The organism is Pseudomonas sp. SWRI92, assembly GCF_014268685.1.
GTDB lineage: Bacteria > Pseudomonadota > Gammaproteobacteria > Pseudomonadales > Pseudomonadaceae > Aquipseudomonas > Aquipseudomonas marvdashtae.
In genome coordinates this window covers 1-227,913 of record NZ_JABWQY010000005.1, presented here as the reverse complement: position 1 = coordinate 227,913, position 227,913 = coordinate 1, and the positions used below count along the sequence as shown (strand labels likewise).

Annotated in this window: 204 protein-coding genes, 3 tRNA genes, 1 other RNA gene and 1 pseudogene (1 of these 209 only partly in view); 102 read left to right on the top strand and 107 right to left on the bottom strand. The window is 60.8% G+C overall.

The features are described 5' to 3' along the window. On the top strand, positions 1-2,796 hold the final stretch of the coding sequence (locus HU762_RS11575; RefSeq protein ID WP_186636742.1) for a non-ribosomal peptide synthetase. Its footprint begins 10,191 nt before the window's first position; the window shows 2,796 of its 12,987 coding nt (coding positions 10,192-12,987); the start codon falls outside the window, past its left edge; the stop codon is at positions 2,794-2,796. 129 nt (positions 2,797-2,925) lie between these two features. Beyond that, positions 2,926-3,738, top strand: a complete 813-nt coding sequence (locus tag HU762_RS11570) for an alpha/beta fold hydrolase (RefSeq protein WP_186636739.1) — start codon at positions 2,926-2,928, stop codon at positions 3,736-3,738. 178 nt (positions 3,739-3,916) lie between these two features. Here the strand turns inward: HU762_RS11570 and dsbG are convergent, their stop codons facing one another. The 3 genes from dsbG to dsbD are packed head-to-tail and all read right to left on the bottom strand — an operon-like array spanning position 3,917 to position 7,256. Next, positions 3,917-4,684: a thiol:disulfide interchange protein DsbG gene (gene dsbG, locus HU762_RS11565; protein WP_186636736.1), complete on the bottom strand. Its 768-nt coding sequence runs from the start codon at positions 4,682-4,684 to the stop codon at positions 3,917-3,919. Further along, positions 4,660-5,529, bottom strand: coding sequence for a TlpA disulfide reductase family protein (locus tag HU762_RS11560; RefSeq protein ID WP_186636733.1), 870 nt, complete (start codon positions 5,527-5,529; stop codon positions 4,660-4,662). Before HU762_RS11560 ends, dsbG begins: the two co-directional genes overlap by 25 nt. Next, positions 5,529-7,256, bottom strand: coding sequence for a protein-disulfide reductase DsbD (gene dsbD, locus HU762_RS11555; protein ID WP_186636730.1), 1,728 nt, complete (start codon positions 7,254-7,256; stop codon positions 5,529-5,531). Before dsbD ends, HU762_RS11560 begins: the two co-directional genes overlap by 1 nt. Positions 7,257-7,432: 176 nt before the next feature. Between dsbD and HU762_RS11550 the strand changes: the two genes are divergently transcribed. The 4 genes from HU762_RS11550 to HU762_RS11535 all read left to right on the top strand — a co-directional run bounded on the left by HU762_RS11550 (position 7,433) and on the right by HU762_RS11535 (position 11,287). Next, the gene (locus HU762_RS11550) at positions 7,433-8,113 is read left to right on the top strand and encodes a response regulator (protein ID WP_186636721.1); all 681 of its coding nucleotides are present in this window, start codon (positions 7,433-7,435) and stop codon (positions 8,111-8,113) included. After that, entirely contained in the window at positions 8,110-9,444 is a 1,335-nt protein-coding gene (locus HU762_RS11545) for an ATP-binding protein (protein WP_186636719.1), read from the top strand. Before HU762_RS11550 ends, HU762_RS11545 begins: the two co-directional genes overlap by 4 nt. A gap of 118 nt (positions 9,445-9,562) precedes the next feature. Then, on the top strand, positions 9,563-10,975 hold the full coding sequence (locus tag HU762_RS11540) for an aspartate aminotransferase family protein (RefSeq protein WP_186636717.1): 1,413 nt from the start codon (positions 9,563-9,565) through the stop codon (positions 10,973-10,975). A gap of 84 nt (positions 10,976-11,059) precedes the next feature. Continuing rightward, positions 11,060-11,287, top strand: a complete 228-nt coding sequence (locus HU762_RS11535; RefSeq protein ID WP_186609895.1) for an MbtH family protein — start codon at positions 11,060-11,062, stop codon at positions 11,285-11,287. Positions 11,288-11,345: 58 nt separating this feature from the next. Here the strand turns inward: HU762_RS11535 and HU762_RS11530 are convergent, their stop codons facing one another. After that, entirely contained in the window at positions 11,346-12,164 is an 819-nt protein-coding gene (locus HU762_RS11530; protein ID WP_186609894.1) for a pyruvate, water dikinase regulatory protein, read from the bottom strand. 184 nt (positions 12,165-12,348) lie between these two features. Between HU762_RS11530 and ppsA the strand changes: the two genes are divergently transcribed. From ppsA to HU762_RS11490, 8 genes are all read left to right on the top strand, one after another. Next, a complete protein-coding gene (ppsA, locus tag HU762_RS11525; protein WP_186636715.1) occupies positions 12,349-14,724 on the top strand; it encodes a phosphoenolpyruvate synthase in 2,376 nt (791 codons plus the stop codon). Positions 14,725-14,808: 84 nt separating this feature from the next. Next, entirely contained in the window at positions 14,809-15,798 is a 990-nt protein-coding gene (locus HU762_RS11520) for an alpha/beta fold hydrolase (protein ID WP_186636712.1), read from the top strand. Positions 15,799-15,925: 127 nt separating this feature from the next. Next, positions 15,926-16,417, top strand: coding sequence for a ribonuclease E activity regulator RraA (gene rraA, locus HU762_RS11515; RefSeq protein ID WP_041021633.1), 492 nt, complete (start codon positions 15,926-15,928; stop codon positions 16,415-16,417). 25 nt (positions 16,418-16,442) lie between these two features. Beyond that, positions 16,443-17,438, top strand: coding sequence for a zinc transporter ZntB (locus tag HU762_RS11510; protein ID WP_186636710.1), 996 nt, complete (start codon positions 16,443-16,445; stop codon positions 17,436-17,438). Between the two features lie 63 nt (positions 17,439-17,501). Continuing rightward, on the top strand, positions 17,502-17,747 hold the full coding sequence (locus tag HU762_RS11505) for a hypothetical protein (protein ID WP_014337331.1): 246 nt from the start codon (positions 17,502-17,504) through the stop codon (positions 17,745-17,747). A gap of 2 nt (positions 17,748-17,749) precedes the next feature. Beyond that, on the top strand, positions 17,750-18,574 hold the full coding sequence (locus tag HU762_RS11500) for a mechanosensitive ion channel domain-containing protein (protein ID WP_045155488.1): 825 nt from the start codon (positions 17,750-17,752) through the stop codon (positions 18,572-18,574). Positions 18,575-18,665: 91 nt separating this feature from the next. Beyond that, positions 18,666-19,256, top strand: a complete 591-nt coding sequence (gene sigX / locus HU762_RS11495) for an RNA polymerase sigma factor SigX (protein WP_025212681.1) — start codon at positions 18,666-18,668, stop codon at positions 19,254-19,256. Between the two features lie 107 nt (positions 19,257-19,363). Then, positions 19,364-20,398, top strand: coding sequence for an OmpA family protein (locus HU762_RS11490; protein ID WP_058542369.1), 1,035 nt, complete (start codon positions 19,364-19,366; stop codon positions 20,396-20,398). A gap of 128 nt (positions 20,399-20,526) precedes the next feature. Here the strand turns inward: HU762_RS11490 and cobA are convergent, their stop codons facing one another. The 8 genes from cobA to HU762_RS11450 all read right to left on the bottom strand — a co-directional run bounded on the left by cobA (position 20,527) and on the right by HU762_RS11450 (position 32,054). Beyond that, on the bottom strand, positions 20,527-21,282 hold the full coding sequence (gene cobA, locus HU762_RS11485) for a uroporphyrinogen-III C-methyltransferase (protein WP_186636707.1): 756 nt from the start codon (positions 21,280-21,282) through the stop codon (positions 20,527-20,529). 10 nt (positions 21,283-21,292) lie between these two features. Further along, entirely contained in the window at positions 21,293-24,010 is a 2,718-nt protein-coding gene (locus HU762_RS11480; protein ID WP_186636704.1) for a nitrate reductase, read from the bottom strand. Then, the gene (nirD, locus tag HU762_RS11475; protein ID WP_025212685.1) at positions 24,010-24,327 is read right to left on the bottom strand and encodes a nitrite reductase small subunit NirD; all 318 of its coding nucleotides are present in this window, start codon (positions 24,325-24,327) and stop codon (positions 24,010-24,012) included. Before nirD ends, HU762_RS11480 begins: the two co-directional genes overlap by 1 nt. Next, complete coding sequence (nirB, locus tag HU762_RS11470; RefSeq protein WP_186636701.1) at positions 24,324-26,777, bottom strand: nitrite reductase large subunit NirB; 2,454 nt, start codon at positions 26,775-26,777, stop codon at positions 24,324-24,326. Before nirB ends, nirD begins: the two co-directional genes overlap by 4 nt. A 317-nt stretch (positions 26,778-27,094) precedes the next feature. Continuing rightward, positions 27,095-28,765, bottom strand: a complete 1,671-nt coding sequence (locus tag HU762_RS11465; protein ID WP_186636698.1) for a bifunctional protein-serine/threonine kinase/phosphatase — start codon at positions 28,763-28,765, stop codon at positions 27,095-27,097. A gap of 9 nt (positions 28,766-28,774) precedes the next feature. After that, positions 28,775-29,986 carry a nitrate/nitrite transporter gene (locus HU762_RS11460; protein WP_186609882.1) on the bottom strand — a complete coding sequence of 404 codons (1,212 nt, stop codon included), beginning with the start codon at positions 29,984-29,986 and terminating at the stop codon, positions 28,775-28,777. A gap of 266 nt (positions 29,987-30,252) precedes the next feature. Then, positions 30,253-30,828: an ANTAR domain-containing protein gene (locus HU762_RS11455; RefSeq protein WP_047737436.1), complete on the bottom strand. Its 576-nt coding sequence runs from the start codon at positions 30,826-30,828 to the stop codon at positions 30,253-30,255. Between the two features lie 14 nt (positions 30,829-30,842). Continuing rightward, on the bottom strand, positions 30,843-32,054 hold the full coding sequence (locus HU762_RS11450) for a CmpA/NrtA family ABC transporter substrate-binding protein (protein WP_186636695.1): 1,212 nt from the start codon (positions 32,052-32,054) through the stop codon (positions 30,843-30,845). A 234-nt stretch (positions 32,055-32,288) separates the two neighbouring features. Between HU762_RS11450 and HU762_RS11445 the strand changes: the two genes are divergently transcribed. Then, complete coding sequence (locus HU762_RS11445; RefSeq protein ID WP_186636692.1) at positions 32,289-33,308, top strand: quinone-dependent dihydroorotate dehydrogenase; 1,020 nt, start codon at positions 32,289-32,291, stop codon at positions 33,306-33,308. Between the two features lie 329 nt (positions 33,309-33,637). Here HU762_RS11445 and HU762_RS11440 read toward each other — a convergent pair whose 3' ends face one another. Then, the gene (locus tag HU762_RS11440; protein WP_003223300.1) at positions 33,638-33,853 is read right to left on the bottom strand and encodes a ribosome modulation factor; all 216 of its coding nucleotides are present in this window, start codon (positions 33,851-33,853) and stop codon (positions 33,638-33,640) included. Between the two features lie 532 nt (positions 33,854-34,385). Between HU762_RS11440 and rlmKL the strand changes: the two genes are divergently transcribed. Continuing rightward, complete coding sequence (gene rlmKL, locus HU762_RS11435; protein ID WP_186636689.1) at positions 34,386-36,656, top strand: bifunctional 23S rRNA (guanine(2069)-N(7))-methyltransferase RlmK/23S rRNA (guanine(2445)-N(2))-methyltransferase RlmL; 2,271 nt, start codon at positions 34,386-34,388, stop codon at positions 36,654-36,656. A 142-nt stretch (positions 36,657-36,798) separates the two neighbouring features. Next, positions 36,799-39,183: a GGDEF domain-containing protein gene (locus tag HU762_RS11430; RefSeq protein WP_186636681.1), complete on the top strand. Its 2,385-nt coding sequence runs from the start codon at positions 36,799-36,801 to the stop codon at positions 39,181-39,183. Positions 39,184-39,251: 68 nt separating this feature from the next. Here HU762_RS11430 and dacB read toward each other — a convergent pair whose 3' ends face one another. Continuing rightward, positions 39,252-40,718 carry a D-alanyl-D-alanine carboxypeptidase/D-alanyl-D-alanine-endopeptidase gene (gene dacB, locus HU762_RS11425; protein ID WP_186636673.1) on the bottom strand — a complete coding sequence of 489 codons (1,467 nt, stop codon included), beginning with the start codon at positions 40,716-40,718 and terminating at the stop codon, positions 39,252-39,254. A 232-nt stretch (positions 40,719-40,950) separates the two neighbouring features. Between dacB and HU762_RS11420 the strand changes: the two genes are divergently transcribed. Next, the gene (locus tag HU762_RS11420) at positions 40,951-41,295 is read left to right on the top strand and encodes a YggL family protein (RefSeq protein ID WP_186636667.1); all 345 of its coding nucleotides are present in this window, start codon (positions 40,951-40,953) and stop codon (positions 41,293-41,295) included. Positions 41,296-41,450: 155 nt separating this feature from the next. On the opposite strand, the gene HU762_RS11415 is transcribed toward HU762_RS11420, so the two are convergent. Next, positions 41,451-42,641 carry a benzoate/H(+) symporter BenE family transporter gene (locus tag HU762_RS11415; protein ID WP_186636665.1) on the bottom strand — a complete coding sequence of 397 codons (1,191 nt, stop codon included), beginning with the start codon at positions 42,639-42,641 and terminating at the stop codon, positions 41,451-41,453. A gap of 241 nt (positions 42,642-42,882) precedes the next feature. On the opposite strand from HU762_RS11415, the gene HU762_RS11410 reads away from it, so the two are divergent. After that, complete coding sequence (locus HU762_RS11410) at positions 42,883-43,647, top strand: GntR family transcriptional regulator (RefSeq protein ID WP_186636663.1); 765 nt, start codon at positions 42,883-42,885, stop codon at positions 43,645-43,647. 125 nt (positions 43,648-43,772) lie between these two features. Here HU762_RS11410 and guaD read toward each other — a convergent pair whose 3' ends face one another. The 4 genes from guaD to xdhA form a co-directional block, all read right to left on the bottom strand. Beyond that, positions 43,773-45,077 (bottom strand): guanine deaminase, encoded by a 1,305-nt coding sequence (gene guaD, locus HU762_RS11405; protein WP_186636662.1) that lies wholly within the window; start codon positions 45,075-45,077, stop codon positions 43,773-43,775. A 20-nt stretch (positions 45,078-45,097) separates the two neighbouring features. Then, the gene (xdhC, locus tag HU762_RS11400) at positions 45,098-45,934 is read right to left on the bottom strand and encodes a xanthine dehydrogenase accessory protein XdhC (protein ID WP_186636660.1); all 837 of its coding nucleotides are present in this window, start codon (positions 45,932-45,934) and stop codon (positions 45,098-45,100) included. Between the two features lie 68 nt (positions 45,935-46,002). Then, positions 46,003-48,402 carry a xanthine dehydrogenase molybdopterin binding subunit gene (gene xdhB / locus HU762_RS11395; RefSeq protein WP_186636658.1) on the bottom strand — a complete coding sequence of 800 codons (2,400 nt, stop codon included), beginning with the start codon at positions 48,400-48,402 and terminating at the stop codon, positions 46,003-46,005. Next, positions 48,395-49,849, bottom strand: coding sequence for a xanthine dehydrogenase small subunit (gene xdhA, locus HU762_RS11390; RefSeq protein WP_186636657.1), 1,455 nt, complete (start codon positions 49,847-49,849; stop codon positions 48,395-48,397). Before xdhA ends, xdhB begins: the two co-directional genes overlap by 8 nt. Before the next feature lie 264 nt (positions 49,850-50,113). Between xdhA and HU762_RS11385 the strand changes: the two genes are divergently transcribed. The 8 genes from HU762_RS11385 to HU762_RS11350 all read left to right on the top strand — a co-directional run bounded on the left by HU762_RS11385 (position 50,114) and on the right by HU762_RS11350 (position 60,060). Continuing rightward, positions 50,114-50,773 (top strand): GntR family transcriptional regulator, encoded by a 660-nt coding sequence (locus tag HU762_RS11385; protein ID WP_186636656.1) that lies wholly within the window; start codon positions 50,114-50,116, stop codon positions 50,771-50,773. A 1-nt stretch (position 50,774) separates the two neighbouring features. Beyond that, positions 50,775-54,263 carry a chromosome segregation protein SMC gene (smc, locus tag HU762_RS11380; protein ID WP_186636655.1) on the top strand — a complete coding sequence of 1,163 codons (3,489 nt, stop codon included), beginning with the start codon at positions 50,775-50,777 and terminating at the stop codon, positions 54,261-54,263. A 252-nt stretch (positions 54,264-54,515) separates the two neighbouring features. Next, a complete protein-coding gene (gene zipA / locus HU762_RS11375; RefSeq protein ID WP_186609866.1) occupies positions 54,516-55,361 on the top strand; it encodes a cell division protein ZipA in 846 nt (281 codons plus the stop codon). Positions 55,362-55,509: 148 nt separating this feature from the next. Continuing rightward, positions 55,510-57,867, top strand: coding sequence for an NAD-dependent DNA ligase LigA (gene ligA, locus HU762_RS11370; protein ID WP_186636646.1), 2,358 nt, complete (start codon positions 55,510-55,512; stop codon positions 57,865-57,867). Between the two features lie 227 nt (positions 57,868-58,094). Further along, positions 58,095-59,255, top strand: a complete 1,161-nt coding sequence (locus HU762_RS11365) for a putative zinc-binding metallopeptidase (protein WP_186636644.1) — start codon at positions 58,095-58,097, stop codon at positions 59,253-59,255. A 123-nt stretch (positions 59,256-59,378) separates the two neighbouring features. Then, an RNA gene (ffs, locus tag HU762_RS11360) (signal recognition particle sRNA small type) lies at positions 59,379-59,475 on the top strand. A gap of 188 nt (positions 59,476-59,663) precedes the next feature. Further along, positions 59,664-59,906 carry a type II toxin-antitoxin system ParD family antitoxin gene (locus tag HU762_RS11355; protein WP_186636641.1) on the top strand — a complete coding sequence of 81 codons (243 nt, stop codon included), beginning with the start codon at positions 59,664-59,666 and terminating at the stop codon, positions 59,904-59,906. After that, complete coding sequence (locus HU762_RS11350) at positions 59,899-60,060, top strand: type II toxin-antitoxin system RelE/ParE family toxin (RefSeq protein ID WP_186636638.1); 162 nt, start codon at positions 59,899-59,901, stop codon at positions 60,058-60,060. The genes HU762_RS11355 and HU762_RS11350 overlap by 8 nt, the downstream gene beginning before the upstream one ends. Positions 60,061-60,085: 25 nt before the next feature. Here the strand turns inward: HU762_RS11350 and HU762_RS11345 are convergent, their stop codons facing one another. Continuing rightward, a complete protein-coding gene (locus HU762_RS11345; RefSeq protein WP_186609861.1) occupies positions 60,086-60,400 on the bottom strand; it encodes a helix-turn-helix transcriptional regulator in 315 nt (104 codons plus the stop codon). Between the two features lie 337 nt (positions 60,401-60,737). On the opposite strand from HU762_RS11345, the gene HU762_RS11340 reads away from it, so the two are divergent. Beyond that, positions 60,738-62,456 (top strand): GGDEF and EAL domain-containing protein, encoded by a 1,719-nt coding sequence (locus HU762_RS11340; protein WP_186636635.1) that lies wholly within the window; start codon positions 60,738-60,740, stop codon positions 62,454-62,456. On the opposite strand, the gene HU762_RS11335 is transcribed toward HU762_RS11340, so the two are convergent. Continuing rightward, the gene (locus tag HU762_RS11335) at positions 62,432-63,199 is read right to left on the bottom strand and encodes a transporter substrate-binding domain-containing protein (protein WP_186636632.1); all 768 of its coding nucleotides are present in this window, start codon (positions 63,197-63,199) and stop codon (positions 62,432-62,434) included. The genes HU762_RS11340 and HU762_RS11335 overlap by 25 nt on opposite strands. Positions 63,200-63,343: 144 nt before the next feature. On the opposite strand from HU762_RS11335, the gene dnaX reads away from it, so the two are divergent. From dnaX to recR, 4 genes are all read left to right on the top strand, one after another. Next, positions 63,344-65,425 (top strand): DNA polymerase III subunit gamma/tau, encoded by a 2,082-nt coding sequence (dnaX, locus tag HU762_RS11330; protein WP_186636630.1) that lies wholly within the window; start codon positions 63,344-63,346, stop codon positions 65,423-65,425. 62 nt (positions 65,426-65,487) lie between these two features. Then, positions 65,488-65,826 (top strand): YbaB/EbfC family nucleoid-associated protein, encoded by a 339-nt coding sequence (locus tag HU762_RS11325; RefSeq protein WP_003183512.1) that lies wholly within the window; start codon positions 65,488-65,490, stop codon positions 65,824-65,826. Positions 65,827-66,000: 174 nt separating this feature from the next. Continuing rightward, positions 66,001-67,026 (top strand): NADP-dependent oxidoreductase, encoded by a 1,026-nt coding sequence (locus HU762_RS11320; protein ID WP_186636628.1) that lies wholly within the window; start codon positions 66,001-66,003, stop codon positions 67,024-67,026. A gap of 66 nt (positions 67,027-67,092) precedes the next feature. Continuing rightward, complete coding sequence (gene recR, locus HU762_RS11315) at positions 67,093-67,695, top strand: recombination mediator RecR (RefSeq protein WP_186636627.1); 603 nt, start codon at positions 67,093-67,095, stop codon at positions 67,693-67,695. 50 nt (positions 67,696-67,745) lie between these two features. Here recR and HU762_RS11310 read toward each other — a convergent pair whose 3' ends face one another. The 18 genes from HU762_RS11310 to ccoN (HU762_RS11225) form a co-directional block, all read right to left on the bottom strand. Further along, positions 67,746-68,294 (bottom strand): adenine phosphoribosyltransferase, encoded by a 549-nt coding sequence (locus HU762_RS11310; protein WP_186636626.1) that lies wholly within the window; start codon positions 68,292-68,294, stop codon positions 67,746-67,748. Positions 68,295-68,369: 75 nt separating this feature from the next. Continuing rightward, a complete protein-coding gene (gene fnr, locus HU762_RS11305; protein ID WP_186636625.1) occupies positions 68,370-69,104 on the bottom strand; it encodes a fumarate/nitrate reduction transcriptional regulator Fnr in 735 nt (244 codons plus the stop codon). Between the two features lie 94 nt (positions 69,105-69,198). Continuing rightward, positions 69,199-70,581, bottom strand: a complete 1,383-nt coding sequence (hemN, locus tag HU762_RS11300; RefSeq protein ID WP_186636624.1) for an oxygen-independent coproporphyrinogen III oxidase — start codon at positions 70,579-70,581, stop codon at positions 69,199-69,201. A 116-nt stretch (positions 70,582-70,697) separates the two neighbouring features. Then, positions 70,698-71,381, bottom strand: a complete 684-nt coding sequence (locus tag HU762_RS11295; RefSeq protein ID WP_186636622.1) for a sulfite exporter TauE/SafE family protein — start codon at positions 71,379-71,381, stop codon at positions 70,698-70,700. Continuing rightward, the gene (ccoS, locus tag HU762_RS11290; RefSeq protein ID WP_186609851.1) at positions 71,374-71,592 is read right to left on the bottom strand and encodes a cbb3-type cytochrome oxidase assembly protein CcoS; all 219 of its coding nucleotides are present in this window, start codon (positions 71,590-71,592) and stop codon (positions 71,374-71,376) included. The genes HU762_RS11295 and ccoS overlap by 8 nt, the downstream gene beginning before the upstream one ends. Positions 71,593-71,616: 24 nt before the next feature. Next, positions 71,617-74,067, bottom strand: coding sequence for a heavy metal translocating P-type ATPase (locus HU762_RS11285; protein WP_186636620.1), 2,451 nt, complete (start codon positions 74,065-74,067; stop codon positions 71,617-71,619). A 161-nt stretch (positions 74,068-74,228) separates the two neighbouring features. Then, positions 74,229-74,768 (bottom strand): FixH family protein, encoded by a 540-nt coding sequence (locus HU762_RS11280; RefSeq protein ID WP_186636618.1) that lies wholly within the window; start codon positions 74,766-74,768, stop codon positions 74,229-74,231. Between the two features lie 11 nt (positions 74,769-74,779). After that, positions 74,780-76,195 (bottom strand): cytochrome c oxidase accessory protein CcoG, encoded by a 1,416-nt coding sequence (ccoG, locus tag HU762_RS11275; protein WP_186636615.1) that lies wholly within the window; start codon positions 76,193-76,195, stop codon positions 74,780-74,782. A gap of 247 nt (positions 76,196-76,442) precedes the next feature. Next, positions 76,443-76,853, bottom strand: coding sequence for a type II toxin-antitoxin system VapC family toxin (locus HU762_RS11270; protein WP_186636612.1), 411 nt, complete (start codon positions 76,851-76,853; stop codon positions 76,443-76,445). Next, a complete protein-coding gene (locus HU762_RS11265) occupies positions 76,854-77,108 on the bottom strand; it encodes a type II toxin-antitoxin system Phd/YefM family antitoxin (protein WP_186636611.1) in 255 nt (84 codons plus the stop codon). It abuts the gene before it with no gap. A 151-nt stretch (positions 77,109-77,259) separates the two neighbouring features. Next, positions 77,260-78,243, bottom strand: a complete 984-nt coding sequence (gene ccoP, locus HU762_RS11260) for a cytochrome-c oxidase, cbb3-type subunit III (protein ID WP_186609845.1) — start codon at positions 78,241-78,243, stop codon at positions 77,260-77,262. After that, on the bottom strand, positions 78,240-78,425 hold the full coding sequence (locus HU762_RS11255; RefSeq protein ID WP_003175465.1) for a CcoQ/FixQ family Cbb3-type cytochrome c oxidase assembly chaperone: 186 nt from the start codon (positions 78,423-78,425) through the stop codon (positions 78,240-78,242). The genes ccoP (HU762_RS11260) and HU762_RS11255 overlap by 4 nt, the downstream gene beginning before the upstream one ends. 5 nt (positions 78,426-78,430) lie before the next feature. Continuing rightward, positions 78,431-79,039, bottom strand: coding sequence for a cytochrome-c oxidase, cbb3-type subunit II (ccoO, locus tag HU762_RS11250; protein WP_095943289.1), 609 nt, complete (start codon positions 79,037-79,039; stop codon positions 78,431-78,433). Then, the gene (gene ccoN / locus HU762_RS11245; RefSeq protein ID WP_186636610.1) at positions 79,039-80,481 is read right to left on the bottom strand and encodes a cytochrome-c oxidase, cbb3-type subunit I; all 1,443 of its coding nucleotides are present in this window, start codon (positions 80,479-80,481) and stop codon (positions 79,039-79,041) included. Before ccoN (HU762_RS11245) ends, ccoO (HU762_RS11250) begins: the two co-directional genes overlap by 1 nt. Positions 80,482-80,963: 482 nt before the next feature. After that, on the bottom strand, positions 80,964-81,917 hold the full coding sequence (gene ccoP, locus HU762_RS11240) for a cytochrome-c oxidase, cbb3-type subunit III (protein WP_186636608.1): 954 nt from the start codon (positions 81,915-81,917) through the stop codon (positions 80,964-80,966). Next, positions 81,914-82,117, bottom strand: a complete 204-nt coding sequence (locus HU762_RS11235) for a cbb3-type cytochrome c oxidase subunit 3 (protein WP_186636598.1) — start codon at positions 82,115-82,117, stop codon at positions 81,914-81,916. Before HU762_RS11235 ends, ccoP (HU762_RS11240) begins: the two co-directional genes overlap by 4 nt. A 3-nt stretch (positions 82,118-82,120) precedes the next feature. Then, positions 82,121-82,729 carry a cytochrome-c oxidase, cbb3-type subunit II gene (gene ccoO, locus HU762_RS11230; protein ID WP_186636595.1) on the bottom strand — a complete coding sequence of 203 codons (609 nt, stop codon included), beginning with the start codon at positions 82,727-82,729 and terminating at the stop codon, positions 82,121-82,123. A 10-nt stretch (positions 82,730-82,739) separates the two neighbouring features. Continuing rightward, positions 82,740-84,164: a cytochrome-c oxidase, cbb3-type subunit I gene (ccoN, locus tag HU762_RS11225; protein ID WP_186636586.1), complete on the bottom strand. Its 1,425-nt coding sequence runs from the start codon at positions 84,162-84,164 to the stop codon at positions 82,740-82,742. A 96-nt stretch (positions 84,165-84,260) separates the two neighbouring features. Here ccoN (HU762_RS11225) and HU762_RS11220 point away from each other — a divergent pair, with 96 nt between their 5' ends. Continuing rightward, the gene (locus HU762_RS11220) at positions 84,261-84,953 is read left to right on the top strand and encodes an alpha/beta family hydrolase (protein ID WP_186636584.1); all 693 of its coding nucleotides are present in this window, start codon (positions 84,261-84,263) and stop codon (positions 84,951-84,953) included. Positions 84,954-85,023: 70 nt separating this feature from the next. Here HU762_RS11220 and HU762_RS11215 read toward each other — a convergent pair whose 3' ends face one another. From HU762_RS11215 to acnA, 3 genes are all read right to left on the bottom strand, one after another. Continuing rightward, positions 85,024-86,589 carry a PAS domain-containing methyl-accepting chemotaxis protein gene (locus HU762_RS11215; RefSeq protein ID WP_186636583.1) on the bottom strand — a complete coding sequence of 522 codons (1,566 nt, stop codon included), beginning with the start codon at positions 86,587-86,589 and terminating at the stop codon, positions 85,024-85,026. 76 nt (positions 86,590-86,665) lie between these two features. After that, positions 86,666-87,454: a CPBP family intramembrane glutamic endopeptidase gene (locus HU762_RS11210; protein WP_186636582.1), complete on the bottom strand. Its 789-nt coding sequence runs from the start codon at positions 87,452-87,454 to the stop codon at positions 86,666-86,668. A gap of 114 nt (positions 87,455-87,568) precedes the next feature. Beyond that, complete coding sequence (acnA, locus tag HU762_RS11205) at positions 87,569-90,310, bottom strand: aconitate hydratase AcnA (RefSeq protein WP_186636581.1); 2,742 nt, start codon at positions 90,308-90,310, stop codon at positions 87,569-87,571. Positions 90,311-90,482: 172 nt separating this feature from the next. On the opposite strand from acnA, the gene rlmM reads away from it, so the two are divergent. Both rlmM and tusA read left to right on the top strand, forming a co-directional pair. After that, the gene (gene rlmM, locus HU762_RS11200) at positions 90,483-91,556 is read left to right on the top strand and encodes a 23S rRNA (cytidine(2498)-2'-O)-methyltransferase RlmM (RefSeq protein ID WP_186609837.1); all 1,074 of its coding nucleotides are present in this window, start codon (positions 90,483-90,485) and stop codon (positions 91,554-91,556) included. 93 nt (positions 91,557-91,649) lie between these two features. Next, on the top strand, positions 91,650-91,901 hold the full coding sequence (gene tusA / locus HU762_RS11195; protein ID WP_186636579.1) for a sulfurtransferase TusA: 252 nt from the start codon (positions 91,650-91,652) through the stop codon (positions 91,899-91,901). Here the strand turns inward: tusA and HU762_RS11190 are convergent. Continuing rightward, complete coding sequence (locus tag HU762_RS11190) at positions 91,898-93,301, bottom strand: MATE family efflux transporter (protein WP_186636577.1); 1,404 nt, start codon at positions 93,299-93,301, stop codon at positions 91,898-91,900. The two genes, tusA and HU762_RS11190, sit on opposite strands and share 4 nt — an antisense overlap. Positions 93,302-93,478: 177 nt before the next feature. On the opposite strand from HU762_RS11190, the gene pdxB reads away from it, so the two are divergent. Then, entirely contained in the window at positions 93,479-94,621 is a 1,143-nt protein-coding gene (gene pdxB / locus HU762_RS11185) for a 4-phosphoerythronate dehydrogenase PdxB (RefSeq protein ID WP_186636575.1), read from the top strand. An 82-nt stretch (positions 94,622-94,703) separates the two neighbouring features. Here pdxB and HU762_RS11180 read toward each other — a convergent pair whose 3' ends face one another. Beyond that, complete coding sequence (locus HU762_RS11180) at positions 94,704-94,883, bottom strand: PA1571 family protein (protein WP_186609833.1); 180 nt, start codon at positions 94,881-94,883, stop codon at positions 94,704-94,706. Between the two features lie 248 nt (positions 94,884-95,131). Here HU762_RS11180 and HU762_RS11175 point away from each other — a divergent pair, with 248 nt between their 5' ends. Both HU762_RS11175 and HU762_RS11170 read left to right on the top strand, forming a co-directional pair. Further along, complete coding sequence (locus tag HU762_RS11175; RefSeq protein ID WP_186636572.1) at positions 95,132-96,910, top strand: ABC transporter transmembrane domain-containing protein; 1,779 nt, start codon at positions 95,132-95,134, stop codon at positions 96,908-96,910. Between the two features lie 61 nt (positions 96,911-96,971). Then, a complete protein-coding gene (locus HU762_RS11170) occupies positions 96,972-98,000 on the top strand; it encodes a Fic family protein (RefSeq protein ID WP_186636565.1) in 1,029 nt (342 codons plus the stop codon). Positions 98,001-98,072: 72 nt separating this feature from the next. Here HU762_RS11170 and HU762_RS11165 read toward each other — a convergent pair whose 3' ends face one another. Continuing rightward, positions 98,073-100,001 carry a transglycosylase SLT domain-containing protein gene (locus tag HU762_RS11165; RefSeq protein ID WP_186636563.1) on the bottom strand — a complete coding sequence of 643 codons (1,929 nt, stop codon included), beginning with the start codon at positions 99,999-100,001 and terminating at the stop codon, positions 98,073-98,075. Between the two features lie 215 nt (positions 100,002-100,216). Between HU762_RS11165 and HU762_RS11160 the strand changes: the two genes are divergently transcribed. Continuing rightward, complete coding sequence (locus HU762_RS11160) at positions 100,217-102,136, top strand: ATP-binding cassette domain-containing protein (protein WP_186636561.1); 1,920 nt, start codon at positions 100,217-100,219, stop codon at positions 102,134-102,136. Between the two features lie 69 nt (positions 102,137-102,205). On the opposite strand, the gene HU762_RS11155 is transcribed toward HU762_RS11160, so the two are convergent. After that, positions 102,206-102,646 carry a universal stress protein gene (locus HU762_RS11155; protein WP_186636547.1) on the bottom strand — a complete coding sequence of 147 codons (441 nt, stop codon included), beginning with the start codon at positions 102,644-102,646 and terminating at the stop codon, positions 102,206-102,208. Between the two features lie 102 nt (positions 102,647-102,748). Here HU762_RS11155 and HU762_RS11150 point away from each other — a divergent pair, with 102 nt between their 5' ends. From HU762_RS11150 to HU762_RS11120, 7 genes are all read left to right on the top strand, one after another. After that, positions 102,749-103,186, top strand: a complete 438-nt coding sequence (locus HU762_RS11150) for a hypothetical protein (protein ID WP_186636545.1) — start codon at positions 102,749-102,751, stop codon at positions 103,184-103,186. A gap of 482 nt (positions 103,187-103,668) precedes the next feature. Beyond that, positions 103,669-105,816: a fatty acid oxidation complex subunit alpha FadB gene (fadB, locus tag HU762_RS11145; RefSeq protein ID WP_186636543.1), complete on the top strand. Its 2,148-nt coding sequence runs from the start codon at positions 103,669-103,671 to the stop codon at positions 105,814-105,816. A 30-nt stretch (positions 105,817-105,846) separates the two neighbouring features. Continuing rightward, positions 105,847-107,022 (top strand): acetyl-CoA C-acyltransferase FadA, encoded by a 1,176-nt coding sequence (gene fadA / locus HU762_RS11140; RefSeq protein ID WP_186636541.1) that lies wholly within the window; start codon positions 105,847-105,849, stop codon positions 107,020-107,022. A 109-nt stretch (positions 107,023-107,131) separates the two neighbouring features. Continuing rightward, positions 107,132-107,368, top strand: coding sequence for a DUF1653 domain-containing protein (locus tag HU762_RS11135; protein WP_025212748.1), 237 nt, complete (start codon positions 107,132-107,134; stop codon positions 107,366-107,368). Positions 107,369-107,483: 115 nt separating this feature from the next. Further along, a complete protein-coding gene (gene topA, locus HU762_RS11130) occupies positions 107,484-110,096 on the top strand; it encodes a type I DNA topoisomerase (RefSeq protein ID WP_186636539.1) in 2,613 nt (870 codons plus the stop codon). Positions 110,097-110,319: 223 nt separating this feature from the next. After that, positions 110,320-110,844 carry a DUF6586 family protein gene (locus tag HU762_RS11125; RefSeq protein ID WP_186636537.1) on the top strand — a complete coding sequence of 175 codons (525 nt, stop codon included), beginning with the start codon at positions 110,320-110,322 and terminating at the stop codon, positions 110,842-110,844. 105 nt (positions 110,845-110,949) lie between these two features. Next, entirely contained in the window at positions 110,950-111,183 is a 234-nt protein-coding gene (locus HU762_RS11120; protein ID WP_003183419.1) for a hypothetical protein, read from the top strand. A 69-nt stretch (positions 111,184-111,252) separates the two neighbouring features. On the opposite strand, the gene sulA is transcribed toward HU762_RS11120, so the two are convergent. Both sulA and lexA read right to left on the bottom strand, forming a co-directional pair. Beyond that, positions 111,253-111,726 carry an SOS-induced cell division inhibitor SulA gene (sulA, locus tag HU762_RS11115; RefSeq protein WP_186609824.1) on the bottom strand — a complete coding sequence of 158 codons (474 nt, stop codon included), beginning with the start codon at positions 111,724-111,726 and terminating at the stop codon, positions 111,253-111,255. A gap of 10 nt (positions 111,727-111,736) precedes the next feature. Then, positions 111,737-112,345, bottom strand: coding sequence for a transcriptional repressor LexA (lexA, locus tag HU762_RS11110; RefSeq protein ID WP_186609823.1), 609 nt, complete (start codon positions 112,343-112,345; stop codon positions 111,737-111,739). A gap of 240 nt (positions 112,346-112,585) precedes the next feature. On the opposite strand from lexA, the gene HU762_RS11105 reads away from it, so the two are divergent. The 3 genes from HU762_RS11105 to HU762_RS11095 all read left to right on the top strand — a co-directional run bounded on the left by HU762_RS11105 (position 112,586) and on the right by HU762_RS11095 (position 115,228). Then, positions 112,586-113,293 carry a TetR/AcrR family transcriptional regulator gene (locus tag HU762_RS11105; RefSeq protein ID WP_013692622.1) on the top strand — a complete coding sequence of 236 codons (708 nt, stop codon included), beginning with the start codon at positions 112,586-112,588 and terminating at the stop codon, positions 113,291-113,293. A gap of 171 nt (positions 113,294-113,464) precedes the next feature. Continuing rightward, positions 113,465-114,475 carry a beta-N-acetylhexosaminidase gene (nagZ, locus tag HU762_RS11100; protein ID WP_186636536.1) on the top strand — a complete coding sequence of 337 codons (1,011 nt, stop codon included), beginning with the start codon at positions 113,465-113,467 and terminating at the stop codon, positions 114,473-114,475. A 12-nt stretch (positions 114,476-114,487) separates the two neighbouring features. Continuing rightward, a complete protein-coding gene (locus tag HU762_RS11095) occupies positions 114,488-115,228 on the top strand; it encodes an S-methyl-5'-thioinosine phosphorylase (RefSeq protein ID WP_186609821.1) in 741 nt (246 codons plus the stop codon). A gap of 87 nt (positions 115,229-115,315) precedes the next feature. Here HU762_RS11095 and HU762_RS11090 read toward each other — a convergent pair whose 3' ends face one another. Genes HU762_RS11090 through mfd form a run of 3 tightly spaced genes read right to left on the bottom strand, consistent with a single transcriptional unit; the run spans position 115,316 to position 122,047 of the window. Next, positions 115,316-118,009, bottom strand: a complete 2,694-nt coding sequence (locus tag HU762_RS11090) for a DEAD/DEAH box helicase (protein ID WP_186636535.1) — start codon at positions 118,007-118,009, stop codon at positions 115,316-115,318. An 11-nt stretch (positions 118,010-118,020) separates the two neighbouring features. Then, positions 118,021-118,587: a CsiV family protein gene (locus HU762_RS11085; RefSeq protein WP_186636533.1), complete on the bottom strand. Its 567-nt coding sequence runs from the start codon at positions 118,585-118,587 to the stop codon at positions 118,021-118,023. A 10-nt stretch (positions 118,588-118,597) separates the two neighbouring features. Next, on the bottom strand, positions 118,598-122,047 hold the full coding sequence (gene mfd / locus HU762_RS11080; protein ID WP_186636531.1) for a transcription-repair coupling factor: 3,450 nt from the start codon (positions 122,045-122,047) through the stop codon (positions 118,598-118,600). 169 nt (positions 122,048-122,216) lie between these two features. On the opposite strand from mfd, the gene HU762_RS11075 reads away from it, so the two are divergent. After that, positions 122,217-123,680 carry a glyceraldehyde-3-phosphate dehydrogenase gene (locus HU762_RS11075; protein ID WP_186609817.1) on the top strand — a complete coding sequence of 488 codons (1,464 nt, stop codon included), beginning with the start codon at positions 122,217-122,219 and terminating at the stop codon, positions 123,678-123,680. A 62-nt stretch (positions 123,681-123,742) separates the two neighbouring features. Here the strand turns inward: HU762_RS11075 and HU762_RS11070 are convergent, their stop codons facing one another. After that, on the bottom strand, positions 123,743-125,041 hold the full coding sequence (locus HU762_RS11070) for an MFS transporter (protein ID WP_186636529.1): 1,299 nt from the start codon (positions 125,039-125,041) through the stop codon (positions 123,743-123,745). A gap of 131 nt (positions 125,042-125,172) precedes the next feature. On the opposite strand from HU762_RS11070, the gene HU762_RS11065 reads away from it, so the two are divergent. Beyond that, complete coding sequence (locus HU762_RS11065; RefSeq protein ID WP_238340378.1) at positions 125,173-126,159, top strand: FAD:protein FMN transferase; 987 nt, start codon at positions 125,173-125,175, stop codon at positions 126,157-126,159. Positions 126,160-126,382: 223 nt separating this feature from the next. Continuing rightward, positions 126,383-127,777 (top strand): Si-specific NAD(P)(+) transhydrogenase, encoded by a 1,395-nt coding sequence (gene sthA / locus HU762_RS11060; RefSeq protein WP_186609814.1) that lies wholly within the window; start codon positions 126,383-126,385, stop codon positions 127,775-127,777. A 42-nt stretch (positions 127,778-127,819) separates the two neighbouring features. On the opposite strand, the gene HU762_RS11055 is transcribed toward sthA, so the two are convergent. Beyond that, the gene (locus tag HU762_RS11055) at positions 127,820-128,542 is read right to left on the bottom strand and encodes a glycerophosphodiester phosphodiesterase family protein (RefSeq protein WP_186609813.1); all 723 of its coding nucleotides are present in this window, start codon (positions 128,540-128,542) and stop codon (positions 127,820-127,822) included. Next, on the bottom strand, positions 128,539-129,135 hold the full coding sequence (locus tag HU762_RS11050) for a PilZ domain-containing protein (protein WP_181286899.1): 597 nt from the start codon (positions 129,133-129,135) through the stop codon (positions 128,539-128,541). The genes HU762_RS11055 and HU762_RS11050 overlap by 4 nt, the downstream gene beginning before the upstream one ends. A gap of 94 nt (positions 129,136-129,229) precedes the next feature. Here HU762_RS11050 and HU762_RS11045 point away from each other — a divergent pair, with 94 nt between their 5' ends. The 3 genes from HU762_RS11045 to HU762_RS11035 all read left to right on the top strand — a co-directional run bounded on the left by HU762_RS11045 (position 129,230) and on the right by HU762_RS11035 (position 132,480). After that, the gene (locus HU762_RS11045; protein WP_186636525.1) at positions 129,230-130,480 is read left to right on the top strand and encodes a lipoprotein-releasing ABC transporter permease subunit; all 1,251 of its coding nucleotides are present in this window, start codon (positions 129,230-129,232) and stop codon (positions 130,478-130,480) included. A 7-nt stretch (positions 130,481-130,487) separates the two neighbouring features. After that, positions 130,488-131,171: a lipoprotein-releasing ABC transporter ATP-binding protein LolD gene (gene lolD / locus HU762_RS11040; RefSeq protein WP_162843734.1), complete on the top strand. Its 684-nt coding sequence runs from the start codon at positions 130,488-130,490 to the stop codon at positions 131,169-131,171. A gap of 64 nt (positions 131,172-131,235) precedes the next feature. After that, positions 131,236-132,480 carry a lipoprotein-releasing ABC transporter permease subunit gene (locus HU762_RS11035; protein WP_186636523.1) on the top strand — a complete coding sequence of 415 codons (1,245 nt, stop codon included), beginning with the start codon at positions 131,236-131,238 and terminating at the stop codon, positions 132,478-132,480. A 171-nt stretch (positions 132,481-132,651) separates the two neighbouring features. On the opposite strand, the gene HU762_RS11030 is transcribed toward HU762_RS11035, so the two are convergent. Then, positions 132,652-134,004 (bottom strand): heavy metal sensor histidine kinase, encoded by a 1,353-nt coding sequence (locus HU762_RS11030; RefSeq protein ID WP_186636520.1) that lies wholly within the window; start codon positions 134,002-134,004, stop codon positions 132,652-132,654. Further along, on the bottom strand, positions 134,001-134,681 hold the full coding sequence (locus tag HU762_RS11025; RefSeq protein WP_186636517.1) for a heavy metal response regulator transcription factor: 681 nt from the start codon (positions 134,679-134,681) through the stop codon (positions 134,001-134,003). Before HU762_RS11025 ends, HU762_RS11030 begins: the two co-directional genes overlap by 4 nt. A 167-nt stretch (positions 134,682-134,848) precedes the next feature. On the opposite strand from HU762_RS11025, the gene queF reads away from it, so the two are divergent. Continuing rightward, a complete protein-coding gene (gene queF / locus HU762_RS11020) occupies positions 134,849-135,679 on the top strand; it encodes an NADPH-dependent 7-cyano-7-deazaguanine reductase QueF (protein ID WP_186636515.1) in 831 nt (276 codons plus the stop codon). A gap of 74 nt (positions 135,680-135,753) precedes the next feature. On the opposite strand, the gene HU762_RS11015 is transcribed toward queF, so the two are convergent. Both HU762_RS11015 and HU762_RS11010 read right to left on the bottom strand, forming a co-directional pair. Next, entirely contained in the window at positions 135,754-136,020 is a 267-nt protein-coding gene (locus HU762_RS11015) for a DUF4404 family protein (RefSeq protein WP_186636513.1), read from the bottom strand. Between the two features lie 109 nt (positions 136,021-136,129). Next, the gene (locus tag HU762_RS11010) at positions 136,130-136,750 is read right to left on the bottom strand and encodes an HAD family phosphatase (RefSeq protein ID WP_186636511.1); all 621 of its coding nucleotides are present in this window, start codon (positions 136,748-136,750) and stop codon (positions 136,130-136,132) included. A gap of 203 nt (positions 136,751-136,953) precedes the next feature. On the opposite strand from HU762_RS11010, the gene HU762_RS11005 reads away from it, so the two are divergent. From HU762_RS11005 to rssC, 3 genes are all read left to right on the top strand, one after another. Then, a complete protein-coding gene (locus tag HU762_RS11005; protein WP_186636509.1) occupies positions 136,954-137,643 on the top strand; it encodes a VacJ family lipoprotein in 690 nt (229 codons plus the stop codon). A 343-nt stretch (positions 137,644-137,986) separates the two neighbouring features. Further along, positions 137,987-139,168: a two-component system response regulator RssB gene (gene rssB, locus HU762_RS11000; RefSeq protein ID WP_186609804.1), complete on the top strand. Its 1,182-nt coding sequence runs from the start codon at positions 137,987-137,989 to the stop codon at positions 139,166-139,168. Next, positions 139,168-139,650, top strand: a complete 483-nt coding sequence (gene rssC, locus HU762_RS10995; RefSeq protein ID WP_186609803.1) for an anti-sigma factor antagonist RssC — start codon at positions 139,168-139,170, stop codon at positions 139,648-139,650. Before rssB ends, rssC begins: the two co-directional genes overlap by 1 nt. A 107-nt stretch (positions 139,651-139,757) precedes the next feature. On the opposite strand, the gene tal is transcribed toward rssC, so the two are convergent. Beyond that, a complete protein-coding gene (gene tal, locus HU762_RS10990; protein ID WP_186636508.1) occupies positions 139,758-140,684 on the bottom strand; it encodes a transaldolase in 927 nt (308 codons plus the stop codon). Between the two features lie 178 nt (positions 140,685-140,862). Further along, a complete protein-coding gene (dusA, locus tag HU762_RS10985; RefSeq protein ID WP_186636507.1) occupies positions 140,863-141,849 on the bottom strand; it encodes a tRNA dihydrouridine(20/20a) synthase DusA in 987 nt (328 codons plus the stop codon). 176 nt (positions 141,850-142,025) lie between these two features. On the opposite strand from dusA, the gene HU762_RS10980 reads away from it, so the two are divergent. Both HU762_RS10980 and HU762_RS10975 read left to right on the top strand, forming a co-directional pair. Next, a complete protein-coding gene (locus HU762_RS10980) occupies positions 142,026-142,301 on the top strand; it encodes a BrnT family toxin (RefSeq protein ID WP_186636506.1) in 276 nt (91 codons plus the stop codon). Beyond that, a complete protein-coding gene (locus HU762_RS10975) occupies positions 142,279-142,587 on the top strand; it encodes a BrnA antitoxin family protein (RefSeq protein ID WP_186636505.1) in 309 nt (102 codons plus the stop codon). The genes HU762_RS10980 and HU762_RS10975 overlap by 23 nt, the downstream gene beginning before the upstream one ends. A 118-nt stretch (positions 142,588-142,705) precedes the next feature. On the opposite strand, the gene HU762_RS10970 is transcribed toward HU762_RS10975, so the two are convergent. The 3 genes from HU762_RS10970 to HU762_RS10960 form a co-directional block, all read right to left on the bottom strand. Next, entirely contained in the window at positions 142,706-143,428 is a 723-nt protein-coding gene (locus HU762_RS10970) for a metallophosphoesterase (protein ID WP_186636503.1), read from the bottom strand. A gap of 73 nt (positions 143,429-143,501) precedes the next feature. Continuing rightward, complete coding sequence (locus HU762_RS10965; RefSeq protein WP_186636501.1) at positions 143,502-144,101, bottom strand: putative adenosine monophosphate-protein transferase Fic; 600 nt, start codon at positions 144,099-144,101, stop codon at positions 143,502-143,504. Beyond that, the gene (locus HU762_RS10960) at positions 144,101-144,271 is read right to left on the bottom strand and encodes a YhfG family protein (RefSeq protein WP_186609798.1); all 171 of its coding nucleotides are present in this window, start codon (positions 144,269-144,271) and stop codon (positions 144,101-144,103) included. Before HU762_RS10960 ends, HU762_RS10965 begins: the two co-directional genes overlap by 1 nt. A gap of 170 nt (positions 144,272-144,441) precedes the next feature. Between HU762_RS10960 and HU762_RS10955 the strand changes: the two genes are divergently transcribed. Next, positions 144,442-145,662, top strand: coding sequence for a putative DNA modification/repair radical SAM protein (locus HU762_RS10955; RefSeq protein WP_186636499.1), 1,221 nt, complete (start codon positions 144,442-144,444; stop codon positions 145,660-145,662). Next, entirely contained in the window at positions 145,653-146,510 is an 858-nt protein-coding gene (locus HU762_RS10950) for a TIGR03915 family putative DNA repair protein (RefSeq protein WP_186636496.1), read from the top strand. The genes HU762_RS10955 and HU762_RS10950 overlap by 10 nt, the downstream gene beginning before the upstream one ends. Positions 146,511-146,542: 32 nt before the next feature. On the opposite strand, the gene HU762_RS10945 is transcribed toward HU762_RS10950, so the two are convergent. After that, the gene (locus HU762_RS10945) at positions 146,543-146,905 is read right to left on the bottom strand and encodes a BrnA antitoxin family protein (protein WP_186636495.1); all 363 of its coding nucleotides are present in this window, start codon (positions 146,903-146,905) and stop codon (positions 146,543-146,545) included. A 3-nt stretch (positions 146,906-146,908) separates the two neighbouring features. Continuing rightward, entirely contained in the window at positions 146,909-147,118 is a 210-nt protein-coding gene (locus HU762_RS10940; RefSeq protein ID WP_186636854.1) for a BrnT family toxin, read from the bottom strand. A gap of 23 nt (positions 147,119-147,141) precedes the next feature. Here HU762_RS10940 and HU762_RS26905 point away from each other — a divergent pair, with 23 nt between their 5' ends. The 3 genes from HU762_RS26905 (at position 147,142) to HU762_RS10930 (ending at position 149,002) form a co-directional block, all read left to right on the top strand. Then, positions 147,142-147,276: a hypothetical protein gene (locus HU762_RS26905; RefSeq protein WP_272975942.1), complete on the top strand. Its 135-nt coding sequence runs from the start codon at positions 147,142-147,144 to the stop codon at positions 147,274-147,276. A gap of 145 nt (positions 147,277-147,421) precedes the next feature. After that, entirely contained in the window at positions 147,422-148,108 is a 687-nt protein-coding gene (locus HU762_RS10935; protein ID WP_186636494.1) for an isochorismatase family protein, read from the top strand. Positions 148,109-148,114: 6 nt separating this feature from the next. Continuing rightward, entirely contained in the window at positions 148,115-149,002 is an 888-nt protein-coding gene (locus HU762_RS10930; protein ID WP_186636493.1) for a LysR family transcriptional regulator, read from the top strand. A gap of 53 nt (positions 149,003-149,055) precedes the next feature. On the opposite strand, the gene HU762_RS10925 is transcribed toward HU762_RS10930, so the two are convergent. Continuing rightward, complete coding sequence (locus HU762_RS10925) at positions 149,056-149,964, bottom strand: AraC family transcriptional regulator (RefSeq protein WP_186636492.1); 909 nt, start codon at positions 149,962-149,964, stop codon at positions 149,056-149,058. Between the two features lie 244 nt (positions 149,965-150,208). Between HU762_RS10925 and HU762_RS10920 the strand changes: the two genes are divergently transcribed. Continuing rightward, positions 150,209-151,432, top strand: a complete 1,224-nt coding sequence (locus tag HU762_RS10920; RefSeq protein ID WP_186636491.1) for an MFS transporter — start codon at positions 150,209-150,211, stop codon at positions 151,430-151,432. Between the two features lie 149 nt (positions 151,433-151,581). Then, positions 151,582-151,836 carry a hypothetical protein gene (locus tag HU762_RS10915; RefSeq protein ID WP_186636489.1) on the top strand — a complete coding sequence of 85 codons (255 nt, stop codon included), beginning with the start codon at positions 151,582-151,584 and terminating at the stop codon, positions 151,834-151,836. A 48-nt stretch (positions 151,837-151,884) separates the two neighbouring features. Here HU762_RS10915 and HU762_RS10910 read toward each other — a convergent pair whose 3' ends face one another. Both HU762_RS10910 and HU762_RS10905 read right to left on the bottom strand, forming a co-directional pair. Then, positions 151,885-152,364 (bottom strand): hypothetical protein, encoded by a 480-nt coding sequence (locus HU762_RS10910; protein ID WP_186636487.1) that lies wholly within the window; start codon positions 152,362-152,364, stop codon positions 151,885-151,887. Positions 152,365-152,496: 132 nt separating this feature from the next. Further along, positions 152,497-153,639 (bottom strand): mechanosensitive ion channel family protein, encoded by a 1,143-nt coding sequence (locus HU762_RS10905; RefSeq protein ID WP_186636485.1) that lies wholly within the window; start codon positions 153,637-153,639, stop codon positions 152,497-152,499. Between the two features lie 195 nt (positions 153,640-153,834). Between HU762_RS10905 and arsN2 the strand changes: the two genes are divergently transcribed. Next, entirely contained in the window at positions 153,835-154,260 is a 426-nt protein-coding gene (gene arsN2 / locus HU762_RS10900) for an arsenic resistance N-acetyltransferase ArsN2 (RefSeq protein WP_189684656.1), read from the top strand. On the opposite strand, the gene chrA is transcribed toward arsN2, so the two are convergent. After that, entirely contained in the window at positions 154,257-155,612 is a 1,356-nt protein-coding gene (gene chrA / locus HU762_RS10895; RefSeq protein ID WP_186636479.1) for a chromate efflux transporter, read from the bottom strand. The genes arsN2 and chrA overlap by 4 nt on opposite strands. Before the next feature lie 178 nt (positions 155,613-155,790). On the opposite strand from chrA, the gene HU762_RS10890 reads away from it, so the two are divergent. The 6 genes from HU762_RS10890 to HU762_RS10865 all read left to right on the top strand — a co-directional run bounded on the left by HU762_RS10890 (position 155,791) and on the right by HU762_RS10865 (position 164,445). After that, the gene (locus HU762_RS10890; protein ID WP_186636476.1) at positions 155,791-156,450 is read left to right on the top strand and encodes a ribonuclease T2; all 660 of its coding nucleotides are present in this window, start codon (positions 155,791-155,793) and stop codon (positions 156,448-156,450) included. 187 nt (positions 156,451-156,637) lie between these two features. Continuing rightward, complete coding sequence (locus HU762_RS10885; RefSeq protein WP_186636473.1) at positions 156,638-158,209, top strand: GGDEF domain-containing protein; 1,572 nt, start codon at positions 156,638-156,640, stop codon at positions 158,207-158,209. A gap of 204 nt (positions 158,210-158,413) precedes the next feature. Next, positions 158,414-160,990, top strand: coding sequence for an EAL domain-containing protein (locus HU762_RS10880; protein ID WP_186636463.1), 2,577 nt, complete (start codon positions 158,414-158,416; stop codon positions 160,988-160,990). 70 nt (positions 160,991-161,060) lie between these two features. Continuing rightward, positions 161,061-161,855, top strand: coding sequence for an exodeoxyribonuclease III (gene xth / locus HU762_RS10875; protein ID WP_186636461.1), 795 nt, complete (start codon positions 161,061-161,063; stop codon positions 161,853-161,855). A gap of 110 nt (positions 161,856-161,965) precedes the next feature. Beyond that, positions 161,966-162,787, top strand: coding sequence for an arylamine N-acetyltransferase (locus tag HU762_RS10870; RefSeq protein ID WP_186636460.1), 822 nt, complete (start codon positions 161,966-161,968; stop codon positions 162,785-162,787). A 137-nt stretch (positions 162,788-162,924) separates the two neighbouring features. After that, positions 162,925-164,445 (top strand): nucleobase:cation symporter-2 family protein, encoded by a 1,521-nt coding sequence (locus tag HU762_RS10865; protein WP_186636458.1) that lies wholly within the window; start codon positions 162,925-162,927, stop codon positions 164,443-164,445. Positions 164,446-164,526: 81 nt separating this feature from the next. Here the strand turns inward: HU762_RS10865 and HU762_RS10860 are convergent, their stop codons facing one another. Further along, positions 164,527-164,877, bottom strand: coding sequence for a hypothetical protein (locus HU762_RS10860; RefSeq protein WP_186609776.1), 351 nt, complete (start codon positions 164,875-164,877; stop codon positions 164,527-164,529). Positions 164,878-165,123: 246 nt separating this feature from the next. Between HU762_RS10860 and HU762_RS10855 the strand changes: the two genes are divergently transcribed. Then, positions 165,124-165,945, top strand: coding sequence for a shikimate 5-dehydrogenase (locus tag HU762_RS10855; protein ID WP_186636456.1), 822 nt, complete (start codon positions 165,124-165,126; stop codon positions 165,943-165,945). A gap of 6 nt (positions 165,946-165,951) precedes the next feature. Here HU762_RS10855 and HU762_RS10850 read toward each other — a convergent pair whose 3' ends face one another. After that, entirely contained in the window at positions 165,952-166,599 is a 648-nt protein-coding gene (locus tag HU762_RS10850) for a DUF480 domain-containing protein (protein WP_186636447.1), read from the bottom strand. A gap of 130 nt (positions 166,600-166,729) precedes the next feature. Between HU762_RS10850 and HU762_RS10845 the strand changes: the two genes are divergently transcribed. Then, positions 166,730-167,239: a DUF1993 domain-containing protein gene (locus HU762_RS10845; protein WP_186636446.1), complete on the top strand. Its 510-nt coding sequence runs from the start codon at positions 166,730-166,732 to the stop codon at positions 167,237-167,239. A gap of 63 nt (positions 167,240-167,302) precedes the next feature. Here the strand turns inward: HU762_RS10845 and sstT are convergent, their stop codons facing one another. Next, on the bottom strand, positions 167,303-168,535 hold the full coding sequence (gene sstT / locus HU762_RS10840) for a serine/threonine transporter SstT (RefSeq protein ID WP_186636445.1): 1,233 nt from the start codon (positions 168,533-168,535) through the stop codon (positions 167,303-167,305). Between sstT and HU762_RS10835 the strand changes: the two genes are divergently transcribed. Beyond that, a complete protein-coding gene (locus tag HU762_RS10835; RefSeq protein ID WP_186636444.1) occupies positions 168,534-168,671 on the top strand; it encodes a hypothetical protein in 138 nt (45 codons plus the stop codon). The genes sstT and HU762_RS10835 overlap by 2 nt on opposite strands. A gap of 144 nt (positions 168,672-168,815) precedes the next feature. After that, positions 168,816-169,976 carry an MFS transporter gene (locus tag HU762_RS10830; RefSeq protein WP_186636443.1) on the top strand — a complete coding sequence of 387 codons (1,161 nt, stop codon included), beginning with the start codon at positions 168,816-168,818 and terminating at the stop codon, positions 169,974-169,976. Here HU762_RS10830 and nhaR read toward each other — a convergent pair. Then, complete coding sequence (gene nhaR / locus HU762_RS10825; protein ID WP_186636442.1) at positions 169,973-170,869, bottom strand: transcriptional activator NhaR; 897 nt, start codon at positions 170,867-170,869, stop codon at positions 169,973-169,975. The two genes, HU762_RS10830 and nhaR, sit on opposite strands and share 4 nt — an antisense overlap. A 135-nt stretch (positions 170,870-171,004) precedes the next feature. Between nhaR and HU762_RS10820 the strand changes: the two genes are divergently transcribed. Then, complete coding sequence (locus HU762_RS10820; RefSeq protein WP_186636441.1) at positions 171,005-171,268, top strand: hypothetical protein; 264 nt, start codon at positions 171,005-171,007, stop codon at positions 171,266-171,268. Positions 171,269-171,295: 27 nt separating this feature from the next. Then, positions 171,296-172,045 carry a TerC family protein gene (locus HU762_RS10815; RefSeq protein ID WP_186636440.1) on the top strand — a complete coding sequence of 250 codons (750 nt, stop codon included), beginning with the start codon at positions 171,296-171,298 and terminating at the stop codon, positions 172,043-172,045. A gap of 65 nt (positions 172,046-172,110) precedes the next feature. Here the strand turns inward: HU762_RS10815 and HU762_RS10810 are convergent, their stop codons facing one another. Next, positions 172,111-172,275 carry a hypothetical protein gene (locus tag HU762_RS10810; RefSeq protein WP_186636437.1) on the bottom strand — a complete coding sequence of 55 codons (165 nt, stop codon included), beginning with the start codon at positions 172,273-172,275 and terminating at the stop codon, positions 172,111-172,113. 225 nt (positions 172,276-172,500) lie between these two features. Here HU762_RS10810 and HU762_RS10805 point away from each other — a divergent pair, with 225 nt between their 5' ends. Continuing rightward, the gene (locus tag HU762_RS10805; protein WP_186636434.1) at positions 172,501-173,178 is read left to right on the top strand and encodes a peptidase C39 family protein; all 678 of its coding nucleotides are present in this window, start codon (positions 172,501-172,503) and stop codon (positions 173,176-173,178) included. A 99-nt stretch (positions 173,179-173,277) separates the two neighbouring features. Next, entirely contained in the window at positions 173,278-173,487 is a 210-nt protein-coding gene (locus tag HU762_RS10800; RefSeq protein WP_186636432.1) for a DUF6021 family protein, read from the top strand. Between the two features lie 75 nt (positions 173,488-173,562). Here HU762_RS10800 and pbpG read toward each other — a convergent pair whose 3' ends face one another. Both pbpG and folD read right to left on the bottom strand, forming a co-directional pair. Then, positions 173,563-174,501 carry a D-alanyl-D-alanine endopeptidase gene (pbpG, locus tag HU762_RS10795; protein WP_186636429.1) on the bottom strand — a complete coding sequence of 313 codons (939 nt, stop codon included), beginning with the start codon at positions 174,499-174,501 and terminating at the stop codon, positions 173,563-173,565. Between the two features lie 278 nt (positions 174,502-174,779). Beyond that, positions 174,780-175,634: a bifunctional methylenetetrahydrofolate dehydrogenase/methenyltetrahydrofolate cyclohydrolase FolD gene (gene folD / locus HU762_RS10790; protein ID WP_186609762.1), complete on the bottom strand. Its 855-nt coding sequence runs from the start codon at positions 175,632-175,634 to the stop codon at positions 174,780-174,782. A gap of 281 nt (positions 175,635-175,915) precedes the next feature. Here folD and HU762_RS10785 point away from each other — a divergent pair. The 10 genes from HU762_RS10785 (at position 175,916) to HU762_RS10740 (ending at position 186,292) form a co-directional block, all read left to right on the top strand. Further along, positions 175,916-175,992: transfer RNA gene (locus HU762_RS10785), tRNA-Arg, on the top strand. A 41-nt stretch (positions 175,993-176,033) separates the two neighbouring features. Further along, a tRNA-His gene (locus tag HU762_RS10780) sits at positions 176,034-176,109 on the top strand. 58 nt (positions 176,110-176,167) lie between these two features. After that, positions 176,168-176,252: transfer RNA gene (locus HU762_RS10775), tRNA-Leu, on the top strand. Between the two features lie 423 nt (positions 176,253-176,675). After that, a complete protein-coding gene (gene tig, locus HU762_RS10770; RefSeq protein WP_186636426.1) occupies positions 176,676-177,986 on the top strand; it encodes a trigger factor in 1,311 nt (436 codons plus the stop codon). 92 nt (positions 177,987-178,078) lie between these two features. Then, the gene (clpP, locus tag HU762_RS10765; RefSeq protein ID WP_186609760.1) at positions 178,079-178,714 is read left to right on the top strand and encodes an ATP-dependent Clp endopeptidase proteolytic subunit ClpP; all 636 of its coding nucleotides are present in this window, start codon (positions 178,079-178,081) and stop codon (positions 178,712-178,714) included. Between the two features lie 112 nt (positions 178,715-178,826). Continuing rightward, positions 178,827-180,110 carry an ATP-dependent Clp protease ATP-binding subunit ClpX gene (gene clpX, locus HU762_RS10760; RefSeq protein ID WP_003183176.1) on the top strand — a complete coding sequence of 428 codons (1,284 nt, stop codon included), beginning with the start codon at positions 178,827-178,829 and terminating at the stop codon, positions 180,108-180,110. A 161-nt stretch (positions 180,111-180,271) separates the two neighbouring features. Further along, complete coding sequence (gene lon, locus HU762_RS10755) at positions 180,272-182,668, top strand: endopeptidase La (protein ID WP_186636424.1); 2,397 nt, start codon at positions 180,272-180,274, stop codon at positions 182,666-182,668. Between the two features lie 149 nt (positions 182,669-182,817). Further along, a complete protein-coding gene (locus tag HU762_RS10750) occupies positions 182,818-183,090 on the top strand; it encodes an HU family DNA-binding protein (protein ID WP_008077714.1) in 273 nt (90 codons plus the stop codon). A 224-nt stretch (positions 183,091-183,314) separates the two neighbouring features. Further along, positions 183,315-185,186: a SurA N-terminal domain-containing protein gene (locus HU762_RS10745; RefSeq protein ID WP_186636394.1), complete on the top strand. Its 1,872-nt coding sequence runs from the start codon at positions 183,315-183,317 to the stop codon at positions 185,184-185,186. 221 nt (positions 185,187-185,407) lie between these two features. Beyond that, positions 185,408-186,292: a DUF2242 domain-containing protein gene (locus HU762_RS10740; RefSeq protein ID WP_186636391.1), complete on the top strand. Its 885-nt coding sequence runs from the start codon at positions 185,408-185,410 to the stop codon at positions 186,290-186,292. 298 nt (positions 186,293-186,590) lie between these two features. Here HU762_RS10740 and HU762_RS10735 read toward each other — a convergent pair whose 3' ends face one another. The 3 genes from HU762_RS10735 to HU762_RS10725 all read right to left on the bottom strand — a co-directional run bounded on the left by HU762_RS10735 (position 186,591) and on the right by HU762_RS10725 (position 190,149). Then, positions 186,591-187,628 carry an AraC family transcriptional regulator gene (locus tag HU762_RS10735; RefSeq protein ID WP_186636388.1) on the bottom strand — a complete coding sequence of 346 codons (1,038 nt, stop codon included), beginning with the start codon at positions 187,626-187,628 and terminating at the stop codon, positions 186,591-186,593. 2 nt (positions 187,629-187,630) lie between these two features. Beyond that, a complete protein-coding gene (locus HU762_RS10730) occupies positions 187,631-188,761 on the bottom strand; it encodes a nitrilase-related carbon-nitrogen hydrolase (RefSeq protein ID WP_186636385.1) in 1,131 nt (376 codons plus the stop codon). A gap of 170 nt (positions 188,762-188,931) precedes the next feature. Next, on the bottom strand, positions 188,932-190,149 hold the full coding sequence (locus HU762_RS10725) for a DUF3422 domain-containing protein (RefSeq protein WP_186636382.1): 1,218 nt from the start codon (positions 190,147-190,149) through the stop codon (positions 188,932-188,934). Between the two features lie 241 nt (positions 190,150-190,390). Between HU762_RS10725 and HU762_RS10720 the strand changes: the two genes are divergently transcribed. Together HU762_RS10720 and HU762_RS10715 are read left to right on the top strand one after the other, a co-directional pair. Beyond that, positions 190,391-192,430: an NADPH-dependent 2,4-dienoyl-CoA reductase gene (locus tag HU762_RS10720; RefSeq protein ID WP_186636379.1), complete on the top strand. Its 2,040-nt coding sequence runs from the start codon at positions 190,391-190,393 to the stop codon at positions 192,428-192,430. Positions 192,431-192,532: 102 nt separating this feature from the next. Continuing rightward, entirely contained in the window at positions 192,533-193,441 is a 909-nt protein-coding gene (locus HU762_RS10715) for a 1-aminocyclopropane-1-carboxylate deaminase (protein WP_186636374.1), read from the top strand. A gap of 7 nt (positions 193,442-193,448) precedes the next feature. Here HU762_RS10715 and HU762_RS10710 read toward each other — a convergent pair whose 3' ends face one another. Further along, positions 193,449-193,997, bottom strand: coding sequence for a cytochrome b (locus HU762_RS10710; RefSeq protein ID WP_186636370.1), 549 nt, complete (start codon positions 193,995-193,997; stop codon positions 193,449-193,451). Between the two features lie 186 nt (positions 193,998-194,183). Further along, positions 194,184-195,590, bottom strand: a complete 1,407-nt coding sequence (gene tssI, locus HU762_RS10705; protein ID WP_186636367.1) for a type VI secretion system tip protein TssI/VgrG — start codon at positions 195,588-195,590, stop codon at positions 194,184-194,186. Positions 195,591-195,821: 231 nt separating this feature from the next. On the opposite strand from tssI, the gene HU762_RS10700 reads away from it, so the two are divergent. Next, positions 195,822-196,526, top strand: a complete 705-nt coding sequence (locus HU762_RS10700) for a YebC/PmpR family DNA-binding transcriptional regulator (RefSeq protein ID WP_030140051.1) — start codon at positions 195,822-195,824, stop codon at positions 196,524-196,526. A 3-nt stretch (positions 196,527-196,529) separates the two neighbouring features. On the opposite strand, the gene HU762_RS10695 is transcribed toward HU762_RS10700, so the two are convergent. From HU762_RS10695 to HU762_RS10660, 8 genes are all read right to left on the bottom strand, one after another. Beyond that, positions 196,530-197,882 (bottom strand): leucine-rich repeat-containing protein kinase family protein, encoded by a 1,353-nt coding sequence (locus tag HU762_RS10695; protein WP_186636364.1) that lies wholly within the window; start codon positions 197,880-197,882, stop codon positions 196,530-196,532. A gap of 133 nt (positions 197,883-198,015) precedes the next feature. Continuing rightward, the gene (locus HU762_RS10690; RefSeq protein WP_186636361.1) at positions 198,016-199,077 is read right to left on the bottom strand and encodes an ABC transporter substrate-binding protein; all 1,062 of its coding nucleotides are present in this window, start codon (positions 199,075-199,077) and stop codon (positions 198,016-198,018) included. An 18-nt stretch (positions 199,078-199,095) separates the two neighbouring features. Then, on the bottom strand, positions 199,096-200,211 hold the full coding sequence (locus HU762_RS10685; protein ID WP_186636358.1) for an FAD-dependent oxidoreductase: 1,116 nt from the start codon (positions 200,209-200,211) through the stop codon (positions 199,096-199,098). Further along, the gene (locus HU762_RS10680; protein ID WP_186636355.1) at positions 200,208-201,563 is read right to left on the bottom strand and encodes an FAD/NAD(P)-binding oxidoreductase; all 1,356 of its coding nucleotides are present in this window, start codon (positions 201,561-201,563) and stop codon (positions 200,208-200,210) included. The genes HU762_RS10685 and HU762_RS10680 overlap by 4 nt, the downstream gene beginning before the upstream one ends. Next, the gene (locus HU762_RS10675) at positions 201,560-201,850 is read right to left on the bottom strand and encodes a (2Fe-2S)-binding protein (protein ID WP_186636352.1); all 291 of its coding nucleotides are present in this window, start codon (positions 201,848-201,850) and stop codon (positions 201,560-201,562) included. The genes HU762_RS10680 and HU762_RS10675 overlap by 4 nt, the downstream gene beginning before the upstream one ends. 7 nt (positions 201,851-201,857) lie before the next feature. After that, positions 201,858-202,652: an ABC transporter permease gene (locus tag HU762_RS10670; RefSeq protein ID WP_186636349.1), complete on the bottom strand. Its 795-nt coding sequence runs from the start codon at positions 202,650-202,652 to the stop codon at positions 201,858-201,860. 6 nt (positions 202,653-202,658) lie between these two features. Then, positions 202,659-203,528: an ABC transporter permease gene (locus HU762_RS10665; RefSeq protein ID WP_186636346.1), complete on the bottom strand. Its 870-nt coding sequence runs from the start codon at positions 203,526-203,528 to the stop codon at positions 202,659-202,661. Beyond that, the gene (locus HU762_RS10660; RefSeq protein WP_186636343.1) at positions 203,525-204,550 is read right to left on the bottom strand and encodes an ABC transporter ATP-binding protein; all 1,026 of its coding nucleotides are present in this window, start codon (positions 204,548-204,550) and stop codon (positions 203,525-203,527) included. The genes HU762_RS10665 and HU762_RS10660 overlap by 4 nt, the downstream gene beginning before the upstream one ends. Before the next feature lie 243 nt (positions 204,551-204,793). On the opposite strand from HU762_RS10660, the gene HU762_RS10655 reads away from it, so the two are divergent. Beyond that, positions 204,794-205,630, top strand: a complete 837-nt coding sequence (locus HU762_RS10655; RefSeq protein ID WP_186636340.1) for an IclR family transcriptional regulator — start codon at positions 204,794-204,796, stop codon at positions 205,628-205,630. A gap of 15 nt (positions 205,631-205,645) precedes the next feature. Here the strand turns inward: HU762_RS10655 and HU762_RS10650 are convergent, their stop codons facing one another. Beyond that, on the bottom strand, positions 205,646-206,398 hold the full coding sequence (locus HU762_RS10650; RefSeq protein ID WP_186636337.1) for an anti-sigma factor: 753 nt from the start codon (positions 206,396-206,398) through the stop codon (positions 205,646-205,648). Beyond that, on the bottom strand, positions 206,395-206,901 hold the full coding sequence (locus HU762_RS10645) for a sigma-70 family RNA polymerase sigma factor (RefSeq protein WP_186636334.1): 507 nt from the start codon (positions 206,899-206,901) through the stop codon (positions 206,395-206,397). The genes HU762_RS10650 and HU762_RS10645 overlap by 4 nt, the downstream gene beginning before the upstream one ends. A 167-nt stretch (positions 206,902-207,068) precedes the next feature. Here HU762_RS10645 and HU762_RS10640 point away from each other — a divergent pair, with 167 nt between their 5' ends. Both HU762_RS10640 and HU762_RS10635 read left to right on the top strand, forming a co-directional pair. Continuing rightward, on the top strand, positions 207,069-208,151 hold the full coding sequence (locus HU762_RS10640; RefSeq protein WP_186636331.1) for a catalase family peroxidase: 1,083 nt from the start codon (positions 207,069-207,071) through the stop codon (positions 208,149-208,151). Then, positions 208,148-208,684, top strand: coding sequence for a cytochrome b (locus tag HU762_RS10635; RefSeq protein WP_186636328.1), 537 nt, complete (start codon positions 208,148-208,150; stop codon positions 208,682-208,684). The genes HU762_RS10640 and HU762_RS10635 overlap by 4 nt, the downstream gene beginning before the upstream one ends. Before the next feature lie 48 nt (positions 208,685-208,732). Here HU762_RS10635 and HU762_RS10630 read toward each other — a convergent pair whose 3' ends face one another. Next, positions 208,733-209,884 (bottom strand): carboxypeptidase family protein, encoded by a 1,152-nt coding sequence (locus HU762_RS10630; RefSeq protein ID WP_186636327.1) that lies wholly within the window; start codon positions 209,882-209,884, stop codon positions 208,733-208,735. A gap of 489 nt (positions 209,885-210,373) precedes the next feature. Further along, positions 210,374-210,715: a DUF3077 domain-containing protein gene (locus HU762_RS10625; protein ID WP_186636852.1), complete on the bottom strand. Its 342-nt coding sequence runs from the start codon at positions 210,713-210,715 to the stop codon at positions 210,374-210,376. 129 nt (positions 210,716-210,844) lie between these two features. On the opposite strand from HU762_RS10625, the gene HU762_RS10620 reads away from it, so the two are divergent. Then, the gene (locus tag HU762_RS10620) at positions 210,845-211,492 is read left to right on the top strand and encodes a S24 family peptidase (protein WP_186636324.1); all 648 of its coding nucleotides are present in this window, start codon (positions 210,845-210,847) and stop codon (positions 211,490-211,492) included. 28 nt (positions 211,493-211,520) lie between these two features. On the opposite strand, the gene HU762_RS10615 is transcribed toward HU762_RS10620, so the two are convergent. From HU762_RS10615 to HU762_RS10600, 4 genes are read right to left on the bottom strand one after another with little or no spacing between them, the layout of a single operon-like run. After that, the gene (locus tag HU762_RS10615) at positions 211,521-213,470 is read right to left on the bottom strand and encodes an acetyl/propionyl/methylcrotonyl-CoA carboxylase subunit alpha (protein ID WP_186636321.1); all 1,950 of its coding nucleotides are present in this window, start codon (positions 213,468-213,470) and stop codon (positions 211,521-211,523) included. After that, complete coding sequence (locus HU762_RS10610; RefSeq protein ID WP_186636319.1) at positions 213,470-214,285, bottom strand: gamma-carboxygeranoyl-CoA hydratase; 816 nt, start codon at positions 214,283-214,285, stop codon at positions 213,470-213,472. Before HU762_RS10610 ends, HU762_RS10615 begins: the two co-directional genes overlap by 1 nt. Positions 214,286-214,299: 14 nt before the next feature. Continuing rightward, on the bottom strand, positions 214,300-215,907 hold the full coding sequence (locus HU762_RS10605; protein ID WP_186636317.1) for a carboxyl transferase domain-containing protein: 1,608 nt from the start codon (positions 215,905-215,907) through the stop codon (positions 214,300-214,302). Positions 215,908-215,918: 11 nt separating this feature from the next. Beyond that, on the bottom strand, positions 215,919-217,082 hold the full coding sequence (locus tag HU762_RS10600) for an isovaleryl-CoA dehydrogenase (protein WP_186636315.1): 1,164 nt from the start codon (positions 217,080-217,082) through the stop codon (positions 215,919-215,921). Positions 217,083-217,284: 202 nt separating this feature from the next. Between HU762_RS10600 and HU762_RS26985 the strand changes: the two are divergent. After that, positions 217,285-217,536, top strand: a pseudogene (locus tag HU762_RS26985) (hypothetical protein); the annotation flags it as partial. A gap of 301 nt (positions 217,537-217,837) precedes the next feature. Here the strand turns inward: HU762_RS26985 and HU762_RS10595 are convergent. The 3 genes from HU762_RS10595 to HU762_RS10585 form a co-directional block, all read right to left on the bottom strand. Beyond that, positions 217,838-218,737: a hydroxymethylglutaryl-CoA lyase gene (locus HU762_RS10595; protein WP_186636313.1), complete on the bottom strand. Its 900-nt coding sequence runs from the start codon at positions 218,735-218,737 to the stop codon at positions 217,838-217,840. Positions 218,738-218,794: 57 nt separating this feature from the next. After that, complete coding sequence (locus HU762_RS10590) at positions 218,795-219,196, bottom strand: MerR family DNA-binding transcriptional regulator (protein ID WP_186609729.1); 402 nt, start codon at positions 219,194-219,196, stop codon at positions 218,795-218,797. 102 nt (positions 219,197-219,298) lie between these two features. After that, positions 219,299-220,231 carry a LysR family transcriptional regulator gene (locus tag HU762_RS10585; protein ID WP_186636312.1) on the bottom strand — a complete coding sequence of 311 codons (933 nt, stop codon included), beginning with the start codon at positions 220,229-220,231 and terminating at the stop codon, positions 219,299-219,301. Between the two features lie 178 nt (positions 220,232-220,409). Here HU762_RS10585 and HU762_RS10580 point away from each other — a divergent pair, with 178 nt between their 5' ends. Further along, positions 220,410-221,639 (top strand): acyl-CoA dehydrogenase, encoded by a 1,230-nt coding sequence (locus tag HU762_RS10580; protein ID WP_186609727.1) that lies wholly within the window; start codon positions 220,410-220,412, stop codon positions 221,637-221,639. 80 nt (positions 221,640-221,719) lie between these two features. Here the strand turns inward: HU762_RS10580 and HU762_RS10575 are convergent, their stop codons facing one another. The 7 genes from HU762_RS10575 to HU762_RS10545 form a co-directional block, all read right to left on the bottom strand. Then, the gene (locus HU762_RS10575) at positions 221,720-222,589 is read right to left on the bottom strand and encodes an oxaloacetate decarboxylase (RefSeq protein WP_186636310.1); all 870 of its coding nucleotides are present in this window, start codon (positions 222,587-222,589) and stop codon (positions 221,720-221,722) included. Between the two features lie 188 nt (positions 222,590-222,777). Continuing rightward, entirely contained in the window at positions 222,778-222,966 is a 189-nt protein-coding gene (locus tag HU762_RS10570) for a hypothetical protein (protein ID WP_186636303.1), read from the bottom strand. After that, a complete protein-coding gene (locus HU762_RS10565) occupies positions 222,953-223,642 on the bottom strand; it encodes a transposase (RefSeq protein WP_186636300.1) in 690 nt (229 codons plus the stop codon). The genes HU762_RS10570 and HU762_RS10565 overlap by 14 nt, the downstream gene beginning before the upstream one ends. Beyond that, complete coding sequence (locus tag HU762_RS10560; protein WP_225923584.1) at positions 223,639-224,343, bottom strand: hypothetical protein; 705 nt, start codon at positions 224,341-224,343, stop codon at positions 223,639-223,641. The genes HU762_RS10565 and HU762_RS10560 overlap by 4 nt, the downstream gene beginning before the upstream one ends. Before the next feature lie 229 nt (positions 224,344-224,572). Then, a complete protein-coding gene (astA, locus tag HU762_RS10555; RefSeq protein ID WP_186636294.1) occupies positions 224,573-225,607 on the bottom strand; it encodes an arginine N-succinyltransferase in 1,035 nt (344 codons plus the stop codon). A gap of 61 nt (positions 225,608-225,668) precedes the next feature. Next, entirely contained in the window at positions 225,669-226,685 is a 1,017-nt protein-coding gene (locus HU762_RS10550) for an arginine N-succinyltransferase (protein WP_186636291.1), read from the bottom strand. A gap of 105 nt (positions 226,686-226,790) precedes the next feature. Next, positions 226,791-227,543, bottom strand: coding sequence for an N-formylglutamate amidohydrolase (locus tag HU762_RS10545; protein ID WP_186636289.1), 753 nt, complete (start codon positions 227,541-227,543; stop codon positions 226,791-226,793). Between the last annotated feature and the right edge of the window lie 370 nt (positions 227,544-227,913).

Below are 227,913 nucleotides of genomic sequence, written 5' to 3'. Positions count from 1 at the left end.
ATGGACGATTTCTTCGAGATCTACACCGCCCTCGGTGAGCATCGTGAGCCCCTGCTGGCCGTGCCGCCGCGCTATCGCGACTACATCGGCTGGTTGCAACGCCAGAGCCTGGCCGAAGCCCGGCAGTGGTGGCAGCGCAACCTGCAAGGCTTTGAACGGACCACGCCGATCCCCGGCGACCGGCCGTTCCTGCGCGAGCACGCCGGTGATAGCGGCGGCATGGTGGTCGGCGACTGCTACACGCGGCTCGACGCCCGGGATGGCGCGCGATTGCGCGAGCTGGCCCAGGCCCATCAGTTGACTGTGAACACCTTCGCCCAGGCGGCGTGGGCCCTGGTGCTGCGCCGGGTCAGTGGTGATCGCGACGTATTGTTCGGCGTGACCGTGGCCGGGCGCCCGGTGGAGATGCCGCAGATGCAGCGCACGGTGGGGCTGTTCATCAACAGCGTGGCCTTGCGGGTGCAGATCCCGGGCGACGACCAGCGCTGCAGCGTGCGCCAGTGGCTCAACGGGTTGCTGGACAGCAACATGCAATTGCGCGAGTACGAATACCTGCCGCTGGTGAGCATCCAGGAAGCCAGTGAACTGCCCAAGGGCCAGCCGCTGTTCGACAGCCTCTTCGTGTTCGAAAACGCGCCGGTGGAAGTCTCGGTGCTGGACCGCGCCCAAAGTCTCAATGCTACGTCGGACTCGGGCCGCACCCACACCAATTTCCCCCTGACGGCGGTCTGCTATCCGGGCGATGACCTGGGGCTGCACCTGTCCTACGACCAACGTTATTTCGACGAGTCCACCGTCCTTGGTCTGCTCGGCGAGTTCAAGCGATTGCTGCTGGCGTTGATCGACGGTTTCCACGGTGACATGGCCGAGCTGCCGCTGATCGGCGCCCAGGAGCGGGACTTTCTGGTCGAAGGCTGCAACCAGAGCGAGCGCGACTATCCGTTGGAGCGCAGTTACGTCGAGCTGTTCGAGGCCCAGGTGGCGGCTCATCCGCAACGCGTCGCCGCCAGTTGCCTGGAGGACCGCTGCACCTACGCCGAGTTGAATGAACGCAGCAACCGCCTCGGCCATGCGCTGATCGCCGCCGGCGTCGGTCTCGATCAGCCCGTGGCGCTGCTGGCCGAACGGAACCTGGATCTGTTGGGCATGATCATCGGCAGTTTCAAGGCCGGCGGCGGTTACCTGCCCCTGGACCCGGGCCTGCCGAGCCAGCGCTTGAGCCGCATCATCGAACTGAGCCGAACGCCGCTGCTGGTTTGCACCCGCGCCTGTGAGGAGCAGGCGCTGGCATTGCTGGATGAGTTCGCCTGTGCCGGCCGGCCAAAGCTGCTGGTCTGGGAGAACGTCCAGGCCAGCGATGTGTCGCTGGACAATCCCGGCGTCCACAGCGGACCGGACAACCTGGCTTACGTGATCTACACCTCGGGTTCCACGGGGTTGCCCAAAGGCGTCATGGTGCAACAGCGCGGCATGCTCAATAACCAGCTCAGCAAAGTGCCGTACCTGGCGCTGGACGAGACGGACGTGATTGCCCAGACGGCGTCCCAGAGTTTCGACATTTCGGTGTGGCAGTTCCTCGCCGCGCCGTTGTTCGGCGCTCGGGTGGACATCGTGCCCAACGCCGTCGCCCATGACCCACAAGGGCTGCTGGACCATGTGCAACGCCAGGACATCACGGTGCTGGAAAGCGTGCCGTCACTGATCCAAGGCATGCTCACCCACGACCGCATCGGCCTCGATGGTCTGCGCTGGATGCTGCCGACCGGCGAGGCGATGCCTCCGGAGCTTGCTCACCAATGGCTGTTGCGTTACCCGGATATCGGCCTGGTGAATGCCTACGGTCCGGCTGAATGTTCCGATGACGTCGCGTTCTTCCGCGTCGACATGGCCTCGACCCGTGGCACTTACCTGCCCATCGGCACACCCACCGACAACAACCGTTTGTACCTGCTCGACGGCGCGCTGGAACTGGTGCCACTGGGCGCGGTGGGCGAGTTGTGTGTTGCCGGGACCGGGGTCGGGCGTGGCTATGTCAGCGATCCGTTGCGCACCGCGCCGGTGTTCGTGCCCAACCCGTTCGGCGCACCCGGGGAGCGCCTGTACCGCACCGGCGACCTGGCGCGACGTCGCAGCGACGGCGTGCTGGAATACGTGGGACGCATCGATCACCAGGTGAAGATTCGTGGCTACCGCATCGAACTTGGGGAAATCGAAGCGCGGCTGCACGAGCAACCGGAAATCCGCGACGGCGCGGTGGGCGTGCAGGAGGGCACCCACGGCAAGCATCTGGTGGGCTACCTGGTTGCCGCCGACTCGACGCCGAACCCGACTGAACGCCTGGAACGCATCAAACAACGGCTGCGCGCTGAGCTGCCGGAATACATGGTCCCGCTGCACTGGTTATGGCTCGACCGGCTGCCCCTCAACGCTAACGGCAAACTGGATCGCAAGGCCTTGCCGGCCCTGGAGATTGGCCAGTTGCAAAGCCAGGATTATCAAGCCCCTCGCAGCGATCTGGAGCAGACCCTGGCGGACATCTGGGCCGAGGTGCTGAAGGTCGAGCGGGTGGGGATACGCGATAACTTCTTCGAGCTGGGCGGGCATTCGTTGCTGGCGACGCAAATTGCCTCGCGTGTGCAAAAAGCCCTGCAACGCAACGTGCCGCTCCGTGCCATGTTCGAGTGCAGCACGGTGCAGGAACTGGCCGAATACATCGAAGGGCTGGCGGCCAGCGAAATCACCGAGGAGAAAGCGGATCGGTTGAATGATTTGATGGCAGAGTTGGAAGGATTGTAGTTTTGCGGCGTCTATAAGGACCCCATCGCGAGCTGGCTGCACAAGCAGGGCAACCCCGTGGTTGACGCCTCGCTTGTCGCAGCTCAGTCTCCCGAAGGTTTTCCCTGACTCAACAAAAGGAGGTCACCGATGCCCTTTGCAACGATTGACGGACAACCGCTCCATTACCTCGACCAAGGCCGGGGGCCGGTGGTGCTGCTGGGCAGTAGCTATTTGTGGGACAGCAGCATGTGGGCGCCGCAGATTGACGCCCTGTCGAAGCACTGTCGGGTGATCGTTCCTGAGCTGTGGGGGCACGGCCAGTCCGGGCGCTTGCCGGAGGGCACGACTTCCCTGGACGACCTGGCGCGCCAGGCGCTGGCGTTGATGGATCATCTGGACGTCGGTTGTTTCAGCCTGGTGGGGCTGTCGGTGGGCGGGATGTGGGGCGCGCGATTGGCGTTGGCGGCGCCTGAACGCGTGCAATCGCTGGTGTTGATGGACACCTACGTCGGCGTTGAGCCGGAACCGACGCGCCTGTATTACTTCTCGCTATTCGACAAGATCGAGGCCAGCGGCGGCATTCCTGAACCGTTGCTGGATATCATCGTGCCGATCTTCTTCCGGCCAGGCATCGATCCGCAGTCGGCGCTTTATCAACAGTTCCGCGCCTCGCTCGCTGCGCTACCCGCCGATCGCCTGCGCAACAGTGTCGTACCGCTGGGGCGGATCATTTTCGGGCGGGACGATATCCTGCCGCGCCTGCCCGGACTGGACGCCGAGCGCACGCTGGTGATGTGCGGCGACCAGGACAAGCCACGGCCACCGGCCGAGGCGTTGGAAATGGCCGAGCTGATTGGCTGTCGGCATATGCTGGTCCCGGAGGCGGGGCATATCTCGAATCTGGAGAACCCGGAGTTTGTGACCGAGGCGTTGCTGGCGTTGCTGACGCGCAAGCACTGATTGTTGCCCAACCGTGGCGAGGGAGCTTGCTCCCGCTGGGCTGCGCAGCAGCCCCAAAAAAGCGCATGCGTTTAACCTGACGAACCGCAGCAAGACAGCCAGGGGCTGCTTCGCACCCCAGCGGGAGCAAGCTCCCTCGCCACGAAAGCAGTCGGCGGCGCGTCAGGTTTTTTGGGCTTTACTTCGGCCCGAGAATTTTCACCAGCTTGTCCGGCGATGGCGCGCCTTGCTGTTGTTGCAGTTCGCCTTTCTCATCGAGGTAGAAAATCGCCGGGGTGGCCGACAGCTCCAGTTCTTCCATCAGTTGCAGGTTGGCGTCGAGCTTGGCCTGGATGGCCGGCGGTATGTCCTTGAGCGGTTTGAGCGAGCTGCCCTTGCCGGCCGTTTCATGCTCGGCCAGGGCTTTCTCCGGTTCCTTGGCGGCCAGCAACGCGGCGGATTTACCTGGGCTGTCTTCGCGGATGATGCCCACCATGATGTGGCGCAACTGCACCTTGCCGGCCTTGACCCACGGTCGGGCCTGTTCCCAGAACATATTGCAGTATGGGCAATTGGGGTCGCTGAACAGGTACACAGTGCGCGGTGCGTCCTTGTTGCCGTCGGCGATCCAATTGCTCGCTTCCATTTTTGCCCAGATTTCCTTGGCCATCGGTGCATAGACCAGTTTTTGCAGCGGTTCGGCGCTCAGGTCCTTGCCCTCGGCGTCGTACAGGTTGCCCAGCAGAACGTGTTTGCCATCCGGCGTCAGGTACAGGGCCATGCCACGGTTCTGGTATTGCGCCGCGTAACCTCGCAGCCCATCCGGTGCGTCGAAGGTGCCGACGATTTTCGCGCCCTTGGCTTCGATCTTCTTGATCGCCGCCGGCAACTCTTCGGCGTTAAGCACCGGGGTTTGCAAGAGTGCGCCGGCAAAGGCCAGGGTCAGCAGGTGGTGGAGGCGGGGCATGGCAGTGTCCTTGTCGCGGGGTGGGCCGCCGTGGTCGAGCCAGGCGTTTCGAAATTTTCCAGTGCGCGGGCCAGGCTCGCTTCCGACAACTCGCCCAGATGACTGGCCAGCAGGCGGCCGTCGGCGCTGTAGAACAAGGTTGTCGGTAAGGCCATCGAGCCGACGGCCTGACCAAGACGACCGCTGCCATCGAACAGCACGTTTGTCAGGCTAAGGCCCTGGGTGGCGAGGTAGGTGCTGACGCTTTGCATGCTTTCGGCTTGATTGACGAACAGGAAGGTCAGGTCCGGGCGCTGCTTTTGTGCTTCTTCCAGTACCGGCATTTCACGCCGGCAGGGTGGGCACCACGTGGCCCAGAGATTGATCACCAAGGGGCCGCCCTGGTAGTCGGCGAGGTTCACGGTTTCGCCTTGGGCGTTGCGCAGGTCTATCCCTGGCAAGCGGGTCCCTTGCTCATAAATCGTCAACGACATTGTTGCCACCAGCCAGAACAGCAGCCCGCTGCCGACGCTGAAACCCAGCGGGCGGCGCAGGCCCGGTCGGCGACGTGCCCATAGCAACGCAGCGATCAGCAGAGCGACGATGCCTGGCCAGGCCAGGAAACCGCCGTCGCGTAAATCGACAATCTGCCACGGATCGTCCTGGTAATGGTTCCAGTAGGCGGCGACAAAGCCGATTCTTGCGGCAAGCAGCCCCAGCAGGAACAGCCCGAACAGCACTGACTCGGGGTTCTCGCCACCGCGCTTGGCCACGCGCCAACCGACGAAGGTCGCCAGGGCCAGTGCGCTGATCAGCAGCAAATGGTTAAGGGCGATGGCGAAGGTGCCCAAGGTTAACGTCAGCATCAGGGCGCGTTCCGGGTCATGTTCCAGCGTTCCAGGAAACCCCTGGCGTCGATTTCGCCAGTGATCCGTTGGCTGCGGCGTTCCGTGCCGTCCGCGCCGATCCACAGCAGGCTCGGTGGCCCAGGCACCTGGTAGCGGCTTAGCAGTTCACGACTGGCGGCGCTGTCGGCGGTGACATCCAGGCGCAGCAGCCGCACGTCCTTGAGGGCGTCGAGCACTTCGGCGCGGCCGAACACCTGTTTTTCCATGATCTTGCAGGACACGCACCAGTCGGCGTAGTAATCCAGCAACACCCACTGGCCCTGCGCCTTGGCAGCGTCCAGTTCCCTTTGCAGGGCGGCAGGCTCGCTGACTGTAACAAAGGCATCGTCGGCGCTGAGGGTCGCGTTGCCTTGTCCCCCGCCGTAGATCTGCAGGGGCCTGAACAGGTCGTCGCTGCCGCCCGCTGCACCGATCACCAGCAGGCTGCCCCACAGGCCGAACAACAGCGACACGCTGCCCCACAGATAAGCGGCGCGACCGAATCCTTGAGTTTGGCGCCAGGCGCAATAGGCGGCGATCACCAGCAGCGCGCCCCACAGCCCGATCCACAGCGAGCCATCGATGATCGGGCGAATCATCAGCAACGCGGTGCCGAGGAACAAAAAGCCGAATACACCCTTGAGCAGGTTCATCCAGGCGCCGGGCTTAGGCAGGAAGCGATTGCCCACGGTTACCAGCAGCAACAGCGGCAGGCCCATGCCGACGCCCATGGTGAACAGGATCAGGCCTCCGTGCAGCGCGTTGCCGCTCTGGGCGATGTACAGCAGCGCACCGGCCAGCGGCGCGGTCATGCACGGGCCCACCAACAGGCCGGACAGTGCGCCGAGCACGCCGGCACCCACCAGGCTACCCCCGCGCCGCTGGCGGCCGGCGTTCTCCAGGCGATCACGCAGGGCGGCCGGCAGTTGAAGTTCGAAGAAACCGAACATGGGCAGCGCCAGCAACACGAAGATGGCCGCGAAACTGCCCAGCAGCCACGGTTGCTGCAGCAGCGCCTGGAGGTTGGCCCCCAACAGCGCGGCGAGCACGCCCATGGCGGCATACACCAAGGCCATGCTGATCACGTAGCTGCCGGCCAAGGCCAGACCGCGCCGGGGCCCGGCGCCACTGCCCACCACCAGCCCGGCCAGAATCGGCAGCATCGGCAGCGAGCAGGGGGTGAACGCCAGCAGCAGGCCCAGGCCGAAGAACACCAGCAGACTCCAGCCCAACGCGCGCTGTTGCAGACCGCTGGCCAAGGCCTGGTCCTGCGCCTCGCCGTTGGCCGCTACTGCTGCGCCGCCACCCAGGTCGACCACTTGGGTTTGGGGCGGATAGCACAGGCCCGCGTCGGCACAGCCTTGGAAGCCGACCTTGATCTTGCCGGTGGCCCCGGCGGGAATCTTCAGCTCCAGTGCCTGGCGATACACTTGCTGATCGCCGAAAAACTCGTCGCTGTGAGCTTCGCCTTCCGGCAACTTCGGCTTCTGCGCTTCGGTCAAACCGTCGAATTTGAGCCGCTGCTGATACAGGTAGTATCCGTCCGCGATCTGCCAGAACAACTGGGTCTCACCGGAATCCAGGCGTTGCGAGGAAAAGACGAAGGCCTTTTCCACCGGCAGGAAGTCGGGTTTGGTCTCGAAGGGATTGGCAGCCTGGGCCAGGCCTGAGAGCAGGAACAGCCATAGCAAAAGCAATCGACGCATGGGTAAAGCCTTAGAACGAAGCAGGTGGAAGGCACAATGGCGGCCGGCGATTAACCGTCGATTAACCTGGTCGACAACCGGTTTGCAGCAATGATCGCCCATATCGGGCGTACTCGTCGCATAATGTCGGCTTAATCGGCCGGCGGCCTAATGTACCTTTTTCAACGGGGCTCCCCATGCGCGTACTGGTCTGCGAAGACGATGAGTTGATCGCCAGCGGCATAGTCGCTGGGCTTGCGGCCCAAGGGCTGACGGTCGAACACGTCGCCACGGCAGCGGCGGCGCGGGCGATGATCGGCGTGGCTGAGTTCGATGTCATGGTGCTCGACCTTGGCCTGCCCGATGAGGACGGCCTCAAGCTGCTCCGGCAGTTGCGCCAGCAAGGCCTGGAGATTCCGGTGCTGATCCTCACCGCTCGTGATTCGGTGACCGACCGGGTCGAAGGCCTGCAGGCTGGAGCCGATGATTACTTGCTCAAGCCGTTCGACTTGCGCGAGCTGGCGGCGCGCCTGCACACCTTGTTGCGGCGCGTGGCCGGGCGCAGTGTCAACCTGATCGAGCACGGCCGCCTGACGTATGACCCCAGCAGCCGCGAAACCACTTTGGACGGTCATTCGGTGGACCTGTCCCGCCGCGAGCAGTCGTTGTTGCAGGCCCTGCTCCACAGCCGCGGGCGGGTGTTGTCCACCGAGCAGCTCAAGGACAGCGTCTACGGGTTCAACGACGAACTGGAAAGCAATGCCCTCAACGTGCATATCCATCATCTGCGGCGCAAGCTGGGCAACGGGATTGTCGAGACGGTGCGCGGCCTGGGTTATCGGCTGGGGCCGGCCGATGGTGGGGAATCCTCCAAGTGATGAGCTTGCGACTGCGGCTGAGCCTGACCCTTGGCGCGGCCTTCGCGCTGATCTGGGCCCTGGCCGCCGCCTGGATGCTCAGCGACCTGCGCAACCAGATGATGTTCTCCCTCGACCAGCGCCTGGTGGCTTCGGCGCGGATGGTCGCCGGGTTGCTGGAGCAACTGCCGCCCTTGCCGACCAAGGGTGACGGCACGCATTTCAGCGCCGAACAGCTGAGTATTCCGGGCGGCATGGCTTGCCAGGTCAGCTCCTTGCGCGGGGAGATCCTGGCGCGCAGCCACGGCACCCCGGAGCAACCTCTTGAAGCCGAGAAAATGGGTTTTCATGACCAGATGATCGACGGCGCGCCTTGGCGAAGTTTTACCTTGGCCCGAGGCGATTTGCGCATTACCACCGCCGACCGCCAGATCGAGCGCGAAGCGTTGAACATGTCGGTGTTGCTGGCGGCGTCGGTGCCGGTCGGCGTGGCGCTGCTCGGTTGCCTGTGCCTGTTGTGGCTCGGCATTGGCCAGGGTCTGGCGCCGCTCAACCGCATGCGCGATGCGTTGATGCGGCGCAACGCCGATTCCCTGGAGCCGCTGCAGATTCATCCGCTGCCCAGCGAGCTGCGTCCCTTGCTCGAAACCCAGAACCAGTTGCTCCAGCGCATCGGCAAGACCATCGAACGCGAGCGCCGCCTGACCGGCGACGCCGCTCATGAACTGCGCAGCCCGCTGACGGCCATCAAGACCCACCTGCAAGTGGCGCGCATGACCGAGGGCGCCGCGCGCGACCAGTCCCTGGCGCGAGCGGAGGAGGGCGCCGACCGGTTGCATCGCACGCTCGAACAACTGTTGCTGCTGGCCCGGGTCGAGGGCAGCCTGTCGTTCGATGACGGCGTGCAATGCAATGCCGAGCAGGTCGCACGGCTGGCCATCCAGGATGCGACCGGTGGCGCGCCCCAGCGGATCAGGCTGCATCGATCGCCGCAACTGTCCGACGCGCCAGTGCAGATGCCAGCGGTACTGGCCATCGCCGCGTTGCGCAATCTGCTGGAAAACGCCCTGCGCCATACGCCGGGCGATACCGAGGTCGAGCTGAACCTGGAGATGATCGGCCAACGTGTGCGTTTCCAGGTGCGCGACCAAGGTCCCGGCATTGCCGCCGACGATATCCAGCACCTGACCCAGCGCTTCTGGCGCAACGGCCAGAGCAATGGCTGCGGGTTGGGGCTGGCGATTGTCCAGGCCATCGTCCAGCGTTGCGGCTGTGGCTTGCACTTCGACAGCCGCCCGGATGGGCTGCGAGTTGAATTCACCGTGCCGGTGCAAGTGTCGCCTGCCCAGTGACGGGTTCCTGTGGGTAAATCCTTGCCTCGCTGATGCGTTTCCAACAGAAGCCTGCACGTGCGCCCCGAATGCGCACCTGCCCGGTGCGCCGTTTGGTCACTCATCGCGGGGTCGAAAAATGTCAGTCGCTCACAGTCCTATCCAAGCATTGCCTGTCCGGGTCAGTCCCACACCGGTCGAGACGCTCTATCAATTCAACGAATCGCCGTTGCTGGCCCGCCAGAACCGGCAGGAATCCAATGCCCGCAGTTACCCACGACGGATCCCCCTGGCCCTCAAGCGTGCCAAGGGCCTGTACGTCGAAGATGTCGAGGGCCGCACCTTCATCGACTGCCTGGCCGGCGCGGGCACGCTGGCCCTTGGGCACAATCACCCGGTAGTGATCGAGGCGATCCAGCAGGTGCTTGCCGATGAGCTGCCGCTGCATACCCTGGACCTGACCACGCCGGTCAAGGATCGCTTTGTCCAGGACCTGTTCGGCCTGTTGCCAGCGGCCCTCGCCGCCGAAGCGAAAATCCAGTTTTGCGGCCCCACGGGCACAGACGCGGTGGAAGCGGCCCTCAAGTTGGTGCGCACCGCCACGGGACGAAGCACCGTGCTGTCGTTCCAGGGCGGTTATCACGGCATGAGCCAAGGCGCGTTGAGCCTGATGGGCAGCCTGGGCCCTAAAAAGCCGTTGGGGGCCTTGCTCAGCAGTGGCGTGCAGTTCATGCCGTTTCCCTACGATTATCGGTGTCCGTTCGGGCTCGGGGGGGCTGAAGGCGTCAAGGCCAATCTGCATTACCTGGAAAACCTGCTGACCGACCCCGAGGCTGGCGTGCAGTTGCCCGCAGCGGTAATTGTCGAGGTGGTGCAGGGCGAAGGGGGTGTGATACCCGCCGATCTTGATTGGCTGCGCGGGTTGCGACGGATCACCGAGCGGGCCGGCGTGGCGCTGATCGTCGATGAGATCCAGAGCGGCTTTGGCCGAACCGGCAAGATGTTTGCGTTCGAGCACGCCGGGATCATTCCGGACGTGGTCGTGCTGTCCAAAGCCATCGGCGGCAGCCTGCCGCTAGCGGTGGTGGTGTATCGCGACTGGCTCGACACCTGGCTGCCGGGCGCCCACGCCGGGACTTTCCGGGGCAACCAGATGGCCATGGCGGCGGGTAGCGCGGTCATGCGCTACCTGGTCGAACACAACGTGCCGGCCCATGCCGCCGCCATGGGCGAGCGCCTGAGCGAACACCTGCATATCCTGCAGAGGGACTTCCCGCAATTGGGCGACATTCGTGGTAGCGGGCTGATGCTCGGCGTCGAGCTGGTAGACCCGGCCGGCACCTCGGACGCCTTGGGCCATCCACCGGTGGATGCACGGCTGGCGCCACGGCTGCAGCGTGAATGCCTCAAGCGTGGGCTGATCCTGGAGTTGGGTGGTCGACAGGGCGGCGTGGTGCGTTTCCTGCCGCCGCTGATCATTACCGCAGCGGAGATCGACCGGGTCGCGGAGATTTTTCGGCGTGCCTTGGAAGCCGCCGTGGCCGACACCTAATTTTCATCCGGTCCGGTACGTTCCTTTTCATACCTTGGCTGCGCCTGCGCGCGGCGAACCTTGAGCAACGATGGAGAACCACCCATGACTTCAGTATTCGACCGCGAGGACATCCTCTTCCAGGTCGTGGTCAACCACGAAGAGCAGTATTCGATCTGGCCGGACTACAAGGCCGTTCCGGAAGGCTGGCGCACCGTTGGCAAAAGCGGTTTCAAAAAGGAATGCCTGGCTTATATCGAAGAGGTCTGGACCGATATGCGACCGTTGAGCCTGCGCAAGAAGATGGAAGAGCAGGCGACTGCGGCTCATTGAACAGCGGTCCAGCTTCTGTCGAGAGCGAGCGGGCTCGCTCTCGACAGGTTGTCCCGGTTTACTTGAACCGCCGCTCCACCCCTTTCTCCACCAGGATCTTCGCCGAAATCTCCTCCACGGAAAAATGCGTGGAGTTGATGTGGGGAATGTTCTCCCGCCGGAACAGGTTTTCCACCTCGCGCACCTCGAACTCGCATTGCGCGTAGCTCGAATAGCGGCTGTTGGGCTTGCGTTCGTTGCGTATCGCGGTAAGGCGGTCCGGGTCGATGGTCAGGCCAAACAGCTTGTGCTGGTGGGCGCGCAGGGCGCTCGGCAGTTGCAGGCGCTCCATGTCGTCTTCGGTCAGCGGATAGTTGGCCGCGCGGATACCAAATTGCATCGCCATGTACAGGCACGTCGGCGTCTTACCACATCGCGACACGCCCACTAGGATCAGGTCGGCCTTGTCGTAATAATGCGTGCGGGCGCCGTCGTCGTTGTCCAGTGCGAAGTTGACCGCTTCGATCCGCTCCATGTAGTTGGAGTTGTGGCCAATGGAATGTGACTTGCCGACCGAGTAGGAGGAATGCTCGCTCAATTCCTGCTCGAGCGGCGCGAGGAACGTGGAAAAAATGTCGATCATGAAACCATTGGACGTTGCGAGAATCTCACGGATGTCCTGATTGACGATGGTATCGAAGATGATCGGACGAAAACCGTCGGTTTCGGCGGCTTTATTGATTTGCTGTACCATGGCCCGCGCCTTGTCGACGCTGTCTATGTAGGGACGTGTCAGCTTGGTGAAGGTAATGTTCTCGAACTGCGCCAACAGGCTCTGGCCCAGCGTTTCGGCCGTGATGCCGGTGCCGTCGGAAATAAAGAAAGCAGATCGTTTCATTTGCGCCTTGGGCCTTAAGCTAGTGAGCTCGTAACGATTCTTGGATATGATAGGCGCGATTTGCCGGCCGCCCGTGGCCCGCATTCTCACTTATTTTCCAGGTCCAGGCCATATCGCCGGTGACTCGCTCCCCTGGAGCTACCGGTTCTTGAGCTTTTCCAACACAGTTAGTGGAGAGATCACCTTGGTAGAGTACGTAGTTTCCCTCGATAAGCTCGGCGTCCATGATGTAGAGCATGTGGGGGGCAAGAACGCATCCCTGGGCGAGATGATCAGTAACCTCGCCGGCGCCGGTGTATCGGTGCCAGGTGGCTTCGCCACGACCGCCCAGGCTTATCGTGATTTCCTGGAACTGAGCGGCCTGAACCAGCAGATCCACGATGCGCTCGACGCCCTCGACGTCGATGACGTCAATGCCCTGGCCAAGACCGGCGCCCAGATCCGCCAATGGATCATGGAAGCCGAATTCCCCGAGAAGCTGAACGCCGAAATCCGCACCGCCTTTGCCAAGCTCTCCGAAGGCAACCCCGATATTGCCGTCGCCGTACGCTCATCGGCCACTGCCGAAGACCTACCGGACGCGTCCTTTGCCGGTCAGCAGGAAACCTTCCTGAACATCCGTGGCGTGGAAAACGTCATCCGGGCCGCCAAGGAAGTCTTCGCCTCCCTTTTCAACGACCGTGCCATTTCCTACCGCGTGCACCAGGGCTTTGACCACAAGCTGGTCGCCCTGTCCGCCGGTGTGCAGCGCATGGTCCGCTCCGAAACCGGCACCGCCGGCGTGATGTTCACCCTCGACACCGAGTCGGGTTTCCGTGACGTGGTGTTCATCACCGGTGCCTACGGCCTGGGTGAGACCGTCGTACAAGGCGCGGTGAACCCGGACGAATTCTATGTCCACAAGGGCACGCTGGAAGCCGGTCGCCCGGCGATCCTGCGTCGCAACCTGGGCAGCAAGGCCATCAAGATGATCTACGGCGCCGAAGCCAAGGCGGGTCGCTCAGTGAAAACTGTCGACGTCGACAAGGCCGATCGCGCGCGTTTCTGCCTGAGCGATGCCGAAGTCAGCGAACTGGCCAAGCAGGCCATGACCATCGAGAAGCACTACAAGTGCCCGATGGACATCGAGTGGGCCAAGGACGGTGACGACGGCAAGCTGTACATCGTGCAGGCCCGTCCGGAAACCGTGAAGAGCCGCACCCAGGCCAATGTCATGGAGCGCTACCTGCTCAAGGAAACCGGCACCGTACTGGTGGAAGGTCGTGCCATCGGCCAGCGCATCGGTGCCGGCAAGGTGCGGATCATCAAGGACGTCTCGGAGATGGACAAGGTCCAGGCCGGCGACGTACTGGTTTCCGACATGACCGACCCGGACTGGGAACCCGTCATGAAGCGCGCCAGCGCCATCGTCACCAACCGTGGCGGGCGTACTTGCCACGCGGCAATCATTGCCCGTGAACTGGGGATCCCGGCAGTGGTGGGTTGCGGCAACGCCACCCAATTGCTCAAGGACGGCCAGGGCGTGACCGTTTCCTGCGCCGAAGGCGATACCGGCTACATCTTCGAAGGCGAGCTGGGCTTCGACATCAAGAAAAACTCCGTGGACGCGATGCCGGAGCTGCCGTTCAAGATCATGATGAACGTCGGCAACCCGGACCGCGCTTTCGACTTCGCGCAGTTGCCGAATGCCGGCGTGGGCCTGGCCCGCCTCGAATTCATCATCAACCGCATGATCGGCGTGCACCCCAAGGCACTGCTGAACTACGACGGCTTGCCTCAGGAAATCAAGGACAGCGTCGACAAGCGTATCGCCGGCTACAACGACCCGGTCGGTTTCTATGTCGAGAAGCTGGTGGAAGGCATCAGTACCCTGGCAGCGGCGTTCTACCCGAAAAAGGTCATCGTGCGCCTGTCGGACTTCAAGTCCAACGAATACGCCAACCTGATCGGCGGCAAGCTCTACGAGCCGGAAGAAGAAAACCCGATGCTGGGCTTTCGTGGCGCTTCGCGGTATATCAGCGAATCTTTCCGTGACTGCTTCGAGCTTGAGTGCCGCGCCCTCAAGCGCGTGCGCAACGAGATGGGCCTGACCAACGTCGAGATCATGGTGCCGTTCGTGCGCACCCTCGGCGAAGCGAGCCAAGTGGTCGACCTGCTGGCGGAAAACGGCCTGGCCCGTGGCGAAAACGGCCTTCGCGTGATCATGATGTGCGAACTGCCGTCCAACGCGATCCTGGCTGAAGAATTCCTCGAATTCTTCGACGGTTTCTCCATCGGCTCCAACGACCTGACCCAGTTGACCCTGGGCCTGGATCGCGACTCCGGGATCATCGCCCACCTGTTCGACGAGCGGAACCCGGCGGTGAAGAAGTTGCTGGCCAATGCCATCGCCGCCTGTAACAAGGCCGGCAAGTACATTGGTATCTGCGGCCAAGGCCCTTCGGACCACCCTGACCTGGCCAAGTGGCTGATGGAGCAGGGCATCGAAAGCGTTTCGCTGAACCCGGACTCCGTACTGGAAACCTGGTTCTTCCTGGCTGAGGGTCAGGCTGCGGTCTGATTGAGTGAAGGGGCCCCGTTGGCCCCTTTTGATTGAAGCAGGGCGGGCTCCGCACGGAATCCGCCTTTTTTGTGCAAGAGCATCATGCAAAGCAGCAGCAACTTATTTCCTGTCGCCCTGATCAGCGCCGAGCGGCGTGGTGATCTGAGCGAAGATGTCTATCGTTTGAAACCCGGCAACAGCCCGGACTACAGCGTCGAACTGGCCGTCACCCGCCTGGGCATGGCGGATGCCGGCGAACGCCGTGGCGTCCCGGTGATCCTGCTGCACGGCAGCTTTTCCAACCGGCGCTTCTGGTATTCGCCCAAGGGCCTTGGGCTTGGGGCGTATCTGGTGCGGCGTGGGTTCGATGTCTGGATTCCCGAGATGCGCGGTCATGGGCTGTCCCAACGCAACCGGGGCTACCGCAACAACCGCGTCGCCGACTATGCCCGTTACGACTTGCCGGCCATCGGCGCCTTTGTGCGTGAGCAAAGCGGCCAGGTGCCCCATTGGATCGGTCATTCCCTGGGTGGCATTACCTTGGCGGCAGCCTTGGGCGGGCATTATCTGGGCGAGCCCGCCGTGGCGTCGGCGGCGTTTTTCGGTACTCAGGTCAGCCGCACCTATTGGCCGCTGAAAATTCCGCCGGTGGAGTGGAGCGGAAGATTCATCCTCAAGCGGTTTGCGCAACTGTCTGGCTCAAGGCTCAAGCGCGGCCCGGAGGACGAGCCCATCGGGCTGGCCCTGGAGAGCATGCGCTGGTATGGGCTGTTCGGGCGTTTCGGCGATGCCGAAAAAAACTGGTGGGCAGGCCTGGCCGATGTGCAAGTGCCGGTGCTGGCGGTGAGTGCCGCCGGCGATCGTCAGGACCCGACCTGGGCCTGTCGTAAGTTGTTCGAGCAGATCGGTTCCGGGTACAAACAGTTCGTCTGTCTCGGCCGGGAGCAGGGCTTCAGCGACGATTTTGGCCATGTTCAAATGCTCGTCAGCAAAGCCGCGCACGCCGAGGTCTGGCCGCTGGTGGCGCGCTGGCTGGAAAATCAATGCGCGCCGCTGTTGGCGGAACCGTCCGGATTGGCCGAAGCTGTTTAACGCGAAGGCCCTGGACAGGGGCATTTCGCTCTGGTCGGCTAGCGGCTAAGATATGACGCGCTACGTTGTTCCGGTCACAAACGGTTGTTCATTCAGCCAGACGTTCAAGCCCTGCAGGAGTTGTTCGATGAACCATTACCTCACGCCCGACCTGTGCGATGCCTATCCGGACCTGGTGCAAGTATTGGAGCCGATGTTCAGCAATTTCGGTGGCCGCGATTCGTTCGGCGGCGAAATCGTGACCATCAAGTGCTTCGAAGACAACTCGCTGGTCAAGGAGCAGGTTGAACTCAAGGGCAATGGGAAAGTGCTGGTCGTGGATGGCGGCGGTTCCCTGCGTCGGGCCCTGCTGGGCGACATGCTCGCGGAAAAAGCCGCGAAGAACGGCTGGGAAGGCTTGGTGATCTACGGTTGCATCCGCGACGTCGACGTCATTGCCCAGACCGACCTGGGCGTCCAGGCCCTGGCCAGTCATCCGATGAAAACCGACAAGCGCGGCATCGGCGATCTCAATGTTGCCGTGACCTTCGCCGGCGTGACCTTTCGTCCGGGCGAGTATGTCTATGCGGACAACAACGGCGTGATCGTCTCGCCAAGCCCGCTGAAAATGCCTGAATGAAACGAAATAGCCATAAGGGATGAGGATGTTCGAGGAAGAAAACGCGCAATGGGGGCTGGTTCATGCCCTGGTGCTGGATGGTAAAGGCGGCGCGCGTTCGATAGCCCGGACCGAACTTGACGATTTGCAGTTGCAGGCCCATGAAAGCCTGTGGCTGCACTGGGATCGCAGCCATCCACAAACCCATACGTGGTTGCGCAAATCCAGTGGCTTGAGTGAATTCAACTGCGATCTGTTGCTGGAAGAGAACACCCGGCCACGCTTGTTGCCCCTGCCCAATGCCGAATTGCTGCTGTTTCTTCGCGGGATCAACCTCAATCCGGGTGCCGAGCCTGAAGACATGGTGTCGGTGCGCATCTTTGCCTCGGCCCAGCGTGTGATCTCCCTGCGGTTGCGTCCACTGCGCGCCACCGATGAGCTGCTGGCGGAGCTGGTTGAAGGCAAGGGTCCGAAGACCGCGTCGGAACTCATCCTTTATATGGCGCAATACCTGACCAATAAAGTGCAGGACCTGGTGACGTGCCTGTCTGAAATCGTCGACAGCGAGGAAGAAAAACTCGATACCGACGAACGGTATACACCCGAGCACGACGCCATTTTGCACATCCGTCGCAGGGCCGCCGGGCTGAAGCGATTCCTGGCGCCACAGCGGGACATCTTCGGCCAGATGTCGCGGATCAAGTTGCCTTGGTTCGTCGAGGACGATGGCGACTATTGGAATGAATTGAACAACAGCCTGACGCGCTACCTCGAAGAGCTGGAATTGACCCGAGAGCGCGTGGGGCTTGTGCTGGAGGCCGAGGACCGGCGTCTTTCGGTGCGCATGAACCGCACCATGTACCGCTTCGGCATCATTACCGGGATCTTCCTGCCGATGAGTTTTCTCACCGGCCTGCTGGGTATCAATGTCGGCGGCATTCCCTTGTCCGACAGCCCTTACGGATTCCTGGTCGCCTGCCTGCTGATGGCGTGCGTGGCCTTGGGGCAATGGTGGTTATTCCGCCGTTTGCGTTGGGTGTGATGGGCTTTCATGTGACCCGACGAAATCTGGTCGCGTCTTCCACAGACATCACGAGAGGTGCGTATGCACGATCCGTTCGAACAGTCTCTGCGCGACATGCTCAAGGCCTCGCCGTCCAGCCGGGACGACGATGCATGCCTGGGGCGTGTACTGAAAACCGCCAACCGCCAGGTCGGCGCCGGCGATCTGTTCAGCCTGCTGGGCCGTTGGTTGCCCGCGCTGATGATCGCGTTGAACAACGGGTCGGCCCATGTCTCGCCGGTTTCCCGTCGCAAACCTGTTACTCGCACCGCTGATAAGGCTGATTGAATATGGAACTTGATCTCTGGACCCAGAGCCTCGTCACGGCAATGACTGCGTTGTGGACCAAGATAGCTAATTTTATCCCCAACCTTTTTGGCGCCCTGGTGGTGCTGTTGCTGGGGTTCGTCGTGGCCAAGCTGCTGGACACGCTGCTTTCCAAGCTGCTCGCCAAATTGGGCCTCGACCGCCTGATGGGCGGCACCGGCCTGACCAAACTGTTGTCTCGCGGCGGCATCCAGGTGCCGATCTCGACGCTGGTGGGCAAGATCGTCTATTGGTTCGTGCTGCTTATATTTCTTGTGTCGGCGGCTGAATCCCTGGGCCTGGAGCGCGTTTCAGCTACGCTCGACATGCTTGCGCTGTATTTGCCGAAGGTGTTTGGCGCGGCGTTGGTGTTGCTGGTGGGCGTCCTGTTGGCGCAACTGGCCAACGGGCTGGTACGCGGCGCCGCCGAGGGCGTTGGACTGGACTACGCTTCGGGACTTGGGCGAATAGCCCAAGGGCTTGTCATCATCATCAGTATTTCGGTCGCGATCAGCCAGTTGGAGGTCAAGACTGACCTGCTCAACCATGTGATCGTGATTGTCTTGATTACCGTTGGTCTGGCGGTTGCGCTGGCAATGGGGTTGGGAAGCCGGGAAATCGCCGGTCAGATTCTTGCGGGAATCTATGTGCGTGAGCTGTATGAGGTTGGACAACAAGTGCGTGTTGGCGAGGTCGAAGGCCAGATCGAAGAGATCGGCACGGTGAAAACCACATTGCTGACCGAAGAGGGCGAGCTGGTGTCGCTTTCCAATCGGATCCTGCTGGAACAGCATGTGAGTAGCCGCTAACCCGGCAAACCCTGCTAATGTATGCCGCCGCGAAATGCCTGCCACCGCAGGGTGCGGCGCACATTGACCTAGACTGTCGGCCCGACTTGTTTTGAACAAACCCCAATCGCTATCCACGCGCTACGACCCCCGTGATCTCTCTGATGAGGAGTTGGTCGCGCGCGCGCATACGGAGCTGTTTCACGTTACGCGGGCCTACGAAGAGTTGATGCGCCGCTACCAGCGGACATTATTTAACGTTTGTGCACGATATCTTGGGAACGATCGCGACGCTGACGATGTCTGTCAGGAGGTGATGTTGAAGGTGCTGTACGGCCTGAAGAACTTCGAGGGGAAATCGAAGTTCAAGACTTGGCTATACAGCATCACTTACAACGAATGCATCACGCAGTATCGCAAGGAACGGCGAAAGCGTCGCTTGATGGATGCATTGAGCCTTGACCCTCTCGAGGAAGCGTCCGAAGAAAAGGCGCCCAAGCCCGAGGAAAAAGGTGGACTCGATCGCTGGCTGGTTTATGTGAACCCGATCGATCGGGAAATTCTGGTGCTACGATTTGTCGCAGAACTGGAATTCCAGGAGATCGCAGACATAATGCATATGGGTTTGAGTGCGACAAAAATGCGTTACAAGCGCGCTCTCGATAAGCTACGTGAGAAATTTGCGGGCATTGCTGAAACTTAGTTCGGCGCAAATATCTCTTACGTGTAGGCAAGTTCTGATAGACTTGCCGCCGAGTTGTCCCCCGGTTTGCGGGACTGCTTCACAATCACCAGATGGGGATTTAACGGATGAAACTGAAAAACACCTTGGGCTTTGCCATTGGTTCTTTAATTGCTGCCACTTCGTTCGGCGCTCTGGCACAAGGCCAAGGCGCAGTTGAAATCGAAGGCTTCGCCAAGAAAGAAATGTTCGACAGCGCTCGTGACTTCAAGAACAACGGCAACCTGTTCGGCGGTTCGGTCGGTTACTTCCTGACCGACGACGTTGAACTGCGTCTGGCCTACGACGAAGTGCACAACGCACGTACCGACGATGGCACTAACGTCAAGGGCGCCAACACCGCTCTGGACGCTCTGTACCACTTCAACAACCCAGGCGACATGCTGCGTCCATACGTCTCTGCCGGTTTCTCGGACCAGAGCATCGACCAGAATGGCAGCAACGGTCGTAACCGTTCTACCTTCGCCAACGTTGGTGGCGGCGCCAAGCTGTATTTCACTGACAACTTCTACGCCCGTGCCGGCGTTGAAGCTCAGTACAACATCGACCAGGGCGACACCGAGTGGGCGCCAAGCGTCGGTATCGGTGTGAACTTCGGTGGCGGCTCCAAGCCTGCTGCTGCTCCAGTTCCAGCGCCAGCTGAAGTCTGCTCCGACAGCGACAACGATGGCGTGTGCGACAACGTCGACAAGTGCCCTGACACCCCAGCCAACGTAACCGTTGACGCTGATGGCTGCCCAGCTGTTGCTGAAGTCGTACGTGTTGAGCTGGACGTCAAGTTCGACTTCGACAAGTCGGTCGTTAAAGAAAACAGCTACGGCGACATCAAGAACCTGGCTGATTTCATGAAGCAGTACCCATCCACCAGCACCACTGTTGAAGGTCACACTGACTCCGTCGGTCCTGACGCTTACAACCAGAAGCTGTCTGAGCGTCGTGCAAACGCCGTTAAGCAAGTTCTGACCAACCAGTACGGTGTTGAATCGTCCCGCGTTCAGTCTGTTGGCTACGGCGAATCCCGCCCAGTTGCTGACAACGCCACTGAAGCTGGTCGTGCAGTTAACCGTCGCGTAGAAGCGCAGGTTGAAGCCCAAGCTAAGTAATTAGCCCACAGCTTCGGAAAAACCCGGCCTAGGCCGGGTTTTTCTTTGCGTGCGATTTATGAATCAGGGCTGAGACGCCATTCAAGGGTGGCGCCGAATCCGTGGCGAGGGAACAAGCCCCCTCGCCACTACAGGGCTGAAGCCCGCGCCCAGGCACGCTGCGAAGCGGGCAGTTCAGCAGCGCCGGCCACCGCGCCAATCACCAGGATCGCCGGGCTCTTGAGTTGAAACGCGCTGGCATCGGCTTCCATCGAGGCCAGGTCGCTGCGGCAGTCGCGCTGGTGGGGCAGGGAGGCGTTTTCGATCATGGCCACGGGCGTGTCCGCCGCCAGGCCACCGGCCAACAACTGCTCGCGGATCTCGCTCAGTTTCGCCACGCCCATGTACACCACCAGGGTGGTCCCGCTTTGCGCCAGGGCTTGCCAGTTCAGGCTGCTGCCGTCCTGAGTGTGGGCCGTGACCAGGGTCACGCCCCGGGCGATTCCGCGCAGGGTCAGTGAAATATCGCATTGGGTGGCGCCCGCGAGGCCGGCGGTGATGCCGTTGACCAATTCCACTTCGACCCCATGCTCGCGCAACCACTGCGCCTCTTCACCGCCGCGACCGAAGATGCACGGATCGCCGCCCTTGAGGCGCACCACGCATTTGCCTTGGCGGGCATAACGCAACATCAGCCGGTGAATGAATGCCTGTGGCGTGGACCGGCAGCCGCCGCGCTTGCCCACGGCGATGACGCGTGCAGCGGGGCAATGCTCCAGCACCGCGACGTTGACCAGATCGTCGATCAACACCACATCCGCCTCGCCCAAGGCGCGCACGGCTTTGAGGGTCAGCAATTCAGGGTCGCCAGGACCTGCACCCACCAGCCAGACTTTTGCGTTCATAGTGTTTTCCTCACGAGATCGCGGCCACCGGTTGCGCGGTGGCAACCAGCAGGCGCTTGATTTCAGGTACGCAGGAACCGCATTGCGTGCCGCAACCCAGTTCTTTTTTCAATCCCTGCAAGTCCAAGCCACGCTCGATGCCGGCGCAGATGGCGCGTTGGCTGACGTTCATGCAATTGCAGAGCGTCTTGCCACCGCCCACGGTAGCGCCGACGTTGCCCGGCGGCGCGCTCAGCGGTGCCAGTAACCAACGGCGCAGTTGCTCATCGGCACGGCCTTCCAGCCACAGGTTCTGCAGCCAGTGCCGGGCCAGGGTTTCGCCGGCCAGGCGAATGGCAGTGATACGACCATTTTCGATCCGTACCCGTTTGCCGATGGAGCGACGCGGATCGTCATAGGCCAGCACCGGCCCGTCGATCAGCCCCAGTTGTTCGTCGATCGCCTGTAGCAGTTGCGGTTCTGGCGCAACGGCGCTGGCAGCGCGGATCAGCAGCGCGGGGCGTTCGCGTCCAGTCAGGCTCAGGCTGACGTAGGCAAACGCCTCACACAGCGGACGCAGCGTCTCCAGATGCTGCTGAACATCGCCCTCGACCAAGGCGAAAAGTTGCCAAGGCAGGTTCACCGGTTCCAGGCGCACGCCGCTGTGCTTGAGTTCCGGCTGTTTCGACAACGGGTCGAAAGCCGGTTGAGTCAGGGTATTTACGCCGCCCTTGAGAAACCGGTCGCCCCAATGCATGGGCAGGAAGGCTTGGCCAGGGCGAACGCTCTCGTCACTGTCCACTGCCACGATCACGCTGCCGCGACGGCTTTTCAGGCTGACCAGATCGCCGGCTCGCAGACGATGGCGATTCAGTTCGTCCGGATGCAGGCTCAGCACGGCTTCGTTCACATGCCCAAACAATTGCGCAGCGGTGCCGGTGCGGCTCATGCCGTGCCATTGGTCCCGCAGACGACCGGTGTTCAGGGTCAGCGGGTAGCGTGCGTCACGTAGCTCCTTGGCGGCGCGATAGGGTTCGGCCATAAACCGGGCACGGCCACTGTCGGTAGGAAAAATCCCGTCCACATACAAACGCGCCGTTCCAACCGTGGCGCCTTCCGGGAAAGGCCATTGTTGTGGGCCAAGTTGATCGATCAACGCATGGCTGATGCCGGACAGGTCCAGGTCGCGGCCGCGGGTCAGTTGTTTGTATTCATCGAACAGTTGGGCCGGGGCGTCGAAGGCGAACAGGCTGGGTAGGTTCGGGCGCAGGCGTTTTTCCAGGCGCTGTGCGAAATCCACGGTGATGGCCCAGTCCGGACGTGCTTCGCCCGGTGCGTTTATTGCCCGGCGAACGTGGGAAATACGCCGTTCGGAATTGGTCACCGAGCCTTCCTTTTCGCCCCAACTGGCCGCCGGCAGCAACAGGTCGGCAAACGCGGCGGTCTCGGTAGTTCGGAAGGCTTCCTGCAACACCACGAACGGGCAGGTTTGCAGGGCTTCGCGCACGGCGGTCTGGTCCGGCATCGATTGGGCCGGGTTGGTGCAGGCGATCCACAGGGCCTTGATCTTGCCGCTGCGCACCTGTTCGAAGAGCTCAATGGCGCTCAGCCCCGGAGTGCTGGGCAGTTGTTCCACGCCCCAATAGCTGGCGACTTCGGCGCGATGCTCAGGATTGCCCGCTTCGCGATGGCCCGGCAGCAGGTTGGACAGACTGCCGGTTTCCCTGCCGCCCATTGCGTTAGGCTGGCCAGTCAACGAGAACGGTCCCGCACCCGGCCGGCCAATTTGGCCGGTGGCCAGGTGCAAATTGATCAGCGCGCTGTTTTTTGCGCTGCCGGCGGTGGACTGGTTCAAGCCCATGCACCACAACGACAGGAAACTCGGGGAGGTGCCGACCCATTCGGCGCATTGGTGCAGTTGCTCGACGCTGATGCCGCACAGTTGAGCAACCATCGTCGGCGTGTAGTCGCGCACCAGATTCTTCAGGTCCGCCAGGCCTTCGGTATGGGCCTTGATGAAGCTGCGGTCGACCCAGTCTTCCCACAGCAGCAAGTGCAAAATCCCATGGAACAAGGCCACGTCGGTGCCCGGCAGAATCGCCAGGTGCAGGTCGGCCAGGTCGCAGGTGTCGGTGCGCCGGGGATCGATGACGATGATTTTCATCTGCGGCCGGCGGGATTTGGCCTCTTCGAGGCGGCGAAACAGGATCGGATGGGCGTAGGCCATGTTGCTGCCGACAATCATCACGCAGTCGCTCAGCTCCAGGTCTTCGTAGCTGCAGGGTGGGGCGTCGGCACCGAGGCTGCGCTTGTAGCCCACCACGGCGGAGGACATGCACAGCCGCGAATTACTGTCGATGTTGTTGGTGCCCACCAATGCCCGGGCAAGTTTGTTGAAGGCGTAGTAATCCTCGGTCAGCAATTGGCCGGAGATGTAGAACGCCACGCTGTCGGGGCCGTGCTCGGCGATCGTGTCGGCGAAGACGCTGGCGGCGTGATCCAGGGCGCTGTCCCAGTCGGTGCGGCCCCTGGCCAGGCTTTTACCCAGGCGTAGCTCGGGATACAGGGCGCGCGCGGCGAGGTCGCCGGTCAGGTGCAGGGTCGAGCCCTTGCTGCACAGTTTGCCGAAGTTGGCCGGATGGGCGGGATCGCCGCTGACGCCAAGGATGCGCTCGCCGTCATGCTCGATCAGGACGCCGCAACCGACCCCGCAATAACAGCAGGTCGAGGCAGTGATCTGGCGGTTCATCAGCTTGCGTCCCGCAGGGCGAGCATGACCCGGCCGTTCTCGACCCGCGCCGAATGATGATGGGCGCAGCCCACGTCGGGGGCCTGGGCCTGGCCGCTCTCCAGGTCGATCTGCCAGTTGTGCAACGGGCAGGCGACGCGCTTGCCGTAGACCAACCCTTGGGACAGCGGGCCACCCTTGTGCGGGCAACGGTCATCGAGGGCGAACACCTCGTCGTCGCTGGTGCGGAAAATCGCGATGTCGCCTTTCGGGCCATTGATGATGCGCGAACCGAGGATATTGATCTCTTCCAGCGCGCAGATATCCAGCCAGTTCATGCCGGCACCTCCAAGGTCTTCACAGGGATGACTTCGAACTCTTTTTTCAACTGAGGCTGTTCCAGGCGTTGCTTCCACGGGTCTTGTTCCAGCGACAAGGAAAACTTCAGGCGTTCATGAAGGGCCTTGCGCCGCTCCGGGTCTTCCAACACGGCTTTCTTGATGTGTTCCATGCCGACCCGTTGCATGTAGTGCACGGTGCGTTCCAGGTAAAAGGCTTCCTCGCGGTACAGCTGCAGGAAAGCACCGTTGTATTCGCGGACTTCTTCGGCGGTCTTGAGCTTGACGAAGAACTCGGCGACCTCGGTCTTGATCCCGCCGTTGCCACCGATGTACATCTCCCAGCCAGAATCGACGCCGATAATGCCGACGTCCTTGATGCCGGCTTCCGAGCAGTTGCGTGGGCAACCGGAGACAGCCAACTTCACCTTGTGCGGCGACCACATGTTGAACAGATCGTGCTCGAGCTCGATGCCAAGCTGGGTGGAGTTCTGCGTGCCGAAGCGGCAGAACTCGCTGCCCACGCAGGTCTTCACGGTGCGGATGGACTTGCCGTAGGCGTGGCCGGACGGCATGTCGAGGTCTTTCCACACGCCGGGCAAATCCTGCTTCTTGATGCCCAGCAGATCGATGCGCTGCCCGCCGGTGACCTTGACCATCGGCACGTTGTACTTGTCGGCCACGTCGGCGATGCGCCGCAGTTCGGAAGGGTTGGTCACGCCGCCCCACATCCGCGGAACCACCGAATAGGTGCCGTCTTTCTGGATGTTGGCGTGGGCCCGCTCGTTGATCAGGCGCGACTGCGGGTCGTCCTGGGCTTCGCCTGGCCAGGTGGAGATCAGGTAATAGTTCAGGGCCGGGCGGCACGTCGCGCAGCCGTTGGGAGTGCGCCAGTTCAAATAGCTCATGGTCCCGGCGATGGTCAGCAGGTGCTGGTCGCGGATCGCCTGACGGATCTGGCCGTGGTTGAGGTCGCTGCAGCCGCAGATGGCTTTTTCGCTTTTCGGCTTGACGTCCGCCGCACCGCCCACGGTGTTGATCAGGATCTGTTCCACCAGGCCGGCGCAGGAGCCGCAGGAACTGGCGGCCTTGGTGTGTTTTTTCACGTCATCGACGCTGAATAGCCCGTGTTCCTGGATGGCCTTGACGATGGTGCCCTTGCACACGCCGTTGCAGCCGCAGACTTCGGCCGTGTCGGCCATGCTCATGGCTTTGTCCTGGCCTTGGTGGCCTACGTCGCCTAAAGCGTTTTCCCCAAACATCAGGTGATCGCGGATCTCGCTGATGGCGTGGTTCTCACGGATCTGGCGGAAATACCAGCCGCCATCCGCCGTGTCGCCGTACAGGCAGGCGCCGACCAGCACGTCATCCTTGATCACCAGTTTTTTGTAGACGCCACCGATCGGGTCGGAAAGGGTGATGGTCTCGGTGCCTTCGCCACCCATGAAATCCCCGGCGGAAAACAGGTCGATGCCGGTGACTTTCAACTTGGTCGACGTGACCGAGCCCTTGTAAGTGGCGAAGCCCAGTTGCGCGAGGTGATTGGCGCAGACCTTGGCTTGTTCGAACAACGGGGCCACCAAGCCATAAGCCGTGCCACGGTGGCTGGCGCATTCGCCGATGGCATAGACGCGCGGATCGTAGGTTTGCATCGTGTCGTTGACCAGGATCCCGCGGTTGCACGGGATGCCGGATTTTTCCGCAAGTTCGGTGTTGGGGCGGATGCCGGCGGCCATCACCACCAGGTCGGCGGGGATGATGTCGCCGTTCTTGAACTGTACCGAGCCGACCCGGCCATTGCCGGCGTCGTGCAGGGCCTGGGTCTGTTCACACAGGCGGAACTTGAGGCCACGGTTTTCCAGGGCGGTTTGCAGCAGTTGGCCGCTGGTCTTGTCAAGTTGCCGTTCCAACAGCCATTCACCGATGTGCACGACGGTCACGTCCATGCCGCGCAACTTCAGGCCGTTGGCGGCTTCCAGGCCCAGCAAGCCGCCGCCGATCACCACGGCGTGCTTGTGAGTCTTGGCGGTGTCGATCATCGCTTGGGTGTCGGCGATGTCGCGGTAGCCAATCACGCCGTCCAGGGTGTTGCCGGGGATCGGCAAGATGAACGGCGTAGAGCCGGTGGCGATCAGCAGGCGGTCGTACTCGGCTTCGCTACCGTCTTCGGCGATGACCCGGCGCTTGATGCGATCGATCTCCACGACTTTGCGGTTGAGCAGCAACTTGATGTTGTTTTCCAAGTACCAGCTCAGGTCGTTGAGCACGATGTCTTCGAACGTTTGCTCCCCGGCCAGCACCGGCGACAGCAGGATGCGGTTGTAATTGGTGTGAGGCTCGGCGCCGAATACCGTGATGTCGTAGAGCTCGTTGCTCAGCTTGAGCAGTTCCTCGAGGGTGCGAACCCCGGCCATGCCGTTGCCGATCATTACCAGTTTGAGTTTTTTCATCAGGGTTCTCCGCAAGCTCAGGTCCGGTTTCATCACGGCGATCGGACTGGCTCGACATTTTTACGAAAACAAAAAAAGGCGTCTCGCTAGTGGCCTAGCGAGGACGCCTTTGTCCTGGTCCCGTTCTCTCGGGAAGCACCGCCTTCATCGTTGGAGGCGTTGCTTTATGTATGGTGAGAGAGGTTATGCAGTGGTTGTGCCAAGTGGCTCGGGGACCCGGATTTATTGGGGCAAGCGAGGGGCGGGCGCGTTGGAGGGGGAGTTATTGCACCGAATCAAAGCGTGTTGCCCGGTAATGGAGCGCGGTGGGGTTGGTGTCATGAATGAAAAACCAGAAACAACAGCACAACATTCACCACCAACGACCCCAGCGCCAACGTCCGCCAGACCTTCAGCGGCTCTCGTTCCAGCAGCGGCCGAGGCCTTACGCTCAAGCTGCGGCGCTCGCCTTGTTCCAGTAGCAATAACCATTCTTCGGCGGTTTCAAAGCGCTGAGCTGGGTCCGCCGCCACCGCGCGATCCAGGCTTAGCCCAAGCCATTCAGGCAGGTCGGGCCGATAACGATGGGCACTCACCGACACGCCAAAGCGCGGACGTTGGAAGGCTTCGATTTCGCCGTAGGGATAATGCCCGGTCAGCAGGTAATACAGCGTCACGCCGACGGCGTACAAATCCTGCTGCGCCGTAGGCAATGTGCCGCCGAATGCCTCCGGAGCGATGTAGCTGGGCGTGCCGGGCAAGACGTTGGCCTGGTCTTCGGACAGGCCCGGGCAGTACGCCAAGCCGAAATCCAGCAAGCGCAATTCCCCGTCGTCGCCCAGGTGCAGGTTTTCCGGCTTGATGTCGCGGTGATAAATCTGCCGGCGATGCAGCAGGCCGACCGCCCGTACCAGCCGTTGCGCCAGGTCCAGCCACTGGGCGAGGGGCAACGGCCCGCCCTGGCTGAACAGCTCGGCCAAGGTCTCGCCCTGGTATTCGCGCATCACGTAGTACAAATGCTGGCGCTGGGGCACGCCGTGCACTTCCGGAAACTGCCTGCCCGCGACGCGCTTGAGAAACCATTCTTCCGACAGCAACGCTTGCCCGGCCCGGCTATCGTCCCGCAGGTGCACGGGCAAGGTTTTCAGCAGCCAGGGTTGGCCCTGACCGTCGTGGACCCGGTAAAGCAACGACTGCTGGCTCTGGCCGAGCAGGCTCTCGATCTGCCAGCCCTCGAACACTTGGCCCGGTTTCAACGCAGGCGGCAGGGGCCATTGCTGCAATTGGATCAGCGCATCGCCGATGCTGGCTTCGCCCAAGGCATCGACGCGCACCAGCAGGGCACTGGCGTTGTCCTGGCTCCCGGCCAGATGCGCGGCGTTGACCAAGGTCTGCGCCGCGAGATTCAGGTCCGGCTGGTCACGAAGGATGCCGGCAATGGCCGTATCCCCCAAAACCGCCCAGACGCCGTCGCTGAGCAGCACGAAGGTTTCATCGGTGCGCAATTCACCGTCGAGGAAGTCCAGGATCAGATGCTGATCCAAGCCCAGGGCACGCTTGAGCACATGTTGCATGCCCTGTTGTTCCCAGACATGGTCTTCGCTGACCCGTTGCAGATGATCGGCGTGCCAGCGATAGACCCGGCAATCGCCGACATGGGCGAGGGTGAAGCGTCGACCCCGCAGGACCAGCGCGCTGACGGTGGTGAGCAGCGGTTGCCCGCCACCGTTGGCCTGCAACCAGCGATTTTGCGCCAGCAGCAGCCGGTCGAGCGCTTGGGCCACGCCCCAGGTCTGCGGGGTGGAATAGTAATCCAGGGCCAGGGCCTGCAAGGTCGAACGGGCGGCCAATCCGCCGTCGGCGCATTGGCTCACGCCGTCGGCGATGGCGAACAGGTAACCTTTGCTGGCGGCCAGCGCCGGGGCCGGGGTGACCAGGCGCAGGGCGTCCTGGTTTTCCTCCCGTGGGCCGATAGCGCTGGCTTCGGCGAAACTCAGTTGCAGGCTCATGGTGACCGGTTATACCCGAGCCGCGGTGACCGCTGCCGAACCCCAAGTGGTTCTCCAGCGACGTTTCACGCCATACAGGCCGAACCAGGCCAGCACACCGAGGCTGGCGAACAACCACAGCGCCAGTTGATAGCTGCCGGTGCTCTGCTTGATCGCGCCCATGCCCGCCGCGAGGGCGAAGCCGCCGATGCCGCCGGCCATGCCGATCAAGCCGGTCATCACGCCGATCTCGCGGCGGAAGCGTTGTGGCACCAGTTGGAACACTGCGCCGTTGCCCGCACCCAAGCCGAGCATGGTGCAGACGAACAGGGCCAGCGCCGCATAGGAGCTCGGCAGGTTGAAGCCGACCGCGGCGATGCAGACAGCCGCCACGGTGTACATGCCCAGCAAGGTGCGGATGCCGCCGAAACGGTCCGCCAGCGCGCCGCCCAATGGACGCATCAGGCTGCCACCGAACACGCAGGCCGCGGTGTAGTAGCCGGCGGTGACCGGGCTCAGGCCATATTGGTCGTTGAAGTAGCCGGGCAGGGCGCTGGCCAGGCCGATGAACCCGCCAAAGGTCACACTGTAGAAGAACATGAACCACCAGCTGTCACGGTCGCCCAAGGCCTTGAGGTAGTCGGCCATGGATTTGGCTTTCGGCCGCTCCGGAGCGTTCTTGGCCAGCCAGGCAAAGAGCACCAGGGTGATCACCAGTGGGATCACCGCGAAACCGAACACGTTGGTCCAGCCGAAGGCCACGGCCATGACCGGTGCGATCAACGCGGCGAGCACGGTGCCTGAGTTACCCGCACCGGCGATGCCCATGGCCTTGCCCTGATGCTGCGGCGGATACCACTGGGACGCCAACGGCAGGGCGACGGCGAACGAAGCGCCGGCGACACCCAGGAACAGGCCCAGCAGCAGTGCTTGTTCGTAGCTGTGGATGCCCAGTTTCCAGGCGCAGAACAGCGCACCGATCACAATCACCTGGCCGACCATGCCGGCGGTCTTGGGTGAAATCCGGTCGGCCAGCAGGCCCATGAACAGTCGCAGCACGGCGCCGGCCAGGATCGGTGTCGCCACCATCAGGCCGCGCTGTTGGGTGGTCAAGTGCAGGTCGGCGGAGATCTGTACCGCCAGTGGACCGAGCAGGTACCAGACCATGAAGCTCAGGTCGAAATAGAGGAAGGCCGCGAACAATGTCGGGGTGTGGCCGGATTTCCAGAAGCTTGAATTCATCGCGCACCTCAGCTGTAAAAGTCTCGAGAAATGAGTCAGTGCTTTGAGCAGTGCGCCGCCTGTGGTCGCACCACCGGTCCCGGAGGACCAAAACAAAAAAACGCCGCAACCCTGAGCACCCGGAGGCGAAGAGGATGTGCGACGTCTTTGTCGTAGGTGGGGCAACCGCCGTTGGTTACCTGTGGAGTTGCTTAAGCGAGATCTGTGCCAACCTAGTCATGATCGTTCCCACGGAGCGTGGGGACGATCATCCATGGAAGGGGCTTTCAGCCCAGCAACTCATTCATTGCGATGATCTGCTCCGCCACCTGGATGAGTTTTTGCTGGCGGCTCATGGCTTGGCGGCGCATCAGGGTGTAGGCCTGTTCCTCGTTGCAGTCCTTCATCTTCATCAGCATGCCCTTGGCCAGTTCGATGCGTTTGCGTTCGGCCAGTTGCTGGTCCCGGGCCAGGAGCTGGGCGCGCAGGGCCTGGTCGCTTTCGAAGCGGGCCATGGCGACGTCGAGAATCGGTTGCAGCCGCGCGGCATGGATGCCTTCGACAATGTAGGCGCTAACACCCGACTTGATCGCCTGACGCATCACATCCGGGTCGTGCTCGTCGGTAAACATGACGATCGGTCGTGGCTGGTCGCGACTGACCAGCACCACTTGTTCCATCACATCGCGGCCGGGTGACTCGGTATCGATCAGGATGACGTCCGGACGCACTGTTTCGACGCGCGCGGGCAGGTCGATGGTCAATCCGGATTCGTCGATCACTTCGAACCCGGCTTCAATCAAGGCAGCCTTTAGGCGGCCGACTTTTTTCGCAGTGTCGTTGATCAGCAGGATACGCAGCATGGTCGTGGCTCCTGTCAGCGGCTGGCGAGAAGGGGAGCCGCATCGCTCAGGGCGTGCAGTTTGAAGCCGCGGGCATACCCGGCCGGGTCGGAACCGTCCCAGGTGGTGCCGTCGATCAGTTGACTGCTGCGCATGTCCTGGCGCGGCGATGAAACGCCCAGCGCCTCGGCGGCCTCCCGATACAACCCGAGCTGCTGGACTTGCCGGGCCACGGCCAGGTAGTCCGGGTCTTCGCGCAACAGGCCCCAGCGGCGGAACTGGGTAATGAACCACATGCCATCGGACAGGTACGGCAGGTTGACCTCGCCGCCGCCATGAAAACGCATGGCGTGAGGATCTTGCCAACTATTGCCCAGGCCGTCGGCGTAGATGCCCAGCAGGCGCGGCTCGATGCAGTCCAGTGGCGCGTCGAGGTATTCGGGGGCGCTCAACAATTGCGCGGTGCTGCGGCGGTTTTCAGTGCTTTGTTCGATGAAACGGCTGGCTTCGAGGATCGCCATCACCAGCGCCCGGGCGGTATTGGGGTATTGCTCGACGAACGCACGGGTGCAGCCGAGGACTTTTTCCGGATGGTCGGGCCAGATGGTCTGGGTGGTCGCCAGGGTAAACCCGAGGTTCTGCTTCACTGCGCTGGCGCACCAGGGCTCGCCGACACAAAATCCGTCGATACGCCCGGCTTGCAGGTGCGCGATCATCTGCGGAGGCGGTACGACCACGCTGTCGACATCCGACAGTGGATGAATGCCTTGGGCGGCGAGCCAATAGTAGAGCCACATGGCATGGGTGCCGGTGGGAAAGGTCTGGGCGAAGGTCAGTTTCGGGCGAGTTTGGTGCACGTGCTGTTCCAGTGCCTCAGGACTGGTCACGCCTTGGGCCTGGAGGCCATGGGAGAGGTTGATGCTCTGGCCATTCTGGTTGAGTCCCATCAGCACGGCCATGTCCGTTGGTGCGACGCCGCCGATGCCCAGGTGCACGGCGTAGATCAGGCCGTAAAGGCTGTGGGCGGCATCGATTTCGCCACTGACCAGCTTGTCCCGCAGGTTCGCCCATGACGCCTGGCGCTTGAGGTTCAGGGTCAGGCCGTAGGGCTGGGCGAAACCCTGGGTCGCGGCGACGACCAGCGGGGCACAGTCGCTCAAGGCCATGAACCCGAGATTGACCGCGCTCTTTTCCGGGGCATCGCTGCCGTTGACCCAAGCCAGGGGCGTGGCTGGAATTTCATTCATCGGTATCACCTTCCACATCAAAAAAGCGCCGTGTCCTGGCCAAGAAGGCCGAACGACGACGCTGCTGTCCTTTGAAACAGTGCGACACTCATTCCGTCGTTGGCATGGGGCGCTGATGACCAAAAGGGTGCAAGGCATATGCCAGTGCCGTCGGATTGTGCGCACGCCTCGCTTGCGCCGCCGTTGCCCGGCTATAATCGCCGCCTCATTTCGTCGCCCGAGTCAAAGCCGCCCATGTACACCCTGGCCCGTGAACTGCTGTTCAAACTCTCCCCGGAAACTTCCCATGACCTGTCCCTGGACTTGATCGGCGCGGGCGGACGCCTGGGCCTCAATGGGCTGCTGTGCAAAGCCCCGGCAAAATTGCCGGTGACGGTCATGGGCCTGGAATTCCCCAACCCGGTCGGATTGGCGGCGGGCCTGGACAAGAACGGCGCGGCCATCGACGGCTTCGCCCAGTTGGGGTTCGGTTTTGTGGAAATCGGCACCGTCACGCCGCGACCACAGCCGGGCAACCCCAAGCCACGGATCTTCCGTCTGCCGCAAGCCGAGGCGATCATCAACCGCATGGGCTTCAACAACCTCGGCGTCGATCATCTGCTGGCCCGTGTGGCCGCGGCCAAATACAAGGGCGTGCTGGGCATCAACATCGGCAAGAACTTCGACACGCCGGTGGAGCGCGCCGTCGACGACTACCTGATCTGCCTGGACAAGGTCTACGCCCACGCCAGCTACGTGACCGTCAACGTCAGTTCGCCCAACACACCGGGGCTGCGCAGCCTGCAATTCGGTGATTCCCTCAAGCAGCTGCTGGCCGACTTGGCCCGGCGTCGTGCGGAACTGGCCTTGACCCACGGCCGGCATGTGCCACTGGCGATCAAGATCGCCCCGGACATGACCGACGAGGAGACCACCCAGGTGGCCCAGGCCCTGATCGAGACGGGCATGGACGCGGTGATCGCCACCAACACGACCCTGGGACGCGAAGGCGTCGAAGGGCTGGACCACGGTGACGAGGCGGGCGGCTTATCTGGCGCGCCCGTGCGTGACAAGAGCACACACACCGTGAAGGTGCTGGCTGGTGAGTTGGCGGGACGCTTGCCGATTATCGCGGCGGGGGGGATTACCGAAGGCAAGCATGCCGCCGAGAAGATCACCGCCGGGGCGAGCCTGGTGCAGATCTATTCGGGCTTTATCTACAAAGGGCCGGCGTTGATTCGTGAGTCGGTGGATGCGATTGCGGCGTTGAGGTGATTAAGCTTTTCTTGAAGGTCAAGCAGAACCACTGTGGCGAGGGAGCTTGCTCCCGCTGGAGTGCGAAGCAGTCCTGAACCCGGCTGGCACTATTTTCCTGGTTAACCGCGTGTCATGGTTTTGGGGCTGCTGCGCAGCCCAGCGGGAGCAAGCTCCCTCGCCACAAGAGTGTTCACAGCTCAGGCATTCACAGTGCCCATGAAACCCAGGTAATAAAAAGGGCTCCTCGAAGGAGCCCCCTGGGCCGTAGCCCGCCGCCCGGATGGGACGTGCGTGGTTAAATCGATATGGGTTTCAAATTGTCGAGTTCTTGAGTATTGAGCCCTGTGTCAGCCGACGGCGTGAAGTTCGTTGAGTCTGTGGATACCCGCAGTGCCGGTCATACCGTCCCAGTTGTCGCCGCGTCCTTCTCGCCAGCCATTGATCCAGGCTTGACGTACTGACGGTAGAGTAAAGGGGCAAAGCTCACGGGATTTACCACCAACGCCATATTGGTAACCGCGTAAAAATGCTCTTTCCAACGGATCACGCTTAAGTCTTCTCATAGGGTGTTGCCCTCACTTGTTGACTGTTGCTTAGCGTCGACCTCAATCGAGGTCGGGGCAGAATCATTCTGCCGTTGGTGGCTCGTTGCCGGCGTGACGAGCCAAGGTGTCGGCGCCGTTGCGACGCCAACCTGTGGTGAGTTCTAACCAAAGCGTCACACGGATGGAATGATCGTTTTGTCATAAGCACGTAACAATAAAGATGCTAGTGCGATAAGTAACATGATGTTCAGCACCCGCTTTTGCGCAAGACCCCTGTATGATCAGCCCTGCGCCGAAGGGCGGTCCCCGCGTTCGAATGAGAATGTCCCCCTGTTGCACTCGGGTACTATTCGACGAAAGGGACGCGTTTTCACAATTTGTTGCACAGAATTTTTTATCTGCCTTCGCATCTAAGCTTTTTAAACCTGAGCGGCGGGGGCGGAACGGCACACGTTCGTGCCACGCGGGTGCTCTTGAGAAAAGCACCTGATTGAACCCGGCCCGGCAATGCGTTGCCCGGTCCACTTAGCCAAAGGCTCTGGAAATCCCCATGTCCGATCGTTTCGAACTCTTCCTCACCTGCCCCAAGGGCCTCGAAGGCCTGCTGATCGAGGAAGCCGTCGGGCTTGGCCTTGAAGAGGCGCGCGAGCACACCTCGGCCGTGCGCGGCATGGCCGACATGGAAACGGCCTATCGCCTGTGCCTGTGGTCGCGCCTGGCCAACCGCGTGTTGCTGGTCCTCAAGCGCTTCCCGATGAAGGACGCCGAAGACCTGTACCACGGCGTGCTGGACGTCGATTGGCAAGATCATATGCTGGCCGATGGCACCCTGGCGGTAGAGTTCAGCGGACACGGCTCGGGCATCGACAACACCCATTTCGGCGCCTTGAAGGTCAAGGACGCCATCGTCGACAAGCTGCGTACGCCATCGGGCGAGCGGCCGTCCATCGACAAGCTCAACCCGGACCTGCGCATCCACCTGCGCCTGGACCGTGGCGAAGCGATCCTCTCCCTCGACCTTTCCGGCCACAGCCTGCACCAGCGTGGTTATCGCTTGCAGCAAGGTGCCGCGCCGCTGAAGGAAAACCTCGCCGCCGCGATTCTGATTCGCTCCGGTTGGCCGCGCATTGCTGCCGAAGGCGGGGCGCTGGCCGACCCGATGTGCGGTGTCGGCACCTTCCTGGTGGAAGCTGGCATGATCGCCGCCGACATGGCGCCGAACCTGCGTCGCCAGCAGTGGGGCTTTACCGCCTGGCTCGGCCACGTGCCGGCGCTGTGGAAGAAGCTTCATGAAGAGGCCACCGAACGCGCTGCCGCCGGGCTGGCCAAGCCACCGCTGTGGATTCGCGGCTACGAAGCCGACCCACGGCTGATCCAGCCGGGCCGCAACAACGTCGAGCGTGCAGGCCTGAGCGAGTGGATCAAGATCTATCAGGGCGAAGTCGCCACCTTCGAGCCGCGTCCGGACCAGAACCAGAAAGGCCTGGTGATCTGCAACCCACCCTACGGCGAGCGCCTGGGCGACGAAGCCAGCCTGCTTTACCTCTACCAGAACCTTGGCGAGCGCCTGCGCCAAGCCTGTCTGAACTGGGAGGCGGCGGTGTTCACCGGCGCCCCCGACCTGGGCAAGCGCATGGGCATTCGCAGCCACAAGCAGTATTCGTTCTGGAACGGCGCCTTGCCGTGCAAACTGCTGCTGATCAAGGTCCTGCCGGACCAGTTCGTCACCGGCGAGCGGCGCACGCCGGAACAGCGTCAGGCCGAGCGTGAGCAGGCCGCCTACGATCAAACCCCGGAAGTACCGCAAGAGCGCCAGTACAACAAGAACGGCAACCCGATCAAACCCGCTCCGGCGCCGGCCCCTGTGGTCGAGTTGGCGCGGTTGAGCGAAGGCGGGCAGATGTTCGCCAATCGCCTGCAGAAAAATCTCAAGCTGCTGAGCAAGTGGGCCAAGCGTGAAGGCGTCGACTGCTACCGGGTCTACGATGCGGATATGCCGGAATACTCCATGGCGATCGACCTGTACCACGATTGGGTGCACGTCCAGGAGTACGTCGCGCCGAAGTCCATCGATCCGGAAAAGGCCTCGGCCCGATTGTTCGATGCCCTGGCGGCCATTCCCCAAGCCTTGAACATCGACAAGAGCCGTGTCGTCATCAAGCGCCGCGAGCGTCAGAGCGGCACCAAGCAGTACGAGCGCCAGAGCGCCCAGGGCAAGTTCACCGAGGTCAACGAGGGCGGCGTAAAGCTGTTGGTCAACCTCACCGACTACCTGGACACCGGGCTGTTTCTCGACCATCGGCCGATGCGCCTGCGGATCCAGAAAGAGGCGGCCGGCAAGCGCTTCCTGAACTTGTTCTGCTACACCGCGACCGCCAGCGTCCACGCCGCCAAGGGCGGTGCCCGGAGCACCACCAGTGTCGACCTGTCGAAAACCTACCTGGACTGGGCTCGACGCAACCTGTCGCTCAATGGTTTTTCCGACAAGAACCGCCTGGAACAGGGTGATGTCATGGCGTGGCTGGAAGCCAGTCGCGACGAGTACGACCTGATCTTCATCGACCCGCCGACCTTCTCCAACTCCAAGCGCATGGAAGGCGTGTTCGACGTGCAGCGCGACCACGTCCAGCTGCTTGACCTCGCCATGGCGCGCCTGGCGCCGGGCGGCGTGCTGTATTTCTCCAACAACTTCCGCAAGTTCCAGCTCGAGGACAACCTGGGTGAGCGTTACGCGGTTGAGGAAATCACCGCCAAGACCATCGATCCGGATTTTGCCCGCAACAGCAAGATTCACCGCGCATGGAAGATCATGGCGCGCTGATGTTCGGCTGATTGGATCCAGGCAGGCCTTGAAACTCAAGGCTCTTGGATCGTCTGGGGGCTGGCTAAAGTGGTGGCAAATAGCTATAACTGAGAGCGTGACCGGGGCTGTACACAAGGCCGGTCCTTTCTGAGTTATGTGTATGGCATTACATCAGGTGCGTCCCAGGATCCTGGGCTTTATCAGCGAAGATGTTTCAGCATGGCTCGTGGCTGCAGTGGTCCTGATGGTGGGCTCGCTGCTGACCGGACTGCTGGCCTGGGGCACGCTGAGCCAGTTCAATCGCCAGTTGCGCCAGCGCTTTGAACTGTTGGTCGAGGAGCGCTATAGCCGCCTCGAAGAACGTTTCCAGGATCAGGAACAACGCCTCGACAGTCTGAGGCGCTTCTTCGCCAACTCCGCCGGGGTTTCCAGCACGGAGTTCCACGGCTACACCGAAGCGTTGCTGCGGCGCACCCGGGCCTTCGCCTGGGCGCCTCGGGTGGCGCGGGAGGAGCGCCAAGCGTTTGAACAACGAGCGCGGGCCGAAGTGTCGAGCACCTTTACCGTTCGTGAGCGGGACGAGGCCGGGATCCTGCGCGAGTCCGCCGAACGGGACGAATACGTGCCGGTGCTGTACGTCCAGAGCCAGCCATCCTATGGCGCGCCGCTGGGCTTGGATTTGCTGTCGCATCCACTGCGCCGTGTCACGCTCGAGCGGGCCCGCCAGCGTAACGCCTTGGTGGTTTCCGAGCCTATCGACCTGATAGGCGTCGATCCGGCCTTTTCCCGGGGTGTCATGCTGGCAGCGCCCGTCCTCGGCCCATCGGCCAGCGAACCGTTCGGTTATGTGGTGGCGGCCATCAGCATGCGCCAGTTGGTCGCCGATGGCCTGCCGGAGGCTGACGATGACAACCTGTCGATGCGTGTGCTTGACGCCGCCCACGGCGAACTTCCAGAAGTCCTGTTCGAAACCTCGAACCGTCCGGGCAAAAGCGATTTGTCGGCAGCACGGCGGTTGCACCTCGGCGACCATGACTTTCGCGTAGAGCTGCGGCCCAGTCGTCTGTTCCTGTCAAGCAATCACTCCAGCGTGGTGAGCCTGACGGTGCTGGGCGGACTGCTCAGCCTGATGCTCAGCGCCTTGCTCTACACGTTGGTCAGCCAGCGGCAGCGGGCCCTGGCGTTGGTGGACCAACGCACCCGGGAACTGCATGCCCGGGAATCGGAATTACGTGGCACTCACGGCCAATTGAAGGGCGTGCTCGATGCCGCGACCCAAGTCGCGATCATCGCCACCGACCTGCGGGGCATCATCACCACGTTCAACGCCGGCGCCGAGCAGATGCTCGGTTACCAGGGCTGCGACGTTTTGCAAAGCATGACCCTGGAAAGCCTCCACGTTCCCCGCGAATTGCAGGAGCGGTCCGCACAGTTGGCGGCCCGCTTCGGCAAACCGATCCCCACGTGCCATGCGATGCTGCTCGAGGGCGGCGAGCAGGGCGGCCAACAGGCGCGGGAATGGACTCTGGTGCGCCGCGACGGCAGCCACTTGACGGTCAACATGCTGGCCACGCCAGTGCTCGACGACCAAGGGCTTTGGGTCGGGCACCTGGCGATCTGCATCGACGTCACCGAACGCAAGCGTGTCCATGAGGCATTGGCCGCGCGGGATATCTTGCTGAAGAAGCTCAGCGCCCACGTTCCCGGCGGCATCTACCAATTCAAAATGGATTTCAACGGCGGATTCAGCGTGATCTACGCCAGCGATGGCATTCGCGACATCTATGAACTGGAACCTGACGTGCTGGTGCGAAACGCCGAAGCGATTTTCTCGCGAATCCATTCGTTGGACAGCGCACGGGTGCGCGCTTCCATCCGCATCTCGGCTGACACCCTGAGCCCTTGGCGTGAAGAGTACCGGGTGCAACTGCCACAGCGCGGCTTGCGCTGGGTGCGCGGCGAGGCAACACCCGAACAGTTGCCCGGCGGCGGGGTGTTGTGGCACGGCTATGTTTCGGATATTTCCGACCTCAAGCGCGTGGAGGAGGAGCTGCGGGCGCTGTCCGTGACCGATGCCTTGACCGGTATTCGCAACCGGCGTTATTTCCAGGAGCGCCTGACCTCGGAGATGGTCCGGGTTGAACGCGGTTCCGGAGAACTCACGGTCATCATGCTCGACATCGATCACTTCAAGCGCGTCAATGATCAGTATGGCCATGCGGTGGGCGATCGGGTGCTGCAAGCGGTCTGCCAGCGAATCATCCAGCGACTGCGCCGCACCGATGTGTTCTGTCGCTTGGGTGGGGAAGAGTTCGTGGTGCTGTGCCCCGACACGGACGCCGAAGACGCCTACACCCTGGCGCTGGGATTATGGGACGGCCTTCGCGGGGCGCCGATCGACGGCGTGGGGGTGATCACCGCCAGTTTCGGCATTGCCAGCTGGCGCGCCGGCGAAGGCGCCGATGCGCTGCTGTTGCGGGCCGACTCCGGAGTGTACGCGGCGAAGCAGGCTGGACGGGATCGAGTCGAGGCGCAGCTGGGGTAGCCATTAGCCTGGATAAAGTCGATTACGGTGGGAGTGAGCAAGCCCACTCCCGGCTTGATTTTATGCGATCAGAGCACCGAAGCCGTCTGCGGCAGTTTCGGCTGGCGGTACAGGTCCAGCAGCACCTGGTCCAAAACCGATGAAGCGCCCCAGGGTTTCGGATCGTTGAGGATCGCAACCACTGCCCAGGTATTGCCGTTGATGTCGCGGCTGTAGCCGGCGATGGCGCGGACGGTGTTCAGCGTGCCGGTCTTGACGTGGGCTTCGCCGGCCATGGCGGTGGTCTTCAGGCGTTTGCGCATGGTGCCGTCGGTGCCGGCAATCGGCATCGAACTGATGAACTCCGCCGAATACGGACTGCGCCAGGCGGCTTGCAGCATCGCCGCCATTTCCCGGGCGCTGACCCGTTCGGCACGGGACAGGCCCGAGCCGTTTTCCATCACCAGGTGCGGCGCGGTGATGCCTTTCTTCGCCAGCCACTGGCGCACCACCCGTTGCGCGGCCTTGGCGTCGTCACCGTCGGCCTCGTTGCGATACTGCGCGCCCAGGCTCAGGAACAGTTGCTGGGCCATGGTGTTGTTACTGTATTTGTTGATGTCGCGGATGATCTCCGCCAGGTCCGGCGAAAATGCCCGGGCCAGCAGCTTGGCGCTATTCGGGGTCGCGGCCAGGCGGTCCTTGCCTTGGATGCTGCCGCCCAACTCTTTCCAGATCGCCCGCACGGCGCCAGCGGTGTAGGTGGCATGGTCGAGCAACGAGAGGTAGGTCTGGGAGCTGCAGCCCTCGCCGAGTTGACCGCTGACGGTCACCGTCATGCTGCCGTCCGCCTGGGGCACCGGGTTGTAGCGCACGCCGCCGGTGCATTGTTTGGAATTGGCGGCCTTGACCACGTTTTCGATACGAATACTGGCGATTGGCGGCTCGACCGAGACCAGCACCCGGCCACCGTCGTTGCGGGCGACGAAGCGCAGCGCCTTGAGGTTGACCAGCAGCGAATCGGGCTTGACCAGGAAGGGTTTGTTTTCGTCATTGCCGTCGTCGTTGAACTCGGGCAACTGCGGTTGGATGAAAAAGCTGCGGTCCAGCACCAGGTCGCCGGTAATTTGCTGCACGCCGTTGGCCCGCAGGTCGCGCATCAGCAGCCAGAGCTTTTCCATGTTCAGCTTGGGATCGCCGCCGCCCTTGAGGTACAGGTTGCCGTTGAGGATCCCGCCGCTGAGGGTGCCGTCGGTATAGAACTCGGTCTTCCATTGATGATTGGGGCCGAGCATCTCCAGGGCTGCGTAAGTCGTCACCAGTTTCATGGTGGACGCCGGATTCACCGAGACATCGGCGTTGTACAACGTCGGGGTGCCCGGGCCGTTGAGCGGCACCAGCACCAGTGATAGGGCGTTGTCTTGCAGTTTGCTGTTCTTGAGGGCCTTTTGCACATTGGGCGAAAGGGCGGTGTTGATGGTGGCAGCGTGGGTATTGACGGGAAGGGCCAAAGGAAAAAGAAGACTGGCCAGAAGCAGTGGGCGCAAAGATTTGATCATTGAAATAAAACCCTACAGGCGAGGGGAAAAAGACGAGGACATGGAAATGAACGCCCTCAACGGTCATGAAAGTGTCGGCATTATGCCCCAAGGCGCAACGGCTTGTGCCGTGCCCAAGCCCATCGAAGCGGTATTTTTTTACCGACGGTAGACGGACATGCCCGATGAGTCGGGCAAACGACGCATCAAACTGGTAAAGTGCCGGCCGTTATTACTTATGAGGATTGTTCCAATGGCGACTAACCGTTCCCAGCGTCTGCGCAAAAAACTGTGCGTGGATGAATTTCAAGAGCTGGGTTTCGAACTGAACCTGGATTTCAAAGAAGATCTGGCCGATGAGGCTATTGACGCTTTCCTCGACGCTTTCCTGAAAGAGGCCATGGAAGCCAACGGCCTGGGCTATGTCGGCGGTGACGACTATGGTCTGGTTTGCCTGCAGAAGCGTGGCTCGGTTTCCGAAGAGCAGCGCGCTGCTGTTGAAGCCTGGCTCAAGGCACGTCCTGAGCTGACCAGCGTTGAAGTCAGCCCGTTGCTGGACGTCTGGTACCCGGAAAAGCCGATCAATCCGGTCGCTTGATTTTCCGATGATGTTCCGAAACCGGCAGCCCGTCTGGGCGCCGGTTTTTTTGTGCCTGTCTGTTGGGTGATCGTTCCCACGCTCCGCGTGGGAATGCCTCTAGGGACGCTCCGCGTCCAGTGACGCGGAGCGTCACGGCTGCATACCCATCTTTTTTAGGCGCTACGCCAGTTCAGGATCAGCAAGGTCAACACCCCCGCCACAATCCCCCAGAACGCCGAACCGATGGAAAACAGCGTCAGCCCCGACGCCGTGACCATGAAGGTAATTAACGCCGCCTCCCGCTCTTTCGCTTCGCTCATGGCGATGCTCAGGCCATTGATGATCGATCCGAACAGTGCCAAGGCCGCGATCGAAAGCACCAGTTCCTTGGGTAGCGCAGCGAACAGCGCCGCCAGTGTCGCGCCGAACACCCCGGCGATCCCGTAGAAAATCCCGCACCAGACCGCCGCCGTGTAGCGCTTGTCGCGATCTTCGTGGGCGTGTGGCCCGGTGCAGATCGCTGCGCTGATGGCCGCCAGGTTGATCCCGTGGGAACCGAACGGTGCCAGCAGCAGCGAGGCGATGCCGGTGCTGGTGATCAATGGCGATGCTGGCACGTTGTAGCCGTCGGCGCGCAGCACGGCGATGCCGGGCATGTTCTGCGAGGTCATCGCCACCACAAACAGCGGAATGCCGATGCTGATGGTCGCTGCCAGGGAAAACTGCGGCGTGGTCCAGACAGGCGTGGCGACTTCAAGGGCGAAGCTGCTGAAATCCAACAGTCCCAGGAAACCCGACAGCGCAGTGCCGACCAGCAACGCCGCGAGCACCGCATAGCGTGGAGATAGGCGCTTGACGATCAGGTAGGTGAAAAACATGCCCAGCACCAGGCCGGTGCGATGCTGGGCGGCGACGAAGATTTCGCTGCCGATCTTGAACAGGATGCCGGCCAGTAACGCCGCCGCCAGCGAGGCCGGAATGCGCTTGACCAGGCGTTCGAAGCTGCCGGTCAGGCCACAGATCGTCACCAGGATCGCGCAGGTGATATAGGCACCGATGGCCTCGCCATAACTCACCCCGCCCAGACTGGTAATCAGTAGTGCCGCGCCGGGCGTCGACCAGGCGATGGTAATCGGCGTGCGATAGCGCAGCGACAGTCCGATGGAACACACCGCCATGCCGATGGAAATTGCCCAGATCCACGAGGAAATCTGCCCGTTGGTCAGCCCTGCCGCCTGGCCGGCCTGGAACATCAGCACCAGGGAACTGGTATAGCCGGTCATCATGGCGATGAACCCGGCAACGATGGCCGAGGGCGACGTATCGGCCAATGGACGAAGTGGCGTGGTCGTGACTTCGGTCATGGTGGGCGGTGGTCCTTGTTGTAGATTGACTGGCCTTGAGGGCCCCGGGTTTCGGGTTTAAGCCTAAACTCAAGACAGTTGCCGATTGCGATACAGCCATGCCCGCAAACAGCCGTACAGTCGTGTTGCCATCAGAGGTTGTGTACAATCGCCGTGTTTTTTACGCAATACTTGCCAGCGACCCGCTGTGCCGTATTACAGTCACGGTTAAATCGCCGCAGTTCTCCCGACTCGAGTGCCCATGAACGAACAGTTGCAGCCCCTCAAGAAACAACCGCGAGCAGGCAAAGCCGGCCGCAGCGGAACCCAGGACGATATTGTCTATGCGCATATTTTCGAGGCCATCCTCGAACAGCGCCTGGCGCCCGGTACAAAATTGAGCGAAGAGGCGCTGGGGGAAATTTTCGGAGTCAGCCGCACCATCATTCGCCGTGCACTGTCACGCCTGGCCCACGAAGGCGTGGTGTTGTTGCGACCCAACCGCGGCGCGGTGGTGGCCAGCCCGAGTGTCGAAGAGGCGCGCCAGGTGTTCTTTGCCCGGCGCATGGTGGAGAAGGCGATCACTGAACTGGCGGTGCAGCACGCCACTGCCGAGCAGCTTGCCGAGCTGCGGCAGATGGTCAGCGACGAGCGCGACAGCTTTTCCCGCGGTGACCGCGGCGCCGGCATCCGCTTGTCGGGCGAATTCCACCTCAAGCTGGCCGAGGCGGCAAAAAATGCGCCGTTGATCAGCTTCCAGCGCAGCCTGGTTTCCCAGACTTCATTGATCATTGCCCAGTACGAGAGCGGCAACCGTTCCCACTGTTCCTATGACGAACATACCCAGTTGATAGACGCCATCGAAGCCCGCGACGCCGCCCTGGCGGTGAACTTGATGATGCATCACATGGACCACATCGACAGCAAGCTCAACCTCGACGAAGAAAGCGCTTCGGATGACTTGCATGCGGTGTTCTCGCACCTGTTGCAGAGCAAGAAGCCCGGGCGTTCGACGGCCAAGCTGTAACCCCGACTCGGATCGTTCCCACGCTCTGCGTGGGAATGCCTCAACGGACGCTCCGCGTTCGGCTCTTGGGACGCGGAGCGTCCCGGGCTGCGTTCCCACGCAGAGCATGGGAACGATCATCAAAACTAGCGCTGATGCACCAATTTGCCGGCCGCATAAGTCTGCGCCACCGTCCGGTCATCCCCCAGCGTCATCAAGACAAACAACCGCTCGGCAATGTCCTTGGCCTGCTTCAGGCGATAGCTCGACAACGGCGTGGCGTTGTAGTCCAACACCAGGAAATCCGCATCGGTGCCCGGTTGCAAGGTGCCTATATTGTTTTCCAGGCGCAAGGCCCGGGCGCCGCCGAGCGTGGCCAGGTACAACGACTTGAATGGGCTCAGTCGCGCGCCTTGCAGCTGCATCATTTTGTAGGCTTCGTTCAGGGTTTGCAGCAGTGAAAAACTGGTGCCGCCGCCCACGTCTGTGCCCAAGCCGACATTCACCTTGTACTTCTCGGCCATTGGCAGGTTGAACAGGCCGCTGCCCAGGAACAGGTTCGAGGTCGGGCAGAACGCGATGGCCGAACCGGTCTGCGCCAGTCGCGCGCATTCGTCATCGCACAGGTGCACGCCGTGGGCGAACACCGAACGCTCGCCGAGCAATTGGTAGTGGTCGTAGACGTCCAGGTAGCCCTTGCGCTCGGGAAACAGCTCCTTGACCCATTGCACTTCCTGCAGGTTTTCACTGATGTGAGTCTGCATATACAAATCGGGGTACTCGCCGAGCAATTGGCCGGCGAGGGTCAACTGCTCGGGCGTGCTGGTCGGCGCGAAACGCGGGGTCACGGCGTAATGCAGGCGGCCCTTGCCGTGCCAGCGTTCGATCAGCGCCTTGCTCTCGTTGTAGCTGGACTCGGCGGTATCGACGAGATAGTCCGGGGCGTTGCGGTCCATCATGACCTTGCCGGCGATCATCCGCAGGTCGAGCTTCTCGGCGACCTCGAAAAAAGCGTTCACCGATTGCGGGTGCACACTGCCGAATACCAGGGCGGTGGTGGTGCCGTTGCGCAGCAGTTCCTTGACGAAAATATCCGCCACGGCGTCGGCGTGGGCCTGGTCGGCGAACTGGCTTTCACACGGGAAGGTGTAAGTGTTGAGCCAGTCCAGCAGTTGCTCGCCATAGGCGCCCACCATGCCGGTCTGCGGAAGATGAATATGGGTGTCGATGAAACCGGGTGTAATCAGTGCGTCTTGGTAATGCGTGATCTCGATATCCGCCGCCAGGGTCGGCAGCAGGTCGTTGGCGTGACCGATGGCGCTGATTTGGCCGTTTTCTACCACCAACAGACCGTCTTCGAAATATTCATAAGACGCCTCGATTCCCACTTCGGCCGGGTCGGCGAGGCTGTGGAGCAGGGCGGCACGGTAGGCTTTGCGTGTCAGGGGCATGGAAGTTTCTCGATAATGAATCAACGCTGGCTGCGGCGTGAAACCGGCAGCAACTTGGCAATGGGTTCGGCGCGCGAAGTGTGCTGACCGAAATCCGCGTTATAGGTGGCGATGATTTCGCCGGCGATGGAGATGGCAATTTCCACAGGCAACTTGCCTTTGACTTCGCCGATCCCCATCGGGCAACGCATGCGTTGCAGGGTGCTGCTGTCGAAGCCGCGGTCGCGCAGGCGATGCTCGAACTTGACCCGCTTGGTCTTCGAACCGATCAGGCCGAAGTAGGCGAAGTCGTTGCGCTTGAGGATCGCGGCGCTCAGTTCCAGGTCGAGCTGATGATTGTGGGTCATGACGATGCAGTAGCTGCCGGCGGGCAACTCGTCGACTTCATCCAGCGGCTCGTCGGTGACGATCTTGCGCACGCCGTGGGGCAGGTGCTCGGGGAACTCCGCTTCCCGTGAGTCGATCCAGCGCACTCGGCATGGCAGGCTCGCCAGCAACGGTACCAGCGCACGACCGACGTGGCCGGCGCCGAACACGGCGATCTGCGCCTGTACCTGGCCCATTGGTTCAAACAGCAGCACGGTGACGCCGCCGCAGCATTGGCCCAGGCTGGCACCGAGGCTGAAGCGCTCCAGATGGGTGTTTTGTTGCCCACTGGCAAGCATCTGCCTGGCGAGTTCCATGGCCTTGTATTCCAAGTGCCCACCGCCAATGGTGTCGAATGCCTGGTTGGCGCTGATGACCATCTTCGAGCCAGCGTTGCGCGGCGTGGAGCCGAGCTCTTCGATGATCGTCACCAGCACGCAGGGTTCGCCGCGATCTTGCAGGTCGGCGAGGGCGCTGATCCAGTTGTACATGTTCACCTCGACTGCTCGTTCCCACGCCCTGCGCGGGAATGCATCTTTGGACGCTCTGCGTCCGCTCTTCAAAGCGAAGCCACTTCGACTTCAACTTTCTCAGCACTGACAACCTTCAACCCGCGCATCTGCTCACACCCCCACAACACCCGCTCCGGTGTCGCCGGGGCGTCGATTTTCGGCTGATGCCTATAGTCGCCCAGGCTCGCCACGGCGTCCTTGATGGCGCACCACGCGGCGATGCCGAGCATGAACGGCGGCTCGCCCACGGCTTTGGAGTGGAACACTGTGTCTTCAGGGTTCTTGCGGTTTTCCACCAACTTGACCCGCAGGTCCAGCGGCATGTCGGCCACTGCCGGGATCTTGTAGCTGGCCGGGCCATTGGTCATCAGCTTGCCCTTGTCGTTCCACACCAGCTCTTCCATGGTCAGCCAGCCCATGCCTTGGATGAAGCCGCCTTCGACCTGGCCGATGTCGATGGCCGGGTTCAGCGAGGCGCCGACGTCGTGGAGGATGTCGGTGCGCAGCATCTTGTACTCACCCGTGAGCGTGTCGACGATGACCTCGGCACACGCCGCGCCATAGGCGTAGTAGTAGAACGGCCGGCCACGGGCCTGGCTGCGGTCGTAGTAGATTTTCGGGGTCTTGTAGAAACCGGTGCTCGACAGCGAGACCTGGGCGAAATACGCCTGCTGCACCAGCGCCTCGAAGCTCAGGATGTGATCGCGAACCCGCACATGGCCGTTGTGGAATTCGACATCTTCTTCGCTGACCTTGTACTGCCGCGCGGCGAATTCCACCAGGCGTTGCTTGATGGTTTCAGCAGCGTTTTGCGCGGCCTTGCCGTTCAGGTCGGCCCCGCTGGAGGCGGCGGTGGGCGAGGTGTTCGGCACTTTGTCGGTATTGGTCGCAGTGATTTGCACGCGGTCCATTTCCACCTGGAACACTTCGGCCACCACTTGGGCGACCTTGGTGTTCAAGCCTTGGCCCATCTCCGTGCCGCCATGGTTCAGGTGGATGCTGCCGTCGGTGTAGACGTGGATCAACGCGCCGGCCTGGTTGAGGAAGCTGGCGGTGAAGGATATGCCGAATTTCACCGGGGTCAGCGCCAGGCCTTTTTTCAGGATCGGGCTGCCTGCGTTGTAGCGGCGGATCGCTTCGCGGCGCTCGGCGTACTGGCTGCTCTGCTCAAGCTCGGCGGTCATTTCCTCGAGCATGTTGTGCTCGACGGTCTGGTAGTAATGCGTGACGTTGCGCTCGGTCTTGCCGTAGTAGTTGGCCTTGCGCACGTCCAGCGGATCGAGCCCCAGGTGCCGCGCAATCGCATCCATTACCTCTTCGATGGCGACCATGCCTTGCGGTCCGCCGAAACCCCGGTAGGCGGTGTTCGACGCGGTGTTGGTCTTGCAGCGATGGCCGTTGATGGTCGCATCGCCCAGGTAGTAGGCGTTGTCGGCATGGAACATCGCCCGGTCGACAATCGACGCCGACAGGTCCGGCGAGCAACCGCAGTTGCCGGCCAGTTCCAAGGCGATGCCGTGCAGGCGGCCGGTGCTGTCGAAACCCACGTCATATTCGATATAGAAGGGGTGACGCTTGCCGGTCATCAGCATGTCTTCCACCCGGGGCAGGCGCATCTTGGCCGGCTGGCCAGTGAGGTGCGCGACGACGGCGCACAGGCACGCCGGGCTGGCGGCCTGGGTTTCCTTGCCGCCGAAGCCACCGCCCATGCGACGCATGTCCACCACGACTTTGTTCATCGATACACCGAGCACCTCGGCCACCAGTTTCTGTACTTCGGTGGGGTTCTGGGTCGAGCAGTAGACGATCATCCCGCCGTCTTCAGTGGGCATTACCGAGGAGATCTGGGTTTCCAGGTAAAAGTGCTCCTGGCCGCCGATGTGCAGCGAGCCCTGGATGCGGTGCTCGGCGCTCGCCAGCGCGGTGGCCGAATCGCCGCGCTGGTGGGTGTGACTGTCGAGTACAAAATGCCGTTTGCGCAGGGCTTCGACGACATCGAGCACTGGCTCCAAGTCTTCGTATTCGATGATCGCGGCCATGGCGGCCTTGCGTGCCGTCTCAAGATCCTTGGCGGCCACGGCCAGTACCGGTTGACCGACGAACTGCACATCATCGATCGCCAGCAGCGGGTCACCGGGCAGCAGCGGGCCGATGTCCTTCAGGCCTGGAATGTCTGCATGGGTGATGGCGATGCGCACGCCCTCGAAGGCGTAGCAAGGCGCGGTGTCGATGCGGATGATCCGGGCGTGGGCGCGGTCCGACAGCCGGGCATACACGTGCAGCTGGTTGGGAAATTCCAGGCGATCATCGATGTACTGGGCTTCGCCGGAAACGTGCTTGGCGGCGCTGTCGTGCTTGACGCTGCGACCCACGCCGGTGGTGAGGTCACGGGCGAACAGTTCGGCCAGTTCGGCTTGGGTCTTCTCTACGGCGTGATGGTTAGACATAAGCGGTCACCCGAGTCTCGATGTGCGGCGTTTGCAGTTCGATGAAGTATTTGCGCAACAGGTTTTGCGCGCTGAGCAGGCGGTATTCCTTGCTGGCACGGAAATCCGACAGCGGCGTGAAATCTTCGGCCAGGGCGACGCAGGCGCGTTCGACGGTGCTCTCGTTCCACGGCGCGCCAACCAAGGCGGCTTCGCAATGCTTGGCGCGCTTGGGCGTTGCGGCCATGCCACCAAAGGCGACGCGGGCGTCACGGACCACGCCGTTGTCGATGCGCAGGTTGAATGCCGCGCACACGGCTGAAATATCATCGTCCAGGCGCTTGGAAACCTTGTAGGCGCGAAATGCCTGTTCGGCGCTGGCCCGCGGCACGATGATCTTCTCGATGAATTCACTTTCCTGGCGCGCAGTGACCCGGTAATCGATGAAGTAATCCTCCAGGGCCAGGGTGCGGCGGACCTGGCCCTTGCACAGCACGATCTGCGCACCGAGGGCGATCAGCAGGGGCGGCGAGTCGCCGATGGGCGAGGCGTTGCCGATGTTGCCACCCAGGGTGCCCTGGTTGCGGATCTGCAACGAGGCGAAGCGTTGCAGCAATTCGCCGAAGTCCGGGTATTCGGCGTTCAGCGCCTCGTAGCAATCGGAGAGCGCGGTCGCGGCGCCGATCTCCAGGCGATCATCGAAATGCTCGATGCGCTTGAGCTCGGCGACGTTGCCGACATAGATCATCACCGGCAGGGTGCGGTGGAACTGGGTGACTTCCAGCGCCAGGTCAGTGCCGCCGGCCAGCAGGCGTGCCTGTGGATAGGCGTCGTAGAGATCGGCGAGGTCGGCCACGGTCAGCGGCACCAGGCAGCGCTTGTCGCCACTATTGAGCTCGCCGGTTTCGGTGGGCGCGATGGCTTTGAGGCGCGAAATGGTCTCGGCCTCGCCGGCGTCGAACTGGTCTGGCTGTTTAGCGCAGCAGGCTTGGTCGGCGGCGGCCAGGATCGGCCGATAGCCCGTGCAGCGGCACAGGTTGCCGGCGAGGGCTTCATGGGCTTTGTGGGCGTCGGGTTGCTCGCTGTTTTTCTGCAGGGCGAACAACGACATGACGAAGCCCGGCGTGCAGAAACCGCACTGCGATCCGTGGCAATCGACCATCGCCTGTTGGACGCTGTGCAGTTGGCCCTTGTGCTTGAGATCCTCGACGCTGATCAGTTGCTTGCCGTGCAGCGACGAGACAAAGGTCAGGCATGAATTGAGGCTGCGGTAGCGAATGCGTTCGCGACCGCTTTGGTCCGTGTCCAATTCGCCCACTACCACCGTGCAGGCACCGCAGTCGCCGCTGGCGCAGCCTTCCTTGGTGCCGGATTTGCCGACGTGCTCACGCAGATAGTTGAGCACGGTCAGGTTCGGGTCCAGGGCATGCTCGCTACGGAGTTCCTGGTTGAGTAAAAACTGGATCACGGAAGGCCTCGCAGATTCATTATTGTTGTATCGACGTGGGCCGAATTTAGCAGGTCTGACTTTTCGGTCAATGATTTTCTGACTTAAAGGTCAAGAAAATCCGTTTTGTCGATAAGCAACGGATGAGTTCAGTATTGACCCTGGGTTCCTCCTCTGCTTTTTTGCTTATATCGTGCCAAAAACCCGGTGCAGGCCCTGCGCCATGACGTATCGAGTGCGCTACACTGCGCCGCTTGTGCAAATCGAAGAGTTTGAAGGACAACCATGACGTTCAAGGCCCCGGACAGCCTCGCCGAGCAAATCGCCCATCACCTCGCCGAGCGGATCATTCGCGGCGAAATGAAGCCGGGGGAGCGCATCCAGGAACAGAAGGTCACGCTGGCGCTCAATGTCAGCCGCGGCTCGGTCCGCGAGGCCTTGCTGATTCTGGAGAGGCGTCATCTGATCGCCATCCTGCCGCGCCGTGGCGCCCACGTGACCGAACTCACCGAGCACAAGGTACGCAGCCTTTGTGCGTTGATGAGCGAGCTGTATATCCTGCTCGGCAACGCCGTGGCCCATGGCTGGAAGGTACAGGCCGACATGGCGCCGTTCGTCGCGATCCAACAGCGCCTCCAGGAGGCTTTCGAGCGCCAGGACATTCGCACCTTTGTCGACGAAAGCTTCAGCGTGATGCGCGCCGCTTATCCGTTCGCCAACAACCCGTATTTGCAGGAAACCGTCGAAAACCTGCAGCCGGCGATGAGCCGCGCCTATTTCCTCGCCCTTGAACAGCGCAAGGCGGAGATGAGTGAATTCCTCGACCTGTTCCAGCGCCTGCTCGCCGCCGTGCTGGCCCGTGATTTGCCGCAGATCCGCATCGTGCTGACGGCCTACGCCCAGCGCAGTTGCGATCTGGTGGTTTCTGCCCTGACGGCGGCCTGACGTGCGGCTCAAGTGCATCAAGCTGGCCGGGTTCAAGTCTTTCGTCGACCCGACCACGGTGAACTTCCCCAGCAACATGGCGGCGGTGGTCGGACCCAATGGTTGCGGCAAATCGAACATCATCGACGCCGTGCGCTGGGTGATGGGCGAGAGCTCGGCCAAGAATTTGCGCGGCGAGTCGATGACCGACGTCATCTTCAACGGCTCCACCAGCCGTAAACCGGTGAGCCAGGCCAGTATCGAACTGGTGTTCGATAACTCGGACGGTACCCTGATTGGCGAATACGCTGCCTACGCAGAGATCTCCATCCGCCGCAAAGTGACCCGCGACAGCCAGAACAGTTATTTCCTCAACGGCACTAAATGCCGTCGCCGCGACATCACCGACATCTTCCTCGGCACCGGTCTCGGGCCACGCAGCTATTCGATCATCGAGCAGGGCATGATCTCCAAGCTGATCGAGGCCAAGCCGGAAGATTTGCGTAATTTCATCGAAGAAGCCGCCGGCATTTCCAAGTACAAGGAACGCCGTCGCGAGACCGAAAACCGTATCCGACGGACCCACGAAAACCTGGCGCGCCTGACCGATTTGCGTGAAGAACTCGAGCGCCAGCTGGAACGGCTGCACCGTCAGGCCGAAGCCGCGAAGAAGTACCAGGAATACAAGGGCGAAGAGCGCCAGCTCAAGGCCCAGCTGTCAGCCCTGCGCTGGCAGGCGTTGAACGAACAGGTCGGCCAGCGCGAGGCGACCATCGGCAACCAGGAAGTCAGCTTCGAAGCGTTGGTGGCCGAACAGCGCAACGCCGACGCCGCCATCGAACGCCTGCGCGACGGGCACCACGAACTCTCCGAGCGCTTCAATCTGGTGCAAGGACGCTTCTATTCGGTGGGTGGCGACATCGCCCGGGTCGAACAGAGCATCCAGCATGGCCAGCAACGCCTGCGTCAGTTGCAGGACGATTTGAAGGAGGCCGAGCGCGCGCGCCTGGAAACCGAATCCCACCTCGGGCATGACCGCACCCTGTTGCTGACCCTCGGCGAGGAACTGGACCGGCTCACCCCGGAGCAGGAAATCACCAGCGCCGCCGCCGAAGAAGCCGCCGCTGCCCTGGAGGAAGCCGAGCTGACCATGCACGGCTGGCAAGAGCAGTGGGACACTTTCAACCTCACCTCCGCCGAACCACGGCGCCAGGCCGAGGTGCAGCAGTCGCGCATCCAGCAGTTGGAAACCAGCATGGAGCGCCTGGCCGAACGGCAGCGCCGCCTGACTGAAGAGCGGACATTGCTCGCTGCTGACCCGGAAGACGCAGCGATTCTGGACCTGGGCGAACAACTGGCCACCAGCGAAGCTACTCTCGAAGATTTGCAAGCGAGCGAAGACGCCCAGGTCGAACGCCTTGAGCAACTGCGCCAGGCCTTGCAACTGGCCTTGCAGAATCAGCAGCAAGCCCAGGGCGAATTGCAGCGGCTCAACGGGCGCCTCGCCTCGCTTGAAGCCTTGCAGCAAGCCGCGCTCGATCCTGGCACCGGGACGGCGGAATGGCTGCGCGACCAGCACTTGGCCGAACGCCCGCGCTTGGCCGAAGGACTGAAAGTCGACGCTGGCTGGGAGCTGGCGGTGGAAACCGTGTTGGGCGCCGACCTGCAAGCGGTGCTGGTGGAAGACTTTGGCGGCTTTGATCTGTCGGGCTTCACCCAGGGCGATCTGCGCCTGCTCAGCCCGGCCGGCGACGGCGTGCGGATGCCCGGCAGTCTGCTGGACAAGGTCGAGGCCGACGTCGACCTGTCGCCCTGGCTGGGGCAGGTCAAGCCGGTGGACAGCCTTGATCAGGCGCTGGTCCTGCGCGGGCAACTGGCTCCCGGCGAAAGCCTGATCAGCCGTGACGGATATTGGGTGGGCCGGCATTTCCTCCGGGTGCGCCGGGCCGGCGAAGCCGAGAGCGGCATGCTCGCCCGCGGCCAGGAAATCCAGCGACTGGGCGCCGAGCGTGAAGAGCGCGAAGCCAGCGTCGAAGCCCTGGAAACCGAATTGCAAAACCTGCGCGCACAACAGCGTCAGCAGGAGAATGGCCGTGAACACTTGCGTCGGTTGTTGCAGGACGAAGCGCGCCAGCAAGGCGAGCTCAAGGCGCAGTTGTCCGCCGGCAAGGCCAAGGTCGAGCAATTGGCCCTGCGTCGCACCCGCCTCGACGAAGAAATCGCCGAGCTGGGCGAGCAACGGGCGTTGGAACACGAGCAGATCGGCGAAGCGCGCTTGCAACTGCAAGATGCCCTCGATGCGATGGCGCTGGACACCGAGCAGCGCGAATTGCTGTTGGCCCAGCGCGACAGCCTGCGCGAGCGCCTTGATCGGGTGCGCCAGGAAGCGCGTCAGCACAAGGACCATGCCCATCAATTGGCGGTCCGTCTTGGCTCGCTGAGGGCGCAATACGATTCCACGCGCCAGGCCTTGGAACGCCTGGAAATGCAGTCCGAGCGCCTGACGGAAAAACGCGAGCAGTTGAGTCTCAATCTGGAGGAGGGCGAGGCGCCGCTGGAGGAACTGCGCCTCAAGCTCGAAGAACTGCTCGACAAGCGCATGAGCGTCGACGAAGAGCTCAAGACAGCGCAGATCGCCCTGGAGGATGCCGACCGCGAACTGCGCGATGCCGAGAAGCGCCGCAGCCAGGCCGAGCAGCAATCCCAGCTTATCCGCGGCCAGATGGAACAGCAGCGCATGGAATGGCAAGCCCTGACCGTGCGCCGCAAGGCTTTGCAGGATCAGTTGCTGGAGGACGGCTACGACCTCAACGGCGTGCTCGCCACCTTGGTCGCGGGCGCCAACGAGAAAGACGCCGAGGAAGAGCTCGAGCGCATTGCCCAGCGCATCCAGCGCCTGGGCGCGATCAACCTGGCCGCCATCGACGAGTACCAGCAGCAGTCCGAGCGCAAGCGTTACCTGGATGCCCAGAATGACGACTTGGTGGAAGCGCTGGAGACCCTGGAGAACGTCATCCGCAAGATCGACAAGGAAACCCGCAATCGTTTCAAGGATACCTTTGATCAGATCAATGGCGGTCTACAGGCGCTTTTTCCAAAAGTTTTCGGTGGCGGCAGCGCCTATTTGGAACTGACGGGCGAAGATCTACTCGATACTGGGGTGACAATCATGGCGCGTCCCCCCGGCAAGAAGAACAGCACCATTCATTTGCTCTCTGGCGGTGAAAAAGCCCTGACGGCATTGGCCTTGGTATTTGCCATCTTCAAATTGAACCCAGCGCCGTTCTGCATGCTCGACGAGGTCGATGCACCGCTGGACGACGCCAACGTCGGCCGTTACGCACGACTGGTGAAGGAAATGTCCGAGACCGTGCAGTTCATCTACATCACTCACAACAAAATCGCCATGGAAATGGCCGACCAGTTGATGGGCGTGACGATGCACGAGCCGGGTTGTTCGCGGCTGGTGGCGGTGGACGTGGAAGAAGCCATGGCGATGGTGGATGCATGACCATGGTTGCAAGAGATTTGTCGGCGGAGCCAGGTGTTTTTACTGGGAGGCGTGTCGTTCAATTCACAGATTGGCGCAAGCCTACGCGACAGACGGTGTAAAGTTATCTTTGGTCGTGCTAGTTTAATGTCAATTTTTCGTATGCGTGGGCAAAACGCCATTCAGAACATAGAGTTGGCGCCACGTTTTAAAGCGGTTTGCAAATAGCTAAGCCCCTTATTTTTCAGCATTTTTATAGAGGCACGGGATTACATGGAAATCGGTCTGCGCGAGTGGCTGATCGTCATCGGCATCATAGTCATTGCCGGTATTCTTTTCGACGGCTGGCGTCGCATGCGCGGCGGCAAGGGGAAACTCAAGTTTCGCCTGGACCGCAGCCTGTCGAACCTGCCCGATGAGGATGATAGCGCCGAACTACTGGGCCCGCCTCGGGTGCTGGACACACACAAGGAGCCGCAGCTGGATGAGCACGACCTGCCGTCGATGAGCGCGCCTGCGCGTGAGCCGAAGGAGTCGGGTTCCAAGCGTGGCAAGCGCAACAGCGAGCCGTCCCAGGGCGATTTGAACCTCAATCTCGACCTCGATGGCGGCCCGAGCTTCAGCAGCCGCGACGGCGACTTCCCGGACGAGAGCAAGCCATCGAGCAGCGACAAGGAACAGGCCCAGGCCGAAGAAGTGCTGGTGATCAGCGTGATCTGCCGCGATCCGGCCGGCTTCAAGGGCCCGGCACTGCTGCAGAACATTCTGGAAAGTGGCCTGCGTTTCGGCGAGATGGATATTTTCCACCGTCACGAAAGCATGGCCGGCAATGGCGAGGTGCTGTTCTCCATGGCCAACGCCGTCAAGCCTGGCGTCTTCGACCTGGACGACATCGACCATTTCAGCACCCCTGCGGTGAGCTTCTTCCTGGGGCTGCCAGGTCCGCGCCATCCCAAGCAGGCTTTTGACGTAATGGTGGCCGCGGCTCGCAAGCTGTCCCAGGAGCTCAACGGCGAACTGAAGGATGACCAGCGCAGCGTGCTGACCGCCCAGACCATCGAGCATTACCGCCAGCGCATCGTTGAATTCGAGCGCCGGGCGCTGACCCAAAAGCGCTGAAGTCGCCAGAGTCGTTGTGGCTAAGGCTTTTTGTGGCGAGGGAGCTTGCTCCCGCTGGGCCGGGCTGGCGCTCCAGGCGAAGCCCTCCCAAAAAAGTCTTGAAAAAATGAGCAGCCTCGGCTGCTCTTTTGCTTTATGAGAGAACACCATGAACGCCGTCGAATCCCGTATCCAACAGCTGCGTACCGAGCTGGACCAGCATAATTATCGCTACCACGTCCTCGATGAACCAAGCATCCCGGACGCCGAGTACGACCGCCTGTTCCACGAGCTCAAGGCCCTTGAAGAGCAGCACCCGGAGCTTGTGACCAGCGACTCTCCAACCCAGCGGGTCGGCAGTGTGGCGCTGTCGGCGTTCAGTCAGGTGCGCCATGAAATCCCGATGCTCAGCCTGGGCAACGCCTTCGACGAAACCACCATGCGCGAATTCGACCGCCGGGTAACCGAAGGCCTCGACCTGCCCATGGGCGATCTGCTGGGCGGTGGCGCGGCGGTGGAATATAGCTGCGAGCCGAAACTCGATGGCCTGGCGGTCAGCCTGTTGTATCAGGACGGCATGCTGGTACGCGGGGCGACGCGTGGTGACGGGGCCACGGGCGAGGACATTAGCGTCAACGTCCGTACCGTACGAAATATTCCACTCAAGCTGCAGGGCACTGGCTGGCCGCCGGTGTTGGAAGTGCGTGGCGAGGTCTACATGTCCAAGGCCGGTTTCGAGCGGCTCAATGCCACGCAACTGGAGGTGGGCGGCAAGACCTTCGCCAATCCGCGCAACGCGGCGGCGGGCAGCTTGCGCCAGTTGGATTCCAAGATCACCGCCAACCGTCCGCTGGAGTTCTGTTGCTATGGCATCGGCCAGGTGTCCTCGGACATCGCCGACACCCACATTGGCAATCTCAAGCAACTGAAAGCCTGGGGCATGCCCATCAGTCGCGAATTGAAGTTGGCCCACGGCATCGACGAATGCCTGGACTACTACCATGATATCGGCGCGCGGCGTAATGCGCTGCCCTACGAAATCGACGGCGTCGTGTTCAAGGTCAACAGCATCGCCTCGCAGCGCGAACTGGGCTTCCGCGCCCGGGAGCCGCGCTGGGCCATCGCCCATAAATTCCCCGCCAGCGAAGAACTCACCGAGTTGCTGGACGTGGAATTCCAAGTCGGTCGCACTGGCGCCGTCACGCCTGTGGCCCGGCTCAAGCCGGTCAAGGTCGCCGGCGTGACCGTGGCCAATGCCACGCTGCATAACATGGACGAAGTGGCGCGCCTGGGCCTGATGATCGGTGACACGGTGATCATCCGCCGCGCCGGCGACGTGATCCCGCAAGTGGTGCAAGTCGTCACCGAGCGCCGTCCGGACAACGCCCGTGCGGTGGAGGTGCCCCGGCAATGTCCGGTCTGCGGCTCTCACGTCGAGCGCACGCAACTGATCAAGCGCAGCAAGGGCCGCGAGACCGTCAGCGAAGGCGCGGTGTATCGCTGCGTCGGTCGCCTGGCGTGTGGCGCGCAGCTCAAGCAGGCGATCATCCACTTTGTCTCGCGCCGGGCCATGGACATCGAGGGCCTGGGCGAAAAAAGTGTCGAACAATTGGTGGATGAAGGCTTGGTGGGCTCACCCGCCGACCTGTACGCGCTGACGTTCGAGCAAGTGGTCGACCTGGAAGGTTTTGCCGAGCTGTCGAGCAAGAACCTGCTGGCGGCCATCGTCGACAGCAAGAAGCCGAGCCTGGCGCGATTCATCTATGCGCTAGGTATACCGGACGTGGGCGAGGAAACCGCCAAGGTCCTGGCCCGCTCCCTCGGTTCGCTGGAGCGCGTGCAAGCCGCGTTGCCCCAAGTGCTCACGTACTTGCCGGACGTTGGCCTGGAAGTCGCCCACGAGATTCACAGCTTCTTTGAAGACCCACACAATCGCCAGGTCATCAAGGATCTGCTGCGCCATGGCCTTGAGATCCAGGACCAGGGCGAGCTGGGCGCCGAGTTTTCCGCCAGCACCACCCTTGGCGGCTTCCTGGACAAGTTGCACATTCCTTCGGTAGGGCCGGGCGGAGCACAAAAACTCGCGGACAAGTTCGGCTCAATCGAAGCTGTCATGGATGCCGACTGGCTGGACATGCGCCAGGCGCTGCCGGAAAAGCAGGCCAACGCCGTGCGCGAATTCTTCTCCATCGCCGCCAACCGCGAGCAGGCCATGGCCGCTGAGCGGCAGCTGCGCGACTTCGGCATGCACTGGCAGAGTGAGAAAAAGGTCGTCGAAGGTCTGCCCGAGGCGGGCCATACCTGGGTACTGACCGGTTCGCTGGAGTTGATGAGTCGCGACATTGCCAAGGACAAATTGGAAAGCCTGGGGGCCAAGGTGGCCGGTTCCGTCTCGGCGAAAACCCACTGCGTCGTGGCAGGGCCTGGGGCGGGCTCGAAGTTGACCAAGGCCAATGAGCTGGGGCTCAAGGTGCTCGATGAACAAGCGTTTGTCGATTTCCTGAAGGGGCACGGCATCACGGTCTGAGAGGCAGTCGCTCTTGTGGCGAGGGAGCTTGCTCCCGCTGGGTGGCGCAGCCGCCCCAACCGGAACGACGCAACCCTCCAGATGGACCACATCAGCCGGTTTACGACGGCTGCTCCGCCGAGCGGGAGCAAGCTCCCTCGCCACGGGTTGTGGTCCATGGTGCAGAACGTGGGAACGATCATGGGCGAAGGGTAATCTAGTCTTGCAGGCTCAAGGGAGAGATCGCCATGTACCGCTTCTTCGAACAACTGAGCTCACGCATTGCCGCGCCGTTCCTGGGCGATCGCTCACGTAACAGCAAGATCTGGCCGTGTCGCTGCGGCCAGTCCTTGTTCTTTCGCAACAGCCAATGCCTGGCGTGCCTGGCGGCGCTGGGCTATCAGCCGGAGCAGAGCCGCCTGTCGTCTCTGCAACCCGGCGAGCAACCAGGCACCTGGACCCTGGATGTCGATCCACAGGCCGGGCTGTTCAGGCGTTGCGCCAATCTTGATACACCAGCGGCCTGCAACTGGCTGTTGCCGGCGAACGGGCATGACACCTTGTGCATCGCCTGCAGCTTGAATCGCACCATTCCAGACTTGTCGGTTGCGGAAAATCCTGAGCGCTGGCGCAAGGTTGAAACCGCCAAGCGGCGCCTGGTGGCCCAGCTGATTACCCTCGGCTTGCCGGTGATTCCCAAGACTGCCGATGAAAACATCGGCCTGGCCTTCGACTTCATCGGTGTCGACCTCGACGGCAAGCCGCCGACCACTGGACATGCCAGCGGGCTGATCACTCTCGATATCAAAGAGGCCGACGATGCCCATCGCGAGCACGTGCGCCAGCAAATGCGCGAGCCGTATCGCACCTTGCTCGGACATTTTCGCCATGAGGTGGGGCACTATTATTGGGATCGATTGGTCGCCGACAGTCATTGGCTGGAGCCATTTCGCGCATTGTTCGGCGATGAGCGCGCCAGCTATTCCGAAGCCCTGGAGCGCCACTACCAGCAAGGCGCGCCGCTGGATTGGCAAACCCGGTACGTCAGCGCCTACGCCACCATGCACCCTTGGGAAGACTGGGCAGAAACCTGGGCTCATTACCTGCACATGATGGACGCGGTCGACACGGCGCTGGGCTTCGGCATGAGCGCACGGGAAATGGATTTCGACTACCAACCATTCCCACCCGAAACCCTGTTCGACCCGGAACACGCGGGCGGCGCGGCGTTTCTCTCATTCGTCAACGCCTGGATCGAGTTGGCTGGGATGCTCAACGAGCTCTCGCGCAGCATGGGCCAGCCGGATTTCTACCCGTTCGTCGTACCAGCGGCGGTCATCACCAAGCTGCATTTCATCCATCTGGTGATCCAGGAGGAGGGTGGTCGGGCGGATGCGGTGCTGTTGTAGCAGTGCGCACCTACAAGTGCTTGAAGGCCATGAGTTTTTAATCCCGTGCCAACGGTTGTAACTTCCCGCCAGATAGGTACAATGGCGCGGCTCGCCGTCAGGCGGGCGTCGTTATGGTGACCCCATCGGTCCCCCCGCAACGATTACCCGTGAACCTGGTCAGATCCGGAAGGAAGCAGCCACAGCGGGAACATTGTGTGCCGGGGTGTGGCTGGTGGGGTTGCCTCCATAACGCCCAGGCCCTCGTTCGTAGGGTTTGCCAAATCTCTTATTCCCTTTGATTCACTGCTTGGTTCGATGTTGATCGAGGCGGCGGTTTTCCGTTGTCCAAATGTAGTGGTCATTCTCGATATCGCACCAACAGTATGATAATTCTGCCTTAATCGTTCATTCTTCCAGGGGCTGATTATGGGTACCGTTCGAAAAACCATCACCGTCACCGACCAACAGGACGGCTGGATCAAGGCCCAGATCGAGGCGGGTCACTACACGAATGACAGCGAATACATCCGCGATCTGATTCGGCGCGAGCAGGAACGTAGCGCCGAGCTTGAGATAATCCGGTCTGCCTTGAAAGAGGGTGAGTCCAGCGGAGAGCCGCAACCATTCGATCCCGATGCATTCAAAAAACGAATGCTGACGCATGGCTGAATATCGTCTTGCACCTGCCGCCGAGCGTGATCTTGAAAAAATCTGGACTTACACCGCCCAGCATTGGGGCGTAGGGCAGGCCAATCGATACATCGATATCATCTCTACGGCGTTTCATGAGCTGACGCTACAGCCGGATAGCTCCAGCATGTGACAGACTCGGCTTCCCTTTCCCTGCCTCAAGACTTGGACATCGCCTGGTCAACCGCCGCAATCAACTTCCCAAGGTCCTTCGAAGTAGCTTTGTGAATGACGTTGAACAAGTAGGCCCGCTGCTCGTCTTCATCGGCCATGTCGGCAAAAAACGCTTTAGGCTGGACGTCCAATACGTTGGCAAGCAGGAGCAACGCTTCGACGCTGGGGGTGTAGGTGCCGGTTTCGAAGCGGCTGATGGTTTTCGGGTCAAAACCGGTTTTTTCGCCAAGTTCAGCCTGAGTAAGCCCCGCTACTTTGCGGTAGCGTCTGATGGCTGAACCCAGACTTGAAATTTGCATCGCTTAATTCCCATTCAGAATCAAGAACTTAACGATAGATTTTCGCATTAGGCAACCGCTTGTTCCATCACCTTGCTTTGCAAAATGTGATGCGTTTCGTAGAATCGGCCTTTGGCATGGGGGATTTGGTGATCTGCTTCTGAAGCCGGGCGAATAAAAAGACCGGGGCTCGCGCTTCTTTGCAGCGACACAAGGCGGGGCCTGGAGCATTCAGGTCGCACCGCCAGCGTCCGTGCTCCAGCTTTATCAAGGTATTTGAGCCTAGTTGATTTTCGCCCGTCCGGGGGCGGTGCAACCGCGCGCGCCAAACGAGCCTGACTCATGGATGACTGCTTCGATGGATAAGAAGTACCGCAGGGCCGTTGACGCCGCCGCGATCTTTTCCGAAACCGATTTGAGCGGGCGCATCACTTACGTCAACGATCAGTTCTGCGATCTGTTTGGCTTCCGGCGCGATGAGCTGCTGGGGGCGAACCACAGGTTGCTCAATTCCGGCCAGCACCCCAGCGAATTCTTCAGCGCGATGTGGCGCACTATCGCGTTGGGGGAGATATGGAAGGGCGAAATCTGCAATCGATCCAAGGACGGTACGCTGCACTGGGTCGACACCACCCTGGTACCGGTAACTGACGAAGCGACAGGGCTCGTCGAGCGATACCTGGCGATCCGCTTCGATGTCAGCGAAAAGCGCCGGCTGCTGCATTCCCTGCAATGGCGGGTCGGGCACGATGTGCTGACTGGACTGCCCAATCGTACCTACTTGTCCGAACTGCTGGACCAGGCCTTGGAGTTTTCCCGGGGAGAGAATCTACCCCTGGCGGTTTGCATGCTCGATCTGGATGGCTTCAAGGCAGTCAACGACGGCTATGGCCACGCCAGCGGTGATCGCTTGCTCGTGGAGGTCGCCAGGCGGTTGCGCAGCATTGTGCGCGGCGACGACGTCGTGGCGCGCCTGGCTGGGGATGAGTTCGTGCTGGTGCTGCGACATGTGTGTGGCATGGACGAATTGCATGCCGCGTTGAATCGGGTGTTGATCGCCGTGTCCATGCCCTACGCCATTGATGGCAAGAGCATCAAGGTTTTTGCCAGCATCGGTGTGACGCTGTCTCCCTGGGATAACGAAGACGCCGACACGTTGCTGCGCCACGCCGACCAGGCGATGTACGTGGCCAAGCAGAGCGGCCGCAATCGTTTTCACCTGTTCGACGTGTCCCGGGATAAAGAGGTGCGTGCAACTTACCAGACCGTCGAGCGGGTCCGACAGGCCTTGGCCAGCAATGAATTGCGATTGCATTTCCAGCCCAAGGTCAATATGCGCGATGGCACCGTGGTCGGTCTGGAAGCTTTGTTGCGCTGGAAGCATCCGCAGCGTGGCCTGGTGCCGCCGCGCGAATTCCTGCCGCTGGTAGAAGAGACGGACCTGATTGTCGAGATCGGCGAATGGGTCATGGGACAAGTGCTGACCCAGCTGCAGCAATGGCAACAGGCGGGGCAGGGGTGGCCGGTGAGTATCAACATATCGGCGCGGCACTTCCAGCGGGCGGATTTCGTCGAGCGGCTGCGGCGGATGCTGGAGCTGCACCCGGCGGTGTTGCCGCGCATGCTCGACCTGCAGATCGTGGAGTCGGTTGCCGTGGAAAACCTCGCGCACGTCAGCGCCTGTCTACAGGCGTGCCAGGCCTTGGGTGTGGGGTTTTCATTGGGCGGTTTCGGAACGGGCTATTGTTCGCTCAATGACCTCAAGCACCTACGTACGCAAACCATCAAGATCGACAAGACCTTCGTGCGCGATATGCTGGATGACCGGGACGATCTGGCGCTGACCAAAGCCGTGATCGGTCTGGCTCGGGCGTTTGGCCGGCAGGTGGTCGCGGAGGGCCTCGACAGTCTTGAGCACGGACAGCTCCTGCTGCGCTTGGGATGCGAAGTGGCGCAAGGTTACTTTATCGCCCGGCCCATGCCCGCCAAACGGGTGCCGGGATGGGTAAGAAGCTTCGTCCCGCCGCCGCAGTGGCAGAGTCGGCCGGGTGGTCAGGGCGATACGGCGCCGCTCTGAGACCCCTCGCTGCGACCGGTGTAGAGCTGGATGATCGCGTCGATTTCCCCGGACATTTTCATTTTCAGCAAGGTGCGCAGAATGCGTTGCGCTGGAATTTCCGGGTCATTGCGCACATAGCAGCTCAGTTGCTGTTCCTGGAGGACCGCAACCTCATGCAGCTGTCGGTCGGCGCCATGCCGTTGGTTGAACCAATCAAGTGCCCATTGATTGCTGACCGCATAACGGTAGCGCCCGGCCAACAGTTTCGCCAGCACCTGGTCCTGGCTGCGCGCATCGTCGCGCCGCAGATGGCCGCTGTCGAACAAAGGTTGCAAGGTCGGGTAGCGGTAGCTGAGCACGGTGCCGATCGATTGTTGCGCCAGCGCCGCCGGGGCGATTTTTACGCCGGTGCCGGTCGCGCTGACGAGCACGTCGCGCTGAAAAAACAGCGGAACGCTCCAAAGGTGATCGGGGCCTTTGTTCTTCACCCAATCAGGCGAGACGTAACAGCGCATGTCTATTTCGCCATGTTCCATGGCGCTGTCCAGTCGTGCGCGAGCCAGGACATGAAATTGCGCGGGCATGCCCACCTGGGTTGCCAGGCTGGTCATGATGTCCGGCAGGATGCCTTGGGTCGGGCGGCCTCGCTCGATCTGCACCATGGGCATGGCCCAGCCGTCGGTAATGGCGAAACGCAAGGGGACCTCGTCGGCGAAACATCCCGTAGTCAACAGCAGCAAAGCCCCCATGGCCGAACGCATAAACTCTCCTGACAGTGCCCAACCGTGTCGACAACCGAGCTTTCAGGTCCAAGCTTAGCCACATTAGACGAGCACACCGGATGCAATTTCGCCCCTGCTCCGCTAGCATTAGCCGCTTATGTTCCTTCGTTGCGACGGTTTTCGATGAGTTATCAGGTTCTTGCACGTAAATGGCGCCCGCGCTCGTTCCGCGAAATGGTCGGCCAGACCCATGTGCTCAAGGCTCTGATCAATGCCTTGGACAGCCAGCGGCTGCACCATGCCTACCTGTTCACCGGCACCCGGGGCGTGGGCAAGACCACCATTGCGCGGATCATCGCCAAGTGCCTGAACTGTGAAACCGGTATCACTTCGACGCCCTGCGGCGAATGCTCGGTCTGCCGGGAAATCGACGAAGGTCGTTTCGTCGACCTGATCGAGATCGACGCCGCCAGCCGCACCAAGGTCGAAGACACCCGTGAGTTGCTCGACAACGTCCAGTACGCGCCGAGCCGTGGGCGCTTCAAGGTCTACCTGATCGACGAAGTGCACATGCTCTCCAGCCATTCCTTCAATGCGCTGCTCAAGACCCTCGAAGAACCACCGCCCTACGTCAAGTTCATCCTGGCGACCACCGACCCGCAGAAACTTCCTGCAACGATTCTGTCGCGGTGCCTGCAGTTCTCGCTGAAGAACATGACGCCGGAACGGGTGGTCGAGCATTTGACCCACGTCCTGGGCGTCGAGAACGTGCCGTTCGAAGACGATGCGCTGTGGCTGCTGGGGCGCGCCGCCGACGGTTCGATGCGCGACGCCATGAGCTTGACCGACCAGGCCATCGCCTTCGGTGAAGGCAAGGTCATGTCCGCCGATGTGCGCGCCATGCTCGGTACTCTCGATCACGGCCAGGTCTACGATGTGTTGCATGCGCTGATCGAAGGCGACGCGAAGGCGCTCCTCGAAGCGGTGCGTCACCTGGCCGAGCAGGGGCCGGACTGGAATGGCGTGCTCTCGGAAATCCTCAATGTGTTGCACCGTGTCGCCATCGCCCAGGCGTTGCCGGACGGCGTCGACAACGGTCATGGCGACCGCGATCGCGTATTGGCCCTGGCCCAGGTGTTGCCGGCCGAAGACGTGCAGTTCTATTACCAGATGGGTTTGATCGGCCGCCGCGACCTGCCTTTGGCGCCGGACCCGCGAGGCGGCTTCGAAATGGTGCTGCTGCGCATGCTCGCGTTCCGGCCCGCCGATACGCCGGATGCGCCGAGACAGGTGCTAAAGCCAGTGGGGATCAGCCCGGCCACAGCTGATTCCGCCAAGCCAGTGGCTGCCACGCCCAATGTCGCGTCGGCAGCGGCTTCTGCTCCGGCCGCCGTGGCGCCTGCCGCCCAGCCGGCCCCGATGCCTGTCGTTACCACGCCTGAACCGCAGCCCGAACCGGAGCCGGTCGTTGAGGCGTTGCCCGAGCCTGTCGCCGAAGAAGTCATCGATCTGCCCTGGAACGACCCGGTCGAGCCGGAGGTTGTCCTGCAGCCTGCTGTCGAGCCGGTGCTGGAAACGGTCGCCGAGCAGCCCGAATTGCCGCCCATGCCCATGCCGACGCCGGACAGTGTGGTGCCCGACGCGCCTGAGTGGGTCGCCGCGCCGGTGCCCGAGCCGACGGTGGCCGACGTCGATGTCGCCACGCCGGGCAGCGACCTGGATGACGAGCCGCCGTTGGACGAGGATTACATCGAGCCGGACATGGACTCGGCCTACAGCTACCTGGACGACCTGGCCAGCGAGCACGCCGCCGAGCCAGCCCCTGAGCCCGAGCCGGAACCCGCGGCGATGCCAGCCACAGGGCTGGCCTTGCAATGGCTGGAGCTGTTCCCGAAACTGCCGATCAGCGGCATGACCGGCAGCATCGCCGCCAACTGCACGTTGATTGCCGTCGAAGGCGACCACTGGCTGTTGCACCTGGACCCGGCCCACAGCGCGCTGTTCAACGCGACCCAACAGCGTCGTCTCAACGATGCGCTGAACCAATACCACCAGCGCCCGTTGACGCTGACCATCGAGCTGATCAAGCCCGAGCAGGAAACCCCGGCACAGGCTGCGTCCCGCCGCCGTGCCGACCGTCAGCGCGAGGCGGAAGAGTCGATCCACGGCGATCCGTTCATCCAGCAGATGATGCAACAGTTCGGCGCCGTGGTCCGTCACGATACTATCGAACCTGTCGAGGCCCCGGTCACCCAGGGCTCATAACTGAAAGCGCCGGGCCGAACGCCGGGCGCTGTGTTTATTCACGTACTTTCGAGGTGATTCCCATGATGAAAGGTGGCATGGCCGGCCTGATGAAGCAGGCGCAGCAGATGCAGGAAAAAATGGCCAAGATGCAGGAAGAGCTGGCCAACGCTGAAGTCACCGGCAAGTCCGGCGGCGACATGGTGACCGTGGTCATGACCGGGCGCCACGACATCAAGCGCGTCAGCATCGACCCAAGCGTCGTTGAAGGCCTGAGCGAAGATGACAAGGAAATGCTCGAAGCCCTGTTCGCCGCCGCCGTCAACGACGCGGTTCGCAAGATCGAAGCCAACAGCCAGGACAAGATGTCCGGCATGACCGCTGGCATGCAGCTGCCGCCGGGCATGAAACTGCCGTTCTGATTCGCCATCCCAATCGGGATGGGCTACACACAATGCCAGGCATCGCGCCTGGCATTTTTGTTTGCGCCATGCAGCCGAATCACTGGGCCGTTCGGCTGAACAAAGATCGAACGCCGCCCCTTCGACAATGGTCTGCTCCCTATACGTGCCCGTAACGAACAAGGAGACGCTTGCATGTCGATTTCCAACCAGCGCATCGTCCTGGCTTCCCGCCCGGAAGGTGCGCCCATCCCTGAAAACTTTCGTCTTGAACACGTCACGCTGCCGGACCTGGCGGAGGGACAGATCCTGCTCAAGACGCTGTTCCTATCGCTGGATCCCTACATGCGTGGACGCATGAGCGACGCACCTTCCTACGCCGCGCCGGTGCAAATCGACGAGGTGATGACCGGTGGCGCCGTCAGTCGCGTGGAGCGCTCGATGCATCCGAAGTTCCAGGAGGGCGATCTGGTGGTGGGTGCAACGGGTTGGCAAAGCCACTGCATCAGTGATGGCCGCAATGTCATTCCCATCCCCTCGGGATTGCCTAGCCCTTCAATGGCCCTGGGGGTTTTGGGGATGCCGGGCATGACCGCCTACATGGGGCTGATGGACATCGGCCAACCCAAGCCGGGGGAAACCCTGGTGGTTGCCGCGGCGTCGGGCGCGGTAGGTTCAGTGGTCGGCCAGGTGGCGAAGATCAAAGGCCTGCGCGTGGTGGGCGTGGCCGGCGGAAGCGAGAAGTGCAAATACGTGGTCGACGAGCTGGGGTTCGACGCCTGCGTCGACCATCGAAGCGAGAATTTCGCGCAAGAATTGGCCCGGGCCTGCGACCAGGGCATCGACATCTATTACGAAAACGTCGGTGGCAAAGTCTTCGACGCGGTGGTGCCGCTGCTCAACGCCAAGGCCCGCATCCCGCTCTGCGGATTGATCGCGTCCTACAACGATCATCAGCCGCCGGGTGGCCCGGATCGTCTGCCGCAGTTGCAGCGCACGCTGCTGACCAAGCGCGTGCGTATCCAAGGCTTCATCGTGTTTGATGACTACGGTGACCGCCAGCCGGAATTCATCAGCGCCATGGCGCCCTGGGTGCGGGACGGCAGGGTCAAGTTCCGCGAAGACCTTGTCGACGGTCTCGAGAATGCGCCACAGGCATTTATCGGTCTGCTGGAAGGGCGCAACTTCGGCAAGTTGGTCGTGCGGGTCGCGCGCGATTGAGTATTTGACGCTAATCGGAGGCGCGGGTATAAACCGCGTCTCGTTGTTATGTCGGACGTTTCCTCCATGAGCTTCAGCCCTTTGATCCGTCAACTGATCGATGCCCTGCGAACTTTGCCGGGTGTCGGTCAGAAAACCGCCCAGCGTATGGCGTTGCAGTTGCTCGAGCGTGATCGCAGTGGCGGCTCACGCCTGGCCCAGGCCTTGAGCCAGGCGATGGAAGGGGTAGGGCATTGCCGCTTGTGCCGCACCCTGACGGAAGACGACCTTTGTCCGCAATGCGCCGACCCGCGTCGGGACGACAGCCTGCTCTGCGTGGTGGAGGGGCCGATGGACGTGTACGCGGTGGAGCAGACCGGTTTCCGTGGTCGCTACTTCGTGCTCAAGGGCCATTTATCGCCGCTCGATGGGCTAGGGCCGGAGGCCATTGGCATTCCGCAACTGATGGCGCGGGTCGAGGAGGCGGGTACGTTTACCGAAGTCATCCTTGCCACGAACCCGACGGTCGAAGGCGAAGCCACTGCCCACTACATCGCCCAACTGCTGAGCAACAAAGGCCTGGTCGCCTCCCGCATCGCCCACGGCGTGCCCCTGGGCGGTGAGTTGGAGTTGGTGGATGGCGGGACATTGGCGCATTCATTTGCCGGGCGCAAGCCGATCGCGTTGTAACGTGCGGAGCGAGCAGGCTCGCTTCCACACGTTCTACCGTGGGGCGTCGATTATCGTTCGCTGAGCGAAAACTGCGTCAGGCAGAACGTCGGTATCCCCATGTCTTCCAGGCGCTGGGAACCGAGCAGTTCTGGCAAATCGATTATCGCCGCCGCTTCATGGACCTTCGCGCCCATGCGGTGGATCAGGTTGGCGGCGGCGATCAGCGTGCCGCCCGTGGCGATCAGGTCATCAAACATCACCACCGAATCACCCTCGCACAGGCTGTCGGCGTGAACTTCCAGGAAGGCCTCTCCGTATTCGGTCTGGTAACCCTCGGCCAATACGTCGGCCGGCAGCTTGCCTTGCTTGCGGAACAGCACCAGCGGCTTGTTCAACTGATAGGCCAGGATCGAGCCAATCAGGAAGCCTCGTGCATCCATCGCGCCGATATGCGTGAACCCGGCCTCGACATAGCGATGGGCGAAGCTGTCCATCACCAGCCGCAGCGCGGTGGGCGACTGGAACAACGGAGTAATGTCGCGAAAGATCACGCCGGGCTTGGGGAAGTCGATAACGGGGCGTATCAGGGATTTGATGTCGAAGGAGTCGAAGACCATCGTCGAAGTGTCCTGGCTGGCTGCAAACGCCGCAGTATAGCGCGGCGGGGCGAAAGCCTCAGCCGCCCAGGTGTATCAGCCTTCTACCGAGCCGCCCGCCAGGGCGCAAAGCTGGATCGGATCGAGAATATGAATTTCCTTGCCTTCGGCGGCGATCAATTCATTCTGCTGGAAACGGGTGAACACCCGAGACACGGTTTCCACCGCCAGGCCCAGGTAGTTGCCGATTTCGTTGCGCGACATGCTCAGGCGAAATTGATTGGCTGAGAACCCGCGGGCACGAAAGCGGGCCGAGAGGTTGACCAGAAACGTGGCGATGCGCTCGTCGGCGGTTTTCTTCGAGAGCAACAGCATCATCTGCTGGTCGTCGCGGATCTCCCTGCTCATCACTCGCATCAGTTGACGGCGCAGTTGCGGCAGTTGCACGGACAATTCGTCGAGACGGTCAAAAGGAATTTCGCAGACCGAGGTGGTTTCCAGCGCCTGGGCCGAGACCGGGTGGGTCTCGGTGTCCATGCCCGACAGGCCCACCAGTTCGCTGGGCAAGTGGAAACCCGTGAGCTGCTCTTCGCCACCGTCGCTCAGGTTGAAGGTCTTCAAGGCGCCCGAGCGTACGGCATAGACCGAACTGAAAACATCACCCTGGCGAAACAGGAACTCGCCTTTCTTCAATGGACGTCCGCGTTTGACGATGTCGTCCAGCGCGTCCATGTCCTCCAAGTTCAACGAAAGTGGCAGGCACAGGGGGGCCAGGCTGCAATCCTTGCAGTGTGCCTGGTTATGAGCGCGCGATTTGACTGGCTCGGACATTTCTTAAATCCTTGTGGGAAAACACACATAAGCCGTAAGGGTAACTCAGCACACAAACTCCGGCCAGCGCGGTATCACCGTCAAATTGTCGCGCTCAGATGACGCGGGAAAAACGCTGTCGATTCTGATGCTCCAGGTACACGTCGAATACCATGCAGACCGAGCGCACCAGCAAGCGCCCGGCGGGTAATACCTTGATGTGCGTATCCGTCAATTCGATCAGCCCGTCGTCGGCCATTGCTCCTAGTTGCGGCCATATCGAGGCGAAATACTCGCAAAAATCGATGTCGAAGGCATGCTCGATTTCGGCGAACGCCAGCGTGAAATGGCAGATCAGCTGTTGGATCACCGCCCGTCGCAGCCGGTCGTCAGCGTTGCACACCAGCCCGCGGCTGGTCGCCAGTTGCCCGTCGGCCAGGGTATTTTGGTAATGGTTCAAATCGCTGCTGTTCTGGCAGTAGAGGTCGCCGATCTGGCTGATGGCTGACACGCCGAGACCGATCAGGTCGCAATGACCGTGGGTGGTATAGCCCTGGAAGTTTCGCTGCAAGGTGGCTTCTTCCTGGGCAATTGCAAGCTCGTCGTCGGGCAGGGCGAAGTGGTCCATGCCGATGTAACGGTAACCGGCGGCGGTCAGCTGTTCGATGGTGCCTTGCAGCATCGCCAGTTTCTGGGGCGGGTTCGGCAGGTCCTGGCTGTTGATGCGCCGCTGGGGCATGAAGCGTTCCGGCAGGTGGGCGTAGTTGAACACCGACAGGCGGTCGGGTTGCAGGCTGATGACTTCCTCGACGGTGCGAGCAAAGTTGTCCGGGGTCTGCTTGGGCAAGCCGTAAATCAAATCGATGTTGATCGAACGAAACTGCAGGGTCCGGGCGGCTTCGACCACGGCGCGGGTTTCTTCCAGGCTTTGCAGGCGATTGACGGCGCGCTGCACGGTTGGGTCAAGGTCTTGCAAGCCGATGCTGACCCGGTTGAAGCCCAGCTCTCGCAGCAGTCCCATGGTCGACCAGTCGGCTTCCCGAGGGTCTATTTCAATGCCGTAGTCGCCGGAATCGTCGTCCATCAGGTTCAAGTGTCTGCGCAGCTTGGCCATTAGCTGACGCAACTCGGCATGGCTGAGAAAAGTCGGCGTGCCGCCGCCCAAGTGCAGCTGTTCGACGCGCTGGGCCGGGTCCAGGTGGCAACCGATCAGTTGGATTTCCTGCTCCAGGCGTTGCAGATAGACATGGGCCCGGCCGCGATCCTTGGTGATGACTTTGTTGCAGGCGCAGTAGTAGCAAATATTGGCGCAGAACGGCACGTGCACGTACAGCGACAGCGGCTTGAGCGTTTTGCGGCTATCGCGCAGGGCGTGGAGCAAATCGAAACTGCCCACTTGGCCGGCAAACTGCGCCGCGGTCGGGTACGAGGTGTAGCGCGGGCCCGCCAGGTCATAGCGGCGGATCAGGTCTGAGTCCCAACGAATGGCGTCGAGCATGCGGGCGTTCCCCGGGTAGGCTGGCATGCTTGAAAGTTTATGGGGGCGGCGGACGGAGCGTGTTGATTTGCGTCAACAGGGCAAGCGCGCTTCCAACGTATCGATGTGTAACCGGATCAATGCCCCATGAGCCAATGCTGATGCGGCCCTGGCAACGTCCAGATTCCGAAGACAATCACCAACAAGCCGCCAGCCATGCGCACGCTGCGTTTGCGTAGCAATGCCGTGACGCGTTCGGCGGCGAGGCCGGTGGCGAGCAGCACCGGCCAAGTGCCCAGGCCAAAGGCGAGCATCAGTAACGCGCTGTCCAGCGCATTGCCTTGGCTGGCGGACCACAGCAGGGTGCTGTAGACCAACCCGCACGGCAACCAACCCCACAGCGCGCCGAGCAGCAGGGCCCGGGGCAGGCTCGACACCGGCAGCAGGCGATTGGCGACGGGTTGGATATGCCGCCACAGGCCACGTCCAACGCTTTCGATCCGTGTCAGGCCACTCCACCAACCTGCCAGATACAGGCCCATGGCGATCAGCAACAGACCGGCCAGCACCCGCATGGCCATTGCCGCCGGGCTGTTTGCCACGGCCCAGCCGGCCAGGCCGATCAGCAAGCCGGCCGTGGCGTAACTGAGGATTCGTCCGAGGTTGTAGGCCAGCAACAATCGAAAGCGCCGGCTGCGCTGTTCCTTGGGAATCGCCAGGGTCAGGGCGCCCATCAGCCCGCCGCACATGCCCAGGCAATGTCCACCACCCAAAAGACCAAGGATAACAGCCGAAACCAGCAAGGGCGCCAGATCAAGCATGGGGCGGGACCTTGTCGTCCGGTTTGCGCTCGTCGCCGCTGGCCTCGTCCACGGCGGCCTTGTGGTTCGGGTCCTGGTCGTCGAACAGAATGCTATGGGCCGGACCGTCGAGGTCATCGTATTGGCCGCTGTCCACGGCCCAGAAGAAGATGTAGACGGCGATGGCTACGATCAGCAGCGCGGCCGGGATCATCACGTAGAGAGCTGGCATGTCGGAACTCCATGCCCGCGCGGCTCAGGCCGGCAGCGGACGGGTATCGGGCGTGGCGTCGAACACCTGCGCCTTGGGTTGGCGGGTCAGCCTCAGCGCATTCAACACCACCGTCAACGAGCTGATGGACATGCCGACCGCGGCCCACACCGGCGTAATCCAACCGAGGGCGGCGAACGGCAACATGAGGCCATTGTACAACCCGGCCCAGAGCAGGTTCTCGATGATCACCCGACGGGTGCGCCGGGCCAGGCTGAAGGCGTGAATCAGGGCGCCGAGGCGGTTGGACAACAGGACCGCGTCAGCGCTGGTCTTGGCCAGGTCGGTGGCCGAGCCCATCGCGACGCTGATGTCCGCGGCCGCCAGCACCGGGACGTCATTCACGCCGTCGCCAAGCATCAGCACTTTATGGCCTTGCTGGTGCAATTGCTGGAGCACCGCCAGCTTGTCGTCCGGGCGTAGGCCGCCGCGGGCTTCATCGATGCCCAGTTCGGCGGCGACGCTGGCAACCATTGGCGAGCTGTCGCCCGACAACAGCAAGGTTCGCCAGCCCCGGGCCTTGCACGCCGCCAGCAGGGCCGGCGCGTCCGCACGCAAGCGATCATCGAGGACAAACCAGGCCAGCGGCCCGAACTCATCGCCCAGCAACAGCCATTGCCCAGGTTCGTCTGGCATCACCGGCACTGCGGCGCCGCTCAGTTCGCAGACAAAGCTGGGATGGCCGATACGCAGGGATTGTTCGCCCACCACGCCTTCGAGTCCCAACCCGGGAGTGCTTTGAACATGCTCGGCGGCCAATGGCGCACGGCCGAAAGCCCTGGCGATAGGGTGTTCGGAGCGGTTTTCCAAGGCGGCGGCCAGGGCCAGGCATTGGTCGCTGTCGAGTGCCCCGAGTGTTCGGATCGCGCGCAACGCCAGGCGACCTTCGGTGAGGGTGCCGGTCTTGTCGAAAATCACCGTGTCGATCTGGTTCAGGCCTTCCAACACATGACCGCGCGTCAGTAGCAGGCCGAGTTTGTGCAGGGTGCCGGTAGCGGCGGTCAGGGCGGTCGGCGTCGCCAGGGACAGCGCGCAAGGGCAGGTCGCGACCAGCATCGCGAGGACAATCCAGAATGCGCGAGCGGCATCCAGTTGCCACCACACCAACCCGATGACGGCAGCGGCGACCAGAGAGAACAGCAAGAACCACTGGGCGGCACGGTCGGCGACTTGGGCCAGTCGTGGCTTCTCGGCCTGGGCCCGGTCCAGCAACCGCACGATGGCCGATAACCGGGTGTCCTGCCCAAGGGCCAGCACCTCTACCGTCAAGGCACCTTCGACATTCAGCGTGCCAGCGGTGACTGTGTCGCCCACCCGGCGAGGTTGAGGCAGGTATTCGCCGGTCAGCAGCGATTCGTCGATGCTGGACTGGCCGTCGAGGATCCTGCCATCGGCCGGCAGCACCGCGCCAGGATGCACCAATACCCGGTCGCCGGTGCGCAATTCACTGAGCAGGATGCGTTCACTCTGGCCGCTGTCCTCCAGACGCAGGCACGAAGCCGGCAGCAGATTGACCAGCTGTGCGGTGGCGGCGGCGGTGCGTTCGCGGGCGCGGCGCTCCAGGTAGCGGCCGGCGAGCAGGAACAAGGCGAACATGCCGACGGCATCGAAATACAGCTCGCCGGTCCCGGTGATGGCGGTCCAGATGCCGGCTATATAGGCGCCGCCAATGGCCAGGGACACTGAAACGTCCATGGTCAGGTGCCGGGTGCGCAGGTCGCGCATGGCACCTTTGAAAAACGGCGCGCAGCTGTAGAAGACGATGGGGGTGGTGAGGAACAGCGCAACCCAGCGCAGGATGGTGTGCATCTCCGGGCTCAGGTCGATGTTGAATTCCGGCCAGGTGGCCATGGTCGCCATCATGGCTTGGAACCACAGCAATCCGGCCACGCCCAACTGGCGCAGGGCCAGGCGATTCTGCGCGGCGAGCTGTTCGCAGGCTTGGTCGGCCTGGTACGGATGGGCGGCGTAGCCGATCTGGCGCAGCTCGGCGAGCAGCGTGCTCAGCGGCAGTTGCCCGTCGGCCCAGCGGACGTGCAAGCGGTGGTTGGACAGGTTCAATCGCGCCTCGGCCACGGCCGGCAGGCTGCGCAGTTGTTTTTCGATCAACCAGCCGCAGGCGGCGCAGCTGATGCCTTCCATGAGCAGGGTGGTCTCGGCCAGCTCGCCGTCATGGCGAACGAACGATTGCTGAACGTCCGCGCGATCGTACAGCGCCAGTTCTTCAGTCAGCTGCACCGGCAGGGTCTGAGGATTGGCCGACGCTTCGCTGCGATGCTGGTAATAACCTTCCAGGCCGCCGGCGACGATCGCCTCGACCACGGCCTGGCAGCCTGGGCAGCACAGCTCGCGAGTCTCGCCCAGGACAGTCGCGGTGAAGCGACTGCCAGGGGGAACTGGCAGGGCGCAGTGATAGCAGTGCTGTGGGGTGGTCATGGTTGTCGCAAGAAGCCTTTTGTGGCGAGGGAGCTTGCTCCCGCTCGGCTGCGAAGCAGTCGTAATCTAAGAACGCAATATGCCTGCAAGAATCGCTGGACCAAAAACGGGGCCGCTTCGCGACCCAGCGGGAGCAAGCTCCCTCGCCACAATGGATCGGCTTACTTCTTCAGGTCTTCAGCGCCTTGCAATGGCTCATCGCCAAGCAGGATGGCCTGGTCGTGGCTGATCTGTTCTTCTTCGAACAGGCGCCAGGTCTGGTCGCTCTCCACGCCTAGCAATTCGACAAAGCGCCGGCCTTCGATCTTGTCCGTCAACTGGCCGACGTAGCGCCCCGGCTCGCTGTCGTTGCGGGTCAGGACGACCTTGCGATCCTTCTCCGGCTGGGTTGGCGAGATCAGGCTCAGTTCCAGGGTCTGGGGCCGACTGTTGCCGTTCAGGCGCAGGTCCACTTCGCCGGTCACATCGTCCAGTTGCACATTGGCGTGCAGTTGCAGTGTCTGGGCCAGCAACTCTCGCTCCAGCGAGCGGTTGATGCCCTTGCCGGCTTCGTAATAGTTGTCGTTGACCAAGTTGTCCGGGTTCTTCACGGCGATGGTCACCATGGTCAGGCTCAGTGTCACTGAACAGGTCAGGATCGCAATGATGATCCACGGCCAGAGGTGCTTGTACCAAGGGCTGGTGGCGGTTGCTGCAGGCATGTTCATTTCTCTCAACGAGTCTGTGGGCCGATGAACCGGCTCTTGGCTTCAACATGGACGCTGTCGTCATCGGCATCTTTGAGGATGAATGTCACCTCGTTGGTACTCGATGGCAGCTGTTCCGGTGCGCTGGATAATTCAACCGGCTGGCTGAGGATCTCGCCGGCGGCCACCTTGATTTCCCGGCGCCCTTGCAGCTTGAGATCGGGCAGGCCGGCGGCTTCCAGAATGTACGTATGGTCGCGTTGGTCCTTGTTCATGATTTTCAGGCTGTAGACGTTCTCGATCCGGCCTTCGGCGTTTTCGCGATACAGCACGCGGTCCTTGCTGACGTCGAAACCCACCAGCGAGCGCATGAAGAACGCCGTCACCAGCAGGCTGATCATGGCCAGCAGCACCAAGGCATAACCGATCAGGCGCGGGCGAAGTTTATTGGTTTTCTGGCCCGAAAGGTTGTGTTCGGTGGTGTAGCTGATCAGGCCGCGAGGATAATCCATCTTGTCCATGATGTTGTCGCAGGCATCGATACAGGCCGCGCAGCCGATGCACTCGACCTGCAGGCCGTCGCGAATGTCGATACCGGTGGGGCAGACCTGGACGCACATCGTGCAATCGATGCAATCCCCCAGGCCCAGCGCCTTGTAGTCGATGCCTTTTTTGCGCGGGCCGCGGCTTTCACCGCGACGCGGGTCATAGGAAACGATCAGGGTGTCCTTGTCGAACATCACGCTTTGGAAGCGGGCGTAGGGACACATGTAGATGCACACTTGTTCGCGCAGCCAGCCGGCATTGCCATAAGTGGCGAGGGTGAAGAAGCCGACCCAGAAGTACGACCAACCATCGGCCTCGCCGGTAAAGAACTGGAACACCAGTTCGCGGATGGGGGTGAAGTAACCGACGAACGTCATGCCGGTGACGAAACCGATCAGCAGCCACAGGCTGTGCTTGGCGAACTTGCGTGCGATTTTGTTGGCGCTCATGGGCGCCTTGTCGAGCTTGATGCGCTGGTTGCGGTCGCCTTCGGTGACTTTTTCGCACCACATGAAGATCCAGGTCCATACGCTCTGCGGGCAGGTATAGCCGCACCAGACTCGTCCGGCATACACGGTGATGAAAAACAGGCCGAAGGCGGCGATGATCAGCAGCCCGGACAGCAGGATGAAATCCTGGGGCCAGAAGGTGGCGCCAAAAATAAAGAATTTGCGTTCCGGCAGGTTCCACCAGACGGCCTGGTGGCCACCCCAGCTCAACCAGACCGTACCGAAATACAGCAGGAACAATAAGGCCCCGCCAACCATTCGCAGGTTACGGAACAGGCCCGTGAAGGCGCGGGTGTAGATTTTTTCCCGAGAGGCATACAGGTCGACGCTTTTGTTGGCGTCCTTGGCAGGCGGGGTAACGTCATGTACCGGAATTTGGTTGCTCATCAATTGCATCCCACGGCAGTGGAAAAGTGCCGAGGCCAGTACGTGCCGACCACGGTCAGAAAGGGCATTGCAGTGGCGCAATGATACGCCTGTCGCTCTAGTGCAAGGGTGCGACCTTTGGTCGCGTTGGGAGTGAGGGCCGAATGGTGTAGCGGATGTAACAAGTCATGACCCAGATCAATTGACTATAGACAGTGCATGGCGTTGGCGAAACGAAGGGGGTGCCTTGAAGACTGTCGAATGGGCGTCAGCCAGCCCACGGATTGAGCAATGCCACGCCGCTGGCCTGGAAATCAGTCACGTTACGCGTGACCACAGTCAGCCCATGGACAAGGGCGGTGGCGGCAATCAGTGCGTCGCACTCATTGCTGCGGTCGGGCACGTGCAGGCGAGCGCAGCGCAATGCGACTGCGCGGTCCACAGCCAGGATCCTGCCGGCAAAGGCAGGCAGCACATGATTATCCAGCCACGCCCGCAGGCGACTGCCTTGCGTCGGGTCCTTGCGTTCGAAGCGCAGCACACCGGTTTCCAGTTCCAGTACGGTAATGGCCGAGACATACAGGCTGGGTGCCGGAACGCTGCGGGCCCAGGCCTGGACGTTTTTGTCTGCTTGGGGCTTGCGCAGTTCCGATATGACGTTGGTATCGAGAAGAAACATTCAGGACAAGTCCACCGAGCGGGGCGTGATGACGGCACGCTCGGTATCGAAGTCGATATCCGGCGTATCGGACATGACCAGCAACTCGACAATGCTCGCGCCAATGCCGGACAGTCTCTGGTACTCCTCAATGCTTAGCAGCACATGGGCCGGCTTGCCACGGTCGGTGATGATAACCGGCCCCTCGCGGGTGGCTTTTTTGGCACCACTTGTGTCGTGGTTGAATTCGCGGCTGGAGATGGTGGTGATGGACATGGAAGTGCCCCTCTTTAACGCTTGAATGTAGGTACGTTACTACCAGTATCAAGAGCCGGCAAGTGGAACAGTTTTACCCCTGTTTCGAGCCGGTAAACAAAAGGCCCCGCCAATCTGATTGGCGGGGCCTTTGATGTCTCAAGCGTTTGCCTTATTGGGCGTCAGCGGCCGGAGCCTTTTCGCCGTGCGACAGGCTGTAGACGTAAGCGGCCAACAGGTGAACCTTGTCGTTGCCTTGCAGATCGGCCTGGGCCGGCATCTGGCCCTGGCGACCGTAACGGATGGTCTGCTGCAACTGAGCGAAGCTCGAACCGTAGATGAAGCCGGCCGGGTGCGTCAGGTCAGGAGCGCCCATGGCGGGCGTGCCCTTGCCGGCAGGGCCATGGCAGGCTACGCAGTTGGCTGCGAACAGTTTCTGGCCGTTGGCCGGGTCGGCCTTGGCGCCTTCCGGCAGTTTACGGCTATGCAAGCCGGTCACCAGGTAAGCGGCTACGTCGGCAACACCTTGCTCGCCAACCACGGCAGCCCATCCTGGCATGACGGCATGACGACCGCCCATGATGGTGGTCTTGATGGTTTCCGGCTCGCCGCCCCAGCGCCAGTCGGCGTCGGTCAGGTTAGGGAAACCGTAGGCGCCCTTGGCGTCGGAACCATGGCAGACCGAGCAGTTGGAGGCGAACAGGCGGCCACCCATCTTCAGGGCTTGCGGGTCCTTGGCGACTTCTTCGATCGGCATGGAAGCGAACTTGGCGAAGATCGGACCGAACTTGGCGTCCGAGCGGGCCATTTCCTTTTCCCATTCGTGCACCCCAGTCCAGCCGGTCTGGCCGTTGGCGAAAGCGGTCTGCTTTTCATTGTCCAGGTAGTTGTAGCCTGGCAGCAGGCCTTTCCAGTTGCCCAGGCCAGGGTAGAGCACCAGGTAACCGAGGGCGAAAATGATGGTGCCCACAAACAGCATGAACCACCATTTCGGCAGCGGGTTGTCGTACTCCTCGATCCCGTCGAAGGAATGGCCAACCGTCTCCTCGGTGGCTTCGCTGCGCTGGCCCTTGCGGGTCGACAGCAACAGCCAGGTCAGGGCGAAGATCGTTCCCAGGCTGAGGACTGTGACGTACAGACTCCAGAATGTTGTCATTCTTTGTTACTCCTAGAAGCTTGCTCGACGTGCTTGATGGCTTCGGGATCATCCGCGAACGGCAGCAAGGTCGCGTCTTCAAACTCCGACTTGCGCTTGGGGCTGAACACCCACAGGGCCAGGCCGATAAAAGCCACCATCACGACGACGGTGCCCAGGCCACGAATCATCCCGATATCCATCTAAATCACCGTTTGCTTTTGATGATGGTGCCCAGGCCTTGCAGATAGGCCACCAGCGCGTCCATTTCGGTCTTGCCCTTCACGGCATCCCTGGCACCGGCGATGTCTTCGTCGGTGTAAGGCACGCCCAAGGTGCGCAAGACTTCCATTTTCTTGGCAGTGTCTTTGCCGTCGAGCTTGTTTTCTACGAGGAACGGGTAGGCCGGCATCTTCGATTCCGGCACCACGTTGCGCGGGTTGTACAAATGCGCACGCTGCCAGTCATCGGAGTAACGGCCACCAACGCGGGCCAGGTCCGGGCCGGTACGCTTGGAGCCCCACAGGAACGGGTGGTCCCAGACGCTTTCACCGGCAACGGAATAGTGGCCGTAACGTTCGGTTTCGGCGCGGAACGGACGGATCATCTGCGAGTGGCAGCCGACACAGCCGTTGGCGATGTAGACGTCGCGGCCTTCCAGTTCAAGGGCGGTACGCGGCTTCATGCCTTCGACCGGCTTGTTGGTCACGTCCTGGAAAAACAGCGGAACGATCTGGGTCAAGCCGCCAATGCTGACGGCGATGACCATGAAGAAGGCCAGCAGGCCGATATTCTTCTCTACTGCTTCGTGCTTCATCAGTGAGCTCCAACTACGGCGATCTTGGCGGCGGCTTCTGCTTCAACCGGGTCAGAGGCACGAACGGTGCGATACACGTTGTAGGCCATCAGCAGCATGCCGCTGGCGAAGAACGCGCCGCCCAGGGCACGCACGATGAAGCCTGGGTGACTGGCTTGCAGGGCTTCGACGAACGAGTACGTCAGGGTGCCGTCGTCGTTGATTGCACGCCACATCAGGCCTTGGGTAATGCCGTTGACCCACATCGAGGCGATATAGAGCACGGTGCCGATGGTGGCGAGCCAGAAGTGCGCGTTGATCAGGCCGGTGCTGTGCATCTGCGCGCGACCGAACAGTTTCGGGATCATGTGGTAGATGGCGCCGATGGAAATCATCGCGACCCAGCCGAGTGCACCGGCGTGTACGTGGCCGATGGTCCAGTCGGTGTAGTGGCTCAGCGAGTTGACGGTCTTGATCGCCATCATCGGGCCTTCGAAGGTCGACATGCCGTAGAACGCCAGGGATACCACCAGGAACCGCAGGATCGGGTCGGTGCGCAGCTTATGCCAGGCGCCCGACAGGGTCATCATGCCGTTGATCATGCCGCCCCAGCTTGGCGCCAGCAGGATGATCGACATTGCCATGCCCAGCGACTGCGCCCAGTCGGGCAGCGCGGTGTAGTGCAGGTGGTGCGGGCCGGCCCAGATGTACAGGGTGATCAGCGCCCAGAAGTGCACGATGGACAGGCGATAGGAGTAGATCGGACGCTCGGCCTGTTTTGGCACGAAGTAATACATCATTCCCAGGAAGCCGGTGGTCAGGAAGAAGCCCACGGCGTTGTGGCCGTACCACCACTGGATCATCGCGTCGGTCGCGCCCGAATAGGCCGAGTACGACTTGAAGAAGCTGACCGGCAAGGACGCGTGGTTGACGATGTGCAGCATGGCGGTCACGACGATGAAGGCACCGTAGAACCAGTTACCGACGTAGATGTGCTTGGTCTTGCGCTTGACGATGGTGCCGAAGAACACCAAACCGTAGGTCACCCAGACGATGGCCAGCAGAATAGCCAGGGGCCATTCCAGTTCCGCGTATTCCTTGGTGGTAGTGAAACCCATTGGCAAGGTCACGATCGCGCCGACGATCACCGCTTGCCAACCCCAGAAGGTGAAGGCGGCGAGGCTGTCGGAGATCAGTCGCGTCTGGCAGGTTCGCTGCACGACATAGTAAGAAGTGGCAAACAAGGCACAACCACCGAAGGCGAAGATCACCAGGTTGGTGTGCAGTGGGCGCAGGCGTCCAAAAGTCGTCCATGGCAGATCGAAGTTCAACTCCGGCCAGACCAGTTGCGAGGCAATGAAGACACCGAGCCCCATGCCAAGGATCCCCCAGACCACCGTCATGATGGCGAACTGGCGGACTACCTTATAGTTATAAGCAGTCGGACTGATTGCTGTGCTCATTCTAAGGTTCCACGGTTTGGGTGTTTTATTAGGATAAAAATCGGTCGCAAGTATGGAGAAAGCGGGGGGTCATTGCAACGCGCCATGACCTGGGTCAATGCTTTCCAAAGCTGATTCTGCGGCCTTTCCATGTTCGGTGTAGGGACAAAATTGGCCCTCGGCAAAATGTCGCAACGAAGGAAAGAGGCGAGGGGGTCGGGTCGGTTGTAACGGGGTGTGTTCAAACGCTACGTTCGGGTGATGCCAGGCAACTGTCGCAACAGCCGGTATTCACCTGCCTTTGCGGCTTTTTTCAACGAACGAATGTCGAACGCATCGGGTCGGGTCGACCTGAAACCGGCAGTCGCCAGTGCACGCAGAGGCAAGCTTAGACCCGATTGCGGGGAACCGAAAGAAGACGATGGGAGGGGTGCGACAATGCGTCGCGCAGGGGCACGGAACAGCCGCATCCAGATGAATGCGACTGTTCGTGTGGTCAGGATTTATTCGCTTTTGCGTTCAGCTTGCAGGCGCTCGGCGCCAGTGCCGTGGGACAGGCTGTAGACGTAGGCCGCGAGCAGTTGCACCTTGTCATTGCCGAGCAATTCATTCTGCGCCGGCATATGGCCTTGGCGGCCGTGGCGGATGGTCTGCTGCAGTTGAGCCAGGCTGGTGCCGTAGATGAAACCGGCCGGTTGTGTCAGGTTCGGCGCGCCCATCGCTTCGGTCCCTTGGCCGTTGGCGCCGTGGCAGGCGACGCAGGTGCTGTTGAACGCCTGCTGGCCGGCTTGCAGGTCGGCACCGCTGTCGGCCGGCAGTGGCAGGCCAGCCAGGTCGTGGCGAACATACGCGGCGACGTTCTTGACCCCGGCGTCTCCCAGCACTTCGCCCCAGGCCGGCATTGCCGCCATGCGACCGCCCAGGATGGTCGCCTTGATGGTCTCGGCATTGCCACCCCAGCGCCAGTGGCTGTCAGCCAGGTTCGGGAAGCCGAAGGCGCCCTTGGCGTCCGACCCATGGCAGACCGAGCAGTTGGAGGCGAACAGGCGGCCACCCATCTTCAAGGCTTGCGGATCCTTGGCGACTTCTTCCACCGGCATGGCCGAGAACTTGGCGAAGATCGGCCCGAACCGGGCGTCGGCCTTGGCCATTTCCTTTTCCCATTCATGAGCGCCGGTCCAGCCATTCTCGTAGCCGGGCAGGATGCCTTTCCAGTTGCCCAGGCCTGGATACAGAATCAGATAGCCCACGGAAAAAACCAACGTGCCGGCGAACAACAGGAACCACCATTGCGGCAACGGGTTGTCGTATTCCTCGATGCCGTCGAAGCTGTGGCCCATGGTCTGGTCGACGCTGCCCTTGGTCTCGCCCTTGCGGGTGCCGATCAGCAGCCAGGTCAGACCGATGAGGCTGCCGATGGTCAGTACGCAGATCCACGTACTCCAGAAGGTGGTCATGGCCGGGTACTCCTTGGTGCAGGGGCTTGGGGGGTGGCGATGTCGGCGGACGGCTCGTCGGCGAACGGCAGCAGGCGCGCTTCGGCGAACTCTGGACGACGTTTGCTGCTGAATACCCACAGGGTCAGGCCGATGAAGGCGATGAACACCACGACCGTGCCCAGGCCGCGGATCATTCCAGTACTCATTTCAAGAACCATGGCTCACCTCTTGCTCTTGATGGCAGTGCCGAGCACTTGCAGGTAGGCGACCAGCGCGTCCATTTCGGTCTTGCCCTTGAGCGAGGCCACGCTGCCGGTGATGTCGTCGTCGGTGTACGGCACACCCAGGGTGCGCATGGCGCGCAGCTTGCCTTCGGTATGGCTGCTATCCACTGCTTGGGTCACCAGCCACGGGTAGGCGGGCATTTTCGACTCAGGCACGACGTTGCGCGGGTTGTACAAGTGGGCGCGGTGCCAATCATCGGAGTAGCGCGCGCCGACCCGTGCCAGGTCCGGCCCGGTGCGCTTGGAGCCCCACAGGAACGGGTGGTCCCAGACGCTTTCGCCGGCGACGGAGTAGTGGCCGTAGCGCTCGGTCTCGGCGCGGAATGGACGGATCATCTGCGAGTGGCAGCCGACGCAGCCTTCACGGATGTAGATGTCGCGGCCTTCCAGTTGCAGGGCGGTGTAGGGCTTCATACCGTCCACCGGCTTGTTGGTCACGTCCTGGAAGAACAGCGGCACGATCTGGGTAAGGCCACCAATGCTCACGGCAAGGACCATCAGCAGCATCAGCAGGCCGACGTTTTTTTCGATTGTATCGTGTTTCATGGTGGACTCCTCAGGCCATCTGCGCGGCAGCGGCGGCTTCGGCAGGCTCGTAGGCCCGCACGGTGCGCCAGGTGTTGTAGGCCATCAACAGCATGCCGAGGAGGAAGATCGATCCGCCCGCCAGCCGTACGACGAAGCCTGGATGGCTCGCCACCAGGGTTTCGACGAAGGAATAGGTGAGCGTGCCGTCCTCGTTCACCGCCCGCCACATCAGGCCCTGGGCGATGCCGTTGACCCACATCGAGGCGATGTAGAGCACGGTGCCGATGGTGGCCAGCCAAAAATGTGCGTTGATCAGACCGATGCTGTGCATCTGCGCCCGGCCGAAGACTTTCGGGATCATGTGGTACAGCGCGCCGATGGAAATCATCGCCACCCAGCCGAGCGCGCCGGCGTGAACGTGGCCGATGGTCCAGTCGGTGTAGTGGGAGAGGGCGTTGACGGTCTTGATCGCCATCATCGGACCTTCGAAGGTCGACATGCCGTAGAACGCCAGGGACACCACCAAAAAGCGCAGGATCGGGTCGCTGCGCAACTTATGCCAGGCGCCCGAGAGGGTCATCATGCCGTTGATCATGCCGCCCCAGCTGGGCGCCAGCAGGATCAGCGACATCACCATGCCCAGCGACTGCGCCCAGTCCGGCAGCGCGGTGTAGTGCAGGTGGTGCGGACCTGCCCAGATGTACAGGGTGATCAGTGCCCAGAAGTGCACGATGGACAAGCGATAGGAATACACCGGGCGCTCGGCCTGCTTCGGCACGAAGTAGTACATCATCCCCAGGAAGCCTGCGGTGAGGAAAAAGCCCACGGCGTTGTGCCCGTACCACCATTGCACCATCGCATCCGTGGCCCCGGCATACACCGAGTAGGATTTGGTGAAGCTCACCGGCAATTCCAGGTTGTTGACGATATGCAGGATCGCCACGGTCAGGATGAACCCGCCGAAGAACCAGTTACCGACGTAGATGTGCTTGGTGTTGCGCTTGGCCACGGTGCCGAAGAACACAATGGCGTAGGCGACCCAGACGATGGTGATCAGGATGTCGATCGGCCATTCAAGCTCGGCGTATTCCTTGGAACTGGTGTAGCCCAGTGGCAGGCTGATGGCCGCCAGCAGGATCACCAATTGCCAGCCCCAGAAGCAGAACGCGGCGAGTTTCGGCGCAAACAGCTGGGTCTGGCAGGTGCGTTGCACCGAATAGAACGAACTGGCGAACAACGCGCAGCCACCGAAGGCGAAGATTACCGCGTTGGTGTGCAATGGGCGCAGGCGGCCGAAGCTGGTCCAGGGCAAATCGAAGTTGAGCTGTGGCCAGACCAATTGGGCCGCGAGAAAAACCCCGAGCCCCATGCCGACGATGCCCCACACCACCGTCATAATGGCGAATTGGCGGACCACCTTGTAGTTGTAGGCGGTACTGATAGAAGTGTTCATGGTTCCCCATCCACGGTTCAGCCGAAGTGAGCGCCTGCGCAAGGCAGTGCGGCGTTCTTCGCCTGGAGTTATAGGCAGACTAAAAGCGAGGCAAGCATGGACAAACAGCACAAGGCCAGTATTGACGGGGATCAATGGGCGCGATGCGTGGCGCAACACGGTTGGTTGTGGACAGCCGCGCAGCCAAGTACCGGCGCCGAGTCGCCGACCTTGATCCTCGCCCATGGTGCCGGTGCGCCGATGGACAGCGGTTTCATGAACGAAATGGCCGCGCGCCTTGCTGCACAAGGCGTCAACGTGCTGCGCTTCGAGTTTCCCTACATGACTCAACGGCGCTTGGAGGGGGGCAAGCGTCCACCGAACCCGGCGCCCAAATTGCTGGAGTGCTGGCGCGAGGTATACGCCACGGTGCGGCCTTATGTCGCTGGGCGGCTGGCCATTGGCGGCAAATCCATGGGCGGGCGCATGGCGAGCCTGCTGGTCGATGAGTTGGGCGCCGATGCGCTGGTGTGCCTGGGCTATCCGTTCTATGCGGTGGGCAAGCCGGAGAAACCGCGGGTCGAGCATCTGGCGACGTTGAAGACCCGCGCGCTGATTGTCCAAGGCGAGCGTGATGCGTTGGGTAATCGGGCGGCGGTGGAGCGCTACACCTTGTCACCGAGCGTCGAGGTGTCCTGGCTGGCGACGGGGGATCATGACCTCAAGCCGTTGAAGGTTTCGGGATTCAGTCATGAGCAGCATCTGGAGGCGGCGTCGCGGAAGGTGGCTGGGTTTCTCTCCCAGGATTGATGCGGCCGGTCAAACAATAAAAAACCCGGGAAGCCTGCGCTGTCCGGGTTTTTTATGAGGCAGACATCTATCAGCGGTTAAACCGCTCCACCAACGAATACTGCGTATTGGCCGTGCGAGTCAGTTCTTCGCTGAGCAGCGCCGAGCTGTGGGCCTGGCCGGAGGTCTGGTCGGCCAGTTGCGAGATGTTGCTGATGTTGCGGCTGATCTCCTCGGCCACTGAGCTTTGCTCCTCGGTAGCGGCGGCGATCTGGGTGGTCATGTCGGTGATATGCGCCACCGCTTCGCTGATCCCCACCAACGCCTGGTCTGCCTCCATCACACGCGCCACGCCTTCTTCGGCCTGGCGATGGCCGGCCTCCATGGTTTGCACGGCGTTGGTGGCGGTCTGCTGGAGCTTGGCGATCAGGGCGTGGATCTGCCCGGTGGATTCGCTGGTACGTTGTGCCAGTTGTCGCACTTCGTCGGCCACCACGGCAAAGCCGCGACCCATCTCACCGGCACGGGCCGCTTCGATGGCGGCGTTGAGGGCCAGCAGGTTGGTCTGGTCGGCGATGCCTTTGATCACGTCGACCACGCCACCGATTTCGTCGCTGTCCTTGGCCAGTTGGGTCACGGTCTGTCCGGTCTCGCCCACGACCACCGACAGGCGCTCGATGGCCTGGCGGGTTTCCCCGGCAATATCACGACCTCGACCGGTCAGGCGATTGGCCTCCTGGGTGGCATCGGCGGTACGTTGTACGTGGCTGGCGACTTCCTGGGTGGTGGCGGCCATCTGGTTGACGGCGGTAGCGACCTGTTCGGTCTCCACGCGCTGGCGCTCCAGGCCGCTGGAACTGTCGTTGGCCAGGGCATTGGACTGGCGCGCCTGGGCGTTCAGATGCTCGGCGGTATCCTGCAGACGGGTCAGGCAGGTCTTCAAACGTGCCTCCTGGCTCAGGATCGACATTTCCAGGCGCGCCTGGACGCCGCGGCTGTCGGTGTACATCCGCGCGATCAACGGGTCGGAAGTGGTTTGCTCGGCCAGGCGCAGCAGGCGCTTGATCCCGCGTTGCTGCCATTGCAGGCCCATCAGGCCCAACGGCACCGACAACAGGGCGGCCAGGGCGAAACCGTAGGACGAATTGAGGAACGCGCCGACCACGAAACTCAACTGGCTGACCAGGATGAACGGCAGCCAGTCCTGCAACATCGGCAACCATTTGTCGCTGCTCGGGACCGCTGACTTGCCCTGGTTGATGCGTTGGTAAAGTGCTTCGGCCCGGCTGATCTGCTCGGCGCTGGGCTTGACCCGTACCGATTCATAGCCGACCACCTGGTTGCCTTCGAACACCGGCGTGACGTAGGCGTTGACCCAGTAATGGTCACCGTTCTGGCAGCGGTTCTTGACGATACCCATCCATGGCAAGCCTTGTTTCAGAGTGTCCCACATGTGGGCGAACACGGCCGACGGAACGTCGGGATGGCGTACCAGGTTGTGCGGCGAATGGATCAGCTCTTCCTTGGAAAAACCACTGACTTCAACGAACGCGTCGTTGCAGTAGGTGATCACACCCTTGGTATTGGTGGTGGAAATCAATCGTTGCTGGGCCGGGAAGGTCCTTTCGCGTTGTGTAATAGGTTGGTTGTTACGCATGGTGGTGTAGTCCGCAAGGCTTTGAAAGGTTGTCGGCACCGTCAGCTTTTTGTTGAAGAAATTCTGCCCGGCGGTATCACGCCAGCATCGGGTAGGTAAATAGGGCGAAATGCAGCAGGTTGAGGCCAAAATGCGTGGCAATCGCCGCGCTCAGGCCGCCAAACCGATAGGCCAGGCCGTAACCGATCCCGGCCAGGCCCGACAGCAGTACCCATTGCCAACCGGCGCCAGCATGCACCAGGCCGAACAGCAGCGAGGCGAGCAGCAATGCGAGGTTGTCACCTTGGCGCAGATGTTTGAAGCGTCGGCTCAGGCCACCCTGAATGTAGCCACGAAACAGCGCTTCCTCCACCAAGGTCACCAACAAAAGATTATTGAGCACCCACAGCCAGGCCTGGTCCGGCCATTTCGGTGCCCAGTGGATCATGCCCAGCAGCATGGCTCCGCCCAAGGCCAATACCGCGCTCAAGCAAAGACCTTGGGCTGTGGCGTAGACAGACAAGCGAAACGAGCGCCGACCGACGATCCATGGACAGGCCAGTAACAGCCAGAAGCCGATCAACGGTTTGTCTTGGTTCAAATACATGGCGAACCGCGCGGCATCGTCGGTAAAGCGTTGCGCCGCAATCACCCGCCCGTTGAAAAAACCCGGCATCCAGTGCAGCGCCAGGGCGACCGCCAATACAACGAACAAGCAGTGCCCCAGGAATTGCCCGACCGGCGTCTGTCGCTGGCGAACCGCGTACCCGGCGAACAGCAACAGCGCGACCGAAATAATCGCAGTCCAAGCCAAGTGACCATAGACCAGGGCCAGGCCATAACCGATCGATAGAAGGGCCAGGTACGGCCAAGGCAGGGCAGGCATGTCACATCCTTTGAGGCTGAAACGGGCGGGGCTGTCGGAGTCGGCGGGAATTATAGGCAGACCCATACAAAAACACCGCTCATAACGGGCGGTGTTTTTGTAAGACGCTTCTTTTTATGCCGCAATCAATTGCCGTAGGACGTAGTGCAAGATGCCGCCGGCCTTGAAATATTCCACCTCGTTCAAGGTGTCGATCCGACACAACACTTCAATCCGCTCCTGACTGCCGTCCTCGCGGGTGATGACCACGGGCAGGTTCATGCGCGGCGTCAACTCGATGTCGCTCAAGCCGAGGATATCCAGGGTTTCCTTGCCCGTGAGGTTCAGGCTCTTGCGGTTCTGATCCAGCTTGAACTGCAAGGGCAGCACGCCCATGCCCACCAGGTTGGAACGGTGGATACGCTCGAAGCTCTCGGCGATCACCGCCTTGACCCCCAGCAGGTTCGTACCCTTGGCAGCCCAGTCCCGGCTCGAACCCGTGCCGTATTCCTGTCCTGCGATCACCACCAGTGGCGTGCCCATGGCCTGGTACAGCATGGCGGCATCATAGATTGGCATGCGTTCGCCACTGGGGATGTAGATCGTATTGCCGCCTTCTTCGCCGCCGAGCATCTCGTTGCGGATGCGGATATTGGCAAAGGTGCCGCGCATCATCACCTGATGATTGCCGCGCCGCGAGCCGTAGGAGTTGAAGTCCCGTGGCTCTACGCCTTGTTCGCGCAGGTAGTGGCCGGCTGGGCTGTCCGTCTTGATGTTGCCCGCGGGGGAGATGTGGTCGGTGGTCACCGAGTCGCCTAACAATGCCAGGATCCGTGCGCCCTCGACGTTCCTGACCACCGGTGGTGGCCCGCCAATGTCGTCGAAGAACGGCGGATGCTGGATGTAAGTGGAGTCGTCCTGCCAGACATAAGTCGCCGCTTGCGGCACCTCGATGGCTTGCCATTGCTCGTCACCAGCGAACACGGCGGCATATTCCTTATGGAACATGCTGGTGTTGACCTGGGCCACGGCGGCGGCCACTTCCTGGCTGCTGGGCCAGATGTCCCGCAGATACACCGGGTTGCCGTCCCGGTCGTTGCCCAACGGTTCGCTGCTGATGTCGATGCGCACGGTGCCGGCCAAGGCATAGGCAACCACCAGCGGCGGTGAGGCCAGCCAGTTGGTTTTCACCAGCGGATGCACCCGGCCTTCGAAGTTGCGATTACCCGACAGCACCGAGGCGACGGTCAGGTCAGCCTTCTGGATGGCTTTTTCAATAGGATCGGGCAGTGGCCCCGAATTGCCGATACAGGTCGTGCAACCGTAGCCCACCAGGTCGAAGCCGAGCTTGTCGAGGTATTCGGTCAGGCCCGCGGCGTTGTAGTAATCGGTCACCACCTTGGAACCCGGCGCCAGGGAGCTCTTGACCCAAGGCTTGCGGGTCAGGCCTTTTTCCACGGCTTTTTTTGCCAGCAATCCAGCCGCCATCATTACGCTGGGGTTGGAGGTATTGGTGCAGGAGGTAATGGCGGCAATCACCACCGCACCATTTTTCAAGCGATGGGTCTGGCCTTCGAACTCATACTCGGCTTCGCCCACTTGGTCGGCATTGCCCACCGCGACGCCGCCGCCACCTTCACTTTCCAGGCGGCCTTCTTCTTTACTGGTGGGTTTGACCTGCAGCCCCAGGAAATCGCTGAAGGCTTGGCCGACATTCGGTAGCGAGACCCGGTCCTGGGGACGTTTGGGCCCGGCGAGGCTGGCTTCGACGCTGCCCATGTCCAATTCCAGCGTGTCGGTGAACACCGGTTCCTGGCCTGGCAGCCTCCACAGTCCCTGGGCTTTGCAATAGGCTTCCACCAGTTTCACCGTTTCGGCCGGGCGGCCGGACAGGCGCAGATAATCCAGCGTCACGTCGTCCACCGGGAAGAAACCGCACGTGGCGCCGTATTCCGGCGCCATATTGGCAATGGTCGCGCGGTCGGCCAGCGGCAGGTCGGCAAGTCCATCACCATAGAATTCGACGAATTTGCCCACCACGCCCTTCTTGCGCAGCATTTGCGTGACGGTCAGCACCAGGTCGGTAGCGGTGATGCCTTCGCGCAGCTTGCCAACGAGTTTGAAGCCGACGACCTCGGGAATCAGCATCGACACCGGTTGGCCGAGCATCGCCGCTTCCGCCTCGATCCCGCCGACGCCCCAGCCGAGCACGCCCAGGCCATTGATCATGGTGGTGTGGGAATCGGTACCCACCAAGGTGTCAGGGAAGGCATAGGTGCGTCCGTCTGCCTCTTTGGTCCAGACGGTGCGGCCCAGGTATTCAAGGTTGACCTGATGGCAGATGCCGGTGCCCGGCGGCACCACGCTGAAATTGTCGAAAGCACTCTGGCCCCAGCGCAGGAAAGCGTAGCGTTCGCCGTTGCGCTGCATTTCGATGTCGACGTTCTGCTCGAACGCTTGGCTGCTGGCGAACTTGTCCACCATCACCGAGTGGTCGATCACCAGATCCACCGGTGACAACGGGTTGATCCGCTGGGGATCGCCGCCGGCCCTTTCCACGGCGGCGCGCATGGCGGCCAGGTCGACCACGGCTGGCACGCCGGTAAAGTCCTGCATTAGCACCCGTGCCGGGCGGTATTGAATCTCGCGGTCGGAGCGGCGCTCCTTCAACCATCCGGCCAAGGCCTTGAGGTCGGCGCCGGTGACGGTTTTTTCATCTTCCCAGCGCAGCAGGTTTTCCAACAGCACTTTCAAGGACATGGGCAGCTTGTCGAGGTCGCCCAGGCTGCGCGCGGCGTCCGGCAGGCTGAAATAGTGATAGGTCTTGGCGTCGACTTGCAGCGTTTTAAGGGTTTTCAGGCTATCGAGGGACGGCATTGAAATCACTCCTTTGAGTCCGCACGGCTACGGACTGACGGAACGGACAGAGCCTTTAACCTAGCCCTGTTTTGAGCGTATGACTAATCACTGGACTCTATAGCAAGGTTCGCGGTTCCGAACTCCGCTATCATGCGGCGGTTTTCGTGACAGGCTTTGCTACGGAGTTTCAATGAATACGCTTTTCATGCACTGCCGACCGGGATTCGAGGGCGAGGTCTGTTCGGAGATCGCCGAACACGCCGCGCGGCTCAACGTGGCCGGCTACGCCAAGGCAAAAACGGCCAGTGCCTGCGCCGAATTTGTCTGCACCGAACAGGACGGCGCCGAGCGGTTGATGCGTGGACAGCGGTTTGCCGAGCTGATCTTTCCGCGCCAGTGGGCGCGAGGCACGTTCATTGACTTGCCGGAAACCGACCGCATCAGCGTCATCCTTGCCCACATGACGGCTTTCCCGACCTGCGGCAGCCTGTGGCTGGAAGTGGTCGACACCAATGACGGCAAGGAGCTGTCGAATTTCTGCAAAAAATTCGAAGGTCCGTTGCGCAAGGCATTGAGCGGAGCCGGCAAGCTGGTGGACGATCCGCTCAAGCCGCGCCTGCTGCTGACGTTCAAAAGTGGCCGGGAGGTTTTCCTCGGGCTGGCGGAGTCCAACAATTCAGCGATGTGGCCGATGGGCATCCCGCGCCTGAAGTTCCCCCGGGAAGCGCCGAGCCGTTCGACGCTCAAGCTGGAGGAGGCCTGGCACCATTTCATTCCTCGCGACCAGTGGGACGAACGCCTGCACAGCGACATGACCGGCGTCGACCTCGGCGCCGCGCCGGGCGGCTGGACCTGGCAACTGGTCAACCGTGGCATGCTGGTGACGGCCATCGACAACGGCCCAATGGCTGAAAGCCTGATGGATACCGGCCTGGTGCAGCACTTGATGGCGGACGGCTTCACGTTCAAGCCCAAGCAGCCGGTGGACTGGATGGTCTGCGACATCGTCGAGAAGCCCGCGCGCAACGCGGCGATGCTGGAAGAGTGGATTGGCGAGGGGCATTGCCGCGAAGCGGTGGTCAACCTCAAGCTGCCGATGAAACAGCGCTATGCCGAGGTCAAGCGCCTGCTCGAGCGTATCGCCGAGGGGTTCAAGGCCCGGGGCATCAAGGTCGAGATTGGTTGCAAGCAGCTGTATCACGACCGCGAGGAAGTGACGTGCCATCTGCGACGGTTGGACAGCAAGAAACCGAAGTCCCGTTGAAGCGATGTCGCGGCTTTTGTGGCGAGGGATGATGGACATCTGTTAAGAGCGCCGGCATTACGCGACAATGCCGGCCAGTTTCAGGAGTAGAACATGAGTGAAATGAACGACGCGCCGGTCGACGGCACACTGGACGCCACCGGCCTCAATTGCCCGGAACCGGTGATGATGCTGCACCAGCATATTCGCGACCTGGTTCCCGGAGGGCTGTTGAAAGTCATCGCCACCGACCCTTCGACCCGCCGCGATATTCCCAAGTTTTGCGTGTTTCTTGACCACGAGTTGGTGGACCAGGACGAAGTGGATGGCACCTACCGCTACTGGATCCGCAAGAAACTCGCTTAATCCGTCGAGCGGCTGATGCGGATTTGCTTGCGTGCGCTGCGTGCCAGGCGGATCGAAAGCATCAGCGCCGCGCAACTCAAGCCTACGATCAAGCCCTGCCACAATCCGCTCGGACCGCTTGCATCGCCGAGCCAGTCGGTCAGTCCCAATGCGTAACCCACCGGCAGGCCGATACCCCAATAAGCGAACAACGTCAGGATCATCGTCACGCGCGTATCCTGATAGCCACGCAACGCACCTGCCGCCGTGACCTGTATCGCATCGGAAAACTGGAACAGCGCCGCGTAGACGATCAGCATCGACGCCACCTGGATCACCACGGGATCGGCGGTGTAGATCGCGGCGATGGGCGCGCGCAGCGCGAACATCAGGCTCGCCGACAGGCAGGCGTACGCCAGCGCCGTGCCCATGCCGACACCGGCGGCGAAGCGCGCTTCCCGTGGCTGGCCGCGGCCCAGCGCCTGGCCGACCCGCACCGTCACGGCCATGCCCAGGGAGTAGGGGATCATGAACACCAGTGAACTGAAGTTCAGGGCGATCTGATGCCCGGCCACCACCGTGGCGCCGAGGCTGCCGATCAGCAGCGCGATGACGGCGAAGATGCTCGACTCAGCAAACACTGCAATACCAATGGGCAGGCCGATGCCCAGCAGGCGCTTGATCACCGATCCTTGCGGCCAATCGAAACGAGCGAACAAACGACTCGACTGATAGGCCGGTGCCCAGCGTGTCCAGGCCGCCATGCCTGCCGCCATGAACCACATCACGATGGCCGTGGCCCAACCGCAACCGACGCCGCCCATGGCGGGAACGCCCAGGTGTCCATAAATGAAGATGTAGTTGAGCGGAATGTTCAGCGCCAGGCCGCACAGGCCCAGTACCATCGCCGGTCGCGTACGCCCCAAGCCGTCGCTGAAGCAGCGCAGCACATGATATAACGCCACCGCCGGCAGACCGGTGCCGATGCCCCGCAGGTATTCCATGCACGGGCCGATCAGCTCGGGATCGACCTTCATGATGTGCAAGATCGGTTCGGCGCTGAACAGCGCCAGCGTCGCGATCAATCCCACCACCAGCGCCAGCCACAGCGCCTGGCGAACCAGTGGGCCGATCTGGTCGAACGTTCCCGCACCGAAACGCTGGGCCACCTTCGGGGTAGTGGCCAGCAGCGTACCGGTCATCAACAGGAACACCGGGACCCAGATCGAATTGCCCAGCGCCACTGCCGCAAGATCCCGCGGCCCGACCCGGCCGGCCATCACCGCATCGACAAAACCCATGGCGGTGGTCGCCAGTTGCGCCACCATGATCGGCAGTGCCAGGGCCAGCAACGTCTTGAGCTCCAGGCGAACCCGGGCCGGGCGGGTGAGAGTCGTGGGGTTTTCGATGACAGGATTCACAGGCGGAGCGTCCGAAAAATTAGCGCGTGGCGGCGCATTCTACGCCTTGACGCAATGGTCAGGAAAAAACCTGTGTTGGGGATTTGTAATCGCCGCTACCCCTCGCCACGACATCATTGGGAATGCACAGGCCCAGCGGAACGCCTACACTGCCAACCCCGCCAAAGGAGCTGCGCCATGCTGATTGTTGCCGACGAAAACATTCCTCTGCTCGATGCTTTTTTCCAGGGCTTCGGTGAAATCCGCCGGGTGCCGGGACGGAGTATCGACCGGGCGCTGGTCGAGCAGGCTGATGTGTTGCTGGTGCGTTCGGTCAGCCAAGTCAATCGGGCATTGCTGACTGGCAGCAAGGTGCGCTTCGTCGGTACCTGCACCATCGGTACTGATCACCTGGACCTGGAGTATTTTGCCGAGGCCGGCATTCGCTGGGCCAGTGCGCCGGGCTGTAACGCTCGTGGCGTGGTGGACTACGTGCTGGGCAGCCTGATGACCCTGGCGGAAATCGAAGGCGCAAGCCTTGCGCAACGCACTTTCGGCGTGGTCGGCGCGGGCCAAGTGGGCGGGCGGTTGGTCGAGGTGCTCAAAGGCCTGGGTTGGAATGTGAAAGTCTGCGATCCGCCGCGCCAGGCGCTCGAGGACGGTGATTACCTGAGCCTGGAGCAGATTGTCGAGCAGTGCGATGTCATCAGCCTGCACACACCCTTGACCCGTGGTGGGGAGCAGCCTACCTGGCATCTATTCGATGAGCACCGGTTGAACAGCCTCAAGCCTGGCACGTGGCTGATCAACGCAGCTCGCGGCCCGGTCATCGACAACGTGGCGCTGCGCGAAGTGCTGTTGGAACGCGAGGACTTGCAAGCGGTGCTGGATGTCTGGGAACAGGAGCCGACAGTCGATGTTGACCTGGCCGACCTGTGCGTCATCGCCACCCCGCACATTGCCGGCTACAGCCTTGACGGTCGCCAGCGCGGCACGGCGCAGATCTACGAAGCCTTGTGCGGTTTTCTCCAACGACCGGTCGAAGTCAGCTTGGCCGATCTGTTGCCCCGCCCTTGGCTGGGTGGCGTGACGCTGGACGCCGAAGCCGACCCGGCCTGGGCCCTCGCGGCGTTGTGCCGCAGCGTGTACGACCCGCGTCGCGACGATGCGGATTTTCGCCGCAGCCTGGTGGGTACGGCCAGCGAACAGCGCAGCGCCTTCGACGCACTGCGCAAGTTCTATCCGCCACGGCGCGAGATCGACAGCTTGAAGGTGCGTATCGAAGGGCAGTCCCCAGCCTTGCAACAGATCGTAGCGGCGCTGGGCGCCACCACCTTGTAAGCGCCGTGCACCCCAAGGGCTGCGAAGCGCCAGGCATAAAAAACCCGACGTCAAGGTCGGGTTCAATTGAAGACGGGTTGTATCACTTTTGTTCGGCTGGCTTGACCAGTCGTTTTTCCAGTTCGCTGCAAGCTTCCTGGATCATGTCTTCGGTGATCGGGACTTCGCGCCCTTGGGCATCGATGAACGAGCAGCCCAGGGACTGGTCCGGTTGCGTGCGAATCACTTGAATCTTATCGTCGCTGCTGTGTTGCAAGGACATGGCCTGTCTCCTCATCAGGTTGCGTGCCTATCGTACTGTCGTCAGGTGACCGAGCCATGACACTCCTTGAAGGTTCATGACGACAACCCCACTGAACCAGAAAAGGCGGTGCGTTTCCAGTCAGGCGTTAGACCGATAACATCTAGTCATTGGTGCCGCTGGTCATATTTAACCTGACTCATTTCGCTTCAATTTGGTTCCGCTGCGTTTCGTTGCCGCTGGCCGTCCTTTTCCTGCTGCATTATCGGATGCTCTCAATGCTTTCTTCTCGACATCGCCGTGCCATACGCTTGGCCAGCGGCTTCATCGCCCCTTACCGCAAGCAGGTCATCGGCGCTTTGCTGGCGCTGATTGCCACGGCCGCCATTACCTTGTCCATGGGCCAGGGCATCCGGTTGCTGGTGGACCAGGGCTTCATGACCCGCTCACCGCAGCTGCTCAATCAGTCCATCGGCCTGTTCATGGTCTTGGTGGTCGGGCTGGCGATCGGTACGTTTTCGCGTTTCTACCTGGTGTCGTGGATCGGCGAGCGGGTAGTGGCCGATATCCGGCGGCAGGTGTTCAACCATTTGGTGTACTTGCACCCTGGCTTTTATGAAAACAACCGCAGTTCGGAGATCCAGTCTCGCTTGACGGCTGATACAACGCTGTTGCAATCGGTGATCGGCTCATCGCTCTCGTTGTTCCTGCGCAACCTGCTGATGGTGATCGGCGGCATTGTGCTGCTGTTCATCACCAACCCCAAGCTCACCAGCATTGTGGTCATTGCCCTGCCGCTGGTACTGGCGCCGATCCTGATTTTCGGCCGCCGTGTGCGAAGCCTGTCGCGTGAGAGCCAGGACCGTATCGCCGATGTGGGCAGCTACGTCTCCGAAACCCTCGGCCAGATCAAGACGGTGCAGGCCTACAATCATCAAGTCCAGGATGAGCGTCGTTTCGCCACCACTGTGGAGCAGGCCTTCGACACGGCCCGCAAACGAATTACCCAGCGGGCCTGGCTGATCACGCTGGTGATCGTGTTGGTGCTGGGGGCCGTGGGCGTGATGCTCTGGGTCGGCGGCATGGACGTGATCGCTGGGCGGATTTCCGGCGGTGAGCTGGCGGCGTTCGTGTTCTACAGCATGATCGTCGGGAGTGCCTTCGGTACCCTGAGCGAGGTGATCGGCGAGCTGCAGCGAGCGGCCGGCGCGGCCGAGCGTATTGCCGAGTTGCTGCGTTCGGAAAATGTCATCCAGCCGCCGGCTTCTGGCCTTGTTACATTGCCGCCGAGGGTGCGCGGCGATCTGCGGCTTGAAGGCGTACGGTTTTCCTATCCGTCCCGACCGGAGCGTTTCGCGGTCGATGGGCTGGACTTGACCGTCAGGGCCGGTGAAACCCTGGCGCTGGTCGGGCCGTCCGGGGCCGGCAAATCAACGGTTTATGACTTGTTGCTGCGTTTCTACGACCCGGTCGAGGGAGCGATTCTGATCGATGGCGTACCGCTGACCCAGCTCGATCCGCTGGACCTGCGCCGTCACTTCGCCCTGGTGTCGCAAAGCCCGGCTTTGTTTTTTGGCACGGTTGAAGAAAACATCCGCTACGGCAACCCCGACGCCACCGCCGAGCAAGTCCGCGAAGCCGCGCGCATTGCCCACGCCCACGATTTCATTGAAAAAATGCCCGACGGCTACGGTACCCACCTGGGCGATGGCGGCCTCGGACTTTCTGGAGGCCAGCGCCAGCGCCTGGCCATCGCCCGGGCGTTGTTGGTGGACGCGCCGATCCTGCTGCTGGACGAAGCGACCAGCGCCCTCGATGCGCAAAGTGAACACCTGATCCAGCAAGCCCTGCCCAGCCTGATGAAGAACCGCACCACGCTGGTCATTGCCCACCGTCTGGCCACGGTGAAGAACGCCGACCGAATCGCAGTGATGGACCAGGGCAAGGTGGTTGCGGTGGGTACGCATCAGGAATTGGTTGCTGGTAATGCGCTGTATGCGCGGTTGGCGGCGTTGCAGTTCAGTCAACAGGATGAAGGGATTCATTAATGCTGCTGACGCCAGTGCGTTGGGGCATCATGTTGAACTGTTTGTTGGAGCTGGATGAGGTATGAGCCGTTATACGCCACCGCTGACCCTGACGACCCGAATGCTGGGATTGATCGCTGACATCAGCGAGCAAATCGGTCAGCTTTCGGCTGTCAGCGAGAACCAGCAGACACCGCAGCTGCGCCGAGGAAACCGGATCCGCACAATCCATGCCTCCTTGGCGATCGAAAACAACACCCTGAGCGTCGAACAGGTGACCGCGGTCCTGGCCGGGCAGCGGGTATTGGGGCTGCCTCGTGAGATCCAGGAGGTTCGCAATGCGTTTGCCGCCTACGAAGCTATGTCTGGTTGGCGGCCTGATAGCCGGATCGACTTGCTCAGGGCTCATGAATCGCTGATGCAGGGTCTGATCGATGATGCCGGACAGCTTCGCAGTGCAGGCGTGGGCATTTATCGGGGGGATCAACTGGTGCACATGGCGCCACCGCCCAGCCGTGTCACACACTTGATAGACGATTTGCTGGCATGGGTCGGATCGTCTGATTGGCATCCGCTGATTGTCAGCTGCGTTTTTCATTACGAATTTGAATTCATCCATCCTTTCGCAGATGGGAATGGACGAATGGGTCGGCTATGGCAGACGTTGCTTCTTAGCCGATGGCGACCCGTGCTGGCTTATCTGCCGGTGGAGGCAGTCATTCGCGATCAGCAGGAGGCTTATTATGCTGCGTTGTCGGCTTCGGATCGGTTGGCTGAGTCGACGCCCTTCGTTGAGTTCATGCTGCATTCACTGAAGGTTGCGCTTGCAGAAGCCATTCGTAACGAGCCGGTCACCGACCAAGTAACCGACCAAGTAACCGACCAAGTAGCGAGACTGCTCCACGCGCTGCGCGGGGGAGGGGTTTTCAAGGTCAGTGAGTTGATGGAGCAGTTGGGGCTGGCGCACAAAGCTACTTTTCGGGGTAACTACCTTAAGCCGGCACTAGCCTGCGGTTTCATCGAAATGACTGACCCCGAATCCCCTAGGAGTCCGGCGCAACGGTACCGACTCACCCAATTGGGTAGGCAGGCGACGATGGGCTCGGGTTGAGTTCTGTCCGCGCACCGAGCCTGTGTGTGTGATCAGGCTCGCCCACAGGCTCTTGCGAAGACAGAGTGCTGATCACTGATCATCAAAATACCGCTCGTGCCAGTCCACCAGCGGTTGCGGCGAGTTGAGTTTCTGGCCGTAGATCACCGAGTACGACAACACGTTCTGCACGTATTGGCGGGTTTCGTCGAAGGGGATGCTTTCGACCCAGACGTCGAAGCTCAAGTGATCGGCGCCGCGCAGCCACTGGCGCACGCGGCCGGGGCCGGCGTTGTAGGCGGCGGAGGCGAGGACGCGGTTGCCATTGAACTGGCTGTGGACCTGGCTCAGGTAAGCCGCGCCTAGCTGGATGTTCTTGTCCGGGTTGAGCACTTGCTGTGGCGAGGCCAGGGGAATGTTGAACTTGCGTGCGGTTTCCTTGGCGGTGCCCGGCATCAACTGCATGAGGCCGCTGGCGCCGACGCTGGAGCGGGCATCGTCCATGAACGCGCTTTCCTGGCGGGTGATGGCAAACGCCCAGCTCGGGTGCAGGCCACGGACCTTGGCTTCGCGCACCAACGTCTCGCGGTGGGCCATCGGGAAGCGAATGTCCAGGTCGTCCCAGTATTTGGCTTGGCTGATGGTGCGAATGGCCGGGAAATACCATTTCAAGTCGTACGCCAGTTTCGCCTGGGCGACCATTTCGTCCCGGTTGAAATGACGGCTGACGTGATACCACTCGCGGCGCCCATCAACAATTTGCCCGCGGGCGTGAAATTCCAGTGCGCGACGTACGCCGGGGGTGTTGCGCACTTTGTTGATCAGCGCCTGGCTCATGGGCAGCGGCTTGTTTACCAGCGTGTACGGCGATTGGGAGCGGTCGGCGGCCAGGAATCCGTAGAAGTCCCGTTCGCGAGCCAGATGCTTGTACAGCGTGATCGCCTCGGGGTTCTGTGGTTGTGCCAGTTCCAGGCTGCGAGCCTGCCAGTAGCGCCAGCGGTTGGTGCTGGCCAGCGATTCCGGGAGGCGGCGGGTCAGTTGATAGGCCTCGTCCCAGCGCGCCAGGCGCAGGAGCAGACGCAAGCGCCATTCCGATACGGTGTCGTCGCGAAGCTCGGGGTCATATTTGGTCATGACGTCCAAGGCGCGGCTGTCGAAGCGTTTGGCCAGGGTCAGCCCGATCTCACGGGCAATGGCGACTTTTTCATCCCGGGAAAAATGCATGGTGCTTGCATAGCCGTCCAGCAAGGCCATGGCTTTTTCCGGGTCCTGGCGGGCCAGGCGGCGCAGACCGAGGCTGACCACATCGGACATCGGCTCGTCGGCGGGCGAGAAGCGCGAAGGCTGGTCGAGCATCTCGGGCTTTTGCGCAACATCGACCAGCAGCTTGCCTCGGGGGGCAAGGGTGGTCAGGCCGCTGATCAGGCTGTTGGCCAACGGATAGTTGCGCGCCTGGGCAGCCAGTTTGGCGCGCTCCCAGCGTTTTTGCTCGGTCAACTGGCCCTGGGCCGCCCACATGCCGAACAGCGCGTCGCAGGCCGCTGGCTGCGATTTGCCGGTGAGCCACAATTTCTCGGTGTTGGCGTAGCCTTCGGCTTTCAGGCCGTGACCCAGCTGATACTGGGCGTTAAGGCAATCGAGCTCGGTAAAGTTGAGCTTGGGATCGTAATACTTGACGAACGTCGCCCAGTCGCCACGTTCGGCCAGCCAGCGCAACCAGCGCAACTTCATCCAGTTGGCCTGGGGCAGGTCGCCATGTTCGGCGAGGAATTTCTCGATCTCGGCGTTGCTTGCGCTCTTGAGGCGCGCGGTCAGCTCGTCGTAGGCCAGGTACGGTTCCAGTGGATAATCGCGCAGGGCCTGGCTATAGCGAAAATAAGGGCCGGAATCACCTTTGGCCAGGGCGCGCTTGGCTTCATCGTAGTACTGGCGTTGGGTGGAGATATCCACCGCCTGGGCGGTTTGAACGGCAGTGGCACATACAAAAAAACAAGATAAGACATTCAAAAGGCGACTGCGCATGATACGTCCGGGCAAAAAAAAACATGACAAGCCCAAGGAGAAACCCAGGGTAACTTGCTCGTAGCTTAGCCTTTTGCCAGCAACCGGCGAAAGCTTTGCGGGGCCGTCGGCACAACTTCGCAACATTTAATGGGCAGAGTGCATCGGCGACGAAATTGGCGGACCTTTGAGGGCTCTTCTCAGGTAGAATGCGCCCCCGGTTTTTGGAGAAGCTCATGACCCTGCTCAAATTCAGCGATGTGTCCCTTGCTTTCGGCGCGATGCCGTTGTTGGACAAGGTGTCCTGGCAGATCGCCCGTGGAGAGCGGGTGTGCATCATCGGCCGCAACGGCACTGGCAAGTCCAGCATGATGAAGCTCGTCAAGGGCGACCAGAAGCCTGACGATGGCTCGGTCTGGCGCGCGCCCGGCCTGAAAATCGGCGAATTGCCCCAGGAACTGCCGGTGGCCGACGAGCGGACCGTGTTCGACGTGGTTGCCGAAGGCCTGGACGGCGTCGGCGCGCTGTTGGCCGAATATCACCACCTGAGTCAGAACATCGTCACCGATGCCGATCTGGACAAGTTGATGCACGTGCAGCACGACCTCGAGGCTCGCGACGGATGGCGCCTGCAGCAACTGGTCGACAGCACCTTGAGTCGCCTGCAGCTACCGGCCGACAAGACCCTGGCCGAGCTGTCCGGTGGCTGGCGTCGCCGCGTCCTCCTGGCCCAGGCCCTGGTGTCCGAGCCGGACCTGCTGTTGCTCGACGAGCCGACCAACCACCTGGACATCGGCGCCATCGCCTGGCTTGAAGAAGCCTTGAAGGATTTCCAGGGCGCTGTGCTGTTCATCACCCACGACCGTTCCTTCCTGCAAAACCTGGCGACCCGCATCCTCGAACTGGATCGCGGTGGCCTGATCGATTGGAACGGCGATTACGCCAGTTTCCTGGTGCACAAGGAAGCGGCGCTGGCAGCGGAGGAAACCGCCAACGCGTTGTTCGACAAGAAGCTGGCCCAGGAAGAAGTCTGGATTCGCCAAGGCATCAAGGCTCGGCGCACCCGCAACGAAGGCCGCGTGCGGGCGCTGAAGGCCCTGCGCACGGAGCGCAGCGAGCGTCGCGAGCGCACCGGCAAGGCCAATATCCAGCTGGATACCGCTGACAAGTCCGGCAAGCAGGTCATGGTGTTGGAGAACGTGAGTTTCGCCCACCCTGGCGGCCCGTTCCTGATCAAGGACTTCTCCATGGTCCTGCAGCGCGGCGATCGCATCGGCCTGCTGGGCGCCAACGGCACCGGCAAGACCACCTTGCTCAAGCTGATGCTCGGCGGCCTGGTACCGACCAACGGCAAGGTGGAAGAGGGCACGAAGATCGACGTCGCCTACTTCGACCAGCTGCGTCATCAGTTGGACCTGGAAAAGACCGTGATCGATAACGTGGCGGAAGGCCGCGACTTCATCGACATCGATGGCCAAAGCCGCCATGTGTTGAGCTACCTCGGTGATTTCCTGTTCAGCCCCCAGCGTGCCCGCACGCCAGTGAAGGCGCTGTCGGGTGGTGAGCGGGCCCGTCTGTTGCTGGCCAAATTGTTCAGCAAGCCAGCAAACCTGCTGGTGCTCGACGAACCAACCAACGACCTGGACGTGGAAACCTTGGAATTGCTGGAGGAAGTGCTGCTGACCTTCAACGGCACTGTGCTGATGGTCAGTCACGACCGGGCATTCCTCGACAACGTGGTCACCAGCACGCTGGTGTTCGAAGGCGAGGGACTGGTTCGTGAATATGTCGGTGGTTATCAGGACTGGCTGCGCCAGGGCGGCTCGCCGCGTCTGCTGGGTGTGACCGAGAGCAAGTCCGGCAAGGCTGATCTGAATTCCGCGGTCGTCAACGCCGAGCCGGCTCCGGTTGCCGCCGCGGCCGCACCGACGCCAGCGAAGAAGAAACTCAGCTACAAGCTGCAGCGTGAGCTGGAAGCCTTGCCGGGTGATATCGATGCGAAGGAAAAGCAGATCGCCGCGGTGGAGGCCGAGATGGCGGACGCAGGTTTTTATCAGCGTCCATCGGCCGAAACCGCCAAGGTGATCGCGCATCTGGAGCAGTTGCAGGCCGAGCTGGACGCATTGGTCGAGCGCTGGGCCGAACTGGACGCCTGATCTACCGCTCTAAAAAATCCCGGCGTTGAGCGCCGGGATTTTTTCATCTGGGATACCGCCCCTGAAGGTTCAGGTGCGTTTGATCAGGTGCACTGCAAGCACGTCGCATGGTGCACCATGCAACACATCGTTGGCGGTGGAGCCTAGCAACAGCGCCAGGCCATGGCGGCCGTGGCTGCCAACGACGATCAGGTCGCAGCTTTGCTCCTTGGCCAGATGATGGATCTCCTGGCGAGGCTGGCCGTAGGTCAGGTGGCTGTTTTCTTTTTTCAGCGCCGGGTATTTCACGATCAGCCGGTCAAGGCGCTCCTTGGCTTGGTCGAATTGCTGCTGCTGCAGTTGGGAAAGATCCATCGGAACGTCACCGCCAAATGCCATGGCCATGGGTTCGACGATGTGCACCAGCGACAGTTTGGTGTCTCGGCCATCGCAAAGGGCGAGGGCGCGCTTGACGACGGGATCGCATTCTTCAGTAAGGTCGACGGCGACCAGGACGTGTTCGTAGTACATGAAAAAGCACTCCAGAGAATGGCGATACGTTAAGTATGGCTGGTTTCAAGCGCATTGAAGGCAACGCAGGTCAATGGCTCATCAAAATTCGGGAGTACAGATATGACGGTCTGGATAGTGGTGTCAATCCTGTTGGTGGTTTTAAGCCCCCTGGCATGGTTGCGGCCGTCCCGCGTCCAGAGCGGTCGAATGGCCCTGCGCATGGAGGCGCGACGCCTTGGGCTGGCCATGCAGCTGGCCCCGCAGGAGTGGCCCCACTGGCTCGGCCAGCAGCCGCCGAACCCTTGCGCGCAGTATCATCGGCCGCGGCGGGGGCGTCAGCCGGCCAGTTGGAGTTACTGGCAAAAGGCGCCGGGCGTGTGGGTCAACCAATGGCAGGAGACCTGCCAGGACGAATCGCTGCTCAGTCATTTCAGAACATTGCCTGTCAACGTCTACAAGGTCGAGGCTGACGGTCAGATGATCGCCCTGTATTGGGGCGAGAAAGGCGAGGCGAGTGTTTTGCAGGACATTTCTGCTGTGCTCAAGGCGTTGGCCTGAGTAATAAAAAGCCCGATAGCGTCATCGGGCGGGTTGGCCAGGCAGGCCGGTAAACCTTTCTCTCCGGGCGTGCTTCGAAACGTCCTTCTTCCCAAGCACTCAGATGTGTTGTCACCAGCTTAGCCGGTTCAGATCCGCACGCCTGTAATTAGGGCGACTTTTCTAATAATTGATTCTATGAATGGTTGCCCATGCGGCGTCGTGTTGCGGATCCGTGCGGTACGGAAATGACTGTAGAGTCCTGTTCAAACGCTTGTTTAGGGCGATTGACAATTGTCGGAAATTCCGTGAAGGTGACGTACCCAAATCAAACGGGCGTATGAATTGAGCGTTTGTATTTTCAGAACGTTCCTACAGACCCCGACTATCGCGTTGACGGGTGTGCCTGGCGGATTGGCGTAGCATCGACGTTATGTCAATGCCAGGCCAGCAGTCAGCGTCCAACGTGTACTGTTCAGCTTCCATATCGTGGAGATCAGTTGATGATTTACGAAGGTAAAGCCATCACGGTTAAGGCTCTTGAAAGTGGCATCGTCGAACTGAAATTCGACCTCAAGGGTGAGTCCGTCAACAAGTTCAACCGTCTAACCCTGAATGAATTGCGGCAGGCCGTAGACACCATCAAGGCAGATGCTTCGATCAAAGGTGTGATCGTCAGCAGCGGCAAGGACGTGTTCATCGTCGGCGCCGACATCACCGAATTCGTCGACAACTTCAAGCTGCCCGATGCCGAACTGATCGCTGGCAACCTCGAAGCGAACCGTATCTTCAGCGATTTCGAAGACCTTGGCGTGCCAACCGTCGCGGCCATCAACGGCATCGCCCTGGGTGGTGGCCTGGAAATGTGCCTGGCGGCCGATTACCGCGTCATGTCCACCACGGCCAAGATCGGCCTGCCGGAAGTCAAGCTGGGCATCTACCCGGGTTTCGGCGGCACCGTGCGCCTGCCGCGCCTGATCGGCGCCGACAATGCCATCGAGTGGATTGCCGCCGGCAAGGAAAACCGTGCCGAAGACGCACTGAAAGTTGGCGCCGTGGATGCCGTGGTTGAACCCGGTAAACTCCAGGAAGCGGCGCTTGAAACGATCAAGCGCGCCATCAGCGGCGAGTTCGATTACAAGGCCAAGCGCCAGCCGAAGCTGGAGAAACTCAAGCTCAACGCCATCGAACAGATGATGGCCTTCGAGACGGCGAAGGGTTTCGTGGCTGGCCAGGCTGGCCCGAACTACCCGGCACCGGTCGAGGCGATCAAGACCATCCAGAAAGCCGCGAATTTCGGTCGCGACAAGGCTTTGGAAGTCGAAGCCGCCGGTTTCGTCAAGCTGGCCAAGACCTCGGCTGCACAAAGCCTGATCGGTCTGTTCCTCAACGACCAGGAACTGAAGAAAAAGGCCAAGGCCTACGACGAAATCGCCCGTGACGTGAAGCAGGCCGCCGTGCTCGGTGCCGGTATCATGGGGGGCGGTATCGCCTATCAGTCGGCGTCCAAGGGCACGCCGATCCTGATGAAAGACATCAACGAACACGGGATCGAGCAGGGCCTGGCCGAAGCCGCCAAGCTGCTGGTCGGTCGCGTCGACAAAGGTCGCATGACCGCGGCGAAGATGGCCGAAGTGCTCAACGGCATTCGTCCAACCCTGTCCTACGGCGATTTCGGCCATGTCGACCTGGTGGTCGAAGCCGTTGTCGAGAATCCGAAGGTCAAGCAGGCGGTACTGGCCGAAGTCGAAGACAAGGTCAAAGAGGACACCATCCTCGCCTCGAACACCTCGACCATCTCCATTTCGCTGCTGGCCAAGGCTCTCAAGCGTCCGGAGAACTTCGTCGGCATGCACTTCTTCAACCCGGTGCACATGATGCCGCTGGTGGAAGTCATCCGTGGCGAGAAGTCCAGCGAACAAGCCATCGCCACCACCGTTGCCTACGCGAAGAAAATGGGCAAGAACCCGATCGTCGTCAACGATTGCCCGGGCTTTTTGGTCAACCGCGTGCTGTTCCCGTACTTCGGTGGTTTCGCCAAGCTGGTCAGCGCTGGCGTCGACTTCGTGCGTATCGACAAGATCATGGAAAAATTCGGCTGGCCGATGGGCCCGGCGTACCTGATGGACGTGGTCGGCATCGACACCGGTCACCACGGTCGCGACGTGATGGCTGAAGGCTTCCCGGATCGCATGAAAGACGACCGCCGTTCGGCCGTCGACGTGCTCTACGAGGCCAAGCGCCTGGGCCAGAAGAACGGCAAGGGCTTCTACGCCTATGAGACCGACAAGCGCGGCAAGCAGAAGAAAGTCGCCGATTCGTCGGTGCTGGAAGTGCTCAAGCCGATCGTCTACGAGCAGCGTGACGTCACCGACGAGGACATCATCAACTGGATGATGATCCCGCTGTGCCTGGAAACCGTGCGTTGCCTGGAAGATGGCATTGTCGAAACCGCCGCCGAAGCCGACATGGGTCTGGTCTACGGTATCGGTTTCCCTCCATTCCGTGGCGGTGCGCTGCGTTACATCGACTCGATCGGTGTGGCCGAGTTCGTTGCCCTGGCTGACCAGTACGCTGATCTGGGCGCGCTGTACCACCCGACCGCGAAGTTGCGTGAAATGGCCAAGAACGGCCAGAGCTTCTTCGGTTAAGCGCCCAACGACTAGAGCGAGAGAACATTTATGAGCTTGAATCCTAGAGACGTCGTGATTGTCGACTTCGGTCGTACGCCGATGGGCCGCTCCAAGGGCGGCATGCACCGCAACACCCGCGCCGAAGACATGTCGGCGCACCTGATCAGCAAACTGCTGGAACGCAACGTCAAGGTTGACCCCAACGAAGTCGAAGACGTGATCTGGGGCTGCGTGAACCAGACCCTGGAGCAGGGCTGGAACATCGCCCGCATGGCGTCGCTGATGACCCAGATTCCTCACACCGCGGCCGGCCAGACCGTCAGCCGCCTGTGCGGTTCGTCCATGAGCGCGCTGCACACCGCCGCCCAGGCGATCATGACCGGCAATGGCGACGTGTTCGTCGTCGGCGGTGTGGAGCACATGGGCCACGTGAGCATGATGCACGGCGTCGATCCGAACCCGCACATGTCGCTATACGCGGCAAAAGCCTCGGGCATGATGGGCCTGACCGCGGAAATGCTCGGCAAAATGCACGGCATTACCCGCGAACAGCAGGACGCTTTTGGCGTGCGCTCCCACCAGCTCGCCCACAAGGCGACCGTCGAAGGCAAGTTCAAGGATGAAATCATCCCGATGCAAGGCTATGACGAGAACGGCTTCCTGAAGCTGTTTGACTACGACGAAACCATTCGTCCGGAAACTACCCTGGAAAGCCTGGCGGCCCTCAAGCCGGCCTTCAATCCGAAGGGCGGCACCGTGACAGCCGGTACGTCGTCGCAGATCACCGACGGTGCTTCGTGCATGATCGTGATGTCGGCGCAGCGTGCTCAGGACCTGGGTATCCAGCCGATGGCCGTGATTCGTTCGATGGCCGTTGCCGGTGTGGATCCGGCGATCATGGGCTATGGTCCAGTACCGGCTACGCAAAAAGCCTTGAAGCGTGCGGGCCTGAGCATTGCCGATATCGACTTCTTCGAGCTCAACGAAGCTTTTGCCGCACAGGCCTTGCCAGTGTTGAAAGATTTGAAAGTGCTCGACAAGATGAACGAGAAGGTTAACCTGCACGGCGGCGCAATCGCCCTGGGTCACCCTTTCGGTTGTTCCGGTGCGCGTATCTCCGGCACGCTGCTCAACGTCATGAAGCAGAACGGCGGCACTTTTGGGGTGTCCACCATGTGCATTGGCCTCGGCCAGGGCATCGCCACTGTCTTCGAACGCGTCTAAGCGTTACGTTGATGGAAGCCGGGGCCAAGTGCCCCGGTTTTTGTTTTTTCGGGTTTAGTAAAAAAAGATTTTGTTTTTATTTTGAAAAGATTTGAGTGAGTGCCAAAGCATGCCGATACAACCTGGGCTCTACCAACATTACAAAGGTCCGCAGTACCGCGTATTCAGTATTGCGCGGCACTCCGAGACCGAGGAAGAAGTGGTCTTCTATCAAGCCCTGTATGGCGATTACGGCTTTTGGGTGCGTCCGTTGAGCATGTTCCAGGAGTCCGTCGAGGTTGACGGCGAGCAGGTGCCACGCTTTGCTTTGGTGCAGGCCGAGGAGAGCATTTTTTCCAAGCCTTGAGGCCGACATGAGGGCGCGCGTGCCCTTGACCTCACCTTGCAGCCACTATATATAGCGGTGCCGCGTCAGGCGCCAACCGCCTTTCACTTTTTAGAATTCAGGAATTTTCTGATCCATGGGCAAATCGCTGGTCATTGTGGAATCCCCGGCTAAGGCCAAGACCATCAACAAGTATCTGGGCAACCAATACGTGGTGAAGTCGAGTATCGGCCATATCCGAGACCTGCCCACCAGCGGTTCGGCTAGCGCCAGCAAAGAGCCGGCCGCCAAGCGCGGCAAGGCAGCTGCCGGTGAAGCGCCAGCGCTGTCGCCGAAAGAAAAGGCGCGCAAGCAGTTGGTCTCACGCATGGGGGTCGATCCGGAACACGGCTGGAAAGCCAAGTACGAGATCCTCCCAGGCAAGGAAAAGGTCATCGAAGAATTGCGTCGGCTCGCCAAGGACGCCGACACCATCTATCTCGCGACGGACTTGGACCGCGAAGGGGAAGCCATTGCCTGGCACCTGCGCGAAGCCATCGGTGGGGATGACAGCCGCTACAAGCGCGTGGTGTTCAACGAGATCACCAAGAAGGCCATCCAGGAAGCCTTCTCCCAGCCGGGCGAGCTGGATATCGATCGGGTTAACGCCCAGCAGGCGCGTCGCTTCCTCGACCGCGTGGTGGGCTACATGGTCTCGCCATTGCTGTGGGCCAAGATCGCCCGTGGTCTGTCGGCCGGTCGCGTGCAGTCGGTTGCGGTGAAGCTGGTGGTGGAGCGCGAGCGGGAAATCCGGGCTTTCATTCCAGAAGAATATTGGGAGGTCCACGCTGATCTTGGAACCGCCAAGGGCGCCACCGTGCGCTTTGAGGTGGCCCGTGAGAAAGGCGAGGCCTTCAAGCCACTCAACGAAGCCCAGGCCATGGCGGCGTTGGAGAAGCTCAAGTCGTCGAGCTACAGCATCGTCAAGCGTGAAGACAAGCCGACCAGCAGCAAGCCGTCCGCGCCGTTTATTACGTCCACGCTGCAGCAGGCCGCGAGCAACCGCCTGGGCTTCGGCGTAAAGAAAACCATGATGATGGCCCAGCGGTTGTACGAAGCAGGCTACATCACGTACATGCGTACCGACTCGACCAACCTCTCGGCGGATGCCGTGGCGATGGCGCGTACTTATATAGAAAGCGAGTTCGGCAAGAAATATCTGCCTGAGACGCCAAATGTCTACAGCAGCAAGGCAGGCGCTCAAGAGGCTCACGAAGCGATTCGTCCGTCCGACGCCAATACCGAGCCAAGCAAGCTGTCGGGGATGGAGCGCGATGCCGAGCGTCTCTACGAGCTGATCTGGCGCCAGTTCCTGGCCTGCCAGATGCTGCCGGCGCAATACCTGTCGACCACGGTCAGCGTCGGTGCTGGCGACTTCGAGCTGCGCGCCAAGGGTCGCATCCTGAAGTTCGACGGTTACACCCGTGTCATGCCGCAAATCACCAAGCCTGGCGACGACGATGTCTTGCCGGACATGGCCCAGGGCGATGTGATGAAACTGGTCAAGATCGATCCAACCCAGCACTTCACCAAGCCGCCGGCCCGATACTCCGAAGCCAGCCTGGTCAAGGAAATGGAAAAACGCGGCATCGGCCGCCCTTCGACCTACGCCGCGATCATTTCCACCATCCAGGACCGTGGCTATGTGGCGCTGCACAACCGTCGTTTCTATTCGGAAAAGATGGGTGACATCGTTACCGAACGTTTGTCCGAGAGCTTCTCGAACCTGATGGACTACGGCTTCACCGCCGGCATGGAAGAGAACCTCGATGACGTGGCCCAGGGCGAGCGGGACTGGAAGAACGTGCTCGACGAGTTCTACGGCGACTTCAAGAAAAAACTTGAAGTAGCCGAGAGTCCTGAGAGCGGCATGCGCGCCAACCAGCCAGTCATGACGGATATCCCGTGCCTGACGTGCGGTCGCCCGATGCAAATCCGTACCGCCTCGACTGGCGTATTCCTGGGCTGCTCAGGCTACAGCCTGCCGCCGAAAGAGCGATGCAAGGCGACGGTCAATCTGGTGCCTGGCGACGAAATCGCCGCAGACGACGAAGGCGAATCGGAATCCCTGGTGTTGCGTGGCAAGCACCGCTGCCCAATCTGCAGCACGGCGATGGATGCCTACCTGTTGGATGAGAAGCGCAAGCTGCACATCTGCGGTAACAATCCCGATTGCGCCGGCTACGAGATTGAAGAGGGCACCTACCGCATCAAGGGCTACGAAGGCCCGAGCCTGGAATGCGACAAGTGCGGCAGTGAGATGCAGCTCAAGACAGGTCGCTTCGGCAAGTTCTTCGGTTGCACCAACCCGACCTGCAAGAACACCCGCAAGCTGCTCAAGAGTGGTGACGCCGCGCCGCCGAAGATGGACCCGGTGAAGATGCCCGAGCTCAAGTGCGAAAAGGTCAACGACACCTACATCCTGCGCGACGGCGCTTCCGGGCTGTTCCTGGCGGCCAGCCAGTTCCCGAAAAACCGTGAAACCCGTGCGCCACTGGTGATGGAGATCGTCCCGCACAAGGACGAAATCGATCCGAAGTATCATTTCCTCTGCGAAGCGCCGCAGAAGGACCCGGACGGTCGCCCGGCGGTGATTCGTTACAGCCGCAAGACCAAGGAGCAATACGTGCAGACCGAGGTCGACGGCAAGCCTACTGGCTGGAAAGCGTTCTATGACGGCGGAAAATGGACCGTTGAAGATAAGCGCTGATGGGATAGCCTGGGGGCTTTCGTGGCGAGGGGCTTGCTCCCACTGGACCGGTCCGACGTTTCGGGCCTAGTCGTCCTCCAGCAAGTCCCCAGAAAACAGAAGGCCGCATGACAACCCAACGGTTTCATGCGGCCTCTGTGTTTTTGCCTTGCAGTGGCCTCGGTTGATCCACGACACTGTCGCACCTGCGTGACGCTTTTATTTCGTTGGGGAGAATGCCGACATGGCCCACGAACTCTACACCCGCACCAATCAGAAGATCTATTTCGCCGGTCTGTCGCTTGAAGCGCTGGCCAGGGCTGAGGAAGGGCGCGCAATGAATTCCCCGGCGCTGGTCCAGGCTGGGCGTGAATCAGTGCTGTTTCATTTGTACGGTGCGTTGCTGGGGCTTTGTCATGAAATTGCCGGTTTCTATCGCTTGCCACAGGCGAATGCTTCACGGGCCGAATTGATGTTGGCTCCAGAAGTGTTGGAAACCCACGCGATTCCAGAGCTGGCCGAAATGATCGAGCTGGCCCAAAACCCGGAAACCTGGCTGGCCAGGCTGTTGGCAGCCCATACGGCTTTGTTCCAGCCGCCACGGGCTCCCCGTAAGCCCAAGGGTGACGTGACCCAGCCATTGATCGTTGCGGTCAATCTTGACGAACATGAGCCGGAGCAGGAGCTGACTCGGGAAGAATTGGAAAGCTGGCGCCAGAATCTCAAAGGTCTGGCTATCCGCTTTCGCGAAGGGCTGAACGAATGTTGAGTTTCATTCGCTCCGTAATGTTCGCTAACGACGCTTGGTCAAGATCCTGAGCGAAGCCCGGCTGATGACTATATAATCCCCGCCTTTCGTGGAGAACAGACTTTTATGCCAACGTCCTTTCTAGAAATTGTCGAACTTCCTGATGGCCGCATCGAGTTGCGCAGGGCTGAAGACGAAGGTTCCCTGGTTACCCTGAACTTCTCCGAGGACGCCAAGGTGTTCCTTCAAGGCCAGCACGTCGAGGTCGCCAAGGCGATGCTTAGCGTGGGTGTCCAGATGGCAGGCCGCCTGGTTGAAGGCGAATTCAACAAGGAAGAAGGACCGCGGGTTCTTCATTGATCCCGGCTGTCGGTTTTTTTTACGTCAATATTGCTGGCTTCTCTGCCCTGAAGAAGCCCTGCGATAGTCTTAGCCCAGTCGGATATTCAAGCTTTGCGCATCCCCGATGCGGGCGGCGCTGATCAATTGTTGACGCGCGGTCGCGGTCAAGGGGTTCAGCCAGCTGACCACCGTATGGCTGCGGCCCAGGCGCAACGCTTCGCAAGTCAATTGCTGGGCACTTTGGGTGCCGCGTGGTTGCAGTAGCAGGATCCGTTCGCGATTGAGACCAGCGTCCCGCAACCAGGCTTGTGTAACGCTCGCAGGCGGCGCAATCAGCGTCAGCCAGCGAGCATCCTGATCTTGGCTCAGCTCCCTCAGGATGGGGGCGAGCAGGTTCAAGCAATTTCCTGCTGCACCACGCAACGACAGCTCGCTGAACGCCTCGGGCTCGATGCCCCAGGGCGATTCGATGACCTCTTGCAGGACAGGAACCAGCGGTTGGGCCATGAATGCCTCGAACAACGGAAGTTGTGTGTGCTGTGGTGCGTGAGGGAATTGCATAAAGCCTCCTTTAGCGGCGAATGACGCCGACACTCAAGCCTTCGATAACCAGGTCCTGATCTTTCAGGTCCACTTCGATGGGGGCAAACTCTGGATTTTCGGCAATCAGCCAGACCTTGCTGCCGTCGCGCTTGAACCGCTTGACCGTGACTTCATCACCGATGCGCGCCACCACGATCTGGCCGTTGCGGGCTTCGCGCGTGGTGTGGACAGCCAGCAGATCACCGTCGAAGATGCCAATGTCCTTCATGCTCATGCCATGGACACGAAGCAGGTAGTCAGCCCTTGGATGGAAGAACGAAGGGTTGATGTTGCAGGATTCCTCGACGTGCTGCTGAGCGAGAATCGGTGCGCCAGCTGCAACACGACCAATGATCGGGAGAGTGGTTTCGTCAGCCTTGGCTTCGAAGCCGGGGATGCGAATGCCCCGCGAGGCGCCAGGCGTCATTTCGATCGCGCCTTTGCGGGCCAGTGCCTTAAGGTGTTCTTCCGCCGCGTTGGGCGATTTGAAACCCAGTTCCTGGGCGATTTCCGCACGGGTCGGCGGGTAGCCGTTGTCTTCTAGGCAGCGTTTGATGAAGGCCAGAATCTCTGCTTGGCGTGGCGTCAGCTTTAGCATAATGATCGCTCTGTCTTTTTATACAGTGACTGGGATTATATACAGTGCGCGCCGCTTGGCAATCCTCCTTTTTTCAGGCGCCGCTGGACGGTCGCTCCGGAGCCGCAAACGACGGGGTCACAACCGTCTGGAAGGTGTGGTTAAATACCTGACCGGGCGTTCGCAAAACGTCCCGTCAGGCTTGACAACCCCAGGGCTGAAACGTATGTTTCAAACAAGTGTTTGTCAGGCGGAGTAGCCATGGCCCAGTCGGAAACCGTAGAACGCATTCTGGATGCTGCCGAGCAGTTGTTCGCGGAAAAAGGTTTCGCCGAAACCTCGTTGCGTCTGATCACCAGCAAAGCCGGTGTCAACCTGGCGGCGGTGAATTATCACTTCGGTTCAAAAAAAGCGCTGATCCAGGCGGTTTTCTCAAGGTTTCTCGGGCCTTTTTGCCTCAGTCTCGATCGCGAGCTGGAGCGGCGCCAAGCCAAGCCCGACGTAAAGCCGACGCTGGAAGAGCTGCTGGAAATCCTTGTCGAGCAAGCCCTTGTCGTGCAACCCCGCAGCGGCAATGATCTATCCATCTTCATGCGCCTGCTGGGCTTGGCGTTCAGCCAGAGCCAAGGCCACTTGCGGCGTTATCTCGAGGACATGTACGGCAAGGTATTTCGCCGCTACATGCTGCTAGTCAACGAGGCTGCGCCGCGAATCCCGCCGATCGAGCTCTTCTGGCGCGTGCACTTCATGCTTGGCGCCGCAGCGTTCAGCATGTCCGGTATCAAGGCGTTGCGGGCCATTGCTGAAACCGACTTCGGGGTAAACACTTCCATCGAACAGGTGATGCGCCTGATGGTGCCTTTCCTGGCGGCCGGCATGCGTGCCGAAAGTGGTGTCACCGATGAGGCCATGGCCGCGGCGCAGCTGCGTCCGCGCAGCAAATCCACGCCGGCGCTCGCCAAGGCTTGAGTGCGCGGGTGGGCGCGGCAGCCTACATCCGCTAAGCTAGCCGCCCATGCCGACTCTCGTTTCGAACCCGTTATACAGTTCGTTGCATCATCGCGACCTGCCAGGCCTGGAGCCCGGCGGTGCGGTCGTGCATGCGTCACTGCGAGGGTTCATCGTTTTTAAGGAATTGTTATGACTGCTGGCCTGCAAGGCTCGTTGATGGTGGACGTCGCCGGTACCTGGCTGACGGCTGAGGATCGCCATCTGTTGCGTCAGCCCGAAGTGGGCGGCTTGATCATCTTTGCTCGCAACATCGAGCATCCGCGCCAGGTGCGCGAATTGAGTGCGTCGATCCGGGCCATCCGTCCCGACCTGCTGCTGGCGGTCGATCAGGAAGGCGGGCGTGTCCAGCGCCTGCGCCAAGGCTTTGTACGGCTGCCGGCGATGCGAGCCATAGCCGATAACCCTAATGCCGAATACCTGGCCGAGCAATGTGGCTGGATCATGGCGACCGAAGTGCTGGCAGTCGGCCTGGATTTGAGCTTCGCCCCGGTGCTGGACCTTGATTACCAGCGCAGCGCCGTGGTCGGCAGCCGTTCCTTTGATGGCGATCCCGAGCGCGTCGCACTATTGGCTGGTGCTTTCATTCGGGGCATGAGCGCCGCGGGAATGGCCGCCACCGGCAAGCACTTTCCAGGTCACGGTTGGGCCGAGGCCGATTCCCACGTGGCCATTCCCAATGACGAGCGCAGTCTCGAACAGATCCGTGCCAACGACCTGGTGCCGTTTGCCAAGTTGAGCAAGCAGCTTGCCGCCGTGATGCCGGCCCATGTCATTTACCCGCAGGTTGATGCCAGTCCGGCAGGCTTCTCTCGCCGTTGGCTGCAAGACATCTTGCGAGGCGAGCTGCAGTTCGACGGCGTGATCTTCAGTGATGATCTTTCCATGGCCGGCGCCCATGTGGTCGGTGATGCCGCCAGCCGTATCGAGGCCGCACTGACGGCCGGTTGCGACATGGGTCTGGTGTGCAATGACCGTGCTGCCGCGGAATTGGCATTGAGTGCAGCCCAGCGTCTGAAGGTCAAGCCTTCGGCGCGGATCGCCCGCATGCGTGGCCAGGCGTTTGCCTCCACTGAATATCGTCAGGACCCACGCTGGTTGACAGCCATCGGCGCGTTGAAAGCCGCCCAACTGATCGATTAAAGGACGTTTTACATGACCGTTTACGCAATTATTGGCGGCACCGGCCTGACCCAGCTCGAAGGCTTGACCATTCGCCAATCCCTCTCGGTGGAGACGCCCTACGGCGCGCCATCGGCCGACGTGCAGATCGGCGACTATGCCGGACGCGAGGTCTTGTTCCTGGCGCGCCACGGCCATCCCCATCGCCTGCCGCCTCATCAGGTGAATTATCGCGCCAATCTCTGGGCCTTGAAGCAGGCTGGCGCCCAGGCTGTCCTGGCCGTCAATGCCGTGGGCGGGATTCACGCTGCAATGGGCACCGGTCATTTCTGCGTTCCCCACCAGTTGATCGATTACACCAGCGGTCGCCAGCACACGTATTTTGCCGACGACCTGGAGGCGGTGACCCACATCGACTTCAGTTATCCGTACACGGAGTCGCTGCGCCAGCAGTTGATCGCGGCCCTGGCCGCCGAGGGCTGTGGCTATAGCAGCCACGGTGTCTACGCCTGCACGCAAGGCCCGCGCCTGGAAACCGTGGCTGAAATCGCCCGCCTGGAGCGTGATGGTTGTGACATCGTCGGCATGACCGGCATGCCGGAAGCAGCCTTGGCCCGTGAGCTGGAGCTGGATTACGCCTGCTTGGCCTTGGTGGTGAATCCCGCAGCGGGCAAGTCCACGGCAGTGATTACCATGGCCGAGATCGAACAGGCGTTGCATGACGGGATGGGAAAAGTGAAGTCGACGCTGGCGCGGGTGTTGATGGCCGGTTGATGAGCTTGTACAGGACGACGGAGGGAGCCAAACCTTTTCGGCTCCCACAAAAAGCCCCGGACGCGGCTTTTATCAGGGCGGGATGACTTAGCGCTTCTCCAGCTTCTCCGGCAACGGTGCGAACAGCGCTTCGATGTCCTCATTCTGCAATTTCCAATCTCCGGCCACGCGGCCATCCAGTACACCCGCCGCCAGGTCGGATTTTTCTTTTTGCAGCAGCTGAATCTTCTCCTCCACGGTGCCGCGGGCGATCAGCTTGTAGACAAACACCGGTTTTTCCTGGCCGATACGGTAGGCGCGGTCGGTGGCTTGGTTTTCGGTGGCCGGGTTCCACCACGGGTCATAGTGAATCACGGTGTCGGCTTCGGTCAGGTTCAAGCCTACGCCGCCGGCCTTCAGGCTGATGAGAAAAATCTGACGTTTGCCGCTCTGGAATTCCTTCACGGGAGTGCGCCGGTCGCGCGTTTGGCCGGTCAGGATCGCATAGTCGACGCCGCGCTTTTTCAGTTCCTCTTCAATCAACGCCAACATGGAGGTGAACTGCGAAAACAGCAGCACTCGCCGACCTTCTTCGAACAGCTCTTCGAGCATCTCCATCAGGCTGTCGAGCTTGCCCGAAGTACTGCCGCGGACGGGTAGGGTGGCGTCGTTGATCAGGCGCAGGTCGCAGCACACCTGGCGCAGCTTGAGCAGCGCTTCGAGGATGATGATCTGGCTGCGCGCCACGCCTTTGCGAGTAATCTCGTCGCGCACTTTCTTATCCATGGCCAGGCGCATGGTTTCGTAGACGTCGCGTTGGGCGTCGCTGAGTTCGACCCAATGGATGATCTCGGTCTTGGGCGGCAATTCGGTTGCGACTTGTTCCTTGGTCCTGCGCAGCAGGAACGGTTTTATCCGACCGTTAAGGTGCTGTAATCGTACGTCGCTGTGGCGTTTTTCGATCGGCACGCGGTAGTCGCGGTTGAAACTCTTGACGTCGCCAAGCCATCCCGGCAGCAGGAAGTGAAACAACGACCACAGTTCCCCGAGATGGTTTTCCAGCGGTGTGCCGGACAGGCAGAGCCGCTGCCGGGCGTTGAGTTCGCGGGCGGCCTGGGCGGCTTTGCTGGTGGGATTCTTGATGTACTGGGCCTCATCGAGGATCAGTACGTGAAGGGGCTGCGCCTTCAGTTGCTCGACATCCTTGGGGAGCAGGGCATAAGTGGTAAGGATCAGGTCGTAATCTGCCAACCGCTCGAAATGTTTCTTGCGCCCGGCACCGTACAACGCCAGTACCTTGAGCTGCGGGGTGAAATGGCTAGCCTCGTCGAGCCAGTTGGGAATCAGGCTCGTCGGCATCACGACCATGCACGGCCGGTCGAGGCGACCGGCGATTTTTTCGCTGAGAATGTGCGCCAGGGTTTGTAGGGTTTTGCCCAGCCCCATGTCATCCGCGAGGATACCGCCGACCTCCAGCTGCCGCAGCGATTGCATCCAGCTCAGGCCTTCGAGCTGGTAGGGTCGCAGCGTTGCATTCAGGCCTTGCGGCGCGGTGGCGGTGTAGTCCTTGATGTCGCGCAGGCGCTGGGCCAGGCCGCGGATGTGTTCACCGCCCTCCCAGCGCAGGGGCATGTCCTGCAGTGGGTTCAGGCGTAGGGCGTCCGCGCTGTTGAGTCGCAGTTTGGTGGTGCCGGGCTCTTGCAGGTAAAACTCGCCGAGGGTCGCCAGCACTGGTTTCAGCCGGCCGTAGGGTAGGGCCACCTGCTGCGGACCGAATTCCGAATTTGGACGGTTGGGCAAATTGACCAGGATGAGTTCATCATCGCGGCGCCGGGCCAGCCGTTCCGGGTTGAACAGTTCGATGTGCGAGCGCATCAGGTTCAACAGGATCGGCAGCAGGCTCAGGCGCTCGCCATTGACGATGATGCCCAGCTCCAGGTCGAACCAGTCACGCTCCGGTGTGTCCTCGACCGTGGCGTACCACTCGTCCACCGCCGTCAGGTCGAAGCCGAAATCTTCGTCGATCTGCAACTCCCAGCCCTGGCTACGCAGTTTCGGCAGATCGTTGAGGGTAAATGTCAGCCAGGCACTGTCATTGACCATTTCGTACAGTTCGCCAGCGCTTTCCGGCAGCGCCTTGCTTTGCCGTGTCGCAACCTTGAAGCCGAGGATTCGTAGCTGCTCGCGGTAGGACTGTTCTACATCGGTTTGGCGTTTTATCCGCAGCGTCTGGGTTTCCTGGCGAATCAGCACGTCGGTGTTGCGCTGGCCGCTGACGTACTCGTCCAAATAGCTGAACGAGAGCGCAGCGCGGTGCTGGATGTAGCGCTGCATCTTGCCGTTGCGCGGCTCGAAGGCACTGAACTCGACACTCGCCAGCCACAACCGGGGCACCGGCTGCACGTTTTCCACCAAGACCTGCGGCGCAGCCTTGGGGCTGCGGTTGTCCAGCACTGCCTGGAGTTTCTCCAGCAGTTGCACGTCTTTTTCGGCGGCGGGGTAGGCCAGGGTTTCCTGGACTTGCAGCAGCACCGCCGCGCAATGCTTGCAGTTGATGCGCACCGGACAGGAGCACGCCGCTTCAAGGAGGATCAATGCGCCTTTGGCTGACTCTTTCAGGCGAATGGTCTGACGGTAGACGCTGCCACCAGAGCCTTCACAACTGGCAATGACGGTGCTGTCACCGGCCTCGACGATCCTGACGCGGTTTTCCAGGGCGTAACGGCGCCCACGCTCCAGGCTTTGTTCCTTGAATCGATTGACCCAGGAAGGAGCCAGGGGTTTGCTCAGGGGCGAGGGCATAGGCGCGCCGATCAGTCCGGAATCACGTCAGGAGCCTGCCGTGGCGCAGGCGCGGTCAGCGAGGTGATCTTGATCAGCAAGCCCAGGTGGCCGTTATCGAGGAAGTTCAGTTGGCCATTCTTGGTATGGCTTTGCTGCTTCAGTCGCTCGCTGGCGGTGACCAAGCCATTGGCGTCGATTTGATTGATCCAGAAGTCCGCGTCGACGTCGGTGAAGCGACCGAGCTTCAGTTCGAGGGTGCCCTCGATGGGAAACTGGCCGAACTGTTCGGCGCCTTCGCTGACGGCGATTTTACGCCCTTGTTCGCCCAGGTTCTGCTGCCAGGCCTTGTGCATCAGCACGGTGTATTGGCCGCTTGCGTTGAGTTTCTCGACGATGTTGCCCAGTGCCGGCGTGCGCTGGCTGTCCGCGCCAAGGCGGTGCGCGCCAGCGTCCCAGTCTTCCGGTGCGGCGCGGCTGATAATCGCCGGTTCGGCATTCTGGCGGACCAGGATCATTTCAACCTGGTACAGGTCGTCGGCAAACGCCAGGGGAGCGATCAGGGTCATCAACAACGTCAAGGAGCGAAACAGGCGCATTGGGCGTCCTTCAAGCAGTGGTCGGAGTGAGGCGCTCGAACAGCGCTTCAACGGTATTGAAACGCTCTTCCGGGCGTTCCATGGGCACCATGAACTTGAACATCGTGGCACCTTCGAACTTGTAGCGTTTGGGCTGGCCCTGGATCAGCTTGATCAGTACCAGCGGATCGACCGGCGTCTGGGCTTCGAATTCGATACGGCCACCATTGGGACCGCCGTCGACTTTCTTGATGCCCAGTTGCTCGGCCTTGAGCTTGAGCAGCGTGGTGCGGACCAGGTTCTTGGTCGGCTCCGGAAGCAGGCCGAAGCGGTCGATCATCTCCACTTGCAGGTCCTTGAGGCCTTCCTCGTCGGTGGCCGAGGCGATGCGCTTGTACAGGATCAATCGGGCATGGACGTCCGGCAGGTAATCTTCCGGGATCAGCGCCGGCACTCGCAGGTTGATTTCCGGTCCGCCGCCCAGGGGCTGGTCGAGGTTCGGTTGCTCGCCCTTGCGAATCGACTTGACCGCCCGCTCGAGCATTTCCATATACAAGGTGAAGCCGACGGCCTGGATCTGGCCGCTCTGGCCATCGCCGAGCAATTCGCCGGCGCCACGAATTTCCAGGTCGTTGGTGGCCAGCACGAAACCGGCGCCCAGGTCCTGGGTATTGGCGATCGCCTCCAGGCGCTTCTCCGCATCCGGGGTGATTTGCTGGCGCGGCGGCGTCAGCAGGTAGGCATAAGCCTGGTGGTGACTGCGTCCGACCCGGCCGCGCAACTGGTGCAGCTGGGCCAGGCCGAACTTGTCGGCGCGCTCGATGATGATGGTGTTGGCGCTTGGCACGTCGATGCCGGTCTCGATGATGGTCGAGGCGATCAGCACGTTGAAGCGCTTGTGGTAGAAATCGCTCATCACCTGCTCGAGATCACGTTCGCGCATCTGCCCGTGGCCGATGGCGATACGCGCTTCGGGCACCAGCTCCGCGAGGTCGGCGGCGCATTTCTCGATGGTCTTCACGTCGTTGTGCAGGTAATACACCTGCCCGCCGCGCAGCAGCTCACGCAGCAAGGCTTCCTTGACCGTGCTTTTGTTCTGCTCCATGACGAACGTTCGCACCGACAGGCGCCGGGCCGGCGGCGTGGCGATGATCGACAGATCGCGCATGCCCGACACCGCCATGTTCAGCGTGCGCGGGATCGGCGTGGCGGTGAGGGTCAGGATGTCGACTTCGCTGCGCAACGCCTTGAGCTGTTCTTTCTGGCGTACACCGAAGCGGTGCTCCTCGTCGATGATCACCAGCCCGAGATTCTTGATCTTCACGTCATCCTGAAGCAGCTTGTGCGTACCGATGACGATGTCGATCTTGCCCTCGGCCAAGTCGGCAATGGCGGCGTTCACTTCCTTGGTGGATTTGAAACGGCTCATGACCTCCACGGTCACCGGCCAGTCGGCGAAACGGTCGCGGAAACTGTTGTAATGCTGCTGGGCGAGCAGCGTGGTCGGCACCAGGATCGCGACCTGTTTGCCTCCGTGCACGGCAATGAAGGCGGCACGCATCGCCACTTCGGTCTTGCCAAAACCGACATCGCCACACACCAGCCGGTCCATCGGCTTGGGCGCGAGCATGTCGGCGCGCACGGCTTCGATGGTGGTCTGCTGGTCGACGGTCTCTTCGAAGGGAAAGCCGGCGCTGAAGGTTTCGTAATCGGCTTTCGGGTCGGCGAAGGCGTAACCTTCGCGGGCGGCCCGACGGGCGTAGATGTCGAGCAATTCGGCGGCGACGTCGCGCACCTGTTCAGCGGCCTTGCGCTTGGCTTTCTGCCAGGTTTCCGAACCCAGGCGGTGCAGCGGGGCCAGGGCGTCGTCGCTGCCGGTGTAGCGTGCAATCAAATGCAGGTTCGCCACCGGCACGTAGAGCTTGGCGGCTTCGGCATATTCGAGGGTGAGGAATTCGGCGGCCTGGTTATCGATTTCCAGCGTCGCCAGGCCCAGGTAGCGGCCTACGCCATGGTCGATGTGCACCACCGGCGCGCCTTCGCGCAATTCCGTGAGGTTCTTGATGACCGCGTCATTGGCGGCATCGGCGCGTTTTTCACGGCGGCGGCGCTGCATCACGCGCTGGCCGAACAGCGGGCTTTCGGCGACCAGCGCCAGGGCCGGATCCTCGAGAACCAGTCCGTCGTTCAGCGGGGCGATGGTGATTGCCAGGCGATCCTTGCCGGCGACAAAGTCCGGCCAGCTGTCGACAGTCTTCGGCCGCAGCTTGAGGCGCTCGAGCAGCTCCAGCAATACTTCGCGCCGTCCCGCGGACTCAGCGGTGAACAGCACGCGGCCGGGGAACTCGTCAAGGAAACCGGCCAGGGCCGCCAAAGGTTGCGTGGCCTTGGCTTCGATCGCCAGGTCCGGCAGGGGCTTGGCCGGAAAGCGTTCGCGACCGGCACCCACTTCCACGTCCTGCTGGCTCGCCACCACGCGTGGCCAGCTCTTGAGCCGGGCGAAGCAGTCTTCCACCGGCAGGAACAACTCGGCCGGCGGCAATAAAGGTCGGGACGGATCGACGCGGCGTTCTTCGTAACGGTTGCGCACGTCGTTCCAGAAGTTTTCCGCCGCCTGCTCGATGCCTGGCAGGGAAAACACTTGGGTGTCCTGGGGCAGGTAATCGAACAGGGTCGACGTCTCTTCGAAAAACAGCGGCAGGTAATACTCGATCCCCGCAGGGGTGATCCCGCTGCTCAAGTCCTGAAAAATCGGGCAACGGCGGAAATCCACGTCGAAACGTTCGCGAAACCGCGCCTTGAAGCGAGTCACCGCGTCTTTTTGCAGGGGGAATTCCTTGGCCGGCAGCAGGCGGATCGACTGGACCTTGTCGATGGAACGCTGGTTTTCCGGGTCGAAGGTACGCAGCGTCTCGATCTCGTCGTCGAACAGGTCGATGCGATACGGCAATTTGCTGCCCATCGGGAACAGGTCGATCAAGGCGCCACGCACCGTGAACTCACCGTGCTCGTACACCGTATCGACGTAGCGGTAGCCGCTGGCTTCGAGCCGGGTGCGCATTTGCTCGACGTCGAGCTTCTGGCCGATGTCCAGCACCAGGCTGCTGCCGAGCAGGAATTGGGTCGGTGCCAGGCGATGTAGGGCCGTGGTGATGGGCACTACCAAAACGCCATGACTGAGCTCCGGCAGCCGATAAAGGCTGGCGATACGCTGGGAAATGATGTCCTGGTGGGGCGAAAACAGATCGTAGGGCAGGGTTTCCCAGTCCGGGAAATGCAGCACGGGCAAATCCGGGGCGAAGAAAGCCAGCTCCTGTTCGAGCCGCTCGGCGCTCTGGCTGTCAGCGGTCAATAACAGGGTGAAGCGCTTTGCAGCGCTGGCAGCCTCGGCAATGGCCAGGCTCAGGGCGGCACCGGGCAGGTTGCCCCAGTGCTGTTTACCTGCCGCGGCAGGGAGAAGCGGAAGACGCAGAACGGGCACGGAAGGTTGAGCTCCAAGCGTTGCGACAAAGTCGACAATTGTAGCGGGGGAAGTGCCCGGCTGTCAGTCGCGGACTACTCTTGCAGCACCTAAAACCACGGCGCGACGGGCGCGCATTGCTCCGCAGAGGACTCGGCGTCATAATGTAGCCCCTTTTTTCAGCCCCTACATGTGGAAGGTTACCGTGACTCAGAAGCCCGACCAGTGTCTTGGTGAATGGATTGATCGTGAAGCTCTCGCCGAAGCGATGATCCCTCTCATCGGTCAGCTCTACCGCAATAACAATGTGGTGAGTTCGATCTATGGCCGCAGCCTGATCAACCAGTCTGTCATCGCGATCCTCAAGGCCCACCGCTTTGCTCGCCACCGTTCTTCCGACGACAGCGAACTCTCCGTCCACGAAACTTTCCCCCTGCTCAAGGCCATGAGCGAGCTCAAGCTCGGCGCGGCTTCGGTAGACCTGGGCAAGTTGGCTTTCAAATTCCGCAACGAAGGCAATGGCCGTAGCGCCGAGCAATTCGTGCGTGAAGAAATGGCTGATGTGGTCGGTCAGCAAAACGCTTCGGCCCGCAAAGGCACTGACGTCGTGCTGTACGGTTTCGGTCGTATCGGCCGTCTGCTGGCGCGCATCCTGATCGAAAAAACCGGCGGTGGCGACGGCCTGCGCCTGCGGGCCATCGTGGTGCGCAAGGGCGCCGAGAATGACCTGACCAAGCGCGCCAGCCTGCTGCGTCGCGATTCGGTCCATGGTTCGTTCAACGGCACCATCACCATCGATGAAGAAAACAACACCATCACCGCCAACGGTAACCTGATCCAGGTGATCTACGCGAAGAACCCGGCCGAGGTGGATTACACCCAGTACGGCATCAAGGACGCCCTGCTGGTGGACAACACCGGTGTATGGCGTGACGCCGACGGCCTCGGCCAGCATCTGGCCTGCCCGGGGATCGACCGTGTTGTTCTGACTGCGCCTGGCAAGGGCAAGCTGAAGAACATCGTTCACGGCATCAACCACAACGAAATCACCGCTGACGACAAGATCGTGTCCGCCGCTTCCTGCACCACCAACGCCATCGTGCCGGTGCTCAAGGCTGTGAACGACAAGTTCGGCATCATCAACGGTCACGTCGAAACCGTTCACTCGTACACCAACGACCAGAACCTGATCGACAACTTCCACAAGGGTGATCGCCGTGGCCGCAGCGCCGCGCTGAACATGGTCATCACCGAGACCGGCGCCGCTACCGCCGCCGCCAAGGCCCTGCCTGAGCTGGCCGGCAAGCTGACCGGTAACGCGATCCGTGTACCAACGCCGAACGTGTCGATGGCCATTCTCAACCTGAACCTTGAGAAAGCCGCCACTCGTGAGGAGATGAACGAGTACCTGCGCTACATGGCGCTGCACTCCGATCTGCACAAGCAAATCGACTTCGTCAACTCGCAGGAAGTCGTGTCCACCGACTTCGTGGGCTCGCGCCACGCCGGTGTTGTCGACGCCGAAGCAACCATCGTCCAGGACAATCGCGTTGTTCTGTACGTCTGGTACGACAACGAGTTCGGCTACAGCTGCCAGGTGGTTCGCGTAATGGAAGACATGGCTGACGTGAATCCGCCTGCGTTCCCGCGCTAAGCCTTAGCCGTTTGTGAAAACGCCCCGACTTGTCGGGGCGTTTTTTTTTCGCCTGGGGTTTGTCAGGCGCCGCTGACCATTGAAGCCTGCGCCGTCCGCAATTCATGCCGATTGCCCTTGAACAGCACCAAGGTCGCGATCAACCCGAGCACCGCCGCACCACTGAGCCAGATCCCTGGTGCGGCCTTGTTGTCGAGCACATGGATCAGGTAGGTACAGGCCGCCGGGGTAAACCCACCGAACGTCGCCGTCGCCAGGCTGTAGGCCAGGGAAAAACCAGTGGTGCGCACTTCGACGGGCATGATTTCCGTCAAGGCGACCACCATCGCTCCGTTGTACGATCCATACAGGAACGACAACCACAACTCGACGATCAGCAAATGGCTGAAGCTGGGGTTCGCCACCAGCCAGGACAGCGCGGGGTACGCAGTCAAGATTGCGAGAATGGTCGCAGCCAGCAGCAGGGGTTTACGTCCAATCTTGTCGGAAAACGCGCCCATGACCGGCAGCCAGAAGAAATTCGATAAGCCGATACACACCGTGACCAGCAGCGCATCCAGGTCCGACAGGTTCAGCTCGGCCTTGCCAAATGTCGGTGTGTAGGCGGTGATCAGGTAAAACGACACGGTGGTCATCACCACCAGCGCCATGCCCGCCAGGACGATGCCAAAATTCTGGCCGATGGAGCGGACGATTTCCGCCAGGGTAGGGCGGTGTTTTCTTGCCTGGAATTCAGGTGTTTCTTCCAGTGAGCGGCGAATCACGAAGATGACCGGTACGATCAGGCATCCGACGAGGAACGGCACGCGCCAGCCCCATTCACCCATTTCCACGGGGCTCAGCCAATGATTCAGAGCGACTCCCAGCAAGCCGGCAAACACCACGGCGGCCTGTTGGCTGGCGGATTGCCAACTGACAAAAAAGCCCTTGCGCCCCGGCGTGGAAATCTCCGCCAGGTACACCGACACACCACCCAATTCGACGCCAGCGGAGAAGCCTTGCAACAACCGCCCCAGCAGCACCAGCAACGGCGCTGCCACGCCGAGGGTGGCGTAACCGGGCACGCAGGCAATCAGCACGGTGCCGGCTGCCATCATCGCGAGGGTGATGATCAGGCCTTTGCGGCGGCCGTGGCGGTCGATGTAGGCGCCGAGAAAAATCGCCCCCAGCGGACGCATGAGGAACCCGGCGCCGAACGTCGCCAAGGACAGCATCAGGGAGGCAAAGGCACTGTCGGTGGGAAAGAATGTCTTGGCGATGGCTGTGGCGTAGAAGCCGTACACCATGAAATCGAACATCTCCAGGAAGTTGCCGCTGACAACACGAAAAATCGCCTTGCCGTTGCTCGTTTGGGAAGACATGTGTAGGTACTCACTTTGGCCAATCTTGTAGGGAAGCATTGCTCGCTGCGGGAGCGCTGTAGCCCATAATGGCCGGCGTGGTTTTGAGGGGAGATGAAGATTTGTTAACTGGACGATGGATTGGGCTTGTGATGCTGGCCGGCGTGTTGTCCGGTTGCGGCAACGGCGACACCCTTGAACGCTTCGATGGCCCGACCATGGGTAGTCGCTATTCGATCCAGTACGTCAGGCATGTCGCCACAGCCGGTCCGAAAGAGGTGCGCGGCGAGGTGGAAAACATCCTTGCCGAGGTCGATCGGCAATTTTCCACTTACCGCGGTGACTCGGACATCGAGCGTTTCAACGCGCTGCCAGCCGACAGTTGTGCGGTCATGCCCGTTCCGGTTCTCGAATTGATCCGGGTCGGTGAGCAGCTGTCTTCGCAAAGCGATGGCGCTTTCGACCTGACCGTCGAACCTTTGCTGAATCTATGGGGGTTCGGCCCCCAGTCACGTACCGAAGAGGTCCCCGGCGCCGACGCTTTGGCCCAGGCACGGCAACGTGTCGGCTATCGGCACTTGCACATCGACGGCGAGCGGTTGTGCAAAGACGCCGCGGTCGAGGTCGACTTCAACAGCATCGCCGCAGGCTATGCCGTCGACCGCATCGCCGCCCGGCTCAAGGCATTGGGCATCGACAGTTATCTGGCCGAGGTCACTGGAGAACTCAGGGCCGCTGGGCGCAAGCCGGATGATTCCGCGTGGCGTGTCGCCTTGGAAGAACCCCGGGACGACAAGCGAGTGGCGGAGCGTGTCATTGAGCTCGATGGTTATGGCGTTTCGACCTCGGGCGACTACCGTAAATATTTCGAGCAGGGCGGCAGGCGATATTCCCACACCTTTGATGCACGCACCGGTGCGCCGGTCCTACACAACCTGGCGTCCGTCACGGTGATTCATCCTTCGGCGCTAATGGCCGATGGACTATCGACGCTGTTGCTGATTCTCGGCCCTGAACAGGGTTGGGACTATGCCCAGGAGCATGGCATCGGGGTATTTTTTGTCTTGCGGGACAATGACCGTTTCGTCGTTCGCACAAACGATGCGTTTGAACGGATGGCCGGCGGAAAAAATCAATGATGACAGCGCCCTGAAAGCCTACCTGTGGCGAAATAGCGCAGGTAAAGGGGAGCGCCCCCTAGCCTACGACGCGACCAAGGGGTAATGTGCGCGGCGTTGACGCTTCTATAGACTGTGGCCGGGCTCGTGAACCGGCCTGAAAATTGTTCCTTCATGCCGCCGGCCGGCATGATTTAGCCGTCGATGCCAAATGTGGCATCGCGGCCTGTTCTGAGGAGTACGCATGGCTGTCTACAACTACGACGTGGTGGTACTGGGCTCCGGCCCGGCGGGGGAAGGCGCGGCAATGAACGCGGCCAAGGCAGGGCGCAAGGTGGCGATGGTCGACAGCCGTCGGCAGGTCGGCGGCAACTGCACCCACTTGGGTACCATCCCGTCCAAGGCCTTGCGTCACTCGGTCCGGCAGATCATGCAGTTCAACACCAACCCGATGTTCCGGGCCATCGGCGAGCCGCGCTGGTTCTCCTTCCCGGACGTGCTCAAGAGCGCCGAGAAGGTGATCTCCAAGCAAGTGGCCTCGCGTACCGGCTACTACGCCCGCAACCGTGTTGACGTATTTTTCGGCACCGGCAGCTTTGCCGACGAGCAGACGGTCGAAGTGGTCTGCGGTAATGGCGTGGTCGAGAAACTGGTGGCCAAGCACATCATCATCGCCACTGGATCGCGCCCGTATCGCCCGGCCGACATCGATTTCAACCACGCGCGTATCTACGATAGCGACACCATCCTGAGCCTGGGGCACACCCCGCGCAAGCTGATCGTCTACGGCGCCGGCGTGATCGGTTGCGAGTACGCCTCGATCTTCAGCGGCCTGGGTGTGCTGGTGGAACTGGTGGACAACCGCGGCCAATTGCTGAGCTTCCTCGACTCGGAAATCTCCCAGGCCCTGAGCTATCACTTCAGCAACAACAACATCACCGTGCGCCACAACGAAGACTACGAGCGCGTCGAAGGCTGCGACAACGGCGTGATCCTGCACCTCAAGTCGGGCAAGAAGATCAAGGCCGACGCCTTGCTCTGGTGCAACGGCCGTACCGGTAACACCGATACCCTGGGCCTGGAAAATATCGGCGTGAAGGTCAACAGCCGCGGCCAGATCGAAGTCGACGAGAACTATCGCACCTGCGTGCCGAACATCTATGGTGCCGGCGACGTGATCGGTTGGCCGAGCCTGGCCAGCGCCGCCCACGACCAGGGCCGTTCGGCTGCTGGCAGCATTGTCGACAATGGCAGCTGGCGCTTCGTCAACGACGTGCCGACCGGCATCTACACCATTCCGGAGATCAGCTCGATCGGCAAGAACGAGCAGGAGCTGACCCAGGCCAAGGTGCCGTACGAAGTGGGCAAGGCGTTCTTCAAGAGCATGGCGCGGGCGCAGATCGCCGGCGAGCCGCAAGGCATGCTGAAGATCCTGTTCCACCGCGAGACCCTGGAAGTGCTGGGCGTGCACTGCTTCGGCTACCAGGCATCGGAGATCGTGCACATTGGCCAGGCGATCATGAACCAGCCGGGCGAACTGAACACGTTGAAGTACTTCGTCAACACCACGTTCAACTACCCGACCATGGCCGAAGCCTACCGGGTAGCGGCCTATGACGGGCTCAACCGGCTTTTTTGAGCGGCTCCGGCCGGTGGCCTGAGCCGGCCGGGGAGACCGATTTCAGCAATTCTCGAGGGTGGCAGTGGCCAAACCGGGAAAGTCTGTAATCAGGCTGTCAGCGCCAAAGTCGGCGAGCCTGCGCATGAGCGCGGGCTCGTTGACGGTCCACACCGACACATGCAGCCCCTGGCGCTGCGCCTTGACCAGGCGCTCCGGCGTGCACAGGGTCCAGTTCAGCGCGAGAATCTCGCAGCCATAGCTTTGGGCAACCTTCAACGGGTCGAGCCAGGCGTATTCGGCCACCAGTCCACGGGAAATGTCTGGCGTCAGGTCCAGGGCGGCCTTGAGCACTTCCCGGGAACTGGACGTGATGGTGATCTTGTCCAGCAGCCCGAAACGCTGGGCCATCTCGCGAATCCCCAGCACCGTGGCGGCAGCCCGGGTGCGTGATGCGCTTTTCACCTCTAGCTGCCAGTGCTCGAAATCACATTGTTCGAACAGTTCCTCCAGGCGCGGGATCGGGCAAGGCTTGATCCAGCCGGGTCCACCCTTGCGCGCGTCGTAGGTCACCAGTTCGGCAGCGGTGTGTTCAACGACCTTGCCCCGACGGTCCGTGGTGCGCTTGAGGGTCGGATCGTGGATCACCATCAACTCGCCGTCCATTGACAAGTGCAGGTCCAGCTCGCAACGGCGCACGCCGTGCTTGAGGCATTCCTGGAAACCGATGAGGGTGTTTTCCGGTGCTTCGCCCTTGGCGCCGCGGTGGCCATAAATGAGGGTCACGGTTCTTCCTTATTGATGCCAGATTCGTTCAGTTCTCGGGCCAGGCGTCGTTCTTGAGCCTGTTTTTGCAGGATATAGCGGGCCAGCAATTGACGCTGGGCGTCGGTCGGGTGCTCAAACTCGGTGCCTACGTCATAGCCACCGCCCTTGGGGTCGCAATGGGTAACGCGGGCCCGGAGCAACAACCCCAAGGCCTGGGGCATCAGCACCAGTTTGATCGACAGGTGTGCGCCGACGGCAATGGGGGTGGGGTATTGGAAGTCGATGCCGCCTTCGGAGATGATCACCGGCTGGGGTTCGCCGATTTCGCCGAGCACCGTCACGGCGATGACCTGGCTGAGCAAATCGATGCGCTTGTTCATGGCCTTGAGATAGGCCGCGATGCTGCGTTCGCGCTCGCTGATCTGGCGCAACAGGTGTTGTGACTCGAATTCGCTCAGGTGCAGTTCGCTGAGCAGATTGAACAGTGGGGACTCATCCTGCAACACTTCCTGGCTGGCAGCTTCAGGAATGGACAAGGGCCGAATTTCCAGTGCGATCGTGTCCTCGATACGGTAGTATTCGCGGCGATCTTCTTCATCTAATGTCGACATGGCGAACCCATGGTAGCGGCGGTGGTCTGAGTGTAAAGCTGGTTTGTGACCCCCGCCACAAGGACGTTCCTTTTCCCTCCGAACAAGCCCCGACATGTTCAGACCTCTCTTCGTATTTATCGGCACGCGTTATACCCGTGCAAAGCGTCGCAATCATTTTGTATCGTTCATTTCCCTGACGTCCATCATCGGACTCGCCTTGGGCGTGGTCGTGATGATCGTCGTGCTGTCGGTGATGAACGGCTTCGATCATGAAATGCGCACCCGCGTGCTGGGCATGGTGCCCCACGCGACCCTCGAAACCGGGGAAGCCATCAGCGACTGGCCAAGCCTGGCCGCCAAGGTCAAGCAGAACCCGCAGGTGCTGGCCGTTGCGCCTTTCACCCAGATGCAGGGGCTGCTGACCAACGACGGCAAGGTGTCCAAGGTCTTGCTCAACGGCATCGACCCCGGGCTCGAACGGCAGGTGTCGATCATCGACAACTTCATGAAACAGGGGAAGCTCGACGACTTGACGCCGGGCAGCTTCGGTATCGTGATCGGCGACAAGGCTGCGGCCAAGCTCGGCGTCGCCATCGGCGACAAGCTGACGTTTGTCGCTCCGGAGGTCACCGTGACGCCGGGCGGGATGTTCCCGCGCATGAAGCGCTTTACCGTGGTCGGCATTTTCCATGTCGGCGCCGGCGAGCTGGACGGCTACCTGGGCGTGACCAATCTCCAGGACCTGGCCCGCCTGCATCGCTGGAAGCCGGATCAGGTGCAGGGCCTGCGGCTGAAGTTCGACGATTTGTTCCAGGCGCCGCGCGTCGCCTGGAGCATTGCCCAGCAGCTCGGCGAAGACCGTTACTACGCCCGCGACTGGACCCGCACCCACGGCAACCTGTACCAGGCGATCCGCATGGAGAAGGCCATGATCGGCCTGCTGCTGTTGCTGATCGTGGCCGTGGCGGCCTTCAACATCATCTCGACGCTGGTGATGGTGGTGAACGACAAGAAAGGCGACATCGCCATCCTGCGCACCCTCGGCGCCACGCCGGGGCAGATCATGCGCATCTTCATGGTCCAGGGCACGGTCATCGGTGTGATCGGTACGTTCGTGGGGGCCTTGGTCGGGATGTTCGCCGCATTGAATGTCAGCGCCGCGATTGCCGCCCTTGAAGGGCTGCTCGGGCACAAGTTTCTCAACGCCGACGTGTATTTCATCGACTACCTGCCATCGCAGTTGCAGTCCGATGACGTGTTGATGGTCTGCGGCGCCGCGTTGATCCTGAGTTTCCTCGCCACCCTGTACCCAGCCTGGCGTGCCGCGCGCACCCAGCCGGCAGAGGCGTTACGTTATGAGTGAGTCGGGCATGAGTGAAAAAGCTATCTTGAGCTGCCGCAACCTGGGCAAATCCTACGAGGAAGGACCGGAGTCGGTGGTGGTGTTGTCGGGCCTGCAGCTGGAGCTGCATCCTGGCGAGCGCGTGGCGATTGTCGGCACCTCCGGATCGGGCAAAAGTACCTTGCTCAACCTGCTCGGTGGCCTGGATACGCCGACTGCCGGCAGTGTCTGGCTGGCCGGTGAAGAACTGTCGGCGCTAAACGAGAAGGCCCGGGGCCTGCTGCGCAACCGGTCCCTGGGTTTCGTCTACCAGTTCCACCATTTGCTGCCCGAGTTCACGGCGCTGGAGAACGTCTGCATGCCGCTGTTGATCGGCCGCACGGCGATTCCCGAAGCCCGGCAGCGCGCCACGGCGTTGCTGGAGCGGGTAGGGCTGGGCCATCGCCTGGAGCACAAGCCGGCCGAGCTGTCCGGCGGTGAGCGCCAGCGCGTGGCGATTGCCCGGGCCCTGGTCAACAAGCCGGGGCTGGTGATGCTCGACGAGCCCACCGGTAACCTCGACTCCCACACCGCCCAGGGCATCCAGGACTTGATGCTGGAACTCAGCACCTCGATGCGCACCGCGTTCCTGGTGGTGACTCACGACATGAACCTGGCCCGCCAGATGGACCGCGTCCTGCACTTGCAGGAAGGTTGCCTGACGCCCATCTGACCGACCGAAACCCGGCGCCTGTTGAACAGCGCCGGGTCTTTTATTTTCATACGGTGCCCCGCGAATGTTCAGACCGTTATCGATCTTTATCGGCACGCGCTATACCCGCGCCAAGCGCCGCAATCGCTTTGTTTCGTTCATCTCCATGACCTCGATGATCGGCCTCGCCTTGGGCGTGCTGGCGATGATCGTGGTGTTGTCGGTAATGAACGGCTTCCAGCGCGAAATGAGCTCGCGCATCCTCGGCATGGTGCCCCACGCGACCATCGTCGGCGTCAATCCTATCGACGACTGGCAGCCGGTGGCCGCCGCGGCGTTGAAGAATCCCGAAGTGACCGCCGCCGTGCCGTTTACCGAGATGGAGGGGATGCTGAGCCATAAAGGTTCAATGCAGCCGATCCAGATCAGCGGCATCGATCCGGCCCAGGAAGGCAAGGTCTCGATCGTCGCCCAGCACATCGTCCAGGGGCGTCTCGATGCCCTGAAGCCGGGCGAGTTTGGCGTTGTCATCGGCGAAATCACTGCCCGGCGTTTCCGCCTCAACGTCGGCGACAAGCTGACCTTGATCGTGCCGGAAATCAGCACCGCGCCGGGTGGCATCACGCCACGGATGCAGCGGCTGAATGTGGTGGGTGTGTTCAAGGTCGGTGCAGAGTTGGACGGCTCGATGGCGCTGATCCACCTCGCCGACGCCGCACAGATGCAGCACTGGCAGCCGAACCAGGTGCAGAGTGTGCGCCTGGCGGTGAAGGATTTGTACGCGGCCCCGAAAGTGTCCGGTGATATCGCCACCGGCCTTGGCGCGGGCTACAAGGCCGACGACTGGACCCACACCCAGGGCAGCCTGTTCAGCGCCATGAAAATGGAAAAGACCATGATCGGCCTGCTGTTGTTGATGATCGTCGCGGTGGCGGCGTTCAACATCATCGCCACCTTGATCATGGTAGTGAACGATAAAGGCGCGGACATCGCCATCTTGCGCACGATTGGCGCCACACCGCGGCAGATCATGGCGATCTTCATGGTCCAGGGCACAGTGATTGGCGTCGTCGGCACGTTGATCGGCGGCGTGCTGGGGGTGATTGCGGCGTTGAACGTCAGCGAATTGGTGGGGTGGCTGGAGCGGGTCAGCGGCCAGCATATCTTCAGTTCAGACGTGTACTTCGTCAGTAACTTGCCGTCGGAGCTGCAGCGTGGCGACGTGATATTGATCTGCTCCGCCGGGTTCATCCTGAGCTTCCTCGCCACCGTATACCCGGCCTGGCGCGCGGCGAAGATCGAACCGGCGCAGGCGTTGCGGTATTCCTGAGGCCGAGAGTTTGCTCCAAAGCCCTTGTGGCGAGGGGATTTATCCCCGCTGGGCTGCGGAGCAGCCCTAAATCCAGACGCCTCGGTGCACCAGACAGACTGAGTTGTTCATTTTGGGGCCGCTTCGCGACCCAGCGGGGATAAATCCCCTCGCCACAGGTATGAGTTGCCTTCAATTGCTCTTTGGCAACTCGATCACAAACCGCGTCCAGCCATCAGCCGATTCGCAGCGGATCTCCCCGCCATGGGCGCGGATGATCGAGCGGGTGATGGCCAGCCCCAGTCCAGCGTGCTCGCTGCTGCCTTCCTGGCGGGACGGATCGGCGCGATAGAAACGGTCGAACAGGCGCGGCAGCAAGTCCGCTGTAATGCCTTCGCCACTGTTCTCCACGCTGACACTCACCTCTTGAGCTCCATCCACAATCCGCACACGCACTTCGCCGCCATCGGGAGTGAAGCGCAGGGCGTTGTCCATCAGGTTGGAGAGGGCCCGGCGCACCATGTTGCGGTCTCCCTCTATGTGGCTATTGCCCTCGCGGCTCAGGTGCACATGGGTGTCTTCGGCCAGGGGGGCGAAAAACTCCAGCAGCAGATCCGCTTCCTGGGCAAGGTCCAGCGGTTCGCGGTGGAGCGCCAGCAAGCCATGATCGGCTTTGGCGAGGTAGAGCATGTCGTTGACCAGTTGCGCCATCCATTGCAGTTCTTCGAGGTTGCCGTGCAGCGCTTCGCGGTAATCCTCCAGTGAGCGCTCGCGGGTGAGTGTGACCTGAGTGTGGGTCAGCAGGTTCGACAATGGCGTGCGCAATTCATGGGCGATATCGGCAGAGAAGGCAGAAAGACGTTGAAAGGCGTCATCCAGGCGTCCGAGCATGTCGTTGATGCTGTGGGCCAATTCCGCCAGTTCGGCGGGCATATGCTCTTCTGGCAGTCGGGCGTTGAGTGAGCGGGCCGAGACATTGCTGGCAATGGCGCCCATGCGTCGCAAGGGGCGCAGACCACGTCGCGCTGCCCAGGCGCCGAGCAGGGCGGTGGCCACGGCCGAGAGGCCGACGGTCAACCAGATCAGGCGCTGCATGCGCTGTAGGAAGTGCTGGTGATGAGTGATGTCGAGCAACAGCGTGAGCTGCGCCGAGTCCGCGCGATCAAGATACAGCGGCGCATTCAACACCCGATAATCATTGTTGGCGTCGCTGAGCGTGGACAAGCCAAGCCGCTCCGGCACTTGCGCTGGAATTCGAATCGAGCCGCCATGCCAGCGGACGCCTTCGTTGTCCTTGATGCGCAAGGCCAAGTCTGCCTGACGGCTCAACTCATCGTCCAGGAGTTTGCGCGGATCGTGGCCATGGCTGTCCTGCAAGGCGCGCCGCACGCCAATCAACTTGGCTTCGAGCACTTGCTGGTCCAGCTCGATGAAGTGCGCCTCGCTGCCTCGGCTGAACAGTACGCCTGCAAACAACGACACAATGGCGGTGCACGCAGCGAAAAGCAGTGCCAAGCGATTGCTCAGCGTCCATCGATGATTCACAGGCTGCGCTCTTCGAGGACATAGCCCATGCCGCGCACGGTGTGGATCAGCTTGTTGGGAAACTCATCGTCGACCTTGATCCGCAGACGCCGGATTGCCACCTCGATGACGTTGGTATCGCTGTCGAAATTCATGTCCCAGACCTGCGAGGCAATCAGCGACTTTGGCAGTACTTCGCCCTGGCGCCGCAGCAGCATTTCCAACAAGGCAAACTCCTTGGCGGTCAAATCGATGCGTCGGCCACTGCGCTCTACTCGCCGGCGGATCAGGTCCAGGCGCAGGTCCGCCAGTTGCAGGCTGGTTTCCTGGGTCGCCGAACTGCCTCGGCGCAACAGGCTCCGAACCCGGGCCAGCAGTTCGGAAAAGGCAAAGGGCTTGACCAGGTAATCGTCGGCGCCCAGTTCCAGCCCGTGTACCCGATCCTGCACCGCATCGCGCGCGGTCAGGAACAGCACCGGCGTCTCCAGCCCAGCCCCGCGTACCGCTTGCAGGATCTGCCAGCCATCACGACCGGGCAGCATCACGTCTAGGATCAGCAGCTTGTATTCACCGCTTAGGGCCAGTTGCTGGCCGGTGATGCCATCGGCCACCAAGTCGGCGTTGAAACCGGCTTCGCTCAAGCCTTGGCGCAGGTATTGGCCGGTTTTCAATTGGTCTTCGACGATCAGCAGTTTCATGGGTTGCTCGCGGCTGTGTTTGAACGAGGGCGTTATACCGTGGCGCATCGTGTCATGGGTCAAGCTGACAAAGTTGTAATGCGACTGCAAGTCAGTTGGCGGAGTAAGGGCTCAAGAGAACCGTAAAGACTGGTAGAATCCGCTGATTCTTCAGTCAGGTTTCCGTCATGCATCCCGCAGCCGAACATTCGCCGCTGGGCAAATCCAGCGAATACATCGCCACGTACACGCCCTCATTGCTATTCCCGATCCCGCGCACCGCGAAATGGGCGGAGCTGGGCCTGACGGCCGAGACCCTGCCGTACAAGGGTGTGGATTTCTGGAACTGTTTCGAGCTGTCCTGGCTGTTGCCGTCCGGCAAGCCGGTGGTGGCTATCGGTGAGTTCGCGATCCCGGCGGATTCGCCGAACATCATCGAATCGAAATCCTTCAAGCTGTACCTGAACTCGTTGAACCAGACCCCGTTCGCCGATACCGCGAGCCTGGAAGCGACCTTGCACAAGGATCTGTCAGCGGCGGCGGGTAAACCAGTGAGTGTGCGCATTCGTAGCCTCAAGGACGTAGAGCGCGAAGGCGTCGTGGCGCTGCCGGGTGTGTGCATCGACGACCTGGACATCAGCGTCGACTCCTACGAGCATCCGCGTCCGGAGTTGCTGCGTTGCGATGCATCGCGCATCGTTGAGGAGAGCGTGCACAGCCATCTGCTCAAATCCAATTGCCCGGTGACCAGCCAGCCGGATTGGGGCAGCGTGGCGGTGGAGTATCGCGGTGCGGCGCTGGACCACGCGAGCCTGCTGGCCTACATCGTCAGCTTTCGCCAGCATTCGGATTTCCATGAGCAATGCGTGGAGCGGATCTTCCTCGATCTGCAGCGCTTGCTCAAGCCGGAGAAACTGACAGTGTATGCACGGTATGTGCGGCGGGGTGGGTTGGATATCAACCCGTATCGCAGTACTGAAGCGGTGCAGTTGCCGAACCAGCGCTTGGTTCGTCAATAAACCTCCCTTCAAGGGTATGTAGGTCAACAGTAAAAAGCCCCGCTATCGCCAGCGGGGCTTTTGCATCCGGTCATTCAGATTCCCATGTTACCCAACGTCAGCATGATGTTGCGCAACGTGCCCGCGATACCCGGGTGGTCAACCTCAAAGCGCTCCACGGCCAAGTTCACGCCGTCGACCAGGTTGTTGTCCTGAAGCTGGTTTTCCAATTGGATCTTAGCGTCAATCTGCGCCATTAACTGATGCAGGTGTTCGCGCTCTGGCTCAGACAACGGCGGGTTCTGGTCCAATTGCTCGCGCAGGGCATTCAGTTGTTCTTGCAGTTCGCGGCGGGCAGGCATTGGCGTACTCCCTTTATTGATAGGCACTTCCATGGACCGTGACGCGGCGTCAAAAGTCCGTGGCTTGCCTTAAGAGTAATCCACACTTACGCGCCCTGCATGATCCTGGTCAGGGCTTCTCGCCTTTAAGTCGGCGCAGGCTGATATCGGCCAGGCAGGTATCGAGTTCGCCCAGATGATCGATCACCGAATGCACGCCCAGGCCGAACAGCTGCACGGTGGCCTTGGCGCGTTTGGCCTCCCGTTCTTGTTGGCTCAAGGCCTGCCACTCGGCGGGCGCCAGGCCGCACAACGAGCCACAGGACGCCAGCCCGATGGTCCACAGACCGGCGTTGAGCCCCGACTGCAACAACTTCGGTTCGCTACTGACCAACACGCAGCCGTCCAATTGCTGGACGTCCAGCGCCATCAGCGATTGCCAGCAAGCGTGCGGTGCTGGCCATGGCTGATTTGTTGCAGGAAGTTGCGGCGCCTTGATGAATGCCGGCAATGACGCGGCGAGGCTATGGCTGACAGCAGGCGGCAATTCGTCGAGCCAGGCGCAGGGGATGTCCAGATGCTGCAAACGTTGCAGACTCTCCAATGCACCGGGTGTCGGTTGTGCGAGATCGGTCGGCGTGGCCCCTGGCTGGCGAACACGCGCGCCGAAATCCACCAGGCATCCACTCAGGCCAAACAGTACAGCGGTGAGGCTGGGAGCGGGGAGGGGCAGGGCTTCGGCGCGGGGCATGAGAACGTCCTTGAAATAACCAAGCAGCCTAACGAGCTCCTGTGACAGTCCGGTGACAATGAAATGAAGGCGGAGGATCGCGGAATGTTCCTACAGCCAGCTGCTCTTTTCATTGCTGCCTATCCACGCGTTCCGCCTTATACTAGCCACCTTACCGCCTGGGCTCGGCGCCCTTGCCAGATTAATCCAAGGAGTTTTTCCCTATGCGCTGGAGCCATCGTCTAGCTCAGCTGTGTCTGTCTGCCAGTGTCCTGCTGGTGCCGTTCGCCGCCCAGGCCGCCACGGAAGAAGATCCATGGGAAAGCGTCAACCGTCCGATCTTTACGTTCAATGACACCATCGACACCTATGCCCTGAAGCCGCTGGCCCAAGGTTATCAATACGTAACGCCGCAATTCCTTGAGGACGGCATCCACAACATGTTCCGCAACATCGGTGACGTGGGCAACCTCGCCAACGACGTGCTGCAAGCCAAGCCGGCCGCCGCCGGTGTCGACACTGCGCGACTGATCTTCAACACCACGTTTGGCCTCCTGGGCTTCTTCGACGTAGGCACCAAGATGGGGTTGCAGCGCAACGACGAAGATTTTGGCCAGACCTTGGGGTACTGGGGCCTGGGCAGTGGGCCGTACTTGATGCTGCCCTTGCTCGGGCCTAGCACCTTGCGTGATGCGCCGGCGAAGATGGTCGACAGCTATGCCACGCCGTACCCGTATATCGATAATGTGTCGGTGCGCAATTCGATCTGGGGCCTGAACATCGTCGACACCCGCGCCAGCCTGTTGTCGGCCGAGAAGATGGTCAGCGGCGACAAATACGTGTTCATCCGCAATGCCTACCTGCAAAACCGCGAATTCAAGGTCAAGGATGGCCAGGTCGAAGACGATTTCTGATTTCGATTTGTAAAACACGAAGGCGGCCGAAAGGCCGCCTTCTTCGCTTTGGCGTCTGTCAAGGCGCAGATCCATCCTTCCATTGAGTTACGCTTCGCTCGGTTCTTATAACTCTCCGGACTTTGACAAATAAAGACGGCAAGCGGCTATCTGCATGAGCTTGAAACGCCCCGCGGATGGGAGTACCGTCTGCGCCTTAGAAGGGCACCTCTGATGTAACTGCGTGTAGGGCAAAGGCCTGAAACCTGTACGACAGAGAGGCTAGAAAGCGAATCCAGTAGTGCGCGCCAGGCCCGATCGCCCAGCCCGCTACGCCAACCTAATTCTGGCGCCGTTTGCCCACATGCCAATAACCAGTGCCACGCTGCTGATAATCGATGATGACGAAGTGGTGCGAGCCAGTCTCGCAGCCTACTTGGAAGACAGTGGTTTCAGCGTCCTGCAGGCCAGCAATGGCCAACAGGGTCTCCAGGTATTCGAGCAGGACAAGCCCGACCTGGTCATCTGCGACCTGCGCATGCCGCAGATGGGCGGACTCGAACTCATTCGCCAGGTCACCGAGCTGTCGTCGCAGACGCCGGTGATCGTGGTGTCGGGTGCGGGCGTGATGAATGACGCGGTCGAAGCCTTGCGCCTGGGCGCGGCGGACTACCTGATCAAGCCCCTCGAAGACCTCGCCGTGCTTGAGCACTCCGTACGCCGGGCGCTGGATCGCTCGCGCCTGTTGGTGGAAAACCAACGTTACCGCGAGAAGCTGGAGACAGCCAATCGTGAGCTGGAAGCCAGCCTGAACCTGCTGCAGGAAGACCAGAATGCCGGGCGCCAGGTGCAGATGAACATGCTGCCGGTCAGCCCCTGGACAGTCGATGGCTTCCGCTTTGCGCACCAGATCATCCCGTCGTTGTACCTGTCGGGGGATTTTGTCGATTATTTCCGGGTCGATGAACGTCGAGTGGCATTCTATCTGGCGGACGTTTCCGGCCATGGCGCTTCGTCGGCGTTCGTGACGGTACTGCTGAAATTCATGACCACGCGCCTGCTGTTCGAATCCAAGCGCAACGGTACTTTGCCGGAATTCAAGCCTTCGGAAGTCCTTGGGCATATCAACCGGGGCCTGATCAGTTGTAAGCTGGGTAAACACGTCACGATGGTCGGTGGAGTCATCGACGAGGAGACTGGTTTGTTGACGTATAGCATCGGCGGTCACCTGCCGTTGCCTGTGTTGTATACACCTGACAGTGTTCGTTACCTGGAAGGGCGTGGTTTGCCGGTGGGCCTGTTCAACGAGGCGACCTATGAAGACCACGTGCTGGAACTGCCACCGGCGTTCAGCCTGACGCTGATGTCTGATGGCATTTTGGACCTTTTGTCAGAACCTACACTCAAAGAGAAAGAAGCAGCCTTGCCTGAACGGGTAAGTGCGGCGGGCGGCAGCCTGGAAGGCCTGCGGCAAGTGTTTGGATTAGCCACGCTAGGGGAGATGCCGGATGATATCGCCCTGTTAGTGTTGAGCAGGAACCTTTGATGAGTACCGGTAGAATCCAGTTCGCCGAGCAGGACGGCACATTTGTCCTGAAGTTTGTCGGTGAAGTGCGCCTGACCTTGTGTTCAGCGCTGGATGCGACAATCGAAAAGATCTTCACCGCGCTGAACTTCAGCGCCATCGTGATCGACTTGACCGAAACCCGCAGCATCGACAGCACCACCTTGGGCTTGCTGGCCAAACTGTCGATCCTGTCGCGGCAAAAGGTCGGCCTGCTGCCTACCGTCGTCACCACCCACAACGACATCACCCGTCTTCTGCAATCGATGGGCTTCGACCAGGTGTTCAATATCGTCGGCGACCCGGTGCCATGCCCGGAGTGCCTGGACGATCTGCCTGATCAGGACCAGTCCGAAGAGGAAGTGCGGATCAAGGTGTTGGAAGCCCACAAGATCCTGATGGGCCTGAACGACTCCAACCGTGAAGCGTTCCATGACTTGGTTAACGCGTTGGAGCGTCCTTGATTCTCTCTATTGGCTGAGCGGCCTTAGCGCAGCAGCTACATCACAACGGCCGCACAAAAAAGGGCGAACCCATTCAGGTTCGCCCTTTTGCATGTCGCTGACTCAATTCAGAGCTTGGCTTGCAGCAACGCTTCCAGCTTCTCCTGGTCCCGAGCGAACTGGCGGATGCCTTCGGCCAGTTTCTCGGTCGCCATGGCGTCCTCGTTGGACAGCCAGCGGAACTGTGCCTCGTTGAGGCTCAAGCGTGCTTCTCCGGCTTGCCCAGGCGCCAGCTTGCGTTCCAACTTGCCCTCGTCGGCGGCCAGTTTTTCCAGCAGTTCAGGGCTGACCGTCAAGCGGTCGCAGCCGGCCAATTGCTCGATCTGGTTCAGATTGCGGAAGCTTGCGCCCATGACCACGGTCTTGTAGTCATTGGCCTTGTAGTAGTTGTAGATGCGCGTCACCGATTGCACGCCCGGATCATCGGAACCGGTGTAATCGTTGCCATTGGCCTTCTTGTACCAGTCATAGATACGACCCACGAACGGCGAAATCAGGAACACGCCGGCATCGGCGCAGGCGGCGGCCTGGGCGAAGGAGAACAGCAGGGTCAGGTTGCACTGGATACCCTCGCGCTCCAGCTTCTCGGCGGCGCGGATGCCTTCCCAGGTGGACGCGATCTTGATCAGTACGCGCTCACGACCCACACCGGCCTTTTCGTACAGGTCGACCAGGCGATGGGCACGCTTCAACATGGCCTCGGTGTCGAACGACAGGCGCGCATCCACTTCGGTGGAAATGCGCCCCGGAATCACTTTCAGGATCTCTTGGCCCACCGCGACGCCAAAACGGTCGCTCGCCAAGCCCACGTCGCCCTTGCAGTCCGCCACGCAGGCGTTCAGCAGCTCGGCGTAACCGTGAATGGCCGAGGCCTTGAGCAGCAGGGAAGGGTTGGTGGTAGCGTCTACGGGCTTGATGCGGGCGATGGCTTCGAAGTCGCCGGTATCGGCCACGACGGTAGTGAACTGCTTGAGTTGTTCCAGCTTGGAAGTCATGGGCGTGCTCTGTCCTATGGGTCCGTTGACATTACCCGAGGGCCGGCAGCCACTCAAGGGTGTGAAGAGGTATCGATGGCCCCAGCGGCAACAACCTGAAAACAGCTGTTTGAAAGGCCGGGGCAACTACCGCTAGATACGATGCCAAAACAGCTTGCAGGTTCAAAGCAAGTGACGGTCAGCGACCTTCGAGCAGATGTCCCGCCTGATCCAGAAGCGCCAGTGGATCCTTGGTCTTGTGGATGTCTACCGACAACAACTGCCGGAACCGTCGGGCCCCCGGGAAGCCAGTGCCCAGCCCCAATACGTGCCGAGTGATGTGATGCATGGCGCCGCCTGTGGCCAAGTGATTGGCGATATAAGGCCGCAACTGTGCCAGGGCTTCGGCGCGGCCGATGATCGGCGCCGTGCTGCCGAACAGCTGTTGATCGACCTCGGCCAGCAGGTACGGGTTGTGGTAGGCCTCGCGTCCGAGCATGACACCGTCGAACGTCCGCAGGTGTTCGTGGCACGCCTCGAGCGTCTTGATCCCGCCGTTCAGGACAATTTCCAGCCCAGGGAAATCAGCTTTCAACCGTGCCACCACGTCATACCGCAACGGTGGAATGTCACGGTTCTCCTTCGGCGAAAGCCCTTCCAGGATCGCAATCCGCGCATGCACGGTGAAACTGGTGCATCCGGCTTCGTGCACCGTGCCGACGAACTCACATAACTGCTCGTAGCTGTCGCGTCCGTTGATTCCGATCCGATGCTTGACCGTCACCGGAATCGACACCGCATCACGCATCGCTTTCACGCAATCGGCCACCAGGTCTGGATGTCCCATCAGGCAGGCGCCAATCATGTTGTTCTGCACTCTGTCGCTGGGGCAACCGACATTCAGATTGACCTCATCGTAACCGTGTTCCTCGGCCATCCGGGAACAGGCCGCCAAGTCGCTCGGAACGCTACCGCCCAGCTGCAAGGCAAGCGGGTGTTCGGTCTCATGGTGGCGCAGAAAGCGCTCGTGATCACCGTTGAGCAGCGCGCCGGTGGTGACCATTTCGGTGTAGAGCAGGGCGTGTTTGGAGAGGATGCGCAGGAAGTAGCGGCAATGGGCGTCAGTCCAATCCATCATGGGGGCGACGGAGAAGCGGCGGGACAGCGAAGCAGGTTGTAGGGGCATTGGGAATCTGAGTCATCGGGGCGAATGGGCGTAGTTTATCAGGGATGTTTGTCGGGTACTTGGCGGCTCTCAAGCCTGGCGACTCAATCTTTAATGACAACCAGGCAGAGCGCATGCTCGGTCATCGTTTCGACGCACACCTTGTCTTCACGATTTAATGTGGCTACGATAATTGCATGCAGATTACTTATGATCCAGCCAAAGACGCTCGCAACGTCGAAGAACGTGGACTTCCGTTTGCCCTCGTGCGGGATTTTGAATGGTCTACAGCATTGATCCTGGAAGATGATCGATTCGACTACGGCGAGTGTCGTTATCGGGCGATGGGGTACATAGGGGATCGGCTGCATGTAGTAGTGTTTACCCCACGGGGTGACGCAGTCCACGTCATCAGCTTTCGTAAAGCCAACAAACGGGAGGTCAAAAATCATGACCAAAAAACCCAGTCCTGAGAGGGTCGATACGGCGAACCCCGAATGGTCGACCGAAGACTTTGCCAAGGCCAAACCAGCCAGTGAGGTGCTTGTGGGATTGTTCGGCAAAGCTCAGGCAAAGGAAATGCTCAAGCCAAAGCGTGGTCGGCCAAAGGCGGTAGCCACTAAAGAACACGTCAATGTTCGTTTCGATGCTGACGTGCTGGAGAAATTCAGAGCTTCTGGTCCGGGCTGGCAAACACGAATGAACGCCGCCTTGGCCGATTGGCTCAAGACGCATACACCGGAAGAACTGAAGGCTTAGCCGCCAGATATTATTCCCCAAATAATTAGCCGCCGATGAGGCGGCTTTTTGCTGTCTGCTGATTGGCTTTGTTTCGGTAAATGGGATAAATAAATCCCCTTTTTGATTAGCCGTTACTTCATTGTGTCGTGCCTACGCTGATGACGGCTTGGCTGTTGATTTCCACGAGGCTTAACGCACCGTCGGAAAAGGAGCAGCCAGTGTCCATATAGACCACGTTGCCGAGGCGCGTGACGTTGGGGACGGTGGAATGCCCGACGTAGAGTGCGTGGAGGCCCTTGATTGAAGTCTGGTCCTGTCGTTCTATTTTTTCTCGGGCATACAGGGCTTCCGCCAAGGCTTGGCGTTGACACTGCTCTCCAAGTTTCCCGGTTATGGCGTCTTTCGCACCCTGCCAATCATCGTTAAGGCCGACCATCGGCGCCTGGGCATGTACGACCCCAACCGTTTCGTTTGGCGATAGATGGATTTCGAGAATGACTGGAAGTTTTTCAAAGGCCTTTAACAGCTTGTCCTGGATGGCAGGGTTCAACTTGTAGAGCCAAGCGCCACCGTTGCGGATATGCCTGGGTCTGTCCCCATGGCCGGAGATACCGTCGATCAGCATTTGCTCGTGATTGCCGCGTACCGCGTGGAACCAGGGCTTCTCCAGCCAGTTCAACACGTCTTCTGAGTCGGGACCCCGGTCGATAAGATCGCCCACGGAAAAAATACGGTCCAGCTCGGTATTGAAATTCACTGCGGTCAAGGCCGTGGCAAGCATGTTGAAATGACCGTGTATGTCGCCCACCACGAAGTCGCGACCTTGCTTGTTCGGTGGGAAGGAGGCGGTCCGGTACATGTTTTGTCTTTTGGAAGATTAGGCTGGTGGGGAATGTAGCACTTAAACGGGGGAGCGCAGAGAGGGCTTATGCCTAGGGTTGAATCGCTTGCCCAATACATTTCTCAAACACTTTTTCCATAGGCCCCAGCACGCAGTTGTAGGCCGCGATATTGGCGCAGATCCATTCGTCTTTTTCGATCCCCCACCAACTGATCTCAAATCCCGCATTCATGATCAGATGCTCAAACAGTATGCGCTGGGCGCGGCCATTGCCTTCGCGGAAGGGGTGCACGACGTTGATGTCGGAATAGGCATCAGCCACAGCCACGATCAAGTCCGCTCGGTCCATGCCTTCGAACCAGTTCGCCGTCGCCAGTTTGGCGAAGATTTGCTCGGCTTCCTTTTCCATGTATTCGGGTTGGCAAAAGCGCAAGGCTTGTTTGGCCATGCCAACGGTGCGCAGTTCCCCAGCCCACTCGAACAGGTCGCAGAACAATGCTCGATGAATATTCTGCAGGTAGCTCAGGTCGTAGGGGGGAGGGTTGAACTCGACGCTTGCCGCTGCGATGGCCGACAGTTGTTGTTCGGCTTCGTCCAGGGTCGGCTCGTCGCGGATCTCGAGTTTATTGCGAAGGACCGTGGAGCCCGCGTAGCAGTAGGCGTCTTCCCCGACACCATATTTGTCGGGCATCAGGTTCTGGTCTGGGTGAAGGTCTTCAGGACTTGTTCACGGGAGGGCAGCTTGCATTCGCCGTCTTCGGGAGACACCTTGAAGCCTTCCAGGCGCAGGCTGGCGGCGTAATTGGATCGGCGTGTCCTGGCCGCGTAGGCCTTCTTTGTTTCAAGGCTGACATTGCCCATGGGGCTGAACCTCAATCGCGTGAGTGGACGGATTATAGCCCATCCCGCCACCAGGGCCTACGCCGTGGCCGGGATGATTCGGTCCTTCAGGAGCCTGGATTGACCAACGGAGCTTGCATCGCGGCGCGTCTCAAAATACTGTGTATGCATCCAGTATTGGGGCATTCTCCATGCAACTCATCGCCAAGCTCGGCATTCTTGCCGACGCCGCCAAATATGACGCATCTTGCGCCAGCAGTGGCGCCCCCAAACGCAGCTCTCGGGGGCGCGACGGGCTTGGCGCAACCGATGGCATGGGCATTTGCCATAGTTACACTCCGGACGGCCGCTGTGTTTCTCTACTCAAGGTGTTGCTGACCAATTTCTGCCTGTATGACTGCCAATACTGCGTCAACCGTCGCTCTAGCAACGTGCCGAGGGCGCGATTCACGCCGGAGGAGGTGGTTCGCCTGACGCTGGATTTCTACCGGCGAAACTGCATCAGCGGCCTGTTCCTCAGTTCCGGCATCATTCGCTCGGCGGATTACACGATGGAGCAATTGATCCGAGTGGCACGGCTGCTGCGAGAGGAGCACCAGTTCCGCGGTTACATCCATCTCAAGACCATTCCCGATGCTGATCCGCTGTTGATCGAAGAAGCGGGACGGTTGGCGGATCGCCTGAGTGTGAACATCGAACTGTCCAGTGAGGTGAGCCTCAAGCGCTTGGCGCCGGAAAAGCGATTGACGACCATCCGCCAGGCCATGGGCACCATCCATCACGGTCAACAAGCGGTGGCCGGCGAGCCCCGGGCGCCGCGTTTTGCCCCGGCCGGGCAAAGCACCCAGGTGATCGTGGGGGCTGATGCCACCGATGACCATGCCATCCTCAGCAATGCCGAGTCGCTCTACCAAGGCTACGGGTTGCGGCGGGTCTACTATTCCGCCTTTAGCCCGATCCCCGACAGCCCCGCCAGCGTTCCGCTGGCCGCGCCGCCATTGCTGCGCGAGCATCGTCTGTATCAGGCCGACTTCCTCATGCGCGGCTACGGCTACAAGGCCGGCGAGCTGCTGGGAAAAACCGCCAACCTGGACCTGGACATCGATCCCAAGCTGGCCTGGGCATTGGCCAATCGCGAAGTTTTCCCTCTTGACCTCAACCGCGCCGAACCTGCGTTGCTGGCGCGTATCCCCGGCATTGGCCTGCGGAGTGTGCAACGCCTGGTAGCGTTGCGCAGGGAGCGGCGGATTCGCTACGACGATCTGGTGCAGATGCGCTGCGTACTGGAGAAGGCCCGGCCGTTTATCGTCACCAGCGATTATCGACCCGCCGACGCTCAAATGCGCAGCGGCTTGCTGCGGGCTCGTTTGCGCGATCCTCAAAGGCCTGTGCAAATGGGATTATGGGCATGATCGCGCTGGATTGTGACGATGATTTCGCCACGTGGCGTGACCAGGCCCGAACGCTGCTCGGGCATGGAGTCGACCCCTGCGACGTGACATGGTCCCAGGGCCCCACGGCCGATTTGTTGGCCGTGCAGGCGCCCTTGCCGCAAGGTCCGGGACCGTTCCGCACGCGTGTTCCGGCGGCCTTGTTGGATCAGCTCGAACAGGCCAGCCGCTATCAGGGTGAGCAGCGCTGGAGTCTGTTGTACGAAGTGCTCTGGCGCGTCGCCCATGGCGACCGCACGGCCATGCTCGCTGGGGATCGACTGGGTAGCGAACTGCAACGGCGCATCAAACAGGTCAGCCGCGAAGCCCATCATTTGCACGCCTTTGTGCGCTTCATCCCCTTGCCGCCAGCCGTGGCCGAGCGACTGGAATTGGATCTGGTGGCTTTTCACCAGCCGGCCCACGACATCCTTGAAAGCGCGAGTGGTCATTTCGCCGAGCGGCTGGGCCGGCAACGCTGGCTGATCGCAACGCCTCGCGACGGAATCCGTTTCGATGGCCAATCGCTGGATTACCAGCGGCGCTGCCCCGAGCAGTGGCAGCAATGGGCCCGCCACGCCGAAGACCCCGGCGCCGAGTTGTGGCGCACCTATTATCGTCACATTTTCAACCCGGCAAGGCTCAATCCCACCGCGTTACGACAGCACATGCCGGGACGATTCTGGAAGCATTTGCCTGAAGGGGACTTGATTCCGCAATTGGTGGGGCAGGCGCGGCAGGGGAAGCAGCGGGATGGGCAAGCATTGGAGGTTGGGGAGAGGGAGGGTAAGCGGATAATCGTTGGCAGCATGGCAGAGGCACTGCGTTGAGACAGTGCCTGCGCGTCACAGAGTTCCCCAGATCATGCCGATGCCTTGGCGCTGCCGGGCTTGGGCGCATTCATCATCTTGTGCAATTCTTCAGTCATGGCGGCTAGCCGTTTCTCCAGATCCTTCACATCGGATCGGGTAATTCCGTTTGCGTAGGGTTTGACGGTGCGGGTCCGCTTTTGCGGCGCTGGTGCCAGGTTGTGGGCGGTTTCGGATACCAGGGCCTGACGCAGCAGATGGTTGATGACGGTTTGATAGCCAATACCGGTATTTTCGGCGGACTCGCGAGCAGCTTTGATCACCTCATCATCGAGCATGATGGTGATGCGGGTCTTGCCTTTACTGCTCGCAACGGGACCGCGCTTGGCGGTGCTGAAATCGTATTCTTCTTTCATAGGTCACCCCCCTAGGTACTGATGCAGTTCGTTTTTGGAGGCTACTCGCGCGCTGATGAGGCGGACGAAGTCCGGCTCGCGGTAGGTGTAGGCAACGACGAGAACACGACCGGTTGCGTCTCGGCCCATGATAACCCAGCGTGTTTCCTCATGGTCGTTGTCCTCTCGTTCAAGGGCCATACCGTCGTAAAATACGGCTTCAGCGTCTGCCAGGCTTACTTTGTGTGAACCTCGCGATGCGTTCCGAAATCAGCACCGATGCAGTGGTGTTGCACGACTTCGCCCAAGTACTGGCGATCTCGTTACGGGACGGTTGCGATTTATTGGATGTCATTGGACGGCGATTGCAGGCGCAGCTTTTGGCATCCTGACGGAAGGAGGGCGACCTCACGAGTCGCCCTTCAAACGACGTATCTGTGCAAACCCCAAACAAGTCCTGTACCGCGCGCACTGTGTTCCGGTGCAGACCATCCCCCTAGCATTCCCTCATCCACTCCACGAATGAAGGAATCTCCCATGCAACGTTTCCCCCGCCGTTTCCTCAGTGCCTGTGTTTTATCGGGCGTTCTCGCCAGTGCTGGCGCCTTGGCCGAAAGTCACCCGACCATCCGCGCCATGTCTGGCGCCGCGCCGGTCAGCCAATTGCCTTCTGGTAAAACCGCGTTACTGGTGATTGATTTTCAGAACGAATACTTCGCCGGTAAGATGCCGATCCCCGACGGCCCTGCAGCGCTGGCCAATGCTCGCAAACTGATCGAGTTCGCCGATGAACATGAAATGCCGGTCTACCATGTCCAGCACATTGCACCTGCCGGTTCGCCAGTGTTTGCCGTTGACGGTGAAACCGTGAAATTCCACCCTGACATGCAGCCCCGGGCCAAGGATTCGGTCTTGCAGAAAACCACCGTGAGCGTGTTCGGCAGTACCGATCTGGACAACCGCCTGAAAACCGCAGGCATCGAGAATCTGATCGTCTCCGGCCTCATGACCCATGCGTGCGTGGCGGGAGCTGCCCGTGATGCGGCCCCGCTGGGCTATAACGTGCTGGTGGCGGCCGATGCCTCGGCTACCCGCGCGATCACTCGGGTCAACGGTGACTCGATAAACAAGGACGCTTTACATAAGGCTGCCCTGGCTGAAATCGAGGATACGTTCGGTGACGTGATGAGTACCGCCGACATCATCAAGCTACCGGTGCGCTGAAGCCCTATGAATCAGATGCTCGCCATGCGCGTGTTCCGCAGCATCGCCGAAGCCAAGGGTTTTTCAGCCGCCGCCGAGCGACTGGACACCACGCACTCATCGGTGTCGCGGCATTTGCAGCAACTGGAATCCGCGCTGGGCGTGCGACTGATCAACCGTAATACCCGGCATATGAGCCTGACGGCGGCGGGGGAAGGGTATTACTCAGCTTGCGTGGATATTCTCGATCGCGTGGACGCTGCGTCCCAAGCGGCCGCCCGGGAGCAGGAACGTCCGTCCGGGCTGCTTCGAATCAGCGCGCCGCTGGTGGTGGGCACGTTGGAACTGGCGCATTGGTTGCCGGCGTTCCAGGCGCGTTATCCGGATATCTGGGTTGATTTGTCTTGCTCCGATCCGCTGGTCGATCTGGTGGCTGATGGCTTCGATGTGGCGTTGCGGATCTGCGGGCCGTTGGCCGACAGCAGCCTGGTTGCCCGACAGCTCAGCGTCTCGCCGCTTGTGCTCGTGGCGGCGCCGGCCTATGTGTTCAAGTGCGGTCTGCCTCGCAGCGTTGCCGAACTCAACGAACATCGATTGTTGACCTATGGCGCGTCCGCCCAATGGACGCTTGGAAATGAGAGCGGCCAATCGGCCACGCTGGATTGCCGCAGCACATTTCATACAGACACTATTACCGCCTTGCATGCCTGCGCCCTGGCGGGCGGGGGTATCGCCGCGTTCACTTTAGCGACGGTGAAGGATGACCTGCTGACGGGGAGGCTGGTGCGGATTCTGCCTGAGCACACCCTTGGGGAACGGCACTACTACGCGCTTTATCCTAACGCCCGGCATCTGCCGGCCAAGGTGCGGGCGTTCGTCGATTATATGGCGCAGTACTACCAGGGCAGGGGTTGACCGCAAGCAAGTTGCCTTCGCCACGATGGTCCATGACAAAACGATCAGACGGTCTAGATAACGTTTGGCGGCCGGCGCAAGGCGGCAATGTCGCGCTTGGGGGGTTCGCCGAACAGGCGGCTGTATTCACGGCTGAACTGCGAGGGGCTTTCATAGCCGACCCTGTAGGCGGCGCTCGCCACGTCCAGGTGCTCATTGAGCATCAAGCGCTTTGCCTCGTTCAACCGCAGCCACTTCTGGTATTGCAGCGGACTCATCGCGGTGAGCTGGCGGAAATGATGATGGAACGTCGGCGCGCTCATTTGCACGCGGGCCGCGAGGTCGTCGACGCGGATTGGCTCGGTGTAGTTCAGTTTCAGCCAGTCTATCGCCTTGGCGATCCGATGCCCCTGGCTGTCGACGGAGGCAATCTGCCTTAGTCGCGCCGCCTGGTCGCTCATCAACAGTCGATAGTGGATTTCACGCTGGATCAATGGCGCCAGGACCGGGATCGCTTCGGGCTCATCCAACAAGGCCAGCAAACGTGCGAACGGCGCCAGGAAATCAGGCGTAGCCGTGCCGATTCCGGCGCCAATCCCGACCGGGCGTTCAACGCGTGGCGCCAGGCTGCCCTGGGCAACCAGATCGGCGACCATGCGCAAGTCCAACCTCATGACCAAGCCCAGGCACGGCTGCTCCGGGCTTGCCATCAGCACTTCGGAATTTGCGGGCATATCCAGCGATGTCATGAGAAATCGCGTGGTGTCATAGCCATAAGCCTGGCCGCCGATCCAGACCTGTTTCATGCCTTGGGCGACGAGGACGACGCTCGGTTCGATCATGCAGGTCGCGGGCGGCGCAGGGGCGTCGCGGCGGAAAAAACACAGGCCGGCAATCGACGTCTCGAAGTCGCCCGTTCCGGTCGCCCGGGTACCGATGAGGCCCGCGAGGCGCTCTTGTGGCGATCTGCCCTGAGTGGTCATGTCGATCTTCTGCCGGGTTGATAGTTATGGGCAGAACATTAACCCGCCAAGCGAAGCGTTGCCTATGGCCTACAGACACGTTCACAGGATCGGGCAAGAACTTCAGTGAAACGTTCTACCGGCCAACGGCGCGGGCCCTTGAGAATGCAGAGAATCCAATCAGCGGCTGCGAGCCGCCGTTTTCATCTTCGGGCGTTGCATAGGCCCGACGCTTAACCCATCGATAATTTCAAGGCTTTCATCAATGACCACTACCTCATTGCCCAAACCGCAGCGCCAGCCTGCGTGGGGTGCGGTGCTCGCCATGTCGCTTGCCGCCTTCGCGCTCGTGGCCTCGGAGTTCATGCCGGTCAGCCTGCTGACGCCGGTAGCAACGGATCTTCACGTCAGCGAAGGGCAGGCCGGCCAAGGCATTGCCGTCTCCGGCGCATTTGCGCTGGTCACCAGCCTGTTCATCGCATCGATCGCCGCTCGGGTCGACCGTAAATGGCTACTCTGCGCGCTGACAATGCTGATGATCGTGTCTGGAACAGTGGCTGCCATGGCGCCCAATTACGCGATATTCATGCTCGGCCGTGCGTTGATCGGCGTTGCGATTGGCGGCTTCTGGTCGCTGTCGGCGGCCACGGCCATGCGCCTGGTGCCGGAGGACAAAATCCCCCGCGCCTTGGCTGTCGTCAATGGAGGCAATGCCTTGGCGACGGTGGTGGCCGCGCCGTTAGGCAGTCTTCTCGGGGCGATCATTGGTTGGCGGGGCGCGTTCCTTTGCATCGTGCCTGTCGCCGCGCTTGCCCTCGTCTGGTTGCTGTTGCGCCTGCCGTCGATGCCCGCCAACGCGAAACGAGGCACTGGCAACCCTTTCAAGTTGATGACTCAGGCTCAGGTGGCATTGGGCATGCTGGCGGTCAGCACGTTGTTCATGGGGCAATTCATGTTGTTCACTTATCTGCGACCGTTCCTGGAAACGGTGACGCAGGTGAGCGTGTCGCTGCTGTCGTTGATGCTGTTGGTGGTTGGTTTGGCGGGTCTGCTCGGCACCTTCCTGATCGGCTCATTCCTGAAAAATGGCTTGTATCGGACGCTCGTCATCATCCCAGTATTGATGGCAGCAATCGCCCTCGCCTTGGTTGCGTTCGGTGAGTCGGTGATCATCACCGCCGTGCTGCTGGGTCTATGGGGCCTGGTGGCGACAGCGGCCCCAGTTGGCTGGTGGACCTGGCTGGCCAGGTCCTTGCCCGAGAATGCCGAAGCAGGCGGCGGATTGATGGTGGCGATCGTCCAGCTTGCCATCGCCATGGGCGCCACCGTTGGAGGCGTCCTGTTTGATGCAAGCGGCTATCGTGCGACGTTCGAAACCAGCGCCGGCGTACTGGGCATCGCTGCCGTCCTGGCCTTCCTGGCGGCCCGCGCGGCGGCTCGCCAGTCTCCGCCAGTTTCGAGCGCGGCGACGTCCGGTGCGTTGGGTTGATCAAAAACGATGCGGCGAATGCAAAACCAGGAAGTGCTCGAGTGAACCGTTGGGCGGCTGCGGTTGGTGGCACATTGATATCTTGATAAGCTTAGGACTCGTTACCTGCCGAGTTGGTTAGTGTTGTGTCTACCGAAAGAGTTTCCCAATTGGAGCAAGCGCTCCTCGCGGTGATCGCGGCTGCGGGCAAGATGGGCATCAGTTGCGATGAGTTATGCGCTCAGGCAGTGGGTGGGTTGGTGTCCGAGCGCTACTGGAGCTGGGCGGATGCCCAACATGCACAAGGCGCCGCCGACGAGATCGATAACGCCTGGACAATTCTGGTTGGCAGACAAACAACGATCCACGGGGCTCGGGCACTTGAATCAGGGCCTGACGCAGAACTTGAATCGGCGGCCGGCTAAACGCTTCAGTCTTCGCGAAAATGGGCGACTCAAGGTCGCCCATTTTTTTCAGAGTCCCAGGCCTTCCTCGACAACCGAGAGGAAGGCATCTTCATCCAGCGTCAGCGGTTCTGAGCGCTGCTGTCCGGTTGACCACAAATGCCAGATCGATTCGCCGTGCCCGCCCACGGTGCGCAGGATGCAGCGCTCCAGGCCCGTCATGTGAATTTCGACGCAGCCGTCCGAACTGGAGGAGAAGCGCGCGATCGGGTCGAGCACGATGCGCCGATGATTGCCTTCGATCACCAGTTGGTCGATGGCGTAGTTGTAGGTCGAACCACTGCAATGGCGTTCAAATACGTGGGTCGGGTTATGTCGGATGTCCAGGCCGGCCTCACAGACCGGTGCCAGCCAGGTTTCGATCTGACGGTACAAGTCATAGACTTGGCCGGGCCAATGTTCAATGGCCAGGTCGGCGCAGTTGTCGGTATCGGCCGGGGTTCGTTGGGCCTGCCTCAGCTTGGTCGCGAGTTCGTCTGCCTTGCTCATGTCTATCCCCTGTCGTGGTGATAGGTTGAGCTTAGCTGAAGGGGCTGAGTGTTCATTTGCGCTGGGTCATGAGTCGTTTCATTTCGATTGGCGAAGGGCCGGATTCGGGCAGCTCACACGGGATAAAGCGCATCAATGCTGCGCCCGAAACGACGCCGCAGCCTGCGCGGGCACGTTGTCCCTGGACATTCGCTCGGGTGTATCCGGCAGCGAAGCGATGTGCACGGCACGGGACGGCATGGCGAAGCGCACGCCGATCTTGGCGAATTCATCCATCATGCCCAGGTTGATGGCCTGCTGGATGTCCATGTACACGTTGTAGCTGGGATCCAGCACGATATACACCGTCTCGAATTCCAGCGCGCTTTCGCCAAACCCGCGAAAGTGCGCGCGGTCGAAGCGGGTCTTTTCCTGAGCCTTGATGATGCGTTCGACGATAACCGGCACTTGGCGCAGTTGTTCTGTCGAGCATTGCTGGGGCAGAGCAAATTCGAAAACGATACGCCGCTCCTGGAGCCGCTTGTAGTTCTGGATCGTGGTGCTGATCATCCCGGCGTTGGCCATGACGATCTGCTCGCCGCCCAGGCTGCGGATCCGCGTGGTCTTCAAACCGACGTGTTCTACGGTGCCGGCCAGGGAGCCCACCACAATGAAGTCACCGACTTCGAAGGGCTTGTCCACGGCGATTGACAGCGAGGCGAACAAATCCCCGAGGATGTTCTGCACGGCGAGCGCCACGGCGATGCCGCCAACCCCGAGGCTGGCGATAAAGGCCGTAATGTTCACGCCCAGGTTGGAAAGCATGGCCAGCAGCACCACCGCCCACAGGAACACCTTCGCGCCCCATAGGCTCAGGGTGGCCAAGGCACTTTTCTGATGAATATCGGTATGGCTGTGACGGGCGAAATAGTGCAGCAATGCCAGGGCGATCGCCCGGTTTGCCCACAATCCCACCTGCAAGGCGGCCACCACGAACCAAAGGCTGCTGACCCGGCCCAACCAGCGTTCCGGTAGGTCCAATACGCCGATGCCAATCAGAATCGAGGCCAATAACAACAAGGTATTGCTGGTACTGGAAAGCACTTCGACAGCGATGTGGCTGAGGTAGGCATCAGGCTTTTGAGCCCGGGCACGCACGTTTTTCAGGAGGAAACCGACGCCTGTCCTGGCGATGATAAAACTCACCGCCGTCACGGTCAGTGCCAGTAACCAGTTGGCGATGGAGATGCCTAGCAGTTGGGTGTCGGTAAAGATTTCGAGGGAGGTTGAATCCATTGACGGGTCACCTGTGCCATTGCTGTTCAGGTCGGGCCCCAGGCCGATTTGACGCAAAGGCCTTGGCCGGGCCATGAACCTGATTAGTTCGCCTCAGCCAGGGGCCGTTCAATTTTCTTACCGGAGTTGTTGCAGGTTCCGGTAGCGGCGGCGTAGTTTCAGAGCAGAGCATAGGACAGGACATTCGCCGTGCAGATGACAGCATTAAACAGTGACGCACTGGGGCCGCTGCTCAAGGCGCTCGCCTTGGCTGGCCTTCCGGTAGAAGACCTTGATCAACCTGGCCGACGCTTTTTCAGCTTCAGCCAGCAGGGCGTCGACGTGGCGTTCGGCGGCCTCGAGGGCGAGGGCTCCGACAGATTGTTGCGTTCACTGGTTGTGCTGGAAGGGCAACGACGGCGAGGCACTGGCGCAACGGTGTTGGCCGTCCTCGAGGCGTTTGCAAAAAACGACGGGGTAGAGTGGCTTCACTTGTTGACGGACAGCGCCGCGGCGTTTTTCGTTGCACAGGGCTATCAGGCGCGAGACCGCTCGCTGGCGCCTGCTGCAATCGGCGCCACCGCGCAATTCAAGACCCTGTGCCCGGCTTCCGCAATCTATCTGAGCAAATGCCTCGTCTAGCGCAGCAAATGCACTGCCAACCCGGCAAGCCCGCATGCCAACAGCACCTGGATCACCCCGCGCTTGTAGCGAAATAGCGCAATGGCCGCTGCTGTCGCGATGATTGCCGAGGGCCAGTCCAGCGCACCGGCGAAGCCGTTGGGCCAGAGTACGTGGTAGCCAAAGAAGCAGGCCAGGTTGAGGATCACGCCGACTACGGCGGCGGTGATGGCGGTCAGGGGAGCGGTGAACTTCAACGAATCATGAGTCGATTCCACTAGCGGCCCGCCAGCCAGGATGAACAGGAAGGACGGCAGGAAAGTGAACCAGGTTACCAGCGAGGCCGCCACGGCGCCGGCCATGAAGGCCTGATCGGGACCGAACACTTGCATCACGTAGCCGCCGACGAAACCGACGAATGCCACCACCATGATCAGCGGCCCGGGCGTGGTTTCGCCCAGCGCGAGGCCGTCGATCATCTGGGTCGGCGTCAGCCAGCCAAAGTGCTCGACGGCGCCCTGATACAAATAGGGCAAAACCGCATAGGCGCCACCGAAAGTCAGCAACGCGGCCTTGGTGAAGAACCAGGCCATTTGCGTGAGGGTGCCTTCCCAGCCGAAAAACATCGTTAGCAGCCCCATCGGCAATGACCACAACAGGGCGCCGATCATCGCCAACCGAACGAGTCGAGCGGTGCTGAACCGGGCGTGTTCCGGTGGCGGGGTGTCGTCGTCTATCAGCGCCGGGCCGTAGGATCGATGATTGGCCCCATGGCCACCCAGGCTGAATTTGTCCGGTGCCCAGCGGCCACCGAAATAGCCGATGACAGCGGCGCCCAATACGATAAGGGGGAAGGGGATATCGAACGCGAATATGGCCGTGAATGACGCCGCAGCGATAACCCATAACCAGCCGTTCTTGAGCGCGCGCGAGCCTATCCGATGCGCAGCATGCACCACGATTGCCGTTACCGCGGGCTTGATGCCGTAGAAAATTCCCGCCACTGCCGGCACTTCGCCAAAGGCGACATACAACCAGGACAACGCAATCAGGATGAACAGCGACGGCAGGACGAACAACGCCCCGGCAATCACCCCGCCCCAACTGCGATGCATCAGCCAGCCCAGGTAAGTGGCCAACTGCTGCGCCTCCGGCCCTGGCAGCAACATGCAGTAATTGAGCGCATGCAGGAAGCGTCGTTCGGAGATCCAGCGACGGCGCTCCACGAGCTCCTGATGCATGATCGAGATCTGTCCCGCCGGGCCGCCAAAGCTGATGAAGCCCAACTTGAGCCAGAACCAGAAAGCTTCCCGCAGACTGACGGTCGCGGGGCGGGTCAAGGGGATGTCGGCGGCCGGGGTCGGTTTTCTCATGGTCGTCGGGAATTGGTAGTCAAGGGCTGCCAACGTTATGGCGCGTTACGCAATTTAGATAGCCCCCGGCTAGGTTTGCTTGTAAAAAAGCGCACTTTGATGGGTTGGACAACCGGCGCAAATTAATCCGGGTCCGTCCTCATGCCGTCTTTCTAGATATTCACCAAGGAATGGGTCGATGAAGCAATGTTTTACGGTCGTCATGCTGGTTGCGATGCTATTAGGTTCCATCGGCGCGGCCAGTGCCCGGGAGCCGCATCAAGTTCGCGCGCCATCCATCGCGGGAGTGTTCGACTATTACGTACTGGCGCTGTCCTGGTCGCCGACTTTTTGCCTTACTCACCAGAACGACACGCAGTGTTCCGGCAAAGGCTACGGTTTTGTGCTCCATGGCCTCTGGCCGCAATATGCCAAGGGCGGCTGGCCGAAATCCTGCTCGCCCAAGGTGGCCTTGACCGCGGCCGAGCGAGAGAAGGGCTTGACGCTGTTTCCGACCCGCAAGCTGTTGGAGCATGAATGGTCCAAACACGGGACTTGCAGCGGGCTCGGTGCCATGGGCTATCTGGAAGCTTCGGACAAGGCCATCGGCACGGTAAAGATTCCCGCGCAGTTGCAACCCCTCAGCTCTTCTACTTATCTGGAAGCTGAGGAGATTGCCCGGCTGTTCCGCCAAAGCAATCCCGATATCGATTCCAACGGCATAGCGGTGATTTGCAGCGGGCCGCAACTGTCGGAAGTGCGAGTGTGCATGAGTAAGGACCTGGCGTTCACCGAGTGTGGCAAGGGCGTCAAGACACAATGCCGCGCTGGGGAAATCCGGGTTCCGCCGGTGCGATGAAACCAGCGATACAACATCTTCAAGAGGAGGCCACGCGTCAGAAGCGACGATGGGTTTTTGGATCCATTCAGCCACCCATCGGCTTCGTTCCAATGGCTAATTGCCGCCCTACAAGCGGCAGGCTAAGCTCACGAATATTGGGGGCTTTGAGCGATTCGCTCATGTCCTGCCCCCCTCAGGAATTCGCTTGCCTATCCCCACTTTTGATCCGTTCCACGCTCCCGGTGGTGCTCTCAAGCGCCTGCCGTTGCTCAAGGCAGCGGTTGCGTTTATCGCCGCTGTCTGCCTGTGCCTGTGTGGCTTGCTCTACCTGCAGTTGGAACAGTCCCGTCGCTACGACCTGGCGTCGGCCCGCGTCGCCTCGGCCAACCTGACGCGGGCCATGGCCCAGCAGGCCCAGGACACGTTTCAACAGACTGACCTGGTCCTCGCCAGCCTGGCGGACTGGATGCAGATCGACGGTTTCGGCCACGCGTTACAACCGCGTCTGCAACAGACGTTCGCCCGGCGCGTGCAATCGTTGGAGCAGTTACATGGGCTGTTCCTGTTTGACAAGGACGGACATTGGGTCATCACCTCCTTCGCCAATCTGCACAGGGGAGCGGGGGTCGCGGATCGCGAGTATTTTGCTTTTCATCAACAGAATGCCTCCCTGCTTGCGCATATCGGGCCGGCGATTCGCAGTCGCCAGAATGGTGAGTGGATCATCCCCGTTTCACGGCGATTGAACGATTCGGACGGCAATTTCCAGGGCGTGCTGATGGCCGGGGTCAAAATGGCCTACTTCGATCAGTTCTTCAAAAGCTTTAGCCTCGATGACGAAGGCGAGATGGTCCTCGCCCTGGCCGACGGAACCTTGCTGGCTCGCCGGCCTTTCGATGAAACCAAGATCGGCCGTTCCCTGGCCCAGGACGCGATCTTCCAGCATGAGACGCAAGGGACCGTCATCGGCAACGCGGTGATCCGCTCCGCCGCCGATGGGGTCATCAGGCTTTATGATCATCAGCATTTGCGCGCGTATCCCCTGGTTGTCACCGCCGCGATGTCTGAAGAAGCGATCCTCGCGGGCTGGTACGACAGGGCGTTCCAATCCAGTCTCATCGTGGGCCTGGTCGTGCTGGGCATCTGCCTGTTCGGCTGGGTATTCGTGCGCCAGGTGCGTAACAGCGAGCGAATTGAAGCCGACCTGCGCAGGGCCCAGGAGGCGCTGGAGCTGATCGCCACCCATGACAGCCTGACCGGACTGGCAAACCGCCGTTTGTTCGAGCGCGCCCTGGACATCGAATTTGGCCGAGGCGCCCGTCAGCGCAGCCCGTTGAGCCTGATCATGCTCGATATCGATTTCTTCAAACGCTACAACGACACCTACGGGCACGTTGCCGGAGACCACTGCCTGGCGGAAGTAGCGACCGTGCTCAGGAATTGCTGTCATCGCAAAGCCGACCTGGCGGTGCGTTACGGCGGTGAGGAGTTCGCTGTGCTGCTGCCCGACACCAACCTGCAGGGTGCGATGGCATTGGCCGAGCAGATCCGTCGCAGTGTCATCGACAAGCATATTACCCATTCGGCTTCCCCCTCCGGTTATCTGACCGTGAGCCTGGGCTGTTATGCCTTCGTGCCTAGCAGCCTGGACAGTACCGAAGCGTTCATCCAGCGCGCCGATGCGGCGCTCTACCAAGCCAAGCACAGCGGTCGCAACTGTGTCGAGGCCTTGTCCAGGGAAGGCGTGCTCGATGCTTTGGAGCGCTCCGATCGTTGAGATTCGTTGGAATCATCAGTAGCGCAGGACAGTCCATTGTTCGACCCGTGGCGCAAGCGATGCGTAGGCCCTTTCGTCAAATTCCGTAGGCTCGTCATCTGTCACAGCGGTGGCTGCTAAGGTTAAGAAAACGCCAGGGCCGAGCGCCGCTCATGAAGTAAAGCTGTACGGCGAAGCCAGCGCCGCAAGGACAGGAGCACGTCAATGGACACCACTGCCGCTACCCCCTCTGACGCCAAGCGTCACACGCCGATTACCCGTCGCCTGGTGGTGGCCGTCGGCGGATTGTTTGTCCTGGGGGTTCTGGTGGCCGTTGTCGCGCTGTTCAACATCGCGCAAAAGCTGGATACGGAGGATGTGCGCAAAACCCATTTCTATATCGAACGCGCCCTTGATAACCGCATCACCGCCTCGAAGAACTACATCGCCAGCTACGCCTACTGGACCACGGCCTACGATCACCTCAACGGTGAAGTCGACGTGCAGTGGGCCTATGCCGAACAGAACATGGGCAAGACGCTATTCACCAATGATGACTTTGAGGGGGTATTCGTCATTGACCGTGAGCGCACCAAATACGCCGTGGTGCGCGGGCAGCATGTCCAGGCAGAGGCAACGGCCTACATGGATACGCCGCTGGCGGACCTCATGGATCAGCTCCAGGCGCAAGCTGACCTGACGACGCCCGCGATCCGTTACACCTTGTTCGAAGGCTGGCCGGCCGCTGTTACGGCTTCGGTGATTCTTCCCAATGACGAACGCCCCCGGGTGGCGCCTGAAGGAACGTCGGTCTTGCTGTTCGTCGATCAACTCACGCCCGTCAAACTTCGCAAGTTGGGCAAGAGCTACGGCCTTACCGAGTTGACCCTCGTCAAAGACACCGCGTTGGGGCCCGGCCAGGCCGCCGTGCCGCTCGACAGCACGGGTTATAGCCTGGTGTCGCGGCTGGAGCGGCCGGGCCAGCAGTTGCTCTGGTCGCTGCTGCCGCCATTGGGTGGGGCGTTGCTGATCCTGGCATTGCTCACGGCTTACTTTTTTCGCTATGCCATGCGCACGGCTCGACAGGTAGACGCCAGCTACGACAGCCTTGAAAAGTCGAAACAAGCACTTGAAGCCAGCGAAGAGCGCTTTCGCGCCGTGGTCGAAGCCGCGTCCGACTGGATCTGGGAAATCGATAGCCAGCAGCACATCACCTACCTGTCGGGTCGCTTTAATACCGTCACGGGATTTTCCGACCAGCAGTGGCTGGGCCAGGACATCGAACAATTGTTGTATTGCGATACGACCCCGATCGCGCTGTGGCTAGGCAAACTGGTGGAGGATCAGAACGCCAGCAACCTGCGTTGTTCCTACCGCGATCATTCCGGGCAGTTGCGGTTCTGTCGGGTTTCGGCGCGGCCGATCTATGACAAGGCCGTCGTTACGGGGTATCGCGGCACCGCCAGCGACATCACCGACGAGGTCGCAGCTCATGCCCAGGTCCAGCATCTTTCGCTGCACGATGCGTTGACCGGCCTGCCGAACCGCAACAAGTTGGCGAGGCACCTGGATGACGCCTTGGTCGCCAAGGAGCATGCCGCGCCGTTGGCCTTGCTGATGGTGGACCTGGACAACTTCAAGCCGATCAACGATTCGCTTGGCCACCCGGCCGGCGATGCGGTGTTGCTGGAAGTCGCCCAGCGCCTGCGCGACAGCACGCGTGAGCAGGACCTGGTGGCGCGCCTGGGAGGTGATGAGTTCGTGGTGGTGCTCAGTGGCGTGGAGCACAGCGCTGAAATTGATCGATTCTGTGCGCGATTGATCGACAGCCTGCAACAGCCGATTCACTACGAGACCCATTCGCTGCACATCGGCGCCAGCATCGGCATTGCCGTCAGCCGCCGCCAAGGCTATGTGCCGAGTGAATTGATCCGCTGCGCCGACATCGCCCTGTACCAGGCCAAGTCAGAGGGCAAGAAGACCTGGTGCTATTTCGTCTCGCACATGAACGACCAGATCCAGCACCGACGCCAGCTGGAAAGTGACCTGCGCCAGGCGGTGAAGAACAACGAGTTCATCCTGCATTTCCAGCCTCGCTACAAAGTCGATGGCAGCGAAATCGTCGCAGTCGAGGCGCTGGTTCGCTGGCAACATCCGACCCAAGGCTTGTTGGGCCCCGACGCGTTTATCCCGCTGGCCGAACAAACCGACCTGATTGTCCCGCTTTCACGCTGGGTATTGCGTGAGGCCTGTCAGACCGCCCTGACCTGGCCGGGAGCGTTGATGGTTTCGGTCAATCTTTCCCCGGCACAATTCGAACGCAGCGATGTCGTGGAGGATGTGCGCCAGGTACTGATCGAAACCCATTTCCCGGCGAGTCGCCTGGAGCTGGAAATCACCGAAAACGTCATGCTGAACGATGTGAATGGCGCGCTCCAGGTCATGAATGCGCTCAAGGAGTTGGGCGTGCGCTTGAACATGGACGACTTTGGCACCGGTTATTCATCCCTCGGTTATTTGCGTACCTACCCATTCGATGGCATCAAGATCGACAAGCGCTTCATCGCCTCCATGAGCAACAGCAGCAACGATCGGGCCGTGGTCCAGGCGATCATCAACCTGGGCAAGGCGATGGGCTTGACCGTCACTGCCGAAGGTGTTGAAACGCTGGCCCAATTGGGGTCGCTGGGCTCGGATGAATGCCACGAAGTCCAGGGGTATTTCCTCAGTCGGCCAATCGACAAACAGGCATTTGCGAACTTGCTCTTGAGCGGCCAGTCGTTACCGCGAACCGGTTCCTGAACAGTGGTTGCAACCTGGGCGGCTTCCTCACGGTCACAACCAGTGTGTTGGCATTCAGAGTTTTTGGCCCATGAAGAACCTGCGAATCGCAACCTTCAATATCAACGGCATCCGGGCCCGGTTGCCTAACCTGCTGGAGTGGCTGGAACGGGAGAAACCCGAGGTCGTTTGCTTGCAGGAACTCAAGGCGGCGGATAAGGATTTCCCGGCAGCGGAACTGGAGTCGGTAGGGTACGGATCGATCTGGCATGGCCAGGCTTCGTGGAATGGTGTTGCGATCCTGGCCCGCGATGCGCAACCGCTGGAGAGCCGGCGCGGCCTGCCGGGGGGCGACGACGACAGTCACAGTCGCTACCTGGAAGCGGCGGTGCACGGTGTCCTGGTGGGCTGCCTTTACCTGCCCAACGGCAACCCGCAGCCAGGCCCCAAGTTCGACTATAAATTGGCCTGGTTCGAACGGCTGATCGATTATGCGCAGGCGCTACAGGCAAGCGATCATCCGGTGGTGCTGGCCGGAGACTACAACGTGGTGCCCACCGACATGGACATCTACAACCCGCGTTCCTGGCTCAAGGATGCGCTGTTGCAGCCTGAAAGCCGCGAGTGTTATCAGCGGCTGCTGGACCAAGGCTGGACGGACTCGTTGCGTCACCTCTACCCGGACGAGCGCATCTACACTTTCTGGGATTATTTCCGCCAGCACTGGCAGAAGAATTCCGGGCTGCGCATCGATCACCTGCTGCTCAACCCGGCGGCCAGCGCCTACCTGAGCGAGGCGGGCGTGGACGCTTGGGTCAGGAACCAACCTCATCCCAGCGACCATGCGCCCACTTGGATTCGGTTGTCTTCGCGAAAGCGGCGTTAAACGTAGAACGGGCGGTCGCCGCAGATTGTCCGCAAGAGGGAAATGCCTTATACCTGCGGATTGCCGCCAGCTTACCGCTGGCCCTGCACCTGACAGGAAAGGACATCCCCATGAGCGAGTCGCGACTGAGCGATACCGGCCGCTATTTGCGCCGACTGGGCTTCGACACGGCCCCACCGCCAACCCTCGATACGTTGCGCCTGCTCCAACAGCGTCATACGGCCGAGTTTCCGTTCGAGACCCTCTCGTCGCTGCTGCGTCAGCCGGTGCCCATCGACCTCGAATCGGTCGAACGAAAGGTGTTCGAGCAAGGGCGCGGCGGGTATTGCTACGAGCTCAATCAGTTGTTCCTCGCGCTTTTGCAGGTGCTCGGCTTCAGCGCCCGCGGCATCACCGGACGGGTCGTCATGAACGCGCCCGAGGGCGCCTGGACCGCGCGCACTCATCGCTTGAGCCTGGTGACGCTTGACGACGTGCGCTATATCACCGATGTCGGCTTCGGCGGCATGGTGCCCACCGCGCCGCTGTTGCTGGACAGTCGCGACGTTCAACCGACGCCCCACGAGCCGTACCGCATCGAGGCCAATGAAGACGGCTATCTGCTAAGGGCCAAGGTCGCCGATGAATGGCGGCCGATGTACCTGTTCGACCTGCAACGCCAGGAGGAAATCGACTACGCCGTCGGCAATTGGTACGTCTGCTCCCACCCGGAATCACCCTTCATGGGCCGGTTGATGGTCGCTCGTACTGGGGAAGGGCTGCGCAAGACCCTCAATGGCAACAGCTACGCCGTGCACCGGATTGGACACGACAGCGAACGACGCACCATTAACGATGCCGATGAACTGATCGACCTGCTGGAAAACGAGTTTGGTTTGAGGGTGCCGCCCCGAGGGGAGCTGCGGCCCGCGGTGCAGCGGCTTTTAGTGTAGAAAGCTGAAGCTTCTGGTTCGGCAATTGCAACCCTGTAGACGATGTACGGGCAACAAGTTGTATACAACTCTATGGACATTTGTCCCGAGTTTTGAATACAGTGTGCTCATAACAAAAAACAGGGAACCCCCGAACCATGAAAACGCCCCATGTTTCACTCCCACGGCCCGAGGACGAAAACCTCGGCGTCGGCGCGAATATGGCTTACGGCCTGCAACATGTGTTGACCATGTATGGTGGCATCGTCGCGGTGCCCTTGATCATTGGCCAGGCGGCGGGGTTGTCACCGTCGGACATCGGTCTACTGATCGCCGCGTCGTTGTTCGCAGGGGGGCTGGCAACTTTGTTGCAGACGCTCGGCGTGCCGTTTTTTGGCTGTCAGCTACCGCTGGTCCAAGGCGTCTCGTTTTCGGGCGTCGCCACCATGGTCGCGATTGTCGGCACCGGCGGAGAAGGGGGCTTCCAGGCCATCCTCGGCGCCGTCATCGCCGCATCCCTGATCGGCCTGCTGATCACGCCGGTGTTTTCGCGGATCACCCGGTTCTTCCCGCCATTGGTCACCGGCATCGTTATCACCACCATCGGCCTGACGCTGATGCCGGTGGCGGCGCGCTGGGCAATGGGCGGCAACAGCCATGCGCCCGATTTTGGCAGCATGGCAAACATCGGCCTGGCTGCGGTGACCCTGGTATTGGTGTTGTTGCTGAGCAAAATGGGCAGCGCGACCATCTCGCGGCTGTCGATTCTGCTGGCGATGGTCATCGGTACGGTCATCGCCGTGTTCCTCGGCATGGCGGATTTTTCCTCCGTCGGCGAAGGCCCGATGTTCGGCTTCCCGACGCCGTTCCATTTCGGGATGCCGACCTTTCACATCGCCGCGATCCTGTCGATGTGCATTGTGATCATGGTGACGCTGGTGGAAACCTCCGCCGATATCCTGGCAGTGGGTGAGATCATCGACACCAAGGTCGACTCCCGGCGCCTGGGCAACGGTCTGCGGGCGGACATGCTGTCGAGCATGATCGCGCCGATCTTCGGTTCCTTCACCCAAAGCGCGTTTGCCCAGAACGTCGGCCTGGTGGCGGTGACTGGGATCAAGAGCCGTTTCGTGGTGGCAACTGGCGGGGTGTTCCTGGTCGTGCTCGGCCTGTTGCCGTTCATGGGGCGGGTGATCGCCGCAGTGCCCACCTCGGTGCTCGGTGGCGCCGGTATCGTGCTGTTCGGCACCGTGGCCGCCAGCGGCATCCGGACCCTGTCGAAGGTTGATTACCGTAACAACGTCAACCTGATCATCGTCGCCACATCCATCGGCTTTGGCATGATTCCTATCGCCGCCCCGAACTTCTACGATCATTTCCCCAGTTGGTTCGCGACGATCTTCCATTCGGGCATCAGCTCCTCGGCGATCATGGCGATCATCCTGAACCTGGCGTTCAACCACTTCACCACGGGCAATTCCGACCAGCAGTCCGTCTTCGCCGCCGGTACTGAGCGGGTGTTGCGTTACCAGGATCTGGCGGCGCTGCGCGAAGGGGATTACTTCAGTGACGGCAAGCTGCACGACTGCGACGGCAACGAGATTCCGGTGGTAGCGGTGGCTGAGCACCTGGCGCCAGAGCACGACCCGGTGCGGCTGAAAAGCAGCGAGCACGTCTGACCTCGTAGCTGATGCCAGCCCAAAAAAAGCAGCCGGCGATCACTGATCGCCGGCTGTTTTTTTGTGTCGCTTGAACGGTGATTACCAGCGACCGTAATGGCCGCGTGGTGGACCGTAGTAATAGCCGCGTGGCGGACCGTAATACACCGGTGCCGGACGGTAGTAGATCGGCTGTTCCACGTACACCGGTTGCGGCTGGTAATAGACCGGTGGCGGCTGTTGCACATAGACCGGCTGCGGCTGCACGTAAACCGGTTGCTGGACGTACACCGGCCGGTCACGGCTGATCAGCGCCGAGCCAACGATGGCCGAGCCGACGATGGCGCCGAACACTGCGGGCCCCTCCCAACCACCGCGACCATGGGCGGATGCCTGGCCGGTGACCGCGAGAGCCCCCACAAGCAGGGCGATGATGGGGAGTTTGCGTTTCATGGCGATTCCTCGTTCCGGCCCCGGCGCCTGTGGTCTGCAACAGACCCAAGTAGGGGCGCGGGGATACTTGCTATGACCGCGATTTTCCCAGGATTTGCAACGCCGTTGGGTAAATGTTGTGTAAGGTCTGTGGCGGTTTTTTCTACAAATTGCCGAGTCGCCACGCTGCGCCCGGTGTCTGATCATCGAAATAAACTGTCGGGACGGTGATCCCGCCTGTCCGAAAGTGGCATCAAGGAGACGAGCATGCAGATCAATCCCAACAAAGACACCCAATTGTGCATGTCGCTATCGGGGCGCCCAGGCAATTTTGGCCTGCGCTTTCACAATCATCTGTACGAACAGCTGGGGCTGAATTTCTATTACAAGGCCTTCAGCAGCCAGGACCTGCCTGGTGCGGTGCGCGGGATACGTGCCTTGGGCATTCGTGGCTGCGGCGTATCGATGCCGTTCAAGGAGGCGTGCATTGCCTTGGTCGACGAATTGGACCCTTCCGCCGCAGCGATCCAGTCCATCAATACCATTGTCAATACCAACGGGCACTTGAAGGCCTACAACACCGACTACATCGCCATCGCTCAGTTGCTGCAAAGTCATGCCGTGCCCAAGGATTCGACCTTTGCGCTGCGCGGCAGCGGCGGCATGGCCAAGGCCGTCGCCAGCGCCTTGCGCGACGGAGGCTACAAGAACGGGCTGATCGTCGCTCGCAACCAAACCACTGGCCGAGCCCTTGCCGATTCGCTGGGTTACGACTGGCAGTCTGAACTGGCTGACCGACGCCCGCAGATGCTCATCAACGTAACGCCAATCGGCATGACCGGCGGCCCGGAAGCGGAACACCTGGCGTTCGACCGCGCCGCGATCGCCGCGGCTGACACCGTGTTCGATGTCGTGGCGATCCCGTCGGAAACGCCGCTGATCGTGCAGGCCCGGACGGAGGGCAAGCGAGTGATCACCGGGCTGGAAGTCATTGCAATCCAGGCCTTGGAGCAGTTCGTGCTGTACACCGGCGTGCGGCCCAATCTGGAACAGTTCGAAAAAGCCGTGGCCTTCGCCCGGTCGGTGTAGGCCTCGTTATTCCAGTCGTGCCAGGCGTTCTTCCAATGCGGCGATCCGCGCTTCGAGTTCTTCGATGCGCTCCAGCGATACGCCGCTGCCAATGCTGCGTTCTGTCGGTTGGTGGCGGGCGGCGAGGATGGCCTCGATGTCCGCCGGGTCGCCCATCGCATGCACATAACGGTCTTCGCGCTGGCCGGCCTGGCGTGGCACCAGCAGCGCCAAGCCTCGGGCAATCAGCCGCTCAAGCTGATGCACGACCTGCTCGGCATCTTCGAAGTCATGCATGCGGCCGCTGCGGGTCAGCAGCTCATTGACCGTTTGCGGGCCGCGCAAAAATAGCAATCCCATCAGGATCACCTGGGCCGGCACCAGCTCCAGCGCTTTGTCGACCCGGTGTTCCCAGCGGTCGGCGCGGCTGCCCATCACCAGGCGGGTGAAGCCCTGGCCTTCCAATGCCCGCAGGCTCTGGCCGACCTGGCCCGGATTGAGGTTGGTCACTGGTTCACGACTGGTTTTCTGGTTACAGGCGAGCACCAGCGCGTTGAGCGTGAGGGGATATGTTTCGGGATTGGTCGCCTGCTTTTCGATCAATGCGCCGAGAATGCGGATTTCCGTGCTATTGAGCCGTGGTTCTTCGGCCTGGCTTTGTTCTTCGATGCTCATCGCGCGTTCCCTATGCTGTGGAGGACGCTAGCCTAATCCTTGCGCAATAAAAGACAAGGTGCGTAACAAGCCGTGGCTATAATCGCCCACGTTCGATTCATCTCTTTTTCATCACCCGCATGAGACCACCATGACTATTTCCCTGTACGCCGCCTCCGTCCCGGTTTTCAAGCAGATGCTCACTGCCCTGAGCGATGTCCTGAACAAGGCCGAAGCCCACGCCACCTCAAAAAGCATCGACCCGAACGCTTTCCTGCAAGCGCGCCTCTTCCCGGACATGTTCCCGTTGGTGCGCCAAGTGCAGATCGCCGTGGATTTCGCCAAAGGCGTGTCCGCCCGTCTGGCCGAGATTGAAGTGCCGAAATATGACGACAGCGAGACCACTTTCGCTGAGCTGCAAGCGTTGATCGCCAAGGTGCTGGCGTTCATCGATGGCATCAAACCCGAGCAGATCGACGGCAAGGAAGGCATTGAAATCGTGACCCGTCCGGGCACGCCGAAGGAGAAGCGCTTCAGCGGTCAAACCTACCTGTTGACCTACGGTCTGCCGCAATTCTTCTTCCATGTCACCACGACCTACGCCCTGTTGCGCCACAACGGCGTAGAAGTGGGCAAGCGCGATTACATGGGCGCGTTCTAAACCCGCAAGCATGAAAAAGCCCGGAACGGTGTGAGCCGTTCCGGGCTTTTTCATATCTGTCTGTCAGGCAGTACGCTGCGACCGTTCTTCCTCACCCAGGCAAGCCGCCGCGGTGAACAACACATCCGTCGACGAGTTCAGCGCGGTTTCCGCCGAGTCCTGCAAGACACCAATGATGAACCCCACGGCGACCACTTGCATGGCGATTTCGCTGGGGATGCCAAACAAGCTGCATGCCAGCGGAATGAGCAGCAGCGAACCGCCGGCGACACCGGACGCACCGCAGGCGCAGATGGCGGCGACAACACTCAGCAGCACCGCCGTGGGCAAATCCACCGCGATACCCAGGGTATGCACGGCCGCCAGCGTCAGCACTGTGATGGTGATGGCGGCGCCAGCCATGTTGATGGTTGCGCCCAGCGGGATCGAGACCGAATAGGTGTCTTCGTGCAAGCCGAGGCGTTTGCTCAGTTCCAGGTTCACCGGAATGTTCGCCGCCGAGCTGCGGGTGAAGAACGCAGTGATGCCGCTCTCGCGCAAGCAGGTGAACACCAGCGGGTATGGGTTGCGACGCAGCTTCCACAACACAATGAGCGGGTTGACCACCAGTGCCACGAACAGCATGCAGCCGATCAGCACGGTCAACAGGTGCAGGTAACCGAGCAGGGCGCCAAAGCCGGAAGTGGCCAGGGTCGACGCCACCAGCCCGAAGATCCCCAGCGGCGCGAAGCGGATGACCAGGCGCACGATGACGGTCACGCCGTTAGACAGGTCATCCAACACGGTGCGCGTGGTTTGGCCGGCGTGGCGGATGGCGACGCCCATGCCGATGGCCCAGGCCAGGATGCCGATGAAGTTGCCATCCATCAGCGCCCGGACCGGGTTGTCCACCACGCTGAACAGCAGGCTTTGCAGCACTTCGCTGATGCCGCCGGGCGCGGTGACGGCGACGTCGGAAGTGCTCAACACCAGGCTCGACGGAAATAACGTGCTGGCAACGACCGCGACCACCGCGGCGGCGAAGGTCCCCAGCAGATACAGGAACAGGATGGGCCGGATGTGGGTTTCCTGGCCGTGCTTATGGTTGGCGATCGAGGCCATGACCAGTACGAACACCAGGATCGGCGCAACAGCCTTGAGCGCGGAGACGAAGACCTTGCCGATGAACGCGGTGGACTTTGCCAGCTCCGGTGCCAGCCACGCCAGCAAGATACCGGCGATCAGGCCGATGACAATTTGCGTGACCAGGCTGGTGTGTTTGAGGCGGTGCAGAAGAGAAGGGGAGACAGCTGTCATGACGGTATCTCTGATTTTTTATGTGCAACGGTCAGCCGAACAGGGCAACAAGCGGGCAGGCCACATGAGCGGGACCGAAAAGAAAGTAGAGCGTTTGCAGGCCGCGGACTTTATCACAGCCCAACGAAAAATCTGACGGACCTGTGACGATCCGTCACCTGCTTGTTTGAGCGGATTTTTCTGACGGTGGCATTCTGTTAGGCTTTGCGCTTCTCAATTTTCAATTTCTCCAGCGGGCCATTGGGCTAGCGCTGGTGTCGTCGTTTTGTTGGAGTCTTGCATGCTGTTGCCAATCTTCCTGTTGTCCGCCGCCGGGTTCACGGTGTTGACCACGGAATTCATCATCGTCGGCCTGCTGCCATCCATTGCCCGTGATCTGCACGTCAGCATCCCCCAGGCGGGACTGCTTGTGACCTTGTTCGCGTTTACCGTTGCGGCGTTCGGGCCGTTCCTGACTGCCTGGTTCGCCCGTGTCGAGCGGCGCAAATTGTTTATCAGCGTGCTGGTGATGTTCGGCCTGGCCAATACCCTCGCGGCGCTGGCACCCAACATCTGGGTCATGGCTGTTGCCCGACTGGTCCCGGCGCTGGGCCTGCCGGTATTCTGGGCGTTGGCCAGCGAAACGGCGGTGGACATTGTCGGACCGCAGTTCGCCGGACGCGCGATTGCCCGGATCGGATTCGGCATCGTCTGTGCCACGGTATTCGGCATTCCGGTGGGTACGCTGATCGCCGATGCGTTTGGCTGGCGCAGCGCATTTGCGATTCTGGCTGTTATCGCGTTTGCCAAGGCGCTGCTGCTGTTTATCTATCTGCCAAAAACCAACCTGCATCAGCATCAAGTGAGCTTTCGCTCGCAGCTCAAGATCCTGCGCAGCCCTTTGATGCAGGGGCATGTGCTGTTGTCGGTCCTGGTGTTCAGCGGCATGTTCACCGCCTATACCTACCTGGCGGATATTCTCGAACGGCTGGCCGGCTTCGACGGCACGCTCGTAGGCTGGTGCCTGATGGGCTTTGGGGCCGTGGGCCTGCTGGGCAATTCCCTGGGAGGCCGCGCGGTGGACCGGCATCCGTTGATCGCATCGATGGTGTTCTGCCTGTTCATGATCGGCGGTATGGTAGCGCTGGTGCCGAGCATTCATTCGACCCTCGGGTTGGCCGCCGCGCTGGGCATTTGGGGCGTGACCCAGGCGGCTTTGTTCCTGGTCAGTCACGTCCGGTTGATGAAGGCTGCACCTGAGGCGCCGGCGTTCGCCGCGTCGCTGAACATCGCCGGCGCCAACCTGGGAATTGGCCTGGGCGCGATGGTCGGCGGACGGGTGATCGATACCCTGGGGTTGGGCAACGTCGGTTTCGCCGCGGCCGGCTTCATCCTGGTGTCGATCCTGCTGACGTTATGGCTGATGACATTCAGACCCCGCGTCAGCTGCGCGCAGTGCTAGGCACTGAACAACTCGCGGCGCGCCCCTTCGGCGATCGCGACGATGCCCGGATGGCTGACCTTGCGCTCCACGGAAATTGCGTAGAACGACTCGCTCACCGCATCGGTCTGGCCGATGACCTGCACGCCGTACTGCCGCTTCACCTCTTCGGCAATCACGCTAGGGCCGATGAAAATCCCGCTGCCTGACTGACCAAACGCCTGCATCAGCGCGCTGTCGTCAAACTCGCCGACGATACGCGGCTGGATCTGTTGCTCGGCGAACCAACGTTGCAAGCGGCTGCGCACCACCGTCTCCGGCCCGGGAATCAGCAGCGGGGCGTCATGCAAACTGTGGGGAAAATCCTGCCCATGGCGCTCGGCCAACGCTGCAGTGGCGAAAAAGCTGATCCCGCATTCCCCCAGTTTTTGGCTGAAGCCCTTGATGTCCAGGTGCGTCGGCATCGGGCTGTCCGAAATCACCAGGTCCAGGCGTTGAATCGCCAGGTCTGCCAGTAGCCGATCGAGCTTGTCTTCGCGGCAGGTGATGCGCAGTGGGTCGCTCAGCTCCATGGTCGGCGCCAACAGGCGGTAGACGATGGACTTGGGCACCACATCCGCCACTCCGACCCGAAACAACGTTTGTTGCTCGTTGGGCTGGGCCCGCAGCATCAATTCCAGTTCGCCGCCCAGCTGGAACATGTGTTCGGCGTAGGGCAACGTCTGGCGGCCGGCTTCGGTCAGTTCCAGCTGGCGCCCGACCCGTTGGAACAACTTGATGTTGTAAGTCTGTTCGAACAGGGAAATCTGCCCGCTGATGGTTTGTGGGGTCAGGTTCAATTGCTCGCAGGCACGCACGATGCTGCCGGTTTTTGCCACGACCCAGAAATAATGGAGCTGTCGGTAATTGAGCATGTGCGCGCCAGTTCGTAAAAACCGAAGTATAACCGCTGAAAATACGAATTTTCCTGAAGTATTTGCCCCTCTAGAATGCCGGGCCATTGGTGAGCCATCTTGTGCTCCGTCTATTCTCTGAGAGGCACAGTCTTCATGACGTATAAATCCTTGGGCCTAGCGGCCTTGCTATCGTTGTCGTCGCTGGCGCTCGTGGGCTGCGAACAAGCCGAAAAAAGCGCCCAGCAGTTGGCAGAGCAGTTGAAGGAACAAGCGGTTGAAACGGCCAAGCAGGCCATCGACGATACTCACAAGGCTGCCGAACAAGCCATCAGCGAGCTCTCCGGCGGGTTGATCAGCCCCAAGGAAGAACCCGAGGACGATGCTGAAGCAGCCAAACCTTCCACCCAAACCCTTTAACCCGTCTTATCGAGTCAGGACTGACCCATGGATTATCTGTTACAGCTCGCCGCCAGCCCAACCGCCTGGATTGCCTTGGCAACCCTGGTCGTCATGGAAATCGTGCTCGGCATCGATAACCTGATCTTCATTTCGATTCTGACCAACAAGCTGCCCGAACAACATCGGGCCAGGGCTCGGCGGATCGGTATCGGCATGGCGTTGATCCTGCGCCTGGGCTTGTTGAGCACCATCGCCTTCATCGTGCAGTTGACCGAACCGGTCATCGAGATCCTCGGCCAGGCATTTTCCTGGAAGGACATGATCCTGATCGCGGGCGGCCTGTTCCTGCTGTGGAAGGCCACCACTGAGATCCACCACAGCATGGATCCGGCACCGGATGATCCGAAGTCCGCTACGTCCGGCGTGACCCTTGGGTTTGCCGCCGCGATCGGTCAGATCCTGATGCTCGACCTGGTGTTCTCCATCGACAGCATCATTACGGCGGTGGGCATGACCGAACACTTGCCGATCATGATCATCGCCGTGGTGGTTTCGGTCCTGGTGATGCTGCTGGCCGCCGAGCCACTGGCGAAATTCATCAACGACAACCCTACCGTGGTCATGCTTGCCCTGGGCTTCTTGATCATGATCGGCATGACGCTGATTGCCGAAGGCTTCGGTGCCCACGTGCCCAAGGGCTACATCTACGCGGCCATGGCCTTCTCGGCAGCGATCGAGGTGTTGAACATGCTGTCTCGTCGGGCCAGGGAAAAGAAGGCCCTCGAGCAAGCCTGAGCGAGATAGATAAAAGCCGCCCGGGTCGAAGGTCCCGGGCGGCTTTTTTATGGACGACGTAAAGGTCAGTGCGCGGTGGCGTGGCGGCCGGCGGCTTTCGGGTTCTGTTGCGCTTGTGGCTGCGGCGCGGGGTGGTGGCGCCGGGCGATCCGCAGCACGCCCCACAACATGGCCGCCGCTACGCTCAGCCAGCCGAATATCAGCATCAGAACAGTCATCATCAGGCTCATCTGCGCCTCCTTCTGCCCGGAACCGGGCAATGCACTCTCTACAATGGACAGTCTAGTCGCTCAAGTGTTACGAGCAGTCGATTCGTGGTGCGCGGCGACGGATCGGTTCGTTCTATCGCGGTTGTGAAACTGTTGCTTATGGCTATACCCGGGCCGATGCGCGCCTTATGATCGTCGGCCCACGCCCGGCTCGAATGCCGGGTCTGCCTGAACAAGAGAGTCATCATGTCGCCAGTAATTTCATCTTTTCGATCACTGGTATTGGCGTTGTCCTGCCTCGCCGCCCTGGCGGGGTGCGCCGGCAGCGTGTCGCCGCAGATCAAGCGCCTGCCCGAGCGGGTGGAGCTCAACAGCGTGCCATTCTTTCGCGGTGAAACGCACCAGGGCGCGCCGCAATCGATGGCGGCCCTGTTGACCTTGCAGGGAACGGTAATCACGCCCGGGCTGCTGGAGAAACCTCTGCACCTGCCCGGTGGCGAGGCTCGTTTGCAGCAGAACCTGCAAACCCTGGCGCGTGAATACGGGCTGGTGGTGTACCCCCTCAATGGCCAACTTGCCGCATTGCTCGAACAGGTGGCGGCGGGCTATCCGGTATTGCTGCGCTACACCAAGGGTTCGGCGTTCTGGTCCGAGCCGCGCTACGCGATCCTCGCGGGTTATAACCGGCAGAAACGCACGGTGTTGCTGCGCTCTGGAATGAATCGACGCTCATTGATGAGCTTCGATGCATTCGAGTCGGCTTTTAAAGGTGCTGGGGGCTGGGCAGTACTGATCCAGAAGCCTACGCAACTTCCTGCCAATGTTGATTCGCAACGCTGGTTGAAAGCCGCCGAGCAATTGGCCGGGGCAGGGCAGGAGCAGGCAGCGGCGCGGGCGACCAAGGCGCTGGACGCTGCACACTAATGCGATCCCCGTTCGTCACCTGTCGGGCACAACCTGGCATGCCTCGGGTTCTTATCGTCAGGGCCTGGAAACTCCGGGCCATGATTCAAGGAGGCAGCTATGGCACAGTCGAAAACACCTTCGGGGCCACATTCGTCCGAGCATTCGTCTGGTAATGATGATTTGGGTTTCGATCCGGACTCGCCGGATCTCGACGATCCTCAGGTCGATCCGATAGGTCCGGCGAAGGCGCCCCGGGACGACGAGAAGGATTCGCAGGATGCACCTTCTTCCAGGCCTTACGATCCTTTGGGAGATCTCAAGCCCTGAATGAAAATAGCCCCGACACGTCGGGGCTATTTGCTCGGGGCTATTTCTCTCAGGCTTAAGGATTGTTACGCCACGCTACTTGGATGCTTCAACCACACCGCTTTGGCGGCTCTTGAGATTCTTCGCGGCTTTGTATTGAAGGGCCACGGCCGGGACGCTGGCGCTTTTGCCTGTCTCGACCCAACTGCGGATGCGGCTTGCATCGGCAAAATGGGTGTATTTGCCGAAGGCGTCAAGAATGACCAATGCCATCGGGCGATTACCCATTTTCGTGACCAGTACCAGGCAATGACCGGCCTGGTTGGTGAAGCCGGTCTTGGTCAGTTGAATGTCCCAGTTGGCCTTGTGGACCAGGTGGTCAGTGTTGCGAAAGCCGAGGCTGTAGACCGGCTTGCGGAACGTCACGGTCTTTTCCTTGGTGGTGCTCAATTCGCTCAGCAACGGGTATTTGCGCGCAGCGATCAACAGTTTCGTCAGGTCACGGGCGGTCGATACGTTTTGGGTAGACAGGCCGGTGGGCTCGACATAATGGGTGCTGGTCATGCCCAGCGCCTTGGCCTTGGCGTTCATCGCCGCAATGAACGCCGCGTAACCGCCGGGATAGTGATGGGCGAGACTGGCGGCGGCGCGGTTTTCCGAGGACATCAGCGCAATCAGCAGCACGTCTCGGCGTGACAGTTCGCTGTTGAGCTTGACCCGGGAGAACACGCCCTTCATTTCTGGCGTGTTGGCGATGGTCATCGAGATGTATTCGTCCAGGTTCTGCTTGGCGTCCAGGACAATCAGGCCAGTCATCAATTTGGTCACCGAAGCAATCGGCACCACGACGTCCGGATTGCTCGAGTAGACGACTTTATCTGTCTGTAGATCCAGGAGGATTGCGCTGCCGGAGGCGACTTGCAATTTTGAGGTGTCTCGGGGAGCCGCAATGGTTTCCTGCGCGCTGACGTTTTGCGTGATGAGAGTGCCTGTGAAAACGAAAAGCAGGCTAATGACCGAAAGACGAATTTTCACGCGAGTAGACTCGATAGAATTGAAGATGCCGTTGAACAGCGGCTTGTTAAGAAGCGCCGCATTTTATGAGTATGGGCGAGGACAGCGCTATATGCCTGTGCCACCGGGGCCCATGAATAAATAAAGTTTAATGAAGGGCGATTCTGGCGAATCGAATCTGAAAAATTTGTAATTTGGGGAGATAGAGAATCTGCTGCTTGGCGGAGCAGGATCCGACGATCGGGATACCGCGGAGCGAAGAGGCTCGCTCCACGGGATTGGGCTGATCGTCCCGTCTGTCAGCTATGCAGCGTCTCGGCTGCATAAAGTGTGTTCTCCAACAGGCAGGCGCGGGTCATCGGTCCCACTCCGCCGGGTACCGGAGTGATCCAGCCGGCGCGGGGCAGGGCGGTCTCATAGACCACGTCGCCCACCAGCTTGCCATCGTCCTGGCGATTGATGCCCACGTCGATGACGATGGCGCCTTCCTTGATCCACTCGCCCCGGACCAGGCCAGGCTTACCGGCGGCGACGACCACCAGGTCGGCGCGGCCGACGTGCCCCGCCAGGTCTTTGGTGAAACGATGGGTCACGGTGACGGTGCAACCGGCCAGCAGCAACTCCATGGCCATCGGGCGGCCGACGATGTTGGAGGCGCCCACTACCACGGCATCGAGTCCGTAAAGGTCCACGCCGGTGCTTTCCAGCAAGGTCATGATGCCCTTGGGCGTGCAGGGGCGCAGCAATGGAATGCGTTGGGCGAGGCGACCGACGTTATAAGGATGGAAACCGTCGACGTCTTTGTCCGGGCGGATACGCTCCAGCAGTTTCGAGGCATCGAGGTGCTCGGGCAGGGGCAACTGGAGCAGCACGCCGTCGATGTTCGGATCGTCATTGAGGCGGTCGATCAACTCGGCCAGCGCTTGCTGGGTGGTTTCGCAAGGCAGGTCGTAGGCCTGGGAAAGGAAGCCGACCTCCTCACAGTCTTTACGCTTGTGCGAGACATAAACCTGAGAGGCAGGATCGCTGCCGACCAGGATCACCGCAAGGCCGGGCGTGCGCAGGCCCTGTTGGCGGCGCTCGGTGACTCGTTGGGCGATCTGCTGGCGCAGGCTGGCGGCGATCGATTTGCCGTCGATAAGTTGTGCAGTCATTGCGCGTGGTTAACCATCGAGAGGGGAAAAAAAGAGAACGCATTCTCGCATGCCGAGGCGTGAGGGCAAAGGCGCTTGGTCTGCAAATTCCCCTAACTCCTTTAATTAAATGAATTTTTTTTAAAAAAGAGTTGACGACCTATCGGGCCGTCTATAACATTCGTCGCACTTGTCGGGCACAGCCTAGCACTGGTTAAGAAGGTCGAGCGGAGTTGGTTGTTACAATTCAGCGAAACTGAAAGCACTTAGTTTGTAATCGTCCAAGAATACAGATTAAAAAGGCGCCCGTAGCTCAGCTGGATAGAGCATCCGCCTTCTAAGCGGATGGTCGCAGGTTCGAGTCCTGCCGGGTGCGCCAATTAGGCAGCTTTGGCACAAGTAACGCTACAAGGCAATATGGTGGGCGTAGCTCAGTTGGTAGAGCACGGGATTGTGACTCCCGTTGTCGTGGGTTCGATCCCCATCGTCCACCCCATATTCTAGAGAGGCGCCAGATTTAATAGTCTGGCGCCTTTGCTTTAAAAGCTTGATACGCGGATGTGGTGGAATTGGTAGACACACTGGATTTAGGTTCCAGCGCCGCAAGGTGTGAGAGTTCGAGTCTCTCCGTCCGCACCATACAAGTCGCTATTTAATTAGCAGAGAACGGCGCAGAACCTGAAAAGGGCTGCGCCGTTTTTGTTTTCAAGGATCGTGTATACGCCTCGGCCTGGTTCTGGCGCGAGTGTGAAGCATGCGATTCGTCGCAAATGTGTTTCGTGATGATGCTCGACTTTCCGTCGGTCTTCCAGCGCGAGCCGTATGCCGGGGTAGAAGGGAAACGGTGCTTCTATATATAGAAGTGCTACCCAGAGCCCTGGCAATGACCGACTGTATTTGCAAACCGGGCGGGGCATGACGCATTGTCCCGCTTCTAAATTCGGCGCCTGTTTCCTGCGCGTTTTCAGTAGGGTGACTTCTTGAGTTTGACCTACTAGAATGCATGCCCTTGATTCTGGGGTCGGAAACGCCCGGCCAACGTCTGTGCAACGAGGAATATCCATGCAAGTTTCTGTTGAAAATACTTCTGCTCTTGAGCGCCGCATGAGCATCACCGTGCCGGCTGAGCGCATCGAGACTCAGGTCAACAAGCGTCTGCAGCAGACTGCCCAAAAGGCCAAAATCCCAGGTTTCCGCCCAGGCAAAGTGCCAATGAGCGTAATCCGCCAGCGCTACGAAGCTGATGCGCGCCAGGAAGCCGTGGGCGACGTGATCCAGTCTTCGTTCTACGAAGCTGTCGTCGAGCAAAAGCTGAATCCGGCTGGCGCTCCTTCCGTCGAGCCTAAAGTGCTGGAAAAAGGCAAGGACCTCGAGTTCGTCGCCACGTTCGAAGTGTTCCCGGAGTTCACTGTTGCCGGTTTTGAGTCCATTGCTGTCGAGCGCCTGAGCGCTGACGTTTCGGACGCCGACCTGGACAAGATGCTCGACATCCTGCGCAAGCAGAACACCCGTTTCGAGGCGACCGATCGTGCCGCCCAGAACGAAGACCAGTTGAACATCGATTTCGTCGGCAAGGTCGACGGTGAAGTGTTCGCTGGCGGTTCCGCCAAGGCTACCCAGCTGGTGCTGGGCTCCGGTCGCATGATTCCTGGTTTCGAAGATGGCCTGGTTGGCGCCAAGGCCGGTGAAGAACGCGTGCTGAACCTGACCTTCCCAGAGGACTACCAGAACCTGGACCTGGCCGGCAAGGCCGCCGAGTTCACCGTGACCGTCAACAGTGTTTCCGAGCCGAAGCTGCCTGAGCTGAACGAAGAATTCTTCGCCCAGTTCGGTATCAAGGAAACCGGTCTGGAAGGTTTCCGCGCCGAAGTTCGCAAGAACATGGAGCGTGAACTGCGCCAGGCCATCAAGTCGAAGATCAAGAACCAGGTCATGGATGGTCTGCTGGCCTCCAACCCGATCGAAGTGCCAAAGGCTCTGCTGGACAACGAAGTGAACCGTCTGCGCGTACAGGCCGTTCAGCAGTTCGGTGGCAACATCAAGCCTGACCAACTGCCGGCCGAGCTGTTCGAAGAACAAGCCAAGCGCCGCGTCGTGCTGGGCCTGATCGTCGCCGAAGTGGTCAAGCAGTTCGAACTCAAGCCCGACGAAGCGCGCGTTCGCGAGCTGATCCAGGAAATGGCTTCGGCCTATCAAGAGCCTGAGCAAGTGGTGTCCTGGTACTACAAGAACGAGCAGCAGCTGAACGAAGTCCGTTCGGTTGTGCTGGAAGAACAAGTTGTGGATACTGTTCTGCAGAAAGCTAGCGTGACCGACAAAGCGGTCTCTTACGAAGAAGCGGTCAAGCCGGTGGAAGCTCCACAAGCCGATTGATGGTTCTGCAGTAAGAAACACACACCATAAGCCAGCCTTCGCGCTGGCTTATGCGTATTCAAGACATAACTATTTGGGAGTGACTGCGAGACATGTCCCGCAATTCTTTTTATCAGCAGAGCTCTGACATCCAAGCCGCTGGCGGCCTGGTCCCGATGGTTATCGAGCAGTCCGCCCGTGGCGAACGTGCCTATGACATCTATTCGCGTCTGCTCAAGGAACGAGTGATCTTTTTGGTGGGGCCGGTAGAGGATTACATGGCCAACCTGATCTGCGCGCAGCTGTTGTTCCTTGAAGCCGAAAACCCGGACAAAGACATCCATCTCTATATCAACTCCCCAGGCGGTTCGGTGACGGCGGGTATGTCGATCTACGACACCATGCAGTTCATCAAGCCTAACGTTTCGACGACCTGTATCGGTCAGGCGTGCAGCATGGGCGCGTTTTTGCTGACCGCCGGCGCTCATGGCAAGCGTTATTGCCTGCCGAACTCCCGCGTGATGATTCACCAACCGTTGGGCGGTTTCCAGGGCCAGGCATCGGATATCGAAATCCATGCCAAGGAAATCCTCTTCATTCGCGAGCGCCTCAACACCTTGATGGCCAAGCACAGCGGGCGCACGCTTGAAGAAATCGAGCGCGATACCAATCGCGACAATTTCATGAGCGCTGAAGCCGCACGTGAATATGGCCTGATCGATGAAGTGATCAGCCAGCGCCCCGCTTAAAATAAGCAGCTCAAAATGAGGTTGATCGGCAGGTCCGATCACCTGCGGGCTTGAAAAAGCCCGCAATTGCCTTCATCTTGTGTTGCAAGCCTATCGGATTTGGATCGATCGAATGACTGACACCCGCAACGGCGAGGACAACGGCAAACTGCTTTATTGCTCCTTCTGTGGCAAAAGCCAGCATGAAGTACGCAAATTGATTGCCGGCCCCTCGGTCTTCATTTGCGACGAGTGCGTCGACCTGTGCAATGACATCATCCGCGAGGAGGTGCAGGAAGCCCAGGCCGAAAGCAGCGCGCATAAGTTGCCTTCGCCCAAAGAAATCAGCGGCATCCTCGACCAGTATGTAATTGGTCAGGAACGCGCGAAAAAGGTACTGGCCGTAGCGGTGTACAACCACTACAAGCGCCTTAACCAGCGTGACAAAAAGAACGACGACGTCGAACTCGGCAAGAGCAACATCCTGCTGATCGGCCCGACAGGCTCGGGTAAGACCCTGCTTGCCGAAACCCTGGCGCGCTTGCTGAACGTTCCGTTCACCATCGCCGACGCAACCACCCTCACCGAGGCGGGTTACGTGGGTGAGGACGTCGAGAACATCATTCAGAAGCTGTTGCAGAAATGCGACTACGATGTGGAAAAGGCCCAGATGGGCATTGTCTACATCGATGAAATCGACAAGATTTCCCGCAAGTCCGATAACCCGTCCATCACCCGGGATGTTTCCGGCGAGGGCGTGCAACAGGCCTTGCTCAAGTTGATCGAAGGCACGGTCGCTTCCGTTCCACCCCAAGGTGGTCGCAAGCATCCGCAGCAGGAATTCCTGCAGGTCGATACCCGTAACATCCTGTTCATCTGCGGTGGTGCGTTCTCTGGCCTCGAAAAGGTCATCCAGAATCGTTCTACGCGCGGCGGCATTGGTTTCAACGCCGAAGTGCGCAGCAAGGAAGAGGGCAAGAAGGTGGGTGAATCCCTGCGTGAAGTCGAGCCTGACGATTTGGTCAAGTTCGGTCTGATCCCGGAATTCGTCGGTCGTCTGCCGGTCCTGGCGACGCTGGATGAGTTGGATGAAGCGGCATTGATGCAGATTCTGACCGAGCCGAAAAACGCCCTGACCAAGCAGTATGCCAAGCTGTTCGAAATGGAAGGTGTAGACCTGGAGTTCCGTTCCGACGCGCTGAAATCCGTCGCCAAGCGAGCCCTGGAGCGTAAGACCGGTGCCCGTGGGTTGCGCTCGATTCTGGAAGGCGTACTGCTCGACACGATGTACGAAATCCCCTCGCAGTCCGAGGTGAGTAAAGTCGTGATCGACGAAAGCGTCATAGAAGGCAAGTCCAAGCCGCTGTATATCTACGAAAACAGTGAGCCGGCTGCCAAGGCTGCACCGGACGCCTAAGCGTCCAGGTGCCGAAATAAAGAAGGGGCCTTCGGGCCCCTTTGCTATTAGCGCGTTTTAGACGTGTCTTAGCGCTTGTTTTTTTTAAAGGCTGCCCCCATCTTGGTTTCAAGCTTACTTCCATCTGTTTACGGCCTTATGGCCGCCGTAGAGGCGAAATCATGAAGACAACCATCGAATTGCCTCTCCTGCCATTGCGCGATGTCGTGGTGTATCCGCACATGGTTATCCCGCTGTTCGTGGGGCGCGAGAAGTCCATCGAAGCCCTTGAGGCCGCGATGACGGGTGATAAGCAGATTCTTCTGATCGCTCAGAGAAATCCTGCCGACGACGATCCCGGTGAAGAGGCACTTTATCGCGTAGGTACGATTGCAACGGTCCTGCAACTGCTCAAGCTCCCTGACGGCACCGTCAAGGTGCTGGTTGAGGGCGAGCAGCGTGGTTCGGTCGAGCGTTTCAGCGAAGTGGACGGTCATTGCCGTGCCGAAGTCTCGTTGATCGATGAAGTCGATGCGCCGGAGCGTGAATCCGAGGTGTTTGTCCGCAGCCTGCTGTCGCAGTTCGAACAGTACGTGCAGTTGGGCAAGAAGGTGCCTGCCGAGGTGCTGTCGTCGCTTAACAGCATCGATGAACCCGGACGCCTGGTCGATACGATGGCGGCCCACATGGCCCTCAAGATCGAGCAGAAACAGGAAATCCTCGAAATCATCGACCTGTCGGCGCGCGTCGAGCACGTACTGGCGCTACTCGACGGTGAGATCGACCTGTTGCAGGTCGAGAAGCGCATTCGCGGTCGGGTCAAGAAGCAGATGGAGCGCAGCCAGCGCGAGTACTACCTGAACGAGCAGATGAAGGCGATTCAGAAAGAGCTCGGCGATGGCGATGAAGGTCACAACGAGATCGAAGAGCTGAAAAAGCGCATCGATGCCGCTGGCCTGCCGAAGGATGCCCTTGCCAAGGCCCAGGCCGAGCTGAACAAGCTCAAGCAAATGTCGCCGATGTCAGCCGAGGCCACCGTGGTGCGCTCCTACATCGACTGGCTGGTCCAGGTGCCGTGGAAAGCCCAGAGCAAGGTGCGCCTCGATCTGGCGCGTGCCGAAGACATCCTGGATGCCGACCATTACGGCCTGGAAGAGGTCAAGGAACGCATCCTTGAATACCTCGCCGTGCAGAAGCGCGTGAAGAAAATTCGTGGTCCGGTTCTTTGCCTGGTCGGTCCTCCGGGGGTGGGTAAAACCTCCTTGGCGGAATCAATTGCCCACGCAACCAACCGTAAATTCGTTCGCATGGCCCTCGGTGGCGTGCGCGACGAAGCCGAAATCCGTGGTCATCGCCGCACCTACATCGGGTCTATGCCGGGAAGATTGATTCAAAAGATGACAAAGGTTGGCGTGCGCAACCCATTGTTCCTTTTGGATGAAATCGACAAGATGGGCAGCGATATGCGCGGCGATCCCGCATCTGCGTTGCTGGAAGTGCTCGATCCTGAGCAGAATCACAATTTCAACGACCACTATCTGGAAGTCGACTACGACTTGTCGGATGTGATGTTCCTCTGCACCTCCAACTCCATGAATATCCCGCCAGCGCTGCTGGACCGGATGGAGGTGATTCGTCTTCCTGGCTATACCGAAGACGAGAAGATCAACATTGCCGTCAAATACCTTTCGCCCAAGCAGATCCAGGCCAACGGCTTGAAGAAGGGCGAGTTGGAATTCGACGAGGAAGCGATTCGCGACATCATTCGTTACTACACCCGCGAAGCCGGTGTGCGTGGCCTGGAGCGACAAATCGCCAAGGTCTGCCGCAAGGCGGTGAAGGAACATGCGCTGGAAAAACGCTTCGCGGTCAAGGTGACGGCGGACTTGCTGGAGCACTTCCTTGGCGTGCGTAAATTCCGCTACGGCCTGGCCGAGCAGCAGGATCAGATCGGTCAGGTAACAGGCCTGGCGTGGACGCAAGTTGGCGGCGAATTGCTCACCATCGAAGCCGCTGTGGTACCGGGCAAAGGGCAATTGATCAAGACCGGTTCGCTCGGTGATGTGATGGTGGAATCGATCACCGCGGCGTTGACGGTTGTCCGCAGCCGCGCGCGTAGCCTGGGCATCCCCTTGGATTTCCACGAGAAACGCGATACCCACATCCATATGCCAGAGGGGGCGACACCCAAGGACGGACCGAGTGCTGGCGTGGGTATGTGCACCGCCCTGGTTTCTGCGTTGACTGGTATTCCGGTGCGTGCGGATGTTGCCATGACAGGCGAAATCACCTTGCGCGGACAGGTGTTGGCGATCGGCGGTCTGAAGGAAAAACTGCTGGCGGCTCACCGTGGCGGGATCAAGATCGTGATCATTCCAGAAGAGAATGTCCGTGATCTGAAGGAAATTCCTGACAACATCAAGCAGGATCTTCAGATCAAACCGGTTAAATGGATTGACGAGGTCCTGCAAATTGCGCTGCAATACGCGCCGGAGCCCTTGCCGGATGTGGCTCCGGAGATTGTCGCGAAGGAAGAAAAGCGAGAGTCTGACTCTAAGGAAAGAATTAGCACGCATTAATACGCATTTGCCTGGGGGGCTTCCTTGACAGTTTTTTAGAGCCCTTGTTATAAAGCGGCTCTTAAGTGTCTGCAGGCCATTCAGCACTCGTTTTTGCTTTCACCAAAAAAACTTAGAATCATCTCAAAATAGATATAAGGGGACTTAGAGTGAACAAGTCGGAACTGATTGATGCTATCGCTGCATCCGCTGATATCCCGAAAGCTGCTGCTGGCCGTGCGCTGGACGCTGTAATCGAATCCGTCACTGGCGCTCTCAAGGCTGGCGACTCTGTTGTTCTGGTTGGTTTCGGTACGTTCTCCGTTACCGATCGTCCAGCTCGTGTTGGTCGCAACCCGCAGACCGGCAAGACGCTGCAGATCGCTGCTGCCAAAAAGCCAGGCTTCAAAGCTGGTAAAGCACTGAAAGAAGCCGTTAACTAAGGTTTCACTGAGTTTATCCGGGTCGGGGTCATGCCTGGCTTGGCAGCGGAGCGGTAATGCGTCCGGTAACTACCGGGCTGTCACGCCAGGGCTCGCGGGTTCGAGCCCGGTCCGCTCCGCCAGTTACGAGAAGGCGCATCCTCGGATGCGCCTTTCTTCTATCCGGATTCTACCCACGCTCCACGGTTGCCTAAATTTGAAGTTCAACCGTTTCTGGGGGACGCATGCTGCAGAATATCAGGGACAATTCACAAGGCTGGATTGCCAAGACCATCATCGGGATCATCGTCGCATTGATGGCGTTGACCGGTTTCGAAGCCATTTTTCAAGCCACCACCAGCAGCAATGACGCGGCCAAGGTCAATGGCGAAGAAATCAGCCAGAACGAGCTGACCCAAGCGGTAGATATGCAACGCCGTCAGCTCATGCAACAGCTGGGCAAGGATTTCGACGCTTCCTTGCTGGACGAGAAAATGCTGCGCGACTCGGCCCTCAAGGGCCTGATCGATCGCAAGCTGCTGTTGCAAGGCGCACATGACGCTAAATTCACTTTCTCCGAAGCCGCGCTGGACCAAGTGATCCTGCAGACGCCTGAGTTCCAGGTCGACGGCAAATTCAGCCCTGAGCGTTTCGACCAGGTGATCCGTCAGTTGGGTTACGGTCGTTTGCAGTTCCGTCAGATGCTGACGCAGGAAATGCTGATCGGCCAACTGCGCGCCGGCCTGGCTGGCAGTGGCTTTGTCACTGATGCCCAGGTGTTGGCATTTGCCCGGTTGGAGAAGCAGACCCGCGACTTTGCGACGCTATCCATCAAGGCGGACCCATCGGCTGTGAAGGTGACCGATGATGAGGTCAAGGCCTACTACGACCAGCATGCCAAGGAGTTCATGACGCCTGATCAGGTGGTCATCGATTACGTAGAGCTGAAAAAAGCCTCTTTCTTCGACCAAGTCACCGTCAAGGACGAGGAGCTGCAAGCGGCCTATCAGAAAGAAATCGCCAACCTGTCCGAACAGCGTCGGGCTGCGCACATCCTGATCGAAGTGAACGACAAGGTCACCGAGGCCCAGGCCAAGGCGAAGATCGACGAAATCCAGGCTCGACTGGCCAAGGGCGAGTCGTTTGAAGCCTTGGCGAAGGAGTTCTCCCAGGATCCGGGCTCAGCCAACAACGGTGGCGACCTGGGCTTTGCCGGTCCGGGCGTTTACGATCCGGAGTTCGAAAAGGCGCTGTATGCCTTGAACAAGGATCAGGTATCGGCACCGGTACGCACCGATTTCGGCCTGCACCTGATCAAGCTGCTGGGAGTCGAAGCACCTGAGGTCCCGAGCTTTGCGAGCCTGAAGGACAAGCTGACCCGCGACCTGAAGACCCAGCAAGTGGAGCAGCGTTTTGTCGAGGCGACCAAACAGCTGGAAGATGCCTCGTTCGAGGCTTCCGACTTGGCACAGCCGGCCCAGGACTTGAAGCTGACCGTTCACACGTCGGCGCCGTTCGGTCGTGAGGGCGGTGAAGGGATTGCGGCTAACCGTGCCGTGGTCACCGCTGCGTTCAGCCCGGAAGTGCTGGAGGAGGGTGCCAACAGCACCGCCATCGAGCTGGATCCGGAGACCGTCGTGGTGCTGCGTGCCAAGGAGCACCGCAAGCCTGAGCAACTGCCGCTGGACAAAGTCGCCGGGCCTATTCGCGCCCAGTTGACCAAGGAACATGCCAGCTCGGCTTCCAAGACCCAGGCCGATGAGCTGATTGCCAGCCTGCGCGATGGCAAGACTGCACTGGACAAACCGATCAATGGCCAGAGCTGGAAAGCCGTCGAAGCGGCCACCCGTAGCCAGGAAGGCATTGATCCTGCCGTGCTGCAGGCGGTGTTCCGCATGCCCAAGCCCGAAGCGAAGGGCAAGCCGACGTTCGCCAGCGTGACGCTGCCTGACGGCAGCCTGACGGTCCTGCGCTTGAACGGTGTGAACGAAGCTGCGGCACCGACCGAGGAAGAAAAGGCCGAATATCGCCGCTACCTCGCTTCACGCGTCGGCCAGCAAGACTTCGCGGCCTATCGCAAGCAGTTGGAAAACCAGGCGGACATCAAGCGTTTCTGACGTTCTTGATGCATTGCCCACCAGACCCCGACCGAAAGGCCGGGGTCTTTTTGTATCTGTGTATTGCCACCACAGGGATGTTCATCGATTCATCGAGATTGAGTCTTTTTCCCGCAGCAAACCCCCCGTAGACTTGTAATCCCTTTGGGGCGAGATACCTACGCTGCCCGGCAGCGTTCTATTGCACAATACGCCCCGGATTGTTTTCCTCAGGATGTTCAATGTTCAGATCATTTCACATGCGCACCGTTGGGCTGGCCTTGCTGCTGGCGGTTGCCGCCGGTTGTTCCTCCAAGAAAGCCGCCATCTACGAGCATGAAAACTTCGATGATTCGGGCACGTTTTCGCGTACTTATTCAGTGACTGATGTGGCGACCTGTGAAGCAGGACGTCGTGCGCTGCTCAGCCAGGGCTACATCATCACCAGCAGCGACCCTAAACTGGTCAGCGGCCACAAGAGCTTCCAGCAAACCGGCGATACCCATATGGAGATCAGCTTCAACCTGGTCTGCGCCGAAGACGGCGGTCCAGGGCATCGGGCGACCCTGTTCGCCAACGCCTTGCAGGACCGCTACGCCCTGAAGAAAACCAACAACTCCGCCAGCTTGGGCGTGGGTGTACTGGGATCGGTGTCGATGCCGATTGGCTCCTCGGACGATTCGATGGTCAAGGTCGCCAGCGAAACGGTGTCGGCGGACAAGTTCTATGAGCGTTTCTTTACGCTGGTGGAGGCGTTCCTGCCTCCGGAAGCGAAGGAAACGAAGAAGCCCACCGAGAACCTCGAAAAACCCAAGACCGAGCTGGGCGTTCCGGAATCAAAGGCCGAACCGGCCGCGGCGATGCCCGCTCCTGAGCCGGCCGCGCTACAGGCCCCTCAACCGGCGCTTGCGCCAGTACCTTTGGCACCGGTCCAAGAAGTTGCGCCGGCGCCTCTGGAGCCCGCTCCTGCCGTGTCGGAGCCGGTCACGCCGCCAGTCGAGCCTGCGCCGATCGCCCCTGGCGAGCCGGAGTCCTACGCGCCTTCGTCGACGGAAACCGTCACTCCGCCACCGGCCAGTTCCTTGCCGCCTCCCTCCGAGCCAATCCAGCCACTTCCGGCGTCCTGAGTTGTGGTGGCGGGGTTGTAATCCCTTGCCACACTTCATCCATTAATTTCCCAACGCTGTGCTACGTTTAATTCATGAAGCCTCGGCTTCATGTTTTGTTCATAAAGCAGCTTTATGCTGATTCGAGGCCATTAAACCCTCGGTTTCAACATTTATGGGAAGGATATGTAATGGACGATTATCAGGAAGAGCTGCTGGAATATCAGGCGTATGAGCTGGACCCATTGGAGCCCGCCGAAGATGCGACGGAGCTGTAGGCGCGCAGGTTAATTGCAGACCGTACGGCACGCTGCGCAGCTCACGCTCCCTTGCGACTGCGGCGAAACTCTCCAGGCGTCTGGTGGTTCCAGCGCTTGAAGGCGCGTTGAAACGCTTCGGCCGAGGCGAACCCGAGCAAGTAGGCGATTTCCCCGAATGCCAGTTCCGTGTCGCGAATGTACGTCATGGCGAGGTCTCGGCGGGTGTCGTTGAGGATCGCCCTGAATTGCGTACCTTCTTCAGCCAGTTTGCGACGCAACGTCCAGGTCGGCAGCTTCAGGCGTGTCGCCACTTCTTCAAGACCCGGCTCCCGTCCGCCGCTGAGTAGCGGCCCAAGCAACTGGATGATGCGCTCGCGCAGGGTGCGGGTGCGAGTCAGTTGCTCCAGCTCCCGTTCACATAATTGGATCAGGTGCCGCCAGGTGCTTGGGCAATGTTGTGGATTGCGCTGGGCGAGGCTTTCCAGGCCAAGGCGCAGTTGGTTCTGCTCGGCACCGAACTGGATGTGGCAATCGCCCAAGACCCGATAGGCCTGCGCATAGGCAGGTTCCTGGAACTCGATATCGATGTGTTCGGCGGGCAGCGCGACATTGCTCACGCTGGACAATTGCTGGAGCCAGCCAGCGATAATGGAATCGACGACGAAGCGGTTGTAGGCGTTATACGGGCTGATGGAATAGAACCGCAGCCACGCGCCTCGGGTGTCCTCATGGAAACTCGACTGCCCACGATAGTTGGACCCGTACAGCGGCTCGAAACGGATCATGCAGCGCGCGGCTTCGCGTACATTCGGCGCCTGGGCCGCGGTGACGCCGGCCAGCCCGGCTTGGCTCAAGCGGCTGAACTGACCCATGCGCAATCCCAGGGCGGGATCTTCGGTCAATTGGATCGCAGCGTGGCCCAGGCGCATGTAGCGCGGAATCGACAGGCGAGCCCCGGGCTCGGCCAGGCGTGCCGCATCGAGGCCGTATTGTTCGAGCAATGGCTGGGGATCCTGTCCGTGGCTGGCCACTGCGTCAGCGAGGCTGTGGACGAAGCCTACGGACAGGTCACCCAGGCGCATCGGTTGCAGCTTCATGTTCACAACCAGAGGTTCAGCAGGCGGGCGCCACGGGATTGGCCATCGGAGAATTGCTCGCCGTTGTGGCTGATGAAGCTCTGGCCGGCGCTGCCGTTGTCCCAGAATTGCCCGCGCAAGAACACGCTGACGCCGCCCCGCGCCTGGCTGATAGGCAACTGGCTGGTCAATGTCAGGCGAAGCCAGGCTTGGCCTTCAGTCAATTCGCCGGGCTTGAGGCTCACTTCGTCCGGAGTGGACAGGCCTTTATAGCCGCTCCATGGCTTGTCCCACGTGTCGCGACCCATGACAAAAGCGGGCACGGCGATCAATTGCGCGCCCTGTTCGTTGAGCTGCCGATAATGAAGCGGGTACCAACTGTCGCTGCCGATCAGTATGCCCAGGCGACCCGCGGGGGTCTCGATCACTCGGCTCGCGTCCGAGTGCTCGGCCTCAAGCACCTCCTGCTGGTCAAACACCGGGTGTCGTTGGCGCTGCGGTTGGCCGATCGGCCGACCATCGCGACCGAACACCAGGCTGCTGTTGTAGAGCGCGCCGCGACCGATCTTCAGTTCGCCTTCGCTGACGCTGGGTTCGGGCAGCACGATGGAACCGGCCACCAGGGTCACGCCGAATTCCTTGGCCAGCCCGCCGAACAGCGCCTGGTAATCATGAGCCATGGTGGCTGCTTTCATGCGCAGGTAGGCGTCGTCCAGGCGGCTATCGCCTTTGGCGCCGGCCAATGCTTGGATGAAAGCCAGCGGATTGCTGACGGCCAGCCAATGCATGGCTTGCTTGAACGTGGTGGCTTGGTACACCTCGTCTTTCTCACCGCTGACCATTAGCCAGGTGCCGATGTGCTCTGGCAGGACCACGATGGTCTTGTCGTTGAGAAACCCTTGGTCGCGAGCCGTCTGCAGATAGGCCGCCAACTTGCGATGCAGGCGTTCCGGGCTTTGGTAGTCGGTGGGAAACAGTTCAGGCTGGATGCCCAGCAGATTGCCTCGATCCGCCGGCGTGCCCTGGTCGACCGCCAGGTTTATCCGAAGGTCAGACAGGTAATGACCCGCCGGACGATCGGTCGTCCACAGTGCGTAGGTGACCAGGGCGGCAATCAAGGCCAGTGAAAACAGCAGGTACAGAAATTTGCGCATGGGGGAACAGTCAGCGGCCGTGTGCAGGTTGGTGATTTTCGTCAGGAGCTACGGGGCAGGGTACGGTAAAACAAGGGATTAGCGAAGGGCGGGCCCTGATTTGTAAGTAACGCAAATAGACGCAAGGGTGTCCGGGGAAACCTCGGACACCTTTGCGCTGGCAGGGCACCCTAGTGGTTTTTGGCCTTCCTGATCCGGATCAGAATGAACAGCAGGATCAACAGCACCGGTGGCGTCATGCCCAGCAGCGCCTCACGGGCCGAGAGGTTGGCGCCCAAGGTGTGCAATCCGCTATAGATCAACTTGAACAGGTTGATCAGGTAGTAGGTGATGGCAATGATCGACAGGCCTTCCACCGCGCGCTGGATCTTGATCTGGGCATCGGCGCGGGCGTTGAGGCTGCGCAGGATCTCGGCGTTCTGGTCTTCCATCTCGACTTGCACGCGGGCTTGCAGCAGGTCGCCCAGGTTCGCGACGCTCATGGCCAGTTGTTCGAGGCGCTGTTCGGTGGCTGCGCAATAACGCACCGTGGGTTTGAAGCGTCGTTCGATGAACACACCCAGCCGCTGGCAATCCCCCAGGTGACTTTCGCGCAACTCCCCCAGGCGCTCGAACACCAGTTGTGCGTAGGCTCGGGTCGCGCTGAATCGGTGGCGATTCCTGACCGTGCTGCCGACGACTTGGCGCGACAGCAGGGCGATGTCCTCCAGCAGGGCCTTGGCATGTACGCCACTGGCATTGGCGTTGCGCTCGGAAAGGCTCACCAGGGTGCGATCGAATTCGTTCAGTTGCGGGTCCAGCGCCTTGGCGATATCGAGCGACAAGGACGCCATCATGCGATAGGTCTCGATTTCCAGCAGGCGCCGGATCATGCGCCCCTGGCGATAAGCGTTGAGCCGTCGATTGATGAACAACAGGCGATTGGTGCCGTCCTCGGTCAGGCGAAAATCGCTCCAGACCACCGCATCGCCGCCGCCCACACACGAGCCGCAAGGGTCCTTGAAGCCGTAGCTGGGCAGGTCGAGACCGGCTTCTGCGCGCACCACCACCTGAACGGCATTGATGAGATGCTGGGCGTGGCCCTCGATACCCCGGGCAAGGCTTTCAGGCAGCGTCGTCCATTGCAGCTCGTTGCTGCTGGCGGGAACGACCAGGGTCAGGGTGAAGAACTCGGCGTGGCGCTCCCACTTGAGCGGGTGTCCTTCCAGGCGAGTGATGCCTTGCGCGGCTTGCGCGGCGACGGTATCAGGGCAAAGTCGCTCGAGCAGAGAGTTGCACTGGGTGTTGTCGCCCAGAAACGCCAGGTGGAAGACGTGGGCCGGCTCGTCAAAATACAACGACGGGCGGGCGTGCAACTCGTTGTGCAGCATTTTTCGTTGGGGATGCATGCGAGGGCGACCATGTTATTAGGGTTATTTTTGGTTTGAGCACCTGGTCCAGCGTTGATAGGACTGGCTCATCCGGCTGAGAGTCACGCACAGCTGATCAGCCTCCTGCACGTTTGGATCATTAAGTTGTCAGTTACGGTCATTGAGCCGCCGCAGCCGGACTCTTACGCTGTGGGCCATGACAGACGCAAGCCGCAGAGCTTGCGCTTTATTCCCGTGATCGCCCGTTGTGGAGCTACCGATGACCGCCTCTCATTACCCGCACCTGCTGGCCCCGCTGGACCTGGGTTTCACCACGCTGCGCAACCGTACCCTGATGGGTTCGATGCACACCGGCCTGGAAGAGAAGCCCGGCGGCTTCGAACGCATGGCAGCGTATTTTGCCGAGCGCGCCCGGGGCGGCGTGGGCCTGATGGTCACGGGTGGGATCGGGCCGAATGACGAGGGCGGTGTCTACTCCGGCGCGGCCAAGCTGACCACGGAAGACGAGGCGCTCAAGCACCAGATCGTGACCCGGGCCGTGCACGAGGCCGGCGGCAAGATCTGCATGCAGATTCTCCATGCGGGTCGCTATGCCTACAGCCCCAAGCAGGTGGCTCCGAGCGCGATCCAGGCACCGATCAATCCGTTCAAGCCCAAGGAACTGGACGAGGAGGGCATCGAAAAACAAATTCGCGATTTCGTCACCTGCTCGGTCCTGGCCCAGAAGGCCGAATACGACGGTGTCGAGATCATGGGCTCGGAAGGCTATTTCATTAACCAATTCCTCGCCGCTCACACCAACCATCGAACCGACCGTTGGGGCGGCAGCTACGAGAACCGCATGCGCCTGCCGGTGGAGATCGTCCGCCGGGTGCGCGAGGCGGTGGGCCCGAACTTCATCATTATCTTCCGCCTGTCGATGCTCGATCTGGTGGAAGGGGGCAGCACCTGGGACGAAATTGTCCAGTTGGCCAAGGCCATCGAAGCGGCCGGTGCGACGATCATCAACACCGGTATCGGTTGGCATGAAGCGCGTATCCCGACCATCGCCACCAAGGTGCCGCGGGCGGCGTTCAGTAAGGTCACGGCCAAGCTGCGTGGCTCAGTAGGCATTCCACTGATCACCACCAACCGTATCAATACGCCCGAAGTCGCCGAGCGGATCCTGGCCGAAGGCGACGCCGACATGGTGTCCATGGCACGACCCTTCCTTGCCGACCCGGAGTTCGTCAACAAGGCCGCTGCCGGTCGCAGCGATGAAATCAACACCTGCATCGGTTGCAACCAGGCCTGCCTGGACCATACATTCGGCGGCAAGCTCACCAGCTGCCTGGTGAATCCGCGGGCGTGCCATGAAACCGAACTCAATTACCTGCCGGTGACCCAGGTGAAGAAAATCGCCGTGGTCGGCGCTGGTCCCGCGGGGTTGTCGGCGGCCACCGTGGCGGCCGAGCGTGGGCACCAAGTGACGCTGTTCGATTCGGCCAGCGAAATCGGCGGTCAGTTCAACATCGCCAAGCGCGTGCCGGGCAAGGAAGAATTCTTTGAAACCCTGCGCTACTTCAAGCGCAAGTTGCAGACCACCCATGTTGAGCTGTGCCTCGATACCCGCGTCGATGTAGCGCAACTGTTGGCCGGCGGTTTCGACGAGATCATCCTGGCCACCGGTATCGCGCCGCGTACACCGGCTATTGCGGGTGTGGAGCATGCCAAGGTGTTGAGCTACCTGGACGTGATTCTGGAGCGCAAGCCGGTAGGCCGCAGCGTCGCGGTGATCGGGGCCGGCGGGATCGGTTTTGACGTGTCGGAGTTTCTCGTTCACCAGGGCGTCGCCACCAGCCAGGACCGTGAAGCGTTCTGGAAGGAGTGGGGGATCGATACCCAGCTCGAGGCGCGTGGCGGTGTCGCTGGGATCAAGGCCGAACCCCACGCACCGGCGCGCCAGGTATTCCTGCTGCAGCGCAAGACCTCCAAGGTCGGCGACGGCCTGGGCAAGACCACCGGCTGGATTCACCGCACGGGCTTGAAAAACAAGCAGGTGCAAATGCTTAACAGCGTCGAGTACCTGAAGATTGACGACGAGGGCTTGCATATCCGCATTGGCGAAACGGGTGAGCCGCAAGTACTGGCGGTGGACAACATCGTGATCTGCGCCGGCCAGGATCCGCTGCGCGAATTGCAGGAAGGCCTGGAAGCAGCTGGGCAGAGCGTCCATCTCATCGGCGGTGCCGACGTGGCGGCGGAGCTGGACGCCAAGCGTGCGATCAACCAGGGTTCGCGGTTGGCGGCGCAGCTGTAGCGCTCGGACCTGATGGTTCCTGCGGTAGCGAACAGCTTCGCTCCCGCAGGTGTCTGAATCGAGCTGCTAAGATGCTGGCCTGTTCCCCCTCGGCCTGCTGCGATGTTTCTCCCCGCCCTTGATTGGCAACCTGAACCGCGCCTCGAACCCCTTCACTTGGACTGGCTCGCCCGTGCCAATGTCGAGGTGGCGGTGTTGCGCCTGGACCAGATCGATTCGCTGGTCAGCGGCAACAAGTGGTTCAAGCTGCTTGATCATTTGCGCGCTGCCCAAGAGGCCGGTGCCGAAGGCGTCATGAGCCTGGGCGGCGCTTACTCCAATCACTTGCATGCACTGGCCGCGGCGGGCGAGCGCTTCGGTTTTGCGACCGTTGGACTGCTGCGCGGCCATCCCCAGGACACGCCAACGGTGCTCGACCTGAAAGCGTTCGGCATGACGCTGCATTGGTTGGGATACGAAGGATACCGAAGACGGCATGATCCGGATTTCTGGGCGCCCTGGCAGGCGCAATATCCGAGGTTATGGCCGATACCCGAAGGGGGCTCTGGGTTGCCTGGCGCCAAAGGCTGCATGACGTGGGCGACCAGCGTCAGCGCTCAGTTGAAAGGGTTGGGTTGGGACGATTACCACGGTTGGTGGTTGCCCTGCGGCACCGGAACGTCGCTGGCGGGCCTGGTGCTGGCTGAAGCTGGCAAGCGTCCCGTCTATGGTGTCCTGGCAGTGCCCGAAGACCATGGGGTGAAGCCGCAGGTCGAAAAAATCGTCGAGGCAGCGGGGCTTGCCGATCCGCTGTATGAACTGCTCGATGGCAGCCGGGGCGGATTTGCCCGGGTGGATGCCGACCTCATAGCCTTCATCGAAACCACCCATGTTATCGAGCTGGAGCCGTTGTACACCGGCAAGGCGTTGATGTTGCTCAAGGCTCGGGTCGAGGCCGGGATGTTTGCACCCGGCACCCGCTTGATCTTCGTTCATACCGGCGGCCTGCAAGGCCGCCGGGGACTTGCGTGACCGGTCGTCAACCGCGCTTGGGCATCATCCGCAGCAGCGTGTTATCGCGCACCACATAGTGGTGATACAACCCCGCCACTGCGTGCAGGCCAATCAGCCAATAACCAATGGTGCCGCCCAGCACATGCCAGCCTTCCAGCTGCTTGGCGAAATCCTTGTCCTGATCGATCAGCAGCGGCAGATCGAAGCCGTAGAACATCACCTGGTGCCCTTCGGCGCTGGTGATCAGCCAGCCCAGCAGCGGCATGGCGATCATCAACAGGTACAACGCCCAGTGCATCAGGCGCGCCAGGAAAGTTTGCCACCCAGGCGAAGCCGGAAAAATCGCCGGCGCCTTGCCCATGCTTCGAGCGAAAAGGCGTAGCCAGACCAGCGCAAACACAGTCAGGCCGAGCATGAAGTGCGCTTCCTTGATCAGGGTTCGACCGCCACTGCCCTTGGGGAAAATACCGCGGAACTCGATGCAGGCATAAACCACGGCCAGCAGCACCAGCATCAACCAGTGCAATGTGACCGTGACGGTGCTGTAGCGGTTCTCGGAATTTTTCCAGGGCATGCGAGTATCTCCAGCCATCAGGGTAAAGCGCTGTCTGGGCAGCGTCATGCATTCACTGTAAGCCCGTTTCGCTGGGTTTGCATGAGCCAGGTCAACTCGCGTCCATGAATTTACAATCCGTTCATGGCCAGTTGCGGCAATGCGGTCGAAGCGGCGACAGCACGCTTGCCGGGATCTGATAGCGCCTCAAGGCGAGGCGTCCGGTGGGTTCATGAGCCAGTCGAACAGCAAGCCCACCTCTTTGCCGCCTGGCTCCGACGGGGGCGCCGGGGATGAGCCATCGCTGTTCAGTCCCGAACTGGACATTGCCGGGCACAGTACTGGCCGGTCGGGATCGCCCTCGAGAAAACTGACCAATACTTCACTGCCGGCGATCAACCGGGAACGCTCGTCAGGCGCCTGCCACGACACTGGCAAGGTGATTGCTTCTTCGGCCGGACTCCAGAGACACACCTCGACCTGGCCATGCTCATCGGGCCAGGCCGGCTGGCCGGCCGGGCCGAGCACGTAGGCGACGTGATAACCGGGTATGCGCGGCCTCGGGTGCTTCAGGGGTGGCCGGAACACAGCGGACCAGGGTATGGCGGAAAACCGGTTGCGGTAGTTCCGCTCGGGCGGCGTGGCCGGCAGGTTCGTTTCAAGAATGGAAAACTGTCGTCCGCGATGCTGGACCTCGACAATCAACCATTGGTCATTGAAGGCCGATATCGGGTGATTGCAAATCTGTGCGATATGACCGCTGCGCAGCGCCGGCTCGATGGAATGGCCGTGTATCTCGCCGTGTCGATAGCGCAACCGCTCAAGGCTGCGGCCACCGGCCTGAAAACGATGAAGCTGCGCCGGATCTTCACGTATCCCTTCGCCGGCCGCGCCTGTGGCGAGGGCAGTGTGCGGGGCGGATTCGGCAGGTGCTCGGTCACGGAATCCGGCGGGAGGGCCTGCGGTTATCGAGCGATGCCGTTGGTATAGCTGCTTGAGCGTCGCGCGCCGGTCCGCATCCGGGCGCATGACCAGCTCAACCGCCTGCGCCGGGAAGCTTATGGCGTCCTCGGCAAATACCGCGACATGTCCCCGGGCGTTGTGTTCGAAGTGATAATGGATGCCTTCTTCCTCGCACAACCGCTGTAAAAGCGTCAGATCGCTTTCCTCATATTGAATACAGAATGGGCGACTCGGGTAACGCCCGTGCGGCAGCTCAAAACGATAGCTGTGGGAAGGCACCGCATTTTCCTCTAGCAGACGCTGCAAAATCTGTACGACACTGAGCCGATGGAAAACCCGACGCCGCGGGCCCTGGTCCAGTTGCTGGAGGTAGGGAACCAGTGTCAAGCGGTAGTCGACCTGGTGTGCCGTGTCAGCGGCCAGGCTGACGCTGTGCACGATTCCGTGGACCCCTGACGCTTCACTCAGGCGCAGGAAGGCCACTTGTCCGAGCAACGCGTCGGGGCTGATCGGCGGCACCAGGCCAATCAGGTCGAGGTCGAAGCGGTACGGCTGATTCAAGGCCTCCCGGCCGTTGAGCCTGAGGACTTGCAGGCGCATATCGCTTTCGATGATCGTCAGGCTGAAGGGGTATTCCGTATCGTTGCGCATTGCAGCCCATACTTGCTGAGAGAGAGGTGCAAAGGGTACGAAACCCCAGCGTGCAACGCTGTCCCCGAATCGCTGTTTCAGAAACGCCCTACAGCACAACGGGAAAATGTCGATTCAAGACTGGCTGCGACGGGAGCGATTTTTTGGTCGATCAGCCGGTATAGGCCGTATAAACTTGCGCCACAGCGCCGGCCGGCAGATGTCTCGGCGCGTCAGACAAGAGAGTGAGTAATGGGCGCACAGTGGAAGGTTAAACACAAAGAAGCGGCTGCCAACGCCAAGGGCAAGATCTTCGGCAAATTGGTGAAGGAGATCACCATTGCCGCGCGCAACGGCGCTGACGTCGCGACCAATGCGCACCTGCGATTGGTGGTCGAACAGGCGAAAAAAGCCTCGATGCCCCGCGAGACCCTGGAGCGTGCGATCAAGAAAGGCTCCGGCCAGCTCGGCGAAACCGTGCAGTACCATCGCGTTACCTACGAGGGGTTCGCGCCCCATCAGGTGCCGCTGATCGTCGAGTGCGTGACCGACAACATCAACCGTACCGTCGCGGAGATTCGCGTTGCGTTCCGTAAGGGACAGCTCGGCGCGTCGGGTTCGGTCGCCTGGGACTTCAACCACGTCGGCATGATCGAGGCCGCCCCGGACAGCCCCGACGCCGATCCGGAAATGGCCGCCATCGAGGCCGGTGCCCAGGATTTCGAGCCGGGCGAAGATGGCGCAACGTTGTTCATCACTGAACCTGCCGACCTCGATGCTGTGCAAAAGGCATTGCCGGAGCAGGGCTTCACGGTGTTGTCGGCCAAACTGGGCTATCAGCCGAAGAACCCGGTCAGCGGCCTGACCGACGAGCAGATGGCCGAAGTCGAAGCCTTCCTTGAAGGCCTCGATAACCATGACGATGTGCAGGACATGTTTGTCGGCTTGGCCGGCTAAGCATTACCCGCGATTTCCTCTGGCGAGGGAGTTTGCTCCCTCGTCACGTTCGCGCAGTAAGCCTTCAATCTCATCGAACCCCGGCCGTTCCAGCACCTCCGGCTGACAGCAGCGCGCCTGCAGATCCTGCAACGTCGCCAGCTCCTCAGCACTGAGCGCCGGTTCGATCCGCGCCAGCAACTCCCCCAGCAAAATCCCGAAGGCCCGCACCTCGATGCGCTGCAGTGCACGGGTCTGTACGGTGTCCGTGGTGGCATGGAAAGACGCCGCGCCGAAGTCTCCGAGCAGGCAGTCGCCCTGGTCATTGCAAAGGATATTGTGCCCGTACAGATCACCGTGGGTAATGCCCTGGCGATGCAGGTGCGCCGCCGCCGATGCAATGCCCCGGGCGATGCGCAACGCCACACCGGCGTGCAGCCGCAGCTCATCGTCATACACGTCGCGGGTACAGGACGTCAGGCTCGGTAGTCCGGCCAGGTTGTAGTAATCGGGGCCGACCAGCGTCATCACCAGCCCAGCCTGTTGCTCGGGATGGCCGTCGATCTGGCCCAGCACCCCGATCAGGTTAGGATGGTGACCGGCTGTGATGCAGGCGTGCATTTCATGCAACGGGGAGCCGTCGCTGGTCATCTGACCCTTGTACAACTTGACGGCGACGTTTCGCGCGACTTGGCCGGGCGGTTGCCACAGCGCTTGATGAATCACGCCTGAAGCCCCTTCGCCCAATAAAGCTTGCAAGCTCAGTTGCGACCAATCGACAGGCGTGGCGCCATGAAGTGCGGCAGCCTCGGCTTGGGCTTCCAGTGGATTGCCGGCGTAGGCCAGCCAACTGAGGCTGGGCATCCGCAGCAGCCACGACGGCAGTTCGTCCAGTTGATTGGCGGCGATGCGCAGCAGTTCGAGGCGCTGACACTGGGCCAGGCTCCCGGGCAATTGGCGAAGGCGATTGCCCGCCAGCATCAACTTTTGCAAGTGCGGACGGTGGCCCAGCTCATCCGGCAGTCGGCTGATGCAGTTGTCGGTCAAGATCAGCCAGCGCAGCAGGGGCGGCAAGGCGGCGCCGGCCGCGCGTTCGATGCGATTGGCCTTGAAGCCGATCATGGTCAATGCGCTACAGCGCCCCAGGCATTCGGGCAGTTCGGTGAAGCGGTTGTCCGAACAGAACAGGATGCGCAGGCGCGTGAGTCGATGCAGATCGTCGGGCAGCGTATCGAGCTGGTTGCCGCTCAGGTCGAGGATCTCGAGCGAGTCTGCCAGGTCGAAAATTTCCTGGGGAAAGTCGGTCAGTCCGCAGGACAGCTTCAGCCGGGTGATGCCCGACAGTTGGCCGGTGCGCAGTTGGGTGAGGGTGTGCATGGGTGGGGTCGCTGTTGATCAAGGCGGGCGCTGCGCCCGTGGCTTGACAGTTAACCAACTATCAGCCCCGGATGAAACCCTGTGGCGAGGGGATAAATCCCCTCGCCACAGTTCCGCTGAATACCGTTCAGGCCTAGCGCTCGATGCTACGGTTCCACCGGGCATTCCAGGCCGGACGCTGTTCGTTGACCTGATCCCAATCCACCGCGATCGCGGTTTCCAGGTATTGCTTCATTGCTTGCACCTGGCCACCGGTCTTTTCGGTGGTCGGGGTGTTGGGGTTGGAGGGGATCTGGTCACCTTCTTCAAGGGCGATGGCCTGGGCTTCGGGCGTCAGCAGGAAAGCGGCGAGCTTCTGCGCCAATTCAGGTTCGCTGTTTTTCGCAACGGCGCACTCGGCGACGTTCAGCACCACCGCGCCTTCCTTCGGTTGCGCGTACTCCACCGGCATGCCCTTGAGTTTCAACGCGGTCACTTGGGTCGGCGTCAGCGGGAACAGCGCCGCTTCGTCCGTTTGCAGCATTTCGGAAATTTTCGCCGAGCTGGGGATGTACTCCAGCACATTGCGTCCGATCGTGTTCGGCCAAGCCTTGAAGCCTGGCTCGACGTCGGTTTCGCTGCCGCCCTGGATCCGGTTGAACATCAGGAACCCGTGCAGGCCGAAGGTGGACGAAGCCATGGATTGGAACACCACTTTGTCCTTGAAGCGCGGGTCGGCCAAATCCATCCATGAAGTCGGCGCGCTCCAGCCTTTTTCCTTGAACAGCCGCGTGTTGTAGGCCAGCCCGGTGACCCCGAGGCTTACCGCAACGGCCTGATCCTTGATACGCCCCTTGGCCGGAATCTGCGCCAGGGGCGGGCTGTCTTCCAGCTTGTCGCACAGGCCCATGGCGATGGCGCGGTACATGATGCCGTCGTCGAGGAACATCACGTGCATCTGCGGATTGCCTTTGCTCGCCTGGACTTTTGCCAGGATGTCCGCAGAGGTGCCGGGCACGATCACCACTTTGACATTGTTGGCCTTCTCGAAAGCCGGCAAGACCTTGTCGGCATACAGCCGCTCCATGGTGCCGCCGTTCATGCCCAGGTAGAGCGTCGGCTCGGCCAACGCCTGGGTGACCGGGAGCAGGGCGCCCAGGCAAGCGGAACCCAGCGAGCAGAAACCGAACAGTGCACTGCGTTTGACGTTATTCATTGGCGCGACCTTCCTCTATCAAGCAACGGAGATGGAGTGAAACCGGGTGATGGAAAACGCATCCAGCGGCGTGGTTGAGGCGCCGCTGCAGATGATCTCGGCGAGCGCCTGGCCCACCGCCGGGCCGATCTGGAAACCCGCGCCGGCAAAGCCGAACGCGTGCAACAGACCGGGTTGGGTGCTGCTGGGACCGATCACCGGTTGGCGATCGGGTAGATAACCTTCGGTGCCGCTCCAGGTGCGGATCGCCTGGGCGCCTTTGAGGAACGGATAGAGCTCGACGGCTTGGCGCAGGATCTCGACGACGGCGTTCTGGCCGGGGCGGGCACGAGCATCGTCCAAGGCGAAACCCTGACCCCCGCCCAGTACGCAATTGCCACGGGCGACCTGACGCGCATAGATGCCGCCGCCCTCGACGCCGGTGCTGGCGTCCATCACCAAGGGCAGCGGTTCGGTGACCAGCATCGCCGGATGACCGGCGTGCATCGGTACCGCTTCGCCAAACTGCGCGGCGAACCGGCTCGCCCAGGCCCCGGCGCAGTTCAGCAGCCACGGCGCGCGCAGTTCAAGGCCGGTTTCGGTCCGCACGGCAAAGCGCTGGCCGTCGTGCGTAACGCTGCTGACCGGGCATTGTTCGTGAACCTGTGCGCCATGCCGGCGGGCGGCCTGGGCAAACGCCGGCGACACCAGGCGTGGATTGGCGTGGCCGTCGCCAGGGCACAGGGAGGCGCCGACCGCGACGCTGCCGACCCAGGGAAAACGCCTGCGCAGTTCGTCGCGATCCAGCAACTGCAAATCAAGGCCGAAGCCCTGGCTGCTGGCGGCATAGTCGTGCAATGCCCGCAGGTCATCGAGGCTGCGGGCGAGCTTCAGATGGCCGCTGCGCTGATACTCACCGTCGATGCCAATCAGTTGTGGCAATTGGCCCCAGATTTCATGGGCGCGTTGCGACAGCGGCAGCTGCGACAATGGCCGGCCCTGACGTCGCACGCCGCCGTAGTTGACGCCACTCGAATGCGCGCCACAGAAATCCCGCTCCAGCAGCGCCACGCGACGTCCGGCCTTGCTCAGGAACAGTGCCGCCGAGGCGCCGACGATGCCACCGCCGACGATCATCACGTCCACTTCGATCATGGCTCGACCTCCAGGCCAAACGGCACGGGCTTGATCGGTGCCTGCGCGCGCAGGCGACCGATCTGATCGACAGTGCGCGCACTTTCACAAGCGATGATTTCCGCTGCTGCGGCACCGCACATCCGTCCCTGGCAACGGCCCATGCCGACCCGGCAATGGGCCTTGACCCGGTTGATCTCCCAATGGCCTTCGCCGACGACCCGACGAATGTCGCCAACGCTGACTTCTTCGCAGCGGCAGATCATCAGATCGTCGGCGGCACCGCTTGCCCAGTCCTCGGGAAAGGCAAACGCGCGCTCCAGGCCTTGCCGGAAATGGCCGATGCGTTCGAGGGATTGTTCCAATTGCCCGCAACGTTGCGGGTCGATCCGGTAACCGAGGTCTTCGAGCAACGCCAGGGCCGCTCGTTCGCCCGCCATCTCTGCGGCGTCGGCGCCCATGATGCCGGCGCCGTCGCCGGCCAGGTAAACTCCCGCCGCGCTGCTGCGACCCGCGCTGTCGCGTTGCGGCAGCCAGGCGCGATTGAGCGGGCTCCAGGAAAATTCGCAGCCCAGCAGATCGGCCAGTTGGGTTTCGCTGCGCAAGCCATGGGCGAAGGCGACCGCATCGCAATCGAGTACGTGCTGGCCTTTTTTGTTTTGCCATTGCAACGACTGCACTCGACGTTCGCCGTCGATGCGCGAAAGGCTCGCGCCTTGGTGCACAGAGACGCCATGGGCCGTCAGCCAGGCGCGGTAGTAAATCCCCTTGGCCAGGGTCGTCGGTTGAGCGAGCAGGCCGGGCAGGGCGCGGGCCTGGGCGTTGAACGGGGAGCTGTCGAGTACCGCGACCACGTTCGCGCCGGCCTTGGCATATTGGTAAGCCACCAGATACAGCAACGGTCCACTGCCCGCGAACACGATGCGCTCACCGATGGCGCAGCCCTGGAATTTCAGGGCGATCTGCGCCGCGCCCAGGCTGTACACTCCCGGCAGGGTCCAGCCAGGGACCGGCAGGATCCTGTCGGTGGCGCCCGTTGCGACGATCACGCTGGTGTACGCCAGGCGAGCGGCCCGGCCAGCGTGCAAGGTGTCCAGCTGTCCGGCCTCGGCATTCCACACCAAGGTGTCGGGGCGGTAGTCGATCCGTTCGCGCAATTCATCCACGGCTTGGTGAATGGCGCTGGCCTTGCGCGCTTCGAAGCCGTAGAGCTTGGCCGGCGAGCGCTTGAAGTGGGCCGGCTGGCGCCGGTAAATCTGCCCGCCGCCGCGTGCGGCTTCGTCGAGCAGGATCGGGTAGATGCCGTGGCCAACCAGCGTCTGCGCGGCACGGATACCGGCAGGGCCGGCGCCGATGATGGCGATGGATTTCATAGCTGGCGTCCCGGTTCGCGGCTGATCTGCTGGCCGGCTTCGAGCAGGGTCGAACAGGCGCGCACGCGGCGGCCGTCGCCCAATCGGACCCAGCAATCCTGGCAGGCGCCCATCAGGCAGAAACCGGCCCGGGGCTCGGCGCTGAAATCACTGCCGCGCAGGTGTTCGCTGCTGGTTAGCACGGCGGTCAACACGGTATCGCCGAGCAGGCCGCTGGCCGGTTCGCCGTCAAGGGTGAAGTCCAGGGCCGGGCGGTCGCCTTCGGCCAGTCGTTTCAGCAGCGCCATGGTGCCCTCATTGTTTGCCTACCAGGACCCGGTCCAGGCCGTAGACCCGGTCGAGCAGAATCATGGTCAGCGCGGTGAGCCCGATGACCAGCGCCGACACCGCCGCCATCATCGGGTCGATGGATTCGGTGGCGTAGACGTACATGCGCACCGGCAGGGTTTGCGTGGCCGGCGAGGTGACGAAGATCGACAGCGTGACCTCATCGAAACTGTTGATGAACGCCAGCAGCCAACCGCCAGCCACGCCCGGCAGGATCATCGGCAAAGTGATTTCCCTGAACAGCGTGAAACGTCCGGCCCCCAGCGATTGCGCCGCCTGTTCGGCGCTACGATCCAAGCCGATGGCGGAGGCCAGCACCAGGCGCAACACATACGGCGTGATCACCAACACATGGGCGAAGATCAACCAGGCGAAGCTGCCGTTCACGCCCATCAGTGCGAACAACCGCAGCAGCGCCACGCCCAGCACCAGGTGCGGAATGATGATCGGCGAAAGAAACAAACCGTTGAAAAAATCCCGTCCGGGAAACTCCAGCCGGGTGATCGCCAACGCCGCCGGCACCGCGATCAAGGTCGCCAGCGAGGCTGCACAGAACGCCAGGATCAGGCTGTTGTAGAAGGCATCGACGAAGTCCGCGCGCTCGAATACGGCGCGGAACCAGCGCAGGGAAAATTCCGTGGTGGGCAGGCTCAGGGTGTTCTCCGGGGTGAAGGCGACCAGGCAGACCACCACCAGAGGCGCCAGCATGAACATCACCACCAGGGTGTGAAACAACAGGGCGAAAGGACCGTTCCTGGACATGGTGAATTACCCCAATGACTTCTTGTAGCGGCCTTCGATCATGCGGTTCCACGACAACATGATCAGCAGGTTGAGCAGCAACAGCGCGACGGCAATGGCTGCGCCCATGGGCCAGTTGAGCTCCGACAGGTACTGGTCGTAGATCAGCGTGGCGACCATCTTCAAGCGCCGCCCGCCGAGCAGGCCCGGGATGGCGAAGGAACTGGCGGCGAGGCCGAACACGATCAGCGTGCCGGACAACACGCCGGGCATGATCTGCGGGAGCACCACTTTGCGGATCACCGTGAACTGGCTCGCACCGAGGGAGAGCGCGGCTTGTTCGGCAGCCGGGTCGAGCTTTTGCAGCGAGGTCCACACCGGAATGATCATGAACGGCAACATCACGTGCACCAGGGCGATGACCACGGCGAACGGCGTATAAAGAAGCTTCATCGGCGAGCCGCCCAGGGCCTGCAGAGTCTGGTTGACCAGGCCATCGGCACCGAGCAGCAGGCTCCAGCCGAAGGCCCGCACCACCACCGATATCAGCAGCGGCGTAAGGATCAGGATCAGGAAAATCGAACGCCAAGGCGCGCCCATGCGGCTGAGGATGTAGGCCTCGGGTACGCCGATCACCACGCACAAGACGGTGGTCAGCGCGCTGATCCAGAACGTGCGCAGGAAGATTTCATAGAAATACGGGTCGCCCAGCAGGCTGGTGTAATGCTCGAAGGTGTAGGCCTCGCTGTTGATGCCCGAGCCGTAGTCAAAGACATTGAACGACAGCACCAGTGTCAAACCGAGGGGAATCACCAGCAGGCCCAGGTACAAGGCCAGGGCTGGGGCCGACATCAAATAGCCTTGGCGGCCCCGGCGCATCGCGTCGATCAGTTTCATGCCGGCACCTCGTCCACGCTCAGCACCCGCAGCAGCGCAGGATCCCAGTCAAGGCCAACCACGGTGCCTTCGCTCAACGGCGCTGAGCCGTCGTTGCGGCGCACCACGCTGAGCTCGCCCAGTGGCGTGGCAACGCTGTACAGCCATTGGCTGCCGAGGAAAAAGCGGCTGGTGAGGGTGCCTTGCAGTCGGCCCGAACCGGGGGCGCACAGGTCGATTTTTTCCGGACGCAGGCTCAGGGTCAGCTCGCCTTGGCCGGTGCTGCTGACCTGCGCAATTGCGGCGCTGTCACGCGTACCGGGCAGCAGGTTGGCTTTGCCGACGAACCCTGAGATGAACTCGGTGCGAGGGTGTTCATAAAGGGTGTAGGGCGCGTCGATCTGGGTGATGCGCCCAGCCTGCATCACCACGACCCGGTCGCTGATCGACAGCGCCTCGGACTGGTCGTGCGTCACCATCAAGGTGGTAATGCCGACTTCGCGCTGGATGCGGCGGATCTCGAACTGCATTTCTTCGCGCAGGTTGGCGTCAAGGTTGGACAGCGGTTCATCGAGCAGCAGTACCGGCGGTTCGATCACCAACGCCCGGGCCAGTGCCACGCGCTGGCGCTGGCCGCCGGAGAGTTCCCGTGGGTAGCGCTCGGCATGCAGGTCCAGGCGCACCAGCTTGAGCACCCGATCGACCCGCGACTGCAATTGGGCACCGGGTACTTTGCGCATGCGCAAGCCGAAGGCGACGTTGTCCTTGACGGTCATGTGGGGAAACAGAGCGTAGCTTTGGAACACCACGCCCAGGCCTCGGCTGGCGGGTTTGGCGTGGGTGATATCGCGTCCGTCCAGCAGGATACGACCGCTGCTGGCTTCAACGAAGCCGGCGATCATTTGCAAGGTTGTGGTCTTGCCGCAACCAGAGGGGCCCAACAGCGAAACGAATTCACCTTTCTCCACCGAGAGGTTGGTGGCCACCACGGCATCCAAGTCGCCGTAACGTTTGCTCAAGTCTTCAAGTTGCACGAAAGCCATGACTGCGCTCCACCTGAGATTGTTATGCGTCGCCGCAAGGCGCGCTTTTTTATGGGCAGATACGAAAGGGTGCTGCGGGGTGCGTTGGCGCTCGACCTCAAGTCGGCTGCCGCTGTTGTTCGAATCGCCCCTGTATGGACGCAGAGTAGGACGAAGACTAGGATGGGCTCAATGGACTATTTCACTGAAGCGATCACTATTTTCATTTTCATTCGGTGAGTAAATTATCTAACGAGAAAATACATGCTTGATTCCACTGAGCGGAATAACGAAAAAGGTGAAGTCGGTGTCGGCTCGGTCTCGCGGTTGTTTGCCGTGCTGCGCAGCCTCGGGGAGACCGTTGAAGGCGGGGAGCGGGTGACGCAACTGGCCCAGCGCATCGGCTTGTCACAACCGACCACGCACCGCTTGCTGCGCAGCCTGATGGACGAAGGCATGGTCGAGCAGGATGCGCGCAGCAAACGGTATCGCCTGAGCCTGGACTTCTTCGCCCTGGCGGCCCGTGCGGGCAACACCGGCAACCTGCGCGAACTGGCCAGGCCTGCCATGTTGCGGCTGTCGGCGTCATTGGGGGATTCGTTGTTTCTGCTGGCGCGCTGCGGCTTCGATGCGATTTGCCTGGATCGCAGTGAAGGTCCGTTTCCGATCCGCACCTTCACGGGCGACATCGGCGGTCGAGTGGCCTTGGGCGTGGGGCAAGGCAGCCTGGCGATCCTGGCGTTCCTGCCGGAGGAGGAACGCGAAACGGTGATCCATTACAACCTGCCGCGACTCAAGGATTTTCATTTGTACGATGAAGTCTTCCTGCGCACGGAAGTCGAGAACGTCCGCACGCTGGGTTACGCCGGGCGCAACACCGGCGTGCTGCAGGGCATGGCCGGGGTGGCGGTGCCCATCCTCGATCGTGAAGGCCGGGCCGTTGCAGCGTTGAGTGTGGCGACGATCAGCGACCGGCTCGGGCCGGATCGCCTGCCGACGGTGGTGGAGATGCTCAAGCGCGAAGCCGCCGTGATCGGGCCGCGAATCAACCCCTTCGACCCACTGCTGCGCAGGCCTTCGCAGGTGTTCAGGCAGGCGTAAGTCGCGGTTCTGAACTCAGAAGTCCAGCGTCTGCTTGAGCTTCTGCGCGGCGGGCGTATCGCTGGGGATGACTATCGCGTAGTTGTACCCCGGGCCGGACCAGTATTGCGCCTGCAATTCGCCGTCGCGCCGACTGCCACGGGGCAGCAGGAAGTTTTTCGGGCCTGGTGGGCGCACGTAGAAGCTGATCTTCTGGCCGCTCGGGTCCTGATAAATCACCATCGCCGCCGCGCCTTGTTCGGTGCTGAGCAATCGCCCGCTGACCGGCTTGAAGCCCGCTGCCGAGAGGTCCGGCAGGCGATCAGCCTGGGTGAAGTAACGGTCGAGCCAGCCCTGCATGCTCTGTTCGTCGCCCGTCTGGTAATCGGCTGGGAGGATGCCCTGCTGGGCGATCAACCGATATGCCTGCAAGGCGTCAGCCATAGGCGCGGCGGCGCTCAGCAGAGTCATTTGCCGTGCCTGCCAGCCACCGAATCCGCCCACCCCGACGGCCAGCACCAGCACTGCCGCGCTGGCGAGGTGGCGACGGGCGCGATGCTTCAGGCGTTGACGGATGATCGCCGGGTCCAAGTCTGGATTGGGTGGCTGTTGCAAGGCTGCGCTCAGGGTCGCGCGCAAGTGTTGCGCGTCCTGTTGCCAGGCCTGCACGCGCTTGGCGGCAGCGGGGTTTGCGGCCAGGTAGGTTTCCACTCGCCGCTGGTCGTCCTCGTTCAATTGATGATCGACGTAGGCGTGCAGGTCGTTGTCACTGGGAGGCATGCTGATCATTTGAGTATCCGCAGGGCAGGGCGGGCAATTTCGCCTTCGCTGAGTTGACGCAACTTCTGGCGGGCGCGGGACAGGCGCGACATCACGGTGCCGGTCGGCACGCCGAGGATGTCGGCGACTTGCTGGTAGCTCAAGCCTTCCACCGACACCCACAACAGCAGCGCGCGCTGTTCGGTGGGCAGTTGATCGAAAGCCTGGAGTGACGATTGGGCGATAACGCTGCGTTCGGCCGAAGGATGTGCCTCGTCGCGGCCGGTGAAGAATTCCAGCATGCGCGCGTAACGTCGGGAGCGGCGGTGGGCATCGAGGAATTGCCGATAAAGAATCGAAAACAGCCAGGCTCGAAGGTCGCCGTCCGGGCGCTTGTCGTTCCACTTTGACAAGGCCCGTTCCAGGCACGCCTGCACCAGGTCATCGGCATTGCTGGGATTGCGCGTCAGGGACACGGCAAAGCGTCTCAGCCGTGGGATGAGCAGGCGCAACTGGTCGTCGAGTTCATTCATGGGCGTGCGGCTTCGTTGGGCAGTCACTGTGTGGGGACTGGAAAGACGATCCAGCCGCGAGATTATTCCAGCGCAGGAAAAATAAATACGGAGCGTGGGAATAAACCCGTCGGGCTTTCGTCTGACGGGTCTTGTCCATAAACGGCCTTGTGCCATGGAGTCTGCAAATGGTTGACCCTTCCTCCGAACCGAGTCGGCCGCCATTGAGCGGCGCCAGCCTGACACTGCGCCTGACGGGCATTGCGCTGGTCGTTGCCGCGCTGGCCGGGGCGTTTGCCTACGTCAATGGCACCCTCGACCCACAACGCCTGACGCCCAAGGCTTTGGTCAACGTCTTGGAAACGAACAATGGGGTTCATCCGGGCTTTCGGCGCAATCACTCCAAAGGCGTCTGTGTTGCCGGTTATTTTGAAAGCAGCGGCGAGGCGCGCACTTACTCCAGCGCACGCGTGTTCAATGATGCGCGGACGCCTGTGGTCGGCCGTTTTGCATTGCCCAGCGGCAATCCTTACGCACCGGACGGCAGCGTGCCGATCCGCAGCCTGGCGCTGCGTTTTACCCAGGCCGACGGTCAGCAATGGCGCACGGGTATGAACAGCATGCCGGTGTTCCCCGTGGGAACGCCCCAGGCTTTCTACCAGTTGCAACAGGCTCAATCGCCAGACCCGGCCACGGGGAAACCGAACCCGGCAGCCGTGCCCGCGTTTTTTGCCGCGCACCCTGAGGCGATGCCGTTCCTGCAATGGGTCAAGACCGCGAAACCCTCGGCCAGCTACGCCACCGAAACCTATAACGGCATCAACGCATTCTATCTGGTCAACCCTAAAGGTGAGCGCCAGGCCGTGCGCTGGGGTGTGCAGCCGATGAGCCAGGATGCTGCAGATGCGGCGCCTCCCCAAGGCGCCGATTTCCTTGAACAGGACCTGACGAAACGCTTGGCGGCCGGACCACTGCGCTGGCAGTTGAACATCACCTTGGCCAACCCGGGCGATCCGGTCGACGACGCCAGCAAGGTCTGGCCTGATGACCGCAAGGTGATCAATGCCGGCACCTTGGTGCTGGAGCGTGCCCAGGCGCAGGACAAGGGTGAATGCCGCGACATCAACTACGACCCGTTGATTCTGCCCAAGGGCATCGAAGGCTCTGACGACCCGTTGCTGGCCGCGCGCTCGGCTGCCTATGCCAGTTCTTATCTGCGACGTACCAGCGAAGTCGGCCAACTGCCCGCCGCCCAGGAGTCCCGCCAATGAACGCCCCCCGACATTTCACAGCGCTGGCCCGGCTGCTGCATTGGCTGATGGCCTTGATGATTATCGCGATGTTGTTCATCGGCGCAGGCATGGTTGCCTCGGTGTCCGAGCGCCATGAATGGCTGCTGCAATTGCACAAACCCTTGGGCATCGCGATTCTGCTGTTGGTGATGGTGCGCCTGGTGGTGCGCTTCACCACACGCACGCCGCCGCTTCCGGCTGATCTGCCGGGCTGGCAGGCGTTGGCGGCCAAGGCTTCGCATGTCTTGCTGTACGCGTTGATGCTGATTCTGCCGCTGTTGGGCTGGAGCATGATTTCGGCAGCGGGAGATCCGGTGATGCTCAGCGAATCGCTTCGGTTGCCCTCCATCCTGCCAGCGGATGCCCAGACCTTTGCGTTGTTGCGCAAGGCCCATGGTTACCTGGCGTATCTGCTGTTCCTGACGGTGCTGGTGCACCTGGCGGCGGCACTTTTTCACGGCTGGGTGCGCCGGGATGAGGTGTTGGACAGCATGTTGCGCGGCAAGAGCTGACGCATGATCCGTGGCGAGGGAGCCCGCTCCCGCGCCACGGGGATCGAATCAGCGCAATTCGTCGACCATGTCCTCGATTGTGCTCAAGACATCCTTGCCCAGCTGCATCGATCGCTTGCCGGACCAACCGGTGCGTGGGTTCGGGTGATCGTCGTGGTCCTTGAACGGCATTTCCAAGGTCAGGGACAGGCAGTCGTACTTTTGGCCGACGGCATTGCAGGCCAGGGTCATGTTGGCCTGGCCCGGTTCGTCGCGTGTGTAGCCGTGGGTGGTCTGGAAGTCTTTGGTCTGGCGCTTGAGATGGCTGCGAAAGCGCTCTTCGAGCCCGGCGATGCGTGGCGTATAGCCTGGGTTGCCTTCACAACCGGCGGTGAAGACGTGGGGAATTTCTTCATCGCCATGAACGTCGAGGAACAGGTCGACGCCGTACTTTTCCATCTGCTGCTGTACGAAAAACACCTCGGGGCTGGTTTCCGGATTGGCGTTCTGCCACGCCCGGTTGAGGTCCTGGCCCTTGGCATTGGTGCGCAGATGACCGTGGAAAGCGCCATCCGGGTTCATGTTCGGCACCAGGTACAGATCGGCCTTGGCCAGCAACCGGTTCAGTTGCGCATCGTCCTGATGCTGGAGGCGTTCGATGACGCCCTCCATGAACCACTCGGCCATGTGCTCGCCGGGATGCTGTTGGGCGATGATCCAGACTTTGCGCCGGCCTTCGGTACCGCTGCCTTTGCGCAGTAATTGAATATCGCGCCCTTCGACGCTTTTACCCGTTGCCAACAGCTCGGTGCCGGCCTTGTGCAGGGCCTGTTCGATCAGCCAGTCGTGACGCCCGCGGCTGTAGGGTTCGAAGTAGGCAAACCAGGCGTGCGGCTGTTCGGCTTCCAAGTGGAAGCGCAGGGCGTCGCCCTCGAATTGGGTAGGAATACGGAACCAGTTGACGTGATCGTAGGAAGCGACGGCCTGGTAGCCGGTCCATGCCTGGTTGTAGGCCGATTGACTGGCATTGAGCAGGCGAAAGGAATATTCCTGGCCGACATGCAAGCCGCTGGCCTTGAAGTGGAACCACTGGAAATGCGTGCTGCGGGTGTCGGGCCTGATCTTCAGCAGCGATTGCAACGGGTTGCTGATGTCCACGACCTCAATGTTGCCACTGTCGAAATTGGCGCTGATATCAAACGAGGATTTTGCCACGGTCACGATTCCTGCAGAGGATGTTCATGGCCGTTACTTTACACGCTGGGAAAGGAAAACCGGGACGATTTGCACGTTGGCACGAGGGGGCGTCCTCTCTGGACGCGAAGCCAGATTAGAGCGTCCTTGATTGATTCTCAAGTGCTGCCTGTCGATCATCAACGCGTAGGCGGTGCAGGGACTTTTGTTATTGAATGTTCGTTTGCTATCATCGCCGCCATCGAATTTAGCGACAGCTGAAGACTTCATTAGCCTGAAGACATAAGCCGAAAAATCGGCAAAAAAAGACCCGGCAAAAAGCCGGGTCAAAAACCGTGATTAGCCTGATGAGGAGATATTCCAGAAGTCCGACCTAAGGTCTTCTGGCCTATCGACTGATCTCGCGACCAGCTGATGCAATAATAATCATTATCATTTGCAAGTCAAATGGTTTTATAGCATCGATTGAAAATTATTTTCCGTGCCCACGTTCGTGGCGCCCGGTCCTGGCGGCACCTAGCGAGCAGCGTAACCGTCCAACGAGCGGTCAAGCATGACCTTGACCAGATCAATCATATGCACCACCGAAAACGCCAGGTCGCGGCTCGAACCCGTGAGTTGGCGGGCGGATTCGTTCGCGGTGGCGGCGGCGCAGCGCAGTAGGTCGCAGGCATGCACCAAGGCCTCTTCGCCGCTGATGTTACGGTTGACGTCGAAGAAGCGATGTTCGGCCTGGGCGTCGGTAATACTCGGTTTCAAGTAGTAATCCAAGGCGCGTTGAGCCGCTGGGCAATCCTGAAAAGAGGGGAATGTGCCGTCGGAAGGTATTGTGGGCTCGTTTTTGTTGGGCGTTTCCATGGTGTCGAGTTTCTCCGTGCAAGGTTTGGAATCCTGAGCCCAGCTTAATACGCGACGTAATTGTGACGATAAATTAAATACTACAATTCGTGTTTTGATGGGCGTGGCCATCCACGTATCGTGCCGCTCATGGATAAATGGATAGAGTTGGTCAAGGCCAAGATGAAGGAGCTGCACATCACGCAGGTGGTGCTTGCAGAACGTTTGGGAATGTCCCAGGGCGGTGTCGGCCATTGGCTGACCAAGCGCCGGCAACCCAGTCTTGAGGACATGAACAGGGTGCTGCAGGAATTGGGACTGGAGTTCCTCGAGGTGGCAATGGTCATCCGCGAGCCGGATACCTCCACCGACGAAGGCATGGCCCTGGCGCAGAAGTACAACCCGTACTTCCGCTACCCAGTCAGCGACTGGCGCGACATCACTGTCGTTCGCGAAGGTGATCAGGCTGACTACGGACAGTCCCGCTACGAACTGACGGACTACCATGCCAAAGGCGATGCATTCTGGCTGGTGGTGGTGGGCGACGCGATGACCGCGCCGAGCGGGCTGAGTATTCCCGAGGGCATGTCGATCCTGGTCGACCCGGCCATTGAAGCGGCGCCCGGTAAATTGGTCGTCGCTCAATTGCCCGGAAGCAGCGATGCGACCTTTCGCAAATTGATCGAAGAGAGCGGTCAGCGTTACCTGGTCCCGCTCAATCCTACTTACCCGAAAACCCTTTACACCGAGCAATGCCGCATCATCGGCGTGGTCGTGCAAGCCACCATCAGGTTCTGACTGGATCGGCCCGGGAACGGGCCGATGCCTATTCCTCGAGCGCCACCAGCGCGCTGCCTTCGCTGACCATTTCGCCTTCCTGGCAATACAGCGCCTTGACGATGCCGGCCTTGGGCGCACGGATGCTGTGTTCCATCTTCATCGCTTCCAGCACCACCAGTTGCGCGCCAGCCTCCACCGCCTGGCCGGCACTCACCAATACCCGAACGATGCTGCCATTCATCGGCGCGACCAGGCCGCCCTGATGACTGTGGCTTGCTTCGGCCGCGGCCAATGGGTCATAGGCATCGACTCGATGCAAGTCGCCTTTCCACCGCAGGTACAGACTGTCGCCCTGGCGAATGGCGCGATGGCTGCGACGCAGGCCGTTGTGCTCGATGACCAGATGCTCATTCCCGAGTTCGGCGCAACGGGCGGTAACGTCCAATGTCACAACGCGATCCTGGCCGTCGCAGCTCAAGTGCAGAGTGATTTCCCCAGGCAGCCCCAGACGCAGCCCGGCGGTATCGGCCCAGGGGGAATTGGCATCATCGGCTCGGACACGTGGCGTCAGGCTCAAGGCGAAGCCCTGGGCCGCTGCGTGCCAGAAGTCGTCGTCCAGTTCGCCAGGTTCTGGCAGTAATTGCGCCTGGTAGCGTGGGATAAATCCCGTGTCCAGCTCCGCCGCCGCGAAAGCGGGGTGAGCGATGATGCGACGAAGAAAGCCGATATTGGTTTTCAGCCCGCCAATAGCGAACTCGTCGAGCATCGCCAGCAGCCGCAAGCGCGCCTGTTCGCGGTTCTCGCCCCAGGCGATCAGCTTGCCGAGCATCGGGTCGTAGAACGGCGAAATCTCGTCGCCTTCTGCAATCCCGCTGTCGACCCGCCGGCCTTCTCCTTTGGCGGACTCCCGATACAGCGACAAGCGCCCGGTGGCTGGCAGGAAGTCGTTGGCAGGGTCTTCGGCGTACAGCCGTACCTCAATGGCATGGCCGCGCAACGGCACTTGTTCCTGAGTAATGGGCAGCGGCTCACCCTGGGCGACGCGGATTTGCCAGGCCACCAGGTCCAGCCCGGTGATGGCTTCGGTGACGGGATGCTCCACCTGCAGCCGGGTGTTCATCTCCATGAAGAAAAATTCGCCCCGCGAATCCAGCAGGAACTCCACCGTGCCCGCCCCGACATAGCCGATTGCCTGGGCGGCACGCACGGCGGCTTCGCCCATCGCCCTGCGCGTCTGCGCACTCAGCCCGGGAGCCGGTGCTTCCTCCACGACTTTTTGATGCCGACGCTGGATCGAGCAATCGCGTTCATTCAGGTACAGGCAGTTGCCGTGCTGGTCGGCGAACACCTGGATCTCCACGTGACGCGGCTTGAGCAGGTATTTTTCCACCAGCATCCGGGCATCGCCGAACGAAGATTGCGCTTCACGCTGGGCTGAGGCCAATGCTTCGGCCAGCTGGCTGACGTCCTCGACGACCTTCATGCCTTTACCGCCGCCGCCTGCGGTAGCCTTGAGCAGTACCGGGTAGCCGATGCGCTGGGCGGCATCGCGGAATGTGTCCAGGTCCTGGGCTTCACCGTGATAGCCGGGCACCAGCGGCACGCCAGCGGTTTCCATCAAGGCCTTGGCCGCGGATTTGCTGCCCATGGCGTCGATGGCCGAGGCGGGCGGGCCAAGGAAGATCAGCCCGGCTGTTTCGATAGCCCTGGCAAACGCGGCGTTCTCCGAGAGAAAACCGTAGCCTGGATGAATCGCCTGGGCGCCACTGGCCTGGGCCGCGGCGATCAGCTTGTCGATTTGCAGGTAGCTGTCGGCGGCCTTGCTGCCACCGAGGTCGACGCGGATGTCAGCTTCGCGGCTATGCCGTGCGTCACGGTCGGTGGCGCTGTGCACGGCGACGGTGGTCAGGCCCATGGCCTTGGCGGTGCGCATGACGCGGCAAGCGATCTCACCGCGGTTGGCGACCAGTAGCGTGGTGAGGACAGGGGCGCTCATCAACGCGGCTCCTTGTTGGTTGGCTCGGGTTGCCAGTTCGGCGCGCGCTTTTGCAGGAAGGCTCGCAGACCCTCCTGGCCTTCGGCGCTGACACGTATCCGGGCGATGGCGTTTTCGGTGTAGCGTCGCAACGCCGGGGTGAGTGCGCCGTTGCCGACTTCGCGCAACAGTTCCTTGCTGGCGCGCATCGCCGCCGGGCTGTTGAGAAGCAGGTTGTCGATCCATTGCCCGAGCTGACTGTCCAGCGCCTCGGCCGGGTAACTTTCCGACAATAAACCGATCTCCTTCGCACGTTGTCCGCCGAAGCGTTCCGCCGTCAGGGCATAACGTCGTGCGGCCCGTTCGCCGATGGCTTGCACCACGAAAGGGCTGATTACCGCAGGCGCCAGGCCAATGCGCACTTCGGACAGGCAGAACTGCGCTTCGTCGGTGCCGATGGCCATGTCGCAGGCGCTGATCAGACCCAACGCGCCACCAAACGCTGCGCCCTGGACCACGGCGAGCGTCGGAATCTTCAACTTGGCGAGGTTGTACATCAACTCCGCCAGCTCCCGGGCGTCGTCGAGATTGGTGTGATAATCAAGTTCGGCGGACTGTTGCATCCAGGCCAGGTCAGCGCCGGCGCTGAAGTGTTTACCCCGGCCACGGATCAACAGGAAACGCAGGTTCGAATCGCCGCCGACCTGGTCCAGGGCGAGGATCAACTCACGGATCATTTCGGCGTTGAACGCGTTGTTCTTCGACTCGCGGCTGAGCCACAAGGTGGCGAATCCGCGCGGGTCGGTGTGCAGTTCGAGCGTGTTGTACTGGTTCATGGGTGTTTCCCCGGTTACATCCGGAACACGCCGAAGCGGCTCGGTTCGATGGGTGCGTTCAGCGACGCGGACAAGGCCAGGCCCAGCACATCGCGGGTTTGCGCTGGGTCGATGACGCCGTCGTCCCACAGCCGTGCGCTGGAATAGTAGGGATGCCCTTGTTCTTCGTACTGGTCGAGAATCGGTTGCTTGATCTCGGTTTCCTGGGAGGCGCTGAATGACTGGCCGCTGCGTTCGGCCTGCTCACGCTTGACCTGTACCAGCACGCCGGCCGCCTGTTCGGCGCCCATTACGCCGATTCGTGCGTTCGGCCACATCCACAAGAAGCGCGGATCATAGGCGCGTCCGCACATGCCGTAGTTACCCGCGCCGAAACTGCCACCGATGATCACGGTGAATTTCGGTACCCGGGCACAGGCCACGGCGGTGACCAGTTTCGCACCGTGCTTGGCGATGCCGCCGGCTTCGTATTTCTGGCCGACCATGAAACCGGTGATGTTTTGCAGGAACAGCAGCGGTATCCCGCGCTGACAAGCCAGTTCGATGAAGTGCGCGCCTTTCTGCGCAGCCTCGGCGAACAGGATGCCGTTATTGGCCAGGATCGCGACGGGGTAACCGTGCAAGTGGGCGAAGCCGCACACCAGGGTCGTTCCGAACAGTGCCTTGAATTCATCGAACACCGAACCGTCCACCAGTCGCGCGATGACCTCGCGGACATCGAACGGCTGCTTGGCGTCGGCCGATACCACGCCGTACAGCTCGTCGCTCGAATACAGCGGGGCGATGGGCGTGCGTTGCTGCACATCGCCAAGCTTGCGCCAGTTGAGGTTGGCCACGCTGCGGCGGGCCAGCGCCAGGGCGTGTTCATCGCTGTCGGCGTAATGGTCGGCGACGCCGGAAATCTTGCAGTGCACATCGGCACCGCCCAAGTCCTCGGCGCTGACCACCTCGCCAGTCGCCGCTTTTACCAACGGTGGGCCGGCAAGAAAGATCGTCGCCTGCTGGCGGACCATGATCGCCTCGTCGGCCATCGCTGGCACGTAGGCGCCACCGGCGGTGCAGGAGCCCATGACCACGGCAATCTGCGGGATGCCTTGGGCACTCATGTTGGCTTGGTTGAAGAAGATCCGGCCAAAATGCTCGCGGTCCGGGAACACTTCGTCCTGGCGTGGCAGGTTGGCGCCGCCGGAATCAACCAAATAAATGCACGGCAGGCGATTTTGCTGGGCGATGGTCTGGGCGCGCAGGTGTTTTTTCACCGTCAACGGATAGTAGGAGCCACCTTTGACCGTCGCATCGTTGGCGACAATCATGCATTCGATGCCTTCCACGCGGCCGATGCCGGCGATCACGCCAGCAGCCGGGACGTCTTCGCCATACACCTCGTAGGCCGCCAACGGACTGATTTCGAGAAAGGGTGAACCCGGGTCCAGCAAGCGGTTGATGCGTTCGCGCGGCAGTAGCTTGCCCCGGGAGGTATGCCGTTCCTGCGCCTTGGGGCCGCCGCCTTGCTGGACGTGCGCGAGCAAGGTGCGCAGCGCCTCGACCTGTCCGAGCATGGCATCGCGGTTGGCGATGAACTCCGGCGAGCGTGGATTGAGCTGAGTGTGCAGCGTGGCCATGGTCAGCTCCGTTAGCGGGTTTCGTTGAACAGTTCGCGACCGATCAGCATCCGACGAATCTCACTGGTGCCGGCACCGATTTCATACAGCTTGGCGTCACGCAGCAATCGCCCGGCCGGGAACTCATTGATATAGCCGTTACCGCCCAGGATCTGGATCGCGTCGAGGGCCATTTGCGTGGCGCGTTCGGCGCTGTAGAGGATCACCCCGGCGGCGTCCTTGCGGGTGGTTTCACCGCGTTCGCAGGCCTGGGCCACCGCATAGAGATACGCGCGGCTGGCGTTGAGCTGGGTGTACATGTCGGCGACTTTGCCCTGGATCAGCTGGAATTCGCCAATGCTCTGGCCGAACTGCTTGCGGTCATGGATGTAGGGCACGATCAGGTCCATACAGGCCTGCATGATGCCGGTTGGGCCGCCGGACAGGACCACGCGTTCATAATCGAGACCGCTCATGAGGACTTTCACACCGCCGTTGAGCACGCCGAGGATGTTCTCTTCCGGCACCTCGACGTCATCGAAAAACAGCTCGCAGGTGTTGGAGCCGCGCATGCCGAGCTTGTCGAACTTGTTGCTTCGGCTGAAGCCTTTCCAATCGCGCTCGACGATGAAGGCTGTGATGCCATGGGCGCCTTTCTCCAGGTCGGTCTTGGCGTAGATCACGTAGGTGTTGGCGTCGGGGCCGTTGGTGATCCAGGTCTTGCTGCCGTTGAGCACGTAGCGATCGCCGCGTTTGTCGGCCCGCAGTTTCATCGAGACGACGTCGGAGCCGGCGTTCGGTTCGCTCATCGCCAATGCGCCGACGTGTTCGCCGCTGATGAGCTTGGGCAGGTATTTGCTCTTCTGCTCATGGTTGCCGTTGCGGTTGATCTGGTTGACGCAAAGATTGGAGTGAGCGCCATAGGAGAGGGCGACCGAGGCCGAGCCGCGGCTGATTTCTTCCATGGCGACCACATGAGCCAGGTAGCCCAGGCCGGCGCCACCGTATTCTTCAGCTACGGTGATGCCCAGCAAGCCCATGTCACCGAATTTGCGCCACATATCGGCGGGAAACAGATTGTCGATATCGATCTGCGCCGCCCGAGGCGCCAGCTCTGCCTTGACGAAGGATTGCACTTGATCGCGCAACATATCGATGGTTTCGCCGAGGGCAAAATTCAGGGATGGGTAGCTCATGGGGCACCTTTTTGGCTTATTTATCGGCTGTGGAAGGTCGTAGGACCGTTCTCACCTTTACGTTAACGTAAGCGTGGGATGAAGAGCTGTCAATGCTCTTTACGTTAACGTCAACTTGAGCCAGATTAGGTACGCTTAGTTATAGGGGGAGAAACTTGGGCCTGACCGAAAACGATCGGCTCTGGAATAGGCTGGCTGGCACATTGCAAATCCAAATACGGAAAAGCACAAAGGGGAGCCGAAGCTCCCCTTTAATTTTGTCGTCGCGTGCTCTTTTTTTATTATTGAGGGGCGGCCTGTTGTTGTTTTTGGTAGCCGTGACCCTTTACCGCTGTTTTGGCGATCCCCATCCGGGATCAAGAGCAAACGTATTTTTTTGAGCGCTGACCTGCTTTTTCGCCTGGCGATCCAACCGATTCGGGAGCTACCTGAAGGTAGTTTTATTGTTCTCTGCCCGGTTGCGGGTTGCTCCTGGAAGCACCCTGAAAAGCACATCTTCTCCAAAAAAATCTGTTAGCTGCGTCTCTGCCGTGTTGTTCTTGTTATGTCAGAGTCGTTTCGTCTTGTTTTTATTGGGTGTGTCGCTTTTTTTTATTTTTGTTGTGCAAGAGATATAGCAGGTGCCGTGCCAACTTTTAAAAACCTATATAAATCAATGGAATATGGATTTTCACTGAAAAAGCTGGCACGCCAAACCTGACAAATTGTTTCCGTGTTACTCGTTTCGCGCCCGTTACAAGCGGGGCGGTAACACCTCACTGTGCCAGCCGAGCCTTGGCGACGCGCGAACCGGTCGGGCGACCTAGCACCTCACAGATCTGTCGGCCCGCGGCGATCAAGGCGTCCAGGTTGATACCGGTCTCGATGCCCAAGCCATTGAGCAGGTACAGCACGTCTTCCGTCGCAACGTTACCGCTGGCTCCCTTGGCATATGGGCAGCCGCCCAAGCCGGCAATGGAGCTGTCGAACACTGCAATGCCCTCCAGGAGGCTGGCGTAGACGTTGGCCATCGCCTGGCCGTAGGTGTCGTGGAAATGTCCCGCCAGTTTTTCCCGCGGCACGTGCGCTGAAACCACTTCGAACATCCTGCGCGTTGCGCCAGCGGTACCGGTGCCGATGGTGTCGCCCAGGGACACTTCGTAGCAGCCCATGGCGTATAGCTCCCTGGCAACCCAGGCCACTTGCTCTGGCTTGACCTCGCCCTCGTAAGGGCAGCCCAGCACGCACGACACGTAACCGCGCACGCTGATGCCGTTGCGTTTCGCCGCTTCCATGATCGGGGCGAAGCGCTCCAGGCTTTCCTTGATAGAGCAATTGATGTTGCGCTGGGAGAACGCTTCGGATGCCGCGGCGAATACCGCCACTTCCTTGACCCCGGCCGCGAGCGCGTCCTCGAAACCGCGCAGGTTTGGCGCGAGGGCGCCATAGGTGACACCGGGCTTGCGTTGGATTTGCGCAAACACTTCGGCGGAGCCGGCCATCTGCGGTACCCATTTGGGCGAAACAAAACTGCCGACCTCGATGTAACCAAGGCCGGCAGCGCTCAGTGCGTCCACCAGGCGCACCTTGTCGACGACGCTGATGGGCTGTGCTTCATTTTGCAACCCGTCGCGAGGGCCGACCTCGATCAGGCGTACAAAGGAGGGAAGGGACATGGCGATTGACCTGTTAGTGAAGGGCGATATTTCGCTGCGGCAGCGGGCTTGGCGACGTTATTGGACGCTTTCCTCGCCCTTGATCGTCTGCTCCAGCGCCTGGATGCAGCGTTCTTCGGCGGTGTCGAGTTCCAGCTTCATCTGTTCGATGTCCAGCAGTTGTTGTTCGAGTTGTTCCCGGCGCTCGACGATTTTCGCCAGCATGCTGTGCAACTGTTTCTGATTGCCGCTGCTGGGGTCGTAGAGTTCGATCAACTCACGGCACTCGGCTAGGGAAAACCCGATACGCTTGCCCCGCAGAATCAGCTTCAGGCTGACTTTATCCCGAGGCGAATAGATGCGCTCCTGGCCACGCCGTTCCGGGCTCAACAGGCCTTGTTCTTCATAGAAGCGGATGGCGCGGGTGGTGATGTCCAATTCGCGGGCGAGGTCGGAGATGCTGTAGGTCTGGCTGCTCATGGAAGCGCTCGAAACGAAAGAGGTTGGCGCTAAGCTAATGGCAGCTTGACGTTCACGTCAAGCTGCGGGGCTTGCTCGCGAACGTTTACGCCGTCTATCGCTTCACACCACTTTGTCGAGCTTCTTCTCATGGGCCGTGACTTGCTGGCACAGTTCGATCATCTGCTCGCGCATCCAACGGTTCGCCGGGTCCTGGTCAGTACTTTCGTGCCAGTAGAGGTGGGTTTCCACTGGCGGTACGTCGTTGACCGGAAGCAGGAAGGCATGCAAGTCGTGACGGCGAGAAAAGCGCTCGGGAACCGTCATGACCATGTCGGTCTGCTGGAGCACTTGGGACGCCATTAGATAATGCTGCGAGCGCAGGGCGATCTTGCGCTGGATGCCCATTTTGCCCAAGGCCAGGTCGACATAGCCCAAACCGTTGCGGCGGCTGGAAATGTGCACGTGGGTTTGGGCCAGGTAATCGTCGAGGCTGATTTTATCTTTGCCTGCCAACGGGTGGCCCTTGCGCATGGCGCAGACATAGCGGTCTTCCATCAGCTTGACGTGCCGCACCTGTGGGTCGGTATTAAGCGGCGCGTCGACCGCGAAGTCCAGGCGGCCGGCGGCCAGTTCCTTAGTGGTTTCACGGCGCTTGGAGAGGAAACTTTCGATGGCCACGGTCGGCGCCAGGCGGCGCAGGCGCTGGAACAACGGGGGCAGGATCACGCCTTCGGTGAGGTCGGTCATGCTGATGCGGTAAGTCTTGACGGCCTGCAAAGGGTTGAAGATCCGGCTTTCCTGCACCGACACCCGCAGCAGCGACAGGGCGTTGCGCACCGGCCCGATAATATTCTGCGCCATCGGCGTAGGCACCATGCCTTGGGCGGTGCGCACGAACAGCGGGTCGTTGAAGGTCTCGCGCAAACGCGCCAGGGCATTGGACACCGCCGGCTGAGTGATGCCAACGATCTGCCCGGCGCGGGTCAGGTTGGCTTCGGTGTAGATCGCATCGAAAACAATGAAAAGGTTAAGGTCGACCTTGCTCAGATTCATGGCGCTGCACTCTTATTCTTGGGCTTGTTATGAGGTGCCGGGTGGCAATGCGAATCAGTGAAACATATATCGGTGATGAATGTTAATACACGCCGAGAATAGGTTAGGTAAATTTTCGTAGCTGAACTAGCATCGATTTCATGACCTAAAAACAACCTCTGCCAAGAAGGTGCTGCCCATGGATTTTGCCTATTCCCCCAAGGTTCAGGAACTGCGTGAACGCGTCACGGCGTTCATGGATGCCTATGTCTACCCGGCTGAAGCCGTGTTCGAACGGCAAGTGGCTGAAGGCGACCGTTGGCAGCCCACTGCGATCATGGAGGAACTCAAGGCGAAGGCTCGGGCCGAGGGGCTGTGGAATCTTTTCCTGCCGGAGTCCGAGCTGGGGGCCGGCCTGACCAATCTGGAATACGCGCCGCTGGCAGAAATCATGGGACGTTCGTTGCTGGGGCCGGAGCCGTTCAACTGTTCGGCGCCGGACACCGGCAATATGGAAGTGCTGGTGCGTTATGCCAACGAAGAACAAAAGCAGCGCTGGCTCGAGCCGCTGCTACGGGGCGAGATTCGTTCGGCTTTCGCCATGACCGAACCGGACGTCGCCTCTTCTGACGCCACCAACATGGCCGCCCGTGCGGAGCGCGACGGCGACCAGTGGGTGATCAATGGCAAGAAGTGGTGGACATCAGGTGCTTGCGATCCACGCTGTAAAATCCTCATCTTCATGGGCCTGAGCAATCCCGACGCACCGCGGCACGCCCAGCACTCGATGATCCTGGTACCCGTTGATACCCCAGGGGTGAAAATCGTCCGGCCGCTGCCGGTGTTTGGTTATGACGATGCGCCCCACGGTCACGCCGAAGTGCTGTTTGATAACGTGCGGGTTCCGTATGAAAACGTCCTGCTGGGCGAGGGGCGCGGCTTTGAAATCGCCCAAGGTCGCCTGGGCCCGGGTCGGATTCATCACTGCATGCGTTCCATCGGCATGGCCGAACGGGCGTTGGAATTGATGTGCCAGCGCGCCATCAGTCGTACGGCCTTCGGCAAACCACTGGCGCGCCTGGGGGGCAACATCGACAAAATTGCCGATTCGCGGATGGAGATCGACATGGCTCGCCTGTTGACCTTGAAAGCGGCTTACATGATGGACACTGCAGGTAATAAAGTGGCGAAGAGCGAAATCGCCCAGATCAAAGTCGTTGCGCCGAACGTCGCCTTGAAGGTAATCGACCGGGCGATCCAGATCCACGGCGGCGCTGGGGTTTCCAACGATTTCCCGTTGGCCTATATGTACGCCATGCAACGCACCCTGCGCCTGGCCGACGGTCCGGATGAAGTCCACCGCGCCGCCATCGGCAAGTTCGAGATCGGCAAGTACGTGCCCAAGGAAATGCTCCGCAGCGGGCAGTGAGGATCACTTCAATCTGCCTACGCCATCACGAGCCTGCTCGCGATGGCGTACTTGCATGACCTACCGGCCAATGGTCGACCTTACTCCTTGACGCTCATGTATTCCTCGGCCCAGCGGATGTATTCCTCTGGCTGGGTGTAGGTGTGGGTCAGTTCGGTGGCGCTGAGGTCCGAAGCCTGCGTGAAGATCTGCCGCTGTTCCCGCAAGCTGTCATAGGTGGCCTTGATCGCGGCAAAATAGGCGCCGTGGCCATCGATGGTGACGCGTACGCCCAGCTCGGCCAGACGTTTGTCGTCGCGCAACAGCGGGTTTCCGTAAGTGACCAGCATCAATGGCACGCTCAGGTTCTCGCTGATCTTTTCCAGGTGCTCGAAGTCCTGCACGCCCACCATGCAAATCCCGTCAGCGCCAGCGCGTTCGTATTGCTGGGTGCGGCTGATGATTTCCTGGACTGGCAGGATCCCGGCGTTGGTGCGGGCGATGATCGCCATTTCCGAATCGACTCTCGCTTCCAGCGCCGCGCGGATCTTGCCGACGCCTTCGGCCACGCTGATCAGGTCAGTGGATTTGCGGCCAAATTGCGCCGGGAGCAAGGTGTCTTCAATCGTCAACGCAGCTACGCCGGCACGTTCAAGTTCGATGATGGTGCGCATCACGTTGAGCGCGTTGCCATAGCCATGGTCGGCGTCGGCAATCACCGGCAGTTGAGCCACGCGACCGATGCGGGTGGCCTGTTCGGCGAACTCGCTGAGGGTGATCAAGGCAAAGTCCGGCGCGCCCAGTACCTGCAATGACGCGACTGAGCCGCCCAGGATACCCACTTCAAAACCCAGGTCGGCGGCAATGCGCGCCGACATCGGATCAAACACCGAGGCGGTGTGGTAGCACGTTTGGGAAGCCAGCAGGTGGCGAAAGTTACGACGCAAATCTTGATGGGAAAGCCTGGACATGTGAGTTCCACCAATGGGAATGGAAGGGCTTGAGCAAAGATGTCAACGCCGAATGTCCAAAGGCTATCACGTAGCAGGCGAAAAGATGATGACGAATGCGCATGGGCCATGTTTCCGGCGCATCGAAAAAAAGGCCGCAAGCCCTGGGAGGCCTACAGCCTGGAAAAATGCCTTTTACTTACCTGTCATCAATCTTGAGTCGGTTCGCCCCAGATCTTCTTGATCTCATGGATGTTTGCGACGTTGAAGCGAAGTGTCCATTCCGGTAGCTGGCACGGAGCCTCACTCCGTAGCTTTGTCGCAGTATCAACCACATTAGTACCCGCTCGCAGCAAAGGCGCTGCGTCCCACTCATTAATCAAGTTATTGTTGTTCATGTTTCTTCCTCTTGTTGTTGCCGGGCAGCGACTGGCTGCCTGGGTTTAGTAATAACAGTGTTTCTGCAAACAGCATCATCTCTTGCGCAGCTACGCCGGGGTAAAGCGGCGTGTAATGTTCATCGAAACACCAGGACTCGTCGGCCCTGACTGAATCTTCAGGATGAATGAGTAAACTGAGCGATGCGGACATGGACTGCGGCGCAAGTTGTCTATGGATTTCTCGTAATGCGGGCATGTACAGCACTTCGCCCGGTGCAAGTTTGACCGTGCGTTCTTTTCCCAGTCGAGGGGCGTGGCCAGCTTGCAATGGCAGATCATCCAATATTTCCCGAACGATGCTTGTATAACCATCACCGCTGTAGCCGACAGCGTACATTTCAAAGTCATGACTATGGTTCAGGCCATAGATAAATGTTTCGCTTTCGTCGTATGTATCGACCGGCGACCAAAACCCCAGGCGGAGGGTAAATTCGTTATTGCTGTGCAAGACAAACGCATAAGCGTTGTACAGGCTGCTGCGCGTGCTGAAACCGTCCTGCTGGATGGTGGAATATAGATGGTCGCTCAATAAAGAACGGTTTTTTGCCAACTGACGCAGGTCCTCTGCAATCCTGGTTTGGTCTCGCTGGCTATCATATGTGTTCAGGCGCTCGACAAATGTGTTCAGATTCATGCCGTCGCCTCCAAGGGCTGGAGCAGATTATCCAGCCGCGTGTTTCGATGCTTTTTCAGCAGCGGGACGTAGCTCATTGCTTTTTGCCGGTCGGTCCGATAAAGCATCTGGAAGGCTTTCCACGCCACGGCGGGGTGATAGTGGTAAATCAATTCCTCGGCGACCTTGGGCCCATTGGGGTCCTGAATCGTTTCGAGCAGCTCCAGGCTTACCAGGTAACGGGCAGCACTTTCGTCTTGAGGTAGCCAGGCTATCTTGCGCAGCGAGACGCGATCGAACACGCTGATGTCCGCACTTCGGTCCGGCAGATTGATTCTGCCCGCTAGACCACCGTGCTCCCGGTGTCCTTGGCAATAGTCGAATAACGTATCGCGGCCATCGATAATGACTGGGTTCGCTTTATCTATAACTACCTTGTCGGCCTTTCGCAGATGCTGTCCGTCAAGGGTGTACCGTAGAATTTCAAAGGGTCGGTCAAGGGCGAACAAAATGCTCTGCCCAGGCACCGAATACAATGGCGAGCGCGGAGCGTCAAGTGTCAATGTCTTGATGCTTATATTGCCAATACTGGTGCAGTGCAATATTAAAGTTGCCGTGTGCAGATTGGTGAAACTCATAATGGCCGCGCGGCGGGATTGCGCAGTGGCAAATTCTGATTGTACGCTCAGGTGGCTGATCAATTGTTTGACTTCAGTCGTCATGTCTAATGTGGCTATTGTTTGCCTGATGCGTTCTGGCGGCATTCTCCTGCTTATTAGATTTTTTATCATGAGCACGTTATTCGTTCAGTTGGAAAGAGTGTTGGAGAGTATGAGTTTTGCGCGGGTGAGGGCAATTAAGGAATTGTCGATAAGTATTGCTTATCAACTGTCTGGCTATTTGGCTTTATGAGGCAAGGCGCTGTTTGAGGGCGAAACAGCTGTGCCAAGGCTAGGCCGCCACGGCATGTCGCCCCTGCTTGAGTAAAGTTACGGCGCGAACCGTGTCGCCCGGTTGCACTTGCAAGCGTTTGGCGGTGACGCGGTCGACGAGCAGGCTTTCGCCGTGCTGGTGCGCCCGGGCGCTGGTGACGCGGCAGTTTTCCAGGCGGCGGTTATGAATCAGCCAGATCGGGGCCTGTTCGTCGGGCGTGCCGATCATCAAGGACAGCGACCGGCTGTCACGCACGCTACGGATCGTCGATACCGGCGCCTCGATCACCGGGCCGGCATCAAAAATATCAACGTATCCCTTATGGACGAAACCTTCGGCGTTGAGGATCCTGAGGGCGGGTTCGGTGTCCGGATGCGCCTTGCCTATTACAGCCTGGGCCTGTTTGGTGAGCAGACACGTATACAACGGTTGACGTGGCATCAACTCGGCGATGAACGATTTGTTGCCCATCCCAGACAACTGATCGGCGCAGCTGAAGTCCTTCTTGAAAAAGTGTCGCCCCAGACTATCCCAAAATGGCGAGCAGCCTTGTTCATCCGCTTGGCCTCGCAGTTCGGCGATCAGCTTTTCTCCAAACAACCGGGAAAATTCGGCGACGAACAGCAGGCGTGCAAGGGACAACAAGCGCCCGTTGTGGCCGCGACGCAGCTCCGGATGGAGGAATAACGAGCAGATTTCCGATTGCCCGGTCATTTCATTGTTGAGGAACAACGTGGGGATTTGCCGTTGGATGCCCAGCTCAGGCGCCGAGCTGACCGTTACACCGACGCGATAGTTGTACCAGGGCTCGCGTAGCCCGACCGCGCCGGTCAGTGCGCTGATGCCCACTACTCGACGGTCATCGTCCTCGAGCACGAACAGGTAGTCAGCGTCGGCCCGCTCGACCTGCCCGGCAAAGGTGCGTTGGGCCCAGCGCACGCGGTGTGCCAGGCGCTCCTCATTGGCCGGCAGGCTGGTAAACCCCGGGCCGGCGCAACGGGCCAGTTCCAGCAGGGCGGGGAGGTCGGTCAGGGCAACCGGGCGAACTATCATGACGTGGCTCCTTCATCATGCCGGGCACGGTCTTGGCACGAGGTACGCAATCGAACGCGTTTCATAGGCTGACCACCCGGACCCGATCGCCTTCTGCGATACCCAGCGCTGCCAGCATGTCAGGGTGCAGGGACACCGGCTCTTCGGCGTTGACGTCCAGCTCGGCAATGATGGCCCGGTAGTTTCCAAGGCCATCATTGCTGACCAGGTAACGACCGCGGGCATCGATCTGCCGGCTCTGTCGCACGATGGCTGAACGGCTGTGGGTAATCGAGCGAATATTGGTTATCCGGGCATGCAGCGTCGGCCCGCCGTCAAAGATGTCCACGTAGCTATTCGTTTCGAAACCCTCGCGCTTTAAAATGTCGAAGGCTTCCTGGCCATCGGGATGCACCCGGCCGATGCAGGCCTGCGCCTCTGGCGGCAGCATGGGGACATAGATCGGATATTGGGGCATCAGTTCGGCGAGAAAGGTACGGCTTTGCAGGCCGCACAGACGTTCGGCTTCGGTGTAGGGCAGATCGAAGAAATGCTGGCCGACGGCGTCCCAGAAGGGCGACTGGCCGTCTTCACTGCTGAAACCGACGATTTCGGTGATTACCGCCTCGGCAAAGCGCCGGGGATGAGCACCAATGAACATCAGCCGGGCCCGGGAGAGCAGCTCCGATTCAGGCGTGCGCACGCGTGCGGCGTCGATGTGGAAACCGCGTAGCAGCGTCTGGCCGTTGAGGTCCTGGCACAACGACAGCGCTGGTACGCCATGCTGGATGTTCAGCTCCCGGGACTCGCTGGAAAACGGCCGGTTGCGCAGGCTGTAGAACGGTTCATCGCAACCGGTAGCGGCGACAATCTCCGAGCAGCCCACCAGGCGGCCTGACGCCAGGTCCTGCAAGACAAAAAAGTAGTTCTCTGCCCCAGGGGCCTGCACATCGGCGTCGAAAGCGGCGCACGAAGTGAGGATTCGGTCCCGCAGGCGATCGGTGTCGTCAGGAAGCGAAGTGACACCTACCAGGCTGTCGCGGGCCAGTTGTTGCAACTGCGGCAAATCGCTTAACTGAACTGGACGTAAGGCCAGCATGGATAGCACTCCTGTTCAAAAGAGCCCGCTGTCAGGTGCCGGGCTTGACGATCACTGTCGATGTCCACGCGTTGTAGCTTGTAGCCGAATTTCATCACCGTCGTGTTATAGCAGCGGAGCGAGATAAGCACTCCAGGTCCGCACTGACTCGGGACTGCGCAACTGGTCATTGCGAACTTCGATCAGCACCGAGTCCAGGCCGCGGCCGTCGCCGTGTACCGGAACTGTCATGTCGCTCAGGGGGCTGACTTTGTAGGGCTGGTTACCGGCCGCCCGCAACGAATGTCGCCCGAGGCCGTCGACGATGCGCTGGGCATAGTCCCTGGCTTCGCCATACAGCACGCCGGCCTCGAGGGCGCGCGGTTGTCCATAGAAAACCGGCGTGAAACTGTGGATACCCACCACTCGCACGGTGCGGTTTTCGCCCAGGCGTTGGTCGATCAAAGCCCGCAATTGATCATGAAATGGATGGAAGAGGCACTGTTGGCGATATTCGCGCGTTGCGTCGTCCAGGGATTGGTTACCGGGAACCTGATAGATCTCGCTTTGTGCCGGAATGCTGTCGGCGACGTGAAGTGGGCGGTTCAGGTCGATCAACAATCGCGAGTAATTAGCCGACAGCAGGGTCGCTCCGAGGGTTTCGGACAGCCGCTCGGCGAGGGCCAAGGCCCCAATGTCCCAGGCAATATGCTCCTGGGCGGCCGTTTCATCCAGGCCCAGCTCGTTCAGCGCGTCTGGGATGAAGCGGCTGGCGTGTTCGCAAACCAGCAGCACGGGGTGCTCGGAGTCTTCCCGGAGCAATCGGAACGCCGGCTTGGTGTACAGACCCCATTCGGTACATTCAATGGATTCACGCATAGTGCTCACAAAGTTTGGCAGGCGACGGTGCCTGGGCCAAGGCCAGCTTCTGGGCCTTCAAGGCGAAACGGGTTTGCACCAACGGACCAGGCACGGATCGATGATCGGGTCTCTGGAGAGAGGATCCATGCTCCTTGCCTGGATAAATACTGGGTTCTTCCGTAACTTCGAAAATAGTATTTGGTTAGCAGGGGCCGCATGTCCAGAGGTTTTTATGATCAGTTTAAAAAGCCCTGAAATTATCCAGAAGCCTTGTAGGGGGTATGACTCACCCACATGGGTTACAAATCAGTTCAAGCACATAGGTAACAGTTATTAACTGGCATGGTCGATTTCGCGAGGATCTGACCATGCCCTGGAAAGAGCTGAA

What these genes read in the sequence shown, in the direction of transcription:
- HU762_RS11065 (WP_238340378.1), top strand. Translation starts at nt 125,173, where the DNA reads ATGCTGGCCGGCGTGTTGTCCGGTTGCGGCAACGGCGACACCCTTGAA.
- HU762_RS10550 (WP_186636291.1), bottom strand. Translation starts at nt 226,685, where the DNA reads ATGCTGGCCTTACGTCCAGTTCAGTTAAGCGATTTGCCGCAGTTGCAA.
- HU762_RS11035 (WP_186636523.1), top strand. Translation starts at nt 131,236, where the DNA reads ATGTTCAGACCGTTATCGATCTTTATCGGCACGCGCTATACCCGCGCC.
- HU762_RS11365 (WP_186636644.1), top strand. Translation starts at nt 58,095, where the DNA reads ATGTACCGCTTCTTCGAACAACTGAGCTCACGCATTGCCGCGCCGTTC.
- HU762_RS26905 (WP_272975942.1), top strand. Translation starts at nt 147,142, where the DNA reads ATGCGTTCCGAAATCAGCACCGATGCAGTGGTGTTGCACGACTTCGCC.
- folD (WP_186609762.1), bottom strand. Translation starts at nt 175,634, where the DNA reads ATGACTGCACAACTTATCGACGGCAAATCGATCGCCGCCAGCCTGCGC.
- HU762_RS10960 (WP_186609798.1), bottom strand. Translation starts at nt 144,271, where the DNA reads ATGGGCAATGTCAGCCTTGAAACAAAGAAGGCCTACGCGGCCAGGACA.
- HU762_RS10725 (WP_186636382.1), bottom strand. Translation starts at nt 190,149, where the DNA reads ATGCATCCCCAACGAAAAATGCTGCACAACGAGTTGCACGCCCGCCCG.
- HU762_RS10595 (WP_186636313.1), bottom strand. Translation starts at nt 218,737, where the DNA reads ATGTCCCTTCCCTCCTTTGTACGCCTGATCGAGGTCGGCCCTCGCGAC.
- HU762_RS11445 (WP_186636692.1), top strand. Translation starts at nt 32,289, where the DNA reads ATGTACACCCTGGCCCGTGAACTGCTGTTCAAACTCTCCCCGGAAACT.
- HU762_RS10920 (WP_186636491.1), top strand. Translation starts at nt 150,209, where the DNA reads ATGACCACTACCTCATTGCCCAAACCGCAGCGCCAGCCTGCGTGGGGT.
- HU762_RS11050 (WP_181286899.1), bottom strand. Translation starts at nt 129,135, where the DNA reads ATGTCGACATTAGATGAAGAAGATCGCCGCGAATACTACCGTATCGAG.
- HU762_RS11570 (WP_186636739.1), top strand. Translation starts at nt 2,926, where the DNA reads ATGCCCTTTGCAACGATTGACGGACAACCGCTCCATTACCTCGACCAA.
- HU762_RS10815 (WP_186636440.1), top strand. Translation starts at nt 171,296, where the DNA reads ATGGATTATCTGTTACAGCTCGCCGCCAGCCCAACCGCCTGGATTGCC.
- nirD (WP_025212685.1), bottom strand. Translation starts at nt 24,327, where the DNA reads ATGAACTGGCTGGATATCTGCGCGCTGGAAGAGATCAATATCCTCGGT.
- cobA (WP_186636707.1), bottom strand. Translation starts at nt 21,282, where the DNA reads ATGAACGCAAAAGTCTGGCTGGTGGGTGCAGGTCCTGGCGACCCTGAA.
- HU762_RS11350 (WP_186636638.1), top strand. Translation starts at nt 59,899, where the DNA reads ATGGCTGAATATCGTCTTGCACCTGCCGCCGAGCGTGATCTTGAAAAA.
- HU762_RS10615 (WP_186636321.1), bottom strand. Translation starts at nt 213,470, where the DNA reads ATGAGCGCCCCTGTCCTCACCACGCTACTGGTCGCCAACCGCGGTGAG.
- hemN (WP_186636624.1), bottom strand. Translation starts at nt 70,581, where the DNA reads ATGCTCGACGCCATTCGTTGGGACTCAGACCTGATCCGCCGCTATGAC.
- ccoO (WP_095943289.1), bottom strand. Translation starts at nt 79,039, where the DNA reads ATGAAGCACGAAGCAGTAGAGAAGAATATCGGCCTGCTGGCCTTCTTC.
- rssC (WP_186609803.1), top strand. Translation starts at nt 139,168, where the DNA reads ATGAGTACCGGTAGAATCCAGTTCGCCGAGCAGGACGGCACATTTGTC.
- HU762_RS11270 (WP_186636612.1), bottom strand. Translation starts at nt 76,853, where the DNA reads ATGTTTCTTCTCGATACCAACGTCATATCGGAACTGCGCAAGCCCCAA.
- HU762_RS11410 (WP_186636663.1), top strand. Translation starts at nt 42,883, where the DNA reads ATGAACGAACAGTTGCAGCCCCTCAAGAAACAACCGCGAGCAGGCAAA.
- HU762_RS11355 (WP_186636641.1), top strand. Translation starts at nt 59,664, where the DNA reads ATGGGTACCGTTCGAAAAACCATCACCGTCACCGACCAACAGGACGGC.
- HU762_RS11135 (WP_025212748.1), top strand. Translation starts at nt 107,132, where the DNA reads ATGCCGATACAACCTGGGCTCTACCAACATTACAAAGGTCCGCAGTAC.
- HU762_RS11120 (WP_003183419.1), top strand. Translation starts at nt 110,950, where the DNA reads ATGCCAACGTCCTTTCTAGAAATTGTCGAACTTCCTGATGGCCGCATC.
- HU762_RS10835 (WP_186636444.1), top strand. Translation starts at nt 168,534, where the DNA reads ATGACGGTATCTCTGATTTTTTATGTGCAACGGTCAGCCGAACAGGGC.
- HU762_RS10585 (WP_186636312.1), bottom strand. Translation starts at nt 220,231, where the DNA reads ATGAATCTGAGCAAGGTCGACCTTAACCTTTTCATTGTTTTCGATGCG.
- HU762_RS10880 (WP_186636463.1), top strand. Translation starts at nt 158,414, where the DNA reads ATGGACACCACTGCCGCTACCCCCTCTGACGCCAAGCGTCACACGCCG.
- rraA (WP_041021633.1), top strand. Translation starts at nt 15,926, where the DNA reads ATGAACCATTACCTCACGCCCGACCTGTGCGATGCCTATCCGGACCTG.
- HU762_RS11520 (WP_186636712.1), top strand. Translation starts at nt 14,809, where the DNA reads ATGCAAAGCAGCAGCAACTTATTTCCTGTCGCCCTGATCAGCGCCGAG.
- HU762_RS10970 (WP_186636503.1), bottom strand. Translation starts at nt 143,428, where the DNA reads ATGTACCGGACCGCCTCCTTCCCACCGAACAAGCAAGGTCGCGACTTC.
- tig (WP_186636426.1), top strand. Translation starts at nt 176,676, where the DNA reads ATGCAAGTTTCTGTTGAAAATACTTCTGCTCTTGAGCGCCGCATGAGC.
- HU762_RS10865 (WP_186636458.1), top strand. Translation starts at nt 162,925, where the DNA reads ATGAAAACGCCCCATGTTTCACTCCCACGGCCCGAGGACGAAAACCTC.
- HU762_RS10620 (WP_186636324.1), top strand. Translation starts at nt 210,845, where the DNA reads ATGGATAAATGGATAGAGTTGGTCAAGGCCAAGATGAAGGAGCTGCAC.
- HU762_RS11125 (WP_186636537.1), top strand. Translation starts at nt 110,320, where the DNA reads ATGGCCCACGAACTCTACACCCGCACCAATCAGAAGATCTATTTCGCC.
- HU762_RS10845 (WP_186636446.1), top strand. Translation starts at nt 166,730, where the DNA reads ATGACTATTTCCCTGTACGCCGCCTCCGTCCCGGTTTTCAAGCAGATG.
- HU762_RS10715 (WP_186636374.1), top strand. Translation starts at nt 192,533, where the DNA reads ATGTTTCTCCCCGCCCTTGATTGGCAACCTGAACCGCGCCTCGAACCC.
- HU762_RS10935 (WP_186636494.1), top strand. Translation starts at nt 147,422, where the DNA reads ATGCAACGTTTCCCCCGCCGTTTCCTCAGTGCCTGTGTTTTATCGGGC.
- HU762_RS10600 (WP_186636315.1), bottom strand. Translation starts at nt 217,082, where the DNA reads ATGAGCTACCCATCCCTGAATTTTGCCCTCGGCGAAACCATCGATATG.
- HU762_RS11285 (WP_186636620.1), bottom strand. Translation starts at nt 74,067, where the DNA reads ATGACCACCCCACAGCACTGCTATCACTGCGCCCTGCCAGTTCCCCCT.
- HU762_RS11235 (WP_186636598.1), bottom strand. Translation starts at nt 82,117, where the DNA reads ATGGTTCTTGAAATGAGTACTGGAATGATCCGCGGCCTGGGCACGGTC.
- HU762_RS11090 (WP_186636535.1), bottom strand. Translation starts at nt 118,009, where the DNA reads ATGCCCTCGCCCCTGAGCAAACCCCTGGCTCCTTCCTGGGTCAATCGA.
- HU762_RS11165 (WP_186636563.1), bottom strand. Translation starts at nt 100,001, where the DNA reads ATGCGCAGTCGCCTTTTGAATGTCTTATCTTGTTTTTTTGTATGTGCC.
- HU762_RS11255 (WP_003175465.1), bottom strand. Translation starts at nt 78,425, where the DNA reads ATGGATATCGGGATGATTCGTGGCCTGGGCACCGTCGTCGTGATGGTG.
- HU762_RS11015 (WP_186636513.1), bottom strand. Translation starts at nt 136,020, where the DNA reads ATGCCTGCCCGCCGCGAACTGCAAGAACAACTGAATGCCCTGCGCGAG.
- HU762_RS10910 (WP_186636487.1), bottom strand. Translation starts at nt 152,364, where the DNA reads ATGAGCAAGGCAGACGAACTCGCGACCAAGCTGAGGCAGGCCCAACGA.
- fadB (WP_186636543.1), top strand. Translation starts at nt 103,669, where the DNA reads ATGATTTACGAAGGTAAAGCCATCACGGTTAAGGCTCTTGAAAGTGGC.
- HU762_RS10740 (WP_186636391.1), top strand. Translation starts at nt 185,408, where the DNA reads ATGTTCAGATCATTTCACATGCGCACCGTTGGGCTGGCCTTGCTGCTG.
- ccoO (WP_186636595.1), bottom strand. Translation starts at nt 82,729, where the DNA reads ATGAAACACGATACAATCGAAAAAAACGTCGGCCTGCTGATGCTGCTG.
- HU762_RS10850 (WP_186636447.1), bottom strand. Translation starts at nt 166,599, where the DNA reads ATGAGCATCGAAGAACAAAGCCAGGCCGAAGAACCACGGCTCAATAGC.
- HU762_RS11335 (WP_186636632.1), bottom strand. Translation starts at nt 63,199, where the DNA reads ATGCGTTCGGCCATGGGGGCTTTGCTGCTGTTGACTACGGGATGTTTC.
- HU762_RS11560 (WP_186636733.1), bottom strand. Translation starts at nt 5,529, where the DNA reads ATGCTGACGTTAACCTTGGGCACCTTCGCCATCGCCCTTAACCATTTG.
- astA (WP_186636294.1), bottom strand. Translation starts at nt 225,607, where the DNA reads ATGATAGTTCGCCCGGTTGCCCTGACCGACCTCCCCGCCCTGCTGGAA.
- xdhC (WP_186636660.1), bottom strand. Translation starts at nt 45,934, where the DNA reads ATGTACAACTGGATCAGCGCCCTCGCCGACCTGCAAGATCGCGGCGAA.
- HU762_RS11550 (WP_186636721.1), top strand. Translation starts at nt 7,433, where the DNA reads ATGCGCGTACTGGTCTGCGAAGACGATGAGTTGATCGCCAGCGGCATA.
- guaD (WP_186636662.1), bottom strand. Translation starts at nt 45,077, where the DNA reads ATGCCCCTGACACGCAAAGCCTACCGTGCCGCCCTGCTCCACAGCCTC.
- HU762_RS11220 (WP_186636584.1), top strand. Translation starts at nt 84,261, where the DNA reads ATGGACAAACAGCACAAGGCCAGTATTGACGGGGATCAATGGGCGCGA.
- HU762_RS11385 (WP_186636656.1), top strand. Translation starts at nt 50,114, where the DNA reads ATGACGTTCAAGGCCCCGGACAGCCTCGCCGAGCAAATCGCCCATCAC.
- lolD (WP_162843734.1), top strand. Translation starts at nt 130,488, where the DNA reads ATGAGTGAAAAAGCTATCTTGAGCTGCCGCAACCTGGGCAAATCCTAC.
- ccoP (WP_186636608.1), bottom strand. Translation starts at nt 81,917, where the DNA reads ATGACCACCTTCTGGAGTACGTGGATCTGCGTACTGACCATCGGCAGC.
- HU762_RS10710 (WP_186636370.1), bottom strand. Translation starts at nt 193,997, where the DNA reads ATGCCCTGGAAAAATTCCGAGAACCGCTACAGCACCGTCACGGTCACA.
- pdxB (WP_186636575.1), top strand. Translation starts at nt 93,479, where the DNA reads ATGCTGATTGTTGCCGACGAAAACATTCCTCTGCTCGATGCTTTTTTC.
- HU762_RS11075 (WP_186609817.1), top strand. Translation starts at nt 122,217, where the DNA reads ATGTGGAAGGTTACCGTGACTCAGAAGCCCGACCAGTGTCTTGGTGAA.
- HU762_RS11490 (WP_058542369.1), top strand. Translation starts at nt 19,364, where the DNA reads ATGAAACTGAAAAACACCTTGGGCTTTGCCATTGGTTCTTTAATTGCT.
- recR (WP_186636627.1), top strand. Translation starts at nt 67,093, where the DNA reads ATGAGCTTCAGCCCTTTGATCCGTCAACTGATCGATGCCCTGCGAACT.
- zipA (WP_186609866.1), top strand. Translation starts at nt 54,516, where the DNA reads ATGGAAATCGGTCTGCGCGAGTGGCTGATCGTCATCGGCATCATAGTC.
- HU762_RS11155 (WP_186636547.1), bottom strand. Translation starts at nt 102,646, where the DNA reads ATGTACTACGAACACGTCCTGGTCGCCGTCGACCTTACTGAAGAATGC.
- HU762_RS10820 (WP_186636441.1), top strand. Translation starts at nt 171,005, where the DNA reads ATGACGTATAAATCCTTGGGCCTAGCGGCCTTGCTATCGTTGTCGTCG.
- ccoG (WP_186636615.1), bottom strand. Translation starts at nt 76,195, where the DNA reads ATGAGCAACCAAATTCCGGTACATGACGTTACCCCGCCTGCCAAGGAC.
- HU762_RS10605 (WP_186636317.1), bottom strand. Translation starts at nt 215,907, where the DNA reads ATGGCCACGCTGCACACTCAGCTCAATCCACGCTCGCCGGAGTTCATC.
- HU762_RS10955 (WP_186636499.1), top strand. Translation starts at nt 144,442, where the DNA reads ATGCAACTCATCGCCAAGCTCGGCATTCTTGCCGACGCCGCCAAATAT.
- HU762_RS10980 (WP_186636506.1), top strand. Translation starts at nt 142,026, where the DNA reads ATGCAGATTACTTATGATCCAGCCAAAGACGCTCGCAACGTCGAAGAA.
- HU762_RS11325 (WP_003183512.1), top strand. Translation starts at nt 65,488, where the DNA reads ATGATGAAAGGTGGCATGGCCGGCCTGATGAAGCAGGCGCAGCAGATG.
- sulA (WP_186609824.1), bottom strand. Translation starts at nt 111,726, where the DNA reads ATGCAATTCCCTCACGCACCACAGCACACACAACTTCCGTTGTTCGAG.
- HU762_RS11440 (WP_003223300.1), bottom strand. Translation starts at nt 33,853, where the DNA reads ATGAGAAGACTTAAGCGTGATCCGTTGGAAAGAGCATTTTTACGCGGT.
- HU762_RS10965 (WP_186636501.1), bottom strand. Translation starts at nt 144,101, where the DNA reads ATGCCCGACAAATATGGTGTCGGGGAAGACGCCTACTGCTACGCGGGC.
- dusA (WP_186636507.1), bottom strand. Translation starts at nt 141,849, where the DNA reads ATGCCCCTACAACCTGCTTCGCTGTCCCGCCGCTTCTCCGTCGCCCCC.
- HU762_RS10860 (WP_186609776.1), bottom strand. Translation starts at nt 164,877, where the DNA reads ATGAAACGCAAACTCCCCATCATCGCCCTGCTTGTGGGGGCTCTCGCG.
- topA (WP_186636539.1), top strand. Translation starts at nt 107,484, where the DNA reads ATGGGCAAATCGCTGGTCATTGTGGAATCCCCGGCTAAGGCCAAGACC.
- HU762_RS10685 (WP_186636358.1), bottom strand. Translation starts at nt 200,211, where the DNA reads ATGATCGAAGTGGACGTGATGATCGTCGGCGGTGGCATCGTCGGCGCC.
- HU762_RS10930 (WP_186636493.1), top strand. Translation starts at nt 148,115, where the DNA reads ATGAATCAGATGCTCGCCATGCGCGTGTTCCGCAGCATCGCCGAAGCC.
- clpX (WP_003183176.1), top strand. Translation starts at nt 178,827, where the DNA reads ATGACTGACACCCGCAACGGCGAGGACAACGGCAAACTGCTTTATTGC.
- xth (WP_186636461.1), top strand. Translation starts at nt 161,061, where the DNA reads ATGAAGAACCTGCGAATCGCAACCTTCAATATCAACGGCATCCGGGCC.
- HU762_RS10610 (WP_186636319.1), bottom strand. Translation starts at nt 214,285, where the DNA reads ATGAACCAGTACAACACGCTCGAACTGCACACCGACCCGCGCGGATTC.
- HU762_RS10580 (WP_186609727.1), top strand. Translation starts at nt 220,410, where the DNA reads ATGGATTTTGCCTATTCCCCCAAGGTTCAGGAACTGCGTGAACGCGTC.
- HU762_RS10745 (WP_186636394.1), top strand. Translation starts at nt 183,315, where the DNA reads ATGCTGCAGAATATCAGGGACAATTCACAAGGCTGGATTGCCAAGACC.
- queF (WP_186636515.1), top strand. Translation starts at nt 134,849, where the DNA reads ATGCATCCCGCAGCCGAACATTCGCCGCTGGGCAAATCCAGCGAATAC.
- HU762_RS10830 (WP_186636443.1), top strand. Translation starts at nt 168,816, where the DNA reads ATGCTGTTGCCAATCTTCCTGTTGTCCGCCGCCGGGTTCACGGTGTTG.
- HU762_RS10730 (WP_186636385.1), bottom strand. Translation starts at nt 188,761, where the DNA reads ATGCGCAAATTTCTGTACCTGCTGTTTTCACTGGCCTTGATTGCCGCC.
- HU762_RS10945 (WP_186636495.1), bottom strand. Translation starts at nt 146,905, where the DNA reads ATGAAAGAAGAATACGATTTCAGCACCGCCAAGCGCGGTCCCGTTGCG.
- HU762_RS10720 (WP_186636379.1), top strand. Translation starts at nt 190,391, where the DNA reads ATGACCGCCTCTCATTACCCGCACCTGCTGGCCCCGCTGGACCTGGGT.
- HU762_RS11025 (WP_186636517.1), bottom strand. Translation starts at nt 134,681, where the DNA reads ATGAAACTGCTGATCGTCGAAGACCAATTGAAAACCGGCCAATACCTG.
- tal (WP_186636508.1), bottom strand. Translation starts at nt 140,684, where the DNA reads ATGACTTCCAAGCTGGAACAACTCAAGCAGTTCACTACCGTCGTGGCC.
- HU762_RS10695 (WP_186636364.1), bottom strand. Translation starts at nt 197,882, where the DNA reads ATGCACACCCTCACCCAACTGCGCACCGGCCAACTGTCGGGCATCACC.
- HU762_RS11310 (WP_186636626.1), bottom strand. Translation starts at nt 68,294, where the DNA reads ATGGTCTTCGACTCCTTCGACATCAAATCCCTGATACGCCCCGTTATC.
- nhaR (WP_186636442.1), bottom strand. Translation starts at nt 170,869, where the DNA reads ATGCTCAATTACCGACAGCTCCATTATTTCTGGGTCGTGGCAAAAACC.
- HU762_RS11085 (WP_186636533.1), bottom strand. Translation starts at nt 118,587, where the DNA reads ATGCGCCTGTTTCGCTCCTTGACGTTGTTGATGACCCTGATCGCTCCC.
- HU762_RS10680 (WP_186636355.1), bottom strand. Translation starts at nt 201,563, where the DNA reads ATGAAATCCATCGCCATCATCGGCGCCGGCCCTGCCGGTATCCGTGCC.
- HU762_RS10890 (WP_186636476.1), top strand. Translation starts at nt 155,791, where the DNA reads ATGAAGCAATGTTTTACGGTCGTCATGCTGGTTGCGATGCTATTAGGT.
- HU762_RS11105 (WP_013692622.1), top strand. Translation starts at nt 112,586, where the DNA reads ATGGCCCAGTCGGAAACCGTAGAACGCATTCTGGATGCTGCCGAGCAG.
- HU762_RS10660 (WP_186636343.1), bottom strand. Translation starts at nt 204,550, where the DNA reads ATGGCTTTCGTGCAACTTGAAGACTTGAGCAAACGTTACGGCGACTTG.
- chrA (WP_186636479.1), bottom strand. Translation starts at nt 155,612, where the DNA reads ATGAGAAAACCGACCCCGGCCGCCGACATCCCCTTGACCCGCCCCGCG.
- tssI (WP_186636367.1), bottom strand. Translation starts at nt 195,590, where the DNA reads ATGCGCAACGATACGGAATACCCCTTCAGCCTGACGATCATCGAAAGC.
- HU762_RS10665 (WP_186636346.1), bottom strand. Translation starts at nt 203,528, where the DNA reads ATGAAACTGATCGACGCGATGCGCCGGGGCCGCCAAGGCTATTTGATG.
- HU762_RS10545 (WP_186636289.1), bottom strand. Translation starts at nt 227,543, where the DNA reads ATGCGTGAATCCATTGAATGTACCGAATGGGGTCTGTACACCAAGCCG.
- HU762_RS11505 (WP_014337331.1), top strand. Translation starts at nt 17,502, where the DNA reads ATGCACGATCCGTTCGAACAGTCTCTGCGCGACATGCTCAAGGCCTCG.
- HU762_RS11540 (WP_186636717.1), top strand. Translation starts at nt 9,563, where the DNA reads ATGTCAGTCGCTCACAGTCCTATCCAAGCATTGCCTGTCCGGGTCAGT.
- HU762_RS10645 (WP_186636334.1), bottom strand. Translation starts at nt 206,901, where the DNA reads ATGAATGAACTCGACGACCAGTTGCGCCTGCTCATCCCACGGCTGAGA.
- HU762_RS11045 (WP_186636525.1), top strand. Translation starts at nt 129,230, where the DNA reads ATGTTCAGACCTCTCTTCGTATTTATCGGCACGCGTTATACCCGTGCA.
- HU762_RS10590 (WP_186609729.1), bottom strand. Translation starts at nt 219,196, where the DNA reads ATGAGCAGCCAGACCTACAGCATCTCCGACCTCGCCCGCGAATTGGAC.
- HU762_RS11095 (WP_186609821.1), top strand. Translation starts at nt 114,488, where the DNA reads ATGACCGTTTACGCAATTATTGGCGGCACCGGCCTGACCCAGCTCGAA.
- HU762_RS10690 (WP_186636361.1), bottom strand. Translation starts at nt 199,077, where the DNA reads ATGAATAACGTCAAACGCAGTGCACTGTTCGGTTTCTGCTCGCTGGGT.
- lexA (WP_186609823.1), bottom strand. Translation starts at nt 112,345, where the DNA reads ATGCTAAAGCTGACGCCACGCCAAGCAGAGATTCTGGCCTTCATCAAA.
- HU762_RS11480 (WP_186636704.1), bottom strand. Translation starts at nt 24,010, where the DNA reads ATGAACCGCCAGATCACTGCCTCGACCTGCTGTTATTGCGGGGTCGGT.
- HU762_RS11070 (WP_186636529.1), bottom strand. Translation starts at nt 125,041, where the DNA reads ATGTCTTCCCAAACGAGCAACGGCAAGGCGATTTTTCGTGTTGTCAGC.
- HU762_RS10635 (WP_186636328.1), top strand. Translation starts at nt 208,148, where the DNA reads ATGAACGCCCCCCGACATTTCACAGCGCTGGCCCGGCTGCTGCATTGG.
- HU762_RS11415 (WP_186636665.1), bottom strand. Translation starts at nt 42,641, where the DNA reads ATGACCGAAGTCACGACCACGCCACTTCGTCCATTGGCCGATACGTCG.
- HU762_RS11150 (WP_186636545.1), top strand. Translation starts at nt 102,749, where the DNA reads ATGACGGTCTGGATAGTGGTGTCAATCCTGTTGGTGGTTTTAAGCCCC.
- rssB (WP_186609804.1), top strand. Translation starts at nt 137,987, where the DNA reads ATGCCAATAACCAGTGCCACGCTGCTGATAATCGATGATGACGAAGTG.
- nirB (WP_186636701.1), bottom strand. Translation starts at nt 26,777, where the DNA reads ATGAAAAAACTCAAACTGGTAATGATCGGCAACGGCATGGCCGGGGTT.
- lon (WP_186636424.1), top strand. Translation starts at nt 180,272, where the DNA reads ATGAAGACAACCATCGAATTGCCTCTCCTGCCATTGCGCGATGTCGTG.
- dsbG (WP_186636736.1), bottom strand. Translation starts at nt 4,684, where the DNA reads ATGCCCCGCCTCCACCACCTGCTGACCCTGGCCTTTGCCGGCGCACTC.
- nagZ (WP_186636536.1), top strand. Translation starts at nt 113,465, where the DNA reads ATGACTGCTGGCCTGCAAGGCTCGTTGATGGTGGACGTCGCCGGTACC.
- dsbD (WP_186636730.1), bottom strand. Translation starts at nt 7,256, where the DNA reads ATGCGTCGATTGCTTTTGCTATGGCTGTTCCTGCTCTCAGGCCTGGCC.
- HU762_RS10565 (WP_186636300.1), bottom strand. Translation starts at nt 223,642, where the DNA reads ATGAATCTGAACACATTTGTCGAGCGCCTGAACACATATGATAGCCAG.
- HU762_RS11345 (WP_186609861.1), bottom strand. Translation starts at nt 60,400, where the DNA reads ATGCAAATTTCAAGTCTGGGTTCAGCCATCAGACGCTACCGCAAAGTA.
- HU762_RS11160 (WP_186636561.1), top strand. Translation starts at nt 100,217, where the DNA reads ATGACCCTGCTCAAATTCAGCGATGTGTCCCTTGCTTTCGGCGCGATG.
- HU762_RS11320 (WP_186636628.1), top strand. Translation starts at nt 66,001, where the DNA reads ATGTCGATTTCCAACCAGCGCATCGTCCTGGCTTCCCGCCCGGAAGGT.
- rlmM (WP_186609837.1), top strand. Translation starts at nt 90,483, where the DNA reads ATGAATACGCTTTTCATGCACTGCCGACCGGGATTCGAGGGCGAGGTC.
- fnr (WP_186636625.1), bottom strand. Translation starts at nt 69,104, where the DNA reads ATGTCCGAGCCAGTCAAATCGCGCGCTCATAACCAGGCACACTGCAAG.
- HU762_RS10575 (WP_186636310.1), bottom strand. Translation starts at nt 222,589, where the DNA reads ATGTCCAGGCTTTCCCATCAAGATTTGCGTCGTAACTTTCGCCACCTG.
- ccoP (WP_186609845.1), bottom strand. Translation starts at nt 78,243, where the DNA reads ATGACAACATTCTGGAGTCTGTACGTCACAGTCCTCAGCCTGGGAACG.
- HU762_RS10805 (WP_186636434.1), top strand. Translation starts at nt 172,501, where the DNA reads ATGTCGCCAGTAATTTCATCTTTTCGATCACTGGTATTGGCGTTGTCC.
- HU762_RS11170 (WP_186636565.1), top strand. Translation starts at nt 96,972, where the DNA reads ATGAGCCGTTATACGCCACCGCTGACCCTGACGACCCGAATGCTGGGA.
- HU762_RS10905 (WP_186636485.1), bottom strand. Translation starts at nt 153,639, where the DNA reads ATGGATTCAACCTCCCTCGAAATCTTTACCGACACCCAACTGCTAGGC.
- HU762_RS11215 (WP_186636583.1), bottom strand. Translation starts at nt 86,589, where the DNA reads ATGCGTAACAACCAACCTATTACACAACGCGAAAGGACCTTCCCGGCC.
- HU762_RS10560 (WP_225923584.1), bottom strand. Translation starts at nt 224,343, where the DNA reads ATGACGACTGAAGTCAAACAATTGATCAGCCACCTGAGCGTACAATCA.
- HU762_RS10800 (WP_186636432.1), top strand. Translation starts at nt 173,278, where the DNA reads ATGGCACAGTCGAAAACACCTTCGGGGCCACATTCGTCCGAGCATTCG.
- HU762_RS11210 (WP_186636582.1), bottom strand. Translation starts at nt 87,454, where the DNA reads ATGCCTGCCCTGCCTTGGCCGTACCTGGCCCTTCTATCGATCGGTTAT.
- HU762_RS11530 (WP_186609894.1), bottom strand. Translation starts at nt 12,164, where the DNA reads ATGAAACGATCTGCTTTCTTTATTTCCGACGGCACCGGCATCACGGCC.
- HU762_RS11465 (WP_186636698.1), bottom strand. Translation starts at nt 28,765, where the DNA reads ATGAGCCTGCAACTGAGTTTCGCCGAAGCCAGCGCTATCGGCCCACGG.
- HU762_RS10735 (WP_186636388.1), bottom strand. Translation starts at nt 187,628, where the DNA reads ATGAAGCTGCAACCGATGCGCCTGGGTGACCTGTCCGTAGGCTTCGTC.
- HU762_RS10675 (WP_186636352.1), bottom strand. Translation starts at nt 201,850, where the DNA reads ATGGCGCTGCTGAAACGACTGGCCGAAGGCGACCGCCCGGCCCTGGAC.
- HU762_RS10670 (WP_186636349.1), bottom strand. Translation starts at nt 202,652, where the DNA reads ATGTCCAGGAACGGTCCTTTCGCCCTGTTGTTTCACACCCTGGTGGTG.
- ccoS (WP_186609851.1), bottom strand. Translation starts at nt 71,592, where the DNA reads ATGCCAGCTCTCTACGTGATGATCCCGGCCGCGCTGCTGATCGTAGCC.
- HU762_RS11430 (WP_186636681.1), top strand. Translation starts at nt 36,799, where the DNA reads ATGGCATTACATCAGGTGCGTCCCAGGATCCTGGGCTTTATCAGCGAA.
- HU762_RS10810 (WP_186636437.1), bottom strand. Translation starts at nt 172,275, where the DNA reads ATGAGCCTGATGATGACTGTTCTGATGCTGATATTCGGCTGGCTGAGC.
- sstT (WP_186636445.1), bottom strand. Translation starts at nt 168,535, where the DNA reads ATGACAGCTGTCTCCCCTTCTCTTCTGCACCGCCTCAAACACACCAGC.
- HU762_RS10570 (WP_186636303.1), bottom strand. Translation starts at nt 222,966, where the DNA reads ATGAACAACAATAACTTGATTAATGAGTGGGACGCAGCGCCTTTGCTG.
- HU762_RS10700 (WP_030140051.1), top strand. Translation starts at nt 195,822, where the DNA reads ATGGGCGCACAGTGGAAGGTTAAACACAAAGAAGCGGCTGCCAACGCC.
- HU762_RS11340 (WP_186636635.1), top strand. Translation starts at nt 60,738, where the DNA reads ATGGATAAGAAGTACCGCAGGGCCGTTGACGCCGCCGCGATCTTTTCC.
- tusA (WP_186636579.1), top strand. Translation starts at nt 91,650, where the DNA reads ATGAGTGAAATGAACGACGCGCCGGTCGACGGCACACTGGACGCCACC.
- HU762_RS11500 (WP_045155488.1), top strand. Translation starts at nt 17,750, where the DNA reads ATGGAACTTGATCTCTGGACCCAGAGCCTCGTCACGGCAATGACTGCG.
- HU762_RS11175 (WP_186636572.1), top strand. Translation starts at nt 95,132, where the DNA reads ATGCTCTCAATGCTTTCTTCTCGACATCGCCGTGCCATACGCTTGGCC.
- dacB (WP_186636673.1), bottom strand. Translation starts at nt 40,718, where the DNA reads ATGATCAAATCTTTGCGCCCACTGCTTCTGGCCAGTCTTCTTTTTCCT.
- HU762_RS11510 (WP_186636710.1), top strand. Translation starts at nt 16,443, where the DNA reads ATGTTCGAGGAAGAAAACGCGCAATGGGGGCTGGTTCATGCCCTGGTG.
- ccoN (WP_186636610.1), bottom strand. Translation starts at nt 80,481, where the DNA reads ATGAGCACAGCAATCAGTCCGACTGCTTATAACTATAAGGTAGTCCGC.
- HU762_RS10640 (WP_186636331.1), top strand. Translation starts at nt 207,069, where the DNA reads ATGGTTGACCCTTCCTCCGAACCGAGTCGGCCGCCATTGAGCGGCGCC.
- ligA (WP_186636646.1), top strand. Translation starts at nt 55,510, where the DNA reads ATGAACGCCGTCGAATCCCGTATCCAACAGCTGCGTACCGAGCTGGAC.
- rlmKL (WP_186636689.1), top strand. Translation starts at nt 34,386, where the DNA reads ATGTCCGATCGTTTCGAACTCTTCCTCACCTGCCCCAAGGGCCTCGAA.
- HU762_RS11455 (WP_047737436.1), bottom strand. Translation starts at nt 30,828, where the DNA reads ATGCTGCGTATCCTGCTGATCAACGACACTGCGAAAAAAGTCGGCCGC.
- HU762_RS10870 (WP_186636460.1), top strand. Translation starts at nt 161,966, where the DNA reads ATGAGCGAGTCGCGACTGAGCGATACCGGCCGCTATTTGCGCCGACTG.
- xdhB (WP_186636658.1), bottom strand. Translation starts at nt 48,402, where the DNA reads ATGTCTAACCATCACGCCGTAGAGAAGACCCAAGCCGAACTGGCCGAA.
- HU762_RS10655 (WP_186636340.1), top strand. Translation starts at nt 204,794, where the DNA reads ATGCTTGATTCCACTGAGCGGAATAACGAAAAAGGTGAAGTCGGTGTC.
- HU762_RS11180 (WP_186609833.1), bottom strand. Translation starts at nt 94,883, where the DNA reads ATGTCCTTGCAACACAGCAGCGACGATAAGATTCAAGTGATTCGCACG.
- HU762_RS11535 (WP_186609895.1), top strand. Translation starts at nt 11,060, where the DNA reads ATGACTTCAGTATTCGACCGCGAGGACATCCTCTTCCAGGTCGTGGTC.
- HU762_RS11450 (WP_186636695.1), bottom strand. Translation starts at nt 32,054, where the DNA reads ATGAATGAAATTCCAGCCACGCCCCTGGCTTGGGTCAACGGCAGCGAT.
- HU762_RS11295 (WP_186636622.1), bottom strand. Translation starts at nt 71,381, where the DNA reads ATGCTTGATCTGGCGCCCTTGCTGGTTTCGGCTGTTATCCTTGGTCTT.
- HU762_RS11460 (WP_186609882.1), bottom strand. Translation starts at nt 29,986, where the DNA reads ATGAATTCAAGCTTCTGGAAATCCGGCCACACCCCGACATTGTTCGCG.
- sthA (WP_186609814.1), top strand. Translation starts at nt 126,383, where the DNA reads ATGGCTGTCTACAACTACGACGTGGTGGTACTGGGCTCCGGCCCGGCG.
- HU762_RS10975 (WP_186636505.1), top strand. Translation starts at nt 142,279, where the DNA reads ATGACCAAAAAACCCAGTCCTGAGAGGGTCGATACGGCGAACCCCGAA.
- HU762_RS10950 (WP_186636496.1), top strand. Translation starts at nt 145,653, where the DNA reads ATGGGCATGATCGCGCTGGATTGTGACGATGATTTCGCCACGTGGCGT.
- HU762_RS10625 (WP_186636852.1), bottom strand. Translation starts at nt 210,715, where the DNA reads ATGGAAACGCCCAACAAAAACGAGCCCACAATACCTTCCGACGGCACA.
- HU762_RS10650 (WP_186636337.1), bottom strand. Translation starts at nt 206,398, where the DNA reads ATGATCAGCATGCCTCCCAGTGACAACGACCTGCACGCCTACGTCGAT.
- ccoN (WP_186636586.1), bottom strand. Translation starts at nt 84,164, where the DNA reads ATGAACACTTCTATCAGTACCGCCTACAACTACAAGGTGGTCCGCCAA.
- HU762_RS10855 (WP_186636456.1), top strand. Translation starts at nt 165,124, where the DNA reads ATGCAGATCAATCCCAACAAAGACACCCAATTGTGCATGTCGCTATCG.
- HU762_RS11265 (WP_186636611.1), bottom strand. Translation starts at nt 77,108, where the DNA reads ATGTCCATCACCACCATCTCCAGCCGCGAATTCAACCACGACACAAGT.
- dnaX (WP_186636630.1), top strand. Translation starts at nt 63,344, where the DNA reads ATGAGTTATCAGGTTCTTGCACGTAAATGGCGCCCGCGCTCGTTCCGC.
- HU762_RS11010 (WP_186636511.1), bottom strand. Translation starts at nt 136,750, where the DNA reads ATGCCCCGCGCCGAAGCCCTGCCCCTCCCCGCTCCCAGCCTCACCGCT.
- HU762_RS11280 (WP_186636618.1), bottom strand. Translation starts at nt 74,768, where the DNA reads ATGCCTGCAGCAACCGCCACCAGCCCTTGGTACAAGCACCTCTGGCCG.
- clpP (WP_186609760.1), top strand. Translation starts at nt 178,079, where the DNA reads ATGTCCCGCAATTCTTTTTATCAGCAGAGCTCTGACATCCAAGCCGCT.
- arsN2 (WP_189684656.1), top strand. Translation starts at nt 153,835, where the DNA reads ATGACAGCATTAAACAGTGACGCACTGGGGCCGCTGCTCAAGGCGCTC.
- acnA (WP_186636581.1), bottom strand. Translation starts at nt 90,310, where the DNA reads ATGCCGTCCCTCGATAGCCTGAAAACCCTTAAAACGCTGCAAGTCGAC.
- HU762_RS11005 (WP_186636509.1), top strand. Translation starts at nt 136,954, where the DNA reads ATGCGCTGGAGCCATCGTCTAGCTCAGCTGTGTCTGTCTGCCAGTGTC.
- HU762_RS11420 (WP_186636667.1), top strand. Translation starts at nt 40,951, where the DNA reads ATGGCGACTAACCGTTCCCAGCGTCTGCGCAAAAAACTGTGCGTGGAT.
- HU762_RS10925 (WP_186636492.1), bottom strand. Translation starts at nt 149,964, where the DNA reads ATGACCACTCAGGGCAGATCGCCACAAGAGCGCCTCGCGGGCCTCATC.
- fadA (WP_186636541.1), top strand. Translation starts at nt 105,847, where the DNA reads ATGAGCTTGAATCCTAGAGACGTCGTGATTGTCGACTTCGGTCGTACG.